The organism is Gottfriedia sp. NPDC057991, assembly GCF_042886615.1.
Taxonomy (GTDB): Bacteria; Bacillota; Bacilli; order Bacillales; family Bacillaceae_G; genus Gottfriedia.
Window position 1 is genome coordinate 57,672 of the sequence record NZ_JBHVQN010000006.1, and the last position, 230,686, is coordinate 288,357.

Annotated in this window: 235 protein-coding genes, 6 pseudogenes, 2 riboswitches and 2 other annotated features (2 of these 245 only partly in view); of the genes and pseudogenes, 177 read left to right on the forward strand and 64 right to left on the reverse strand. The window is 31.8% G+C overall.

All coding sequences use genetic code 11. From position 1 onward, the window contains the following. Positions 1 to 617, forward strand: the 3' portion of a protein-coding gene (locus tag ACFVR2_RS19080) for a MurR/RpiR family transcriptional regulator (protein WP_387365263.1). Its footprint begins 109 nt before the window's first position; 617 of the gene's 726 nt are visible here — the last part of the coding sequence; its start codon lies beyond the left edge, outside the window; the stop codon is at positions 615 to 617. A 102-nt stretch (positions 618 to 719) separates the two neighbouring features. Continuing rightward, positions 720 to 1,502 (forward strand): methyltransferase domain-containing protein, encoded by a 783-nt coding sequence (locus ACFVR2_RS19085; RefSeq protein ID WP_387365266.1) that lies wholly within the window; start codon positions 720 to 722, stop codon positions 1,500 to 1,502. A gap of 193 nt (positions 1,503 to 1,695) precedes the next feature. Here the strand turns inward: ACFVR2_RS19085 and ACFVR2_RS19090 are convergent, their stop codons facing one another. Next, positions 1,696 to 1,827, reverse strand: coding sequence for a hypothetical protein (locus ACFVR2_RS19090; RefSeq protein WP_387365269.1), 132 nt, complete (start codon positions 1,825 to 1,827; stop codon positions 1,696 to 1,698). 474 nt (positions 1,828 to 2,301) lie between these two features. On the opposite strand from ACFVR2_RS19090, the gene ACFVR2_RS19095 reads away from it, so the two are divergent. Next, positions 2,302 to 2,460: a hypothetical protein gene (locus ACFVR2_RS19095; protein ID WP_387365272.1), complete on the forward strand. Its 159-nt coding sequence runs from the start codon at positions 2,302 to 2,304 to the stop codon at positions 2,458 to 2,460. A 409-nt stretch (positions 2,461 to 2,869) separates the two neighbouring features. Here the strand turns inward: ACFVR2_RS19095 and ACFVR2_RS19100 are convergent, their stop codons facing one another. Together ACFVR2_RS19100 and ACFVR2_RS19105 are read right to left on the reverse strand one after the other, a co-directional pair. Further along, positions 2,870 to 3,301: a hypothetical protein gene (locus ACFVR2_RS19100; RefSeq protein WP_387365275.1), complete on the reverse strand. Its 432-nt coding sequence runs from the start codon at positions 3,299 to 3,301 to the stop codon at positions 2,870 to 2,872. A 508-nt stretch (positions 3,302 to 3,809) separates the two neighbouring features. After that, entirely contained in the window at positions 3,810 to 4,055 is a 246-nt protein-coding gene (locus ACFVR2_RS19105) for an Rcat domain-containing protein (protein ID WP_387365278.1), read from the reverse strand. A gap of 239 nt (positions 4,056 to 4,294) precedes the next feature. Between ACFVR2_RS19105 and ACFVR2_RS19110 the strand changes: the two genes are divergently transcribed. The 7 genes from ACFVR2_RS19110 (at position 4,295) to ACFVR2_RS19140 (ending at position 9,097) form a co-directional block, all read left to right on the forward strand. Next, the gene (locus ACFVR2_RS19110) at positions 4,295 to 4,720 is read left to right on the forward strand and encodes a DUF7878 domain-containing protein (RefSeq protein ID WP_387365280.1); all 426 of its coding nucleotides are present in this window, start codon (positions 4,295 to 4,297) and stop codon (positions 4,718 to 4,720) included. A 201-nt stretch (positions 4,721 to 4,921) separates the two neighbouring features. Beyond that, complete coding sequence (locus ACFVR2_RS19115) at positions 4,922 to 5,287, forward strand: hypothetical protein (protein ID WP_387365283.1); 366 nt, start codon at positions 4,922 to 4,924, stop codon at positions 5,285 to 5,287. A gap of 129 nt (positions 5,288 to 5,416) precedes the next feature. Continuing rightward, positions 5,417 to 5,797 (forward strand): VOC family protein, encoded by a 381-nt coding sequence (locus tag ACFVR2_RS19120; RefSeq protein WP_387365286.1) that lies wholly within the window; start codon positions 5,417 to 5,419, stop codon positions 5,795 to 5,797. A gap of 366 nt (positions 5,798 to 6,163) precedes the next feature. After that, complete coding sequence (locus ACFVR2_RS19125; protein WP_387365289.1) at positions 6,164 to 6,313, forward strand: hypothetical protein; 150 nt, start codon at positions 6,164 to 6,166, stop codon at positions 6,311 to 6,313. 131 nt (positions 6,314 to 6,444) lie between these two features. Next, positions 6,445 to 7,506: a DmpA family aminopeptidase gene (locus ACFVR2_RS19130; protein WP_387365292.1), complete on the forward strand. Its 1,062-nt coding sequence runs from the start codon at positions 6,445 to 6,447 to the stop codon at positions 7,504 to 7,506. A gap of 121 nt (positions 7,507 to 7,627) precedes the next feature. Further along, positions 7,628 to 7,885, forward strand: coding sequence for a hypothetical protein (locus ACFVR2_RS19135; RefSeq protein WP_387365295.1), 258 nt, complete (start codon positions 7,628 to 7,630; stop codon positions 7,883 to 7,885). 726 nt (positions 7,886 to 8,611) lie between these two features. Then, positions 8,612 to 9,097, forward strand: coding sequence for a cysteine hydrolase family protein (locus ACFVR2_RS19140; protein WP_387365298.1), 486 nt, complete (start codon positions 8,612 to 8,614; stop codon positions 9,095 to 9,097). 153 nt (positions 9,098 to 9,250) lie between these two features. Here the strand turns inward: ACFVR2_RS19140 and ACFVR2_RS19145 are convergent, their stop codons facing one another. After that, entirely contained in the window at positions 9,251 to 9,394 is a 144-nt protein-coding gene (locus ACFVR2_RS19145) for a hypothetical protein (RefSeq protein ID WP_335411290.1), read from the reverse strand. A gap of 289 nt (positions 9,395 to 9,683) precedes the next feature. Between ACFVR2_RS19145 and ACFVR2_RS19150 the strand changes: the two genes are divergently transcribed. From ACFVR2_RS19150 to ACFVR2_RS19160, 3 genes are all read left to right on the forward strand, one after another. After that, positions 9,684 to 10,640: a S8 family peptidase gene (locus tag ACFVR2_RS19150; protein ID WP_387365301.1), complete on the forward strand. Its 957-nt coding sequence runs from the start codon at positions 9,684 to 9,686 to the stop codon at positions 10,638 to 10,640. Positions 10,641 to 10,726: 86 nt separating this feature from the next. Then, positions 10,727 to 11,806 carry an NAD(P)H-dependent flavin oxidoreductase gene (locus ACFVR2_RS19155; RefSeq protein ID WP_387365304.1) on the forward strand — a complete coding sequence of 360 codons (1,080 nt, stop codon included), beginning with the start codon at positions 10,727 to 10,729 and terminating at the stop codon, positions 11,804 to 11,806. Between the two features lie 63 nt (positions 11,807 to 11,869). After that, on the forward strand, positions 11,870 to 12,310 hold the full coding sequence (locus tag ACFVR2_RS19160; protein ID WP_387365307.1) for an NUDIX domain-containing protein: 441 nt from the start codon (positions 11,870 to 11,872) through the stop codon (positions 12,308 to 12,310). A 72-nt stretch (positions 12,311 to 12,382) separates the two neighbouring features. On the opposite strand, the gene ACFVR2_RS19165 is transcribed toward ACFVR2_RS19160, so the two are convergent. Further along, positions 12,383 to 13,000, reverse strand: coding sequence for an RraA family protein (locus ACFVR2_RS19165; RefSeq protein WP_387365310.1), 618 nt, complete (start codon positions 12,998 to 13,000; stop codon positions 12,383 to 12,385). Between the two features lie 404 nt (positions 13,001 to 13,404). Here ACFVR2_RS19165 and ACFVR2_RS19170 point away from each other — a divergent pair, with 404 nt between their 5' ends. After that, a complete protein-coding gene (locus ACFVR2_RS19170; RefSeq protein ID WP_387365312.1) occupies positions 13,405 to 14,016 on the forward strand; it encodes a hypothetical protein in 612 nt (203 codons plus the stop codon). A gap of 105 nt (positions 14,017 to 14,121) precedes the next feature. Here ACFVR2_RS19170 and ACFVR2_RS19175 read toward each other — a convergent pair whose 3' ends face one another. After that, entirely contained in the window at positions 14,122 to 14,310 is a 189-nt protein-coding gene (locus ACFVR2_RS19175) for a hypothetical protein (protein WP_248266203.1), read from the reverse strand. Between the two features lie 313 nt (positions 14,311 to 14,623). Between ACFVR2_RS19175 and ACFVR2_RS19180 the strand changes: the two genes are divergently transcribed. The 5 genes from ACFVR2_RS19180 to ACFVR2_RS19200 all read left to right on the forward strand — a co-directional run bounded on the left by ACFVR2_RS19180 (position 14,624) and on the right by ACFVR2_RS19200 (position 19,739). Continuing rightward, entirely contained in the window at positions 14,624 to 15,802 is a 1,179-nt protein-coding gene (locus ACFVR2_RS19180; RefSeq protein ID WP_387365315.1) for a MalY/PatB family protein, read from the forward strand. A 17-nt stretch (positions 15,803 to 15,819) separates the two neighbouring features. After that, positions 15,820 to 16,269: a VOC family protein gene (locus ACFVR2_RS19185; RefSeq protein WP_387365318.1), complete on the forward strand. Its 450-nt coding sequence runs from the start codon at positions 15,820 to 15,822 to the stop codon at positions 16,267 to 16,269. Between the two features lie 45 nt (positions 16,270 to 16,314). Further along, positions 16,315 to 17,193, forward strand: coding sequence for an aminoglycoside phosphotransferase family protein (locus ACFVR2_RS19190; protein WP_387365321.1), 879 nt, complete (start codon positions 16,315 to 16,317; stop codon positions 17,191 to 17,193). 91 nt (positions 17,194 to 17,284) lie between these two features. Beyond that, entirely contained in the window at positions 17,285 to 18,262 is a 978-nt protein-coding gene (locus ACFVR2_RS19195; RefSeq protein WP_387365323.1) for a VanW family protein, read from the forward strand. A 202-nt stretch (positions 18,263 to 18,464) separates the two neighbouring features. Then, positions 18,465 to 19,739 (forward strand): ATP-binding protein, encoded by a 1,275-nt coding sequence (locus ACFVR2_RS19200; protein WP_387365325.1) that lies wholly within the window; start codon positions 18,465 to 18,467, stop codon positions 19,737 to 19,739. An 81-nt stretch (positions 19,740 to 19,820) separates the two neighbouring features. Here ACFVR2_RS19200 and ACFVR2_RS19205 read toward each other — a convergent pair whose 3' ends face one another. Further along, the gene (locus ACFVR2_RS19205; protein WP_387365328.1) at positions 19,821 to 20,579 is read right to left on the reverse strand and encodes an SDR family NAD(P)-dependent oxidoreductase; all 759 of its coding nucleotides are present in this window, start codon (positions 20,577 to 20,579) and stop codon (positions 19,821 to 19,823) included. A gap of 154 nt (positions 20,580 to 20,733) precedes the next feature. Here ACFVR2_RS19205 and ACFVR2_RS19210 point away from each other — a divergent pair, with 154 nt between their 5' ends. The 6 genes from ACFVR2_RS19210 to ACFVR2_RS19235 all read left to right on the forward strand — a co-directional run bounded on the left by ACFVR2_RS19210 (position 20,734) and on the right by ACFVR2_RS19235 (position 26,470). Continuing rightward, complete coding sequence (locus ACFVR2_RS19210; RefSeq protein WP_387365331.1) at positions 20,734 to 21,984, forward strand: AraC family transcriptional regulator; 1,251 nt, start codon at positions 20,734 to 20,736, stop codon at positions 21,982 to 21,984. A 1,251-nt stretch (positions 21,985 to 23,235) separates the two neighbouring features. Then, a complete protein-coding gene (locus ACFVR2_RS19215; RefSeq protein WP_387365334.1) occupies positions 23,236 to 24,162 on the forward strand; it encodes an alpha/beta hydrolase family protein in 927 nt (308 codons plus the stop codon). Between the two features lie 332 nt (positions 24,163 to 24,494). Beyond that, positions 24,495 to 24,641, forward strand: coding sequence for a hypothetical protein (locus ACFVR2_RS19220; protein ID WP_387365337.1), 147 nt, complete (start codon positions 24,495 to 24,497; stop codon positions 24,639 to 24,641). A gap of 25 nt (positions 24,642 to 24,666) precedes the next feature. Beyond that, entirely contained in the window at positions 24,667 to 25,107 is a 441-nt protein-coding gene (locus ACFVR2_RS19225) for a hypothetical protein (RefSeq protein WP_387365340.1), read from the forward strand. A gap of 141 nt (positions 25,108 to 25,248) precedes the next feature. After that, positions 25,249 to 25,476 carry a hypothetical protein gene (locus ACFVR2_RS19230; RefSeq protein WP_387365343.1) on the forward strand — a complete coding sequence of 76 codons (228 nt, stop codon included), beginning with the start codon at positions 25,249 to 25,251 and terminating at the stop codon, positions 25,474 to 25,476. Between the two features lie 430 nt (positions 25,477 to 25,906). Continuing rightward, positions 25,907 to 26,470, forward strand: a complete 564-nt coding sequence (locus ACFVR2_RS19235; protein WP_387365346.1) for a GNAT family N-acetyltransferase — start codon at positions 25,907 to 25,909, stop codon at positions 26,468 to 26,470. Positions 26,471 to 26,742: 272 nt separating this feature from the next. Here ACFVR2_RS19235 and ACFVR2_RS19240 read toward each other — a convergent pair whose 3' ends face one another. Continuing rightward, positions 26,743 to 27,234 carry a hypothetical protein gene (locus ACFVR2_RS19240; protein WP_387365349.1) on the reverse strand — a complete coding sequence of 164 codons (492 nt, stop codon included), beginning with the start codon at positions 27,232 to 27,234 and terminating at the stop codon, positions 26,743 to 26,745. Positions 27,235 to 27,545: 311 nt separating this feature from the next. On the opposite strand from ACFVR2_RS19240, the gene ACFVR2_RS19245 reads away from it, so the two are divergent. Both ACFVR2_RS19245 and ACFVR2_RS19250 read left to right on the forward strand, forming a co-directional pair. Then, the gene (locus ACFVR2_RS19245; protein WP_387365352.1) at positions 27,546 to 28,814 is read left to right on the forward strand and encodes an MFS transporter; all 1,269 of its coding nucleotides are present in this window, start codon (positions 27,546 to 27,548) and stop codon (positions 28,812 to 28,814) included. Beyond that, on the forward strand, positions 28,768 to 29,385 hold the full coding sequence (locus tag ACFVR2_RS19250; protein WP_387365355.1) for a TetR/AcrR family transcriptional regulator: 618 nt from the start codon (positions 28,768 to 28,770) through the stop codon (positions 29,383 to 29,385). Before ACFVR2_RS19245 ends, ACFVR2_RS19250 begins: the two co-directional genes overlap by 47 nt. A 42-nt stretch (positions 29,386 to 29,427) precedes the next feature. On the opposite strand, the gene ACFVR2_RS19255 is transcribed toward ACFVR2_RS19250, so the two are convergent. From ACFVR2_RS19255 to ACFVR2_RS19265, 3 genes are read right to left on the reverse strand one after another with little or no spacing between them, the layout of a single operon-like run. Continuing rightward, the gene (locus tag ACFVR2_RS19255; protein WP_387366178.1) at positions 29,428 to 29,508 is read right to left on the reverse strand and encodes a peptidoglycan-binding domain-containing protein; all 81 of its coding nucleotides are present in this window, start codon (positions 29,506 to 29,508) and stop codon (positions 29,428 to 29,430) included. Next, on the reverse strand, positions 29,505 to 30,029 hold the full coding sequence (locus ACFVR2_RS19260) for an N-acetylmuramoyl-L-alanine amidase (RefSeq protein ID WP_387365358.1): 525 nt from the start codon (positions 30,027 to 30,029) through the stop codon (positions 29,505 to 29,507). The genes ACFVR2_RS19255 and ACFVR2_RS19260 overlap by 4 nt, the downstream gene beginning before the upstream one ends. Beyond that, positions 29,974 to 30,189, reverse strand: coding sequence for a hypothetical protein (locus ACFVR2_RS19265; protein ID WP_387365361.1), 216 nt, complete (start codon positions 30,187 to 30,189; stop codon positions 29,974 to 29,976). The genes ACFVR2_RS19260 and ACFVR2_RS19265 overlap by 56 nt, the downstream gene beginning before the upstream one ends. Before the next feature lie 212 nt (positions 30,190 to 30,401). Between ACFVR2_RS19265 and ACFVR2_RS19270 the strand changes: the two genes are divergently transcribed. From ACFVR2_RS19270 to ACFVR2_RS19280, 3 genes are all read left to right on the forward strand, one after another. Beyond that, positions 30,402 to 30,797, forward strand: a complete 396-nt coding sequence (locus tag ACFVR2_RS19270; protein WP_387365364.1) for a VOC family protein — start codon at positions 30,402 to 30,404, stop codon at positions 30,795 to 30,797. Between the two features lie 39 nt (positions 30,798 to 30,836). Continuing rightward, complete coding sequence (locus ACFVR2_RS19275) at positions 30,837 to 31,055, forward strand: hypothetical protein (RefSeq protein ID WP_387365366.1); 219 nt, start codon at positions 30,837 to 30,839, stop codon at positions 31,053 to 31,055. A gap of 129 nt (positions 31,056 to 31,184) precedes the next feature. Continuing rightward, a complete protein-coding gene (locus ACFVR2_RS19280) occupies positions 31,185 to 31,697 on the forward strand; it encodes a hypothetical protein (protein WP_387365369.1) in 513 nt (170 codons plus the stop codon). A 167-nt stretch (positions 31,698 to 31,864) separates the two neighbouring features. On the opposite strand, the gene ACFVR2_RS19285 is transcribed toward ACFVR2_RS19280, so the two are convergent. Both ACFVR2_RS19285 and yjeM read right to left on the reverse strand, forming a co-directional pair. Further along, positions 31,865 to 32,005, reverse strand: a complete 141-nt coding sequence (locus tag ACFVR2_RS19285; protein ID WP_387365372.1) for a hypothetical protein — start codon at positions 32,003 to 32,005, stop codon at positions 31,865 to 31,867. Between the two features lie 83 nt (positions 32,006 to 32,088). Next, entirely contained in the window at positions 32,089 to 33,588 is a 1,500-nt protein-coding gene (yjeM, locus tag ACFVR2_RS19290; protein WP_387365375.1) for a glutamate/gamma-aminobutyrate family transporter YjeM, read from the reverse strand. 202 nt (positions 33,589 to 33,790) lie between these two features. Here yjeM and ACFVR2_RS19295 point away from each other — a divergent pair, with 202 nt between their 5' ends. Next, a complete protein-coding gene (locus ACFVR2_RS19295) occupies positions 33,791 to 34,489 on the forward strand; it encodes a DUF421 domain-containing protein (RefSeq protein WP_387365378.1) in 699 nt (232 codons plus the stop codon). 48 nt (positions 34,490 to 34,537) lie between these two features. Here ACFVR2_RS19295 and ACFVR2_RS19300 read toward each other — a convergent pair whose 3' ends face one another. The 5 genes from ACFVR2_RS19300 to ACFVR2_RS19320 form a co-directional block, all read right to left on the reverse strand. After that, entirely contained in the window at positions 34,538 to 35,050 is a 513-nt protein-coding gene (locus tag ACFVR2_RS19300) for a cupin domain-containing protein (RefSeq protein ID WP_387365381.1), read from the reverse strand. Between the two features lie 16 nt (positions 35,051 to 35,066). Then, the gene (locus ACFVR2_RS19305) at positions 35,067 to 35,693 is read right to left on the reverse strand and encodes a methylthioribulose 1-phosphate dehydratase (RefSeq protein WP_069032279.1); all 627 of its coding nucleotides are present in this window, start codon (positions 35,691 to 35,693) and stop codon (positions 35,067 to 35,069) included. Beyond that, entirely contained in the window at positions 35,690 to 36,343 is a 654-nt protein-coding gene (locus ACFVR2_RS19310) for a 2-hydroxy-3-keto-5-methylthiopentenyl-1-phosphate phosphatase (protein WP_387365385.1), read from the reverse strand. The genes ACFVR2_RS19305 and ACFVR2_RS19310 overlap by 4 nt, the downstream gene beginning before the upstream one ends. 6 nt (positions 36,344 to 36,349) lie before the next feature. Continuing rightward, positions 36,350 to 37,570, reverse strand: a complete 1,221-nt coding sequence (locus ACFVR2_RS19315; protein ID WP_387365388.1) for a 2,3-diketo-5-methylthiopentyl-1-phosphate enolase — start codon at positions 37,568 to 37,570, stop codon at positions 36,350 to 36,352. Positions 37,571 to 37,634: 64 nt separating this feature from the next. Next, a riboswitch (SAM riboswitch) is annotated at positions 37,635 to 37,738 on the reverse strand. Positions 37,739 to 37,795: 57 nt separating this feature from the next. Further along, positions 37,796 to 38,983 (reverse strand): pyridoxal phosphate-dependent aminotransferase, encoded by a 1,188-nt coding sequence (locus tag ACFVR2_RS19320; RefSeq protein ID WP_387365391.1) that lies wholly within the window; start codon positions 38,981 to 38,983, stop codon positions 37,796 to 37,798. Positions 38,984 to 39,126: 143 nt separating this feature from the next. Between ACFVR2_RS19320 and ACFVR2_RS19325 the strand changes: the two genes are divergently transcribed. From ACFVR2_RS19325 to ACFVR2_RS19370, 10 genes and pseudogenes are all read left to right on the forward strand, one after another. Then, positions 39,127 to 39,921 carry a carbon-nitrogen family hydrolase gene (locus tag ACFVR2_RS19325; RefSeq protein WP_387366181.1) on the forward strand — a complete coding sequence of 265 codons (795 nt, stop codon included), beginning with the start codon at positions 39,127 to 39,129 and terminating at the stop codon, positions 39,919 to 39,921. Positions 39,922 to 39,972: 51 nt separating this feature from the next. Then, positions 39,973 to 40,131, forward strand: a riboswitch (SAM riboswitch). Positions 40,132 to 40,202: 71 nt separating this feature from the next. Next, on the forward strand, positions 40,203 to 41,378 hold the full coding sequence (gene mtnK / locus ACFVR2_RS19330) for an S-methyl-5-thioribose kinase (protein WP_387365394.1): 1,176 nt from the start codon (positions 40,203 to 40,205) through the stop codon (positions 41,376 to 41,378). A 6-nt stretch (positions 41,379 to 41,384) separates the two neighbouring features. Next, entirely contained in the window at positions 41,385 to 42,437 is a 1,053-nt protein-coding gene (gene mtnA / locus ACFVR2_RS19335) for an S-methyl-5-thioribose-1-phosphate isomerase (RefSeq protein ID WP_387365397.1), read from the forward strand. Then, positions 42,434 to 43,536 (forward strand): annotated as a pseudogene (locus tag ACFVR2_RS19340) (sugar ABC transporter substrate-binding protein). The gene mtnA and the pseudogene ACFVR2_RS19340 overlap by 4 nt, the downstream one beginning before the upstream one ends. 2 nt (positions 43,537 to 43,538) lie before the next feature. Continuing rightward, a complete protein-coding gene (locus ACFVR2_RS19345; protein ID WP_387365400.1) occupies positions 43,539 to 44,909 on the forward strand; it encodes an ATP-binding cassette domain-containing protein in 1,371 nt (456 codons plus the stop codon). Then, positions 44,906 to 45,889, forward strand: coding sequence for an ABC transporter permease (locus tag ACFVR2_RS19350; RefSeq protein ID WP_387365403.1), 984 nt, complete (start codon positions 44,906 to 44,908; stop codon positions 45,887 to 45,889). The genes ACFVR2_RS19345 and ACFVR2_RS19350 overlap by 4 nt, the downstream gene beginning before the upstream one ends. Before the next feature lie 263 nt (positions 45,890 to 46,152). Then, positions 46,153 to 46,554, forward strand: a complete 402-nt coding sequence (locus ACFVR2_RS19355) for a MerR family transcriptional regulator (RefSeq protein WP_387365406.1) — start codon at positions 46,153 to 46,155, stop codon at positions 46,552 to 46,554. Between the two features lie 57 nt (positions 46,555 to 46,611). After that, positions 46,612 to 47,913 carry a glutamine synthetase family protein gene (locus ACFVR2_RS19360; RefSeq protein WP_387365409.1) on the forward strand — a complete coding sequence of 434 codons (1,302 nt, stop codon included), beginning with the start codon at positions 46,612 to 46,614 and terminating at the stop codon, positions 47,911 to 47,913. A gap of 115 nt (positions 47,914 to 48,028) precedes the next feature. Beyond that, complete coding sequence (gene glnA, locus ACFVR2_RS19365; protein WP_056470085.1) at positions 48,029 to 49,363, forward strand: type I glutamate--ammonia ligase; 1,335 nt, start codon at positions 48,029 to 48,031, stop codon at positions 49,361 to 49,363. A gap of 830 nt (positions 49,364 to 50,193) precedes the next feature. Next, positions 50,194 to 51,012 (forward strand): SDR family oxidoreductase, encoded by an 819-nt coding sequence (locus ACFVR2_RS19370; RefSeq protein ID WP_387365412.1) that lies wholly within the window; start codon positions 50,194 to 50,196, stop codon positions 51,010 to 51,012. A gap of 775 nt (positions 51,013 to 51,787) precedes the next feature. Here the strand turns inward: ACFVR2_RS19370 and cls are convergent. The 3 genes and pseudogenes from cls to ACFVR2_RS19385 form a co-directional block, all read right to left on the reverse strand. Further along, entirely contained in the window at positions 51,788 to 52,750 is a 963-nt protein-coding gene (gene cls, locus ACFVR2_RS19375; protein WP_387366184.1) for a cardiolipin synthase, read from the reverse strand. A gap of 9 nt (positions 52,751 to 52,759) precedes the next feature. Beyond that, entirely contained in the window at positions 52,760 to 53,038 is a 279-nt protein-coding gene (locus ACFVR2_RS19380) for a hypothetical protein (protein ID WP_387366205.1), read from the reverse strand. Between the two features lie 18 nt (positions 53,039 to 53,056). Next, positions 53,057 to 53,221 (reverse strand): annotated as a pseudogene (locus ACFVR2_RS19385) (hypothetical protein); the annotation flags it as partial. Between the two features lie 273 nt (positions 53,222 to 53,494). Here ACFVR2_RS19385 and ACFVR2_RS19390 point away from each other — a divergent pair. From ACFVR2_RS19390 to ACFVR2_RS19430, 9 genes and pseudogenes are all read left to right on the forward strand, one after another. After that, positions 53,495 to 54,034, forward strand: coding sequence for a VTT domain-containing protein (locus ACFVR2_RS19390; protein WP_387365415.1), 540 nt, complete (start codon positions 53,495 to 53,497; stop codon positions 54,032 to 54,034). A gap of 118 nt (positions 54,035 to 54,152) precedes the next feature. Beyond that, positions 54,153 to 54,710: a class I SAM-dependent methyltransferase gene (locus tag ACFVR2_RS19395; RefSeq protein ID WP_387365418.1), complete on the forward strand. Its 558-nt coding sequence runs from the start codon at positions 54,153 to 54,155 to the stop codon at positions 54,708 to 54,710. A gap of 33 nt (positions 54,711 to 54,743) precedes the next feature. Continuing rightward, on the forward strand, positions 54,744 to 55,430 hold the full coding sequence (locus tag ACFVR2_RS19400) for a response regulator transcription factor (protein ID WP_387365421.1): 687 nt from the start codon (positions 54,744 to 54,746) through the stop codon (positions 55,428 to 55,430). Further along, positions 55,427 to 56,515 (forward strand): HAMP domain-containing sensor histidine kinase, encoded by a 1,089-nt coding sequence (locus ACFVR2_RS19405; protein ID WP_387365424.1) that lies wholly within the window; start codon positions 55,427 to 55,429, stop codon positions 56,513 to 56,515. The genes ACFVR2_RS19400 and ACFVR2_RS19405 overlap by 4 nt, the downstream gene beginning before the upstream one ends. A gap of 686 nt (positions 56,516 to 57,201) precedes the next feature. Further along, positions 57,202 to 57,634 (forward strand): annotated as a pseudogene (locus tag ACFVR2_RS19410) (TspO/MBR family protein). 451 nt (positions 57,635 to 58,085) lie between these two features. Further along, positions 58,086 to 58,538 (forward strand): MarR family winged helix-turn-helix transcriptional regulator, encoded by a 453-nt coding sequence (locus tag ACFVR2_RS19415; protein WP_387365427.1) that lies wholly within the window; start codon positions 58,086 to 58,088, stop codon positions 58,536 to 58,538. A gap of 26 nt (positions 58,539 to 58,564) precedes the next feature. Further along, entirely contained in the window at positions 58,565 to 59,203 is a 639-nt protein-coding gene (locus ACFVR2_RS19420; protein WP_387365430.1) for a nitroreductase family protein, read from the forward strand. Positions 59,204 to 59,254: 51 nt separating this feature from the next. Further along, the gene (locus ACFVR2_RS19425; protein ID WP_387365433.1) at positions 59,255 to 59,548 is read left to right on the forward strand and encodes a putative quinol monooxygenase; all 294 of its coding nucleotides are present in this window, start codon (positions 59,255 to 59,257) and stop codon (positions 59,546 to 59,548) included. 274 nt (positions 59,549 to 59,822) lie between these two features. Next, positions 59,823 to 59,996 (forward strand): asparagine synthase, encoded by a 174-nt coding sequence (locus ACFVR2_RS19430; protein WP_387365436.1) that lies wholly within the window; start codon positions 59,823 to 59,825, stop codon positions 59,994 to 59,996. 310 nt (positions 59,997 to 60,306) lie between these two features. Here the strand turns inward: ACFVR2_RS19430 and ACFVR2_RS19435 are convergent, their stop codons facing one another. Continuing rightward, the gene (locus tag ACFVR2_RS19435; RefSeq protein ID WP_387365439.1) at positions 60,307 to 61,581 is read right to left on the reverse strand and encodes an MFS transporter; all 1,275 of its coding nucleotides are present in this window, start codon (positions 61,579 to 61,581) and stop codon (positions 60,307 to 60,309) included. A gap of 278 nt (positions 61,582 to 61,859) precedes the next feature. Here ACFVR2_RS19435 and ACFVR2_RS19440 point away from each other — a divergent pair, with 278 nt between their 5' ends. Further along, positions 61,860 to 63,026, forward strand: a complete 1,167-nt coding sequence (locus tag ACFVR2_RS19440) for a sulfite reductase subunit alpha (protein WP_387365441.1) — start codon at positions 61,860 to 61,862, stop codon at positions 63,024 to 63,026. Between the two features lie 168 nt (positions 63,027 to 63,194). Here the strand turns inward: ACFVR2_RS19440 and iadA are convergent, their stop codons facing one another. Both iadA and ACFVR2_RS19450 read right to left on the reverse strand, forming a co-directional pair. Next, on the reverse strand, positions 63,195 to 64,367 hold the full coding sequence (gene iadA / locus ACFVR2_RS19445) for a beta-aspartyl-peptidase (protein ID WP_387365444.1): 1,173 nt from the start codon (positions 64,365 to 64,367) through the stop codon (positions 63,195 to 63,197). 33 nt (positions 64,368 to 64,400) lie between these two features. Continuing rightward, positions 64,401 to 65,822: a YfcC family protein gene (locus tag ACFVR2_RS19450; protein ID WP_387365447.1), complete on the reverse strand. Its 1,422-nt coding sequence runs from the start codon at positions 65,820 to 65,822 to the stop codon at positions 64,401 to 64,403. A gap of 233 nt (positions 65,823 to 66,055) precedes the next feature. Here ACFVR2_RS19450 and ACFVR2_RS19455 point away from each other — a divergent pair, with 233 nt between their 5' ends. Continuing rightward, a complete protein-coding gene (locus ACFVR2_RS19455) occupies positions 66,056 to 68,122 on the forward strand; it encodes a sigma-54 interaction domain-containing protein (RefSeq protein ID WP_387365450.1) in 2,067 nt (688 codons plus the stop codon). 367 nt (positions 68,123 to 68,489) lie between these two features. On the opposite strand, the gene ACFVR2_RS19460 is transcribed toward ACFVR2_RS19455, so the two are convergent. Continuing rightward, entirely contained in the window at positions 68,490 to 69,182 is a 693-nt protein-coding gene (locus tag ACFVR2_RS19460) for a DUF899 domain-containing protein (protein ID WP_387365453.1), read from the reverse strand. Between the two features lie 464 nt (positions 69,183 to 69,646). On the opposite strand from ACFVR2_RS19460, the gene ACFVR2_RS19465 reads away from it, so the two are divergent. From ACFVR2_RS19465 to ACFVR2_RS19490, 6 genes are all read left to right on the forward strand, one after another. Further along, positions 69,647 to 70,312: a DUF2642 domain-containing protein gene (locus ACFVR2_RS19465; protein ID WP_387365456.1), complete on the forward strand. Its 666-nt coding sequence runs from the start codon at positions 69,647 to 69,649 to the stop codon at positions 70,310 to 70,312. 429 nt (positions 70,313 to 70,741) lie between these two features. Beyond that, on the forward strand, positions 70,742 to 72,097 hold the full coding sequence (locus ACFVR2_RS19470) for an arsenic transporter (protein WP_387365459.1): 1,356 nt from the start codon (positions 70,742 to 70,744) through the stop codon (positions 72,095 to 72,097). A 36-nt stretch (positions 72,098 to 72,133) separates the two neighbouring features. Continuing rightward, the gene (locus ACFVR2_RS19475; RefSeq protein WP_387365462.1) at positions 72,134 to 72,796 is read left to right on the forward strand and encodes a DUF2642 domain-containing protein; all 663 of its coding nucleotides are present in this window, start codon (positions 72,134 to 72,136) and stop codon (positions 72,794 to 72,796) included. A gap of 185 nt (positions 72,797 to 72,981) precedes the next feature. Next, a complete protein-coding gene (locus tag ACFVR2_RS19480; RefSeq protein ID WP_387366187.1) occupies positions 72,982 to 73,059 on the forward strand; it encodes a hypothetical protein in 78 nt (25 codons plus the stop codon). A 160-nt stretch (positions 73,060 to 73,219) separates the two neighbouring features. Beyond that, positions 73,220 to 73,408, forward strand: coding sequence for a zinc ribbon domain-containing protein (locus ACFVR2_RS19485; RefSeq protein ID WP_387365465.1), 189 nt, complete (start codon positions 73,220 to 73,222; stop codon positions 73,406 to 73,408). A 72-nt stretch (positions 73,409 to 73,480) separates the two neighbouring features. Further along, entirely contained in the window at positions 73,481 to 74,158 is a 678-nt protein-coding gene (locus tag ACFVR2_RS19490) for a hypothetical protein (protein ID WP_387365468.1), read from the forward strand. Positions 74,159 to 74,563: 405 nt separating this feature from the next. Here the strand turns inward: ACFVR2_RS19490 and ACFVR2_RS19495 are convergent, their stop codons facing one another. From ACFVR2_RS19495 to ACFVR2_RS19515, 5 genes are all read right to left on the reverse strand, one after another. Continuing rightward, on the reverse strand, positions 74,564 to 75,400 hold the full coding sequence (locus ACFVR2_RS19495; protein ID WP_387365471.1) for an N-acetylmuramoyl-L-alanine amidase: 837 nt from the start codon (positions 75,398 to 75,400) through the stop codon (positions 74,564 to 74,566). After that, the gene (locus ACFVR2_RS19500; RefSeq protein WP_387365474.1) at positions 75,397 to 76,440 is read right to left on the reverse strand and encodes a YARHG domain-containing protein; all 1,044 of its coding nucleotides are present in this window, start codon (positions 76,438 to 76,440) and stop codon (positions 75,397 to 75,399) included. The genes ACFVR2_RS19495 and ACFVR2_RS19500 overlap by 4 nt, the downstream gene beginning before the upstream one ends. Before the next feature lie 482 nt (positions 76,441 to 76,922). Next, positions 76,923 to 77,483, reverse strand: coding sequence for a VanZ family protein (locus ACFVR2_RS19505; protein WP_387365477.1), 561 nt, complete (start codon positions 77,481 to 77,483; stop codon positions 76,923 to 76,925). A gap of 1 nt (position 77,484) precedes the next feature. Next, complete coding sequence (locus tag ACFVR2_RS19510; protein WP_387365480.1) at positions 77,485 to 77,892, reverse strand: hypothetical protein; 408 nt, start codon at positions 77,890 to 77,892, stop codon at positions 77,485 to 77,487. 372 nt (positions 77,893 to 78,264) lie between these two features. Then, positions 78,265 to 78,729 carry an HAD domain-containing protein gene (locus ACFVR2_RS19515; RefSeq protein ID WP_387365483.1) on the reverse strand — a complete coding sequence of 155 codons (465 nt, stop codon included), beginning with the start codon at positions 78,727 to 78,729 and terminating at the stop codon, positions 78,265 to 78,267. Positions 78,730 to 78,974: 245 nt separating this feature from the next. Between ACFVR2_RS19515 and ACFVR2_RS19520 the strand changes: the two genes are divergently transcribed. From ACFVR2_RS19520 to ACFVR2_RS19585, 14 genes are all read left to right on the forward strand, one after another. Further along, entirely contained in the window at positions 78,975 to 80,231 is a 1,257-nt protein-coding gene (locus ACFVR2_RS19520) for an alkaline phosphatase (protein WP_387365486.1), read from the forward strand. Between the two features lie 351 nt (positions 80,232 to 80,582). Next, on the forward strand, positions 80,583 to 81,110 hold the full coding sequence (locus ACFVR2_RS19525; protein ID WP_387365488.1) for a hypothetical protein: 528 nt from the start codon (positions 80,583 to 80,585) through the stop codon (positions 81,108 to 81,110). A gap of 15 nt (positions 81,111 to 81,125) precedes the next feature. Further along, positions 81,126 to 82,508 (forward strand): tyrosine-type recombinase/integrase, encoded by a 1,383-nt coding sequence (locus tag ACFVR2_RS19530; protein WP_387365491.1) that lies wholly within the window; start codon positions 81,126 to 81,128, stop codon positions 82,506 to 82,508. A gap of 35 nt (positions 82,509 to 82,543) precedes the next feature. After that, the gene (locus ACFVR2_RS19535) at positions 82,544 to 84,724 is read left to right on the forward strand and encodes a site-specific integrase (RefSeq protein WP_387365494.1); all 2,181 of its coding nucleotides are present in this window, start codon (positions 82,544 to 82,546) and stop codon (positions 84,722 to 84,724) included. Beyond that, complete coding sequence (locus tag ACFVR2_RS19540) at positions 84,693 to 85,160, forward strand: hypothetical protein (RefSeq protein ID WP_387365497.1); 468 nt, start codon at positions 84,693 to 84,695, stop codon at positions 85,158 to 85,160. Before ACFVR2_RS19535 ends, ACFVR2_RS19540 begins: the two co-directional genes overlap by 32 nt. 161 nt (positions 85,161 to 85,321) lie before the next feature. Then, positions 85,322 to 85,582 (forward strand): hypothetical protein, encoded by a 261-nt coding sequence (locus tag ACFVR2_RS19545; RefSeq protein WP_387365500.1) that lies wholly within the window; start codon positions 85,322 to 85,324, stop codon positions 85,580 to 85,582. 222 nt (positions 85,583 to 85,804) lie between these two features. Then, positions 85,805 to 86,500 carry a DUF2711 family protein gene (locus ACFVR2_RS19550; RefSeq protein WP_387365503.1) on the forward strand — a complete coding sequence of 232 codons (696 nt, stop codon included), beginning with the start codon at positions 85,805 to 85,807 and terminating at the stop codon, positions 86,498 to 86,500. Between the two features lie 392 nt (positions 86,501 to 86,892). Beyond that, positions 86,893 to 87,321 carry an SMI1/KNR4 family protein gene (locus tag ACFVR2_RS19555; RefSeq protein WP_387365506.1) on the forward strand — a complete coding sequence of 143 codons (429 nt, stop codon included), beginning with the start codon at positions 86,893 to 86,895 and terminating at the stop codon, positions 87,319 to 87,321. Positions 87,322 to 87,361: 40 nt separating this feature from the next. Then, the gene (locus ACFVR2_RS19560; RefSeq protein WP_387365509.1) at positions 87,362 to 87,841 is read left to right on the forward strand and encodes a hypothetical protein; all 480 of its coding nucleotides are present in this window, start codon (positions 87,362 to 87,364) and stop codon (positions 87,839 to 87,841) included. 117 nt (positions 87,842 to 87,958) lie between these two features. Beyond that, complete coding sequence (locus tag ACFVR2_RS19565) at positions 87,959 to 88,834, forward strand: hypothetical protein (protein ID WP_387365512.1); 876 nt, start codon at positions 87,959 to 87,961, stop codon at positions 88,832 to 88,834. A gap of 509 nt (positions 88,835 to 89,343) precedes the next feature. Beyond that, positions 89,344 to 90,222, forward strand: a complete 879-nt coding sequence (locus ACFVR2_RS19570; protein WP_387365515.1) for an alkaline phosphatase family protein — start codon at positions 89,344 to 89,346, stop codon at positions 90,220 to 90,222. Between the two features lie 276 nt (positions 90,223 to 90,498). Continuing rightward, on the forward strand, positions 90,499 to 91,176 hold the full coding sequence (locus ACFVR2_RS19575) for a DUF975 family protein (RefSeq protein ID WP_387365518.1): 678 nt from the start codon (positions 90,499 to 90,501) through the stop codon (positions 91,174 to 91,176). 792 nt (positions 91,177 to 91,968) lie between these two features. Beyond that, the gene (locus ACFVR2_RS19580; RefSeq protein ID WP_387365521.1) at positions 91,969 to 93,144 is read left to right on the forward strand and encodes a M48 family metallopeptidase; all 1,176 of its coding nucleotides are present in this window, start codon (positions 91,969 to 91,971) and stop codon (positions 93,142 to 93,144) included. A gap of 250 nt (positions 93,145 to 93,394) precedes the next feature. Then, positions 93,395 to 94,114 carry a metallophosphoesterase family protein gene (locus ACFVR2_RS19585; RefSeq protein ID WP_387365524.1) on the forward strand — a complete coding sequence of 240 codons (720 nt, stop codon included), beginning with the start codon at positions 93,395 to 93,397 and terminating at the stop codon, positions 94,112 to 94,114. Between the two features lie 49 nt (positions 94,115 to 94,163). On the opposite strand, the gene ACFVR2_RS19590 is transcribed toward ACFVR2_RS19585, so the two are convergent. Next, entirely contained in the window at positions 94,164 to 95,060 is an 897-nt protein-coding gene (locus ACFVR2_RS19590; RefSeq protein WP_387365527.1) for a DMT family transporter, read from the reverse strand. Between the two features lie 272 nt (positions 95,061 to 95,332). Here ACFVR2_RS19590 and ACFVR2_RS19595 point away from each other — a divergent pair, with 272 nt between their 5' ends. The 6 genes from ACFVR2_RS19595 (at position 95,333) to ACFVR2_RS19620 (ending at position 98,846) form a co-directional block, all read left to right on the forward strand. Then, positions 95,333 to 95,860 (forward strand): dihydrofolate reductase family protein, encoded by a 528-nt coding sequence (locus ACFVR2_RS19595; protein ID WP_387365530.1) that lies wholly within the window; start codon positions 95,333 to 95,335, stop codon positions 95,858 to 95,860. Between the two features lie 174 nt (positions 95,861 to 96,034). Beyond that, positions 96,035 to 96,163, forward strand: coding sequence for a hypothetical protein (locus ACFVR2_RS19600; protein WP_387365533.1), 129 nt, complete (start codon positions 96,035 to 96,037; stop codon positions 96,161 to 96,163). Between the two features lie 60 nt (positions 96,164 to 96,223). After that, on the forward strand, positions 96,224 to 96,910 hold the full coding sequence (locus ACFVR2_RS19605) for a Dph6-related ATP pyrophosphatase (RefSeq protein ID WP_387365536.1): 687 nt from the start codon (positions 96,224 to 96,226) through the stop codon (positions 96,908 to 96,910). Positions 96,911 to 97,358: 448 nt separating this feature from the next. Continuing rightward, the gene (locus ACFVR2_RS19610) at positions 97,359 to 97,634 is read left to right on the forward strand and encodes a DUF4190 domain-containing protein (RefSeq protein ID WP_387365539.1); all 276 of its coding nucleotides are present in this window, start codon (positions 97,359 to 97,361) and stop codon (positions 97,632 to 97,634) included. Between the two features lie 133 nt (positions 97,635 to 97,767). Further along, a complete protein-coding gene (locus tag ACFVR2_RS19615) occupies positions 97,768 to 98,139 on the forward strand; it encodes an iron chaperone (RefSeq protein ID WP_387365541.1) in 372 nt (123 codons plus the stop codon). 158 nt (positions 98,140 to 98,297) lie between these two features. Continuing rightward, positions 98,298 to 98,846, forward strand: a complete 549-nt coding sequence (locus tag ACFVR2_RS19620) for an AAA family ATPase (RefSeq protein WP_387365544.1) — start codon at positions 98,298 to 98,300, stop codon at positions 98,844 to 98,846. An 18-nt stretch (positions 98,847 to 98,864) separates the two neighbouring features. Here the strand turns inward: ACFVR2_RS19620 and ACFVR2_RS19625 are convergent, their stop codons facing one another. After that, entirely contained in the window at positions 98,865 to 99,632 is a 768-nt protein-coding gene (locus ACFVR2_RS19625; protein WP_387365547.1) for a divergent polysaccharide deacetylase family protein, read from the reverse strand. A 603-nt stretch (positions 99,633 to 100,235) separates the two neighbouring features. Here ACFVR2_RS19625 and ACFVR2_RS19630 point away from each other — a divergent pair. The 3 genes from ACFVR2_RS19630 (at position 100,236) to ACFVR2_RS19640 (ending at position 101,646) form a co-directional block, all read left to right on the forward strand. Continuing rightward, a complete protein-coding gene (locus ACFVR2_RS19630; RefSeq protein ID WP_387365550.1) occupies positions 100,236 to 100,520 on the forward strand; it encodes a PspC domain-containing protein in 285 nt (94 codons plus the stop codon). Between the two features lie 174 nt (positions 100,521 to 100,694). Further along, on the forward strand, positions 100,695 to 101,213 hold the full coding sequence (locus ACFVR2_RS19635) for a nucleotidyltransferase domain-containing protein (protein ID WP_387365553.1): 519 nt from the start codon (positions 100,695 to 100,697) through the stop codon (positions 101,211 to 101,213). A gap of 49 nt (positions 101,214 to 101,262) precedes the next feature. Then, on the forward strand, positions 101,263 to 101,646 hold the full coding sequence (locus ACFVR2_RS19640) for a glyoxalase superfamily protein (protein WP_387365556.1): 384 nt from the start codon (positions 101,263 to 101,265) through the stop codon (positions 101,644 to 101,646). 119 nt (positions 101,647 to 101,765) lie between these two features. Here ACFVR2_RS19640 and ACFVR2_RS19645 read toward each other — a convergent pair whose 3' ends face one another. Further along, a complete protein-coding gene (locus tag ACFVR2_RS19645; protein WP_387365559.1) occupies positions 101,766 to 102,257 on the reverse strand; it encodes an FUSC family protein in 492 nt (163 codons plus the stop codon). 150 nt (positions 102,258 to 102,407) lie between these two features. Here ACFVR2_RS19645 and ACFVR2_RS19650 point away from each other — a divergent pair, with 150 nt between their 5' ends. Continuing rightward, positions 102,408 to 102,719 (forward strand): hypothetical protein, encoded by a 312-nt coding sequence (locus ACFVR2_RS19650; protein WP_387365562.1) that lies wholly within the window; start codon positions 102,408 to 102,410, stop codon positions 102,717 to 102,719. A gap of 120 nt (positions 102,720 to 102,839) precedes the next feature. On the opposite strand, the gene ACFVR2_RS19655 is transcribed toward ACFVR2_RS19650, so the two are convergent. Continuing rightward, positions 102,840 to 103,709, reverse strand: a complete 870-nt coding sequence (locus ACFVR2_RS19655) for a metallophosphoesterase (protein ID WP_387365565.1) — start codon at positions 103,707 to 103,709, stop codon at positions 102,840 to 102,842. A gap of 172 nt (positions 103,710 to 103,881) precedes the next feature. Here ACFVR2_RS19655 and ACFVR2_RS19660 point away from each other — a divergent pair, with 172 nt between their 5' ends. Both ACFVR2_RS19660 and ACFVR2_RS19665 read left to right on the forward strand, forming a co-directional pair. Continuing rightward, on the forward strand, positions 103,882 to 104,526 hold the full coding sequence (locus ACFVR2_RS19660; protein WP_387366190.1) for a response regulator transcription factor: 645 nt from the start codon (positions 103,882 to 103,884) through the stop codon (positions 104,524 to 104,526). After that, the gene (locus ACFVR2_RS19665; protein WP_387365568.1) at positions 104,523 to 105,914 is read left to right on the forward strand and encodes a sensor histidine kinase; all 1,392 of its coding nucleotides are present in this window, start codon (positions 104,523 to 104,525) and stop codon (positions 105,912 to 105,914) included. Before ACFVR2_RS19660 ends, ACFVR2_RS19665 begins: the two co-directional genes overlap by 4 nt. Before the next feature lie 335 nt (positions 105,915 to 106,249). On the opposite strand, the gene ACFVR2_RS19670 is transcribed toward ACFVR2_RS19665, so the two are convergent. Then, positions 106,250 to 107,386 carry a hypothetical protein gene (locus tag ACFVR2_RS19670; RefSeq protein ID WP_387365571.1) on the reverse strand — a complete coding sequence of 379 codons (1,137 nt, stop codon included), beginning with the start codon at positions 107,384 to 107,386 and terminating at the stop codon, positions 106,250 to 106,252. A gap of 203 nt (positions 107,387 to 107,589) precedes the next feature. On the opposite strand from ACFVR2_RS19670, the gene ACFVR2_RS19675 reads away from it, so the two are divergent. Continuing rightward, positions 107,590 to 107,784 carry a peptidoglycan-binding domain-containing protein gene (locus ACFVR2_RS19675; RefSeq protein WP_387365573.1) on the forward strand — a complete coding sequence of 65 codons (195 nt, stop codon included), beginning with the start codon at positions 107,590 to 107,592 and terminating at the stop codon, positions 107,782 to 107,784. A gap of 245 nt (positions 107,785 to 108,029) precedes the next feature. On the opposite strand, the gene ACFVR2_RS19680 is transcribed toward ACFVR2_RS19675, so the two are convergent. Next, on the reverse strand, positions 108,030 to 108,194 hold the full coding sequence (locus ACFVR2_RS19680) for a hypothetical protein (RefSeq protein ID WP_387365576.1): 165 nt from the start codon (positions 108,192 to 108,194) through the stop codon (positions 108,030 to 108,032). A 9-nt stretch (positions 108,195 to 108,203) separates the two neighbouring features. Next, positions 108,204 to 108,329, reverse strand: coding sequence for a hypothetical protein (locus tag ACFVR2_RS19685; protein WP_387365579.1), 126 nt, complete (start codon positions 108,327 to 108,329; stop codon positions 108,204 to 108,206). 554 nt (positions 108,330 to 108,883) lie between these two features. Between ACFVR2_RS19685 and ACFVR2_RS19690 the strand changes: the two genes are divergently transcribed. Continuing rightward, positions 108,884 to 111,181 (forward strand): glycoside hydrolase, encoded by a 2,298-nt coding sequence (locus ACFVR2_RS19690; RefSeq protein ID WP_387365582.1) that lies wholly within the window; start codon positions 108,884 to 108,886, stop codon positions 111,179 to 111,181. A gap of 114 nt (positions 111,182 to 111,295) precedes the next feature. Here ACFVR2_RS19690 and ACFVR2_RS19695 read toward each other — a convergent pair whose 3' ends face one another. Then, a complete protein-coding gene (locus ACFVR2_RS19695) occupies positions 111,296 to 111,631 on the reverse strand; it encodes a L,D-transpeptidase (RefSeq protein ID WP_387365585.1) in 336 nt (111 codons plus the stop codon). 197 nt (positions 111,632 to 111,828) lie between these two features. On the opposite strand from ACFVR2_RS19695, the gene ACFVR2_RS19700 reads away from it, so the two are divergent. The 3 genes from ACFVR2_RS19700 to ACFVR2_RS19710 all read left to right on the forward strand — a co-directional run bounded on the left by ACFVR2_RS19700 (position 111,829) and on the right by ACFVR2_RS19710 (position 113,713). After that, a complete protein-coding gene (locus ACFVR2_RS19700; protein ID WP_387365587.1) occupies positions 111,829 to 112,458 on the forward strand; it encodes a peptidoglycan-binding domain-containing protein in 630 nt (209 codons plus the stop codon). Between the two features lie 55 nt (positions 112,459 to 112,513). Then, complete coding sequence (locus tag ACFVR2_RS19705; protein WP_387365590.1) at positions 112,514 to 112,930, forward strand: GNAT family N-acetyltransferase; 417 nt, start codon at positions 112,514 to 112,516, stop codon at positions 112,928 to 112,930. Positions 112,931 to 113,272: 342 nt separating this feature from the next. Further along, positions 113,273 to 113,713, forward strand: a complete 441-nt coding sequence (locus ACFVR2_RS19710; RefSeq protein ID WP_387365593.1) for a hypothetical protein — start codon at positions 113,273 to 113,275, stop codon at positions 113,711 to 113,713. Between the two features lie 84 nt (positions 113,714 to 113,797). Here the strand turns inward: ACFVR2_RS19710 and ACFVR2_RS19715 are convergent, their stop codons facing one another. Both ACFVR2_RS19715 and lexA read right to left on the reverse strand, forming a co-directional pair. Continuing rightward, positions 113,798 to 114,424: a GyrI-like domain-containing protein gene (locus ACFVR2_RS19715; RefSeq protein ID WP_387365596.1), complete on the reverse strand. Its 627-nt coding sequence runs from the start codon at positions 114,422 to 114,424 to the stop codon at positions 113,798 to 113,800. A gap of 109 nt (positions 114,425 to 114,533) precedes the next feature. Further along, complete coding sequence (gene lexA / locus ACFVR2_RS19720) at positions 114,534 to 115,181, reverse strand: transcriptional repressor LexA (RefSeq protein ID WP_387365599.1); 648 nt, start codon at positions 115,179 to 115,181, stop codon at positions 114,534 to 114,536. 140 nt (positions 115,182 to 115,321) lie between these two features. Here lexA and ACFVR2_RS19725 point away from each other — a divergent pair, with 140 nt between their 5' ends. The 6 genes from ACFVR2_RS19725 to ACFVR2_RS19750 all read left to right on the forward strand — a co-directional run bounded on the left by ACFVR2_RS19725 (position 115,322) and on the right by ACFVR2_RS19750 (position 122,780). Then, positions 115,322 to 115,978 (forward strand): YneB family resolvase-like protein, encoded by a 657-nt coding sequence (locus ACFVR2_RS19725; protein WP_387365602.1) that lies wholly within the window; start codon positions 115,322 to 115,324, stop codon positions 115,976 to 115,978. 212 nt (positions 115,979 to 116,190) lie between these two features. Beyond that, complete coding sequence (locus ACFVR2_RS19730) at positions 116,191 to 116,430, forward strand: DUF896 domain-containing protein (RefSeq protein ID WP_387365605.1); 240 nt, start codon at positions 116,191 to 116,193, stop codon at positions 116,428 to 116,430. Between the two features lie 187 nt (positions 116,431 to 116,617). Further along, on the forward strand, positions 116,618 to 118,621 hold the full coding sequence (gene tkt / locus ACFVR2_RS19735; protein ID WP_387365607.1) for a transketolase: 2,004 nt from the start codon (positions 116,618 to 116,620) through the stop codon (positions 118,619 to 118,621). Positions 118,622 to 118,813: 192 nt separating this feature from the next. After that, positions 118,814 to 119,251 carry a sporulation inhibitor of replication protein SirA gene (gene sirA / locus ACFVR2_RS19740; protein WP_069032347.1) on the forward strand — a complete coding sequence of 146 codons (438 nt, stop codon included), beginning with the start codon at positions 118,814 to 118,816 and terminating at the stop codon, positions 119,249 to 119,251. 86 nt (positions 119,252 to 119,337) lie between these two features. Next, complete coding sequence (locus tag ACFVR2_RS19745; protein WP_056476721.1) at positions 119,338 to 119,550, forward strand: YneF family protein; 213 nt, start codon at positions 119,338 to 119,340, stop codon at positions 119,548 to 119,550. 935 nt (positions 119,551 to 120,485) lie between these two features. Continuing rightward, entirely contained in the window at positions 120,486 to 122,780 is a 2,295-nt protein-coding gene (locus tag ACFVR2_RS19750) for an FIMAH domain-containing protein (protein WP_387365610.1), read from the forward strand. A 477-nt stretch (positions 122,781 to 123,257) separates the two neighbouring features. Here the strand turns inward: ACFVR2_RS19750 and ACFVR2_RS19755 are convergent, their stop codons facing one another. Together ACFVR2_RS19755 and ACFVR2_RS19760 are read right to left on the reverse strand one after the other, a co-directional pair. Further along, on the reverse strand, positions 123,258 to 123,455 hold the full coding sequence (locus ACFVR2_RS19755) for a hypothetical protein (protein WP_387365613.1): 198 nt from the start codon (positions 123,453 to 123,455) through the stop codon (positions 123,258 to 123,260). 71 nt (positions 123,456 to 123,526) lie between these two features. Then, positions 123,527 to 124,177, reverse strand: a pseudogene (locus ACFVR2_RS19760) (type II toxin-antitoxin system SpoIISA family toxin). Between the two features lie 479 nt (positions 124,178 to 124,656). Between ACFVR2_RS19760 and ACFVR2_RS19765 the strand changes: the two are divergent. From ACFVR2_RS19765 to ACFVR2_RS19775, 3 genes are all read left to right on the forward strand, one after another. Then, positions 124,657 to 126,408 carry an ABC transporter transmembrane domain-containing protein gene (locus ACFVR2_RS19765; protein ID WP_387365616.1) on the forward strand — a complete coding sequence of 584 codons (1,752 nt, stop codon included), beginning with the start codon at positions 124,657 to 124,659 and terminating at the stop codon, positions 126,406 to 126,408. Between the two features lies 1 nt (position 126,409). After that, positions 126,410 to 128,194 (forward strand): ABC transporter ATP-binding protein, encoded by a 1,785-nt coding sequence (locus tag ACFVR2_RS19770; RefSeq protein WP_387365619.1) that lies wholly within the window; start codon positions 126,410 to 126,412, stop codon positions 128,192 to 128,194. Positions 128,195 to 128,785: 591 nt separating this feature from the next. Then, on the forward strand, positions 128,786 to 130,675 hold the full coding sequence (locus ACFVR2_RS19775; protein WP_387365622.1) for a S53 family peptidase: 1,890 nt from the start codon (positions 128,786 to 128,788) through the stop codon (positions 130,673 to 130,675). Between the two features lie 119 nt (positions 130,676 to 130,794). Here the strand turns inward: ACFVR2_RS19775 and ACFVR2_RS19780 are convergent, their stop codons facing one another. Then, the gene (locus ACFVR2_RS19780) at positions 130,795 to 131,100 is read right to left on the reverse strand and encodes an AzlD domain-containing protein (RefSeq protein ID WP_387365625.1); all 306 of its coding nucleotides are present in this window, start codon (positions 131,098 to 131,100) and stop codon (positions 130,795 to 130,797) included. Then, a complete protein-coding gene (locus ACFVR2_RS19785) occupies positions 131,097 to 131,837 on the reverse strand; it encodes an AzlC family ABC transporter permease (protein ID WP_387365628.1) in 741 nt (246 codons plus the stop codon). Before ACFVR2_RS19785 ends, ACFVR2_RS19780 begins: the two co-directional genes overlap by 4 nt. A gap of 608 nt (positions 131,838 to 132,445) precedes the next feature. On the opposite strand from ACFVR2_RS19785, the gene ACFVR2_RS19790 reads away from it, so the two are divergent. Further along, positions 132,446 to 133,153, forward strand: a complete 708-nt coding sequence (locus ACFVR2_RS19790) for a cytochrome c biogenesis CcdA family protein (protein WP_387365631.1) — start codon at positions 132,446 to 132,448, stop codon at positions 133,151 to 133,153. 223 nt (positions 133,154 to 133,376) lie between these two features. Next, positions 133,377 to 133,856, forward strand: a complete 480-nt coding sequence (locus ACFVR2_RS19795; RefSeq protein ID WP_056477344.1) for a CcdC family protein — start codon at positions 133,377 to 133,379, stop codon at positions 133,854 to 133,856. A gap of 29 nt (positions 133,857 to 133,885) precedes the next feature. On the opposite strand, the gene ACFVR2_RS19800 is transcribed toward ACFVR2_RS19795, so the two are convergent. Continuing rightward, the gene (locus tag ACFVR2_RS19800) at positions 133,886 to 134,317 is read right to left on the reverse strand and encodes a DUF2621 family protein (protein WP_387365634.1); all 432 of its coding nucleotides are present in this window, start codon (positions 134,315 to 134,317) and stop codon (positions 133,886 to 133,888) included. A 186-nt stretch (positions 134,318 to 134,503) separates the two neighbouring features. Here ACFVR2_RS19800 and ACFVR2_RS19805 point away from each other — a divergent pair, with 186 nt between their 5' ends. From ACFVR2_RS19805 to ACFVR2_RS19825, 5 genes and pseudogenes are all read left to right on the forward strand, one after another. Next, on the forward strand, positions 134,504 to 134,974 hold the full coding sequence (locus ACFVR2_RS19805) for a hypothetical protein (protein WP_387365637.1): 471 nt from the start codon (positions 134,504 to 134,506) through the stop codon (positions 134,972 to 134,974). A 264-nt stretch (positions 134,975 to 135,238) separates the two neighbouring features. Beyond that, positions 135,239 to 135,955, forward strand: coding sequence for a hypothetical protein (locus tag ACFVR2_RS19810; protein WP_387365640.1), 717 nt, complete (start codon positions 135,239 to 135,241; stop codon positions 135,953 to 135,955). Positions 135,956 to 136,483: 528 nt separating this feature from the next. Then, complete coding sequence (locus ACFVR2_RS19815; protein ID WP_387365643.1) at positions 136,484 to 137,236, forward strand: DUF3888 domain-containing protein; 753 nt, start codon at positions 136,484 to 136,486, stop codon at positions 137,234 to 137,236. Between the two features lie 298 nt (positions 137,237 to 137,534). Further along, positions 137,535 to 137,935: pseudogene (locus ACFVR2_RS19820) on the forward strand (NADPH-dependent FMN reductase); the annotation flags it as partial. A 390-nt stretch (positions 137,936 to 138,325) separates the two neighbouring features. Further along, positions 138,326 to 139,030, forward strand: a complete 705-nt coding sequence (locus ACFVR2_RS19825; RefSeq protein WP_387365646.1) for a DsbA family protein — start codon at positions 138,326 to 138,328, stop codon at positions 139,028 to 139,030. An 81-nt stretch (positions 139,031 to 139,111) separates the two neighbouring features. On the opposite strand, the gene ACFVR2_RS19830 is transcribed toward ACFVR2_RS19825, so the two are convergent. The 3 genes from ACFVR2_RS19830 to sspO form a co-directional block, all read right to left on the reverse strand. Beyond that, positions 139,112 to 139,270, reverse strand: coding sequence for a YfhD family protein (locus tag ACFVR2_RS19830; protein WP_387365649.1), 159 nt, complete (start codon positions 139,268 to 139,270; stop codon positions 139,112 to 139,114). Positions 139,271 to 139,304: 34 nt separating this feature from the next. Beyond that, positions 139,305 to 139,439 carry a small acid-soluble spore protein P gene (locus tag ACFVR2_RS19835; RefSeq protein WP_082459649.1) on the reverse strand — a complete coding sequence of 45 codons (135 nt, stop codon included), beginning with the start codon at positions 139,437 to 139,439 and terminating at the stop codon, positions 139,305 to 139,307. 670 nt (positions 139,440 to 140,109) lie between these two features. Further along, the gene (gene sspO / locus ACFVR2_RS19840) at positions 140,110 to 140,256 is read right to left on the reverse strand and encodes a small acid-soluble spore protein O (RefSeq protein WP_069032362.1); all 147 of its coding nucleotides are present in this window, start codon (positions 140,254 to 140,256) and stop codon (positions 140,110 to 140,112) included. A 431-nt stretch (positions 140,257 to 140,687) separates the two neighbouring features. On the opposite strand from sspO, the pseudogene ACFVR2_RS19845 reads away from it, so the two are divergent. The 8 genes and pseudogenes from ACFVR2_RS19845 to tlp form a co-directional block, all read left to right on the forward strand. Further along, positions 140,688 to 141,077, forward strand: a pseudogene (locus ACFVR2_RS19845) (M15 family metallopeptidase); the annotation flags it as partial. A 6-nt stretch (positions 141,078 to 141,083) separates the two neighbouring features. Next, positions 141,084 to 141,296 (forward strand): peptidoglycan-binding domain-containing protein, encoded by a 213-nt coding sequence (locus tag ACFVR2_RS19850; protein WP_387366194.1) that lies wholly within the window; start codon positions 141,084 to 141,086, stop codon positions 141,294 to 141,296. A 307-nt stretch (positions 141,297 to 141,603) separates the two neighbouring features. Then, a complete protein-coding gene (locus tag ACFVR2_RS19855) occupies positions 141,604 to 142,644 on the forward strand; it encodes an acyltransferase family protein (protein ID WP_387365653.1) in 1,041 nt (346 codons plus the stop codon). A gap of 951 nt (positions 142,645 to 143,595) precedes the next feature. Then, positions 143,596 to 146,322, forward strand: coding sequence for an aconitate hydratase AcnA (acnA, locus tag ACFVR2_RS19860; RefSeq protein ID WP_387365656.1), 2,727 nt, complete (start codon positions 143,596 to 143,598; stop codon positions 146,320 to 146,322). 409 nt (positions 146,323 to 146,731) lie between these two features. Further along, on the forward strand, positions 146,732 to 147,283 hold the full coding sequence (locus ACFVR2_RS19865) for a TlpA family protein disulfide reductase (RefSeq protein ID WP_387365659.1): 552 nt from the start codon (positions 146,732 to 146,734) through the stop codon (positions 147,281 to 147,283). Between the two features lie 75 nt (positions 147,284 to 147,358). Next, positions 147,359 to 147,496 carry an FbpB family small basic protein gene (locus ACFVR2_RS19870; RefSeq protein ID WP_387365662.1) on the forward strand — a complete coding sequence of 46 codons (138 nt, stop codon included), beginning with the start codon at positions 147,359 to 147,361 and terminating at the stop codon, positions 147,494 to 147,496. A 145-nt stretch (positions 147,497 to 147,641) separates the two neighbouring features. Continuing rightward, positions 147,642 to 147,782, forward strand: a complete 141-nt coding sequence (locus ACFVR2_RS19875; protein ID WP_069032371.1) for an acid-soluble spore protein N — start codon at positions 147,642 to 147,644, stop codon at positions 147,780 to 147,782. Positions 147,783 to 147,825: 43 nt separating this feature from the next. Next, positions 147,826 to 148,059, forward strand: coding sequence for a small acid-soluble spore protein Tlp (tlp, locus tag ACFVR2_RS19880; RefSeq protein WP_387365665.1), 234 nt, complete (start codon positions 147,826 to 147,828; stop codon positions 148,057 to 148,059). 53 nt (positions 148,060 to 148,112) lie between these two features. Here tlp and ACFVR2_RS19885 read toward each other — a convergent pair whose 3' ends face one another. The 3 genes from ACFVR2_RS19885 to ACFVR2_RS19895 all read right to left on the reverse strand — a co-directional run bounded on the left by ACFVR2_RS19885 (position 148,113) and on the right by ACFVR2_RS19895 (position 150,583). Next, entirely contained in the window at positions 148,113 to 149,399 is a 1,287-nt protein-coding gene (locus ACFVR2_RS19885; RefSeq protein ID WP_387365668.1) for a glycosyl hydrolase family 18 protein, read from the reverse strand. Positions 149,400 to 149,547: 148 nt separating this feature from the next. Next, positions 149,548 to 150,435, reverse strand: a complete 888-nt coding sequence (locus ACFVR2_RS19890; protein WP_387366197.1) for a prohibitin family protein — start codon at positions 150,433 to 150,435, stop codon at positions 149,548 to 149,550. Then, positions 150,422 to 150,583 (reverse strand): hypothetical protein, encoded by a 162-nt coding sequence (locus ACFVR2_RS19895; RefSeq protein ID WP_165347184.1) that lies wholly within the window; start codon positions 150,581 to 150,583, stop codon positions 150,422 to 150,424. The genes ACFVR2_RS19890 and ACFVR2_RS19895 overlap by 14 nt, the downstream gene beginning before the upstream one ends. Positions 150,584 to 150,723: 140 nt before the next feature. Between ACFVR2_RS19895 and ACFVR2_RS19900 the strand changes: the two genes are divergently transcribed. Next, positions 150,724 to 151,146, forward strand: coding sequence for an acyl-CoA thioesterase (locus tag ACFVR2_RS19900; protein WP_387365672.1), 423 nt, complete (start codon positions 150,724 to 150,726; stop codon positions 151,144 to 151,146). A gap of 92 nt (positions 151,147 to 151,238) precedes the next feature. Here ACFVR2_RS19900 and plsY read toward each other — a convergent pair whose 3' ends face one another. Continuing rightward, positions 151,239 to 151,841, reverse strand: a complete 603-nt coding sequence (gene plsY / locus ACFVR2_RS19905; protein ID WP_387365675.1) for a glycerol-3-phosphate 1-O-acyltransferase PlsY — start codon at positions 151,839 to 151,841, stop codon at positions 151,239 to 151,241. 177 nt (positions 151,842 to 152,018) lie between these two features. Here plsY and ACFVR2_RS19910 point away from each other — a divergent pair, with 177 nt between their 5' ends. The 11 genes from ACFVR2_RS19910 to ACFVR2_RS19960 all read left to right on the forward strand — a co-directional run bounded on the left by ACFVR2_RS19910 (position 152,019) and on the right by ACFVR2_RS19960 (position 166,630). Next, a complete protein-coding gene (locus ACFVR2_RS19910) occupies positions 152,019 to 152,693 on the forward strand; it encodes a response regulator transcription factor (RefSeq protein WP_387365678.1) in 675 nt (224 codons plus the stop codon). A 3-nt stretch (positions 152,694 to 152,696) separates the two neighbouring features. Further along, positions 152,697 to 154,487 carry a sensor histidine kinase gene (locus ACFVR2_RS19915; protein ID WP_387365681.1) on the forward strand — a complete coding sequence of 597 codons (1,791 nt, stop codon included), beginning with the start codon at positions 152,697 to 152,699 and terminating at the stop codon, positions 154,485 to 154,487. Positions 154,488 to 154,568: 81 nt separating this feature from the next. Beyond that, positions 154,569 to 155,762, forward strand: a complete 1,194-nt coding sequence (locus ACFVR2_RS19920) for a S1C family serine protease (RefSeq protein ID WP_387365684.1) — start codon at positions 154,569 to 154,571, stop codon at positions 155,760 to 155,762. A gap of 96 nt (positions 155,763 to 155,858) precedes the next feature. Then, positions 155,859 to 156,269 carry a CoA-binding protein gene (locus ACFVR2_RS19925; protein ID WP_129691909.1) on the forward strand — a complete coding sequence of 137 codons (411 nt, stop codon included), beginning with the start codon at positions 155,859 to 155,861 and terminating at the stop codon, positions 156,267 to 156,269. Between the two features lie 519 nt (positions 156,270 to 156,788). Beyond that, positions 156,789 to 158,762: a DNA topoisomerase IV subunit B gene (parE, locus tag ACFVR2_RS19930; RefSeq protein ID WP_387365688.1), complete on the forward strand. Its 1,974-nt coding sequence runs from the start codon at positions 156,789 to 156,791 to the stop codon at positions 158,760 to 158,762. After that, a complete protein-coding gene (gene parC, locus ACFVR2_RS19935; protein ID WP_387365691.1) occupies positions 158,762 to 161,194 on the forward strand; it encodes a DNA topoisomerase IV subunit A in 2,433 nt (810 codons plus the stop codon). Before parE ends, parC begins: the two co-directional genes overlap by 1 nt. Positions 161,195 to 161,513: 319 nt before the next feature. Continuing rightward, the gene (locus tag ACFVR2_RS19940; protein ID WP_387365694.1) at positions 161,514 to 162,695 is read left to right on the forward strand and encodes a branched-chain amino acid ABC transporter substrate-binding protein; all 1,182 of its coding nucleotides are present in this window, start codon (positions 161,514 to 161,516) and stop codon (positions 162,693 to 162,695) included. Between the two features lie 160 nt (positions 162,696 to 162,855). Next, positions 162,856 to 163,839, forward strand: coding sequence for a branched-chain amino acid ABC transporter permease (locus ACFVR2_RS19945; RefSeq protein ID WP_387365697.1), 984 nt, complete (start codon positions 162,856 to 162,858; stop codon positions 163,837 to 163,839). Positions 163,840 to 163,848: 9 nt separating this feature from the next. After that, positions 163,849 to 165,117, forward strand: coding sequence for a branched-chain amino acid ABC transporter permease (locus tag ACFVR2_RS19950; RefSeq protein WP_387365700.1), 1,269 nt, complete (start codon positions 163,849 to 163,851; stop codon positions 165,115 to 165,117). A 16-nt stretch (positions 165,118 to 165,133) separates the two neighbouring features. Then, entirely contained in the window at positions 165,134 to 165,904 is a 771-nt protein-coding gene (locus tag ACFVR2_RS19955) for an ABC transporter ATP-binding protein (RefSeq protein WP_387365703.1), read from the forward strand. Positions 165,905 to 165,922: 18 nt separating this feature from the next. Continuing rightward, entirely contained in the window at positions 165,923 to 166,630 is a 708-nt protein-coding gene (locus ACFVR2_RS19960; protein WP_387365706.1) for an ABC transporter ATP-binding protein, read from the forward strand. A gap of 253 nt (positions 166,631 to 166,883) precedes the next feature. On the opposite strand, the gene ACFVR2_RS19965 is transcribed toward ACFVR2_RS19960, so the two are convergent. The 3 genes from ACFVR2_RS19965 to ACFVR2_RS19975 all read right to left on the reverse strand — a co-directional run bounded on the left by ACFVR2_RS19965 (position 166,884) and on the right by ACFVR2_RS19975 (position 169,088). Beyond that, positions 166,884 to 167,318, reverse strand: coding sequence for a hypothetical protein (locus ACFVR2_RS19965; protein ID WP_387365709.1), 435 nt, complete (start codon positions 167,316 to 167,318; stop codon positions 166,884 to 166,886). Positions 167,319 to 167,337: 19 nt separating this feature from the next. Next, positions 167,338 to 168,345 (reverse strand): IS1595 family transposase, encoded by a 1,008-nt coding sequence (locus ACFVR2_RS19970; protein WP_387365712.1) that lies wholly within the window; start codon positions 168,343 to 168,345, stop codon positions 167,338 to 167,340. 314 nt (positions 168,346 to 168,659) lie between these two features. Further along, positions 168,660 to 169,088, reverse strand: a complete 429-nt coding sequence (locus ACFVR2_RS19975; protein ID WP_387365715.1) for a hypothetical protein — start codon at positions 169,086 to 169,088, stop codon at positions 168,660 to 168,662. A gap of 212 nt (positions 169,089 to 169,300) precedes the next feature. Continuing rightward, positions 169,301 to 169,480: a binding site (T-box leader), on the forward strand. Between the two features lie 81 nt (positions 169,481 to 169,561). Between ACFVR2_RS19975 and ACFVR2_RS19980 the strand changes: the two genes are divergently transcribed. From ACFVR2_RS19980 to ACFVR2_RS19995, 4 genes are all read left to right on the forward strand, one after another. Next, positions 169,562 to 170,947: a glycine--tRNA ligase gene (locus tag ACFVR2_RS19980; RefSeq protein ID WP_387365718.1), complete on the forward strand. Its 1,386-nt coding sequence runs from the start codon at positions 169,562 to 169,564 to the stop codon at positions 170,945 to 170,947. 127 nt (positions 170,948 to 171,074) lie between these two features. After that, positions 171,075 to 171,797 (forward strand): Bax inhibitor-1/YccA family protein, encoded by a 723-nt coding sequence (locus ACFVR2_RS19985; protein ID WP_387365721.1) that lies wholly within the window; start codon positions 171,075 to 171,077, stop codon positions 171,795 to 171,797. A gap of 115 nt (positions 171,798 to 171,912) precedes the next feature. Beyond that, on the forward strand, positions 171,913 to 172,107 hold the full coding sequence (locus ACFVR2_RS19990; RefSeq protein WP_387365724.1) for an NETI motif-containing protein: 195 nt from the start codon (positions 171,913 to 171,915) through the stop codon (positions 172,105 to 172,107). A 62-nt stretch (positions 172,108 to 172,169) separates the two neighbouring features. After that, the gene (locus ACFVR2_RS19995; protein ID WP_387365727.1) at positions 172,170 to 172,412 is read left to right on the forward strand and encodes a DNA alkylation repair protein; all 243 of its coding nucleotides are present in this window, start codon (positions 172,170 to 172,172) and stop codon (positions 172,410 to 172,412) included. A gap of 189 nt (positions 172,413 to 172,601) precedes the next feature. Here ACFVR2_RS19995 and corA read toward each other — a convergent pair whose 3' ends face one another. After that, positions 172,602 to 173,543 carry a magnesium/cobalt transporter CorA gene (gene corA / locus ACFVR2_RS20000; protein ID WP_387365730.1) on the reverse strand — a complete coding sequence of 314 codons (942 nt, stop codon included), beginning with the start codon at positions 173,541 to 173,543 and terminating at the stop codon, positions 172,602 to 172,604. A 159-nt stretch (positions 173,544 to 173,702) separates the two neighbouring features. Beyond that, positions 173,703 to 173,947, forward strand: a binding site (T-box leader). A 52-nt stretch (positions 173,948 to 173,999) separates the two neighbouring features. Between corA and ileS the strand changes: the two genes are divergently transcribed. From ileS to ACFVR2_RS20020, 4 genes are all read left to right on the forward strand, one after another. Further along, positions 174,000 to 177,095: an isoleucine--tRNA ligase gene (gene ileS / locus ACFVR2_RS20005; protein WP_387365732.1), complete on the forward strand. Its 3,096-nt coding sequence runs from the start codon at positions 174,000 to 174,002 to the stop codon at positions 177,093 to 177,095. Between the two features lie 686 nt (positions 177,096 to 177,781). After that, the gene (locus ACFVR2_RS20010) at positions 177,782 to 177,925 is read left to right on the forward strand and encodes a hypothetical protein (RefSeq protein WP_387365735.1); all 144 of its coding nucleotides are present in this window, start codon (positions 177,782 to 177,784) and stop codon (positions 177,923 to 177,925) included. A 146-nt stretch (positions 177,926 to 178,071) separates the two neighbouring features. Continuing rightward, the gene (locus ACFVR2_RS20015) at positions 178,072 to 178,386 is read left to right on the forward strand and encodes a hypothetical protein (protein ID WP_387365738.1); all 315 of its coding nucleotides are present in this window, start codon (positions 178,072 to 178,074) and stop codon (positions 178,384 to 178,386) included. Between the two features lie 88 nt (positions 178,387 to 178,474). Further along, the gene (locus ACFVR2_RS20020; protein ID WP_387365741.1) at positions 178,475 to 179,014 is read left to right on the forward strand and encodes a hypothetical protein; all 540 of its coding nucleotides are present in this window, start codon (positions 178,475 to 178,477) and stop codon (positions 179,012 to 179,014) included. 442 nt (positions 179,015 to 179,456) lie between these two features. On the opposite strand, the gene ACFVR2_RS20025 is transcribed toward ACFVR2_RS20020, so the two are convergent. Continuing rightward, the gene (locus ACFVR2_RS20025) at positions 179,457 to 180,059 is read right to left on the reverse strand and encodes a LysE/ArgO family amino acid transporter (protein ID WP_387365744.1); all 603 of its coding nucleotides are present in this window, start codon (positions 180,057 to 180,059) and stop codon (positions 179,457 to 179,459) included. 98 nt (positions 180,060 to 180,157) lie between these two features. On the opposite strand from ACFVR2_RS20025, the gene ACFVR2_RS20030 reads away from it, so the two are divergent. Next, positions 180,158 to 181,582 carry an aminotransferase-like domain-containing protein gene (locus tag ACFVR2_RS20030; protein ID WP_387365747.1) on the forward strand — a complete coding sequence of 475 codons (1,425 nt, stop codon included), beginning with the start codon at positions 180,158 to 180,160 and terminating at the stop codon, positions 181,580 to 181,582. Positions 181,583 to 181,710: 128 nt separating this feature from the next. Here the strand turns inward: ACFVR2_RS20030 and ACFVR2_RS20035 are convergent, their stop codons facing one another. Beyond that, positions 181,711 to 182,916, reverse strand: a complete 1,206-nt coding sequence (locus ACFVR2_RS20035; RefSeq protein WP_387365750.1) for a cytochrome P450 — start codon at positions 182,914 to 182,916, stop codon at positions 181,711 to 181,713. 261 nt (positions 182,917 to 183,177) lie between these two features. Between ACFVR2_RS20035 and ACFVR2_RS20040 the strand changes: the two genes are divergently transcribed. The 4 genes from ACFVR2_RS20040 (at position 183,178) to ACFVR2_RS20055 (ending at position 186,274) form a co-directional block, all read left to right on the forward strand. Continuing rightward, positions 183,178 to 183,720: a GNAT family N-acetyltransferase gene (locus ACFVR2_RS20040; RefSeq protein ID WP_387365753.1), complete on the forward strand. Its 543-nt coding sequence runs from the start codon at positions 183,178 to 183,180 to the stop codon at positions 183,718 to 183,720. A 121-nt stretch (positions 183,721 to 183,841) separates the two neighbouring features. Further along, positions 183,842 to 184,498 (forward strand): HAD family hydrolase, encoded by a 657-nt coding sequence (locus tag ACFVR2_RS20045; RefSeq protein WP_387365756.1) that lies wholly within the window; start codon positions 183,842 to 183,844, stop codon positions 184,496 to 184,498. A 309-nt stretch (positions 184,499 to 184,807) separates the two neighbouring features. After that, on the forward strand, positions 184,808 to 185,617 hold the full coding sequence (locus tag ACFVR2_RS20050) for a class I SAM-dependent methyltransferase (RefSeq protein WP_387365759.1): 810 nt from the start codon (positions 184,808 to 184,810) through the stop codon (positions 185,615 to 185,617). 402 nt (positions 185,618 to 186,019) lie between these two features. Next, the gene (locus ACFVR2_RS20055) at positions 186,020 to 186,274 is read left to right on the forward strand and encodes a SemiSWEET transporter (protein ID WP_387365762.1); all 255 of its coding nucleotides are present in this window, start codon (positions 186,020 to 186,022) and stop codon (positions 186,272 to 186,274) included. 271 nt (positions 186,275 to 186,545) lie between these two features. Here the strand turns inward: ACFVR2_RS20055 and ACFVR2_RS20060 are convergent, their stop codons facing one another. Further along, entirely contained in the window at positions 186,546 to 188,060 is a 1,515-nt protein-coding gene (locus tag ACFVR2_RS20060; protein WP_387365765.1) for an MDR family MFS transporter, read from the reverse strand. Positions 188,061 to 188,574: 514 nt separating this feature from the next. Here ACFVR2_RS20060 and ACFVR2_RS20065 point away from each other — a divergent pair. The 5 genes from ACFVR2_RS20065 (at position 188,575) to ACFVR2_RS20085 (ending at position 191,643) form a co-directional block, all read left to right on the forward strand. Then, positions 188,575 to 189,069 (forward strand): hypothetical protein, encoded by a 495-nt coding sequence (locus ACFVR2_RS20065; RefSeq protein WP_387365768.1) that lies wholly within the window; start codon positions 188,575 to 188,577, stop codon positions 189,067 to 189,069. 1,084 nt (positions 189,070 to 190,153) lie between these two features. Further along, on the forward strand, positions 190,154 to 190,294 hold the full coding sequence (locus ACFVR2_RS20070; protein WP_387365771.1) for a DUF3953 domain-containing protein: 141 nt from the start codon (positions 190,154 to 190,156) through the stop codon (positions 190,292 to 190,294). A 161-nt stretch (positions 190,295 to 190,455) separates the two neighbouring features. Then, positions 190,456 to 190,944, forward strand: a complete 489-nt coding sequence (locus tag ACFVR2_RS20075) for a DinB family protein (protein ID WP_387365774.1) — start codon at positions 190,456 to 190,458, stop codon at positions 190,942 to 190,944. A gap of 151 nt (positions 190,945 to 191,095) precedes the next feature. Beyond that, entirely contained in the window at positions 191,096 to 191,272 is a 177-nt protein-coding gene (locus ACFVR2_RS20080) for a hypothetical protein (protein WP_387365777.1), read from the forward strand. A gap of 170 nt (positions 191,273 to 191,442) precedes the next feature. Further along, the gene (locus ACFVR2_RS20085; protein ID WP_069032402.1) at positions 191,443 to 191,643 is read left to right on the forward strand and encodes a cold-shock protein; all 201 of its coding nucleotides are present in this window, start codon (positions 191,443 to 191,445) and stop codon (positions 191,641 to 191,643) included. A gap of 180 nt (positions 191,644 to 191,823) precedes the next feature. Here ACFVR2_RS20085 and ACFVR2_RS20090 read toward each other — a convergent pair whose 3' ends face one another. Further along, entirely contained in the window at positions 191,824 to 191,988 is a 165-nt protein-coding gene (locus tag ACFVR2_RS20090) for a DUF3934 domain-containing protein (protein ID WP_387365780.1), read from the reverse strand. Positions 191,989 to 193,196: 1,208 nt separating this feature from the next. Here ACFVR2_RS20090 and ACFVR2_RS20095 point away from each other — a divergent pair. The 4 genes from ACFVR2_RS20095 to ACFVR2_RS20110 all read left to right on the forward strand — a co-directional run bounded on the left by ACFVR2_RS20095 (position 193,197) and on the right by ACFVR2_RS20110 (position 196,434). Further along, the gene (locus ACFVR2_RS20095; RefSeq protein ID WP_387365783.1) at positions 193,197 to 193,448 is read left to right on the forward strand and encodes a pyridoxamine 5'-phosphate oxidase family protein; all 252 of its coding nucleotides are present in this window, start codon (positions 193,197 to 193,199) and stop codon (positions 193,446 to 193,448) included. Positions 193,449 to 193,553: 105 nt separating this feature from the next. Then, the gene (locus tag ACFVR2_RS20100) at positions 193,554 to 193,850 is read left to right on the forward strand and encodes a pyridoxine 5'-phosphate oxidase C-terminal domain-containing protein (RefSeq protein WP_387365786.1); all 297 of its coding nucleotides are present in this window, start codon (positions 193,554 to 193,556) and stop codon (positions 193,848 to 193,850) included. A 333-nt stretch (positions 193,851 to 194,183) separates the two neighbouring features. Further along, positions 194,184 to 194,762 carry a dihydrofolate reductase family protein gene (locus ACFVR2_RS20105; RefSeq protein WP_387365789.1) on the forward strand — a complete coding sequence of 193 codons (579 nt, stop codon included), beginning with the start codon at positions 194,184 to 194,186 and terminating at the stop codon, positions 194,760 to 194,762. Between the two features lie 961 nt (positions 194,763 to 195,723). Beyond that, positions 195,724 to 196,434, forward strand: coding sequence for a hypothetical protein (locus ACFVR2_RS20110; protein ID WP_387365791.1), 711 nt, complete (start codon positions 195,724 to 195,726; stop codon positions 196,432 to 196,434). A gap of 635 nt (positions 196,435 to 197,069) precedes the next feature. On the opposite strand, the gene ACFVR2_RS20115 is transcribed toward ACFVR2_RS20110, so the two are convergent. Beyond that, complete coding sequence (locus ACFVR2_RS20115) at positions 197,070 to 197,270, reverse strand: cold-shock protein (RefSeq protein WP_056474809.1); 201 nt, start codon at positions 197,268 to 197,270, stop codon at positions 197,070 to 197,072. Positions 197,271 to 197,688: 418 nt separating this feature from the next. Here ACFVR2_RS20115 and ACFVR2_RS20120 point away from each other — a divergent pair, with 418 nt between their 5' ends. Beyond that, entirely contained in the window at positions 197,689 to 198,156 is a 468-nt protein-coding gene (locus ACFVR2_RS20120) for a CarD family transcriptional regulator (RefSeq protein WP_335476415.1), read from the forward strand. Positions 198,157 to 198,602: 446 nt separating this feature from the next. Here ACFVR2_RS20120 and ACFVR2_RS20125 read toward each other — a convergent pair whose 3' ends face one another. Further along, positions 198,603 to 198,815 carry a hypothetical protein gene (locus ACFVR2_RS20125; RefSeq protein WP_056474812.1) on the reverse strand — a complete coding sequence of 71 codons (213 nt, stop codon included), beginning with the start codon at positions 198,813 to 198,815 and terminating at the stop codon, positions 198,603 to 198,605. Between the two features lie 164 nt (positions 198,816 to 198,979). Between ACFVR2_RS20125 and ACFVR2_RS20130 the strand changes: the two genes are divergently transcribed. From ACFVR2_RS20130 to ACFVR2_RS20155, 6 genes are all read left to right on the forward strand, one after another. Beyond that, positions 198,980 to 200,389 (forward strand): SpoVR family protein, encoded by a 1,410-nt coding sequence (locus tag ACFVR2_RS20130; protein ID WP_387365796.1) that lies wholly within the window; start codon positions 198,980 to 198,982, stop codon positions 200,387 to 200,389. A gap of 685 nt (positions 200,390 to 201,074) precedes the next feature. Next, the gene (locus ACFVR2_RS20135; protein WP_387365799.1) at positions 201,075 to 201,575 is read left to right on the forward strand and encodes a DinB family protein; all 501 of its coding nucleotides are present in this window, start codon (positions 201,075 to 201,077) and stop codon (positions 201,573 to 201,575) included. A 450-nt stretch (positions 201,576 to 202,025) separates the two neighbouring features. After that, positions 202,026 to 202,475 (forward strand): SRPBCC family protein, encoded by a 450-nt coding sequence (locus tag ACFVR2_RS20140; protein WP_387365802.1) that lies wholly within the window; start codon positions 202,026 to 202,028, stop codon positions 202,473 to 202,475. Positions 202,476 to 202,797: 322 nt separating this feature from the next. After that, on the forward strand, positions 202,798 to 203,469 hold the full coding sequence (locus ACFVR2_RS20145; protein WP_387365805.1) for a hypothetical protein: 672 nt from the start codon (positions 202,798 to 202,800) through the stop codon (positions 203,467 to 203,469). A 149-nt stretch (positions 203,470 to 203,618) separates the two neighbouring features. Then, positions 203,619 to 204,086, forward strand: coding sequence for a hypothetical protein (locus ACFVR2_RS20150; protein WP_387365807.1), 468 nt, complete (start codon positions 203,619 to 203,621; stop codon positions 204,084 to 204,086). A gap of 160 nt (positions 204,087 to 204,246) precedes the next feature. Further along, on the forward strand, positions 204,247 to 205,710 hold the full coding sequence (locus ACFVR2_RS20155) for a flavin monoamine oxidase family protein (RefSeq protein ID WP_387365810.1): 1,464 nt from the start codon (positions 204,247 to 204,249) through the stop codon (positions 205,708 to 205,710). Between the two features lie 240 nt (positions 205,711 to 205,950). Here the strand turns inward: ACFVR2_RS20155 and ACFVR2_RS20160 are convergent, their stop codons facing one another. Then, complete coding sequence (locus ACFVR2_RS20160; protein WP_387365813.1) at positions 205,951 to 206,874, reverse strand: DMT family transporter; 924 nt, start codon at positions 206,872 to 206,874, stop codon at positions 205,951 to 205,953. Positions 206,875 to 207,102: 228 nt separating this feature from the next. Here ACFVR2_RS20160 and ACFVR2_RS20165 point away from each other — a divergent pair, with 228 nt between their 5' ends. The 21 genes from ACFVR2_RS20165 to ACFVR2_RS20265 all read left to right on the forward strand — a co-directional run bounded on the left by ACFVR2_RS20165 (position 207,103) and on the right by ACFVR2_RS20265 (position 226,666). Further along, the gene (locus ACFVR2_RS20165) at positions 207,103 to 207,588 is read left to right on the forward strand and encodes an Lrp/AsnC family transcriptional regulator (RefSeq protein ID WP_387365816.1); all 486 of its coding nucleotides are present in this window, start codon (positions 207,103 to 207,105) and stop codon (positions 207,586 to 207,588) included. Between the two features lie 239 nt (positions 207,589 to 207,827). Next, positions 207,828 to 208,094 carry a helix-turn-helix domain-containing protein gene (locus ACFVR2_RS20170; RefSeq protein WP_387365819.1) on the forward strand — a complete coding sequence of 89 codons (267 nt, stop codon included), beginning with the start codon at positions 207,828 to 207,830 and terminating at the stop codon, positions 208,092 to 208,094. A gap of 338 nt (positions 208,095 to 208,432) precedes the next feature. Continuing rightward, on the forward strand, positions 208,433 to 209,698 hold the full coding sequence (locus tag ACFVR2_RS20175; RefSeq protein ID WP_387365822.1) for a S1C family serine protease: 1,266 nt from the start codon (positions 208,433 to 208,435) through the stop codon (positions 209,696 to 209,698). Between the two features lie 606 nt (positions 209,699 to 210,304). Beyond that, positions 210,305 to 211,078 carry an SDR family oxidoreductase gene (locus ACFVR2_RS20180; protein WP_387365825.1) on the forward strand — a complete coding sequence of 258 codons (774 nt, stop codon included), beginning with the start codon at positions 210,305 to 210,307 and terminating at the stop codon, positions 211,076 to 211,078. A 30-nt stretch (positions 211,079 to 211,108) separates the two neighbouring features. Beyond that, entirely contained in the window at positions 211,109 to 211,858 is a 750-nt protein-coding gene (locus tag ACFVR2_RS20185) for a 2-phosphosulfolactate phosphatase (protein ID WP_387365828.1), read from the forward strand. Between the two features lie 62 nt (positions 211,859 to 211,920). After that, positions 211,921 to 213,159, forward strand: coding sequence for an acyl-CoA dehydrogenase family protein (locus tag ACFVR2_RS20190; protein WP_387365830.1), 1,239 nt, complete (start codon positions 211,921 to 211,923; stop codon positions 213,157 to 213,159). Positions 213,160 to 213,193: 34 nt separating this feature from the next. Next, on the forward strand, positions 213,194 to 213,946 hold the full coding sequence (locus ACFVR2_RS20195) for an SDR family NAD(P)-dependent oxidoreductase (protein WP_387365833.1): 753 nt from the start codon (positions 213,194 to 213,196) through the stop codon (positions 213,944 to 213,946). Positions 213,947 to 214,006: 60 nt separating this feature from the next. After that, positions 214,007 to 215,629 carry a long-chain-fatty-acid--CoA ligase gene (locus tag ACFVR2_RS20200; RefSeq protein ID WP_387365836.1) on the forward strand — a complete coding sequence of 541 codons (1,623 nt, stop codon included), beginning with the start codon at positions 214,007 to 214,009 and terminating at the stop codon, positions 215,627 to 215,629. A gap of 203 nt (positions 215,630 to 215,832) precedes the next feature. Then, entirely contained in the window at positions 215,833 to 216,402 is a 570-nt protein-coding gene (locus ACFVR2_RS20205; protein ID WP_056476909.1) for a TetR/AcrR family transcriptional regulator, read from the forward strand. 78 nt (positions 216,403 to 216,480) lie between these two features. Continuing rightward, entirely contained in the window at positions 216,481 to 216,882 is a 402-nt protein-coding gene (locus ACFVR2_RS20210) for an acyl-CoA thioesterase (RefSeq protein ID WP_387365840.1), read from the forward strand. Positions 216,883 to 216,912: 30 nt separating this feature from the next. Continuing rightward, positions 216,913 to 217,980: a phosphotransferase family protein gene (locus ACFVR2_RS20215; RefSeq protein ID WP_387365843.1), complete on the forward strand. Its 1,068-nt coding sequence runs from the start codon at positions 216,913 to 216,915 to the stop codon at positions 217,978 to 217,980. A gap of 24 nt (positions 217,981 to 218,004) precedes the next feature. Next, positions 218,005 to 218,784: an enoyl-CoA hydratase/isomerase family protein gene (locus tag ACFVR2_RS20220; protein WP_387365846.1), complete on the forward strand. Its 780-nt coding sequence runs from the start codon at positions 218,005 to 218,007 to the stop codon at positions 218,782 to 218,784. A gap of 21 nt (positions 218,785 to 218,805) precedes the next feature. Next, positions 218,806 to 219,786 (forward strand): quinone oxidoreductase family protein, encoded by a 981-nt coding sequence (locus tag ACFVR2_RS20225; RefSeq protein ID WP_387365849.1) that lies wholly within the window; start codon positions 218,806 to 218,808, stop codon positions 219,784 to 219,786. 51 nt (positions 219,787 to 219,837) lie between these two features. Further along, positions 219,838 to 221,016 carry an acyl-CoA dehydrogenase family protein gene (locus tag ACFVR2_RS20230; protein WP_387365852.1) on the forward strand — a complete coding sequence of 393 codons (1,179 nt, stop codon included), beginning with the start codon at positions 219,838 to 219,840 and terminating at the stop codon, positions 221,014 to 221,016. An 18-nt stretch (positions 221,017 to 221,034) separates the two neighbouring features. Further along, positions 221,035 to 221,793: a 3-oxoacyl-ACP reductase FabG gene (gene fabG, locus ACFVR2_RS20235; protein ID WP_387365855.1), complete on the forward strand. Its 759-nt coding sequence runs from the start codon at positions 221,035 to 221,037 to the stop codon at positions 221,791 to 221,793. A 21-nt stretch (positions 221,794 to 221,814) separates the two neighbouring features. Then, positions 221,815 to 222,264 (forward strand): MaoC family dehydratase N-terminal domain-containing protein, encoded by a 450-nt coding sequence (locus ACFVR2_RS20240; protein ID WP_387365858.1) that lies wholly within the window; start codon positions 221,815 to 221,817, stop codon positions 222,262 to 222,264. Next, positions 222,261 to 222,665, forward strand: coding sequence for a MaoC/PaaZ C-terminal domain-containing protein (locus ACFVR2_RS20245; RefSeq protein WP_387365861.1), 405 nt, complete (start codon positions 222,261 to 222,263; stop codon positions 222,663 to 222,665). Before ACFVR2_RS20240 ends, ACFVR2_RS20245 begins: the two co-directional genes overlap by 4 nt. A 142-nt stretch (positions 222,666 to 222,807) precedes the next feature. Then, positions 222,808 to 223,713: a hypothetical protein gene (locus tag ACFVR2_RS20250; RefSeq protein WP_387365864.1), complete on the forward strand. Its 906-nt coding sequence runs from the start codon at positions 222,808 to 222,810 to the stop codon at positions 223,711 to 223,713. A gap of 395 nt (positions 223,714 to 224,108) precedes the next feature. Beyond that, positions 224,109 to 225,173, forward strand: a complete 1,065-nt coding sequence (locus tag ACFVR2_RS20255; RefSeq protein ID WP_387365867.1) for an undecaprenyldiphospho-muramoylpentapeptide beta-N-acetylglucosaminyltransferase — start codon at positions 224,109 to 224,111, stop codon at positions 225,171 to 225,173. A 99-nt stretch (positions 225,174 to 225,272) separates the two neighbouring features. Then, positions 225,273 to 226,097 (forward strand): GNAT family N-acetyltransferase, encoded by an 825-nt coding sequence (locus tag ACFVR2_RS20260; RefSeq protein WP_387365870.1) that lies wholly within the window; start codon positions 225,273 to 225,275, stop codon positions 226,095 to 226,097. A gap of 119 nt (positions 226,098 to 226,216) precedes the next feature. Further along, complete coding sequence (locus ACFVR2_RS20265; RefSeq protein WP_387365873.1) at positions 226,217 to 226,666, forward strand: dCTP deaminase domain-containing protein; 450 nt, start codon at positions 226,217 to 226,219, stop codon at positions 226,664 to 226,666. 51 nt (positions 226,667 to 226,717) lie between these two features. Here the strand turns inward: ACFVR2_RS20265 and ACFVR2_RS20270 are convergent, their stop codons facing one another. Beyond that, positions 226,718 to 228,112 carry a peptide MFS transporter gene (locus ACFVR2_RS20270; protein WP_387365876.1) on the reverse strand — a complete coding sequence of 465 codons (1,395 nt, stop codon included), beginning with the start codon at positions 228,110 to 228,112 and terminating at the stop codon, positions 226,718 to 226,720. A 685-nt stretch (positions 228,113 to 228,797) separates the two neighbouring features. Between ACFVR2_RS20270 and rsgA the strand changes: the two genes are divergently transcribed. Together rsgA and liaF are read left to right on the forward strand one after the other, a co-directional pair. Continuing rightward, positions 228,798 to 229,844 (forward strand): ribosome small subunit-dependent GTPase A, encoded by a 1,047-nt coding sequence (rsgA, locus tag ACFVR2_RS20275; RefSeq protein ID WP_387365879.1) that lies wholly within the window; start codon positions 228,798 to 228,800, stop codon positions 229,842 to 229,844. Positions 229,845 to 230,166: 322 nt separating this feature from the next. Further along, positions 230,167 to 230,686, forward strand: the 5' portion of a protein-coding gene (gene liaF / locus ACFVR2_RS20280; protein WP_335474909.1) for a cell wall-active antibiotics response protein LiaF. Its footprint extends 218 nt past the window's final position; 520 of the gene's 738 nt are visible here — the first part of the coding sequence; its start codon is at positions 230,167 to 230,169; its stop codon lies off the right edge, out of view.

The following is a 230,686-nucleotide window of genomic DNA, read 5'->3' on the forward strand; positions in this document are numbered from 1 at the left end:
CAGATGAGACCCATGTTTCAACTTCAACAATTTTACGTTTTTGTAGGAAACTAAATTGCGACGGTTTTTCTGAATTTAAAGTAAAGTTAAAAATGTATTTAGAAGAGGAGAAACGGACCTTCGTAAAAAGTGCACAACATACGCTAGTAGAATTTTTTGAGAGATCTTTAAAAGTGGATTTAGAAGATAAAGTGAAAGAGGCTGCTATTGAAATAAATAAAGCTGAAAATGTAATTTTTATTGGAATAGGCAGCTCAGGTATTCTTGCTGAATATGGTTCGAGGTACTTTTCAAGTTTAGGAAAATTTTCACTTTATATAAAAGACCCACATTTCCCGATTCACTCTAAATTAACAAAAAATAGTATAGCAATCGCATTGTCAGTCTCTGGAGAAACTATTTTCACAGTAAACCATCTGAATTTACTCAAACAAGAAGGTTGTAAAATTATAAGTATTACGAACAACAAATTATCAACAATAGCCAAAATTTCTGATCTAAATATTCCCTATTATGTAACAGAAGAGTATTTTGAAGAGGCAAATATAACTACTCAAGTTCCAGTGGTCTATATAATTGAATCGATCGCTCGCGAAATATATAGAATTAATCAATAAGTGTATGGTTAAAGATTATTTTTACTCATTATTAAAAGGGTTTTTCTTATTATGTAAGGAATGTTATTTATTCTGATAAAGAGTAAAGGAGTATTAATATTTATGAAATTAATCGATCCTACATTACATAAAGATTGGGTAAAACCACATTCAACAAAATGGTACGAACAAATAGGTAAATTATATGGGGAATACACATATCCTTGGAATTCAACAATTACAGAGCCAAATGGGGAGTTAATTTTTAATAATGAAGTAGTTGAAATGATTAATAACAAAACTGTATTAGATGTAGGGTGTGGTCATGGAGAATTCACTATTAAATGTAGTGAAAAAGCAAAAGAAATTGTAGGATTTGATCTTACAAATGATTTTATAAAAAGTGGAAATGAAACGAAAAAACAAAATGTATCTTTTATTGTTGGCAGCACAAAAAATGGATTACCTTTTGAATCGGAACAGTTTGATTGTGCATATAACCGAAAAGGACCCACATCAGCCTATCAAGAACTTAAAAGAGTAGTAAAAAAAGGAGGGAAAGTCCTTGGACTTCATCCTGGTGATGATTTAGGAATTGAATTACCTAAATTTTTTCCTAATCTATTTCAATCAATTAATAGTGAGAAACCAATTTTAAGAAAGATAAAGCAAAGACTTGATCAATGTAGCTTTGAAAGTGTAGAAATACAAGGTGTTAATAGTATTGAATTTTTACATACGCCACTTGATGTTTTAAAACTAAGATGCTTCGGCCAAAGACAATCCCTATTAATGGAGGTAATTGAAGATCATTTACCGGAAGTTATACGAATATTTGAACAAAATGCCCAAAAGGATGGTTTGCCTATAACTTATTCACGTTACATTGTTAAAACACAAGTATAAATTATTGAGAGGATAAAAATATCCTCTTTATTTATTGAGTATTAAATTATAAATCAAAAATTTCTATACTTCGTCACTGTAAAAAAACCATTTATTACTTAGACGTCTATCATAATCAAATTTTAATGTTGTTACATAAGATTATAATGGTATGAAAAATGGACAAGAATTTATTACTAAATCAGTTCTCTAGTTAGAAAAGGTGATAATTAACCGGAGTAACGGGACCTACAGGGCAAAGACCAACTCTAACATTTGCAGAAAATGCTGGATCGATTGCTGTATTCCCACCACTTAATACAGAAGTAACAATTGTAAGTATCACACAGGCTGTACTCGCAAATCAGCAGCAAAAAATTGACTATGCATCAGCCATCGAGTTAGTGGTTACTGCAAACTGGTCAGTTACTTTTCAATTCCGACTATATAGGGATGCAACTTTAATAGACACTAGAACTTATAATACTAACCAATCTTCAGCTGGGACACATAGGTTTCAATTTGCAAGTACTCAAGTGGATATAGCACCCGCTAATGCAACTTCAACCTATAGTCTAAGAGTGATATTTACCCTTGCCTCAAATGTTACCTCAGTATCGGCAATTAATAGAGATATGAATATAATCACATTTACACCTTAAGTTAGAATTAAAATAATAGATTAATATTTCCCCTAATAATGGACAATTTATAAAGTTAACCCTGTTTATTTTAAGGGGTTTCTTTAATCTTCAAGCAAAAAACATTTTATTTTTTTCACATACTTTAATAAAAACAGAAAAATAAGGATGTGAAAAATTTGAATCGCTTTAATAGCCGAAAAATTGATCAATTACAATTCGATATTGAATACAGAACCCAATTTACTTTTATAGTAAATGATGAAACTTTAAAGTGTGTTTTAAAAGAAATTGCTAACGATTCATATGATTTAGCTAACTTATATAAAAACGAGTAAGTTTAAGAAAAAATATCAAGGTGTAATAGGTGAGTTGAATTATAAAGTAGCAGCTCAAATAATTGAATATTAGCAGCTGTTAAAGTATTTCAAGAAAAAAATGGTTTAATTCTAGATAGAATTGTTGGAGAGAAGACTTTGGCTAATTGTTATAAACATAAGAAAAGAGTTTCATAAAGTATTAGAAACTCTTTTTTTGCTTTATATTCTTATGTTTAATTTTAAAATTTTGAACGTATATAATCAAAAAATTTAAATACAATAAAAAGTATAAAAATAATAAATACTAAACTAAGAATAAAAAACTTTAGATTTTTTTCCATATCAGCCGTAAAATAATTAAAACTAATCGATAATATTACTAAAATAACTATTTCAAAAAAACGACTTTTTAATAGTTTTTTTATCATCATTCAAAATCAATGTAACCATTATTGGGTTTAGTGTCATATTTATCGATAAGTTTTGCAATATTTGTACCAATGTCAGCGTAATTTAACGCAGTAATCACTACCAAACCCACAGTTGTAGCTAATTTTTTAGCACCCCATGCATTTAACTTAGAAGTTATTGTTTTAGTAAATAACTTTGCTGCAGATGGTTTACCTTTTTTGATTATGTAAGCTTGAACGGCTCCACCTCCAACAGCAAGTCCAATGGTTACCGCTCTTACTTGTATTATGGATGGTGCTGGTAAACTAGTTTGCGTGTTTATTTGATTAATTGTGTTCTGACTAGTTGGTTTAGTAATTTCTTCTGCATGTGACTTCATTGGAATAATTGAATCTAAAATTGCTACTGTTATTACAGAAATAGTAGCATGTTTAAATAATTTTTTCATGTACTACCTCCAATTTGTCATATTTTTGGATATATTATCTAATGAAAACAATACAATATTAATATAGGATAGATGATTCCTTATTTGAAATGACTTGTTTCAATTAAAAAAAAAGAATTTTGGTTATTACAAGTTATTATTAAAGTGTTGTTGCAGAGCATTTTTTTATATGATTCATTAAAACTCCAAGAAAAAAGGACCTTTCCAGTAAATTGCTAGGATGGTCCTTTTTTCATTTGTTTAGAATTGGAATATATCGTTTTAAAAAGCGTCTGTCCATTGAATATAAATAATATCACCCAAAACCTCCTCTAATTTGTGGTGGTATGTTGTCTTTTCTTGACAAAACTTAAAATTATTAAAACCTCTAGAAACCCTATTGTATAAGTGTTTTTAGAGGTTTTTTGTAAAAATTACATCAGTATAAATATTCACAATTACAAGGTTTACTATTATTTCAAATTAATAAAAAAATTTGTACACATAAAGCGAAAAAGTAATTAGTCATTTAATCATTTATAATAGTCATTCGATCTCTATGACCACAAACGGGACATGTAACTAGCCGCTCATTTACTTTACCGGTTTTAAATGATAAAGCAAAATTTAATTTAGATAATTTAAAGCAACTGCTGCAACGAGGACAAACAAAATGAGTAGTTCTTGTGCGAATTTCTGAATATTTATAGACAAACACGAATGCTAAAATTAATATAAGAATCGATTGAAAAAGACCTGTAATAAATTGATTCATATAGTTATCCAACTTTCTTTTTAATTGATAAGACGAAAAAAAGGGCTTTATAATATTATTTTTTATGTTTGCTATAATAGAATGATACCTTTGTAGTAATTGATTTGAAATTTACATTCCAAAATAAAAAGTTAAAAAAGAGAAATAAAAATGAGGAAAATACCAAAAATAGGAAACAATAGAAACTAAGTACTAAAATACATAAATAAAGATTGAACTACATACGATAGGAGTATTTTATGAAGATAAAATTCTTGTTTATATTAAATGATTTTATACCTACAGAACCCGCTTATGTTGCCAATACTGGAAAGTATATAGATGGCTCATTAAATATCTATTTAAATGAATCGTTATTTTTTCATGATCCGAATTTAAACCTTACTGAGTTTGCGAGTCAATTAAATGAATGGGTTCAAAAAGTACAAAATGGATCAAGAGATAACATGAATTATGAATCGATTAATCGAAATGAAGATCTTATGAATTTCCTATATAAAGGAGATGACAGGTGGGGAATTTATTCGGTGTGGCAAATGTTTGAACCCACGGAATACATTAATACAGAAACATTAGTTGAGTCTGTAAATAAGTTTCTTACTGCTTTAAATGATGGACTTATTGAAATTAATTATGATTATACGCTTGATAAATTTAATCAGTAATTTTTATTATAAAAAAAAGTTTTTTTACTAAAAGAGTTGCAAGAGTAACTCTTTTTTAGTGTATTTTAATCGGGCAATTTTACTAAAAAAATTACATTTCATATACTTATTAATCTTTTTAATTATTATCTAATTGTTTAAAAGGAATAATGGGTAAGACGTTGAATATTATTGGAAAATCGTAAAAAAATTGGAGGATTAATGCGAAAACTTCTAATCGTTTTAAGTGGTATATTCCTTTTATTTGGCTGTTCTACGAAATCAAGTACAGAGAGTAAAACTAGTAAAGTTGTTGGTATCATTGGTGTTACTTCAGTAGATACAATTATTTATTCGGCGGATGTGGATCATGATTTAATAAATAAAATCGAAAAAGGTTTTAAATTAAAAAACATTGAGGATAAACAAATGGAATCCACTGATTTAAAGCTAGCTTTTATTAAGAAAGACGGTAAAAAAGAGGAATTTGAAGTGAATTACAAGCAAAGTATGTATTGGCAAAATGGAAACGGATATAAACTTGATTCAAAGTTAACAAAACTATTACAGGAGCAGTTTAGGAATTAAATGAGTTCAAAAATTAATCTAGAAATTAATAGTATTCAAATTTTCATTACTAACACTTCTATTTTCTATCTGAGATGGTCAGAATAATTGTTATGAACTAATTACTAATTATTTTAAGGAGAGAATGAAATGATTAATATGCTTGGTCAAGTAATGGTATATGTAAACAATCAAGAGGAAGCAGTGAACTTTTGGACTGAGAAAGTAGGCTTTACTGTGATTTCTGATAATAATAATGGTCAAGGAATGAGATGGATTGAAGTTGCCCCTTCAAAAAATGCTGAAACAAGTATTGTACTTCATAATAAAGAATTAATTTCTAAAATGCAGCCATCTCTTAATCTAGGTACACCTTCTTTAATGTTTTTTACAAATAAACTTGATGAATTGTATAGTGATTTAACGAACAAAAAGGTTACTGTTGGTGAAATTGTTGAAATGCCAAATGGAAGAGTGTTTAACTTTGCTGATGATGAACAAAATTATTTTGCTGTAATGGAAAAAAAGTAAAAGAATTAAGTAATCAAATAAGTCGATGAAGTTTAAAAGCACAGGGTAAAATTTTACCTTGTGTTTTTTTATAAATTTTAAATAAAAATCACTTTTACCATGAAGATAAAAGTGAAGTGTACCTGTTTGCCAATGCCACCAAGAAAACAAGGTTTATATAAGGTATGTTAGGGAATAGGAATAGTTCTTTTTTCGCTTGTGGTAATAATTTCCAAGTCAATTAATTATTAAACCGGAAAATACTTTTTAGGTTGAAGATTGATCGTGGGTTGTAATTGAGATCATTTTTTATCAAGTAAGTATCAAATTTTCAAAGTAATCTGTTAAAATAATTCGTAAGATTGATCATAAAGGAGAAATCAACTTATGATGAAAGTATTTTCTAAAAAAATCGTACTTTTAGTCACTTCATTGATGATATTACTAATGATAAGTGGAGCGTTAATTTCATTAACTTATATCCCTTTAAAAGTTAATGAAAATCAAGAGAAAATAAAATTAACAGAAAGTCATTGATATTTCTTAAAAGAAGAGAATTTTTTTAAAATTAAAAAGCTCTGAATAAGGGCTTTTTGTACTGTGAAAATTAAAATCACTTAATTAAATGCTACTACACTTTTTGAATAGGAAGCTGGAGGGAAATTATAATGAGTCAAAAAAGAATAAGAGATTATGGAGTTAATATTGGTTACCTAGAAACAGGGGAACTAAATTCTATTGCAGATGTTGAAGGAGTTACAGTAGGTCATGTAACGATCAGCGATCAAGACATTCAAACTGGCGTTACAGCTATATTTCCTCATCAAGGAAATCTATTTAAAGATAAGTTAATCGCGTCATCTCATGTCATTAATGGGTTTGGTAAGTCGATGGGAACGATTCAGATTAATGAGTTAGGAACGATCGAAACGCCAATTATTTTAACAAATACACTAAGTATTGGGACAGCCGCAGACGCTTTAATAGAATATATGTTAGATCATAATCCTGAAATAGGTCGTACGACAGGAACTGTTAACCCAGTAATATGCGAATGCAATGACATGCTTTTAAATGATGTGCGAGCAAGATTTATTTCGAAAGACCATGTTTTTCAAGCATTAAGTAACGCTTCTTCAGATGTGAAAGAAGGAACTGTTGGAGCAGGAACGGGAATGCTTTGTTATTCATTAAAAGGTGGGATTGGTACAGCTTCGCGAGTTATGAAAATGGAACATGGTACTTATACAATGGGTGTTTTAGTCTTATCTAACTTTGGGATATTAAGCGATTTAAAAGTAAATGGAAGGCATGTTGGAGCAGAATTGCGTGATTTTATTTTAAAGGAACGAGATGAACAAGATAAGGGGTCAATCATTATGATTGTTGCAACGGACCTTCCCGTATCTGAAAGACAGCTAAATCGTATAATCAAAAGAACAGTTACGGGTTTATCAAGAACAGGCTCAATTATTACAACGGGAAGTGGTGAAGTCGTCATTGGCTTTTCAACTGCAACAAAAATACCTCATGAAAAAACATCACATTGCATTTCAGTTCCGACTATTCATGAAGAAGATATAGATCTCGCATTTAGAGCAATAGGAGAAGCAACAGAAGAAGCAGTTTTAAACTCTTTAGTAACAGCAACACATATTGTTGGTAGAGACGGGAATGAAAGACCAGCTTTTAAAGATTTAATAGAAAAATACAATATTAATTTAATATAGACAACGGAATTCAAAAATCTAAATAGAAAGAATAGACTTCTAGAAAGTTCTAATAACGTAACCACTTACATAATCTACTCTTAAACTTACAGTTGGACAAGCACTAAGTTGGGAGGACATTATGAAAAAAATTGTATTTTTTCTTTGTACTTTTGTTATTTGTTTAGGTGTTAGTTTTATGACTTTTAATCAAATTGGTTTAAAAAAGACTAATGTAAAAGAACGCATTCAGATTAAAACTCAAAATGAAGAAATTGCCGATAAAAATATAAATTTATTGAAACTACCTTTGCCAAATGCAGATCAAAGAAAATATAGTGTAAAAAAATTACCGATCAATGGCGGTCAAATAGAAATAAAAAAATTAAACATTAAATAACTTCGAAAATTCATAAAAAATGACAGACCTAATCGTATATTAAAGGGCTGTCTTTTTTTAGTTCCGGCTGAAAAAGAATACGATTATATAAAAGATCTAAAACTGTCTATAGGGAAAACAAAATTAAGTGGAACATTATTGATGTTATATTCATTTTTTTATATTTAACGATTTTAAATGTTAAAGTGTTTCAAAAATTTTAATTTACCATGGAACTAGAGTAATTGTTTTTTCCTAAATTAAAAATATTAAGATCAAATTTTAGATAGTTAGTTTTATATGATTAGTTTAGAATTTGATTTACAATCTGATGGATAAAACTGTTATGTTACACTAAGTAAAGGATATTTAGGGGTTTATCGTAAACTTTTTTTTGTGAATTAGTTGATTGGAATGGAGGGATGCTTGACTCCTATTGGATAAGCGGGAAGGCTGAGACCCCGCAGGCTCGCCGAGGAGGCTAAAGAATCTCGCCCGATGGAAAGCGAGCATCCTGTAATGGAAATCAACATCACTCTACTCCTTTTACGTAAGTTTGATAATTAATTGACAAGATTGTTTATTAACAGCGTAGGTATTGATAACTATATCTATGCTTTTTTCTATTTTCAAAATCTATAAGAACTGTTTTGAGTGCCTCTTTTATTTTTTAAAAAAAGTAGGACAATAAGAAAACAAATAGAATAATTATTTAAAAGAAATATAAAGTGTCATGGAGGGTAAATAATGAAAATTGCTTTTCTTATTATTGATATGCAAAAAATATTTTTAGAGGGTAAAAAAGAAACATTGAATGTCGAAGGTGCTTGTGAATATATAAATTATGTTGCTGACCGTATCCGATCTAAAAATCACTTAGTTATACATGTTCAAGATATTGAAGGAGCAGATGAAATAAACTCTGAATTACTTTCTTTCATCCCTGAAATTAAAGTAGAAGAAAAAGATATTTGTGTTTCAAAAGAACATTCAAATGCATTTTGGAATACTGAATTAGAGCAGATTTTGAAAAAAAATGACGTTGAGTTAGTTATAATAGCTGGGTTTGCAGCAGAACATTGTGTTCTATTTACTTATAATGGAGCTAGCGAAAGAGGATTTAAACCAGTCTTATTGCAAAATGGACTATTAAGCACAAAAAGTGATGTAATTACTCAAACGTATCGTGATCGAAACATTATATCATACAATGTTGTCCCATACCTTATTTAGTATAAATATAGATATATAGATTGAAAACATACACAGGCTCTTCTAGTCATGGTAATTTGAGCTCTTTTTGAAAAAGCAAAGAAACCACAAGTTAAAGATCTTGTGGTTCTCTTCTTATCTATTGGAAATTTAAAAAACGTTCTTCATATTCTTCTAATGGATACGGATTAGTTCATGAATATCAGAGTCAAATCGAACTCTTGTATGTTTGGATTCAATTCGTTCTATTTCTTCTATTTCTTCTCGTAACTCTCCAAACCACCAAAATTTGATTTCAGATAATAAATTAGTAAGCATTGTATTCCCCCTAGTTTGAATAATGCCTTTACACTATTAGATTATATATCCCTTTTTTTAAGCCAAGATGAATCTGATGTAAAAGTTAAAAAAGTTTTTATGTAGTGATAGGAGATTTATTAAATTTGCTCAATTAAATAAGTGAATCTACTAATTTCCAACAGTGTAAGAATTAATTTTAAATAAAGTTGAATTAGTTTAAAGGGAAATTATGGATGGATATAGAATATTAATCTATACCTCAAAGATTTATCCTTTATGAATAAATCCCAAAAAGGAGTTGGTAGGCATGTCTAAATTTAGATTAATTCCTTACAAGCTGGAAGAAGTTAAAGGTAGTACAAACGAAGTACCACCTGGTGTTAGTTTAATTGAAGCTAAATCTATTTGGGAAAAAGGGTGTCAAGGGGAAGACGTGGTCGTAGCAGTTATCGATACAGGCTGTCAGACAGACCACCCTGATTTACAAGAGCGAATTATTGGTGGATATAATTTTACTGAAGATTACGGTGGGGACCCTAACGTATTCTTAGATAATAACGGTCACGGTACACATGTTTGTGGGACGATTGCAGCTTCTGAAAATGGAGAAGGGGTAGTTGGAGTAGCTCCAAAAGCAAAACTTCTCGTTTTAAAAGTACTAACTGGTGCTGGTGAAGGAAGCATTGAATCAATTGTACAGGCTATTGATTATGCGACGAATTGGAAAGGCTCTAATGGAGAAACTGTTCGAGTGATTTCAATGTCTTTAGGTGGTCCAGGGGATGATTCTTCGTTACATGAAGCGATTCAAAGAGCGGTTGAACAAAATATAGCCGTTGTATGCGCAGCAGGTAACGAAGGTGATGGGGATGGCTCAACCAATGAATATAGCTATCCAGGTGCTTACGATGAAGTTATAGAAGTAGGTTCCGTAAGTCTTCAAAAACGATTATCCGAATTTAGTAATACAAATGATGAAATTGATTTAGTTGCTCCAGGAGAAAAGATTCTTTCGACGTATCCGACAAATCAATATGCTGTTCTTTCTGGTACATCAATGGCAACGCCACATGTATCAGGGGCAATTGCATTGTTAATTCAACTGTTTGAGTCTGAGAATAATGAGAAAATTACTGAACCAGATTTGTTCGAACTTCTAATAAGTCATACAGTACCAATCGGATACAGTACGTTTGAGGAAGGGCATGGACTATTAAATCTAGGCGTAAATGTACCCTCAAAATCTACGAATGTAATAAAATAATAGGTAAAGTCCCGGGTAGTGTTGATAGACTATTCGGGACTTTTTTGGTGAATAGAAAAAAGTTAAAATTAATAGAGGTGAAATGAATGTTGAAAAATCAAATAACCGAACTTTTAAATATAGAATATCCAATTATTCAAGCTCCGATGGCTGGGGGAATCACAACTTCAAATTTTGTAGCTGAAGTATCAAATTGTGGAGCTTTAGGTACAATTGGAGCAGGCTATATGACTCCATCACAAATACGTGAACAAATTAGAGAAATCAAAAAGTTAACTAATAATAGCTTCGGAATTAATTTATTTGTCCCAAATGATTTTATAGTTAACGAGAATGAAATGTCTAAATCTATGGATTTATTACAATCTTTCAATGAAGAATTAAATATAAAACAAAATGATCGCATACAAGTTCAAAATTTTAATCGTTTTAATGATACATTTCACGAACAAATAAAAGTGATTATTGAAGAAGGTGTTCCTATTTGTTCATTTACATTCGGTATACCTACAAAGGAAATGATAAACGAGTTAAAGCTGCATAATATTATTTTGATTGGAACAGCAACTACTGTAAATGAAGCGATTGAAATTGAGAAATCAGGAATGGATCTTGTTGTCGTTCAAGGTAGTGAAGCAGGTGGACATCGAGGTAATTTCTTAAACGAGAATGAGGAAAGTTTAATTGGATTAATGTCGCTAATTCCACAAGTAGTTGATCATGTTCGTATTCCTGTAATTGCAGCAGGAGGAATTATGGACGGAAGAGGTTTAATGGCGTCACTTTGTTTAGGGGCGAAAGCTGTTCAAATGGGTACGGCTTTTTTAACCAGCATTGAAAGTGGGGCTCATGAGATACATAAAGATGCTATTCTAAATTCTACCGAAGACCAGTTAGTTTTGACTCGTGCATTTTCAGGAAAATGGGCAAGAGGAATCGAAAATAAATTTATTACCGAAATGAAAAAATACGAAGCTGATTTACCACAGTTTCCCGTTCAAAATACGATTACCCAAACGATGAGAAAAGCATCCTCGGTACAAAGTAATAAAGAGTTTATGTCACTTTGGTCGGGACAAAGTCCTAGATTATCTAAAAAGGAAACGGTAGAAAACTTAATAAATGAAATAATGGATGAAGCTAAAAAAATTATTCGAGATTTTTAGTGAAAAATAAAGTTAAATTCTATGTAAATTGATACGTACTAAGATTTCAGATTAGGAGGCTATATGAATTATTGTGAAGGTATGAGAGAAAAGATTGGAAGTGCACCTTTAATTATTGTTCGTCCGAGCGTTGCCATCTTAAATTCTGAAGGTGAAATCTTACTTCAATATGGAGGAGGTAATTGGGGTATACCAGGTGGGATATTACAATTAAATGAATCTGTTGAAGAATGTATTAAGCGATCTGTTCTCGAAGATATTGGTCTTAAGTTAAATTCTTTATCATTAATTGGAGTATATTCTGGAGCAGAATTCATAAATAAAGTTGAGGGAAGCGGAGATGAATATCATACAGTAGCAATTGGTTATATTTGTACAGATTTCGAAAATGAAATTTGTCGAGATCAAAATCAATCAATTGAAGTGCAATTCTTTCATTTAAGTCAATTGCCTGATGATCTAGATCCGTTTATTAAAAGTCAGTTGAAAAAATTAAAATTTTAGACAAGTAAAAAAGGTTCTAATAGGTTTTTTTGAAGAACCTATATTTAGAACCTTTTTTGTATTTTTTATCTATTACTTTAGAAGCATACGATCAATATAAGACTTTATAGCTTCAATATTCCCAGATACTTGTTCTTCTCTTTGTTCATCTTTTTTTATTTTATCTAAAGATTTTTCCAAAATCGTTTTTGCTTCCGATTGAGGGATTACAACTACTCCATCTGCATCACCAACAATGAGATCACCTGGGTTAACTGATGTACCTCCACAGGAAATTGGAATATTAATATCGCCTACTCCAATCTTTCCACTTGCAGCTACAGTTGTTCCTTTACAAAATACAGGGAAATTTAATTTTTTAATACCGCTGATATCTCGGATTACCCCATCAACAACTATGGCACTAACACCCATTGTTTGTGCCATCCCAACAACAAAGTCTCCTGCAATTGCTCGGTATCGATCCCCTTTTGCATCGATTACGATAACATCGCCTGGATTTGCTTCACGAATTGCCTTCAATACAGCTAAATTATCGCCAACAGGGATTTTAACAGTCAGTGCTCTTCCAGCAAATCTATATTCTTCTTTTAAAGGCTTTATTGACGGATCCATATTATTTAGTCCATCCATTACATCTGAAATACAAGTTGTTGGTATGTTTTTAAATTGATTAATAATAGAAATCACTCCCTTATAAATCATTTATTTAATAAAATTATATAAATAATTTGTTCTCGTGAGAATTTCGAAAAAATTATTAAGCTTGATAAAAAATAATTATTGAATTAAGAAAGGGTGCAATAGATTAATATCGAATAAAATAAGTTGGTAATAAAAAATAAAATCGTTAATCAGTTAATAAATATAGAAATGTTTGATGTTGAATTCAAATACTTAAATAGTTCCTGTAAACAATGAATACGATTGATTATCAATACATTATTAATAATATTTTATATTAAACTATATATAGAACATTCTTGTTTCATTTAATTGAGGTTATTGAGAATGTAATGTAACATGTTTGACTTCATTATTTAATAGTTAGATTTACCCTTGTATAGTAACATTTAATTAAGGAGTTGAGGTGCTTGAGAAACAAAAATAAATACGTCTATTTAACACACAAGGTTAAAATAGAATCCACTGAAAAACTGGAAAAGCTATCCCAACTTACAGGGAAAACTAGTGCAGAATTAATCGAAAAAATGATAGAAGAAATGTATGACCTTCATATAAATTTAAAAGAAAATGAAGAAGATCTTAATGAAGTACTTGATGACGAAAATCTATTTGATGAAATTACAGATCAAGAAATAAGAGATGCCGAGCTAAGATGGCAAAACTCAAAACAAGGGATTAAAGATTTTAGTCAAAGAATGGAAGATTGGAAGAAAGAAGAAAAAAGGAAAAATGCCGAGAAAGCAAAAGAATATAAAAAGAAAATAGTTGATTGGGCTAGAGTCTGGGAAGAGTATTTAAGAAATTACTCTACTTCAATCAAGAAAAATAAAAAACACAATTTCAAGTATTTCAATCCGAATGATAGTGCTGAAGTTTGGAAGAAACAAATGAGGGAATATACTAAGCTTTGGCACCCTGATTATGCACCGGACCATGGAAATCCTCAAAAGTTTGGTGAAATGAAAGCTGAATATGATATTTTAAAAGGCAAAATTCCAACTGAAGAATATAGCTTGTAAATTTATCGGTAATACATAAAAAGGTTCAATGTAGTTTCGATTTGTAAAAATAGTAATAAGTAGTGGAACGAATATCGTTCCACTACTCATTTAACCTACTGTATTTTAATCTTCTTTTGCACTATCCTCAGCAATTACTCTTAGTTCTTGATAAAAAAGATCATGATTACATTCTGGATTTTCAGCTTGTTTATATTTGTCTACAATTTCAAGTAATTCACCAGTATCACCTTTTGCATTGATGATTTCTAATATTTGATTCATATCATCAGTATATTCATCTTCTTTTTTCATTACAGAGCCTCCATTCACAATTAGATGTTAATTATTATTTGCTAACTTTATGAAAAAAATAGATCAATTTTTTTGAATATATATAGTCATCTAATAAAAGATTGAAATAAACCCCACCATTAAAAAAAGTGTTGGTCCTGGCCAGACATTTCATACTTCACCTTTTAAATAAATATTAAAATTTGAATTTTCTAGCGGAATAGTATAATTTGGATAGTAATTATGATTACGAAAATACTATTGATAAACTATATACTGGATAAAAGTAGTAAAATCTTAATCAAAAATGATCGAAAAATGGTGGAGGATTAAAATGAACTTTAACTTTAATGAAGAACATAATAGAAAAAATACAAATAGTACAAAGTGGGATTCAGTTGATCGAGTATTTGGATGTACGGAAGTACTACCTTTATGGGTTGCCGATATGGATTTTGCTTGTGCACCAGGGATTGTAGAGGCTATAACGAAACGAGCTCAACATCCTATTTATGGTTATGGACACATACCAGAAGAATTTTTTGAATCAGCAATGAATTGGGCAAGTAAACGTTATAATACATCGTTAAAAAGAGAATGGTTAACTAATATACCAGGTGTTGTTCCAGCGTTAAATTTAGCCATTAATGCTTTCACAAAACCTGGTGATGAAATCATCATTCAGCCTCCAGTTTACTTTCCATTTTTCAGTACTATTAAAAATAATGGAAGAAACATAGTCGAAAATTCTTTAATTGAAGAAGATGGTTATTATTATATGGATTTAGAAGATCTAGAAAATAAAATTACGTCTAAAACTAAAATGATTATTTTATGTAGTCCTGCAAATCCTGTTGGAAGAGTCTGGACAAAAGAGGAATTAACAGGTTTGTTTGAAATATGTAAAAAGAATAAAATTGTTGTAATAGCAGATGAAATTCATTCTGACTTAGTCTATCAGAAAGGTAGTCACACACCTTTTTATTCATTAAGTGAAGATGCGGCAAATATGAGTATTACATTTATGTCGCCAAGCAAAACATTCAATATTGCAGGCTTATTTTCGTCACTTGCTGTTATTCCAAATCAAGAATTATTTACAGAATTTTCTCATGCAATTGCTCGTTCGAGTTTAGAAAACTTAAATATTTTTGGAATTGAGGCAGTTATAGCAGCTTATAACGAAGGTGAAAAATGGCTCGATGAATTATTGATGTATTTAAAAGGAAATGCGGAGTTTATACATAATTACTTAAAAACAAATATTCCAGGTGTAAAAATGAGAGTTACAGAAGCGACGTACTTAGGATGGCTTGATTTTAGAGGTTTAGGTCTAAGAGGTGACCAATTGAACTCATTTATGATTAATGATGCTAAATTAGGTTTAAATGAAGGTCGCGGTTTCGGAATAAATGGAGATGGTTTTATGAGATTGAATTACGCTTGCACACGTAAAACATTAGAAGAAGCCATGACACGATTAGAGAAAGCTGTAAAAGCTAAGATGAAATAGAGAGGGAGATGGCATTTATGACGTTAAAAATTACACCATGTATTGTAATGAGTGGTAACGCTAAAGAAGCAGTTCATTTTTATGAAAGAGAACTTGAAGCAGAGATTCTTAATATGCAAACGTACGGAGAACTGCCAATTCCTTGTTCAGAAGCATTAAAAAATAGTATTGCAAATGCAATTTTAAAAATCGGGGAAAGTGACCTTATGTTATTCGATGCCCCGATTCAATCGAATCCAGATATGTACAAAGATTCTCAACAAAATACACCTAATTATGAAAATAAAAAAGTAGAAGTCACGATTAATCTTTCGATCGATAGCGTAGAAAAAACAAAGCGAATTTTTAATTCATTACAACAAGATGGGCATGTCATTGCCCCGTTAGAAGCAGTACCATTTAGTCCCGCATTCGGAACAGTAACAGACAAGTTCGGCGTTACATTTATATTGATCACTCAAAAATAAATTACAAATAATTTATTAGTTTGATAGCAAAAGAGGGGAGATTAGATGGATAAAATAAATGTTGAATTAGTAAAACAATTAATTAAAGAACAATTTCCAATTTGGTCTCTCTTAGAAATAAAGCCTGTAGAATTAAGTGGCAACGATAACAGAACGTTCCATTTAGGGGATCATATGAGTGTAAGATTACCAAGCGCAGAATGCTACGTTCCCCAAGTTGAAAAAGAGCATAAGTGGTTACCTATTTTAGCGAATAAATTAAGTTTACCAGTTTCTAAACCGTTAGCAAAAGGAAGTCCAAGTAAATACTATCCTTGGCCATGGACGATCAATGAATGGATTGATGGAGAAACTTCGAGTAAAGAAAATATAAGTGATTTAAATCATTTTGCAAAAGATTTAGGGCAATTTTTAAATGAGTTTCAGTCAATTGATGCCCATGGAGGGCCGATTGCAGGAAAGCATAATTTCTTTAGAGGTGGAAACTTGGCTGTTTACGACCAAGAAACTAGTGATTCAATAAATCAAACAAAAGAGATTTTTAACAAAGATTTACTAACAGAAATTTGGGAAACAGCTCTCAGATCCAAATGGGAGGGAGAACAAGTATGGGTACATGGCGACATTGCGCCTGGAAACTTACTTGTTAAAAATGGCAAGCTATGTGCAGTCATTGATTTTGGAATACTAGGAGTAGGTGATCCATCATGTGATGCCGCAATGGCATGGACATTTTTCGATACTCATAGTAGAAAAGTTTTTAAAAACGTTTTAAACTTTGATGATAATACTTGGAATAGAGCAAGGGGCTGGGCTCTCTGGAAGGCTTTAATTACATTTAATGCGAATAAAGAGAGTACTACATCAATAAGAGAAGAATCATTTAATACGATTAATGTCATCATGAACGATTTCAAATCTTGATGAAAAATTTACGAGTTGCCTAATAGTAACTCGTTTTTTTTGTATTTTGTATTACATCTTGTTCATACTAATGTTGGGAGGTTTTCCGACTATGTTACAAAAATTACTAGCTAGTTTTTTATTAATGACGCAATCAGTTGAACTACCCGACAGCTTAACTGTTATTCAACAGGGTCATCCGATTGCCGTAGTTAATCGTGAAGATTTTACAATGTCACTTCCAGGTACACCAATGATAAACGATAAAAAGTTTACTCAATTTATGGGGAAACTTGATCAACAAATTTACCGTAATCCTATAAATGCGACAATCAATGAACAAGGTAGGATCGTACCAGGTCAGGTAGGATACAGGCTTTATAAAAAAGAGTTCAAGGATAAATTTATTACATATTTTTATAGTAAAGGACCATCTGAAATTGAAGTACCAGAGTTAGATATTTACCCTAAAGTTGATAGTGAATTATTAGCTCATATTAGAATTCAACAAATTGGACAATATGTAACCTACTTTAATTCGAATAATAAAAGTCGAGTACATAATATTTCACTTGCAGCAAAAGCAATTGATAATTACGTAGTTTTTCCAAATGAAGTTTTTTCTTTTAATAAGGTAGTAGGAGAGAGAAGTGGAGCAAAGGGATACAAACGTGCACCAGTCATTGTAAAGGGTGAATTGTCTGAAGGAGTTGGAGGAGGAATATGTCAAGTGTCTTCTACCCTGTTTAATGCAGTAGATCGTGCTGGTCTAAAAATTATTGAAAGATATTCCCATAGTAGACGAGTACATTATGTACCAGCAGGACGTGATGCTACAGTTAGTTGGTATGGTCCAGACTTCCGTTTTCAAAATAAATATAATCAGCCTATTCTAATTCGGGCAAAACAATATGGTGGAAGTATGATTGTTACGCTTCATTCTTCCGATGTTATCAATTATGAAATAAAAAATGTACCTATAGCTCCAACGCGTTTACCAGAAGAAATAAATACAGAAGAGGACAAAAATTTTTCAAATCCTTCTAGAAAAGGAAAAATAATTCCACCTCATAAGTCTGTAGGGGATTAAAAATTAATACATACAAAGTAAATCCACAAGTGAAAAATTATCCTTGTGGTTTTTTTTGTGTTTTTTAGGTCTTCACAATTTTTATGAAGCTCAATTAATCGAACTTAATAAAAATAATGAAAGTCTAATCCTTTCAATACTAGACTTATAGAAACTAAGGATTTAGAATTATAAGAAAGATTGGAAAACAAAGGAGAATTGCATGACAAAAATAAATGTTTTATTTGATTCGAAGGATATGGAACGAAATACTTTACCTTATTACTACGATTACGGAAAGATCATTTCAACTATTCAAAGTCAGCTATTTGATACATTTGGGGTAGATTTCCATATGTATTCAGATGAGGATACAACAAATGAAATCTGGGAAATTCTAGAAGAAGATCTTAAAGAGGAATCGAGTGAGGTTCAATTAATCAGCCATATTTATAATGAGCTTGAAACAAAAACTATTTCTTCGAATCACACTGATAAAAAGATGGAACTCATCATTAAGCCAAGGGTTGAAAATGGATTATTTTATTATCCGAATTACGGAGTAGCTTTATCTAAAGCGATGATCTTTGAAGCGGATAATCAATATAATAGAGACCTGATTTTTGCTAAAAATGATTCATGTCTTGCATCCTTTTTTCAATACGTCCTTAAAAGAAAACGAGATTATATTAAAAATTATGTAACAGTCTATACAGATACAGATGATGGTGTTGAAACGTCAATTGAAAATATAACAAAAATGGTAAGAAGAGAAGATGTATTTTTAGAAGAATCATTAAAAAGAGAAATTTATCGATCAATTGACCATTTCTTTAATGAAGGTCGAGATTTCTTTAAATCATATGATATCCCATATAAACGAGGATTTTTATTATATGGAAATCCTGGAAATGGAAAAACAACATTAGTAAAATCAATTGCAAGTAGTATTAACGCGCCGGTTGCATATTGGCAAATTACTGAATATACATCAAGTTACACAATTAAAGAAGTCTTTAATTCGGTGTTAAAATTAACACCAATGGTACTAGTAATCGAGGATATTGACAGTATGCCTGCTTCGGTTCGCTCGGTATTCTTAAACACAATCGATGGTGCAACTTCTAAAGAAGGTTTATTTTTAATTGGAACGACTAATTATCCTGAAAGAATCGATCCAGCTTTAATGAATCGCTCTGGAAGATTTGATCGTGCATATGAAATTAAACAACCATCAAAAGAAATGCGTTCTGACTATTTACAAAAGAAAAAATTAAATCGCATTTTAAATAATGAAGAATTACAGCAACTAATCGATTTAACGAATGACTTTTCTTATGCTCAATTAAATGAATTATATATTTCAATCATAATTGAATGGGACTGTGAACAAAAAGTAGATATCAATCGACTATGCGACGAAATGAGATTAATTTTACGTAAACAAAAAAAGCAAAATTGGGAAAAGAATCAAACTGTGGGATTTTCTTTTGAATAAGTGAGCAAAAAATAAATTAGGGGCAGTCATGACCGCCCCTAATTATTAAATGGAAAGAATCCTACTCGATGCTTTTATTGACTATAAAGTTAGCCCGCCATCTACAAGAACAATTGAACCGGTCATATAGCTTGCTTTGTCTGATGCTAAGTAAGCAACCATTTCAGCGAGTTCTTTTGGATCAGCATAACGACCCATTCTCATATTTGGAAGGTCTTCTGGAATGTAACCACCTGTTGCAAACTGAGCTTCAACACTTGTTGTTAGTGCTGTTTTCACACCTCCTGGACAAAGTGCATTAATGCGAATTCCTTTTTTCGCATATTCTAATGCAGCGCCCTTCGTTAAGCCTACAACCGCATGTTTGCTTGCAGAATATACTGCTACACTGTGTTCAGGACGAACCCCTGCAGTAGAAGCAGTATTAATAATAGACCCACTTCCTTGCTCCTCCATCACTTTTAACACATATTTCATTCCAAGGAAAACCCCTTTTACATTGATCGACATAATGCGGTCAAATTCGGATTCTTCTACTGAAATGAAAGGTGCGAACTTTTGGATAATACCTGCATTGTTGAAAAATATATCAATACGTCCAAATGTTTCGACTGCTTTATTTACATAATTTTGCACATCCTCAGTTTTCGAGACATCTGCCTGGACGAAGATGCCTTCGCCACCTTGTTCTTTCACAAGTTTTAACGTTTCTTCTCCTGTTTCCTGATTGAAATCGACTAATACAACTGTTGCACCGTTACTAGCAAGTTTCAAACTGCTTGCTCTACCGATTCCACTTCCTGCACCAGTTATGACAGCAATTTTATTTGATAATTCCATGTTTAATTCCTCCCTGCTTATTCTTCTTACAAGAATCATTTTATTGCTTGTTTAAAAATGTTTATTGTATTATCTTACGATTAATAGTATTTATTAAATATAGTTTTTAAAAATGGACAGAATTAAAAAATATTGAATGGAGTTTATAGAATAAATGGAAATAGCAATACAAGATTTACAATATATATGTGAGCTAATTTATAAAGTTCATAAAATACCTGTTTATTATGTCAATCAATTTGGTGAGATTGAATACGATTTTTCAAGTAGAGAATTACGGGGTCAACCATATTACAGTCCGTTCAAAGAGCAGATAAGTGTGTATACTTATGAAGATAATCCAAAGGATTTTCCTATATTCTTCTCTAATTCAAATTTGAACTTTTTCTTTGTTAATCTTAAAAAAACGAATCTATTTTTAGGTACCATTGTTTTAGGTCCTACTCTTGAGTCAGAAATATCAGGTGAAATGATTAACAAGATCATAGATGCTTTTAATGGAAATCTTAATAAAAGGAAACTCATTGAATACTATCATTCAATCCCCATTATTGATAGTCAACAATTCCTAACGATTAGTCTATTGGTTTATTATTTGATGTATCATAAAAAGCTTGATAAAACGATGGTCATCCAAAACAATGAATCATTGAACCTTGATATGATTGTATTAGAGAATCCGGAACTTGAGCTTTCAAAAGGGAGAAGGAATTTTATTTTTCATTCCAATCTTTCATATGAACGGGTTTTGCTTGATTATGTCAAAAACGGAAGGATCGATAAATTAAAGGATATTTTCGATTACTCTATAATCGGTGAGGCGGAGTTAGGGTTATTGTCGAAACGAAATCGCCTAAGAAGTGAAAAGAATTTAATGATAACTGGGATTGCCCTTGTTTGCAGAGCGGCCATTGAAGGTGGTTTAAATGATGAAACTGCCTTTACCTTAAGTGATTTCTATATTCAACAACTCGAGGAATTAGGAAGCTTAAAAGCAATATTAACATTAACGGAAGAAGCGATAATGGATTTTACCAAACGTGTGCACCAATTAAATGATGAAAGATTTTCTCCATCAATTACAGCTTGTCAACATTATATTTATGACCATCTTTATGACGATATCACACTTGATCAACTTGCACATATGTGTCGTTTAAGCCCAAATTATTTATCATCAGTTTTTAAAAAAGAAGTTGGTATACTAATAAGTGAATACATTCAACGGCAACGAATTGACGAAGCAAAAAAGCTATTACTATTAACAAATTATTCGATTTCAGACATCGGCACATCGCTAAATTTCAACGACCAAAGTTATTTTATAAAAATCTTTAAGAAATACACAGGTTTAACCCCCAAGCAGTTTAGAAATAATCATTTTTCCGATCATACATCGTCATAATTATCTATCAATGAAAATTTGAGCAACAGATCAAATAGGTATACCAGCATTCACAACATATACTTATTTAATTTCTAGTGATAATGATGGATCTTTTGCTCATTCATTCATTGAACCGGCATAGACAGCTACATTTTTAAAGCTATGTGGATATATTTTTCTTTTAACCTTCTGATTTCAATGTAAAGAAAACACGGGATGATATTGGTATCTACAACAATATTACCAATAAGTCCTGGAAGTATATCGTCGTTCTCTCTTTCACCAATTTTCCGCATTTTCATCCCCAATGTTACTAGAGTTTGTTACTTCCGCATAAGTCATTTAGGTGCTTTTGCTCTTATTTACTGAGCCCTTTTTATTCAAAACGAACTTTCTTATAAAATTCTCTTACATGGTATAGATTTTATATATAAAAATGAAGCGAATCGGTTTAAATTATATAACCATGTAGAACTAATACAATTCATTAGTTGAAGATTACATACTGAGCTAAAATTATTTGAGGAGGATAAAGTTGGTGAAAAACAATACATATATTGTTTCCTTAGGCATATCTCTTGTAGTCATTTTAATAGTAACAATATTGAATTTTTGTGACCAACGCTATATTTATGGTAAGGTCGGAGCGTTAATTTTTGTTTCTGTTCTTTGGGAGCTTATAACAAAATTCAAAAGGATTAATCGAATAACCTATTAAAAACATTAAGCAACTATCGCATGAATTTGTTATACAACATGTTCGGCTGTATAGTAGATTTTTTATATGTTTCACCCAAATAAAAATAAAGATAGAAGGGATTTAAACGGTTTAAATGGTATACAAACACTAAATAAAAGTAAATAGGGAGGGGAATTATGGCAAGATGCCAAAATTGCAATTATAAATGGGAGAAGAAAACATTGTGGAAGCTTTCTTACTCGAGGGAAGGTGTGAATTGTTCCAATTGTGATCAAAAACAATTTATCTCTTTTGATACACAGGTTTTTATAACTTTGTGTTCGCTATCTTTTATATTTGGTTTTTTTATTATTCTTCTATTTCCTTCGTATGTAAAGCTGAGTAGTAAAAACACAGGGAATTGGTGGTTCTAAAAAACTCTTCTAATTATAAATAGAGCTTTGTTAAACATTATTGCTGATTTTGATTAGGTTACGGGTATTTTACTTCCAATATATGTTAACCTATAATTGTGTAAAAAGTGAGAATAAGAGAGCAAATGGAATCTGAGTTTGTATCGGAGGTTAAAAATGATAGAACAAATTAAAGTTGTTGCAAACGCCGACTATCCGTTAGAAGGGATATTGACGTTACCAGATTCTCATACAGAAAAAGTCCCTGCAGTTGTATTTGTACACGGTTCCGGTGCCTTAGATAAAGATGAAACAATTGGTGCAAACAAGCTTTTTCGAGACCTTGCGGATGGACTTGCAAATCAAGGGATTGCATCGCTTCGGTATAACAAGCGAACCTTCGCTCATGGTAAGCAGATGGTTCAAGAACTCGGCGGTAAACTTTCCGTCAAAGAAGAGGTCATAGAGGACGCGATTGTGGCTGTCGAAATGCTAAAAAAAGATCCCCGTGTGGATGAAAATCGCATTTTCATAATTGGTCATAGTTTAGGCGGGACACTTGCTCCCAGAATCGATTGCGAAGGCGGAGATGTGGCAGGATTAATAATCTTAGCTGGCACTCCTCGAAAGCTTGAAGAAGTTATCCTAAACCAAAATGAAGATTCCATAAAGCAGCTTAATGCATCTCAACAAGAAATAGCCTTAAAGCAAGTAAAAGAACTGCAAGACAAGTTTGATGCCATATCCGAAATGACGGTTGAGATGGCGCAGCAGACCATTTTGTTCGGTTCTGTTTACGCTTGGTATTTTAAAGAAATGAATCAACATTCTACAAAGGATTATCTATCACAAAGTAAAAAAGCGATTTTCGTCGTACAGGGTGATAAAGATGTACAGGTTTCCGTTGAAAAAGATTTCGATCGATACCGTGAAATGTTAAAAGACCACCCCGATGTCACATTCAAGCTCTATCCCGGTTTGAACCACATGTTTATGAAAGCAGTATTTGGTACGTTGAAAGACATATGGGATGAATATAATATTCCACAATCCGTGGATAGGAATGTTTTAGAAGATATGGCAAAATGGATATTGTCGAAATAAGCCAAATTAGTTTGTGTGATTACACCTGCAGGCGATGTACACGGTACCATTTCTTATGATTGAACTAGCGGCTACATAGTTCCATTGACCACCTCATAACGGGTGGTTTTCTTTTGCTCGAAAATCGACATTCAATGATGACATAGCCATAAATAAAAAAATCGAATATACAGTCGATCTAGTTGTACAAGATGGATTGCTTCGGTAGCTCTTTTTTTCATTCTATAATATGGAAGTATAGTTACATAAGGATTATATTATGAAGTTTAAAAAAAGGAAAATAATGGGCTTATATAGAAACTCCTATATATGGATACATATGAGGAATTATTATGTCTGAATTCAAAAGCATTAATGTTGAAAATATAAATATTGTTGATAAAGATGGAACTGTAATAATGAGAACATTCCACCTGCTATTGTGGATGGAAAAGATTTTCTTCCAGGTCACAGGCAAAAAGATCCTATTGCTGGATTAATGTTTTATAACGGAGAAGGTGATGAGTGTGGAGGACTTATATATTTGGAAGTAAAAAAGATGATATAGGAAACTATGAATCATACGCATCATTAACCTTTGATCAGTATAAACAAGATCAAGTCGTACAAATGCATTATATTGATGAGAATGAGCAAAAAAATTATGGTATTTCAATTTACGATAGACCTAATACACCTTTACCAGATCTTGTAGAAAAAACACATAAAATACAAAACTCTGAATTAACTGATGAGGAAATTGATAGAGCGTTAGAAAATATTTGGGAAGGAAATACGCCTCGCGCCTTTATGGGGAAGAATTCTAAAGGAGAAATAATAGTTCAACTATCAGATAGCAAAGGAAAACCTCGAATCAGAATGGTAGTAGACCAAAATGATATTCCTCGTATGGAATTTTTAGACGGAGAAGGAGAAGTTACATATAAAGTTCCACCTGAAATGTAATTTTCATCTTTTATTATCTATTACCCCTTTTCTTATGCTGTCAGTCATTTTATTGAACAAAATGGTAGGTTAGTTGAACAAGGGATAAACTACTTTTCAAGGAATATATTAATAAGATAATAAACTCAATAGGGGATTAAAATGGATCTAAAATTAAATGCAGAAGTAAATAGATTAGGGCTAACAATAGGACTTTTAACAATCGAGGATGTAATAAACTGGGCAGATAATGTAATTGAACATCATGATTTCCCACCTTATGAAATAATTGAATTATCTTTATCATCAAAAGAGAGTTTAGAGAAGGTTATTTTAAAGCTAATGATGTTCCAGGGTGAGGTTGATAACGATTTGCCTCCAAAAAAATAATACTTGGGTTACTAAATGAATACTTAAATACTACACAAGATATGTTTAATGCCATAAAAATAATGGATAAGTTAATCAACTATCTACCTGATAGTTGTGAGTTGATAGAGTTAGAAATTCATTCTATATCAGATGGATTTTATTTAGCTGAGCAACAAATATATGGAGAGTTGAAAGATGTGCATAATACTCTAAGATTATTTCTGGATAACTTCATAGATTATACAAAATATCTTTCTTGAGTTATTGTACTAAAGCATGTGATAGTTGAACAACTAGGGGGCTGCTTCGGTAGCCAATTATTTTGTAGCAACTGGCAGTTTAGTTTTTAATATGGGAAAAGGGATCTCTAGGATTCTTTTGGGTGAAAGTTTTTTATTATATAAGTTTTATTAGGTCAAAATTTAAAGTTTTCGAGAGGGGAAATTATATGAATCCTATTTTATTAGATGTTCCGTTACAAATAGAAACAGACAGACTAATTCTTCGAGCACCACTTCAAGCTGGTGACGGGAATGTAGTATACGAAGCTATAAATGATTCATTTAATGAGTTAAAGCAATGGTTGCATTTATTTCAGTCAATTCCTACTATTGAAGAAACGGAAATTCTCCTTAGAAATGCCCATATAGATTTTTTGAAAAGAGAAAGTTTTCGCTATCTTATCTATCATAAGGATACTAATGATTTTATTGGAACTGCTAGCCTTCACAGAATTAATTGGGAGATTTCTAAATGTGAAATTGGATACTGGATTAACACACAATTTAGTGGCAATGGATATATGACAGAAACAGTAAGTGAGTTAACAAACCTTGGCTTTCAGCTATTCAAATTTAGAAGGATTGAAATACGCTGTGAATCTAATAACACTAAAAGTCGTTCGATCCCTGAAAAACTAGGTTTTGAGCTTGAAGGGATATTACGTAATGAAGATCTTACAGCTGACGGTAAAAAACTAACTGATACTTGCATCTATGCAAAGGTAAATTAGAATAAAATATTAAAATCCCTAGTACAACTAACGCATACATTAGTGAATAAAAAAAGACTAGCGCCTCTATTAAAAAGTACCCTATAGAATAGACAAATTAAAAAGTCTACTCTATAGGGTACTTTTGTTTATTATTAGAAAAACCGGAATCGTGGAAATTTGAGACGAGTAAATAAAAAGTTAGTTCAAAAGTTATCATTTACATTGAATTTAAGCGTATTTGTAGTCTATTTCTATAGCTCAAAAATCAAGTTTTAAATTTAACTAAGACTTTATTTAAAATAAAACTTTTTCTTTTCCCAATAATTTACTAGATTAGTATGCATTTCCCTTGGTTTTTCAATTTCAAACCATTCAATACTCCCGCTATATCTCCAAAAAATATTTTTTAAGGGAAGTTTATGTCTTAAACGAACTTGCTCTTCTTTCGAATAATGAACACGAATAAAGGTAGTTCTGGAAGATTTTGTTTTAATAAATTCAATTTTTTCAATTTCATCCCAAAATATTTTATTACCAACAAAGTCTACAACTACACCTTCCTCGTCCGAGTATATCCCGATCCCTTTTTTACGATAATTCCAAAATTTTATTGAATCCCCAAAAAGTAAAAAGATAAATAACAAGAAGCCAATGAATACAAATATTTTTGAAATTGAGAAATGTTTGGTACCTGTTATTACCATCAAAAGTATAAAAAGAAATAGTGCACCAAATATGGCAAAAAGGAATATTGTTAAAATCTTTGGTGTGTATACTTTCACTTTTCTATACACGTCTCCTTATCTACATCTATCCTTATTTTACTAAAGAATATTTTGAATATGTGTAGGAAAAAAAGTGATTTTTGCGTTTTTGTTACTAAAGAAATTTATTTAACAGTCCAATTTGGCATACGGAAAATGGGGTATAGAAAATTAGCAATCTAAAAAAATAATACTTTTAATTCCATTTTTGAATAAAGTTAAACGAGGAATTTAGCAAATCTTCAGAAAAAGTAATTGAAAAACGACATTAGTGTCGTTATAATTAAATGAAAACGACATGAATGTCGGTTTCAAGGGGGCTAAGCAAGATGGAGGGTTTAAGGAATAATAAAGGTTTCTTAACATTGATGGTTGCTCAAGCGATTTCAAATATTGGTGATTGGTTAAGTATTGTCGCGATCATTACGCTTGTAGGGTTAAAATGGAATGCTTCACCAATTGAAGTATCATTTATTATTTTATGTCTCGCTGTTCCGATGGCGTTATTAGGACCTGTTGCGGGAACGATAGCAGATCGTTTTAGTAGAAAGCAATTGATGGTTCTATCTGACATTGTACGTGCTGGTTTATTTGTTTTACTGGCATTAGCAAATACTTTGTGGATGGTCTATATTTGTTTGTTTATAATCGGATTGTTTTCAGCTGTCTTTAATCCTGCAAAAAATGGTAAGTTAAAAGAACTAGTTCCTAATGATGAAATAAAGAGCGCAATGTCAATTACAACTATGATTGACTCGGCTACAAAAATTTTTGGACCGATTTTGAGTGGAATACTCGTATCGGCAGCTGGAACAACACCAGTATTTTATATTAATTCAGTATCATTTATTATTTCTGCGATCTTAATTTTCATGCTTCCAAAAGTTGCCCAGCAGAATAAAGAAGAAAAAGTGAAAGATAAAGCTACATCTTCCTATAAAACTGAATTTATGGAAGGCGTTACATTTATTAAATCAAATACTCAGATTTTAGTAGGTATGCTATTTTTAGGTTTTAGTCTCTTAATCTTGCAGTTATCTGATTCGCAAATTATAGTTTTAATTAGGGAACTTAAACATGCGTCGCCAGGTTTATTTGGCTATTTAGTAACAGGATCTGGAGTAGGAATGTTTTTTTCAAGTTTAATTTTAGCGAAAAAAACAAATTATCGTGCTTATAATTTAATGTTAATTGGAGTTTTTGGAATCGGACTTGGTTTTGGTATGATGGCTTTATTCACACATTTTAATCTCGATTTATCAATTGTTTGGGCACCATTATTAGGATTGTTTGCAGGATTTGCAGCTGGCTTAGTATTTGTTCCATTCCAGGCATCTGTTCAAGTCGATACACCAGTTGAGTTAACTGGTAGAGTATTTGGTGTAATAGGAAGTGTTACCACAACAGCAACAATTATCGGACCTTTATTAGGTGGATGGCTATCAACAGTAATAGGTGTCATTCCTACCTTTATTATAACTGCATCACTTTTAGTCTTTGTCTCACTAATAGGATTCTTAACGAAAAATAGAGTAGAGCGGGGGAAGAAAGATGTCTCCGAAAGTCAGCAAGGAGCACCAACAGCAACGTCGAACTAAAATTTTAGAAGCAGCAAAACAAGTGTTTATTGATAATGGATATGAAAGAACGACTATGAAACATGTGATGGACGCATCAAATGTTAGTAGAGGTGGGTTATACCAATATTTTGCTAATAAAGAAGAAGTGTTTGAATCACTTTTATATGAGTCACTATTGAGAGTGTCTGAAGAAACAAGTGAATTATTGAATCAAAATGTTGATTCATATTGGGAATTACTTTTATTAAGAATGTTCGGTAAAAGCAGAGTGCCAAATGATCGAATGGATCCTTTGGCACCAATTACTTTAGAGTTTTTCATAACTGGTCGAAATGATGAAAGAAGAAAAAGGTATGGGAAAGAACGATACTTTTATGGTATTAAAATCTTTTCTGATGTTTTAAAAGGAGGTCAAAAAAACAAAGAATTTAGTAAAAAGTATGATAGTGAAGTTTTAGCAAGAATGATTGTTTCATTTATTGATGGACTTGCACTCGACTATGCAATACTCTCAGCGGATGAAATAATGATGGAAGAACAATCGATTTTGTTCGTTCAATTTTTAAAATTTGCTCTCGAAATAGAATGAAATTTCGGATTGATATTGAATGAACATCACGAATAATTAAGATTATTTATTTAACATGTTCCAAGTCTTTTCTCCAACAATTCCGTCAGGTGTTAGTCCAATATGCTGTTGAAATAGCTTTATGGCATTGCAGTCTGAGTTCCGAAATGACCGTCTGGCGTAATGCCTAAAAGCTGTTGAATGGTAATGACATAAATATTTGAAGCTCCCATTTTAATTACATGCCCGGGATATTTTAATGAGTGATTTAATAAATGCCCTACATTTATTTTGAAATGATTAAAAATATCATTATATTTTACGAACGGGTATGGACACGGTTTTCTAGTAACATCAAAATGACGGACGATATCTTTTTGAGTTAAATGAAACATTGAACATAAATCATTCACAACCATAACAGTTCGATTGATCGTCGTATTTGAAATACGATTATTCTTTTCTACACACATTTCAACTGAAATTGATAATAAATTGGCATTTGGCTTTAATGCTTCAACACCTCGAAAGGGTACACCATTCACATAAGTATATTTTTCATTTGCATGGAATGTAGCCTCATTTAAAGGAATAATACAAATTGCCTCTTTAGGATCCACAAAAATATGTGCTGAAGTATATGTTGGATCTAATTGCCTCCGCATTTTGCCCAGGCAAAACCTCACCAAAATATTTATAATGTCCGTTAGCAGTCGCACCAGGATTTGAAGTCCAATGAATGGCGATTTTTCTAACTGCATTTAATTTTTGACCTGATCTTGTATATTGATTAATTGGTAAGAATTTATTTTTCCAACTTGGCATGAAACAACCTCCTTATGAAATTTTTAAGGATTTTTAGTAAAAAAGCTGTTTAATTCCATTTGTCTAGTATTAGACTATGAAAACGAAATATTTATCATGTTGAAAATGGCCTGAATTCAAGTTTAAAAGAAGGTATACAATTAAATTGATTGAATTCATATAAGAGAAGCAAATGTTTACTAAAAATGGTGAAAGATTTTAGGAGGTACCAAATGAAAGAGGTAAAAAAAGCTAAAATCGAAAGTTCATTGACCGTTTTATTAGTATCTGATTTTGAAAAATCGAAAAAATATTACGAAGAATGTTTAGGTTGTGAAGTTAATGAATATTGGGCGATAAGGGATGATTTTGGATTAGGATTTAAGTTAATCCAGGCGAATAATAAGGAAGATGTTAAACCTAACAAAGGTACTTGGAATACTTATGCTTATGTGAATAATTTTGATGAATTAAATTTGATATTTGATGAATTAAAAACAAATGGAGCTATAATCGTTACCGAGCCTGAAATAAGCGAATTTGATTGGGGAGATTGGAAGGAGTTCTCGGTACGAGACTTGGACGGTTATGTAATTGGATTCGGAACAGGGCATAAAATTGAAAACTAAGAAAATGGCTATACTAATCGTGACCAAAGGAGTGATTAGATGAATTTTCGATCAAAGGATCAAATTTTAACAGAACAACCTTCAATTGAAAGAAAAATAGAATTTAGAGGTAATAAATACAAATTAGTTGATACAGTTCATGATGTTTCCCACGGTGGGTTTGAAGATCTTACATGTTATACATACCGAAATGAAACGGATAACGCAGAAATATTACTATATGTGCAAAAAGGAAAAATCGTAATTGTTGAACCTTAAGAATAGGTTTTAAGACTGCCTCTTATACTTCAGGCAGTTTTTATTTATTTTAAGACTAATATGAAGATATTTAGAGATATTAAGTAGAAAAATGAAACGATAGATTTGGAAAAATAGGGGGCATTTGGATTGAAAAAAATTATTTTTTTATTCTCAATTTTTTTGTTAACTGCTTGTTCGAATGGAAACGGTGCAGTTGAATCATTAAAAAAAGAATATCCTAAAACGATAAAGCAAGTAGTAGATCAATTGCCTAAAGATGTACAAAATGAACTAGTTGTACCAGAAAGGATACCGTTTAGAGCAAAGGATGTCACAATGGATGTACAAAAAAATCAAAAAAATGGAGCTATTAATGCTACCTCTTTTAATTACTCAAATGAAGAAGTAGAGGTCACAATGTTTGTCATCACTTATCATAATAAACAACCTTCTTTCCCAGATGAACAACAGCAATTAAAAACAACAAAATTAAAAGATGGAACAAAAGTTTTGATTGTTGCGGATGATGATAATACAAAAACAATTCGTTGGAAGAAAGATGGGCTTTATCATTCAATTTCACTTCTTTTTTCAGAGGAAACTGGTAAGCAATACGCTATTAGAGATTTAGTAAAAACTGCGAATTCGATGAGTAAATAATGAAAAGAGACCGCCAAAAAAATGACGGTCATTTTTTTTACACATTAAGAAAGTATAAATTAGCAAACAGAGAAGAAAAATCGACGTAGATGCCAATTTTAGGTATAAGTATAAGTGCAAATACGCATCTGCCTTCTCCTAATGGCTCGCCAATCGACGAGTTTTCTTTATGATTTTTTAACTTCATTAAGTCCTTCAGTATTTGATTTACTCGGAGCAAAATAGCCTTCTGAATTAACTGCAGCTGGTATAGGTTGCCCTTTATTTATGTTTTTCTTTTTTACATGTGGATTTTGATTGTGACCCATGAATATCACCTCCAAATTTAGTATGTGCTATATTTCTAACTTACTTTCGGAATTGTTATTAACAATAAGTGGGAAGTAATTTGCTAAACAATTTTCTTCTTTTCTTGGCTATGTTTTCTTGAACGATTAAGTATTAATAAAGCTAATATTGAAAAGAAAATTGGTCCTGCAATCATCCAAATTGTTGAGTTGAGATCACCTTCAATAGCCGGTTGAATGATCGTAAAAAAGTTTGCAAATCCAACGACTAAAATAACAAGAATGCTCGCAAATAAAGAAGATGAATTTGATTTTAAAATTTGGAATGGTTTTTCAATTTGATCATTCCTTTTAAACATTGGATACGCAATACCTAAAAATATATAAGGTAATGTCATTGAAACATTTGTCATTAAAGTTATTTTATTAAAAAAGGCAGATGCTCCTTGACCGCCAAAGGAAGTTAGGACAATAATGATTGAAACGATCGAAAATTGCACCCACATTGCATTGACTGGCATTCCTTTTTCATTCGTATCTGAAAATTTAGTCGGCCATAAATATTTTGGTGTTCCCTTAATGATTGTTTTTAATGGAGCATAAATTAATGTGAAAAATGCTCCGGTATATGCAAGAAACATTGATAAACCAGTAATTCTTGCAAACCAAATCCCAATTTGATCGGCAGTATGTGATGATAAAGTAAATGCTTTTCCAAGTTCTAATCCTAAATTGTACATAAGTACATATGTTATGTTCCCTAAGTTCGTTGTACTAGCACTTAAATCATTTGACCAGTTAATAAAGATACCTACTAAAAAAATGCCTAACGAATATCCTACTGAAATAATAATTGCTGAAATTGTTATCCCCTTCGGAAAGTTACGTTCAGCGTTTTCCGTTTGATCAACTAAACTGCCGATAGCTTCTAACCCACCATATGCAAAGATTGCAAATACAACAAATGATAAGATTGCGAGTGTAGATAGATAATTTGGATTTGGTGAGTGAGCAAATGCTGATGAAAAACTTTTAATTGGTTGAGCAAATTTGCCGCCATTTAATACAAAAATAATGATACTTGTAATTAACAACACTATATTTAAAGAGAAAACTGTGATACCACCAATTGTTGTGACTTTACTAATACTTTCAATTCCTTTCGAAGCGAAAAATGTCACAACTAACATCCAAAGTAATGCTAATAAGCCAATTGATTGAGTAGAAGAAAGTCCAAATAATGAAAGTGATTGCGTTTTGTCACTACCAAAAATGAACGTTGATAGTGGAATCCAAACCTTTGAGGAGACACTTACCATATAAATTACATAGGAAGAGAACCACATAAAGGTTCCAATAAAAGCGAACCTAGGCCCAACCGAATCAGCCATCCATGTATAAATTCCACCTTCTGAATGCTTATATGCAGCTCCGAACTCAGCCATCATAAAAGCAAAAGGAATAAAAAACGTAATAGCTGAGAGTAAATACCAGGGAATTGCACTATATCCCATTAAATAAAATGCAGTAGGAATATTTCCAAAACCATATACAGTTGTAAATACCATTAAAATTAAGCCAACAAGTGAAAGTTTTTTACTCAAGATCTCACCTCAGGTAATTAGTCGATTATAAATGAATAATAATAGTTTCTTCAATAATCGGTAAATTATGAGGACATAACAAATGGTCTGGTTTTACTAATTTTTTAGAAATAATAAAGAATAGTTTCGTTCTATTTTTCAAACGCTAAGTTGATTAATAAATACTTAAATTGGTTTTTTTGAAAGAGAAAGGATGAACTAAATGAGCTTTAATGAAGTAGTATTAAGAGTCATATGCTCATTTTTTGTTTTATTTATTTTAACTAGATTAATGGGGAAGAAGGAGATTAGTCAATTAGATGTTTTTCCATTTATAACAGCGATTACAATTGGGAATATAGCGGCATCAATTACGACTTCTAAAACATTAGATATTGAGGATGGAATCATTGGATTAGTTGGATGGGCAGTTTTGACGATCATCATGGGGTATTTAAGTTTAAAATCTAAAAATTTACGGCGGCTGATCCTTGGAGAGCCAATTATTTTAATTAGACAAGGAAAAATAATGGAAAATGCATTAAAAAAAGCTAGAATAGATACAGAGCAATTTCAAGGAATGCTACGTAATGAGAATATCTATTCGTTGAAAGATGTAGAGTACGCAATATTTGAAATTGATGGCAGTCTATCTATTATGAAAACAAAAGATGTTAAAACGAAAAAAAATAAAAAATGGAAAAAAACTTTATTATTTCCAACTTCAACAGCAGTGGTATCTGACGGGGAAGTAAATGAAGATGCATTATCAAATTTAAACTTGGATAAAAAATGGTTAATGGCGCAACTTGAAAGGGTAGGCATAAAATCAATTTCAGATGTGTTTTTTGTTGAAGTACAAACTGATGGGTCCTTATATATCGACTACCGAGATGATCATTTCAATGAAGGAGAAACTTAATTGACTCACATCCTACAGTGGATATGAGTCAATTAAGTTTTTATCAAATTATTCGTAAATCGGCACCCAGCCTTCAGTAGATACAAACAAGCGAACAGCAACTACTTTACGATCCTCTGCTAACGTGAAATAGTGGCGTACATTTGGAGGTACAGAAATTAAATCTCCAGGATTCAAATTAACATGGAAAAAGCCTTCATTTCCTTCGATAATAAACGCACCGTGACCGCTAACAATGAAGCGAACTTCGTCATCCGTATGATGATGCTCACGGTTGAAGTTTTTAAGTAATTCATCAAGATTTGGAGTTGCTTCTGAAAGAGTAATAATATCACTCGCTAAATAGCCACGTCTTGATGAAATACTGTCGATTTCAGCTTTAAATGTTTCAAGAATTGCTGCTTTTTCATCATCTGATAAAATAAATTTTTCTTGTAACGAACTATGTAATTGTTCGATATTCCAATTTTCATAAATTACACCTTGTTCTTCTAAATATGCTTTTACTTCAACATCACTTGTAATATGATAATCTTTTTTTTCTACCCAAATTGTTGCCATTCTTCATTCCTCCAAATTAATTCTTTATAAATGTATTTTTTTGTATACCTTGTAATGCGTATTGGAATAGAAACTCATAAGCTTCTAAATGCTTTTTAGCCTCAAATGCTGACTCGGCCCAAACTGTTATACCATGATTATGAATTAATACAGCACCATGATCATTCTTTATATGTGGAAGAAATTCATTTGCAAGAGTAGGGATATGCGCATGATTTTTTATGATTGGTATTGTAATTTCTGCATCTTCTTCCCATAGTCCTAATGCTTTAATAATTTCGATACCAGAAAAAGATAACTCATCTTGATATGGAAAATCCTTTGTTATAAAGTTATTTGCTAAAGTGTGTACATGAAGAACGCACTTTGCATTTGTGTGTTGATAAATTAGACGATGTAAAATGGCTTCAGCTGATGGTTTTTTTGATTCATCCCAAACAGATTGGTCAAATTCATTAACGAGTAAAAAATCGTCATAAGTATGTTTCGTTTTATCTTTACCACTAGTTGTAACTAAAAAGTTTAAAGGTTCTTCATTTACTTTAATTGATAAATTACCGCTAGTTCCTAAAAACCAATCTCGATCAGCAAGTACTTTTTTTACTTCGCGGATTTCATCATAATGCTTGAAAAAGTCCTTCATACTAACACCTCCTTCTCTAATGAAGCTCGGATATCATAGAAATTTTCAAAAGGAATGAAAGGTAATGATAGTTCTTCACATTTATCTTTTAAGAAATCTCGAGCAAAAATTAAATTGGCTTCTTTTGCAATTTGTAAGTCGGTAATTGAATCGCCAATGACAATGATAAAATCATTTGATTCACTAAATTTTCTTTTAACAGATGGTTTACACATTCCACAATCATTCGTACAGTTTTCATCACAAGAATGATCCCAATGAATTTTTACAGTTTGACCTGTAAAGTCTGTACGATTACATAAAATATCCGAAAGTGGAAGGTAATCCTCTAATATAGGACGAACGAAAAAATCTAGTCCGCCACTTACAACTTTTAACTCATATTGTTGAACGCTTACAAATTGAATAAAATCGCTAAAACCATCTCGAATGACAGTACGATCGATTACAAAATCGGTCATTTCTTGTTTTTTCGTTGAAGGAATTGTAGCAAACATTTTCTCTACGCCTTCTCGAATTGATAGATTGCCATTTAATACTTCACCTGTTAATTCACTTACTGACGGTGGAGCAAATTCTTTAATTAAATTAACGATATTGTCTCCCTCAGTAATTGTTCCATCAAAATCACAAAAAATCTTTATTGCCATTGTTGTTTACCCCCAAAGTTGTAATGCTTTTTGCAGTGATGTATTTGGAAGTGCGTAGTCTTTTAGTTCAACTCCAGACAATGTTGCTGAAATTGCTTCTCTAAATGCATTACCTCCACCAATTGGTCCATCCGGATGACCATGAACACCGCCGCCAGCGTTGATGACTTGCTCAATTCCAAAATCTTGAATTAATTGAGGCACAAGTGCAGGGTGAATTCCAGCAGAAGGTACTGGGAATGACTCTTTTAATCCATTTGATATTGTTAAATTTTCAGCAATTTTTAAAGCTGTCTCTTTTTGTAATGCAACTGAACCATATGGCGAAGGGAATAAACTAAAATCTGCACCCGCAATTCGTAAAAGTTTCCCTAGCAATAATCCTGTGTCAATTCCATAAATTGGTGATGCTGTAAACGCACCCGATACAGCAGGATGGGCCATAATTGGAACATTAATTGATGGATCCTCTGCCAAACCTTGAAGAACATCGATTCCATACGAGAACACATTTAATAAAAATACATCAGCACCAGCTTCAGCAGCACGTAATGCTTTTTCTTTTAACTCATATGTACGGCCAGTTAAATTCACCGCGTATAATGTTTTGTGTCCTGTTTTTTCATAAACTTGGTTCAAAATATTTTTACCATTAGTCACGCGATCCGTTATAGATGTATTCGTGTCAAAAAGTATCTCGTCGTCTTTAATTAAATCAACGCCGCCTAAAGCTTGCTTTTTTAATTCCTCTGAAATGTATTGAATATCTCTGCCGATAATTGATTTGAAAATGCTCATTAATAAAGGTCGATCATATACATCCAATTTCTCCCGAATGCCTTTAATACCAAACTTTGGACCCGGAAAAAGAGTTAAAATGTCATTAGTAAAATTTAAATCAATTAGTTTAATTTCACCATCAAGGGATAGCTTACCGAAAACGGTTGTTAAAATAGCTGGAAGATCAGCTGAAAAATTTAAGCTAGGATAATAGATTTCAATAATCCCTTTTGTCGGTTTATATCCTAAAAAGTTAACGATATTTTCTTCGCATTCTATTTCACGAACTGAAAGAACTTTACCTTTATGTTTTTGTAATTGAATTTGATCATTTTGAGGTAAAGACGTCCAAGAACCAACCGTTAAACCTAAAGCGATTGACTCTGCCTTTTTTTCTAAATGATGATTTTTATCATAAACTTGGTAAGTTGCTATTACTCCACTCATTTCAAAACCTCCAAAAAGTTTTAATCAAACAAAAAACCTCTCCACTAAGGAGAGGTTTACCTACACCTTATCTGTCAGCAAATGCTGCGAGAATTAGCACCGTACTAGTTAACTAGCCGGTTGCCGGGTTTCATCGGGCTCGGTCCCTCCACCTACTCTGAATAAAGTAATATTTAATTTTGAATTCTTAATCTAATCGAATTATTTCATGAACAATCACAATTGTCAAACATTAAATTTTGAAAATATTTCAATCTCTTTTAATCTAGCAACTGCTTCCTTCAGTCTGTCAGTATCGGATAGTAGGCCGACTCTTACATAACCTTCACCATATTCTCCAAATCCATTTCCTGGAGCGACTGCAATATGAGCTTTTTCAAGTAATAGATCAGCAAATTCCTGTGATGTAAAACCAGATGGAATTTTTAACCATGCAAAAAAGGATCCTGCTGGTGCAGTTACTTCCCATCCAATTTCGTGGCAACCACTAATAAATACATTTCTACGCTCTTCATAAAGTGCTAATAGTTGTTTTACACTTTCTTGAGATTCAGTTAGCGCAACAGCGGCAGCTTCTTGAACAGCAGGGAAGATGCTAACGTAAAGATGATCTTGTAATAGATTAATTGCTGAAATAACTTCTTTATTTCCAACTGCAAAACCGATTCTCCAACCAGCCATATTATAAGTTTTAGAAAGGGTATAAATTTCAATCCCGCATTCCTTTGCTCCTGGTGTTTGAAGATAACTTAAAGGTTTTTTTCCGTCAAAACCAAATGCTCCGTAAGCAAAATCATGACAAACTGTAATCTGATTATTTCTTGCAAGCTCAACTGTTTCTTTAAAAAATTCTTCTGTTGCTATAGCACCTGTGGGATTATTTGGATAATTGATAAATAATATTTTACTAGCATCCAAAACATCCTGAGGGATTAATTTATAATCTGGTAAAAATTGATTTTGTTCAAGTAATGGAAGCATGTATGGTACTGTTTTTGAAAGAGATATACCAGATAAATAGTCTGGATAGCCTGGGTCTGGAACTAAAATTGTATCTCCCGCGTCACATAAACAAAGTGGTAGCTCAACTAATCCAGCTTTTCCACCGAATAATATGGCTACTTCTTCCTCTGGGTCTAAATCAACATCATACTCTCGTTTATAAAATTCTACAACAGCATTTTTTAATGAGCTCATTCCTCTAAACGGAGAATAACGATGGGTTAAAGGGTTTTCAACTGACTTTTGTAAAGCTTTTATAATATGGTCGGGTGTAGGTTGGTCTGGATTTCCTTGACCAAGATTAATGACATCATGACCATTACCTATTGACTGATTTACTTTTTGGACTAGTGAAGCAAAAAATTGTTTTGGTAAATTGTTTAATAGTTTACTATGATTCAAGTTAATCACTCCAAAAATATAATAAAATTAATTTGATTAGATCGTTTCTTAACCGAATGATTTTCATGAACGACTGTTGCAATAACTTTCACCATCATATATGCTCGATTTAAAAATGTCTATAAAATTTAGAATAGGGTGAATAAATTGTGATTAAAATTGCGTGTATTCAATCTGACGTTATTTTAGGTGAATCAAAGTCTAATTTAGAGAAAATGAAAACTCAAATAAACGAAGCTGTTAAAGAAAATGTACGTGTAATTGTATTACCAGAGTTATGGACAACAGGCTATTGTCTGGAAGAAATTGGCTTGCACACAGGTGAACAAGAAGCGGTTATTTCTGAACTTCAGTCCATCGCAAAATCAAATAACGTAATATTGATTGCTGGGTCGTTCCCGATTGCAAGAAAAAATGGTGTTACGAATACGTTAATTGTTATTAGCAGCACTGGCGAATTAGTAAAAACTTATGATAAAGTTCATTTGTTCCAGTTAATGAACGAGCATCACTATCTTCAATCAGGGGAATCAGATGGACTGTTTGAAATCGATGGATTAACGGCTGCAGGTTTTGTTTGCTATGATTTGCGTTTCCCTGAATGGATTGGAGCTCATTCTCAAAAGGGTGCAAAAGTTTTATTTTTTGTCGCTGAATGGCCAATTCAAAGAATGAATCATTGGGAAATCTTATTAAAAGCAAGAGCAATCGAAAATCAGTGTTATGTTGTTGCTTGTAATCGAGTAGGAAAAGATTTAGCGAATACATTTGGTGGAGGATCAGTGATCATTGACCCTTGGGGAGAAATAGTTTCCAAAGGCAGCACGAATGAAGAAATCGTATTTGGCGAAATTGATCCGAAAAAAGTCGATGAAATACGCGGTACAATCCCTATTTTTGAAGACAGAAAAGAAGAAATTTACAAAAAGTTTCAAAAAAGTAATTGACAAATTAAAAATCTATAAACTAAAATACGATTATAAAATCAAATATGCGAACTCTTATTTCGAGTAGGCGGAGGGATTTGGCCCGACGATGCCCAGCAACCGACCATAATACCATTGTGAAATGGGGCGTATTGTTTACGCCTGAGCTTAAATGCTCAGTAAGGCACGGTGCTAATTCCAACAGAAAAGAAATTTTCTGGTAGATAAGAGACGAAAGCCAATTAGTATTGCCTCTTTTCGTCTCGGAAAAGAGGCTTTTTATTTTGCAAAATTCAAGGGGGATGAATTTAGTGACTGTCATTGAACGAAAAGAATATAGACCGTTAACAGAAGCAACTGCAATTACTTATATACAAAAACTTGGATATTTTAAAAATGAACTATGTGAATGTATCGAAATCGGGGATGGGAATTTAAATTTAGTATTTAAAGTTAATCCAGTAGGAAGCGAGAAGGGGTTAATTATAAAACAAGCTCTGCCATATGCAAAAGTTGTTGGTGAAAGCTGGCCACTTACATTAAAGCGAGCTACGATCGAGAGTAATGCGACAAAAATATACAATGAGTTAATCCCATTACATGCACCGAAAATTTTAGAGCATGATGAAGAACAAGCCGTAACTGTAATGGAGGATCTTTCTCACTTACAAATTTTACGAAAAGGTATCATTGAGAAAAAAAGCTATCCGTTTTTAGCTGAACATATCGGAGAATTCTTAGCAAAGTCATTATTTTTCACTTCAGACTTCGGAACATCACCAGCCAAGAAAAAAGAGTTAGAGTATTTTTTTAATAATCCCGACTTATGTGATATAACAGAAAATCTTGTTTATACAGATCCATTTTTTAACAGTGAAACAAATAGTTTTGAAGAAGAATTATCAGATGAAATTCAAGAACTATGGAATGATGCAGATCTACAAATTGAGGTTGCGAAACTAAAATTAGATTTCTTATCGAAAAAAGAAGCTTTATTACATGGTGATTTACATACGGGAAGCATTTTCGTATCTGAAACAGAAACAAAAATAATTGACCCGGAATTTGCTTTTGTAGGACCAATCGGTTTTGATTTAGGGCAAATTCAGGCAAATTTACTTTTTCAACTTTTCAGCCGTACTGAACGAAAAGACGAAATCATTGAACATATTTTAAACATTGAAAAAGTTTTTAATGAAACATTTATTCGACTATGGGAAGAGCATAGTGTTAGACCATTTAACCAAAAAGCTCTAATTAAAGAAAAACTAGAAGGATATTGGGTGGATGCAATTGGGGTTATTGGATGTGAATTAATCCGAAGAAGTATCGGTCTTGCTCACGTTGAAGATATAGATGCACTGGAACATAATCAAAAAATTGAAGCAAAGAAAAAAGTCTTAAAATTCGGAGTTTATTGTATAAAAAATAGATTTACTATTAGAAATATTGGAAATTTAATTAATGGATTGGAGTAATAATCGATGACTACATTACAGCAAATACCTGAATCATTACAATGGAACGGTGAAAGTTTAAAAATTTTAGACCAAACAAAATTACCAACTGAAATACACTATTTTGATGCAACGACATTATTAGATGTACGTGAAGCAATCGTAAAATTACAAGTAAGAGGAGCACCAGCTATTGGTTTAGCAGCTGCATATGGACTTTATTTAGGTGTTCGAGAACTTGAAACTGAACAAATTGATGAATTTCATCAACAAGCACGATTATTAGCAGATAAACTAATTAGTGCTAGACCAACTGCAGTAAATTTAGCATGGGCTGTTGAGAAACTAATTGGATCTAGTAAAGAAGCAGTGACTGTATCCGAAGCTAAATTAATTATAATGGAAGAAGCGATTAAATTACATTTAGCAGATGAGGCAACTTGCAAGGAAATCGGTGAAAATGCTTTAACATTATTACATGACGGTGCTGCAGTATTAACACATTGCAACGCAGGGAGTATTGCGACAAGTCGATATGGAACAGCTTTAGCGCCACTTCACTTAGCAAAAGAAAAAGGCTGGGAAATTTCAGCTTATGCAACAGAAACAAGACCAGTATTTCAAGGTGCAAGACTGACATCATGGGAATTAAACCAAAGTGGAATCCCAGTTACATTGTTAACGGATAATATGGTCGGCTACTTATTACAAAATAAAAAAGTTGATGCAGTAATAGTTGGAGCTGATCGCATTACTGCTAATGGGGACACTGCAAATAAAATTGGAACATTACAATTAGCGATTTTAGCTAACTTTTACCAAATCCCATTTTATGTAGCCGCTCCATTATCAACAATCGATTTATCAATCGAATCAGGCAGCGAAATTGTAATTGAACAACGCGATCGCACTGAAGTAACACATATCGGAAATGTTCAAATTGCCCCTGAAGGAATCGATGTACTAAACCCAGCGTTTGACGTGACACCGAATGAATTAATAACAGCGATTATTACAGAAAAAGGAATTGTTTCTAGCGATTATAAAGAAACGTTTAAAAGTTGGGAGCAAGAGTCATGAAAAAAATTATTGCAACACTATCAATCGCATCAGTATTATTAACAGCTTGTGCAAATGAACAAAATGCAGTTTCAACAAAAAATCTGAAAATGCTAGTACTGAAGTAAGGAAAGTATCCGCAAGTAGCAATGCTGAAATTCCTGAAGCAATAAAAAAGAAAACAAAAATTGCTTTAATTATGGAGTTTTCAATTGGAACTTTTTCTTCACAATATATCGATGGCGTGAAAAAACAAGTTGGGAAATTTGGCGGAGAAGTACAAGTATATAATGCTGATAATGATTTAGCAAAGATGGCCTCCAATTTAGATACAGCCGTCAATTCAAAGGTTGATGGAATTTTAATCGATCATGGACGAAAAGAAACATTAGAAAAAGGTGTGAAAAAAGCATTAGCTGCAGGCATTCCAGTTGTTTCTTTTGATAGTGATCTAAATATTCCTGGTGTTACAGTAATTGACCAAGATGACTATAGTTTAGCATGGAAAAGTTTAAAGAGTTTAGCAGAAGGATTAAACGGAAAAGGGAATATCGCAACAATTTGGGTAGGCGGTTTTACACCGATGGAACGCAGAAAAGTTATTCTTGATGCATTTTATAAACGTTACCCGAATATAAAAGAGGTTGCTAGATTCGGAAAAGCAAGTAGTAATACGATGCTTGATACACAAGCACAGGTAGAAGCATTATTAAAGAAATATCCTAAAGGTCAGCTTGATGCTATTTTTGCAACTTGGGATGAGTTTGCAAAGGGTGCTACAAAAGCAATTCAACAAGCTGGACGTAATGAAGTAAAAGTTTACGGAATTGATTTAAGTGATGAAGATCTTCAATTAATTCAAGAGAAAAATTCACCTTGGGTTACTTCAGCTGCAAGTGATCCGGGAGAGATTGGCGAAGTTCAATCTAGATTCCTATATCAAAAAATAGCTGGAGAAGAAACGCCAGATATTTATTCTTTAGAACCTAAATTAATAGAGAAAGATGAGCTTCCAAATACTTCAATTAAAGTTAGTGATCTAAGAAAATATAGTAAAAACTGGATACCTTCACAAGCTGCAACTTCACCATGGATGGAGAAATTAGATAAGGGGAACTAAAGATGACTATTCAACTAGAATCTGTATTTTTTAGTTATGGAGAATCAGAGGTACTGAAAGATATTAATTTTACAGTCAAATCTGGAAAAATAGACGGTTTGGCTGGTTTAAATGGTGCAGGTAAAAGTACGTTAATGAAGATTCTAGCTAATAGAATTCAGCCAACAAATGGTAAGTGTAAAGTAAGTGAAAAATCAACAATCGCATATGTCCCACAAGAAGTTGATGAGGGACTTGTGCAAGGATTAACAGTAATTGAAAATTTAACGATTGCATTGAATCGAGAAAATAAGAATTTCTTCTTCTCAAAAAAGAAAAGTGTTGAATTTGTTCAAAATCGACTTTCAAAATGGAATTTGAATCTACCATATTACAAACAAGTAAGTGATTGTTCAATTTATGAAAAACAATTTATTTTAATTGCAAAAGCACTACTAAATGATGCATCCTACTTCCTATTTGATGAGCCTACTTCTTCCCTAGGAAATACTGAAAAAGAGCAATTTTTCTCATTCTTACATGATTTGAAAAGAATGGGGAAAGGTATTGTCGTCATTTTACACTCAATTGGTGAACTTGTTAAATTTACAGATGAATTAACGGTATTAAGAAGTGGAGAAATCGTGTATCAAGGTAGCTCATCGACATTAACTGTGGAAGAAATAATCGGACAAATGTCTTTCGGTAAATTTTCATTTAAAAAAACCATAAAAGAGGCTAATGAACCAGCTTTTCAGTTTCGTAATATCCGATTAAGTGAAACGAAACCTTCTATTAATATAGAAATAAATAAAAATGAAGTAATTGCCATTTATGGTGCAAATGGAAATAAGAAAACGAGTTTAGCAAAAACAATATGGGGCAATCGAAGCCAATATGAATTAATAATAGGAAGAAACTCATTTTTGATCAAGTCTCCTCAGCATGCATATAAACAAGGAATTGCATTTGTACCAGAGGATCGAAGAAAAGAAGGTTTATTTCTAAATCACTCGATTAGAGAGAATATCTCGTTCAACAAAAGAGGTTGGATAAATAAAAATCTCGAAATTAAGAGTTCTCAATCCTTAATCAATACTTTAAGTATTTATCCAAAGGACACTGAAAAAGAAATTTTACACCTTAGTGGAGGAAATCAGCAAAAAGTAAGTATAGCAAAATGGATCTCACCGAATTTGAAGTGTCTTATTTTAGATGAACCACTAAAAGGTGTTGATATTTATGCTAAACTACATATTTTCCAATACATAGATGAATTTTGTTCTAACGGTGGTTGTGTTATTTATTTCACGAATGATATTGAAGAAGCTAATGTGATAGGTGACAAAATTTATACAATTATTCAAGGTGAGTTATTGGAGGGGATACAATGACGCAATGGGCACAAACACAAGGTAGAAGATTATTTTTGGATTTTGGAGCGGTACTGCTACTTCTAGTCGTTATTGCATTTTTTTCAATGACATCGAATTCCTTCTTATCTTATAGTAATATTTCTGATATTTTAAGATCGATTTCAATCGTAACATTACTGGCGATTGGAGTTACGTTTAGTTTAATCATTGATGGTTTAGACTTATCAGTTGGATCAACCGCGAGTTTAAGTACGGTTACAGCAGCTTATTGTTTAATTGTTTTTAGACAAGAGCTATTAATTACACTATTAATTCCAATTGTTTTTGGTTTAATAGTTGGATTATTAAACGGTCTGTTTATAACGAAAGGGAAATTACCGGACTTATTAGTTACTCTTGCTATGATGTTTGTTGTAAATGGTTTACATTTAACCTTAACAAAGGGTTCCTCGATCTATGAAGGAATGACAATTAATAATGAAGCAACTACAGGTCATTTTATTCCTTCGTTTTTATATCTTGGGCAAGGGTCATTTTTTAATATCCCAGTTGCAGTCATAATAATGATAATTTGTATTTTAATTACACACTTATTTTTAGAAAAGACTACTTGGGGAAGAGTATTCTTCTTTATTGGAGGAAATAAAACTGCTGCATACTTATCAGCAATACCCGTAAACAAGTATCGTGTTTATGCTTATATTATTAGTGGGCTTTTTGCATCACTTGGTGGGATTTTACTTGCTAGTCGAGTTGGTACAGGGCAAGTTTCAGCAGGTACACCATTATTAATGGATAGTATTACAGCGGCATATATAGGAATCGCTATGTTTGGAAAAGGGAAACCAAATATAATCGGAACATTTTTAGGTGCGTGCTTAATGGGGATCCTTTTAAACGGATTCACGATGTTGAACGTACCATACTATGCGCAAGATATTATTAAAGGTATTTTATTATTAATTGCAATTTTGTTAGCAAAAAAAATTAAGAATTAGCATTCATACTGACCCAATTCGGATTAGCGATGATTGATAAATTGTCAATTCGAAGGACTAGTCAAATAGCCTAATATTTGAATACAAACTGTAATAATCTCCAAACTAATGGAGATTATTTTTTTTTAATAAAATAGTAGAATTTTAACTAATATTGCATAGAATAAAAAACAAATATTTTCATGTTAGATTTTCTAACATCGTATTGACAGATTATCTAACATGAAATAAAATACTTATAGATGAACGAAAGGAGCATTGCTATGAATGATCAAGTAAGACGCTCAACGCCACTTTTCCCAATCGGAATAGTCATTTCGTTAACTGAATTATCCGCAAGACAAATTCGATATTATGAAGAGCATGATTTAATTCGTCCAGCTCGTTCTGAAGGTAATCGTAGATTATTTTCTTTCAATGATGTCGATCGATTATTAGAGATAAAAACTTTTATAGAACAAGGCTTAAATTTAGCAGGAATTAAAGAAGTACTCAATTTAAAATCGTCAGAAAAATCCAAAGAAACAGTGGTTCAACAAGTCATTGTTGAAAAATCAATATCAGATGAACAGCTTCGAAAAATGCTTCGTCAAGAGTTATATCAAAATGGTAAATTAGGTAGAACTTCTTTACGACAAGGAGATATGTCTCGATTCTTTCATTAAGTTATTGATTAAGTCCGGATTATTCTAGCTTTTATATTTATATGGGGGGAAATATAAATGAAAAAGGAAACGATTTTAAATAGTGTTGAAGAACACAGTCTTGAGTTTGTACAGTTATTTTTTACAGATGTAGAAGGGGTATTCAAACATTTAGAACTACCAATCACACAAATTGAAAAAATACTTAATAATGAAACTATGTTTGATGGCTCTAGTATTAACGGATTCACAAAAATTGAAGCAAGTGATATGATGCTTTTCCCAGATTTGAATACTTGGAAAGTCGACACTAACGAAAAAGTTGGACTCTTCATTTGCGATGTTTATTATCCGAATGGTACACCTTTTGAAGGTGACCCAAGAAATGTGCTTAAACGAGCAATTGACAAAGCGACTGACAAGGGATTTACTTCTTTTAATGTAGGACCTGAACCTGAATTCTTCCTATTTACTAAGGAAGGAAATCAGTTAGTTCCAAATGATAATGGTGGATATTTTGATGTAGCCCCCCTAGATAAAACAGTTACAATACGACGTGATATTACCAAAGCCCTTCAGGCGTTAGGTTTAGAAGTTGAAGCTTTACATCACGAAGTTGCAATCGGTCAACATGAGATTGATTGGAAATACGCACCAGGATTACAAACAGCTGATAATATTCAATTATTTAAAAATACAGTTAAAACAATTGCTGAAAAAAATGGTTTAGTTGCTACATTCATGCCAAAACCAATTTTTGGAGAAAATGGCTCAGGTATGCATTGTCATATGAGTCTAGGAAATGATAATGGTAATGCCTTTTATGATCAGCATGATTCAATTGGATTATCTGAAACAGCGCGACAATTTATTGCAGGTGTATTAACACATGCTCGTGCAAATGCTTCAGTTACAAATCCAACAGTTAATTCTTATAAACGTTTAGTTCCAGGCTATGAAGCACCAGTTTATGTAGCTTGGTCACAAAGTAATCGTACATGTACAATTCGTATACCAGCTGCAAGAGGTGCAGGTACTAGAATCGAAGTACGAAATCCAGACCCATCTGCAAATCCTTATTTAGCTTTAGCTGTTTTATTATCAGCAGGCTTGGATGGTATTGAAAGAAAATTAACACCTCCAGTCGAACGTAGTGAAAACCTGTACTTGATGGATGATGTAACTAGAAAAGCAGAAGGCATTGAAACATTGCCTGGAAGCTTACTTGAAGCAGTTACAGAACTTGAAAACAGTGAATTCCTGCAGCAAGTTTTAGGGAAACACGTATTTTATTCATTCCTTCAAAACAAAAAAGAAGAATGGGATGCATATCGATTACGTGTATCAGAATGGGAAAAAGAAACATATTTAAACTGCTAATCACTAAACTTAAAATAAAAAAAATAGAAAAGTGGAAGTAGTATATCTCTACTTTTCTATTTTAAAGTGTGTTAGACTAATTTTGTTTGTTGCATACGAAAGGGGAACTTTTATAATGGCTAAGTTTACAAAAGAAGATATTTTCCGTATTTCAAAAGAACAAAACGTAAAGTACATACGTCTACAATTTACGGATTTACTAGGGATTATCAAAAACGTTGAAATTCCAGTAAGTCAGCTTGAAAAAGCTTTAGACAATAAAATGATGTTTGACGGTTCTTCAATCGAAGGATTCGTTCGTATCGAAGAATCAGATATGTATTTATTCCCTGATTTAGACACTTGGGTAGTATTCCCTTGGACTGCTGAAAAAGGAAAAGTAGCTCGTTTAATCTGTGATATTTACAATGCAGATGGCACTCCATTTGAAGGAGATCCTCGTAATAACTTAAAACGTATGTTAAAAGAAATGGAAGCTTTAGGCTTCACAGATTTCAACTTAGGGCCTGAGCCAGAATTCTTCTTATTTAAATTAGATGAAAAAGGTGAACCAACTCTTGAGTTAAATGATAAAGGCGGATACTTCGACTTAGCACCAACTGATTTAGGTGAAAACTGCCGTCGTGATATCGTTCTTGAACTTGAAGAAATGGGCTTTGAAATCGAAGCATCTCACCACGAAGTAGCTCCAGGACAACATGAAATTGATTTCAAATATGCTGGTGCAATCAAAGCTTGTGATGACATTCAAACATTTAAATTAGTTGTAAAAACAATCGCTCGTAAACACGGTTTACACGCTACATTTATGCCAAAACCATTATTTGGTGTAAACGGTTCAGGTATGCACTGTAACTTATCATTATTTACAAATGGTAAAAACGCATTCTACGATGAGACTGGTGAATTAGGTTTAAGTGAAACTGCACGTCACTTCATTGCAGGGATCTTAAAACATGCTCCAAACTTTACAGCTGTTACAAACCCAACTGTAAACTCATACAAACGTTTAGTACCAGGCTATGAAGCTCCATGTTACGTTGCTTGGTCTGCAAGAAACCGTAGTCCACTAATTCGTATTCCTGCATCTCGTGGCTTAAGCACACGTGTTGAAGTACGTTCAGTTGACCCAGCTGCAAACCCATACTTAGCATTATCAGTATTATTAGCAGCAGGTTTAGACGGAATCAAAAATAAATTAGAAGCTCCAGCTCCAGTAGACCGTAACATCTACGTTATGTCTAAAGAAGAGCGCGAAGAAGTTGGAATCATCGATTTACCAGCAACTTTAGCAGCTGCACTTGATCTATTAAAAACTGACGAAGTAATCGTTGGTGCTCTAGGATCACACTTATTCGAACACTTTGTAGAAGCAAAAGAAATCGAATGGGATATCTTCCGTACTCAAGTTCACCCTTGGGAAAGAGATCAATACATGTCAGTATATTAATCAAATCAACCCTTGACGCTATTGGCGTTGAGGGTTTTTTATTTATGGGCAGTTTGTTTGTTTCAAATTAATAATTTTTATTGCCCATAAATTGCCCATAAAATATTTTTTACTATTTAAGGACATCTTCCATATTTTACTTGAATTTACTCTTTGAAGTTAGTATCAAGTTTTTTACATCATCCTTAAAATTTTTACCAGTATCAAAATTTTATTTTTCTGGGTATCTAGATTATTAAAAGCATAGTTTAAGTTATTGTTATGAACAGTGGAAGTATATGAAATTCATTGAAAATAAAAAAAGCACCTCAATTTTAGAGAAATTGCGGTGCTTTTATTGTTGGATTTGTTTTTTATTGACTAAATTGAATTATAATGTTCACAATTATTTCGTAAATAATTAACTTTTAAGTATATATACATATGATAAAATATTAGAAAATATTAAGAGATTTTTTAATATGTAGGATTTGGAAGATAGAACAAAATGAAAATAATTATAAGGTGAACACAATAAGACTTGGGACGTGGAATGAATTAAAGAAGTGAGCCTACTCGATATCTAATGCGAATGATCTTTTAAACTAAATTAAATTATGATATTTGGACTAGTATAATTAAAGTGCTGAGATAAAACCAAATTTTAGATGTGATTGTGGACATAATAATCATTGAACTGTATGACTGGTAAAAATGTTATTGCAAGCTCTGGAGTAGTAGTAACAAAAGATGTTCAAGTAAGTATGAGTGGTCGTAATATTCAAAGGACTATTAAAGCAATTTACATATGATACTACGATAAAAGAAAGTAATAGAAAGAAGTGAACAATTTGATTTTAGTCACAGGTGGAAAAGGTACTGTTGGTAAAGAAGTTGTAAGAGAACTGCAAAAGGTAAATGCTAATTTTAAAATATCCACAAGTAAAAAAAATACTAGTGATGTTTATTTAAACTTTGAAGATTTCGAATCGATTAGACCTGCTTTTCAAGGAATTACAAAGCTTTTTTTATTACGTCCTCCACATCTTGCGGATAAGAAATATTTTGAACCAGTTATTGAAATTGCAAAAGAAGTAGGAATTGAACAAATTGTATTTTTGTCTTTATTAGGTGCTGATAAAAATAAGGTAGTTCCACATTCCAAGATTGAGGAATTAATTATCAATTCAGGGATACCATATACATTTTTACGACCAAGTTTTTTCATGCAGAATTTATTAACTCAACATGGTAAAGAACTGATAAAGGAAAATATTATTTTTGTACCAGCGGGTAAAGGGAAAACGAGTTTTATCGATACAAGAGATATCGGAGTAGTGGCCGCAAAAGCACTAACCGAAAATGGACATAGGTTCAAATCTTATTCATTAACTGGAAATGAAGCTATTAGCTATTTTGAGGTAGCTGAGATCTTATCAAAACACCTACAAAAAGACATAACATATACAAATCCAAGTATTTTAACATTTTGGAGAAAAATGAGAAAAAAAGGGGTAGCTCGCGACTTTATTATAGTTATGATAGGTATATACACAACCGCAAAATTAGGATTTGCAAAAAAAATAACAACAGATTTAGAGGATTTATTAGGGAGAGAACCAATTAAGTTTGAACAATTTGTCATTGACTATTCAAACTCGCTTAGGTGATTGAGGGGTATTCAAACTAGTACATTTTTTTAATTTGTTAGAAGTTAAAAATAAAGTCGAAATATTAAATCTACCAGTTTTATTTATACTTAATCTAGTAATTTCTCTATATTGCTTGTATAGTGGTAACTCTCAAATTTACCTTTTCCTGTTATTGTGTAAAAAATGTCTTGAGACTTAAGATGAATCAATACAAAAAGAAAAATATCCTTCCACAATAAAAAGCTCTGTTCGAGGACAGAATTTTTATTGTATTATGACAATGCCAATTATGTAGTTCAAAATTTAACTTATAATTTGAAACTACTTAACTGAAGAACTCTCTTTATGCATGATATGTATTTATTCCAACGACGAGATCAGTAGTAAAAAGTTACTGATAAAGCGTGGGGGAATGTAGGAGACCAAGTTGTAGTAGTTGGGTAAATGGGGGATTCCCATAGAGATATTTAATTTAATAAAGAAAATAATAAAATGACCTTTAAAATCATGTTGTTTTTATGGTTTTTTTGAATCCTAATTTTATCATTTTTTGTACTTACTTAGGTATATATAGTCTTGATTAATTGAATAATATGATCATAAAACAATTCAATCTATTTAAAGAGTAAAATAGAAGTTTGCTTGTGCAGAATAATTGTTAGCATAGGGAGAATTTGATGAACACTATACCTAGAATTAAGTATTCAAATTGGAGATATGTTAGATTGTGTCTGCAATTAATTGTAAGTTTTATACCAATTATAATCTTAGTTAGTTCTTTAGAAACTTTACTTTATGAATATAGAATGGTCGGCATTATTCTATCATCTATCATTGTGATATTTTCAGTAACCGCATTTTTTAACAAAAGTGAAGAATTTCTAAAGTTAACTCGAATTCTAGTTGATTCATATAAAAACGAAGTTAACTCATAATTTAAATGCAAACTTCTTTCATCTAAGTTAGCAGTACCAACTGAAGTAATTTCATTATCAATTAAAATAACCTTTGGGTGAAGGAAATTGTTTTTATATGTGTAAATTTTCACGCCACTTTCTAATAGAGGAGCGAAATATGACTTAGACGCTGAATCACTCAAAATACTATCACTTTTTCCCGGATAAATGATCCGTACGTCTAATCCAGACATTGCTTTAAGTTTTAAAATCGTGAAAATTTCTTGGTCTGTAACGAAATATGGAGTGGCAATCCAGATACTGTTTTCAGCGATTGTAAGCAGAGTATGAAAAGCATTCCTCATGGCTGTTTCCTTCGTATCAGGTCTACTTCCGAAAATTTGAATAGCGCCTTTTACCTTATTACTTTCATCTTGAAGAAATTGATCATAACTTTTTTCATGATTATAATTTAATCTGTTAATTTGAATTTTTTCACTTGAATGATCAGATGTAGAATAATGCCAGTCTTGCAAAAATATGTTTTGAAGCTCTTCAACGGCACTTCCTTCTATGAATAAATGAGTATCTCTCCAAAATCCAATTTTTGATCTACCTAAATATTCATCACCTACATTTAGACCTCCTGTGAAACCTTTAATCCCATCTACCACAACAATTTTCCTATGGTTTCGATAATTTATTGTACCGATTGACCAAGTAGAAATAGGATCAAATATTGATACTTTAACACCAGCAGACCTTAAATTTTTTAACAATTTCTTCTTTAAACTTTTACTTCCTAAGCCATCGACTAATAAGCGAACTACAACACCTTCATTAACTTTCATTCTTAAAATGTCAAGTAATTAGCTACCAATTGTATCTGCTCGAAAGATGTAGTATTGAATATAAATGTAGTTTTTTGCATCTAGGAGAGCTTCTTTGAGTTTTGAAAACATTTCGTCACCATTAATTAATAATGTAGCACTTGAATTTCTGTTAATTGAAACCCCTGTAAACTTTTCTATAATGGTACTTAATTTTTGCGATTTTATTGAGAGAGTATTCCATTTAATATCATTCTTTTCACTCAAAATTTGAGGTGTTTTAAACTTTGAATGAAGGATTAAATTTTTTCGCCTCATCTTTAATCGTCCAAATAGAACGTATAATATAACGCCGAAAGTAGGTGCTATGGGGAGTAATAATAACCAGGAAATAGTACTTTGAGGATTCCGATTTTCTAAAAATAATTTACATGAAATTCCAATTACACTTATGATGATCATCCAATGCATTGTTTGATAGAATCCTTGTGACTGACTCATTAAAAGTTCCCAAAAAATCAGTAAGAATAAAGCAAATAAGGTCTTTGGATATTTGTGCTAATAATAAAACACCTACAATCTTCTTATTACTAAATGTACCAATTTTAATTTTTCCAATCTTAAATTTGATATACATAATCAAAACACACAAAAAAATTTTTAAAGTTCTTTATGATTTCTTAAGAATTACTAATAAAAACGTAGTGGAAAATTTAATAAGTATAGTCGAAAATATGAATGCTTAATTATTAAACTATGAAATGAGGAAAGAAAGTGAAATATCGTGTAATCACTTTATTGACTAGTTGGAGTATTCTTTTAGTTGGTATGTATGAATTTGGGATAATACCATTTTCTAAGAATGAATTAATTCAATTTATAACACATAGACAGGACTATGCTCTTTTATTATACTTTGTTATTTTTTCATTAAGATTTGTATTAATGATACCAAGTTCATTATTTTTACTGACTGGGATTTTTCTTTTTAATCCGTGGATTGTCTTATTATTTTCACTGGGATCTATGTTCATAACTGAAAGTATCATTTTCATCATTGGTAAAAAAATAAATAAGTCACTATGGTATAAAAACTTCCTAAACAAACATCCCAAAATAGGACAAAGAATAAAGAAAAACCAATATTGGATGCTCTTCGTTTTAGGTGCAGTTCCAACATGCCCAACTGATACTGCCTGTTTAATTTCATCTGCATCGGGAATGGGGTATAGACCATACATTATGATCGTTTTGCTAAGTAACACTTTTTATGCTTTATGGTATGTATTATTGGGAACATATGTCCACTTATAATCATTAATTTTGAACTTATACCTCTTTAAAATTCTTAAGAAATTTAGTGACTTTTTCTTCAGATATTTATTTTATTATGATTTCAGCATAATAAGTTAAATATTTGGAGGTTAAAATTATGAAAAAGTTATTATTTCTATTTCAATATTTATTAAGACCTAGAACTGTTGGCGCATTAATGCCAAGTTCATCGTTTTTGGCTGAAAAAATGATAGATGATATTAATTTTAAGACAGCTAATACAATTATTGAATACGGTCCAGGTACAGGAGTTTTTACTGAAAAATTACTTGAGCTTAAAATGCCAACTACAAAAATTATTTTAGTAGAAAAAAATTATGAGTTTTATAACCATTTAATTAGAAAGTTTGGAGATAATCATAATGTAACGATTATTAATGATAGTGCGGAAAGTATTTTGAAGTATTTAGAAGAGTTTGGAATAGACAATGTCGACTATGTCATTTCTGGTCTGCCATTTACTAGTTTACCCTTAAATGTATCAAAAACTATTTTATTAAACACCAAAAAGATACTTGCAGATCAAGGAAGATTTGTTACATTCCAATATACTCAAAGAAAAATGAAATTTATTAATAGCTACTTTAAAAATATAAATATTAAAAGGGAATATAGAAATTTGCCACCAGCATATGTATTAAGTTGCAATAATTAGCTTAGAGAGCTGTTTAGAAAGGAGTAGCGAAACTTGATAAGTAAAATATTAGTTGTAGATGATGATGAAAAAATAAAAAAATTAATTTCAATTTATCTCGAAAATGAAGGGTTTTCGACTACTTTAGCAGACGATGCAGAGGAAGCTCTTGAACTTTTAAAAGTTGAAGATTTTGATTTGATTATATTAGATATTATGCTGCCAAAAATTGATGGAATAGAAGCATGCATAATGATTCGAGAGGAAAAGACACTACCGATTATTATGCTTTCTGCAAAATCTGAAGATCTAGACAAAATACAAGGATTAAGCTCAGGTGCAGATGATTATCTTACTAAACCATTTAATCCACTTGAGTTGATCGCTAGAGTAAAATCTCAGCTAAGAAGATATAAAAAATATAACAATATACAAAAGTTTGATGAAGTAGTATTAGATTTTGGTGACTTGCAATTAAATACAGAGACAAGGCAAGTTTGGATACGAAAGAACGAAAAGAGACTAACACCAAAAGAGTTTGAGATTTTAGAATTACTAGTACGCAATAAAGGAATCGTACTAAGTGTTAGTAAGATTTATGAAGCAATTTGGAAAGAAGACTTTTTAAAATCAGATAATACCGTAATGGTGCATATAACAAATATTAGAGAAAAAATTGAAGAAGATCCTAAACATCCCATTTATATTAAAACGGTTTGGGGAATTGGATATAAAGTATGAAGAATTTAATTCATAATTGGCAACGAATTAGTGTTAAGTTACTAGTAGCAATCACAATTAGTTTCGGTGTTTCTTTAATAGTTACAATTATGATCTCACAAATTTTTATAGGGCCTTATTTTCTTACTCATCAAAATAATGTAAATACATTACAATATAATCTCATTATTATTCCAACTTTTGTGATTATCATATTAAGTTTCATTATTAGTTTTCTGTTACTAATTAGAAAAAAGATACTTTATTTAAAAAAAATTTCAAGTACTGTTCAAATAATTTCTCAAGGTAAACTTGGAGTTGTGATTGAGTTAAAAGGGCGAGACGAATTGACTCAGTTGAGTATGAATATTAATACAATGTCCAAGGAGTTAGAGCGGAAATTTAAAAATGAACGTCATATTGAAAAAGTTAAAAATGAATTGATAACTAGTGTTTCGCATGATCTAAGAACGCCGCTAACTTCTATATTAGGATATAGTAATTTGTTGAAGAATAGAGAATACAAGAATGAAAATGAATTAAACGAATACTTGAATACGATCTATACAAAATCGAATGAGCTAAAGAATTTAATTAATGAACTTTTTGAATTTACGAGGTTATCTAGTCCAGATATTATTCTATCAAGACAAGAGGTTGATTTAAGTCAGTTAGTTGAACAAATAATTGGTGAGAATATACCTATTTTTGAAAAAGAAGGATTAAAAATTACAAAGGAGTCGATAGAAGAGGATATTGAAATTAATATTGATGTCGAAAAAATGGTTAGAGTTTTTGATAACCTATTTATGAATGCAATGAAATATAGTGTTAAACCTTCAACTATAAAAGTAAGTCTAACTCAAAAATCCAATGAAATATTACTTTCGATCTCGAATCACGGAATTAATGTAAAACGAGAGAATCTTGAACGGTTTTTTGAAAAATTTTATCGTGAAGATTCATCAAGAAAAAGTGAAGGTAGTGCTGGATTAGGACTTGCTATATCTAAACGAATAGTTGAACTACATAAAGGAAGTATCTGGGTGGAACTAAAAGATGATTGGATAACTTTTTTTGTGAAGCTAAATAAAAAAGTATTATAACTTTTGAGAAGGTGGTCCCAAGTTCTATCCAGAAGGCCAAAAAATTAATTCATTTCTTTTTGTTACTCTAAAGTTAGTAACTTACATTAAATACAACATTACTAACAGTATATTTACTATTTCTATAGTATCCTTTTGTGTTTGAGTCTTTTATAAACTTTAATGTAAATTTGGGACTTAATTCATAACTATCACCATACAAATAAGAAACATTTGAATATACCAGTCTTGTAATTGTCGTAGTTGTTTTATACGCTGAAAATATATCCGAAGAATCTCGAATCGTTGTATAGTATGGTGTTGTAATTAATGTTTTAGATGATGTAATTGATTTCGAGCTCGAATTATAAGTATCACCGGTTGTTAAAAAATTTCTTAAAATATAATTTAGTTGATAACGATAAAACAAAAGAAGTACATAGTTATAGTTTTTAATGATGATAAGGGATTTGAACTGAAATTTAGAAAAACAGCTGAAACGAATAGGTACTGGACGTATAAGAATGGTCAAAAAGATGAATATAGTCTTGTAAAAGTTTCGTTAGATGTTAAACCTATAATGTAGTAATACAATAAGACATTATGGTCGCATTTTTAAGTTGAAAATAAAGTAGTTAAATCCTTAAAAGATTATTTAATAAAAAGTACTCTTTTTTGTTAGATGCGAAAAAAATTTAAACATTTTTATAAGTAAAGTATACAATTATTGGGGGGCGAAAGTGAGCTCAATTCTTATATTTATTTTCACGTTGATATTATTTGCATTGTCTGGATTATTATTTCCAATAGATCACTCCCCCAAGTAAATTATTTGGAATCGTGTGGGGAGTACTCTATATATTAATTGGACTGTCACTCGCTATTGTAGATTACAATGTTGGCCTAATAAATACATCTTTCACTTTTTTGCTTATCTGGTTAATAAATTATATAAGTAACCAGGCATTTAGTTATTTTCAATTTAAAATAAATAGATATGATTTAGCAGCCGTTGATTGTTTAATTGTAGCATTTACTTTACCCTATTCCATAGTAGATTCAGTACTATTGATTCCTTATACTATATGGATTATTTTTGCTACATTTTTAGCATTTTCTATTTACAGTCTAAATCATTAAAAATTTTTGTCTCATATAAAATGATTAAATCTTATATTCTTCTACTAATAAATCTTAAATAACCAATTAATTCTAAAGAATTATGAAGAAGGAAACAATTAACTAAGTGTGATGAATTTATTAGTTTTCTTCTAAGCAAGGTAGGGGAGGAAAACCTTCACCATGTTTTATCATACAAATTTACCCTCAGTAGCATCCCCATAATATAATTATATGCTTAGTTGGACTCTTCTTGAAACCTCTGCCTACGGGATGGATGTAAAGAGTGTAATCCCAATGAAATTGAATCATCTGAAATTTATAACAACATTAAATTTTGATTTTGTACTTGATTCATGTAGGACTAAGGTGTATATTAATTGACATATCAATGGTTGACCCGTCAATTATTGATAGGTCAATAATTAGTAACTGTTAATAAAATTTCATCAAATTTTTTTGGAGGTAGCGCGTGCCTAATACAAAAGAAACAAAAGTACTATCACTATTAAAAGAATTAAAAGTTCAAATTGAAACAACATTTGAAAAATGTATGGGTATTAGTCAATCACGATTAGAAATTTTGAATCAATTGTTTGAGTACGGTGAAATTAGTCAATCTCAGCTTCAAAAAACTTTAAAGATTGATAGTGCTGCAATTACTAGACATTTAAAACAACTTGAGTTAAATGGAAAGATCACTAGAAGAAAGTGTGAGACTGATAACAGAATAACCTTAGTTAGATTAACACAAATTGGACAAGATCAAATGTCTAGCTTATGGAAGGAAAAAGTAGAGTTTGTAGAGAACATGCTTATTGGCTTTTCAGAAGAAGAAATTGACTTAACCCTTGAATATTTAAACCGTATACAAATAAATATGAACCAAATTAATTCAGGTCGCGATAATCTAAATAATACTTAAAAGTTAGTAAAGAGGAGAATACAACAATGACTACGACAACATTAACTAATAATTTTAACGAAATTATAAAAGGAAGACGCTCAATCCGCAAATATGATCCAAATGTAAAAATCTCAGTGGAGGAAATGCATGAAATAATAGAAACAGCTACTTTAGCTCCTTCTTCAGTAAACATGCAACCGTGGAGATTCTTAGTAATTGAAAGTGATGAAGCAAAAGCTACATTAGCTCCATTAGCTCGATTCAATCAATCACAAGTTGAAACTTCTTCTGCGATGATTGCACTATTTGGGGACTTAAATAATTTTGACTATGCTGAAGAAATATATGGTCGTGCAGTTGAATTAGGTTATATGCCAAAAGATGTTAAAGAAAAGCAACTGGAAACACTTAGTGGTTTCTTTGCAAACAGTACTGCAGAGCAAATGAATGATACTGTTTTAATTGATGGTGGATTGGTAGCAATGCAATTTATGCTAACTGCTCGTGCTTATGGTTATGACACTTGTCCAATCGGTGGCTTCGAAAAAGAAAAAATTGCAGAAGCATTCGGTATGGATAAAGACCGATATGTTCCTGTTATGTTGATATCAATAGGTAAAGCTGTTGATGCAGGATATCAATCTGTGCGTTTACCAGTTGAACGTGTTGCAGAGTGGAAATAATAAATAAAAAATAATAAATAAAAAAAACACAATGAAAAGAAGGTAAATATTATGATTATTATTCATGCGAAAATGACAATTGATTCAGCAAAAGAAACGCTATTTTTAGAAGAAATGACTTCACTATTAGAATTATCAAGAGCAGAAGAAGGTAATATTTCATACGATTTGACAAAACAAACGGATAGCGAAAATGAATATATCATGATTGAAACTTGGCAAGATTTAAATGCTGTAGCTGCACATAATACAAGTGCTCATTTTACATCGTTTGCTGAAAAAGCCAAAGATTACCTTACAGCGCCTATTCAAATAAATCTTTATGAAGCAAATAAAATAAAGTAATTTATTAAAAATGGAATAGTCTTAAGAGCCAGTAATGAATTAGGATCTTAATGTAAATTAAACCTATCTTAATCCTTGTGGTGAGATAGGTTTTTTCTTCTCAAAATTAAAAAATTTTAAGATTCTTCATTAGTGACTTCAATTTCATGAGATTACCTAGTTGGACTTAGATTCATGTTGCTTTTTGAATTCTTACATACATAGAATTATTATTGCCGATACTAAAATTATGGTGTAAATTACATCATAAACTTCGATGTGGGGGTAAACTTATATGAATATTCGTGAAGGTTTAATTCCAACAGTTTTAGGTTCTGCTGTAACAGCTACTGGTTATGCATTAAAACAAAAACGAGGAAAGAATAAAATGATCGCAAATACAGTTTTTGGTTTTGGTTTAGCCCATATTGTATTAGGTGCCATTGACTTAGTTGAACATCGAAGTTAGATTGAAAGAAGAGAGTGTTAATTAGTAAACACTCTCTTTTTTAAATTTTCCTTTAATTTAACAGCTTGTTCAACTAGACCAATGTTTTAGTTGAATAAGGAAGGAAACTTCGCTAACGTGGCTTTTTTTCTTGAATTATGAGCAGTTTTATTGAATTTGCAAATGTAGGGAAGTTTGACTATTTTCCAGGGAAACTTCAAAGAGTTTCCTTTATATATTATTTAATTATCAACATAAAAATTTAACACAGCCAAAAAAATAAAGAGAGTGCCGCTAAAAGTTATACTTTCGGACACCCTCCAATCTATTTTTAGTAAGTTGTAGTTTTCGCTACTTCTGTATTTTCAGGTTCAGATACACGAGTTAAAAAGAAAATACCAATAACAAAAAGAATAATTAGACTAAATACCCCCATATTAGAATGACCTGTCATTTGAGCTGTTAAGCCGACTATTAATGGTCCCATGATCGATGCGAATTTACCAAATATATTATAGAAGCCAAAAAACTCATTTGATTTTTCTTTAGGGACAAGTTTTGCGTAATATGAACGGCTTAATGCTTGGATTCCACCTTGTGATGTTGCAACAAGCATAGCCAAAATCCAAAAGTCTAAAGTAGAATTTAAAAAGTAAGCATATATACAAACAATCATATAAACAATGATTCCAACATAAAGCATAATTTTACCTGAAAACTTATCTGCAAGTTTTCCGTAAATAATTGCAAATGGAGCAGCAACAACCTGTGTGACAAACAAAATAATTAATAGATTTGTTGAACTGATTCCAAGGTCAGTTCCGTAAGCGGTTGACATCGTAATGATCGTTCCAACGCCATCGATATAGAAGAAGTATGCAAGTAAAAATAAAAATAAAGCACGATATTGTCGGATATTTTTAAAGGTTTTTCCTAGCCTTTTAAAACTATTTAATACAGGATTTTGTTCACGTTCAATGAAATAATTTTGACGAACATTTCGTAACAAAGGAATTGCAAAAATGCCCCACCAGAAAGCAGTGATGAGAAAGGCAATTTGACTTGCAAGAGTTGTTGAAATTGAAAGGATCTCCTTTTGAGCTAATACGATCAAAGCAATACTAATGATAAATGGAATTGTACTACCTATATATCCTAAACCAAAGCCTCGAGCGGATACTTTGTTCATTCGTTCTTCTGAAGTTACATCTACTAAAAAAGCGTCATAAAATACATTCGCGCCAGCAAAGCCAATAGCTGTAACCGTATAACAAGTCAATAGTAAAAGCCAGTTATCATTAGGAATAATAGTAAGTAGTGCAGTAAAAGAAACTCCTAGAATTAAAAAGAAAGAAAAGAACTTCTTTTTATATCCTTTGTAGTCGGCAATTGTTCCAAGAATTGGACCTAACATAGCTAATATGAATGTCGAAATCGCAATTGTATAACCTAAATAAGCAGTAGAATCAGAAGCACTTATTCCAGCTTTTGAAGCAGAGGCTTTATAAAAAAGTGGGAAAACGGCAGTGCTAATAATAATAGAATAAGCTGAATTGGCCCAATCATAGAAAATCCAACTATTTTCTTGCTTCGTAAAACTCTTCATGAGTTTTTTCCTCCCAATGATTAGTAACTGCTTTTTTTCATAATAGGCTTATAGATTAGATACTACTATTATTTTATTTATCCTCTAAATTTAACAGAATATTCTCTAAAAATTTCCTGTATAAGCAGTGGAAAAGAGTAGAAGCCTCAGAATCTGTAAATCTGGACTTTTGATTATAAAAAAAGCAAAACAACGTAAAAAAGACCTAGATTCTAATACATAAATTCACACTTCTATGTTATCTTAGTTATATACACAATTCTTGGAGGTTACGAGTTATGAAATCTACTTTAAACGATACTACAAATGAGCAACTCCCATATTCAAGGACCAATCCATTTCAAGCGAAGGTTCTCAAAAATATTAATTTAAATGGAACAGACTCAAACAAGGAAACAAGGCATATTGAATTATCATTGAAAGGGTCAGGATTTACTTATGTCCCAGGTGCTGCACTTGGCGTGGTTCCTTCAAATGATCCAGAGTTAGTTGCTGCTCTTATAAATGAAATGAAATGGGATGAAGAAGCAGTAGTAACTGTTGGTAAGCAGGGTGAAACACTATCTTTAAAAGAAGCGCTTACATCCTACTTTGAAATTACACTAATAACGAAGAAGATATTACAACAGGCAGCTACATTCACAGAAAATGAAGAGCTGAAAAACCTTGTGATGGTTGAAAATGCAACTCAACTAAAGGAATATTGCTATGGGCGAGATTTGCTTGATATGTTACGTGATTTTGGTCCATGGAGTGCTTCTGCTCAAGAGATCGTTTCATTATTAAGAAAAATGACTCCTCGTCTATATTCAATCGCAAGCAGTATTGCTGCAAATCCAGATGAAGTTCATCTAACAATCGGTGCAGTACGCTACACTGCACACGGACGAGAACGAAAAGGTGTTTGTTCTGTTTTATGTTCAGAACGTATTAAAGAAGGAGATACTCTTCCGGTCTATGTTCAAGTAAATAAACACTTCTATTTGCCAGAGTCTGGGGACGTAGATATTATTATGGTTGGACCTGGTACGGGTATTGCACCATTCCGTTCGTTTATCCAGGAACGAGCAGTCAATAAAGTCGCTGGCCGTTCATGGCTATTTTTTGGAGATCAGCATGAAGCGTCAGATTTCCTTTATAAAAGCGAGTTAGAAAAATATCAACAAGATGGAGTATTAACAAAAATTGATACTGCATTCTCTCGTGATACAGATCAAAAAGTTTATGTACAGCATAAAATGCTTGAAAATAGCAAAGAAATGTTTGAATGGATCGAAAAAGGAGCTTATTTCTACGTTTGTGGAGATAAGGAATATATGGCTAAAGACGTCAACGAAGCGCTTATTACGATTCTTGAAAATGAAGGTGCGATGGATCGCGAGGCAGCTGAAGCACATCTTAAAGATATGCAGAAGCAAGGGCGTTATCAACGTGATGTGTATTAATATAAAAAGTTATTAAGAATACAGGTATTTTGTAAAAAAAGTAACCCTTCGTTCCGTTTGGTACGAAGGGTTACTTTTTTTGTTGTCATTAAGGCCAATTTTTTTGCTCTACCGCCTACATTGAATGCGACTTTTCTTTTCGTGAGATACTTTATTCTAATTAAATTGTTATTCAAACGTGCCTTTTAGAATTGGAGTACCATTTTCAACCATCTTTCTCCCAAGTGCAAATACTGTTTCAATTTTTAAAGTTTCTTGATTTAACAAAACAATATCAGCGTCGTTATCAGGTTTTATGTTACCTTTGCGTGATAGTTTTAGCACTTGTGCAGGATTTGAAGTAATTACTTGTAATGCGATTTCTAATGGAAGCCCTTCATTAATTACTGCATCTCTTACTTCTTGATATAAAGATGAAATTTTGCCAATTTGAAGTCCTAAATAGTCACCGTATGTATCAAAAAAGGGAAGACTTGCCTGTGCATCAGATGAAAAAGTTATGTTCTCAATCTGAACCCCTTCTTCCAGCATTAATCGTAGTGCTTTGCTACACTTTACTTCGCCTTCTTCTAAAAACTGAGGAATTGTACTTGTAGTAAAATCTACAAATCCACCTTTAAGTGCAAAATCAATACCGGCTTTAAACAACTCTTCATTCCGATTAATATGAGTCGGATGTAACTGACGTATTGGAATATTTGTTTGATCGACTAGTTGATGAAGAAGGGAAAGTTTATCTTTGCCATCACCGACATGAATTTCTAATATGCCAGCCTTTCCAGATAAAATTCCTCCATTCCGTGCAGCAGATGCAATCTTTGAAAGCTCTTCAATCGTTGGTTCCGAGGAACGGTGGTCTGCTATAGCGATTTCACCAACACCAATAATCTTATCAATCAGAATAATATCTCTTTGGATCGATTCTGTTAGTGTCTTTACAGGGATTTGATAAGAACCAGTATGAATATAACAAGTAATGCCTTCTTCTTCTAAACCACGTGCTTTTGCAAGTAAATTCTCTGTAGTTCTTGTTGTACCGTCTGTACCAAGTACGCCAACTACTGTAGTAACTCCAGCAGTTGTAACATTCGTAAGCATTAGTTCAGGAGTACGTGTTTTAAATCCACCTTCTCCACCGCCTCCAATGATATGTACATGTGAATCGATAAAACCTGGTACAACTATTGAGTTGGTTGCATCTATAACATCGCATGAGACAAAGTCGGGCGGAATCGTGATATGTTCAGCTATTAGTTCAATTTTCCCTCCTGCTAAAAGTATATCTTTTCTGCCAATGGAGTGTGGTGTGTATACTTGACCGTTTTTTATTAAGGTTAACAACTTTTTTCTCCTCCTAATTCCTTTGTTAATTGTTTAAAAAGGACCATAATTTATTAAATGTGCGATTACAACAGCAATTAAACCGATTAAATATTGAATGAAAACTAATGGGAAAATCCATCTAGCCCATTTTGTCCAAGGTATTCCTGCAATTGCTAATCCTGCCATTAAAGTCCCAGCCGTTGGGAAAATAATGTTACCAATTCCATCAGCAAATGAAAATGATAGGACAGCAGTTTGTCGAGTAATTCCTAGTAGGTCGGCAAGGGGTGCCATTATAGGCATTGTTAACATGGCATGACCGCTACCTGATGCTAAAATAAAGTGTATAATTGCTTGGAAATTATACATTCCAATTACACTTAAAGAAGCAGGGATATGTATAATGCCTTCTGATATTCCATGAAGCATTGGATCAACAATATGTCCTTGATTCAAAACGACTAAAATTGCACGGGAAACACCAATAATAAGGGCACCACTTATTAAACTAGCAGATCCTTGAGTAAATGATTTAACAACTTCATCGATTGATAATTTTCCAATTATCCCAATAACAATCGTTAAGATAATAAACAAAGAAGCAATTTCACTAATATACCATTGATATTTAATAACACCATAAGCTAAAACAATATAGTTTATAAGAAAAGCAAAGAATATCCATTTATGTCTAGAGGATAACTTAGCTTTAGAAGATAATAGATCATTAGATTGCTCTGCTGAATATTTACCATAAAAACCCATATCTGGGTTTTTCTTTACTTTCATAGCATATCGATAAATAAAAATAACTGATATTAAATAAACAATTACAAACAACACAAGTCGAAATCCCATCCCAGAAAAGGTAGGTAGTTCTGCAATTCCCTGAGCGATCCCAACTGTGAATGGATTCATGATTGCTGTTGTAAAACCTGCTGATGCTCCAACTAATACGATTGCAGTTCCTGTCATTGTGTCGAAACCTAAAGCAAGGGCTAATGGAATCAGAAGAGGGATATAAGCTAAAGATTCTTCAGCCATTCCCATTAAAGAGCCTGCAATTGCAAAGAAAAGCATCATAATTGGAATTAATAACTTTTCTCTAGAAGCTAGTTTTCTAGCTAAAGTAGAGATTAATACTTCAATAGTGCCAGTTGCACTTAATACACCGAAAAAACCTCCGATTATCAGAACAAAGAAAATAATATTTGCTGCATCTACCATGCCTGAATGAATGGCTTTTATCATTTCAAAGAATCCAACTGGTGTTGCTGCGATTGATTTAAATGAATTCGGATCAACTGTTGAATGTCCTTTGATGTCTATATGTGCGTATTCACCTGTTGGTAAAACATAAGTAAGAATAGTTGCAATAAGCAAAATTACTAATAGAAGTGCAAAGATATTAATTTTACGTTCTTTGATCACATTACTCTGTTGTGCTATTTTATTAGCCTGAACTTGTGACATAATTTCATCTCCTTTGAAATTAAAGTGCAGAAAATTATTAAAACGCTTTCAGATATTCCCTCCTATCATATTGGAATCATACTAACTATTAAAATTACTACAATCTACTATAAGCAAATAGCGTGCCAAGTTTTAAAAACGAATTTTAAAGAAAATTTAATGTGTTTTCCGGATTTATTGGTTCTTTTTGGGTGGTATAATAGAACCAAAAAGAACTGGTTGGAGGGGATTATATGAAGAAAAACTCACTTACTTTGATTACAGGGAGTAAAAAAACAAGACAAGCTCTGTCTAATCAACTAATTCTATTACTAGAAGATTATATAAATATTAATTCCTATTCAATTGCTGAATGTGAGTGTATAGAGTTTAAAGACGATATTATTCTTTTTTCTTCTGAAGAAGCAAAAAGTGAAACTGAAAAAATAGCGACCGTGACTGGTAAACATGTCATGGTAGGAAAGAGAACACTTAATCATGAGAATGTTGAAAAACTATTAAAGATTGAGGAGGGGACAAATGTATTAGTTGTTAATGATGATTTTAATTCTACCGTTGAATTAATACAGTCTCTGTATCAATTAGGAATTGACCATGTAGAATATTTCCCATTTAAAAATGATCAATTGTATTATCCAAATATAAGCATTGCAGTATCTCCTGGTGAAACTCATTTAAGTCCTTCCTATATTAAAGAAGTAATTGATATTGGAGTTCGTCTTTTTGATATCTCCGCTATACTTCAAATTGTTGAAATCTGTAACCTTAATAAAAACATTTCATCATTAATTTCGGAAAAATATATTAGAAATATTATTGAATTACAAAGAGAACTTTTACATGCAGAGAAAAATGAGAAAAAAGTAAATAAGCATTTACAAAATGTTGTAGATACGGTTGATGATGGTATTTTAGCGTTAGATCGTAATGGAAACATTACTGTATTTAATGAAAAACTTTCTTTGCTTTTTCAAGTACCTATTGAGAATGTGTTAGGGAAACACTTAAACAATGTTATTGAACTGCAAAATGTTAAGGAGTTTATATTAAGTGGATTTGAAGAATTTAAATTTTTTTCCATCAATAACATTGATTTAGTCATCTATCGATTCTATATAAAAGATGATGAAAGAGTAGTAGCTACTTTTAAAAGTGTAAATAGAGCTTCTGAAATAGAAAAAACTGCTCAAAGAGAGCTTAGAAATCAAGGTTTTTTTGCTAGATACAATTTTAAAGATATTATTGGTGAGCATCAATCCATTACAGAGTGTAAGAATATTGCCAAAAAACTTGCGATCACAGAGCACCCGATATTAATCCAAGGTGAGACGGGTACAGGTAAAGAACTCTTTGCTCATTCTATACATCAACAATCTAATCGGAAAAATGGCCCTTTTTTAGCAGTTAATTGTAGTGCTTTTACGGAGAGTTTATTAGAGAGTGAGCTATTTGGTTATGACGAAGGTACCTTTACAGGAGCTAAAAAAGGTGGGAAAAAGGGGCTGTTTGAAATTGCAAATGGAGGGACAATATTTTTAGATGAAATTGGTGATATTAGTTTAAACGTACAGTCACATTTATTGCGTGTACTTCAGGAACAAGAGATTCGCAGAATTGGTGGAAGGAAAATTATTTCAATTAATGTACGGATAATTGCTGCAACTAATAAAGATCTTCATCTGAAAATTGCTGACAGTTCATTTCGGTCAGATTTGTTTTACAGATTAAATGTTTTAAATCTATTTATTCCACCGTTACGATCTCGGAAATTGGATATACCTTTGTTAGTAAATCATTTTGTTACAAAAAGTGGTAAAAAAGTGATGATTGATAAAGACGTTTTAGAAAAATTATATCACCATGAATGGAACGGAAATATTAGGGAACTAAAAGGAGTACTTGATTACATGCTCACTGTCTATGAAGGTGGGATTATTACTCTAAAAGATTTTCCTAATCATATTCAAACAAAAACAAATCGATTAAAGACTATCGAAAAAACTGACTATGAATTACCAGGTAGTGTCATTGAGGTACAAGAATCCATCACAATACTAGAATCAATAAAAAATTTAAATGACATAGGTAAGATCGCAAGTAGAGAGGCCATTTCAACTAGAAGTGGGGATATTGGTAGATACTTAACCACACAACAAATTAGACTTCGTTTAAATACAATGGAAAAAAAAGGATTTATTATGAAAGGTAAAGGAAGAGCAGGCACAAAAATTACTTCTTTAGGTACTGATTATTTATATTTCTTAAAGGATAAATCAAAATTTTTATTAAGTGAACATTGATAGCATTATTTTTTCAAATTACTATGAATTTACTAATATATATGTATCGACTGATTTGGAGGCTATAGAGTATGGTTTAAGTAGTAACAATTTGCATGATTTTAATAGTTTATTATTGTTGAATACCACGAGTACCTTTTTGGTGCTCTTTTTTAATGGAGTAAATGGCAGGTTAGTCATATTGTAAAGAATGTAGTTTAGTAATAATAGCGGGGAACCGTATCATAAGAAAATGATATTTTAAATCTGGGGTGGACAAGTAACTTACTATCATATTTCCAGATATGTGGTTAAAATTAGATAATCCAAAGTTGTATAACAGAAAGGACTGCAGTTCATTTATGCAGTCCTTTTAATATGAAAAAAATTATACTTTTGGAACATATTGATCACTATGCCGCAGTCCACGATCGTCCTGCCTACCGTTTGGGACCAAATCGAGAAACTGGTATGTGTTATTCATCATGTCAATGCCACGAGCGTAAGTGGAGTATGTGTGAAATAGATTCCCTTCATCATCTTTATAAAAAACACTCACGCCTTCTCTGTCGGAACTCATTGGATTTTGCATAGTATAGTTATAATATGCTAGTTTATTCTCTACTTCGTCTTCTATAAAAGATGCTTGGAAATCATAATTAAAGTCCGTGTGCCCTGATGAATACCATGGAAATGTCCAACCCATGCGTTTTTTAAATTCCTCCAACTTTCCTAATGGTCCACGGGAAATACAGACAAAGCTGACATCTCGGTGATTTAAGTGCGGAATCATTCCGCTGTAGTGGTCAGCCCAAAAAGAACAATGTTTGCAGCCTTGATCCCAATTTGGACTAAACATGAAATGGTATACAATCAACTGACTTTTTCCATTAAATAAGTCTGCTAATGATAACGTACCGTTCGGACCGTCAAATAGATAAGATTTGCTAACGGCTTCCCACGGCAAATCTCGTCTCTGCCTTGTAAGTTCATCCCTTAACTTGGTGAAATCTTTTTCTTTCTGTAAAAGTTCTTTCCTCGCTTCAAGCCATTCTTTTCTTGGTAGAATTTTGTGATCCATAACAACACCTCGTCATATCGTTTTACTCATATATTCTAGTACAATATCGGATCTTGTATTCATTTTAGTCGGGATTAGAGTTAATCAAAAAAATCTAACTAGTTCCCTAGAAGAGTTATAAAAATTTGTTCCTTATTATTATTAGTCACAATAAGACTTAACTCAAACCTCCCAACAGTAACATCGGGTGTTAGTGTAACAATGTATAAGTTACATATTCCTCACCTTTATGCTTTTCGGATGTATGACTAAAGATTGAAGGCATTATTCTTTCTTATTACTATCTAAATAATTTTTTCACATATCCAATGAACTAAAGACATCTTTTAGATGCATATCTTAAGTAGTAAAAGAATAAAAGTAAAACTGTAGAAATAAATAAATGTACGATTTATAGGTAGCACATTATTTACTTTTTAAATGAGTAGAACGTTTTTACTTAAAATTAAAAAGGGGGGGGAAGAGTGAGTTATATAGATTCATTACTAGATCGACAAGTATTTGTACTTCTATCTGGAGATATAGCTTTTGAAGGTATTTTAACTGATGCAGGACAAGACATACTTGTATTATATAATGGTCAAAAATATTATTATATACCTTGGATTCATGTTCATCGAGTACATTTATGTCAGTATATTAAAGATAAGATAGATACTCCTAACGAGCCTTCAATTGCAAATGATATTGAATCAATTTCTTACAGAAAAGTATTAACCAATGCGAGAGGGATCTTTTCGGAAATATATGTTACGGGGAATTTGACGTTTCATGGCTATATTACAAGTGTTTTAAGTGACTATATCGTTTTTTATTCACCCGTATTTAAAGTGATGTATATTTCATTATCTCATCTAAAGTGGCTCTCTCCTTACCATCAAAATGTAACACCTTATTCAATTGATAATGCAAACTTTCCAATTAATCCATCGAATATCTCCCCTGTGCGCTCATTTGAATCTCAATTAAAAAAAGAAGAAGGAAAACTAGTTATTTTTGATGGTGGGAATGATCCAATGAAAATTGGTTTGCTGAATACGATTGAAAATAGTGTAATTGAAATATCCGTCGCAAGTGGGGAAGTAGTTTATTTAAGACTTAACCATATTAAGTCAGTTCATTTGCCTTAAATAAGTTTGTGTTTTTTGGTTTAATATTAAACCGAATGTTAAACAATTTCGGTGTGCTTTTGTAAAGTTCTTCATTAATTGGGAAGCTCTATTTTAAGAGCTTTCCTTTTTTTATCAGTTTCTCATAATATAAAATATTTTAATATAACTAATCAGAATAAAAGATAATTTCTAGTCTATATGATTAGAAAAATATAAATAGGAATAGCTCATCCATAAAATGTGAGTTTCATAGTACTCTTTCTAAAGGCTCTATTGGACAATTGTTACTATAGTTATTTATCTTTAGGGGACATTTGCATTATTTAGGTAAAACAACCATCTTCCATAAAATAATGAAATCATCTAAAGCATCATTGTTATATTTGAATAATAATATAACAGATGGACAAGTTTCATTGGAAAATATTTTATAAGAAGGTGAGTTTTATGAATTTCGAAATTCTAATGAGTGCTTCTGTATTTCTATTAACGATGGCAGTCATATTTTGGAGACCAAAAGGAATAAATGAAGCGTGGCCTGCTGCAATTGGGGCAGTAATTATTTTAGTGACTGGGATCGTAACGAAAAGTAATTTAATCGATATTGTACACAAAATTGGTGAAGCTTCTATTACAATTATCGCAACGATTGTAATGGCGATTATTTTAGAAAGTTTTGGGTTTTTCCATTGGTCTGCTGCTAGACTTGCAAGCTTAGCAAAAGGGTCAGGACGCAGATTATACTGGTATATCCAGCTTTTATGCTTTTTAATGACATTACTCTTTAATAATGATGGCAGTATCTTAATTACAACTCCGATTTTAATTCTCCTATTAAAAAATCTGCGTTTAAAACCACATCAACAAATTCCATATCTTCTTAGCGGAGCATTAATTGCCACAGCTTCAAGTGCACCAATCGGTGTAAGTAATATCGTAAACTTAATCGCATTAAAAATTGTTCATATGACGCTTTATATGCACACAGCTATGATGTTTGTCCCTGCAAGTACAGGGTTACTATTTATGTCATGGCTAATGTACATGGTATTAAGAAATAAATTACCAAAACAATTGCCGGTGTCTACCGATGATATTGAAGAGTCATTTTTTATGAAAAATTTTCATCCTTTAAAAGGGAAAATGTCAGTAGAAACAAAACAAAAAAGAACAAAATTTATGTTAAAGGTATTGGGATTTGTTTTCATAATGCGCTGCTTATTATTCGTCGCTTCATTTCTTGGAATACCGATTCAATATGTAGCAGTTTTAGGTTCACTCGTCTTATTAACATGGAGATGGTATCACTTACGGACAAGCCCTGTTGATATTTTAAAAAAGACACCTTGGCATATATTAGTCTTTGCTTTTTCGATGTATGTGATTATTTATGGTCTCCATAATGCTGGTTTAACTGCAGCTTTAGTAAAATTCTGTGAACCAATCGTAAATCAAGGTTTATTTCAAGCAAGCTTTATTATGGGAGGATTAGTTTCAATCCTATCAAATCTGTTTAATAATCATCCAGCTTTAATGGTTGGAACCATTACACTAACGGAAATGGGGCTTGATCCAATTACATTAAAGACGATTTATCTAGCTAATATTATCGGCAGTGACATTGGATCGTTATTACTTCCAGTAGGTACTTTAGCATCCTTAATTTGGATGCACATCTTAAAACAAAATAAAATTAAGGTGAAATGGAAGGATTATCTAAATGTATCATTAATTGTCATTCCATTAACAACAATCGTAACGCTGTTTCTACTATATTATTGGGTGCAATTAGTTTTTGCCTAATATACAATTTCAATCTACTAGAAAGAGGAGATGCAAGTGAGTGATGTACAATCATTAGTTGGAGAAAAAATTTATGTACAATTATCAGGTGGTAATTATTTTGAAGGAATTCTAACAGATTATGGTAGAGATGTCCTTGTATTGTACAATGGACAAAAATACTATTATATTCCATGGCTTCACGTTCACAGGGTAAGTCTTAGTGACAACTTTAAAGACAAAATAGATAAACCTACTGGACCTTCAATAGCAGAAGATATTGGAATGATCTCTTATCGTAAAATATTATCTAATGCAAAAGGAATCTTTGCAGAGATTTATGTCACAGGTAATATCACATTTCATGGAAATATTATAAACGTTTTAAGTGACTATATCGTGTTTTATTCACCAGTATTTAAAATGTTGTATATCCCTTTATCACATTTAAAATGGCTAACACCATACAATTATAATGCCAATCCCTATAACTCAAAAATCAATCTATTACCTGCAAATGCAAATATGTCATTTTCACGCTTGTTTGATACACAATTAAAAAAAGAAGAAGGAAAATTTGTCGTATTTGATGGGGCAATTGACCCAATGAAAATTGGAATACTCAAGAGTGTAGAGGAGGGTGTCATTGAATTAATTGTAGCAAGTGGAGAGGTCACTTTATTGAGGCTTAATCATATTAAATCGTATCATTTACCATAGCTAACAATGTGTTCTTAGAAAGATTTTTTGAGATCGGGTTCACCCTTGGGAGCGTGAGCAATTCATTTCGGTATATTTATTAAATCGACCCTTGACGTTGTATGCGTTGAGGTTTTTTCTATTATTTGGCATGATTGTTTCGGGAAGATATGGTCTATTTTAAATTAAATCTTTAAACGAAAAGTATGAATGATGGCCGAGCAAGCTATTGGCACATAAAAATTATGCGAGAATTAAATGTTGATTCAAATGAAGCTATTTAACACACAAAGCTAAATCGAAGTAGTTGTTATCTGAAATATTTATTAACGGTTTATTTGTAATTTTAATCATTATTTTCAGAATTTTTCCTCACTACCAAAATATAAATTAAAAGTATCTTAAATCCGCCTAATAAATTAATAGGGTAAAGGAGGAATAGTTATGTTTTGTAAAATATGTGGCAATTCATTAGTAGAAAATGACCGTTTTTGTGGAAATTGCGGAATGAAAGTTATTTCTTTGAAAAATGAAGAGGTAATTTCAACAAATCAAGATCAGATTAATGAAGATATTTCCTTAGGGGAATCGGTTTCAAAAGTAGTTACACCTAGGACTGAACTATCGAACTAAAATTCTTCTACAATCGTACATAACGGGCTATTAACACAAACAGTAACTGAACCAGGTGCAAAAAGCCAAGTTATGAATCATGTGAATTCAGAGCAACTTAATCAATTTAAATCATCAATGTTAGACTTTTGGTGTTTTTTTAAATTAGCTATTAAAAACCCTTATGGTGTTGCACAAGGAGTTACTGAAAAATATTTTTTAAAAGGGATTATTATTTTAATTTTATATTCGCTATTAATTCCAGCAACTTTCTATAATGTATTAAAGATTGGTATTAAATCAATAGAGAGTGTTCTAGGAGATTATACTAACTTCAGTAGCCAATTAAGCTTTAGTGCCTTGGTTATAAGCCCATTTGTTATGATATTAATTGTTCATTTTGTAACAGTCATTACATCTTACATTTTTTTAAAAGGTAAAAAAACAAATCTTCAATTAAAAGAAGTTATTGCGAGATATGGAACTTTATATTCTGTTAGTTTAGCTTTAGTTTGCTTTGCATTTATTTTAAGTTATGTCTCGTTAACACTTTGTTTAATATTCGTCTTAGTATCGGTATTTATGAGTATTAGTGTTGTACCATTAGTGATAAGTTCGTTTCAAAATACTAAAACAAAAGGAATCGATAGTTTATATATCATTTCAATCGTTTATATTGTAATGGCAATCACACAAATGATTTTATTACGAAGCATGATCATTAATACGATTTATAGAATTAGTGATTTACTATTAGGAAATCTATTTTAATAGAGATGGAATAAAGTTTAATAGTAGATTATTTTTAGCCAAAACTTAAGATTTATAATATTATCCCTTTTAAGTAAAAAGTGAAAACGCAACATATGTAATTTGTGGATGTTACTCTTTTACTTGGAGGGAACCTTTTTCTGAATATAAAAGGACAAGCATTGCAATCTTTGTTCAGAGAGGAATATTAATAAAAGATAATTCATGCTTTTAAAAATGGAGCATTAAGGTGTAACATTCTTTCTTAAGATTATGAATTCATATTTATCTCTGTAAAAATCTAACTATATAAATATCAGAAATAGACCTATCAATAAAAAAAGAAACGTGCAAGGCATCCAAGGATTCCAATACACGTTTCAAAATACAAAAAATAAGAAGTGCGGGAAATTAGCAGTAAATATGTTATTTACCTACATCGGAATTATATCGATCGATCCCATCTGCTATCTTCATCAACAAACTTGTTAAATATTGTGGATCCGATAGTTTTCGATCTTCTTCGGGATTTGTCATAAATCCAAGTTCAATTAAAGTAACAGGAACCTTTGACCAATTAAATCCTGAGAGATCGTCACGATAGGAAATCCCTTTTACTATTGTAGATTGATCATTGGTTACTTCCTCAACAATATTCTGCGAAATTAGTAAACTATCCTTATAAAGTGAAGGGATATATGGATTTTCTTTAGACGGAGTTAATACAGAAAATCCTTTTGTAGAATGATCATTTGACCCGTCGGCATGGATTCTTATAAATAAATCAGCATTGCTTTTGTTCGCTATTTCTGCTCTTTCTTTATTGCTTAAATTTACATTATTTGTTGTACGAGTGAATACGACATTGTAACCTCTTTTTTTAAGGATTTCACCTAATCTAAGTGATGCCTCTAAACTTAAAATATACTCGGGCTTCTTTGTCACTACTCCAGTTGTACCACCAGCCACCTTTATCTTCATTTCACTAGAGCCCGGTCCTAATGGTTCAAGCGCTGTATTTGCTTTGCTTTGGTGACCAGGATCAATACAAATTAAAAGTGGTTTTTTGGAGTTCTTCTTTTCATATGTTTGAATGACTTTATTAGAATTTTCTTTAACGCTTGCTATAGTTGGCTGCTGACTTAGTGATGTTTTGTTCGGTTTAATATCGGAATGATCTTTTGGATAAAATAAAAAACTTAAAATACAGATTGTAAAGAGCATAAAAAAAATAATGATCTTTTTATTTACTACCAACTTCAATTAAGGAACTCCTCCCTAGCTTTGATTAGGTTTACATTATAAGTTTCAATCTCACTTAAAGTACCATTATAATTCACATTTGGACTATACCATGGTTTAGCTAAAAAATAGTTGCGCATTTTAACCGTTTTAAAAATGTATCCATGACGTGCATAAATTTCGTTTCTAGCTTTGCGCAACTCATCTTTTGTCAAATAATCTATATCATCTTGAGTTAGTTTTCTTATATTACTCATTGGCAATATAAACTCATTTGCAGTAGACACTTCACCATATACCATTGTATGGATTACGATGGCTAAATCATTTTTCGAATTTCCTTCCAATACAGGTATAGAAACACCGCAAGAGCCTGAATAATACATTAAATCATCGTTAGATAACGTATGTGGATACTGTGCAACACATTGATCCCCTACATAAATATACCATGATGTATTTTTAGACATTGCTACTTCATCTGCAATATTTGCTACTTTAATAGCCCAGTCTCTTATTGGAGAAAGATCTCCACTATCATATAAATTAAATATTAATTGAAGATTTTGAGGAGAAATATTATTAGCTGTTAAATTAATGACACCATTACTTTGTGTTATGTCCCAACTACCAACAGATAGACTTCTACTCCCATCGTAAATTTTTAATTGTTCTAATCGATTTATATAAGAAGGAATCGTTTGGGGATTAGTTGGATTTGTTTCAGAAACTTTATCTTTCTCGTCTACTTTATCTCCCTCTTTCACTTTATCTTTTTTATCTACCTGATTTGATACATGTTGTGAGTGATGATTTTTATTTGTAAGTTTTGGATAAATTAAATAAATTGCGACAGCCAATATAATTAATACGGCAATTGAAATCAATATACCTTTCATTCTATTATATTTATTTTTATAATTACTTTCCTGCAAACTCCGATTTTCCGAACGAGTTTCGATCTGATTAGTCACTTCTGGATTACTAGTTTTTTCTCCGCAATTTGTACAAAATATTGCCCCTTGTTCTAAGTTTCCACCACATTTAGTACAATAAGCCAAATTGTCTCACTCCCTTTTTAATAGCTAAAATTATTCTAATGTTGACTTTAAGAAAAAATACATTTTATTTTTTGTAGGAAAGAATGCGAAAGGTGGCTGAGTTGCAATGTAGGAAAGCCTGTTGCAAAGAAGTGGCCTGTAGAATTAATAAAATATAAAAAAAGACGATTGATCCACAAGAAAAGGATTTTGATTAAAAAAACGACTAAGAGGATTCTCTTTAGTCGCTTTATAATTATTTGCTTAATTTCAAATAACCGTTTTTAAAAATAAATGAAATTTACACAATAATAAATATATGATTGATTCCTATTTCAAAGCACAAAAATTTAATTTACTTCCTATATTGCATACTAAAAATTTATAAAAATATCCTAAAAAAGGTGAATTCCCCCAAATATAAAATTCAACTAATTAAATATAATTATTAGAGTGATTTTCTATCTATAAAAAATAAGTGGGGCAGGGGGGAGAAATCAATTTTAAACAAAGGTTTTTTCTTTTAAATACCAACACGAATATACTCTCGAAATAATCCAACCTAATAATATACCACTAACGTTTAAGATTACATCATCGATATCCATCACTTTATTAGGGTATCCTGTTATAAAATTGATACCAAGCTGAATTATTTCAATTGACAGCGACAGAAAAAGCCCAAATAAAAAAAATTTATGAAACCGCAGAATTTTTCTTTTTAGTACTACATAGAGAACTGGTATTGGAAGCAACAAAAGAATATTACCAATTACTTGTATCCATAGATCATGTTCAATCGACTTAAGAATTGTATTAAAAGGTGAAAATTGATAATAGAGCTTACTAGTTATTTCAGGATTTTTTTTATAAAAATACGTAATTGGAAAGAAAACAACTTTTACTAAAGATAAGTAGTAAAAAAACCATAATGTAAAATGAACGAATTTTTGTTTTGTAATTGATTTACTAATCCATTTTATCTTAATGAAATATGCTATTAATCCTAGCAAAAATACAAATAAAAATTCAATAGGATCTAATGATATTGAATAGCCGAACATGTTAGTATTTCCAAGATATAGATGTTTTTCCTTCCATTTGAAGGCCTGTGTAGTTACGGTAATAAATATAATATTTACCCTTTGTCTTATTTGTAAATATTTTGTTTCCACCAGTAACTGATGGTACATTTGTTACATCTATTATCGGATCTAAGCCAAAAGCATCCATTTTAAATTGTAGTTCTATATTAGCTTGTTTTGTTTTCTTAGTATCTACCCAAATACCCTTGGTAGGATTAACTGCAACGGTAAAGCTAGGATTACTACCTACATCCAGTCTTTTGCTTTCGACTCCACCAGTCATGCTATATGTAGTAGAGTATTTACCATTTGCTGCAAAAGCTGTTCCACATATTAGTAACATTGAAGATACTGTAGAAATAGCTAAAGCTTTTTTTATTCTAATCATTTGTATATCCTCCTTAAATTTAGTAATGGGAAATTCCCTCTACTATTAAATCGGAGGAATGTAAAAGTAAATAAAGTATTCTATGTGAACAATACTTGAACTCAACATCTAGTGGAAATTCTTACAAAAAAAGGTAATGGATACCATTATCACGAAATAATATAAAACACTACATGAAAGGCTGGTCTAAAATGCTTAATATCGTTTTTCCTGGTTTAGTCTTAATTATTTTATTTGCAGTATTTGTACTATTTAATAGAATCATTAAGAAATCTAAAAGATCATAGTTTGAGAGGGAAAAGAATCTACAAATTGATTCTTTTTTTATTTGGTTCTGTTAAAGAATGTTTTTTTACTTTAAAGTAAAAAACGTTAACTCAGTTTTTTAATTACTTCTTCAACGATTTTATTCGTTATTCCGTTAAAGGGAAGACATCGAATAAAGTGATCATTTAAGTTCCCCATATGCCATTGGTCATCTAAGATTACAAACTTTTCAACGTCTTTTGTACTTAACCATTTTGATATTTCCAATTTTCTTATTTCAGGTTTCATTTTCAGATCAATTATAGGTGTAATATCAATTATTAGAGCGGGGTTTATATCACAATCTTGAAAATTTCTAATAAGTTCTCTACAAAGGTAACCATTTTTACTTTGATGGATTCGCCAAGTCGAGGTGATTACAATTCCAGCTTGCGTCTTTCCGGTAATCTTTTTCAAATTTTCCATTGCCTTTTGATCAAACTTAATATAATTAATTTGCTTTAAATTATTTATTCTAATTTGACGATCAGTATCTAAAACTCCGTCAATATCTAAAAAAATAATCTTCATACCGTTCACCTTCCTAACTCAAAATATATAAATATTTGATAATTAATTCCTATCAAGAGTTAGTTTTATTTAACTAAATAAATAAATAGGTCATTTAATATAAGAATTAATTTAGATGAACCAATTTGACGGAAATCACAAAATTTTCATACAAATTTATACCATATTTACAGTATCTATACAGTTCCTAAATACTCTTCCTTTATATTGAAAGTAAGAAAATATTCAGGTAGGGAGTGTTATTCATGGGGAAAAAGAAAACGATTATCAGTGCTGCTTTAACAATTGCAACTGCAACAACATTTGGATTTAATCATTTTGTGGATGCTAAAGAATCCGATAATGGGCACAAACAAGGAAAGGCAAAAAATGTGATTGTTTTTGTTGGAGATGGTATGGGGGCTGCACACCGTGAAGCGATCCGACTTGCTACTGTTGGACAAACTGGTAAACTAGCAATGGATGATATGCCTTATGCTGGATTGGTACATACTAGCTCAACAACTGCTATAACAGATTCGGCAGCTGCGGCTACTGCTATGGCGTCAGGGGTAAAAACGTATAATGGAGCAATTGGTGTTGATGCAAATAAGAAGTCAGTAAAAACAGTCATGGAAATGGCGAAAGAAGCTGGGAAATCGACTGGCTTAGTTACAACTAGCCAGATTACGGATGCAACTCCAGCAGCATTCGGCGCGCATGTGACAGATCGTTCAAAACAAAGTGATATTGCTAAGCAGTATCTTGAAAACAGCAAAGTCGATGTACTATTAGGTGGAGGAGAGGACTTCTGGTATCCTGCAGGAAATGCTGGAAGCTACGAAGACCATCCAGCAAAGGACTCTTCTGAACAAAGTAAAGGAACACAAGGAAATCTTGTTGAAGAAGCGAAAAAGCTTGGCTACAATTACGTAACGAATGCAAATGAGCTTCAAAAAGCGAAAAACGGTAAGTTGTTAGGTCTTTTTGCAAATGAAGAAATGTTCGAACAAAGAGAAGAGGGAAAAGGCGATCTATATGATCCAGTAGTTTCTCTTCCTGACATGACAAAAAAAGCAATCGATACGCTATCGGATAATAAAAAAGGTTTCTTCTTAATGGTTGAAGAAGAAGGCACGGACGAAATGTCTCATGAGAACAATGCTGAAAAAATGATCAAGGCTGGTCAAGAATTAGATAAATCAGTTTCTGTAGCTAAGGAATACACAAAGAAACACCCTGACACTCTTGTTCTAGTAGTAGCAGACCATGAATGTGGCGGCTTATCAATTGAAGATGTGGACTCAAAAGATGAGTCAGGCGATGGGATTTCTAAAGAAGACGGTCCATTTAACGTGGCAAACAGTAGCAATCAATTCATGATTGACTGGACAACAAGTGGCCACGGTGGTGTATCTGTTCCTTTAACGGCAATGGGTGCAGGAGCAGAACTATTATCGGGAACATATGAAAACACTTATATCTATGAGGCTATTAAACAAGCAATGGGCTTGGAAAAATAATTTTTATGAAAAAACATTCCATTAATATGTAATATTGAATTTACAATAATTAAAGAATTACGAGTATTTACCTAAGACGACGTATGTTGTTTAACAATGTAGTTTTAAGGCGTATCAACACTTTGGTTGATACGCCTATTTTTTATAGATTTTTCTTTATTTTATCACTACATTTTTCATAATTATTGAGACTTTATCGCTACATTCAAACTTTTTATTACTACTTTTATCACCGTATAGTAACTCATTAATAGTTACTTATTAATTATTGACCTTTCATTATTACACAATCTAAAATAGAACGTATATTCTATTCACCATCATCTACTTTCGTTATCAAGGAGGTTTCAATTGGAGAAGTATTTTTCAGTTAAAGAAGTAACAGCCCTTCTGGGCTACAAGAATGATGAAACTATTAAAAGAAAGATAAAGGATGGGATGTTTCCAGGTGCAATTCAAAAAAGTCGTAAAGAGGGATGGAAGATTCCAGCAAGTGATTTGGCAATGTTATCTAGTCCTTCCCTAACAAAAATTCAGGATAAAAATAAAGGTCCATCTCTCGATTACAAGCAAACATATATAGTCAAATTAGCATATCAAGTGGCAACGCTTACATCCCCTACCGAAGATGTGCAAAAGTTGCTCAGTTCTTTATCTTTGGAGCGCGCACTTGAAATTTGTCTCATTATTAGGCAACAAAATAGATACATTGATGACCCTTATAAGTTTATCAAAGCAGCTAAAACAAAGAATTGGATGCCTGACCCAATTACGTTAGAAAAGAAAAAGAGATTAGTAGATACCGTACAACGAGAAGTTAAATTAGATGAAAAACAACAAGAGAAACTACCTTTGTACAATTGGTTGGAAAAGAAATAAAGGTGGATAGATTAAATGGAAAGTTTATATCATCATAAGAAATGCCCCGAAGGGGTAAAAGCAAAAAAATTTAAATTAATTGTAATGGACAGGTATCATAAGCCATTTCTGCCACTCACAGTTTTTTATAAAGAATCATTAGGAAGAATAACTGAAAGTAGCGCAGAATCTTATTTGAAAACACTCTATACCTTTTTCACCTGGATACATACTAACAGTAATTATCAAGGAAGAACTGTAAAGTGGGATGATGAACCATACATAGTACGGGATGCTATAGAGGATTTTTTGATGAATGAAGCCCATTGTAAGATTACTACAAGTGATAGCAAAACATATTACAATGTACAGTTAACAAATAAAAGTCCCAATACTATCAACCGAATGTTAAGCGCTTTAAAGTCATTTTACAAAACTATGATTCATGTAAAGCTATACCAATATCCTAACCCGTTAATTGATGCTCACGCCATTTTAGAAGAACATTTGACACCAAAGACTGGAGTTAGGGAAGGAAAACCAAGAATGCCTAAAGAAGCAGGTACAGAAGAACCTTTACATAAAAGAGCTAGAAGACTGACAGACTCATTTTTTAAGGTAATTAATGGTGAATGGAAACCCCAGATTATTGATGACCCTCTCCTCCCTTTTATGATTTATAAGGCTGGAAAGGACAGTAAATGGAAACTTAGAGATGAAATTATTACTACAATGTTATTCCAGACTGGAGCAAGAGCAACAGAAGTTATAGAGCTTACATTTGGTGACTATCGTGCTAGAAGTGACAAAGGAGAGTTTGCCACCTTTAATAAGGGAAGTCATGGTAAAAGAACAAAATTTTTAAAGGTGGATAATGACACGCTAAAGTTATTAGACCGTTATATACATCACGAGAGAAAGAAAGTCGATAAAAGCAAATTAAAAATGAATGATATCCCTGATAAAACTCCTATTTTTCTTAATCAATATGGAAATGCCTACACATATGATGCATTTCACAAAAACTGGTCAAGTATCATGAAAAAATCAGAAATAAAAATCAACATTCATAAAACCCGTCATTGGTTTGTGACCCGTAGTATTCGGATGATTCGCGAAGAATACAAGGATAAAACTGAACAGGATAAGGCAATTGAAAGATTACGAATCTATATGAATTGGAGTCCAAATGCAGACACAATGAAAATCTATGAGCACCACGTTGATGAAAAAGATTATGTGGCAGAGCAGCATGATAGATTGCTAGAAAATATGAAAAAGGAACAGGAGGAATATAATAAACAACTAAAACCTCGTAAGAGGGCTAAACAACCTTCGGTTGAACCTATTAACAAAATCATTCAATTACCTGAAAAACAACATGAATTGATGGATATTATAAATAACTTGAATAGTTAACCAATAAATGAACCGAGGAATGATGGAAAGTGATTATGATTGATGAATTGGGACATAAAGAATGGTATCAAGAATTAAAGGGCGATGTTGATGAGGTTATCCTCACTTATCAGGATAAAAGAGGCTACTTGTGGGATAGGGTTAATCCTGTACATATTCGTTATTTCAAAAACAATAGTTGTGATTTTATTTTTACAAACCACTTAGCACTTGGGTTAATGCTAATGTCCAATACAACATTAGACTCAAAGTCTATTTACTTAAGTTTGACAACTATAAATGTTAATCTTAAGAAACTCTGCTATGAACTCAAATTAGCAAGTGTTAATGATTTTGAAGTAGATGTGCACTTTTCTGAATATTTGCGAGGGGAAATTTTACCCTCGCAGTCAGATTACACAAAGTCGTATTTTTTTGTTAAATATAAGGATTTAGCAAAAAAAGTATATAAGTGGTTTGAAACCAAGTTAGATAAGGAAAAAAAAGAAATATTTTCTCCCTACTTATTCCGAATGACACATCTAGATGTTAGGGATTTTAAAATTATGAAATCAGCTAGAGAATCAGGGGAAAATAAACGGAAGGCTGAAACAGACGCAATTTCTAATGACTTTTTAAAAATCCGTGCCGAAGGTGGATTCCGATTGAATCAGGTTAGGCATTTGAGGCAGAAATACCTTGAGGTTATAGAATTCGTTAAGGCTAATAATTCACATCTCCCTTTTAACTTTTCATACATTGAAAACGAAGTACGTGGAGATTTATCTAAACAACTCCTTAGTTTTCGTTTATGGGATAAACCCTCTTTCGTACTTTTTCATAGTGATAAATTCTCTGCATCTACAATTAAAAATGCGAAGGCACGAAGAAGTACTTTTTCAGAGGAAAGAAACGAATACTTTGTCGAGTTTTTAAAAGCAGAAATATTAGATGATGAAACAGGTGAACCAATAGAAGAATCAGAAGGTTTTTGGTTTGCTCCAATATTGGAACATCAACTTATTGGAGTTTGGTATGAAGCTCTTTCAATCGAAGAACAAATTAGTGAGAAACGAAAAGTTTTAGAGAAGTATGGATACACAAAACAAAATTCAGAAAAAAATAGTTGTCCATTCAAATCTAATCACAAAGGTCTTATTGCACAAGGACGGTTCATTACTAAATCACAAAAGTATGCCAATGGTATTTTAATGAATGTTGAGATTTTATACATTACGACTCTCTTTGGTGCGACTATGCTAGATGTATTTACAACTTCTGGCGCAAGAATAGGTGAAGTGGCTCAAATCCATCTGGGAAATGGTTGCTTAAGTCAAGGAAGTATTATCGACAAGGAAACAAAAGTAGTAAAAACATCGTATATGTTTAGAGCTATTCCGAAAGGAAGAGATGAATCCGAGGTTTTTTATATCGTTAAAGACACTTTTGATTTAATAAAGGAAATTACACTTTACCTTTTGAATGTACACTATAAAGATTCGATTCCAAGCGTGAAATTTAGGTATCAAAACAAGACGGGAAAATCGAGAAAAGACCAACTCTATCTTTTTCAGTTACATGGTAAACATTTTGATGATTGTGCTTTTTCAAGTATTTTAAATTTTATCTGTTTTGGATTGATTTATGAGACTCAAGACTTTAAATTGGTTAAATTGAAACCGCATTTACTGAGACATGGTTTTGCGACACATGCAGTACAGGCAGAGAAACTTTCAAAAGATGTCGTAGCAGTTATACTTCATCAACGGGATTTAGACGTTACGGGATATTACTCTCAACCTACACAAAGCCAAGTAGCAAATGACGTTGCTGAATTTCACACATCCATGAATACTCAAGTTGATATGATGAAAGAAGTTCTAAGGCTTCCAGAAGAACTACAAGACCTTTTCGAACGCCAAAAGGAGATAAGTGGACCTTTTAGCAAAACTGTTGGGGGCACTTGTGTTACAAACAAGATTTGCCCTACGAAGCTTGCATGTGTAGGTTGCAGTACAAAAATACCAGAACCAGAACAAAAACATGAATTACTTGATTATCTAGAATGGGCAGAAAAGTCGAAGGAATTTTATGAGAAAAAAGGTTTTAATTTTGATGTGATGAAGATGAAAAAAACAATTCATGATGTAAAAGTTGAATTGAAAGAAATAGCTTTAATCGAGGAATATAGGAGAGATAAGGAGCATGAGCCAAGAATTATCATTAGAACCCCATAAAAGTGGTTTAGAGCGTGAATACGAGAAACGTAAAATAAATACATTAGAACTTGGTAAAAAAGCAATAGATTCCATAATTGCCGAAGGTAAAGAAGTTACCCTGCACAATATATCTAAAAAGACAAAAGAACTTGATGAACATGGGATTCATTTCAATACTATTAGAAACCATGAAGAACTTTATGCGTACTATAAAGAAATGAGTATGAGTTATAAGAAAAAGCAAAAAGAACTCGAAAAACATATTCCCTTTCGAGAAAAAGAAAATCTTACTTTTCACGAGTTAAATCCTGATAGAAATTTAAGGTATGTATACAGGCAATATATGCGTCTAACAAAAGCTGAATTAGCAACCCGTTTAATTGAAGCTGAGCAGTATATCGCAAAAGAAAACCAAGAGTATTTGAAACACTTATTTGAAACGTATGATGGATAAATAATGAGTTATAATAGGCTCTGTTAAAACAGATTGTTGTTTTTCTTATGCAACTAAATGGCAGTTTAGTTGAATAAGAAATATACAAATGGGTAAATTTTATTTGAACAAAAAAGAATCATTTTTTCAAATTATTATATTAACTTAAAGGACGAGAACTGGTGAAAGAACTGTTTATGAAAGAAGATTTTTGGTGGATACTACTTATTTTTTTCTTTTGTTATTTGGGAATTCATTATGGCTTATTTATTCTAAAAAGGGATATATTTTTAAATGATAAAAAATACGAAGGATTAAGAGTGATGTTTTCTCCACTCCCTCCGTTATTATCTCTTTGGATATTAAGAGTAATATTAATTGTAGGGAGTCTATTTATTTTAACTGCTGTACTTTATAAAATAATACTTGATTATTCCAGTTAATGTAACAACGCAATGCAATAGTTGAACAACCTTTAAGCTGCTTCGGTAGCTTTTTTTTATTCAACAAAATGGCAGATTAGTTGAATAAGGATGAAGAAAAAATAGGATATTTCACCTTTGAAAATTGAGGTGAATTTTTGTTAAAATGAATGGGAAGTTTAGTGGGAATTTAATTAAAAAATGCCCTTTTGTAGTGAGAAATTATTGTAAAGGAGTTTGTAGATGTTAAATTACATATGGTTAAATGACAAATCTCCAATACTAAATCAACTTCCAAACGGATTTAAATCAGCAGCAATATTACTGCATCCTTTTACCCAAATGCCTTCGGATTGGATTGAAGAAAATAGTAAAAACGCTGAAAAAGATGAAAAAGTATATCCAAGTGATGAAGAGGTATTAAAACTTGGTAAACAAGTTAGTTGGATGAGTATAATGCAAGAATGTGATTTAACCAATTTTAGTGAACTAGCGATTGCATTACAAACATCAATTAGTGCATTAAAGGAACAATATTCAAGAGAAGATTTAGCCGAGAAATTAAATTCAAATTTAAGACAAGACCGTTTTTATCCGGATGAGGATGATGTTTCACTATTTTTAATTAAAGACATAAAAAAAGTTTTAGAATCTAAAGGAGCTAAATATTTTAGCTATTCTAATCCGATATTGGACGAAAGTGGTACTTTAGAGATTGAAAAACTTATGTCTTTAGATAACGGTAAATTATCTTTAAAAGAGGTAATAATATCAGATGAAAATATGGATTTTGCATTTATGAGTGTGTTTGATTCTTTTATTACGGTATTTATGGCTCGTGATGGAAAAATTGATGATATTGTTAAAAAGATGGGCTGGGAAGTTATAGTATGTGACGACAAAACATATATCGATTGGTACTGGTCAAATATCTATTAGAGTTGTGTTGGCAACTCTTTTTTTATTAGATGTTATGCAACTAACTGATGCGATACTTCCATAATGAAGTAGCTTTTATTCTTTACGTCTTTATGATTTGTACATTATAGGGAAAGGCATATTTATAATTATGAAAAAAATAAAATCAATTCTTGTTTGGATAAAAAATTTTATAAAGGCATTTATTGATTCAATTCCATGGAATTTCTAAATAGTTCTTTTAAAGAAAAGTGTTTATAAACCTTATTGAACTAACGCAATGCTTTAGTTGAACAACATTATCGGCTGTATAGTCGATTTTTTTGTGAAACTAAATGGCAGTTTAGTTGTATAAGAAATGTTATAATAATTCAGATATATCTATTTATTTGAAGTTAGAAAGGATTACTAACATGTGGAAAAATTTAATTATTAAAGTCTCAGAAGAACCGTTGTTTAATGAACCAGCGACTCAGGTACAGTTAGAAGAAATCAATGAAAAGTTTAATCTGGAAATTACAAATGAATTAGCAAATCTTTTAAAAGAAACAAATGGATTTGATAGTGGAGGCGTTAGATTTTGGTCTTCGAATGAAATAATCGAAGAAAATGTTGAGCGAAGAACACTGGAAGTGTATAAAGATTGTTACATGTCTTTCGATAGTTTATTATTTTTCGCGGACGCTGGAAATGGTGATTTTTTTGGATTTTCAATCATTAACGGTCACATACAAAAAGATGATATCTATGTATGGAATCATGAAGACGATAGTCGAACATGGATTGCACCATCATTAGAAGAGTTTTTTATTTGGTGGAGTGAAGGTTCAATTAGTATTTAATTTTTTGTTAATAGAAAGACCTGGGAAAGGAATAGTTGCATTGAAGAAAATTATTGTTAGTGTATTACTTTTAATTATACTAGTAGTTGCATACTTTGTTTTAATAAAACAAAAACCGCCAATTGAAACGGGTAGAATCGTTCCGAGTGATAATGGAAAGGGAATAGCTATTGAAATTGGTAATATAGGTTTAAGTGATATTCATCTAAAGAAAATATTGATAAATAATGAAGAAGTTCCTAAAGGAACAAAGGTTCGAGTTGGAAGTGGATTTCAAGAGTATGATAGCTCCGAGGTATTTAATTTTGAGAAACAAAATACAAAAGTTCAATCATTGGTATTAAAACCAAATACATCACCAAAAAATTTGATTAAGAAGCAAAATCAAGGTACTGCTTCAACAAAAGATAAAGTATACGAGCTAAGCATATTACATAGTAAAAAAATAAATAGAATTACTATTAAATATCGTTATCTAGGTATTCCTTTTGAGCGAGTAATTAGATTAGCAATGTATTAGTTGAACAACCTAAAGCTGCTTCGGTAGCTTTTTTCTTATTAAAGTAAATGGCAGATTAGTTGAATTAGAAAATGTTATAATTTTTTTATTAAAAATTTAAGAAATGTAGGAATAAAAATGATGAATATAAATAAAATTAGGCGACTAATATTTGTGGGTACACTGACAATAACGCTTAGTGGCTGTGTTTCAACAGAAGATGTTCAAAAACCAATAAATAATTATTTAAAAACAAATTATGGCTTGTCTGACAAATTTACAGTGATAGATACAGATGATAATTGGTTTGAAGGAATAGACCATCAAACACACATTGAAATTAAAGAACCTTATCGTTCGTTTGCGTATTTACAACTAGAACGTGATTCATTAAAAATTTTAGAAGATGAAAGTGATGACATCTTTTTAGAACTATTCAAAGGTGCGTATATAGAGCAACATCCTGAAGTTATAAAGGAAATGAAACATCTGGTTAAACACTATGGCTTTACAAAAGTTCCTAATAAAGTAGTAATAGGTTCAGGTTCAACAACATTTCCATATCCATACGAAAACATTGAACTAAATCTAGTTTATTGGGACGAAATGGTCGATGAGTTTAAAAAGACAAAAACAATAAACACAAATGAATTAATACCAACCTTACAACCAACGGACCCAAGAAACACTAATTCAAGATATATGGGAGTAGTGAATTTTTTGTTTGAATATGATTTAAATAAAAATGGGAATAAAGTTTCTAAAGTGCCTAAAGCAAAAGACATAGCAAAAGAATTTCAAAAGAGTGGAGTATTAACAGAAGGGATATATAACATCGAAATTTTAGTTGTAGATTATGGTGAAGAGTTTTCATCGAAAGATGAATTAGATACATATGCATTGTTTAAAGTAGACAAAAATAAAGACTATACAATAATTGCTACACCAAAATATGATGACTTAGATAAAGCAGATTATTACGGTGATTATTTGAAAAAAACACAAGGTAATTAGTATACTTATTGAACTAACGCATGCGTTAGTTCAACAACTTTTAAGCTACTTCGGTAGCTTTTTTCAATCAAGTAAAAGGCAGTTTAGTTCTGAGAGTCCGTTTGAGTAAAAAATCAAAAGGAACTTCGTTCAAACGCGAAGTTCCTAATAAAATGTTGTCGTGATAAAAAAATAAAACATGTCGTGATAAAAGGAGTGGTTTCGCCCACTTCTTTTTTACTTTCTAATAATTGTTAAACATCATGTATTTCCCTTGAGTTTAAGCCTTAATCCGTAACTTTCATTTCTTTCTATAAAATTATCTAATGGGATGTTTTTTTATTGTGCGCCCGGCAAGTTTAACAACAAAAAGGAGATTATCATTATTTGCTAAATGAAAGAGATAAATCCAAGAAGGGTAATTACATATACAAATAGAATTAATGTTTTAAGGGAAATACGGAAGAAATTATTATGCTAAAGATACTTTAATTACATTGATACGATAAAATAATTAAGAAGGTAGTGCTATGTTGAGAAAATTGGTTATAGTACTTTTTTTAATCTGTTTTGTTTTAATTGCTTGTATACAGATTAATATAAAAAAACAGAGTACATTTAAATTATTTAATTTCAATTCGCTAACAGAATCAGAAATTCCAAAAATTGATCACATTGTAATAGTAATTGAGGAGAATCATGCGAAACAGCAAATTATGGGGAATCATTCTGCACCTTATATTAATTCGCTAATGACCAAAGGAGCCAATTTAATTAACTATCATGCAATAGAACATCCTAGCCAACCGAATTATTTGGACTTGTTCTCTGGATCAAACCAAGGTGTCACTGACGATGCTTTACCGAAAACAAAATTCTCAACAGATAATTTAGCAAGTGAGCTTAATGAAAAAAAACTAACATTTGTCGGTTATTCTGAAGATTTGCCTTCAATTGGTTTTAATGGAGAATACAACAAAGAGTATGCACGCAAACACAATCCCTGGACTAATTTTACAAATATCTCAAAAAAAGCAAATCAACCAATAGAAAAATTCCCAACAAATTTTAGTAAACTGCCAACTGTTTCGTTTATAATCCCTAATCTCCAAAATGACATGCACGATGGAACAATTAAACAAGGAGACCAGTGGTTAAAAAAACAAATCGGTGCTTATGTCAAATGGGCAAAAACGAATAATAGTTTGTTAATTGTAACGTGGGATGAAGATGACTTTTCACATAATAACAAAATTCCTACCGTTTTTGTCGGTCCCATGGTAAAAAAAGGACAATTTAACGAAAATTTAAACCATTTAAATCTTTTACATACAATAGAGGATATTTACGGATTAAAACATGCAGGGACAAATAAATCTGTTAAAACTATTAAAAATATATGGAAATAATTAGTGGCTTATTAAAAGATTAGGTAGACAACAAAGATGAGTCTAGCAATGAGATTTCTAAAGAAGGCTTTCTATTTGGAAAACAGTAGCAATCAATTTAGGATAGACTAGACAACAAGTGGTGATTTTAAGAAACATTCCATTTTTTATGGAATGTTTTTTTGTGCTAAAAATTGAGTGGATAAATTAATTGTAAAAAAGTTGACAAAATTTTTAAAAAGGGATTTGTAAAAAAATGTAGAATTTTATATTCATAATCAGAGAGGAGGTGTTTTCATGTACTTAGAAGAAATACGCTCAAGAGCAAGGGATACATTGAGAGGGAATTGGAAAAAATTTATTGGATATACGATCATAGTGCATCTATTAACTACATTAGTTGAGAATAGACTTTCTGTATACTTCCCAAATCCCATTAAAAATGAATTGACGAAATACATATCCTATGTAATTAGTTGGGATGACTACCTATCGTTTATTTATAGTCTATTTATTTCGGCAATAATTACGATTGGGAGTACACGGTTATTTACATTTGCGACAAAGGAAGATGGTCAACCTTATTCCTTACAAACAATATTTTATTATTTTACTAACTTGAACGTATATTTAAATGCATTTTTACTAAATTTCTTAACTTATTTATATTCTACGCTTTGGACATTGCTTTTGATTGTTCCTGGCATTATAAAATCATATTCATATAGAATGGCCCCATACATATTTATTGAAGAACCAAATTTGTCTCCTAATGATGCCATTACAAAGAGTAGAAGAATGATGGATGGATATAAGTGGAAATTATTTTGTTTAGACATTTCTTTTCTTGGTTGGATTATTTTATGCATTTTAACGGTAGGGATTGGGTTTTTATGGTTGTTTCCTTATATGAATGCAAGTGAGGCACATTTTTATCATGAATTAAGAAATAAAGAACTTAACTCTAATATTTGACCATCAGGTTAATAGTTTTAAAATGAAAAACGGCTGTTCTATTTTGAAACGATAGAGGATAGCCGTTTTTTAACAATCTGTTGAAGTACTGATTTTAATAAGAGAATAATCCTGAAGTAGATTCAATATAAGGGCATAAAAGGAAAGTGTAAATTTTATTGCGAATATCTATCATATGAGGTGCTGGGATCATGTCGTTAGTAAAGAGATATGGGAAATGGCTATTCAAATTCGACAATAGGAGATACGATCTAGCTGAATTCATACTGGAGCTAATTTTTTTACCTTTGCTTTTTATTGGAACCAAATTTCTTCTTAAGAATTATTCTTTTATTATTGCTTTATTTTTTGTGTTTTTAGCTATAAATCTTTATTCACTTTCAGCTGGCTTTTTAAGAAAAACTTTAAATGGCTTTAGTATCAACATACCAAAATGGATCAGTATAATTCCGACTATTTTAATCATTGCCTATATAATTTTTATAGATAAATAGAAATGCTCTAAAACAAAGTTGAAGTGGGACCAAATAACTTAGTAGGAGGAATAATCATTAAAAAAAGCGCTGAAATATAGCCTTATAAAATTAGTATTAAATACATATTAGTAACTGTAATAGTACTTCATCTTGTAATTTTTTTATTTCATTCTTTGCAACCTGAAGACTTTATTATTTCTATTGTATTATTTTGGGCAATCATTCAGCATAACAGAGTAGTAGATAAGCTAAATAAATCTAAAATTTAAAGTTAATAGAAAGCATATATGAACTTTTCAAAAAAGGAAGTGATCTATTGATAGAAAATGGTATGGAATGTGAACCAAATGTATCGAAAAAGAAAATCTTTATATCTCTTTTATTTATTCCAGGTTTTTATCTGATGGTTTTATTTACAACCGGATTAATCGTATTTGTTGGTAGCGGATTAATCTTTATCATTCATTTTTTTGTAGGTAAATTTTTAGGTGAATTAGGATTTTTATATTTTGGTTTAATTTTACTCGATGCTTTACCTTTTTTTGGAATGATATTTGGAGTAGTGAGTTGTTTTATTGCAATTATTTCTATGTTTTTTAAAAATAAACAATTTGAGCCGGCTATATTAATTAATCCTCATGATCATCCAAAACTTCGTGATTTGATTTCTGAACTTTCAGAAAAAATGAACTCACAAATGCCAGACTCGATCATTTTGCATGTAAAATCAAATTTTTTTGTGTCTGAAGGTAAAATTAATGTCTTTAATGGCATTGCAAAAGGTAGAATAATATCGATCAGTTATCCGTTACTTCACGTATTATCGGTTAATGAATTACGTGCCATTCTTGCCCATGAACTTTCTCATTTTACAGGTAGAGACTTAGTTTTCAATAGGTTCGTTTCACCTGTCTATATAGGGGCAAATAAGTATTTAGAATATATTTCATCCTTATTTAATCACAATGGTCGTCGTCGTCCAATATTTATATCGATTCCAATGATTTTACCAAAATTGCTTATGAAGCATTATCTTAGAATTTTTCACAAATTTAATATGAAAATTTCTAGAGAAATGGAGTACAGAGCCGATTATATTGCATCAAAAATGTGTGGAAATGAAAATTATAAAGAGGCTTTGTCTAAGTTAATAAGTCATGGTAATGTCTTTAATAAATTAATTGATGAACAAATGACTGAGAAAATTGTTCATGGTTTTCAATTTGAAAATTACTTTAGCTATTACCGTGACCATATTGAAAGTTATAAGAAGCAAATTGAGGAATCATTAGATAAAGCTTTAAGTGATAATGAAACAGAATACGCTACACATCCAACATTGAAAAATAGAATAGTAAATTTACCGAATGTTGATACAAAAAATGATGACAATGAAAAAGCTTTAGAGTTAATAAATTCGTTTGATTATTTAGAAGTAAATATGACAAAACACTATAATTATTATTTAAATAACAATGCTATTCATTTCTGATGATTCAAAGGTTTATATTTAAACTGGTAAAAAATAAAACTAGGAGCTAAAAAATAGCTCCTTTTTTCTTTTATAGTAAAATGATAAGGAAGGATTAATATTCTTTTAAATTGAATAGTTTAATGATTAACAAAAATGAGAAGTTCCCTTTAACAATTTCAATACAATTAAATGTTTGCTAGTATATAAGGTATAGATAATTTGGGTCTTTTAGGTAAAATGCAAATGTTAGAGAACAGGAGGAAGCATCATGACAAAAATAGCAATTATTTCAGATATTCACGGAAATAAAACTGCATTAGAAGCAGTTTTAAAAGACATTCGTTCTAGACAAATTGAGAGGATTTTTTGCTTGGGTGATTTAATTGGTAAGGGGCCTCAAGGCTCAGGGTGTATAGAGCTCGTTCAAAAAAATTGCGAAAAAGTGGTCCGTGGCAATTGGGATGTATTTATTCAGTCACCTGCAGAAAATGATTTTATTCAATGGTTTAGAGATCGATTAACAGAAAAAGACTATCAATTTCTATCTTCATTACCATTTCATATTGACCTTGAATTAAATGGACAATTAATCAGATTTTTTCACGCTTCACCAAGGAGTGAATTTGAGAGAATTTTACCATTTCATCCAATTGAAAAACGGTTAAGTATGTTTGAAAATAGTGAGATAACAAATTCAAACAAAAACGAAAAAACTCCTGATATCATCTTTTATGGAGATATACATACTACCTTTTTGGAAACTTTCAAAAACGGAATTCTATGCAATGTAGGAAGTGTTGGAAATTCCCTTGATCTAACTTCAGCTTCATATGCGATTCTTGATGGTTCTTATTCAACTAATTCGATCCAATTTGTAAGGGTAGAATATGATAAAGAAGCTGAACTAATGATTGCCGAAGATTTAAAATTGCCGGATCTAGATAAATATCATGATGAAATAATGTTCGCTAAGTATAGAAATTCATAATTTAAAATTAAAAACAGTGGGAAACCGTATCTTCCCACTGTTTATTTTATTATTTAGCTGTTTTTTTCAAAAATGGTTTAGACAGTCTCAATGAATGATTTTCACTTACAAATGTGGAACTTAATAGCAATACCCCACCAATCATTTGAACAATTGTCATTTTCTCTTGTAAGAAAACAGTTGAAATTAGTAAAGAGGTGATTGGATCAACATAACTTAATGCTGCAATGCTTTGCCCGTTTAATTTCTGCATACCTGAAAAGAATAATAAGAATCCAATACCCGTGTGGACCATTCCTAAGATTAATATAAATGGCATTGAAGAAACTGACATTTCCAAAATTCCGAATCTTTCAGTTATGAATACATATGGCATGAGAAGTAATGAAGCTGTTCCAAGCTGGATAAGTGTAATTTCTAAGCCAACCATGTTTTTAATAAACTTATTGAGTAGCATTAGAGAAGCATAAAACACAGCGGCTAATAATCCATAACCAATCCCAATAAAATCTTCTATTCTAGCTGTGCTTAACCCACCACTAGCAACAACTAATAACATACCGAATATGGCTATTACAATGCAAATTAACTTCTTAGTTGATAATTTCTCTTTCAGTACAAATGGAGATAGAATTAGGACAAAGACTGGTGCAAAATAATAACTTAGTGTCGCATTAGAAACGGTCGTATATTTAAAAGCTTGAAAAAGGAATATCCAATTTCCACCCAATGCAATGCTAGAAAGTAACAAAATAAAAGCATTCATTTTTACTGATGCCCATGATATTTTTTTCTTACCGATAAACATATATGTTATTAAAAATAAACAACCAATTAAACCACGTAATAAAGCTATTTCACTCGAAGCTAAATCAATGTATCTTATAAATACGCCAATCGTACCAAAGATCACCATCGATAGTAGGAATTGAATTTTAGATTTCATCGTCTACTCCTTCGAATCTACGAAACAGCTTATATTTCGCAGATTCTTAATCTGTTTTTAATATAAGCTCATATAGTGCTGTTTGAACAGCAGGAGTAAACAGTGGTGGCGGTGATGTTGAAAATGGTTTCCAAATGTATAAGTTAATAGTAGATAAAGGCATTTCGATTCCCCCTATTTCTAATAGCATATTATTGATACATTTAATTATACTAGATTTATGAATGTGTAATGAACAAAACAAACTTTACAAATAAAGATAGGAGATTTACATGGAAAAACAACGTAAAATTATATTATACATTGGCACTTCAATTGATGGTTATATAGCAAATAATGATGGTACCTTAGAATGGCTGGAAACAACAGAAGTAGAAGGAGACTCTGGCTATAACACACTTTTAGAAAGAATTGACACTGTAGTGATGGGAAAAGGAACCTATGACGTCGTTCGCGGATTTGATATGGAGTATCCGTATAGTACATATAAAAACTATGTGTTTTCAACATCTGCAACCGGATCAGATGAATATGCTACTTTTATAGATGAAGATATTAAAACTTTTGTTCAAGATTTAAAACAACAACCTGGTATAGATATATGGTTAATTGGTGGAGGAAATCTAGCTCGAGAATTTTTTAAAGAAAATTTGATTGATGAATTTCAACTAGCGATCGCTCCAATTGTTTTGGGAAAAGGTATCTCTCTATATACTGGTGATGATATTACCCAAAAATACACTTTAACGAAAGTAGAAAAATTAGGTCAACTTGCTATGCTTCATTATGTTAAGAAATAGTTTTATAAATTTTCCTAATTAGTAGAGGAGATTATTATTTTTTAAAAACTTACAAATAAAATATACATTTTTCTTTAAAAGTGGTCTGCGGTAGCAGATCTTTTTATTTGCTTAATTGTGAAATTAAGAGAAGTAAATAGACTAGATATTAATTAAACTTTGGAAGAAATAAGAATGAGGGCACCATATCAAGTATTAGTGTTACCATATCATTTTGAAGAACAAAAAATTAAAGATGAAAATGGAGAACTTCCAACTATTAAAAATGTAATTAGTATTGCAAGAACATTAGAAAAATTTTAAGATTAATTTATTCTTAAAAATATAGTGGAAAAGTCATTAGGCTAAAGGAGTAAGTTGTGAATGGTAGAAACAATAAACTGGAAAAATAATGCTATTGGTCGTAAATTTATAACTTCTTTTAGCGGAGGTAAAGATAGTGTACTAGCTTTATATAAAGCTATGAAAATAGGGGAAGCGGTTGGATTAATCGTTATGCTAGAGGAAGAAGGGAATCGTTCTAGATCCCATGGAATGCCTCCTGAACTAGTACGCGCTCAAGCAGAATCGATAGGATTACCTGTTTATACAGGGGTGGCAAGTTGGCAGGAATATGAAAAAGTATTTACACAGCTATTAGAAAATGCAAAAAATCAAGGAGCAGAAGTATTAGTAACGGGAGACATAGATATGCCTGCTCAAGATTGTTGGCATGAAAAGGTTACTAAAAATGTTGGATTAAAGCTTGGTATGCCATTATGGGAAATGAATCACCGTGAAGCTGTCGATGAATTTATAAATAGAGGTTTTCAAACGATTGTTGTATCGGTCAACCTATCGTTAGGAATGCGAGAAGAAGATTTAGGACGAAAGTTAACTCATGAATATGTGAAGGAGCTTGAAACTCGAGGCATTGATCCATGCGGAGAAAGTGGTGAGTTCCATACTACTGTGATAGATGGACCGATTTTTATTTATCCGATTTTAGTTAAAAAGTGTGAGATTATAAGGGTCGGAGAATATGCTTATTTGCCTTTAGAACTTGCATAATTAAAATAGAGCTAGTACTTTGTTTAGAGGGTTATATCTTTTAAACGATTTAAGTAAATGACTTTCAAAAGTAGCCCCAATTAAACCGAAATCTAATAAGTAAAAGATACTTATGAAAATTATCTGAGAGAAAAAGGAAAAAATAGTTAAGAATGGATAATATTTCTATCCTTTTTGGTTTTAAGTATCCTTCATATTATAGATTAATTTTTAGATAGTTTACCAAGTATACATGTCTTCATAGACAAGGATTAATTTAATTTACAACCATATATTGAAAAGAATTTAAATAGGGAAAAGATAAAATTCCCCCAAATTACAAAAATAAATTGTTAGTGTAATATTAAAATAAAAATATAAATAATAGACTTGGAATTATACACTATCTTAGAATTAAAATTTTATTATTTATATTAAAGCTTATTTTAAATTTATGGGGGATATTGAATTGGGAACAACAAATAGTAAATCTATTTCTTCATTAACTTTAGGCGTATTATCGATCATCATTCCTTATATTGGTTTCATTCTTGGTATAATTGGTCTATTTATTTCTAAAAAAAGTATCGACGAAATTAATCAATCGAATGAAAAGGGGAAAGGTCTAGCAATTTCTGGAAGAGTATGCAGTATTGTTGGAATAGGTATACAGGTAATTTTGATTATAATTTTAGTTTTAGGAATTATTACTTTTTTTTCAACGAGTAACAATATGACTTTTTAATGAAAATGAGAATTAGCTTTTAATAATGAGAAATCTTTGAGGCACTTTTGACTATTTGGACTTTAATTTATATAGTTAAATTAAAGTCTTAAGTTAGAGAATCTATATAATTTTTGTTTGAGGAGGGACCGACATGGAAGTTTTTGCAGAATATTTAGCAGGTATTGATCATCCAGACCACCGTGAACGAACTGCTGAAATTTTGGATTGGATTTCGAATAAATTTCCTAGCCTAGAGCCGCAAATTAAATGGAATACGCCTATGTTTTCCAATCATGGCACATTCATCATTGGCATTTCGACTGCGAAGCAACATATGAGTGTATCACCGGAAGAAAAAGGAATTGAGCACTTTGCCGATGAAATTGCAAAGGCTGGCTATAGTGCTACAAAAGGTTTGTTTCGTATTCCTTGGAAAGTCCCAGTCAATTATGAATTGCTTGAGAAAATGATTGAGTTCAATATTCAAGAAAAAGCGGAATATACTACTTTTTGGCGTAAATAATGTAGTTAATTTAAATAGCAGAACGATTAAATAAAAATAGGAGCTAACTAAATCAGCTTCTATTTTTTTTATTCATAAAGATTTAAATAGTAAAAGGTCATTTTAAATACTAAATCGAATAATATAGAATCAATGTTTTAAGATAAGTGGTGATTTAAGTGAAAAATAAACCAAAGAAAATACATATCATTGGTTCAGTTGGAAGTGGTAAGACGACTTTAGCAAGGCAAATGTCCAAAAAGCTAAATATACCGTATTATGAGTTAGATAATGTTGTATGGAAAAGGCAAAAGGGTCATAAAGATATCAGACGTTCCGAACAAGAAAGAGAATGCTATTTAGATACACTCATTCGTTCGGATACATGGATTATTGAAGGTGTTCATAATGAAGAATGGGTAGGTAATAGTTTTCTAAATGCAGAGTTGATTATTTTTTTAGATACTAGCTATTCTGTTAGAACCTACCGAATCATTAAAAGGTATTTCTTACAAAAACTTAGATTAGAGAAATCAAATTATAAACCGACACTTAAAATATTCTTCAAAATGTTTAAATGGAATAAGTATTTTGAAGAAGTAGGGAAACCAAAATTCTTTAAAAAGTTTAAAGATTACAATGATAAAATATTGGTCGTAAATGATATTTATGAGGTTGAAGATTACTTTAACGATTATAGATCAAAAAATATAGGAATCGCAAAATAGCGGTTCCTAATTTTTTTCTTAATGTAATGGGATTGGAAGGTTTTCTACTAATTCTGATAAAAAGACAAAATTAGCTTCTTCTTTAATTTTAGGTATGTATTCCTTTATTACATTTGAGGTAATTTCGCCTGGTTCTCCTACATGTCCAATCGCAATCATAGTTGGTTCTACTCTTACTTTTTCTAAAAGTAATCGAGTTTGCTTTTCTATATGCTTATAAGTGTATAAATCATCGAAAAATAACTTGTTTTCAATGACCGGCACGCCTATCTCATCTGCAATTTTAGTAACTACGCTCCGATAATTCGTTTTACTATCGAAAAAAAATAGGCCCCTTTCTTTACAAGCAGTTAAGACAATGCGCATTACTCTCTCATCGGAAGTTGCTTTTGAACCCATATGGTTATTTACTCCTATTGCGTATGGGACGTCATCAATAGCGGCTAGGACTCTTCTTCGAATTTCGTCATCACTTAAGTTTGTCTTAATCGCATTAGGTCCTAACCAACTTGCTTTCCCTTTCCTTGGTTCCATTGGTAAATGAACAATTACTTCATAACCTTTAGAATGAGCAACAGTTGCATCCTTTTTTGTAGAAGGTAAAAAAGGCATAACGGCAACCGTTAATGGGATCGGAAGTGAAAGCATTTGGTCCGTTCCTTTCATGTTATTACCAAAATCATCGATCACTATTGCAAGCTTATGATTAGGTTCAGCAAATACTGAAGAGCAGGTAGTAGTTAGAGCTACTAATATAGAGAAAATAGAAGTAATCCAAAGCTTCATAAATAAATCTCCTTTTCCATTAATTACTATGCACTACTATTTTCTGTGATTATGAAGAAATTAACCGTAAAATATTGAAAATGTATAAATACAAAAGTAAATGAGATTTTGTGCTCAATTAAAAAATTAATAATTCATTTAAAATTAGTGGTAGAAAGTAGTAGTAAGAGTAGCCTGTTGCTGCTCGCTTTTTTATTTCAATTGAAGATTTACTCTATAAAAAAGAACTTTAATTTCGTTGAAAAATGTAATTAATTTTCATCTTAGGAGGCTATATGAAAGATTTCCATTGCTGTGCAACGTGTCAGCATTTTAAAGCAGTGAAACAAGTGAAAGGTATGAAATATTATTGTAGTAGGTTGGGATTTGAAACAATGACGAACTACAAATTTAATTGTTGGAGTCCAAATGAGAATGTGAAGAAGTTGATAAATAAGTGGAACATGGACCGATAGACTTAGCTTGATAAAGAATTAACTTATTGAAGGGGAATCTAATTGATGACTATTTGAAAACACATAAAATCATTGAATAACATGCTCTATTGTAAATGTTTTAAATCGAATTAGATTTCAAAAAAGAATTTTAAAAGAGGAAGAAAGAATGAATAGAAATAGGTTATATAAATCGAATACAGACTATGTATTTTTAGGTGTATGCGGAGGGATTGCAGAAGCGCTATCGATCCCATCAATTCTTGTAAGATTAGTATTCGTATTTTTGCCAGTGTCTCTTTTAGTCTATCTAGTCTTAGGAGCGTTGATGGGAAATGATGATTTTTATTATGTTGAAGATGTTAGAAAGAAGAGTAGGTTTAAAACGGTGTTACTTGCTTTTGTATTTGCTGTAATCGTAATCGTAATTTTATCAAACTTGGGATTTTTATGAACAAACTCAAACAAATAGAATGACAAACAAACTAATCAAGGGCTACTTCGTTTGAAGAAGCCCATTTCAATTAAGAATTTGTCTATACAATTTAAAAATACAGATTAGTTGAAGAAGATGTAAAAACCTTAGAGGTAGAAACAAATAAATAGATGTAAAAAGGGTGTGGTGAAATTGGACAATAACAATTTAGTAGAAAAACAATTGAAAATCCTCAATGAAATAAACACAATTTGTTTAAATTTAAAATTTCATATCTGGCTACGGGGAGGCTGGGCAATTGATTTTCTGCTTGGTAAAGTGACTCGCGAGCACTCGGATATTGATTTAGTTTCTTTAATTCAATACAGAGAAGAGTTAGAACGAGCAATGGTTAATGCTGGTTTTAAGAAAATTCCTGTCAGTATGCTTCAAACAGATTTCATAAAAGGCGAGATCGATGTTAGTTTTGTATTTGTTAGAATTTCAGAAGAAGGTAAAATCATAGCGAATGGTTTTCCTGACTGGGAATGGAGAAATGATGCTTTGCCAATTCAAAAATATAATTTAAAAGGTATATCAATTAATGTCCTAAACCCATACCAGCTACTTGAAGAAAAAAAGGTTTATGAAAAAGGTACGGGACGCAAGCTTCGTCCAAAGGACATTGAGAGTATGAAAATAATTCAAGGAATTATTGGTGCAATAAGCTGAATGAACTTTTTAATAGGTAGTAGTTTTAAATGAAAAGGAGAGAAGAGAAATGAGTAGATCGAAAATTTCTATGAAAAGTCCAACACCTATTCTACGTATTTTTGATGAAGATAAGGCAAAAGAATTTTACATAACATTTTTAGAATTTGAGATTGATTGGGAGCATCGATTTGAAGATGATTTCCCATTATATATGCAAATTTCTTATAATAATTGTGTAATTCATCTTTCTGAGCACCATGGGGATTGTAGCCCAGGTGCAGCTATTAGAATTGAAGTAGAAAATTTAGAGTTACTTCATTCAAAACTACTTTCAAAGAAATATAAATTTGCTCGCCCTGGAATTGAAGAAACTCCTTGGAAAACACGAGAGGTTCGGGTTGGAGATCCGTTTGGCAATAGAATTGTTTTCTATGAGAACATGAGAGATTGAAATTTTATTGTGCAGTATATTAAAAGAATAACCTAAAAAATAAAGAGGATTGAATTAGGTAGCACTCTAAATTAATCCTCTTAAAAATTGAATATGAACAAATCAGGCTAGCATTTGTACTATTTCAATTCTTTTTTTCTTGAGATGAGTGAAGACCAAATGATCTGTATTAATCCAGCAGTCAAGACACCTACAAGCGTATCCCTCATTCGATCCATCGCATAATCCTTTGATTGGTGTTCAAATGCAAAGACAAATAGAATCGTGAGAGCGACCTGGTGAAGTACTTTTTTGTCTAATTTTAAATATTTAGCAATATATGTACCAATCAGAATTAAAAGTCCTAAGTTCCATCCAGTGACTTTCAGATAACTCGCAATAATGACAGTAATTCCAATTCCAATCATTGTTCCAATTACTCGCTTGATTGATAAACTAATTGTTTTATCCATAGTCGATTGAACAGTAAGTATAAGAGAAACTGGACCTAAGTATGGATGTGAGGAACCAAAAAATTTTGAGAATTCCCATGCTAATGCAGAACCAATTGATAATTTCCAAATAAGACTAGTTATATTTTCAGAAGGGTTCTGTGATTGTGTTTCTTCCATAAGCACCTCTTATAGAAATTTCTATTTTTTATATTATCCTCTCAAATTAAATCTAATATGTATGAGTTGTTGATTAGAATAATTAAGAAATTGAATACTTATAATAGTGTTTAGCTAATAGACAACTAATAATAGAAATGGGTTGAATCAATGATTACCGTCTTATTTGAATATAAGTTTGAAAAGAAGTTTTTAGAGGATTTTAAGGCAAGATTAAAAAAGTCAGCACATTCAAAATTTCATTCAAAGCCCTCAAATGTTGGGATGAATTTTATGCAAAGAGAAGATGAACAATATTATTACATCAATTTATTTATTAAATATAGAAGTATAGAAGAATATGAAGAACGAACTAGGTTTGAAAGAAGCCAGGTTGAATGGAATGAAACTTGGTTTCGTAATGACATTACCCATGAACTATTATCAGTAACAATCTGGAAGGATTTTAGTCCAATGTCCTAATACCTCAAATGCAATGTGATTTGTATACGAGGATAAAATTATGTGAACTTGGTTGAGTACTTTTGATAAAGAAAAATGCTTATATACCCGCAAGGAATATATATTTCCTTGCGGGTTTTATCATTTACTTTTTAAAGTAAAAACTGAAATTTCTGGAACACTAAAAAATCGAAAAGGTAGCCTCGTAGTTCCGATCCCCCGATTAACGTATAAGTTCAAAGGTTTTTTATGATCATTTATTTTATATAAACCTTCAGTATAAATAGTTGCTAATGGCGGAGTATAAATTGCTTTGTGAAATGGTAGTTTAACTTGTCCGCCATGACTATGGCCAGAGAGTTGTAAGTCAATCGGATACTCTTTAAGGCGTGCTGCCACATCGGGTTCATGTACTAGTAAGAGATTAAAAGCGTTTTTTTGTATATTTTTAAATGCTTCAGCGGGATTCGGTCTTCCTAAAAGATAGTCATCCAAACCAATAATATTTAGTTTACTGTGATCTTTTAAGACGATTTCTTTCTGTTCATTTTCTAAAACTGTAAAACCAGATTTTATGAAAACAGATGATGAGATTTTCTTCCCTGCACCACCAACGTCATGATTTCCGTAAATAGCATATTTACCATATTTTGCTTTTAATTGTTTAAGTACAGCAGGGATTTGATCTAATTTATTGTATAAAGCGCTATTATCAATTAAATCACCAGTAAACACAATTAAATCCGGGTTTTGTTTATTAATTTGATCGACAACTTTATTTAATTGCTTTAATGTATAATGAGCACCAATATGGCTATCACTAAATTGAACAATTTTCAATCCTTCCATTTGCTTTGAAACGGAATTTGATGTAATCGTTATTTGGTTTACATCCAACATTTTTGGTTCGATACTTTTTGAATAACTATATAAAATAATAGGGAAAATTAATATTATCAACGTAAAAACTATTAATCTTCTAACGATCCTTCTAAATATGGTATATTTCATGTCTATAACCTGCCTTTTATGAATGAATTGATACAATTAAGATTGCAAATAAAATAAATAGAGCACTGACTAAAATTTCAATGATCCTCATGTTATCACTCCTCGAAAACAGTTTAGGCTACCTTTGTTACATGAACGTGACAAAATAACATAATTGAACGGAGGAATAAAAATCAATATTCTAATTGCTGATGATGAAAAAGATATGTTAAAGATCTTACAGTCATATTTCAAAAAGGAAGGATATACCGTTTTCTTAGCAGAAGACGGAGAACAAGCGATCGAAATCTTTTATAGCGAAAAAATAGATTTAGCTATTTTAGATTGGATGATGCCTTATAATAGTGGGATTAATGTGTGTAAAGAAATAAAGAAAAGTGGTGAAACAAAAGTATTAATGCTTACAGCTAAAAGCGATGATGAGGATGAATTACAAGCTCTAATACTAGGGGCTGACGATTATGTAAGAAAGCCATTCCATCCGGGTGTCCTGATTACTAGAGCTAAAAAATTACTAAAAGAGGAACATCTTATTGTAATTGATAATATTAAAGTAGATTTTAAAGGTAAAATAGCATTTAGAAACGAGGAAAATTTAAATTTAACGAAAAAAGAAATTGATTTATTAAGTTGTTTTGTTCGTAATCGAGGAAACATCTTGTCACGTGAGGATTTGTTAGTTAATGTATGGGGTATTGATTATGATGGAGATGATCGAACGGTTGATACCCATATAAGAAGATTAAGAGAAAAGATAGGAGAAGATCTTATTCAAACACATCGAGGTTTAGGATACAGTCTTAGAAAAGAAAAATGAATCGATTAGGAAGAAAAATCTCGATAACAATTACAGTATGTATTCTTTTTGTTTTTATTTTTTATCTAATTATCAATTCGTATTTATTACCTAAATATTACTTATTTCAGATGAAAAATAGAGTACATGACCTTTCAACAACGATAGACAAGATGCCAATGGCTGAGTTTAAACAGTCAATTAATCAATTGGAACAAAAAAATAATGTAACAATCGCTTATGAATCAATTCAGTCTAATTTAGACCAGTTTAATGGAATATTAAGAGATAATTTATATCAAAAAAGAGTAACCTTAAATAAATTTTGGGTTACAGAAGAAACATTAAACCAAGTTAAAAGTGGTAAAAGAATTAGTAAAATCTACGATCAAGGTAAGTTGAAATCTAGTTTTTTAGTCGATTTTATTCAAAAGGATAATGTATTTATTGTAGTTGGTGTCTCAATTGTTTATTTAAGTGATGCTGTTCAAATCGTAAATAAGTTTACCATTTATATTATGATTTTCTTGATTTTAATGCTGATTTTAATGGTTTGGATTTGGTCAAAAAGAATTACAGACCCATTAAAAGAGTTAAAAGATATTTCTATAGAAATCGCTCAATTAGAATTTAAAAAGGCAAAAATTTCAACAAATGATGAAATCGAAGAACTTGCTAAAAGTATAAACGAAATGAGTGACAAATTGAGGATTGCCCATGATGATTTAAATCAACGAAATGCTAATTTAAAAACGTTCATATCAGATATTTCTCATGAACTTAAAACACCACTGGCATTAATCAAAGCTTATTCGGCAGGCATTAAAGACGGAATAGATGATGGAACCTATGTTGATACAATCATTAAACAAACCGATCAAATAAATCGTTTAATCGATAAATTATTAGAGTTATCAAGAATTGAACGTGAAATATTACATATAGAACAATTTGACTTAATCCAGCTTTTTGATTCTAGTTTGGAAAACTTTGAAATCGAATTGAATCAAAATAATATCGTTTTAAAAAAAGAATATATTAAAACAAATAAACTAAATATCGAAGTAGATCGTGACCAAATTGAGAAAGTATTTAATAATTTAATTAGTAATGCAATTAAATATACAAAATATCCGGAAATTAACATTAAGTTTTACGAGGAAAATGAAGAAATTGTCTTCATAATTAAAAATGAAACAAATCTTAAAAATTCCACGCAAATTAAGCAAATATGGGAACCTTTTTATGTTATGGAGGCTTCCCGAAATAAACATTTAACAGGAACAGGCTTAGGTTTAGCGATTGTAAAATCAATTTTGAACCGTCATCAGTTAAAACATGATGTGAAATTAATAGATGGAACCATTCAATTTTCAATTCATTTTCCAAAACCCAAACGCTTACAGTAGATAATATCTAAGGTGAAAAAACTTTAGCAACAGTTAAAGAATTTCAGAAGAAGAAGAATTTAGTTGGTGACGAGAAGACTTGGAGTAAGTTTTTAAAGTAAAGAAAAACCCTCTTAAGAAATTAAGAGGGCTTACAACTTTAAGAAAATATTAGCTCTTTTTATCATTCGTAATTAAAATTACTGTAGTTATTACTATTAGCCCACCTACATTTACTAAATCTGCAAGAAAATTATTATGGTCAATTATCAAATTAGTAATGGTCATAGTTATTAACATTAGTAACACAATAAAATAGGAGAATTTATTAATTAACTTAATAATATTCTTCATAGTTACTCCACACATACTGATACTATAGCAGTTACACCAAAAAATTGAAGTAATGCACTTTTTAATTCAGGAGCTGTTGTAGCTGAGGCACCTTTTACTGCTCTCTCCCAAGCGTACGTTTTTGTATATCCTAGTTTTCTATAATTTTTGTAGTAATTAATTGCTGTTTTAACAAATTTACTAGTTCCTCCTAAAGCTTTAATCGCGCTTTTTACCTTTAGTATTTTGCTGGGAGCCCATGCGAGACCTATAAGTGCTACAGTTACAGCTGATATGCAACCAAGTACTCCGTACGGCTGTATACTAAATTCACTGTCTTCATCAATAAATATGGGATTATTAACAATCTCAGGGTTATTTAAATCTTCTAGTATATTTGTGTTATCAATATTTAGTTTAAACCAATTAATAATTTCATCTGTACCTTGTGATACCACTTCATCAGGAATTTGTTCAATTGCTTTTGCTGCGTATTCATAATTTTTAAGATTATCTAGTTCTTCGTAAGTTAGAATTTTAGTTAGATCTTCTACAGGAATTGCAGTTGTAGATGCATATGAAATTGGACTTGAACCATCTTCAAAAACAGCAGTTACTCTAACATAGTATTCTATTGATTGAGCATAATTTAATCCGCCACTATTAACTTCAAACGTTTTTTCATATAAGTATGTTGGATCAATAGAAAATTCCCCGCCACTACCGTCACGTTTAAAATTTACCTGGCCGGCATCAATTTGTTCAGCAGTAGGAAACATTCCTTTACCTTTTGTTGTCCATGATGTTTTATCTGCTGGAACATCCCAGTAACTATGTATCGATCCATTAAATAAGATTACCTGGTATTTTGTTACACCCTCAACGGGCTTCCATGAAACATTTAAATACCCTGTTCCAGTACCGTTTTCATTAGAAAATGCTTCTACAGTTGGCATTGGCATTTGAGGGTACTTATCATTTACTGCTTTACCTTGGACAAACGGAGGTGCGGGTAAACTAGTTTGAGTGTTTACTTGATTAATAGTGTTTTCTAGATTTACCATAGAAAATTCCTCTGCATGAGTATTCATTGGAATGATAGATCCTAAAAATGCTGTTGTTATTAGAGAAACAGTAGCTTGTTTAAATAATTTTTTCATGTAATACCTCCAACTTGTAATTTAATTGTATATATTGTCCAATTTAAACGTTACTATAATAATAGCGGAGGCATGATTCCTTATTTGAGACTCATTGTTTCAATTTTAAACAGTATGTTTTAATAAATGTTATTATTAGTGTGTAGTTGCAGTGCTTTTTAATATGATTCATTAAAACTCCAAGTAAAAAGGACCTTTCCAGAATGATGCTTGGATGGTCCTTTTATCATTTGTTTAGAATAGGAATATTCAATTCATTTTCCAAAACCCAAACCCTTACAGTAGATAATGTCTATGGTGAAAAAACTTTAGCAACAGCTAAAGAATTTCAGAATAAGAATAATTTAGTTGTTGATGGCGTTGATGGCGAGAAGACTTGGATTAAAATATTTAAATAAGTACAAAGGGACTGATAAAAACAGTCCCTTTTATTCTTGAAATTATCTATTTAGATATTTTTTTATGTGTTTTAAAAAAAAGTAAATAGCAATTACTAAACAACTCAGTACACAAAGGAGTGAAAGTGTAAGTATTAAAAAAGGATGCAAATAACTGACCTCCTAATAATTTATTTTAAAGTAGCAGCCCAAATATAGCAGCTACACTAACAGAATTGTTCTTTGGTAGGGAAAATACCTTTTCCTTATGTAGTCCATGTGGTTTGGTTTGCAGGGATGTCCCAGTAGCTATGTATAGATCCGTTAAATAAAATTACTTGATATTTTTTAATAGCATCAACAGGCTGCCAATAAACATCTAAATAGCCAGTTCCTGTACCGTCTAATGCTTTTACAGTTGGCATTGGCATTTGAGGATACTATTCATTTACTGCTCTACCTTGAATAATAGGTGGTGCAGGTAAACTAGTTTGAGTGTTTACTTGATTAATAGTGTTTTCTAGATTTGGTTTTGGAATTACTTCTGCATGAGACTTAGTATCCAATGAAAACATTACTATATTAATAGATGAAGTGTAAGTCCTTATTTGAGATAGCATAATTCATTTAAGATTCATACTTGGGTTCTTTAACTTGATATATTTAAAAAGTAATTAAGTTAATTAACATATGAAACCTCCTAACTTTTATATGTTAAACAAAAAAGAACCATTCCAGAGGCAGCGGAATGGTTTATTATATTTGTGTGATATATTCTTCGACTAATTAACAGCTGTCAAAGTAATATAAAAAAAAATGAGTTAGTAGGGGGCGGTGAAAAGACTTGGAATAAGATGTTTCCTAGTTTGCGTCTGTCCATTTATTTAAAAAAATCCCCCGAAAATCTCACCCAATCGGTAGGGGGTTAGTTGTCTTATGTTGGCGAAACTTAAATTTATTAAAACCTCTAGTAACCTTGCTATATAAGCGTTTATAGAGGTTTTTTAAAAAAATACATCAGTATAAATATTACAGTAGTAAGGGTTATTTTTACATTCTTCTTCGTTGTAACATTCATGTCACATAGTGCCTTTATCCTTTGAACTAAGGAGGAATGTAAATGAAAAAAATAATTAGTTTAATCTGTACAAGTATTTTATTAATAAGTACTTTATCTAGATGCCAGCAAGTAAATAAAAAGTCTACTACTAGTTTAACTATTAAACCAGGTAATTTTACTTTTGATGTTAAGCCTGAAACTTTTGAACTCTTTGTTGAGAAGGATGGAGTCAAGGAAAGTGCGTCACTTCCTATGGAAAAGGAGAAGGTTACAAATCTAGTAAAAACAAAACAGTCTGTTTCGTGGAGGTATCCCAATAAAAAAATGGATATCGATATTCAAAAGAAAAAAAATTACTTAGACGTAACACTTAAGTCATCTGGTTCAACTAAATTTGTGTGGCCAACAGTAAGCTCACCAAGTTATATCTTACCTTTTGGAGAAGGAAAAATGATTCCTAGTAACGATGTAAATTGGAAGAAGTTTTTATCAAATGAAGAACTCTCTTTTGCTGAAAGCTTTTCAATGAGATTTTTCACACTAAATAAAAGAAAGTATTCGATTACTTATATAGCTAAAAATATGTTCAATAATACAGTGAAATTTAATTCGAATTCATCAATTAAATTTGCATTTGAACATGAATTTCCAAACATTAATCCAGATAAAACATACGGCTTCCGAATTTATGTAACAAATAAGGATATTGTTCAAATTGCGAAGGTGTATAAAGATTTTGTCGTTGAGAAGGGAGAATTTAAAACATTAGCCGATAAAAGTAGAGAGAACCGAAATATAGAAAAGCTATATGGTGCCCCGCATATTTATTTATGGAATAATGAAGCGATTTCTAGTGAAAACATAAATTGGCATTTATTTCAAAAGGAATTAGATAGTGAATTCTTCCAATGGACTTTGACGCTAATGAAAGAGCATTATCCAGAAGAAGTTGATGAGTATAGGAATGTACTTAATAATGCAAAAGAACAAACCTATCTTGATAATTACCAAAAAAACAGTCTATTAAAAGCCTTAAATAGTGTTGTTAAATTAAAGCAATTTTATAATAAATCAATTTTCACCAAGTTAGATGATGAATCAAATAAATTAATTAATAAGGGGATCAGTAAGCTAAGTGAGCAAGAATTGTATACATTAAATAAGCATCTTTTAAAAGTTTCTCTAGGGGCTTCAATAGACCCGATAAGTAAGTGGGCAAAAAATGATTCGATTGATTTAGTAAATGATTTATATAAGTCTGGTATTAAAAAAGCTTGGATTGGTCTTCCTAACTGGGCAAATGGATTAATGAATCCAGTAATGGTTAAACAAGCAAACAAACTAGGCTATTTAATCGGACCTTATGATTCATACCATTCAATTCAAAAGAATGCATCAATAGATTGGAATACAGCGTCATTTGAAGATAAAGGACTTTATGAAAGTGCAACAATTACTAATAAAAATAATGAAAAAATAAAAGGATTTTTAGGTAGGGGAAGGAAACTTAATCCAACTTTATCTTTACCAAGTGTTAAACAACGTGTAGGTGCTATATTACAAAGTGGAATTGATTTTAATACATGGTTCATCGATTGTGATGCAACAGGAGAAATTTATGATGACTATACAAAAGCTCACCCGATTACACAGAAACAAGATTTAGCAGCTCGATTAAATCGAATGAATTATATTGCAACGAAGAAAAACATGATAGTAGGCTCTGAAGGTGGTAATGACTTCGCAAGTAAAACGATCGCATTTGCTCATGGTATTGAAACACCTGTGATTCAATGGAGTGATGCTGATATGCGAACAAATAAACAAAGTAAGTACTATGTGGGCGGATATTGGTCTCCTAGGAACGATATTCCAGAAAGATATAGTAAGCAAGTACCGATTAAAGAGCTTTATAGTGAAGTATATTTGAGTCCAACGTATACAGTACCAATGTATAAATTAGTATATAATAATTCAGTAATCACTACTCATCATTGGGAATTTGGTAGCTTAAAAATACAAGATGAAATAACAAATCGGATGCTCTATGAAATACTATATAATGTTCCTCCTTTGTATCATCTTGATTCAAAAGAGTGGGAGAAAAATAAAAAGATGATAACATCATATTTAAAAATATGGTCACCATTTCATGAAAAAGCAGTACAAAAAGAAATGACAAATTATAAAATCCTTACAAAGGATCGAACTGTTCAATCAACTGAATTCGGTAAAGATCTCAAAGTTATTGTTAACTTTTCGGATAAAAATTTCAATTACCGAAATGAGATGATCCTAGCAAAGACAGCTATTATATATGAAGGGAATCAAAGGATTGTATTTAGTCCTAACAATTAAAGAATAAGGCAGTTCTCCAGACTAGGTTTTATAAACAAAACTAAAAAACACCTAAAACTACAAGTTTTACAGCTCTTGTATTTTTAGGTGTTTTTTTAAACAACCCTTTGTTGTTTATTGATGAATAACGACACCGGTACCAATTGGAACCATCGAAGATAACTCAAGAACATCCTTATTGTACATTCGAATACAACCATGTGAAACAAAGTGGCCAATTGTTGCAGGATTATCAGTTCCATGAATTCCGTAATGTGGAGCTGATAGTCCCATCCATAGTACCCCAAAAGGTCCACCAGGATTTGGATCTTTATTAATAATTGTATAAGTTCCTGTAGGAGTAGGAGTAAGCATTTTTCCTACACCGATTGGGTAAGTTTTAAGCAGAGTATTGCCGTCGAAAAGTTTTAGCTGACGGTTTGATGTAGAAATATAGATCCAATTAGTCATTTTATCAGCTCCGGTTTTTAACTATCCTATGAAGAAACTTTAATAGTTGTTAAATACAAGAGGAGTAATAAAATATATGTATTTTTAAATAGAAAAATAGACAGTTTCCATACCTTTTCTACTATTTCCTTAGAACCAAGATTGGAGCAAACGAATACGCTATAGGACAAGCATTTTAAGGAGAGGATTAGTCTATAATGTCTAATACAATTAAATATTTTCAATTTGCCCAAGAAGTTTCAAAAAAAATTGGCTGGTTAACTGAAGTGATTTATACTCAATGGCAAGTAGAAACAGCACATTTTACGTCTAAAAATTTTAAGAAAAATAACAATATCGCAGGTCAAACGTGGTATCCAGGTTTACCTCTTAGTAGTAGAGGAACAGCTAGACCTAAAAATGAAGGTGGATATTATATAAAATATAATGATCCAGTTCAAGGCTATGTTGATTTTATTTTAAGTCATCCACGGTACAGTAAAGTTAAAACTTACAAAACTGCTAATGAGCAATTTAATGCGATTGCTGCAGCAGGTTGGGCAGTAGCTCCTAATTATGCAGATGTGCTTATCTCTGTAAATAATGCAAATATTAAAAATGGATTATATAAAAGGATTATTCAAATTGAGTTAGATCCTTATAAGGGAATCTTAAAAAAAGGTTCGAGGGGAGTGCAAGTAAAGAAAATTCAAGAAAAAATAGGCGTTAAAGTGGATGGGATTTTCGGAATCCTAACTGAAAAAGCAGTTAAAGAATTTCAAAGAGTGAACCTGTATGATTTTAAATACAGGTTTATTAGTATTAACATAATACATAAAAGGGTTTAAAAGTATTTTATAGAAAAGGTTAACTATAACTATCTTTAAGAAAAGGAGAACGTAAGTGGAAATTAGAAATGCGGATCTAAATGATTGTGAATCGGTCGTAATTCTGGATTCACAAATTATTGAAAGTCGAATGAGGGAAAATCAAATTAAACTATCAATTAAAGAAAATCGATGCATAGTTTGTGAATTGAATGGAAGTATAGTAGGTTTTATGATTTTTCATAAATTTTTCTTTGGCCATTTATTTATTGATTTAATAATTGTTTCACCAAACATGAGGAGGCTTGGTATAGCAAAAAATCTCATGAAATATGTTGAAGTTTTTTCAGAAAAGAAATTATTTTCATCTACAAATAGATCAAATATCCAAATGCAAAAAGTATTTCAATCTTTAGGATATATTGAAAGTGGATTTATCGATAATTTGGATGAAGGGGATCCTGAAATTATTTATGTTAAATTAATAGATTAAACGATATTTTCGGCATTTAATTTTTTGAAGAAGAATAAAAATAATTTTATTACCCCAAATATCAATAGCCACTTCCAAATACCCATCTTCAATACCAATTTAATCTCATCCGATTCTCAAACTTACTACCTTTTCATAGATTAATTTAAAAAGTGTAATCTTATTTACAATAAATACGAAAAAGTGTGTAAAAAGTCCTGATGGAATGATTAGTTTGTTACTTTAGGCTAATCAGTTTAAAAAAATTCTAAATACATTCTTCCTGTTATTCTATTTTTCAATACATGATGAATAGTAATAATATATAAATGCTCCAATTATATCATTACAAGGAGTGGAAATATGGATTTTAAAAGGGAATTCATCTTAAAAACAAAAGCAATATATAAAGATACTGTTACAGAAAATATGGCATACAGTAAGATGTGTGAAAAATTTGAATCTTATTTTGTAGATTTAAAGGAGTCTTTAAAAAAGGAAATCGAAGTTTCGAATGGTGAATTTGATATTATGATCGATAAAGATAGTGTGATTGAGGTCTTATTAAATGAAAGAGAGTTATTGATTACGATTGATGACTCTGGGGTAGTAGTTAGTATTAAATATTTTGATGAAGTGCAAAATGAACAGGTTGAAAATAAGATTGATATAATTGAATATGATGGTGGGGCGTATAAGAGTCAAGTATTTCAATCACCTATTACTAGAAATATAATTGATAATTATTTAGCAATTGCGTTTAGAGATGATTTAGAGAAGAGTTTTGAAAGTTATAGTGAATGATAAACTGATTAATTTAAACGTGATATGTTACAGGTATCTAATAGTAAGTCTAGAGCTTGGAAAATCCAAGCTCTTTTATTTTGTCTATCGTTCTTCCACTTGAAACCTTAAAACAGTTTTCAATTTATCAGGTTGAGTTTTTCTTGCATCAGAAATATAGATTTCTTTATGTGTTTTTTGAACTCTTTGTAGATGATTCTCTTTGCAGAACTCTTCCATTAATTTAAAAGTTCGTGGCTCGTCATCATAACTTCCGATATGCATCGTTTGAACACATAAGCCTTCTGTAATCGATTCAAATTTTACGTTTGCTAACAGTGGATTTTTCTTTTTTTGTTTAAGTTGATCTAAAATGATGTAGGTTAAATCTTCTGTAACAAAGTCAGGTTGTCTAATCATTAATTTATATAAAAGATGTTCTTTATTTAAATAGTCTAGTTTTCGACCTTCTTCATCTAAATCCCAAACCCCTTCAAGAGGGAAGACTGTGTAATCAATGTATCCTTCTGGAACAATGCCTTTTTTAGGCAACATTTTAATTGCATAAGCTAAAGAATAAAGCGCTTCGACATTTTCTTTAAATACTTCATTATTTGGATTGCCTTTGCCTTCAATCGTTATATATTTAAAGTTTGGTATTTTAATTTTACTAGGCTTACTTTTTGGTAAATAAATTTCTTTTAAACTTTTTCTCCACTCGAGTTTACTCACTAAAAAAACTCCCTTAAATTTATAAGTTAGTGTGGTTGATTTTGTTTTGACTATATGCTTGTTAAAAACAAAAAGCAATCACATAAATATGTCATTGCTCTCAAAAGGTTTAATGATATGTACGATAAACTCCTATTACTTTTCCTAAAATTGATACTTGTTTTAATAAAATTGGAAACAGGGCATCATTTTCAGGTTGAAGTCTAAAATGGTCGCTTTCTTTATAAAAGCGCTTTACTGTAGCTTCACTATCTTCAGTCATGGCAACAACAATTTCTCCATTTTCAGCAGTGAATTGTTTTTTAACGATTACAAGATCGCCATTCAAAATACCGGCATTGATCATACTTTCTCCTTCTACTCGTAACATAAAAACTTGTTCGTTAGATGGAGCGACAGATGTCGGTAAAGGAAAATATTCTTCTACGTTTTCGACTGCAGTAATTGGAATACCTGCAGTTACTTTACCGATTACAGGAATGTTAATAATATCGTTATGGATTTCAGAGTATGATGCTTGTACTTCATTCACAACCGTAGCTGTATCGCCAAGAATCTCGATTGCACGCGGTTTAGTAGGGTCTCTTCGAATATAGCCTTTTTGTTCTAGTCTCTCTAAATGACCATGTACTGTAGAGCTTGAAGCTAAACCAACAGCCTCAGCAATCTCTCGAACTGAAGGTGGATAACCTTTAATTTTTACTTCGTCTTTAATATAAGCTAAAATTTCTGCTTGCCTTTTCGATAGTTTGTTCATTCGAATTTCCCCCTTGCCTATAAAGTAGATAATACGTTCCTCTTTATTTTTTTCATTATATCATGATAGGATATGATATACAAACGTTAGTTCTATTTTTTATTAAAGTAGTTTTCGTGTTCGTATGGAGGGAACAGTTAATGAATGCAATAATTTACGCGAGAGTAAGTACAGCAAAGGATTCACAAGAAACATCATTAAATAGACAAATGAGTGAACTAACCGAATTAGGTGAGCGGATGGGAATGTGTATTCTAGAAACAATAGGCGAACAGGCCAGTGGATATGAAGTAGAAAGAGAAGGACTTTTCCAGTTGTTTCAAATTATAAAAGAGCACCAAGTTGATGCATTGTTAATACAAGATGAAACACGATTAGGTAGAGGGCATGCAAGAATCGCTTTATTGCATTTTTTAAAAAGGGAAGGGATAAAATTATTTACCTCTTCTCAAAATGGACAATTCCAATTAAGTGAAAGCGATGAAATGGTTTTAGAAATTTTAAGTATTGTAGAGGAATATCAACGGAAAATTCATAATATGAAAATAAAAAGAGGTATGAGAAAGGCGGTTGAAAACGGGTATAAGCCTCAAAAAAACTTAGAAGGTAGTGTAAATGCTGGTGGTAGAGATAAGATGGAATTACCGATTTCTGAAATTGTAAGATTACGTCAAAACGACCTAACATTTGAAGAAATTGCAGCTACCTTAAAAGGATTTGGTTATAACGTTTCTAAGGCAACCGTCAATAGAAGATATAATGAATATATGAAAGAAATCTCCAATATTGAAAGCTAATGCAATTTATTGTAAGATGAGATACATTGAATAGAATATCAGACTCTAACAAAAGATCGCTTTCTTCGTTGTATAGCCTGCTAAAGGCGGTGCACTTTACTCCGCACCTCATCAGACTTTTCGCAAAGAAAGACATCTATTTAATCATCTGATTATCAAAGTGATGGAACTAACAATGAATAGATAAGATACAAATAAAGGAGAGGTTACTAATGGTTACTAAAAAAACTTTAGATAGAATAAATGAATTATCAAAAAAGGCAAAAGAAGTAGGGTTAAGTCCTGAAGAGAAGGTTGAACAAGATCAATTAAGAAAAGAATATTTAGCAGATTTTCGTTCTCGTATGGTAGATGAATTAACTTCAATTAAAATTGTTGATGAAAAAGGGAACGATATTACACCTGCAAAGTTAAAATATGAAAAAGCAATGCGTAAAAAAAACTTACATTAAAAACGTTTTAACAATATAAAATTTTATATTTTGTAAATAATAACAGATAAAAGCAGAAGAATATTCTGCTTTTTTCTATTTCTTGGAAATAATTTGTTAAAAATGTCAAAACTAAGTGTTAGTTATTGTAATAAATCATGGTAAATTATATGATAATATTTGTGAATAAGCTAAAGGAGCGAAATTTATGTCTAATAATATTGAACAATTAGCAATTAATACGATTCGTACATTATCAATTGATGCAATCGAGAAATCAAATTCTGGTCACCCAGGAATGCCAATGGGCGCTGCACCGATGGCATATGCATTGTTTGCAAAATTTATGAATCATAACCCAAAAAATTCAAAATGGTTTAACAGAGACCGATTTGTGTTATCAGCAGGCCATGGTTCAATGTTACTATATAGCATGCTACATTTATCAGGCTACGAAGTATCAATTGAAGATATTAAAAACTTCCGTCAATGGGGAAGCAACACTCCAGGACATCCTGAATTTGGACATACACACGGTGTTGAAGCAACAACAGGTCCTCTAGGACAAGGTATTGCGATGGCTGTTGGGATGGCTTTAGCAGAGCGTCATTTAGCAGGTACATATAATAAAGAAGATTTAAATGTAGTTGACCACTTTACATACTCAATTTGTGGTGATGGTGATTTAATGGAAGGTGTTTCAGCAGAGGCAGCTTCATTAGCGGGACATTTACAATTAGGACGCTTAGTAGTTCTTTATGATTCAAATGATATTTCATTAGATGGAGAACTAAATCGTTCGTTCTCTGAAAGCGTAGAAGACCGCTTTAAAGCTTATGGATGGCAAGTAATTCGAGTAGAAGATGGTAATAACTTAGATGAAATTACTGCAGCGATCCAAAAAGCTCAAGAGGAATTATCAAAACCAACTTTAATTGAAGTGAAAACAACAATCGGTTACGGTTCTCCGAATAAATCTGGTAAATCAAAATCTCACGGTGAGCCATTAGGAAAAGAAGAAACGATTTTAACGAAACAAGCGTATGCTTGGGGTTATGAAAATGCATTCTATGTACCAGAAGAAGTGTATGCACATTTTAATAAAGTAATTGTTGAAGCTGGTGAAAAGAAAGAAGCTGAGTGGAATGCTACTTTTGCAAAATACGAAGAAAAATATCCTGAATTAGCAGCTCAATTAAAGAATGCGATTGAAGGTAAGATTACGGTAAATTTAGAAACAGCATTACCTAAATATGAAGTAGGTAAAAAAATTGCGTCTCGTTCATCTTCAGGTGAAGCAATTAACGCTATTGCAAACGTATTACCTAGTTTCTTTGGTGGGTCTGCTGACTTAGCTGGATCTAATAAAACGTATATGAATGGTAAAGGTGACTTTACGAGAGAAAGCTACGATGGGCGTAATATTTGGTTCGGTGTACGTGAATTTGCAATGGGTGCAGCATTAAATGGTATGGCTCTACATGGTGGAGTTCATGCGTTTGGCGCAACATTCTTTGTTTTCTCAGATTACTTAAAACCAGCAATTCGCTTAGCTGCTTTAATGAATTTACCAGTTACTTATGTATTTACACATGATAGTATCGCAGTTGGTGAAGACGGACCTACGCATGAACCAGTTGAGCAATTAGCAGCATTCAGATCAATGCCTAATCTTAATGTAATTCGTCCAGCAGATGGAAATGAAAGTTCAGCAGCATGGAAAGTGGCAGTAGAAGCTAAAGATGCACCTACAATGTTAGTATTGTCTCGTCAAGATTTACCAACTTTAGAGGGTACTACTACTGATATTTATAACAAAGTTTCAAAAGGCGCTTACGTTCTTTCTCCTGCGAAACAAGATAAAATTGATGTTGTATTAATTGCAGCAGGTAGTGAAGTACAATTAGCAGTTGGAGCACAAGAAAAATTAGCGGCAGAAGGAATTTCTGCATCAGTTGTTTCGATGCCGTCAATGGACTTATTTGAAAAGCAATCTGCTGAATATAAACAATCAGTATTACCAAAGGAAGTTACGAAACGAGTAGCAGTAGAAATGGGTTCTTCATTCGGCTGGCATAAATATGTAGGATTAGATGGAGAAGTAATTTCAATCGATACATTTGGTGCATCTGCTCCAGGTAACTTATTAATGGAGAAATTCGGATTTACTGTTGATCATGTCGTTTCAGCAGCAAAAAAAGTATTACAATAAAAGGTAAAGATGGGAAAAGTAGGGAAAGAATTTTAAATTCTTTTCCTATTTCCTAAACCTTTTTTCAATATAATGCTTTATTAAAGAGTTTTCGACAAAACTAGTTGATTTTCACTCCTTAAAAATGACAAATAATTTGAATGGAATTTTATATAATTTTCCTTACAGATAGTTGTTGGGAGTGGACAAGATATGAGGGAATATAAAATTTTTTTAATTCGAGAACCACTGTCTATAGAATTTTATGGAAAAGAGCATAAAATATATCAACTAGTATATGAGTATTATTATTCATCTATTGAACTAAGGAAAATAATCGAAAAACAATTAGAATATATAACAGAACCAATACCTTTATTCGAGCTACATACATTTATTCGCAAATTTGATTCTCAACAGATCTACTTTTATGAGGAAACTGGAGAGTATCTTCTCGAACTTGATGATGGTGCAAAAGCTCAGCTAAAACTTTATCCTCACGAACTTATTTTATATGCAGAAGGATCATTAGAGGCAGAAACAATATTCTTTGAGCTATTAAGAAAATTTCGTTCAACATTCATTGCAATTGATGTGAAGGATCAGCGATTTGGCTGGCTAAGACCTATCGCCTATCAAAAGTATATTTAAAACGATTAAATTGCAGTTTGCTCTTGTATAAACTGGTTAGTTTTAGTAAAATTGTTTCTAGATGATTTTAAGGAGGAAGCAATAAAATGTGGGTATACTTTCTAGTCGGCATCTTAGCATTAATTGCAGGTGTAGCGATTGGATTTTTCATAGCTCGTCAATATACAATGAACTACTTAAAGAAAAATCCACCAATTAATGAACAAATGTTAAAAGTAATGATGGCTCAAATGGGACAAAAACCTTCACAAAAGAAAATTAACCAAATGATGAAGGCTATGAACAACCAAACAAAATAATAAATCCTTTTAAAATATAAGGCTTTATGGCTTGTTTTGAAATAAATATTGAACATATTCTTTCTGGAAGAGGCTCTTTTAAGTGAATCCTACATCAAGAATTTGTAATTATTTAAATCATGAATCATTATACAATCTGAAACCACTTATTCTGTTGGAATTAACCAATGGGCGAGTGGTTTTTATGTTTTTAGAGAGAAAAATTTTTATGATTACCAAAAAAAGTTAGAGGGAAAAGTTAAAATAAAAAAACACCGACTTTCGCGAAAAGTTGGTGTTTTTTTATTTTTTTTCTTGAATTTTGCATTTAGAAGAATACTGCTTATCCTACAGTTTTTTATACAACATTCCAATACAGTACTTTGTTAAGAAATACTTATTCATTATTTAAGTGTAAATTCCTTAATCATTAATACTTAGTTAAGTTATTTTAGAACAAATATTTTTATACAAAACATATCAAAATCCATAAACAATTGACAAATACTTCAAAATAAAATCGTTTAATACGTCGATTTCTAACTAATTAACAAGTTATACGAAGGAGAAAGTCGATAAAAAAGTTTATAGTAGTTTCAATATTTGTCAAATTACTCATTATTAAAAGATTAGAATTGTTAACAAATTATTAAATATTTTATAGTGTTTTATCATATTTATGCATTCTCGTAAACTATCAATGATTTCGATTCATTAGTAAATTGTTAGGTTAATCTAAAAGATCGATTTCATGAAAGGGGAGGAATTTTGGCAGGTTGTTTGCCGATTTATGACTATGTGTTTTATAACTTTAAAGGGGGGATGCAAGTATGCTTTTAGCTTGATCAGGAGGTGACGATATAAAAAAAAGAAATGATGACATTACATAATTGAAAGGGCAAATTCGAAAAAGAAAGCTACATAAATAATAGTTTACAAGTGAGAGGAGAATCATTTTGAAGCGTAGAAATAAGATAGCTGCATTATCGACCACTTTAATGATTACGATGTATTCAACAGCCGCATTTGCTGCAGAACCAGGTCTAGATAAAATGCCCGGACCATTGGATCCGCAGTCTTGGGTGAATCCAGAGGATATGACCTGGAATGATTATAAACCAGTCCCTGGTGTAAATTGGAGTACCGATAAGAGTATTCAACCGGAAACAAACCTTAAAGGGGCTCTAATTTTGGTCGATTTTCCGGGTCAGGATTTTATCTTGACCTTGCCTAAGGGGAAAGATCTTATCGGTAATCCACAAGTAAATGCCGTTCCTCGCGAAAAACTCGGGGAGTTTTGGACAAATTACTTGAATGTTCCAAGTGAGCTAAATCATTATCAGACAATCGATGGTTTTTGGAAAGAGAACTCATATGGAAAATGGGGTGTAACCCTTGATTCTTATGGACCTTACCGTTTGGATAAATACGAATTTCAGTATGGGCTTGACAGTTTTAATCCTGGCTCCCTGCCAAGTAATTATAAAACTGGGAATCTCTTCCAAGATGGCATAAATGCTGCAACAGCCGACATAGTCGCATCAGGAAAAAACTATGACTTCGCGTTCATTGTACATGCTGGCTATGATGAATCAACCGTTTGGCAAGAACTGGGAGAAATGAAGTTTATGAATCAGAACTCGGTGCCTGCTGAATTTGGGCCACCGAAGAATTTAACTGGATTTGAGATCATGTCAAACTGGGCAAAAACTCGTTATGTACCTTGGACTTCGTGGTTTGCAGCAAAATCTATTTGGTCTGCTGCATCGAGTGCAACATTAAATGGCAAATCGATTCGTGTTTCGATTCAAGGTGAAAGTGATGGTATGTCAACATTTGCTCACGAATTTGGTCACCTTAAGGGTCTGGGCGATAACTATAATAATGCAGCTTTAGATCCTCGAACCTATGCGGGGTATTGGGAAACGATGAGTCGTGGGTCATTTAATGGACCAGGTGGAACGCATACCCGCTGGATGATTCCGGCAACCCTTGGTTCATCGTTACCGGCACCACATACGCTTCGAAATAAGATGAAACAGGGATTTTTATCCAATGATGAAGTACAGCAGCTCAACCGTGATGAATTAAAAGAGACTGGTCCGGTGTTTGCGGATATTATCGCACGTGAAGTACCAATTGGCAGTAAATTCGGCCGAAGCGGACTCCATGGGATCAACATCAGTATGACTGATTTAACTCCAAGCAATTATCTAAGCGGTGACTGGCGTAACGATATGATCGGCAACGTAAACAATGCTAAGTACAATAACTACACCCTTGAAGTGGTAGACCGAGTTGGTGCGGATTCCTTTGCAGCCGATTCAGGTGTATTGATTTCCAAAACGAAAAATGCGGAGACTGCCCCGTTTATTTGGCCAGTTGATTCACATCCTGAAGATATCGCATTGAAGGACTTTACAAAGCCTGACGGTACAACAGTTTCGGTTACAAAAGGTGACCCAAGGCAAACCCTGGATTCATTATTCCATGCAGGAAATGGGGCTAGTTTGGTCGGCGGAAAATTCGATGGTTCTATTCGCAAAGACGATGTTGTCAGTGAGTACATCGATCCATACAATAAACTTCAATTCTACATTTTAGGGAAGTACAAAGGCAATGACGGTGTACTACATTACCAGGTTGCCGTTCGTAATACGGAGGGCTCAGGTGCCTATAAGCGCGGGGTAAATGTAAGCGCTGGCACTATACAACCGGCTGTAGCGGGCAAAGTGGCAGTTTATCATTTTAATGTTACTAATACCGGCGAAGCAAAGGATCTTATTCGTGTTAACGCTTCTGCAAGTGATGATTGGACAGTTCAACTTGATAACAATGTTGTAGCAGTTGAACCGGGTAAAACCGTTGATGTACCTGTGTACGTGAAAATTCCTAAGGGTATGACAGTTCCGGCCAATATTAACTTTACGGCAACTTCAGAAACAGACTCAAATCAAAGCGCTAACGATAGCAATCTTTTGCTAAGCAATCTTAATGCAACAGGTTTAAATTCTATTATCGATAGCTTCAATAATGCGGGAGCCTTCAAAGCAGGATCTGCGCAAGCATTAAAGGCACATTTGAATTCAGTAGAACAATTTGAAAAGAAAGGTTCTGCGGATAAGGTTGTCAAACATATTAATGATTTTAAAGGTTTTCTAGATAATCAAAATGCTTCGAAAAAGGTTTCCGCAAAAGCGTTTAACAGTTTAAAAGCGTATGCGGATGCAATGATTGAGGTTTGGAAATAGGATCGATTCACTGTTCAAGGTAGAGTAACTTTGCCAGAGAAATGGAAGAAAACTAAAGTGTGAATCCTTCATAAAAAAATGAGAAAACATTTAGTCCATACAATAATAAGTAAAAATGAAACCACTTTCTATTGGATAATGAAACAATGGGAAGTGGTTTTTTTTGTGATAAATTAACATAATTAAAAGGCTCCGATTAATTATCGGAGCCTTTAATGTATACGAACTATTTAGAACCTTAGAGTGAACAAACTTTAATTGTTTTTTTAAAATTTATCAATTTCATCCTTTATTTTTCTATTCAAGTTCAGTTATAAACTACTTTTTTTAGAACGTTTTGGTAAAGTACCTGTGGGCTTGTTCGTTAAAAAGGGGCTTTTCTGTTTTTTATCACTCATTTCATCATCTCCCATACATAGCTTTGTTCAAATATATTATTTGTATGGCTAATCTATGAAAGTTTAAAACATTTTATATTTATTCGTTGATGCGACTAGCTTTTAAGCGATTTAAGGCTTCGTCACTTCTTTTAAATATTTCTCTAGTGAATAAAGATGGAGATGTTCGTGGGGTAGTTCGAGTGGCCTTTTCATGTAAGAAGGGAGACTTAACTCTACCGTGACCATTTACATTCGCCACTAAATTTGTATTTGTTGATCCTGTTTTATTTGGCATTTTCCCACTCCTCTTCAAACTAATAGCATAATTCTATCAAACTTATATTTTATAATCTATATTATTCTCTGTTACTCTGAATCACTTTGATGAGGCTTTTTTAACCTACTATGTATCAGAGACAAATTAATTACGTGATCAACGTCGATATCTAATATAGGTTCTTTTTGCGAGTCTATAGAAATTACTACTGGAAAAATTTTTTCAAGATATGGAATGAGAGCAATCTGTTCGTTAATTTGAATTACCGTTTTTTCATTAAGTAAAGTGAGTTGTTCTTCAGTAATGTTAATTCCCAGAACAGCACCTATTTCTTGTTTAAAGTTAATGTCTTTGTCTTTCTTAAAAACAGTAATACTATGTCTGTAAATTTCACCATAAGTAAACAAAAAGTCTTACAAACTTTTCCGATAACTTTCAATCTCATTCCATTCTTGTGTCTCAAATGAGGAAATTTTCATCATATCAAGTATATCTGTGAATTGTAGACTTCTATTTTGAGTTTGAACGATAATTTTTTTCATTACATCATTGACGCTTTCTACTTCATTGATTTGTTCCATTGCAGTGCCACCTATTTTCTTAATGGTAGGTGTAAGGAATAAAGCTAAATCTACAAAGATGAACATTCCTGCTAACAATGTGAAGTGTTGCCACTCATTTACATTGAAGCCGCTTTGTTTAAGCAATAACACAGTTCCTACAATGAAAAAAAATACCATGTTATCCTTAGGTTTTGTTTTTGATTTTTAAAAAACTTTTTAAATGCCCAACTTGTGTATAATATGATGGCTAAAAACACGGTTAGTATAAACCATTTATTTTGTTGGGAAAAATTAATTATATAATCTCCAAACACAACATTTAAAAGGAATAGTAGCAATATTAGATGATTGGGATCAAAATTCTTTTTCTCGTAGTTAATAGATTTTTAGATTTATCTCGAGTATCTTCCATAATTCACCTCTATATATAAATTTTACCACAGAAAGGAATGATTATTATGTCTACTTATTTCTATTTTTTGTCATTCCAGTTAATCTTTATAGACTTGCATAACTTTGGTTTTACCGAAAATTAACAACCATTTTAAATGAGCAAATTATTAAAAAACATTTAAACTTTATGTTATAATGAACACTATGTTTTGAGTTTTCGAAATATTTTAAAATTAGTTAATCAGCATTGCGGGGGTGAAGGAATGTCAGTTTTTAAAGATTTGTTTTGGTTTTTCAAACAAGAAAAAAGAAGCTATGTATGGGGAATATCTCTTTTAGTAATCGTTGCAATTTTAGAGCTACTACCTCCGAAGGTTATTGGTTATGTAATTGATGAAATGGTAAAAAACTCACTTAATAGTAAAAACTTACTTTTTTGGGTAGTGTTAATCTTTATTAATGGGTTACTTCTTTATGCATTTCGATATTGGTGGAGGAGATTAATATTTGGTTCTTCTTTAAAATTAGCCAGACAGCTTAGGGATGATTTATATAATCATTTTTCAAAAATGTCTCCATCGTTTTATCAAAAAAATAGAATTGGAGATTTAATGGCTCACGCAACAAACGATGTTCAAGCAGTACGCGAGACAGCTGGGGCTGGGATCTTGACTTTTGTTGATTCCATTATTTTAGGTGGATCGGTACTAATTATGATGGCGGTTTCAATAAGTTGGAAGTTAACGCTTATTAGTCTTTTGCCATTACCTGTTATGGCCATTTTGACTCAATATTATGGTAAATTATTACATCAACGTTTTCATTTAGCGCAAGAATCATTTTCAGAATTAAATAATAAAGTTCAAGAAAGTATGAGTGGTTTAAAGGTTATCAGAAGTTTAGGGCAAATAAAAGAAGATGTAACCGCTTTTAAAAATCAAGCAGATTTAGTAGTGAAATACAATATGAGAGTTGCTAGAATTGATGCACTTTTTGATCCAACAATCATGTTAGTCGTTTCGATTTGCTATATTATTGCGGTAGTTTATGGTTCTAGATTAGTTATTGCAGATGATATTACTGTTGGTCAATTAATTACATTTGTGACTTATTTAGGAATATTAATATGGCCGATGCTTGCAATTGGTTGGTTATTCAATATTGTCGAAAGAGGCCGCGCTTCTTATGATCGAATACGTTCTTTATTGAATGTTGAACCTGAAATTCAAAATAAAAAAAATGCATTAGAAAAACTTCCGATGGGTGAAATTACTTATTCAATTGATTCATTTAAGTTTAATAAAGAATCAAATTTTGAATTAAAGGACATTTATTTTAATGTTCAAGAAGGTCAAACAATTGGAATAGTTGGTAAAACTGGTCAAGGAAAAACAACGCTTTTAAAACTTTTATTGAGAGAATATGAAGTAGTTAACGGGAGTATTTCAGTTGGCGACTTAGATATTAAAGATACAACTTTATTGTCTCTTAGATCACATATTGGTTATGTACCTCAAGAACATTTCTTATTTTCTTCATCAGTTAAGGAAAATATTGCGTTTAGTCAAATTGATTCTTCAATCGAAACAGTGCATAAAGCTGCCGAGATTGCTAATATTCATGCGGATATTTTAGAATTCCCGTTAGGCTACGACACGATTGTAGGAGAAAGAGGAGTCTCATTATCTGGTGGCCAGAAACAAAGAATTTCAATCGCTAGATCTTTAATTAAAAACCCTAATATTTTGATATTAGACGATTGTTTATCTGCGGTGGATGCAAAAACAGAGGAAAAAATATTACATTCTTTAAAGGATGAAAGAAGTGGGAAAACAACATTTATTACTTCTCATCGTATGAGTGCTGTCATGCATAGTGATTTAATCATCGTTTTAGACGAAGGAAGAATTATTCAACGAGGTAAACATGACGAATTAGTTCAAATTGATGGTTGGTACAAAGAAATGTTTGAAAGACAACAACTAGAAGAACTAGTAGAGCAAGGAGGGAGATAAAATGAATCAGGAGATTGAAATCGATGCTACAAGGCAGAAAAAAGATTTGATACGTCTTCTTTCATTTCTAAAAAAATATAAAGTTTTACTGACTTTTGCATTTATTTTCTTATTCCTTGCAACAGCATGTGAAATGTATGGTCCAATTTTAGTTAAAAGATTTCTAGATGATCATTTAATGAAAAGGTATTTTCCAAAAGATACAATCATAACGTTATTTTCTATATATGTTGCAATAACAATCGGAAAAATCATTTTATCATATTTACAGCTTTTAATGTTTCAACAAATTGCTTTTAAAGTTGTTCAAGATATAAGAATGAAAGTTTATGAACATGTACATTCATTAGCATTTTCGTTTTTTGATAAAACGCCAATTGGAAGTATTGTATCAAGAATTACAAATGATACAGAAGCTATAAAAGATTTTTATGTTAGTGTGCTGGCAACGTTTATCCAGCAAATTGTCTTTTTAGTGGGAATCATTATTGCGATGTACTCATTAGACGCTAAATTAGCAACGATTTGTGTAGGGTTAGTTGTAATTGTTTATTTTATCATATTAACCTATCGTAAAAAGAGTTTTCCATTTTTTATGGAAACTAGAGGGCAGTTAAGTAATCTAAATGCTAAATTAAACGAACACTTACAAGGTATGTCAATCATACAAGCATTTAACCAACAAAAAAGATTACAAAATGAATTTGAGGGAGTTAATAAATCTCACTATAATGCAGGTGTAAAAACAATACGATTAGACTCTCTGTTTTTAAGACCAGCAACTGATTTAATTTATACAATTGGTATAATGTTTGTTCTTAGCTTCTTTGGAATTACTTCTTTTAGTAATCCAGTTGAGATTGGTACAGTCTATGCATTTGTAAGTTATTTAGAAAGATTTTTTGAACCGATCACGCAAATGATGATGAAATTATCTCTATTACAGCAAGCTGTTGTATCTTCATCCAGAGTATTTGACTTAATGGATGAAGAACAAAAAGCTCCTACTAAAGTAGGAACTGACTTACCAAAAGTAAAAGAAGGAAGTATTGATTTTAAGAATGTTTCATTTGCATATGACGGGGTGCATAATGTAATTCATGATATATCATTCTCAGTTAAACCTGGTCAATCAGTGGCCTTTGTTGGTCATACAGGAAGTGGTAAGTCAACAATCATGAATCTATTATTACGTTTTTACGATGTGAAAGACGGAGAAATTCAGATCGATGAACAAAAACTATCAACATTTGAAGAAAGTGAATTACGTACTAATATCGGATTAGTTTTACAAGATCCTTATTTATTTGTTGGAGATATAAAAGGGAATATCTCTATGTATAATAACAAAATAACTGAGAGAGAAATTAAAGAAGCATCCGAATTAGTTAGAGCGAATGAATTTATTGAAAAATTACCAAATGGTTATGATGAGGCAGTTGTTGAAAGAGGTTCAACATTATCAAGTGGTCAGCGTCAATTAATCACGTTTGCTAGAACGATCGCAGCTAAACCTACTATCCTTATTTTAGATGAGGCAACTGCAAATATTGATAGTGAAACAGAAGAAGCAATTCAAGAAGCTTTAACAGAGATGAGAAAAGGTAGAACTACGGTAATCATCGCTCATCGTTTATCAACAATTCAAGATGTTGATTGCATATATGTATTGCATAAAGGCAAAATCGTAGAAGAAGGCAACCATCAACAGCTTCTTGCAAAACAAGGATTGTACTATAATATGTATCTATTACAAAATAAAGGTTCTTTATTATTGGCCGAGTAATGAAAAAGTAGCTAGATTTTCTAGCTACTTTTTTTTATTTAGAACTATATTCAGGAGGATATTAATAAAAATTAACCCATAATTAATAAAACCATAAAGTGCTGATTAATAGATCCAATGCGATTGTCATTAGTTTGATGTTTAAAATTATTCTAGTAATCTCTGATTAACATAATTTTTTTAATATGCATTGGCGTTTTAGTGTACAAGTGGGAAATTTTTCTGAAATGTACTAAATATTTTTAAAATAATTATATTATAATAATTAAAATCTAATTAGAATACATAATTAATATTAAAAACTTAATAAACTTTTTCTAATTTGATTCAATTATAGTAAATTTAAAAAAGGGAAATATTACTAAAAATATTACTAAATTTGTTGTAATTGTTCGGAAATTGTTGGTTTTTAGCTATTTGTATCGAATAATATTCCTTTTGTTAGATTATTTCGAGAATTATAATCGATAACAGAGAATAGATTTAGTATTTTTGAATTTAAACAAAAAATTAAAGGATATTAAATTATTATTCTACTATACTAGTCTTTCGATATTGAAGTTAGACGTACCCAACAAGGAGGAATATGCTTTGAAAAACTGGAAAAAACCATTAATGACAGTAGCAGCGGCAAGTTCTTTATTATTAGTTAATGCACCAACCTTTAAAGTAGCTGCACAAGTAAATAAAGAAGTAGCCCAAGGTACAGGGTCTGCTGTACTTGACGGAACAAATTATTTTGGAGACATGGATCCTAATACTACTTTATCAATCGATTTTGTTTTGAAACTTCAAAACAAAGATGATTTAGAAAAATATATAAAGGAAACAGTTACACCATACTCTCCTCATTATCGTAAATATTTAAGTGTTGATGAATTCAAAGCTAAATATGCACCAAATCCAGCTTATATCCATTCCGTTATGTCTTACCTGCAATCATATGGTATTAAAGCTGATGTTCATGCAAATAATTTAACAATTACAGCAACAGGAACAGTAGCTCAATTAAACAAAGCTTTAAATGTAGAATTAGAAAATGCTAGTTATAAAGGAAAAAGAATTCACTCTACTAAAAAGAATCCAACTTTACCAAAAGTAATTTCAGATAATATTTTATGTATTTTAGGTTTAAATAATTATTCAAATTTAGAATCAAGAGCTGTTAAACAACCAACAATTATTGATAAGAAGGATGTACCAACTGGTCCACTGAGTTTAACACCGCAAGATTTACAAAGTCATTACAATGTTAATCCACTTTATAAAAAGGGTGCAGATGGTGCTGGCCAAACAATCGGTATTGTAACTTTAGCAGAATTTAATACAGACGATGCATATAAATTCTGGGATAATATGGGGATTCAAACAAAACCTAATCGTATTAAAGTAAATGAAGTAGATGGCGGTTCTGGCTGGGATGGTTATGAAGAAACTACTTTAGATGTACAGCAAGCAGGTGCAATTGCTCCTAATGCAAATATTAATGTGTATGTAGGTCCGAACTCGGATACTGGATTTGTGGATGCGTTTTCGAATGCAATTAATGATAATGTAGCAAAACAAATTTCAGTAAGTTGGGGATCAAGTGAACTAAGTATTGATTCATACGTACAGCAACAAATGGAAGCACCAGAGTATGAAGATACATTTAATCAGCTATTTATGCAGGCAGCAGCACAAGGTATATCGATGTTTGCGGCAGCTGGAGATGCAGGTGCTTATGATGAAACTAGAGGTGCAGAAAAAGCATTTAAACTGACAGCTGATTTCCCAGCAGCAAGTCCGTATATTACTGTAGCAGGTGGAACGACATTACCTTTCCAATTCCACTCTAACTCAACAGGTGTCGATGTCAAAGTAGGTGAAGAACGTGCTTGGGGATGGGATTATCTACACGATTATTACAAAGCTAGAAAACTACCAGATGCTAACTTAGTTAATGGTGGTGGTGGAGGTTTCAGTACTCATTTTGAAACTCCAGATTATCAAAAGGGAGTTAGTGGAGTTAACAGTTTTACTGCAGTAGATGAGTTTACTATTTCACCAGATTTATCAAATGTAACATACAAACAACCAACTGTTATTTCAGGAAAAGGTACAGGCCGTAACCTTCCAGATTTATCAATGGCTGCAGATCCATATACTGGATATTATGTGTATTTAAGTGAACCAGGTAAACCAGGTACAAATTCTGGATATGCTGTATTTGGTGGAACTAGTTTCGTATCACCTCAACTGAATGGGTTATCGGCGCTAATTAATAGTGCAGATCACACTCAAGTTGGTTTCTGGAATCCGCAAATTTACCGCTTTGCACAACAAAGCTCATCACCTTTCACGCCATTAAACAAATCAGGTGCTGAAAACGATAATCTATTCTATTCTGGTACACCAGGTACGCTTTATAACCAAGCTACAGGACTTGGAATACCTGATGTAGCAAAATTAGCTGATAAATTCAGTACGTCAGATAAATAAATTTAAAAAGAAAAAGTCGCATCTATTTGCGACTTTTTTGTTGTTATTATGTGAAGAGTAAAAACTTAAGTAATTAAAAGTTTGATCGTTGAAAATAGATTATAACTATAGATAATTAACTAAATAAAATAAAGTTTCATCACTAAAACCGTTCCTATTGCTCCAAAAACAACGAAAATGATATGTAATCTAAGTAATGATAAGATAATTGCAACTAATCCACCAATTAGTCCGACACTCAGATTTCCCTTTTGAACACTTAATATTCCTGGGAAAATTAATGCACCCAATGCAGCATATGGAACGCCTTTTAACCAAGAGGATACCCAGTTTGGAAATTGAATCCGATCAACAATAAATACTGGAATAATTCGGGGAATCATTGTCACTAAGCACATACCTAAAACAAGTAAAAAGACAATCATTCTTTGTGATCTCCTTTCATTAATACAATTGCAAGTAAACTAGCAAGAATGGAAGACAAAATTAATGACCAGCCTTGACTTAAAAAAGATGAAAGGATGAAATTTAGTAGCATACTCACTAATACGATTAAACAGGCTCTCCAATTTGTACGAATGGCTGGGGTTAATAACCCGATAAACATAGCGTATAAAGATATTCCCATGCTTTCGCTAATAATCTTTGGAATAAGTTTAGAAAAAACAACACCTAAAATAGTTCCGCTTATCCATGTACAATAAGCAATTGTATGTAATGTAATTAAATAAGTGGATGAATAACTTGCTGAACTGCTTTTTTTACCTAATGTAGTAACAGCAAAATTTTCATCTGTTAGTGTGATAGATAAGTAGACTCTATGCCAAAATGGTAGGGTTTTAAACTGATGATTAAATGATAGACTCATAACAAAGTTCCTAAAATTTAAAATAAATGTAGCGATATAGATCTGGAAAAAAGTAACTCCTGCCAAATACATGGATAATCCCATAAACTGGCTAGCTCCAGCATAAACAAGCGCACTAAACGAAAGAGTATTTAGTACATCAATGTCAGCTTGCTTTGCAATTAATCCAAATGTAAAAGCAACAGGTAAATAGCCAATAATTAAAGGAACTGACGCTAAAAATCCGTCTTTCATTTCCTTACTACGATTCGCTTTTGTGTGTGTAGTTTTTGATTGTTGCAAAACAGTAGACATGTTAAGTTATAAACTCCCTTCAATTAAAATATCTTTTAGTAAAATAAGAACAATAAAGTGTTCAATAGATGAGATGGCAGCTATTTAAAATCTTTTCCTTCACCTTATGTTTGAAAAAGGATTGGCCACCAAAGATTGTCATATGATTATACTATAAAATTAAGAAAATTTTTATAATACTAAAAATATAATTTTTTTTATATTTAAGATCGTTTATGAATTTTTCATTTAAAGTATATTTGAAGTTAAAAAGAGGGGTTTTTTGGAAATGCCATTAAAATTTTTTGACTTATTCATGAAATTTATAAATTATAGGTAATATTTTCCAATAATAAATGATAAGGATTAATAATAAAAACATACTTGGCCATATTTTTTTTAACATTTTTCCACCTTAGTAATAATTTAGTTTATTAACAAGTGTGCCGAAATTTTAGTGAAAATATTCCATTTTAATCACTATTCTACAATTTTTGGTAATTAACGAATTGTTAGAGGTTCTTAAAATATGTGTACAATGCGGTCTATTAACTACTTTTAATACTAAATAAAAAGCAATTCTGTTATAATGTTAACTAGAATGTAAAGATGAGAAGGGATGTAAGTTAATGGGGGATTTAAATATTGGTATTGCATTTGGAGCGGGATTTCTCTCCTTTATTTCTCCATGTTGTCTACCGATTTATCCAGCGTTTTTATCGTATATTACAGGGGTATCTTTAAGTGATTTACAAAATGAAAAAAGAATACATAAAAGTAAAACTTTACTACATACTTTGTTCTTTTTACTAGGTTTTACAATTATTTTTATTGTTTTAGGTTTTAGTACTTCCATAATTGGTTCTTTTTTTATGCGTTATCAAGATTTTATTCGTCAAGTTGGTGCGATTTTAATTGTATTTTTAGGATTAGTCGTGACGGGTATTTTTCAACCGAAGTTTTTAATGAATGATCGAAGGCTTCAATTTTCAAAACGTCCTTCAGGATATCTTGGTTCTACTTTAATTGGATTAGCATTTGCGGCAGGTTGGACACCTTGTACTGGACCAATCTTAACTTCAGTATTTGCACTTGCTGTAAGTAACCCAGGTTCAAGTTTATTTTATATGTTAGCATATACACTTGGATTTTCTATTCCATTTTTTGTTTTATCGTTTTATTTAGGCTCACTAGGTTGGATTAAAAAGTATTCACATAAAATCGTCGTTTTTGGTGGGTATATCATGATCATAATGGGAATCATGTTATATTTTGATTGGTTAACTAAAATTACAATTTATTTTACTAGATTTTTCGGTGGATTTACCGGATTTTAAACTTTATTTTCCAATGTAAAAAAATCGCAGGATTTGAAGTTATTGGATTTGCATCGATGTGGTAGAAGCAGTATTATATAATCAGTTTATAAGATTAGAGAACAAGGGTTGCCAAGATTGATGGCTTTGTATTCACAAAAACTGTATTAATAAGTTTTTTGCATATAAGTATTGTTATTCTTTAAGATTGAGAAAAAAGGTAGTGAAAAAAATGAGTAAAGATATGAGTATAATTTTTAGCACAGTTTTAGCAACTTGTATGGCTTTAGGTGTAATTGTCGTTAGATTAAAAGCTGCTAAAAAGCCAACAAACTTAAAAAAAATAATTTTACCTCCATTTTTTATGAGTAGTGGAGCTCTAATGTACTTAGTACCAGAGTTTAGATTAACTGGTTCTGAAGTATTAGAAGCTGTTTGTATGGGCGTATTTTTTTCGTTATTTTTAATTAAAACGTCTAAATTTGAAATTGTAGATAATGAAATTTATTTAAAAAGATCAAAAGCATTTGTCTTTATCTTACTTGGTTTATTAGTAGTTCGAATCGTGATGAAGTTATATTTAAGTTCATCAATCGATGTAGGCCAATTAAGTGGTATGTTCTTCTTATTAGCATTTTCAATGATTGTTCCTTGGCGCTTAGCAATGTACAAATCATATCAAAAAATGAGAAGACAGCTTCCGTCAAATACAATTATTACATGAAAAAACGTGTACCTTCTCGGTACACGTTTTTATTTTGCAAGTAAATGCTTATAATCAGTAAAATCGATTTCCTTTTCCTTTAATGTTTTAACTAAAAATGCATGATCACGTTTAGGGGTTGCTTTAATATAACCTTCAATAATTAAGCCTTGAGTAATTTGCGGAGCGTTAGCTATTAGAGCTAACTCACCAATTTTTCCTGCTATTTTATCTCGAGCTATATCTCTAAATAAAGATGGAACAGGTTTTACTAATTCTTCAAGTAATACTTTCTGTTCAGTTGACCATAAATGTCTTGTTTGTTGTAAATACTCTTCCTGCCAATCTAAAATCGATTTCCCATCCTCTTTAGGTAATCTTTTCAAAAACTTTCTGAACATAAAGTATCCGCCGATTGACATCATTCCTAACAAGAAAATTGTCCACAAGACAATCATAATTTGAGAAAAGAACGAAAACATATGTATCCTCCTTGTATTAGGTAAACATACCACTATTATAGTAAGAAAATATGACAAGTATCAAGCAAGTACATATGTTTTTTGTCAAAAAATGACCATTTATTTTTAAGTACTAGTTTCATTTTAAGTATTTGAATCATATAGTAGAAAAAATAAAGAAAAAAGTCGTAGAGGAGGCGAAAGAATGTGAAACAAACTAAATTCTCTTCTCACTTTACTTTTCTAAGTGTTTTATTTTATATGGCCGCAAGCTCAATATTCCTAGTCATTCTGTACAAGTTAATATCAATGCTAGTAGGAAATGGAAATGAAATTAAAACTTATTTGCAAATCGCTGTAGTCGTAATTGTTTTAAGTATTACAGCTTTCCGCCTAATTAGAAGTGATATTGTCTTAATCCAGGATGAAATTATTATTCATAAAGGCATTCTAACAGTTAAACTTAAAGTCGATGATATTACAGAAATAAAGCAACTAGTCGAAGTTTATGGAAAAAATAAAGAAATAATAACTTTATTAATTCATATTAACGAGTCAGTACAACCAATTATGTTAACCCTCGAAAATCCAAAAGCTTTTATAAGAGAACTTTTAAATTTAAATTCTGATATTATATTTGATGAAGAATTGATTATTTTAGTAAATAAAAATAACTAATATATGAAAGCCAAGTTTATTTAAATGTAGACTTGGCTTTTTGCTTTTTATAATATTGGATTCGATATAGAGTAAAATAGGTTGTTGATTTTCTTATGCAACGAACTGGCAGATTAGTTGCATAAGGATTACCTTTAAATGAGGTTATTTACTATTGAAATACGCTTCAAATTTCTGTTGAAATTTACAATTAAATACGTGATAAGGTAGAAATGAAGAATATGATTAATTAAAAAATGATGTGATGGAACTGGAGTTGTAAATTTGAAAAAGTTAAAGGCAATAATTTTGTGGATTCTTTTAATTATTTTTATAGTCATATTAACTATTGGAATAATGTTTTTAATAAGTGTTATTCAAGAAAAGTTATTAGTGCCGAAAGATTATATAATGTGGATTTTTAAATATCCTGTATCAAGGTTAGTTTTTGTTTATGAGTTGTATATAATTTTAGGGTTACCATATATTTTTAGTAAGAATTTAAGGAAATCCATAGGAATAGCGGATAGGAGTAAAAAAATTAGTTTTTTGAAAAGGAATAAAAAAGTAGTTCTCATTACTTTCGTGACTTTAAATATATTACTGCTTTATACTATCATTACTGCTGTTACTGTAATCACAAATAATAAAATAATAAACTACTCATTTCTTTATCCTAATGGTAAGGAATATAGTTACAATGATATTTCAAAAATTAAAACAGGAGTTTACGGGAAGAAACGAAATATCCTATTTAGACATACGAAAGGTGAATTTTTTTACATTTTAGAATTAAAAAATGGAACTAAAATAGATTTAACTGAAGTTGGTGGAGTGAAAAATGAAATTGACGAGCGTTTTATTATTGAGAAAATCGATATTAAATTAGTGCGTATGGGCATTCCTAAAGAATCAAGCATGCAAAACTTTAAATACTGCACTGAAGATTTAGATAAAATATATACAGATAAAATAAGAAACATATTAAAAAATACAAGATAAAAGATTTGAAGAACACTATGATATTTATTACATAAGAAGAAGGTATACTAATTTAATAAAACTTCTTATGCAACTGATATGAACGAAACTGTCAAACCACCAAACCAAAAAGGTTTTAATTTAGGGATTTTTCATTTTTTAGACAGACTTAAATTAAGACTACCAACCTAGAATTTAAAAATTAGATTTTCTAAGTCTGTGAATGAGAACTCTATAATAGTAGATTTTTTTGTTTTTAAAGAAAAGATAATGTCTTAAAAGCTTGGCACGAAGGTAAATAAATTAACGGTGATTTACAGTCTGATATGCTTGGGTTGGTTACCACATTTCATTTTATCCGTTACGGAGCTGCCTCGATCTAACGGCGCATGTTCAGTTATTAAACCTAACAAGTGCTTTAGTTGTACATCAAAATCGACATTAGTCGATTTTTTTTTTTGTGGTAACTGAGAGAATAAATTGTATGGATCTAAGTATCGTTTTTTTTGCATGGGTAAATATAATCCTAAATACATTAGGCAGGTCTATATGAAGACAAAATTTTTTATATTAATCTCAATTAGCACGTTTATTTTTCTTTTACAACCTTATGTAATTAAAGCAAATCAAAATGAAATAAATAATAAATTACTTCATGATACATTGCTGACTACTCTCGATCCTTATATTTCAAAAGGTGTAGAAGATTATTATGGATATCATAAAGCGTATGGTTTGTATGATGCGAAAATATTAAATATTAATAGGGATAGTGAAGGAAGCTTTAGCTTTACAGCAAAAGTCCAAGTGCATACTTTTGAACATGCACACAATCCTCCTTACGGAAAGGAGACAATGATCTTTGATATAAGCCCAATGGGAATTAAGAAGATTAGTTATGTTCATGAAGGCGATCAAGAGGAAAGGGAATTTAAACAGTTTTATAGTGAAACTATTTCAGATATAAAGCAATCGTTTAATTTAAATTTAGAACTATATTCAGAATATAATTATTCGCAGCTCCAATATAAAGCAGAAAAAGAAAAGGAATACAAATCCCTTGCCAATTTTACTGGGGAGATTGTTAATAACATTTTGAATCCAGAGATCCATCCACCTTATAAAAATGTAATTTCTCCTGTTACTTTTATAAATGGGAATAAAGCATATATTCTTTTTAAGAAATCAGATGGAACAAATACAATTTATGAAGTGATTAAGCAAAATAAGGGATGGGAAGTTGTAAAAAAGATGAATAAGAATGGTAAGAAAATGAAAAATGAATTGCTTTGGTATTTGTAAAATAATGTGTTGCTTATGTAACTATCTTGTGCGTTTAGTTGAACAACACAAGTTGCAAATATGTGGCTTTTTTATTTATGGAATATAAAAGGGTATTTACTTATTATAGAGAAATCTTTATTTTATGGTAAAATTGTCCAAAAAAGAATTTAAAAACGAAGATTATACATAATAGACTGAAGGGTTTCAAATTTGGTTTGAGCTATATTTAAGCTAAGCAATAATGCGAATACCTATTATTTGTAGATAGGTTAGAAAAGAGAGGTCTTTTAGAAAGAAAACCAACCCAAATGATAGAATGGCTTTTTTAGGAACAACTGATGGGACTGAACCAGGAATTGCAGCTTGGAACGAAAAACTTAACAGCTTGGATGGATTCGTATTTATCGTTCAGGAATATAATCATAGTATTACAGGAGCCTTAAAAAATGCACTTGATTTGGCTCGTGAAGCCTGGAATAACAAAGCAGTTGGTATCGTTAGTTATGGTTCAACTTTGCCCGTGCAGCTGAACATTTACGAGGAATAATGGGTGAGCTAATGATTGCAGATGTTCGTGTTCACCCTACATTGTCCTTATTTACCGATTTTGAAAACTATACTACTTTCAAGCCAGCTGACTTACATCTTAATAATGTAAATGCAATGCTTGACCAAGTTGTTGCTTGGAGTGGTGCATTAAAAACTTTGAGACAATAGTCATTATTAAGTGTACTATGTTACGAATATCAGACGCTAAAAAAAGTGTCTGATATTCTTTTTTTATCTAGTGAATAGATTCATTTTCGAGAATGCTTGATTCATGGTTGATTAACGCAGTGCATTAGTTGAGCAACAAGATTGGCTGTATGGTCAATCTTTTTTTATAAAGTTAAATGAAAGTTTTATTTAACAAGTGGTAAATTTAATGTTTTAAAATAATAGCTTTCTTTGTGAAGTAAAATGCTTTTTATTTTTTTCAAAATTAATGAATTTGGATTACTTTTAATTAAGAATAATTTTCAATCACAATGGTTATGAATAGTTAGGTTACTTTAGTTTATGTTACAATAATGTACAGTACATAATTGTAGGGGGAATATAGCACTAATGAGTAAAAAGAAAAAATCTAATGGTAATCAAACGTTTGCTATTTCTGTATTTGTTGGAATAGTTGTTTTAGTTGGAGCATTATTTTTAGTTTCTAAATTGCAAGATAAAAAGACTGAAGAAGTTTATCCAGCAATTGCAGGAGTAAATCAAGTGAAAGTTGATGGGTTTGACACAAAAGATCAACCAACCTTTAGTAATAAAAATGCAAAAGTTGAAGTAGTTGAATTTGGTGATTATAAATGTCCAATTTGTGCTCAATGGAATAAAGTAGTTTTTCCTCTACTTAAAGCCGATTATATTGATAATGGTTTAATCAATTTTTCATTTATTAACTATCCGTTTATTTCGAAAGATTCAAATTTAGCTGCACTTGCATCAGAAGTAGTTTATAAAACTCATAAAGATTCATTTTGGAAGTTTCAAGAGCAAATCTATTTAAAACAAGAAGATGAAACAACTACTTGGGCTACACCTGATAAACTAGCAAGTATTGCAAAATCTGTTATTCCGAATTTAGATGAAAAACAATTTAAAAAAGATTTATACAAAAAAGATGCAATGAAACAAGTGGCTAACGATGTTGCAATTGCTAACCATTATGGCGTTAACGGAACTCCTACAATATTTGTAAATGGTAAAGCAGTGGACAACCCAAGCTTAGAATCAATTAAAGCAGCTATTGACGCTGAAATAAAGAAATAATATTAAGAAAGGTATGCGGAACTATCGCATACCTTTCATTGTTAGACCATGTATAAAAAACTTGATTTTTTGTATAGCAAATTACATTTTTTTCTTTACACGTGCATCCGCTTGAGCTGAACGTTCTTGTGCCTCTATATCATTATGATCTGCTAATTCCGCTGAATACTCTACATCGAGTCCATCAGGCTTTACATTCTTATTAAAATTAGAATTGAAAGTACTTTTCTTCTTGTTCAAATTAAAACCCTCCATTATAACTAACTAATTTAAATTACATGTCGTGGGAACTATGTTTTTTCTGTCTTGTATGATTTTGGTTCTTTACTTTATGAGAACCACTTAATGGTTTTGGTTGTCCACTTTCATGATCAATTGGGCTATTTCTTTTTGACGATTTGTTTGTCATTCTTGTCACCTTCCTTTAAGAATAGCTTTAGTTGTAAGCGAAAAAATATGCCAAAAAGAAATATTTACTAATTTATAATTGAAAGCGTTTTAATCATTTTTTTCTAATAATTTTCGATAACCATTTTCCATATATATAAATAAATTAATGAAAGGGAGGTATTTCTTATGATCTAATTCATCTAATATTAATTGTAAAAATTGAATGTTGAGAAAATTATTTTTCATAATAAAAAACGACAAACAACAATTAAATCTAAGAAATTAATAGAGTAAAAGTTAATTTTTTTTAGTTTGTCTGACTCTTTTGATGTATGAAACAAGTAATTTGACCAATACTAGTAATAGTCAAAATGAAAGAGGAGACTGATACTGATTATGCAAGTACTAACAGTTTGTCTTATATATTCGGGTGTGATCTTACTCTATCTCTTGTTCAAGAAAGTTCAATATAATAAGAGACAAAAAAATGTGATTAATTTTTTCCTATACTATAATCGTAGAAAAAGTAATGTTAATAGAGATACGAAAAGAACAGGAGATATTATTTATTTAATGCCTCAATCGACGTTGAACAAAGGTATTTTACGAAAGCGAAAAGATGATTTTGAGTAATGATCAAAAAATATTTAAACATAGCAAGCAATTCATACAAATTGCTTGCTATTTTTTTATTGTCTTTTTTTCGTCTTTTTATTGTTTAACTTATAATCTGCTGAAAGTGGCTCTTGTGCAGTTTCTTCATTAAAACCAGCAGCTTTCCCTTGCTCGATTGAAGCTGACATTCCGCTACCAGAATTATTTTTACGTCTAGACATGATTATTCCTCCTTATATAAGGCCATTTTCATAAACACATTTTTGGAATTGGTTTGAAAATTGCCTTTTATAATCGATATTCTTTCCTATATTTTTTTTAGTACCCTAAAAATTCAATTGGTAAATAATGTGAGACGAAGTGATAAATTGTTCAATGTCAGCACCTTATAATAGGTGTTTTTTTAATGTTTGTAGTCGATGGAATTGACGAGATTGAACAGGGAAATAAAATTTAACAGGATTAAAGACTTGTCCGGCAGAAAAAAACGATATCTTTTGGACTATTTATTCAAACCATATTTCAATTTTATGAATAGATTGACTTATGTGTACGGTTTGATTGTTTATTAAAAGCAAGCGAAGTTATTTTACGGGATAAGTCTTCCTAAGTAGGTTGGCTTTTTAAATTTATTTAAAAGGAGAAATCATAAATGACGAATCCAACTTATCACGAAAGAAATTTATCAAATATAAATAAGCTAGCACCAAATACAAAGCAAGCAGCTTTAAAATGGTACAATTATTGTATAAAAAATAATATCAATGTTTTAATTTACGAAACGACACGAACCAAAGAACGTCAAGAAGTACTTGTTGATAATGGCAAGTCCCAAACTAGAAAGTCATATCATCTAGTAGGTCAAGCATTAGACTTTGTTCCAATTGTAAATGGTAAAGAAGAGTGGAACTCATACGAGTCTGAACCATTTAAATCGGCTATTCATTATGCTAAATCTATTGGCTTCACATGGGGTGGGGACTGGAGTAGCTTTGTAGATGAGCCACATTTACAATTTGAATACAAAGGATATGGTACTGATAAAGTATTGGAAACTAAACCTCCTGCATATCCAGGAACGATATTAAAATCAGGTTCAAAAGGAAATAGTGTTAAATTAGTTCAAAAAGAATTAGGAATTACTGCAGACGGTATATTCGGTTTAATTACGGATCGGGCAGTAAGAAATTTTCAAAAGAAACATGGCCTCACCGTAGATGGAATTGTAGGTCCAAAAACTTGGGCAAAATTATTTGACTAACAAAAGGTAAAGTCTCATTACTAAATTTAGTTTAGTTTAAAAATAACATACCATTCAAAATTTCAAAGTGTAAAAATAAAACTTATTTCAACCCCTGTATCAGTATTGATACAGGGGTTGTTTTAATAATGATTAATTAAATCACATTGGCATTACCTCACATTTAGCTAATCCATTACGTAAAAGGATATTCTTTAACATATGGAGCTTAATAAATATAAGATTGTAAAAATTCACAACCTCCAATATGATGATTAATGGACAAAAAACTTAATATTGGTGCTTGAACCATTTCAGGGGGATATGGATGAAACGATTTATAGAAATAGACATCGCAAGGGGGGTAACGATATTTTTGGTTGTAATGGGGCATACAGCTATTCCAATCTGGTTAAATAACATATTAAGAGACTTTAGAATGCCCTTGTTTTTCTTTGTATCAGGTTATCTCTTTAGTAGTCAGAAGTACTTGGATAATACGCGACTATTATGGATTAACAAATTTTATTCATTACTTGTTCCTTACTTTACAGCTGGGATCTTATCTTATTTTTACTGGTTAATTTTAAAAGCAGTAGACCCATTAAAAAATGAATTTTTATGGTATAAGCCTCTTATTGGTATTTTTTATGGGAATGGAGTTAATGGATGGTTAGGTTTAAATGCACCTATATGGTTTTTAGTTTGTTTATTTTGTGTTCAATTACTTTATTGTTACTCACAAAAAATCATTGGTGGATTTAGCGTTTACACTCAAATAGGTTTTTACATAATTTTAGGATTTGTTGGCTATGCTATAAGTCTTTTTGTATTTTTACCTTGGGGATTAGATATCGCTTTAGTCGCTCTTTTTTTCATGCACTTGGGGAATAAGTTTAAGTATTATCAATTATTAAATAAGATAAAACCTATTGGTATTGTATCAATTTTATCACTAATAGTATTCGGAATTGCTACATATCTCAACAATGCAGATATGAACTATCGAATTTATGATAATTTTCTTGTATTTTATATAGCAGGCATTTCCGGAAGCGTAGCAACATTATCGTTTGCAAAATTGTTGTCTAAAATGAAATTACCAACAAAGTTTTTTACCTTTTTAGGTAGAGAATCATTAATAATTTTAATTTTTCATGGTGGATTTGTAATTGCAACATTGAAATTTATAGATCTTCTTTTTGTTAAAGGAATTATACATTGGACCATATATCTTGCATTTGGCTTAATAATCCCTACCTCACTATCGGTTTTCATTAAAAAGATTCCAATTTTAAACATATTACTAAACGGGAAGGGAAAGCCAGTCACTTCAGAAATTACAATCTGTCAATTAAAGGCATCTTAAAATAAAAATAATGTGCAATAATATTTTTAATAAAAAACCCCTGTGTTCTTTTCGGATACAGGGGTTTTTAGATTGTAAATGGTCTAACGGATTTTTAATGTTAATATGTTTGAGCAGTTTTATAATATCAACAATCTCTAGTAATTTTTTTTACTTACGAAGTTAAAAATAATATTTAAGAGCTAATTTTTAGAAAAACAAGTTCAAAGATTATTAAAATCAGTTGTTGTTCGACCTTAACTGACCCACAAACTGATTAACAAGCTGTAATGATACTCCAAGTAAAGGATATTAAATAAGGTTTTTAGGGTAACCTTTTTTATGATGAATAGTTGATTGAAACGAAGGGGTGCTCGACTCCTATGCGATATGCGGGAAGGCTGAGACCCCGCAGGCTAGTCGAGGCCGCTGAAAAACTCTATGATTTTTGAAAAAGTTCAATTCCCTAAAATTCCCATCCCCACTTTTGTCTCAAAAATGGGTTAAAACGTAATGTGTCATCCCCACTTTATCTATAAAAATCGAGGTTTTTATGGGAATTGATTTTTCTTAAAAGTAAAATTTGATCAAAATTTACTTTTTCAGCGGCCTCAGCTAGTCAAGGAGGCTCAGGTCTCGCCCCATGGAAGGCGAGCACCCCTAGTGGAAATCAACATCACTCTACTCCTTTTACGAAAATTTGGTAATAATCTCACACCTTCAACAAACACATTACGTTCACAAATTTTTAAAAACTTAAATTAATTATATTGATATAAACTTTGATATAATTGGGTAAAAGATTATTATAGTAACTTTGATTTATAAGGTCATAAGTAATACTTATTACAAATGATAAGTTACTTGTTATTTACTTATGATATACATTGTAATAATATATTATTGTAAGGTATTGAAAAGTTTGGATATAAAATATATTCAGACATTTTTTGCTTAATAGGGGGAAGAAACATGGGGAAAAATGACGTTTTCCAATCTCGTTCGACATTTACTGCGAACGATAAAACTTATCATTATTATCGCTTAAAAGCAATTGAGGAAGCTGGAGTAGCTAAAATCGGTAAATTACCTTATTCGATTAAAGTGTTACTAGAATCAGTTCTTCGTCAAGTAGATGGAAGAGTAATTACAAAAAATCATGTTGAAAATTTAGCAAAATGGGGAACAAGCGAGCTACAAGATGTAGATGTTCCGTTTAAACCTTCTCGTGTTATTTTACAAGACTTCACAGGTGTTCCAGCTGTAGTTGACTTAGCTTCATTACGTAAAGCAATGGCTGATATGGGTGGAGACCCTGAAGTAATTAATCCAGAAATTCCAGTAGATCTAGTAATTGACCACTCAGTAATGGTTGATAAAGCTGGTTCAGTGGATGCATTAGATTTCAATATGGATTTAGAATTTTCTCGTAACGAAGAGCGTTACCAATTCTTAAGCTGGGCTCAAAAAGCATTTAATAACTATCGTGCAGTTCCACCAGCAACTGGTATCGTACACCAAGTTAACTTAGAATACTTAGCAAATGTAGTACATTCAATTGCAAATGAAGATGGTGAAGTTGTTGCATTCCCTGATACATTAGTGGGTACTGACTCACATACTACTATGATTAATGGTATTGGTGTATTAGGTTGGGGTGTAGGTGGTATTGAGGCTGAAGCAGGTATGCTTGGTCAACCATCATATTTCCCAGTTCCAGAAGTTATCGGTGTTAAATTAATCGGTGCTTTACCAAGTGGAACAACTGCAACTGATGTTGCGTTAAAAGTTACTGAAGTTTTACGTAAAAAAGGTGTAGTAAATAAATTTGTTGAGTTCTTTGGACCAGGTTTACAAAGCATGCCTTTGGCAGACCGTGCTACAATTGCAAACATGGCTCCTGAATATGGTGCAACATGTGGATTCTTCCCAGTTGATGCTGAGGCACTTAACTACTTACGTTTAACAGGTCGTTCGGAAGAGCAAATTCATTTAGTTGAAGCTTATTGCAAAGCTAATGATTTATTCTATACAGCTGACTTAGAAGATCCTACATTTACTGATTTAGTAGAAATCAATCTTTCAGAAATTGAATCAAATCTGTCTGGTCCAAAACGTCCACAAGATTTAATCCCATTATCTGAAATGAAAAAAGCATTCCAAGCAGCAGTTTCTGCTCCAATGGGTAATGCAGGATTCGGTTTAACTGATGAAACATTAGATAAAGAGGTAAACGTTAAATTTGAAAACGGTACTGAAACAACTTTTAAAACTGGTGCAGTAGCAATCGCAGCAATCACAAGTTGTACAAATACTTCAAACCCATACGTTATGTTAGGTGCTGGTTTAGTAGCTAAAAAAGCTGTTGAAAAAGGTTTAACAGTACCTGCTTATGTAAAAACTTCATTAGCACCTGGATCTAAAGTTGTTAGTGGATATTTACAAGAAGCTGGATTAATTCCTTTCTTAAATCAATTAGGATTTAACATCGTTGGTTATGGATGTACTACATGTATCGGTAACTCAGGTCCATTAGCACCTGAAATGGAAGAAGCTATTGCTGACAATGATATGTTAGTAACTTCTGTACTTTCTGGTAACCGTAACTTCGAAGGACGTATTCATCCTCAAGTTAAAGGTAACTACTTAGCATCACCACCATTAGTAGTTGCTTATGCGTTAGCAGGTAATGTAAATATCGACTTCTCAGTCGAGCCAATTGGTCAAGATAAAGATGGAAACGATGTATTCTTAAAAGATATTTGGCCAACATCTGCAGAAGTTCAAGAAGTAGTTGCATCTACAGTTACTCCTGAATTATTCAAAAAAGAATACGAAAGAGTATTTGAAGATAACAAACGTTGGAACGAAATTCAAACAACTGATGATTCATTATACAAATGGGATAGCGAATCAACTTATATTGCAAATCCTCCATTCTTTGAAGGATTATCAAAAGAGCCAGGCGTAGTTAAACCATTAGCTGGTTTAAAAATCGTTGGTAAATTCGGTGATTCAGTAACAACTGACCACATTTCACCAGCTGGTTCAATCGGTAAAACAACTCCTGCAGGACTTTACCTACAAAGTAAAGGTGTTAAACCTGTAGACTTCAACTCATACGGTTCTCGTCGTGGTAACCACGATGTAATGATGCGTGGTACATTTGCTAATATCCGTATCCGTAACCAAATCGCTCCAGGTACAGAAGGTGGATACACTACTTACTGGCCAACTGGCGAAGTAATGTCAATTTATGATGCAGCAATGCGTTATAAAGAAGATGGTACTGGATTAATGATTTTAGCTGGAAATGACTACGGTATGGGAAGTTCTCGTGACTGGGCTGCTAAAGGAACAAATCTTTTAGGTATTAAAACAGTTCTAGCTGAAAGCTTCGAGCGTATTCACAGAAGTAACTTAGTATTAATGGGTGTTTTACCACTTCAATTTAAAGATGGTGAAAATGCTGAAATATTTGGATTAACAGGTACAGAAGTATTTGCTGTTAATGTTGATGAGAATGTTAAACCACGTGATCTTGTAAAAGTAACTGCAACAAAAGAAGACGGTACAACTGTTGAATTTGAAGTAGTTGCTCGTTTCGACAGCGAAGTTGAAATTGACTACTACCGTCATGGTGGTATCTTACAAATGGTATTACGTGATAAATTAAATAATTCTAAAGTAACTCATTAATTTGTATAGAAAACACGGTCTTTATTAGACCGTGTTTTTTTTATTTCGGGTAAGTGGAATCACAATTAAAAAGATGGCATCACAAATAAAAACCAGAAATCGCAATTAAAATGAAGGAATCGCAAATAAAAAACCAAAAATCACAATTAAAATCCGAATATCAGAAATTAAACAGACAGAAACGATCAACTTTAAACCAAAATGTGCTAAATGGATAAAAAAATTACGAATTAATAGGGCATTCATGTAAAAAATATAATCAAAGTGGTTCTATATTAAGATAATTTGAATGGAAAATAGTATATAAAAGGTAATCCCAAGAGATATTGACTAAGAACCTATGTGAGCTTGTTCCACTTTTGTATTTATTATGGTTAAATAGAGATAGTTCATTAAAAGGGTGATTTGTATGAAAAAAATAATTCCTGTGCTGATACTTTTAGTTGCGTTAGGATATTCAATTTTTCAATTATATGAGAAAAAAGAAGAAGAGAACAAAGTCAGTAAAAATAATGATGCCTATATTGCTTCAATTCAAAAATTAGGTGTTCAAGTTGGACAGCAGGCACCTGATATACAATTGCTGACTTTAGATGAAAAGAAGGTTAATTTATCTTCTTTCAAAGGTAAGAAAGTAATCTTAAATTTTTGGGCTACTTGGTGCCCACCTTGTCAAGATGAGATACCAGCTTTAGAGAAATTCCATCAACAGCATAAGGATATTGAAATGATCGGTGTTGCGGATTATATTGGCGAGAAAAAGGATTTAAATTTTATCAAGAACTTTGTTAATAAAAATGGTATGAATTATAGAATTTTAATTGATGAAAACGGTGATAATTTTCGTAAATATGGTGTGATTTCAATACCAACTACATACTTTATTAACCCGAATGGAGAAGTAGTTTTTAAGCAAATTGGGCCATTAACTGAAAAACAATTAAATGCATTTTTAAAATAAGAAAAAATTTACTAAAATGTAAGAAAACTCTTTTTTTTGGCAATACTAAGAACATAAAAAGAAGAGGTGATTGTTTTGAGAAAGAAAAGACATAAATCGTTTCAAGAATTAATTCTTGAAAATAAAAATTTACTATTAAATGATGAAGAAGCATTGAATAAAATATATGATCGATTAGAAGAACGTTTAGTAAGAAAAGCTAAAGCGGAGTAATTTAGTTTCGAAAATCGAATTTTGTTTATACGAAAAAGAGAAGGCATTATTTCCTTCTTTTTTTGTTGTCAAAATTGGTCATTTTTTAATTTCCTTTTACATATTTACAGCAACAAAACTCATACTATCGCTAGGGGGCGATAAAATGGGAAATCCAAAAAAACATCCTAAAGATTTTGTACCAAATCATGTAGGTACTCAAAACAAAGCAGCTGGTGGGAATAAGGGTAAACAAATGCAGTATAAAGATCCTACTGGCAAACAACCAATTGTAGATAACGGGTAAATTCCAAAACACAAAAACAAATTTTGAATTGGAGTGATTTATGATGGAATATACAAATACACCGAAGCCAGATGATCGTAGTGATAATGCAAAAAAAATTCAAGATAATATAAACAATACGAGGGAAAATATTAACGAAGCAGAAGCTTCAATGAAATTCGGAAATGAACAAGATCGTCAAAATGCAATAGCTAAAAATCAACGTCGCGAAGAATCTATCGCAGCATTAGAGAGTGAACTAAGAGACGAACAAGCATTTAATAATACGAATGACTGAATAAAAAAAAAGCTAGGTATTTAGAGTTTGCCTCATAAATACCTAGCTTTTTTTTATGCTCTTTTAACCACATTAAAATTAGCTTCAAGAAGCTCCCAATTTTGAATAAATGGTAATCCTAATTTCCAATACGAAATACCTCGTATATTCTCTTCTTTTATTAAGTTAAACTTGGCTTGAATTGATCTTGCATCTTCGAACCAAACTTCATGTTTTTGACCGTTTGATTCTGTATATCGGAAATGAGGTGCTCTAGCTTTGTTATCAAAAAGGATTTCGTTTGTCATTTGAATTGCTAAATTTGTAGCAGCTTCAGCACTTAATGCTTTAGCCATAGTCCCTTGTTTAAATGGAACTTTCCAGTCAAATCCATATAAATTTTGGCCTATTACAATTTTAGGTACAGGAATTACGGTCTTCGCATAGTTGATTACTTTACGAACTTGATCAATCGGTGATACGGCCATAGGAGGACCGCCTTGCCAACCCCAATCATATGTCATGATTACAACGAAGTCCACAACTTTTCCTATGTTAGCATAATCATGAGCTTCGTAAAATCTACCTTTTTGGGTTGAACTTGTTTTTGGTATTAAAGTAGCACTCAATATGAATCCTTGAGGTAGCCTTGATTTTACTTTATTTAAAAAATTAATATAAGCTACACGATCAGTTGAAGCAACATCTTCAAAGTCTATATTTACTTCTCTAAATCCGTATTTATTAGCAGTACTTATAATTGTATTTATCAGTTTATCTTGAACTGCTGGACTTTGTAATATATCGGTTGCTAGTGATGTTGAAAACTGTCCATTTTCAAGATTAGAGACAACCATCATATAAATACAGCGATTATCCTTTGCGATTTGAGGAATGTTTCCAAGTGGTGGTTCGGTTAGTGTACCATCTCTTTTTGCATCAAAGCTAAAATGTGCTAAATAGGTTAAAAACTTACTTTCTGTTCGAGCCGATTCTTCAAGTGCTGGTTTAATTGGATTTGAAGTAGGTTGTAAATAACCAATGGATTCAATATTTCTTTTTTTTCGTGGTGGAAGATGTAGCTTTTGACCGACATTTAATGAAGCATATGAACTAATTCCACTTAAAGTTGCAATTTGACTTGATGTTACACCATAAGTTAAAGCTAAATCATATAAGTTATCACCGGGTTGAACAAAATATTCGTTTCCTGTAGTTGGTACAACAAGCGATTGACCTTTTATTATTTTATAAGGAGCTACAAGAGCATTTGAATTAATGAGTGCTTGGCGTTCAACTCCATAAAAATCTGCAATACTCATCACTGTTTCTCCACTTTTTACAACATGAATTTGCATCAAGTTTATCTCCTTCCATTAAACGTAGATATTCGTCTCTATTAAATATATGCCAAAGAGTTTGGATTAGAAGGGAATAGGTGGAAAAGCAAATCGAAATTGATTTTGAAAATAAAAAACCTAGCCAAAGCTAGGTTTTTAGGAAAAATATTTATTTTTTTGATTCTTTATCACTATTTGGATCAAGTGGGAATTGAATGATATTTGAATTACTGCCTGAGACAGTAGGGAGTTTTCCATCCCATTTTTCTGCTTTTTTATATTCAATTAATTCATTGGTTAACGTTTGTTGGATTACTTGGTTCGCTTTTGCTTGACCTTGTGCTCGGATTAGTTGTGAATCGGCATCAGCCTTTGCTTCTACTTTTTTCTTTTCTGCTTCTATTTTAGCCGTTTCAAGTTCAATTTTTTTACGATCATTTTCTTGAGCAGCTTGAACACGTGCATCAATTGCATCCTGCGTTTTTGCGTCTGGTTTTGGCGTTCCTAGTGTTAAATTTTCAACAAAGAAACCAAGTACTTTTACATCTTCTTTATAGAGTGTTTCAATATCAGCTGAGGCATTACTTGATTTCTCACCGTATAATTGTAAAACTGTGTATTTTGATACGGCAATTCGAGCTGCATCTTGTAATCGTTTCTTTAAATATGTATCCTCAATTTCTTCGATTGACACAGGTCCAAACTCGTTAAACATTGATACTACTTTAGAAGGATCAATTTTATATGTATATGATAAATCCATTTCAATCCTTTTACCGTCTGAAGTAGCTAATGCAACATCTTTATATTCTACAGTTCGAAGTCGGACTGGATATTCAGTAACTTTATCGAATAAACCAACCAAATTCCAACCTTGTGATAATGTATTTTTCTGTATACCACCATTTGGTGAATAGACAACCCCCACATAACCAGGTGTAATTTTTTCAATAAATAAAGTTGGAATTGTTACAATTAAGATCAGTGCAATACCCGCGATGATTCCTCCAATTAGTTTACGGCTGAAAAATGAATTCCTTTTTTCATTTGGACGAATTTCCATTATTTTTGTCCCCCTTATCCTTTAAAATATTTTTTACTTTAGCTGATTTCTCACCAATTTTTTCAAATGTTGGAGAAAGAAGAAGCCATACTCCGAATAAAAAAAGAAGGATGATTAAGATTGAGCCCACTAGAACCTTCATGAAGATCGACCTCCAAATTTCTATTGTTAGAAAATCATTAGTTTATTATAAGAAAATTATAACATTTAGGATAAGTTAAAAAATAGAACAATTATTAATTTTTTGGTAAAGTATTCTGTAGAAGAATAAGAGGTGAATATATGTTAATTTCAGAAAAATTAGTTGAAGTAAGATATGCAGAAACAGATGCTATGGGTGTTGTGTACCATGCAAATTATTTAGTGTGGTTTGAAATTGGACGTACTCAATTAATAAGAGATTTAGGCTTTAATTATGCAGAAATGGAATCACAAGGTGTCATTTCTCCAGTAATCGATTTGAATGTTTCATACAAGAAAAGTCTACGATATGGACAGTCTGCAAAAGTTAAAACAAAAATAAAATCACTTACACCACTTAAAGTGATCTATGAATATGAAATTCTTAATGAAGAAGGCGATATTTGCTGTACAGGAAATTCAACACATGTCCTTGTTCATAAAGAAACATTTAGACCGATTAAATTTAAGAAAATGTTCCCTGAATGGTATGAAGCATATGAGAAGGCGATGGGGCAGGATTAAGCGATAGAAAAATCAAGAAGAGCATGAATGAAAAAAGATTAGAGATGGAAGAACATTAATCTTCAATCTCTAATCTTTAGCTAATCTTGCTTTTAAAATTTTACTTTTGGCTCTGTTTTGTCTTTAATTCTTTTTATATTAGGACGATGTTTATAAACGACAAAGATTGTAAGTACGATCAAAATATAAGTTATTATGTACCCATTGTCTTTAATAAGTCCCGTGTATTCCATTATAAAAGCTAAAATTGTACCAATAAAAGCTGTTAACATTGACGAAAGTGAAACGTATTTAGTTGTTTTTAAACTAATTGCGAAGATAATAATTAAGCAGACAAAAAGTAGTGGCGATGCAAATAATAAGATCCCTGCAGACGTTGCTACCGCTTTACCACCTCTAAAACCGGCAAATATTGGATACATATGACCAACAACAGCAACTAGGCCGATAATTAATGGGTGAATTCCATGATAATGGAATAATACAGGTAAAGAAGCTGCTAGTGTTCCTTTTAAAATATCTCCAAGCGTTACAATAATACCTGCTTTTTTACCTAATGTGCGGAATGTATTTGTCGCACCAAGATTTCCACTACCGTGTTGACGAATATCTACTCCGTAAAATATTTTTCCAACTACTAAACCGAATGGTACAGATCCGATTAAATAGGCTAGTACAATAATGACCAAACTCATTTTCTAGCTCCTTTTCAAACAATAATAAATTAGTGCAGTATCATATGATTTTAACACAATTTTAAGCGAATATATAGATAGTTGCTTTAGAATATTAATTCAAATGAGGAAATTAAGGGCATTTTATTTTAGGTAAAATTACTTATATATATCAATTTTAATGGAAGGAAAAAAAATATGAACCCGACAGTTTTAATCATTGAAGATGAAAAAAGATTAAGAGAAATCGTAAAAGAATATTTTGAAAACGATCAATTTACAGTGATCGAAGCAGAAGATGGAGAACAAGGCATAAAGAAATTTAATGAAAATCAAGTAGATTTAATTATTTTAGATTTAATGTTACCGAAATTAGATGGATGGGAAGTTTGTAAGTTAATTAGGGAGCAATCAAGTATTCCAATCATCATGATCACTGCTCGCTCAGAAGAAGAAGATCAATTACTTGGTTTTGATCTTGGTACAGATGAATATGTGACAAAGCCATTTAGTCCTAAAATTCTAGTAGCAAAAGCAAAGAGTGTACTTAGAAGAACAACTGATCTGAAAGAGGACGATAAAGAATCTAAAACGATTTGTGGAATTACGATCAATACGTCATCAAGGACAGCTTCAATTAAGAATGAATTATTACAACTTACGAATAAAGAGTTCGAATTATTATGTTATTTAATTGATAATAAAGGCATCGTATTAACAAGAGATCAATTATTGAATAATATTTGGGGCTTTGATTATTTTGGTGACGGAAGAACAGTTGATACACATATAAAAAAACTTAGACATAAATTGGGAGACAAAGCAAAGCATATAGCAACAGTTATTAGAGTTGGCTATAAGTTTGAGGAGTAGAAGATGAAAAATAGTATAGTCCGTAAACTGTTTTTATCAATAACGTTATTATTAGTTATTTTTTTATTAATTGTATTTGTTGGTCAATCAATCTTTATGCAATCTTTTTATACGAATAAGAAAGTAAATATTGTGACAGAGGAATTAACAAAATTTGCTAAAGGGTATAAAGCGGGTAAATTTAACAACAATCAGTTTCAACAAGAATTATCAAAACTATATTCGAAATACAATACAACTTTAGCAGTTTTAGATAAAAGAGGGGTACTAAAAGCTGAGAATAATTTTGATTTAACCGTTCTTACAAATGAAGGAAAAAAGGTATATGTACCTTTAAATAATCTATTATATTCGGATCAAATAGAAAGTATTTTAGGACTTAATATTAAAGAAAATTCAAGAATTACAATCCGAGGTTATGTCCAAGATGATTATTTTATTCCTCTCTATATAAAAACAAATATAGGGGTGTGGCAAGAGGAAAATCAACCGTCTAACACAATTCAATTGTCAACTAAAAATAGTCTTCAGGAATTGGTGAATATTGAAATTAAAGGGAAAGTTGTTAATTTACATTTACCAATTGCAAATCAATATACGTATTCAGCTCAAATGAACTCATTAATGGGTGCAATAACGGATTGGACAAAGAGTAATGAAGATTTTTCTAAATATACTGAAGAGGATTTTCCATTAATTTATCGCTACTTAGACCGAGTAAATGGATTAGAAAATAAAGTTTTTATTTACCCAATTAATACTAGTAAAGGTTCAAAAGAAGTTATTTTTGCCATTACATCACTACAACCAGTAAATGAAGCAATGTACGTTTTAAAAGATTTTTATATTTACGCATTTATTATTGCTTTATTATTGATTGTGATCGTATCTTTTTACTATTCGAAATTGATTACGAAGCCATTATTGAAAATGAACTCTGTAACAGATCAATTAGCAAAATTAAATTTTAACGAGAAAATCGATATTCAATCAGATGATGAAATTGGACAATTATCAAAATCAATTAATTCATTATCCGGGAATTTAGCTAGTACGATTGAAAATTTACAGCAGGCAAATTTTAAATTAATGAAGGATATTGAAAAAGAAAAGCAGTTAGAACAAATAAGAAAAGAGTTTATTAGTGGAGTTTCCCATGAGCTGAAAACGCCACTTAGTATTGTGCAAAGTTATGCAGAAGGGTTAAAAGATGGATTAAATATTGAAAAAAATGGTTATTATGCTGATGTAATCCTTGAAGAAGTTGATCGGATGAACGGGTTAGTTGTCGATATGCTTGAACTTTCCAAACTTCAATCGGGTACATACACACTTAAAAGTGAACCTTTCTTAATTGTGGATTGCATAGAAAATGTGATTATTCGCATGTTTGAAAATAGTAGTAATCATTGTCACTTCAATTTTAATCTAGATGAAGATACGCTCGTAATAGGTGAAAAAAGAAAAATAGAACAAGTGATCATTAATATCCTTTCAAATGCAATCCATTATGGTAACCCAGGTAGTGTCATAAAAATGAATTTATTAGATAAAGGGGAATATGTAAATATCTCTATTTTTAATGAAGGTAATCCAATCCCTGCTGATAAAATTGATAAAATTTGGGATCGCTTCTATCGAATTGATGAATCAAGAAATAGACAAAATGGTGGCACAGGTTTAGGTTTAGCAATCGTAAAAACAATCCTTGACTTACATCATTCAACTATAAAAGTTCATAATAAGAAAGATGGAGTTGAATTTATTTTTAATTTGAAAAAATATTTGAATTAAATCAAAAAGTTCACAGCAAATACACATGAGTGGGTTAAATTAATATCAATCAAAGATACCTACATATTGGAGGAATGAATTATGGGATATTATGATGAAACGGATTTATACGATGAAAATAATCATAAAAGACAAAAGAGAAGTAGACGTGGAGGGTATCCGCTTGTTACAGGCTTTATTGGAGCGATAATTGGAGCTGTAACGATCTCAATCGTATCCCCGGATATTTTTAACTTAACAAATAAACCTGCAAACTTATCAAATGATACGAATACTGTACCCACACAAGTTATTAATGTAACACGCGAAGATTTAACAACTACGATTCAAAATGCTCGTAAATTTGTAGTAGGAGTTAATAATTATCAATCATCAAATCCGTTTTCAATGGAAACGGAAGAAGCTGGATCTGGTTCAGGTGTTGTTTATAAAAAAGTAGGAAATAAAGCTCTAGTAGCTACAAATAACCACGTTGTTGCTGGTGCAAAACAATTAAAAGTAAAAATGGCAGATGGTCAATTAATTGATGCTAAACTTGTTGGAACAGATGAATTATTAGATTTAGCTGTTGTAGCAATTGATGCAAAATATGTTACGAATATCGCTAAATTAGGTGATTCAGAAAAAATTAACGTAGGTGAAACTGCTATTGCAATTGGAAATCCACTTGGATTTTTAGAAAGTACTGTAACAGAAGGTATTGTAAGTAGTAAAGCTCGTGAAATACCACAAGATATCGATGGAGATGGAGTTGCAGATTACCAAACTCAAGTAATTCAAACAGATGCAGCGATTAATCCTGGTAATAGTGGTGGTGCTTTAATCAATGCAAAAGGTGAAGTAATCGGGATTAATTCAAGTAAAATTGCCGAACAAGCTGTTGAAGGAATTGGATTTGCAATCCCAATGAATATTGCAAAACCAGCTTTAGATCAAATCGAAAAATTTGGTGAAGTGACTCGACCTGTAATGGGCGTAGGCTTAAAATCACTTGATGAAATACCGCAATTTAATATCGAAGAAACATTAAAATTACCTGGTTCAGTGACTAAAGGTGCAGTTGTTACACATGTTGATCCAAATACTCCTGCTGCGAAAGTTGGAATTAAACAATTAGACGTTATTGTTGCACTTGATGACAAACCAGTAAGTGACGTAATTACTGTTAGAGAATATCTATATTCACACAAAAAAGTTGGAGACAAATTAAAGATTACTTATTACCGTGATGGTAAATTAACGAACTCAACATTAACATTAGCTTCTAGTCAATGATTGACAGGCAATTGAATTAAGAAATATGATAAAAGAATAATAAATAAGCGAAAAGTTATCTTTTCGCTTATTTTATACAGAAAGGGTGAATAGCGAATGAGTAAATACCCATCAAGAGAAGAAATTGGCAAGATTTTAAAATCAAGTAAAGTAATTGCAGTTGTTGGATTATCAGGGGACCCGTCTAAAACGTCTTATATGGTAAGTAAGGCAATGCAAGATGCTGGATATAAAATTATTCCAGTAAATCCAACAGTTGATACTGTATTAGGCGAAAAAGCAGTATCGAGTTTAACAGAAATTAATGAAAAAGTTGATATTGTAAATGTATTTAGAAGACCTGAACACTTATTACCTGTAGCACAAGAGTTTCTTAAAATTGATTGCGATGTTTTCTTTGCACAGCTTGGAATTGAAAACGAAGAAGCATATCAATTGTTAAAAGAAAATGGTAAAACTGTCATTATGGATCGTTGTATTAAAGTTGAGCATGCAATGACTAGATAGGCCGTTAAAAAAGCTCACTGTTTCAGACTGGCCGCCAAACGCTCGTTTTCGCCTGGCTACTGTGCTCATTACCGCTTAAGGTAACTCGGCTCTTAACTTAGCCTTCGCGCCTCGAAAGTAGTCTGAAAATCAAATTTTGAAATTTGTTTTAAAATCTGCTCACTGTTAATCAGTGAGTTTTTTTAACGGAAGATCGAGTAGGCATTAAGAAAATTTGGGAATGACGAGAAATTGAGAAGACAAACTTCATAATAAATAAGCCATTAAATGCCAGTTTACACAATCTGTAAATTTGAATTTTGTTAAGCTAATTTATCAATTTTCAACTTTAAACCTGTATTTTCTTGATTCTAAAATCCAGCTTTTTATGAACTTGTCCTATTTTTTTTTTCATGTTCGACTTGTAAGTTAGGAAAAAAACCATTAACATGAACGATTAGAAGAAACATTTTATTTATAATATGATATAATGGAACAGATGTTCTTATGTAAGTGTTTAGTTAGAAAGGAGAAATGGTGTTGGCAAAGAATGAAACAACATATAACGAAGATGCGATACAGGTACTAGAAGGTTTAGAAGCTGTACGTAAACGACCTGGAATGTATATTGGCAGCACAGATAGTAGAGGTCTGCACCATTTAGTTTATGAAATCGTAGATAACTCTGTAGATGAAGCATTAGCTGGTCACGGGACTCAAATAGATGTGATTATTCATAAAGATAATAGCTTAAGCGTAAAAGACCATGGTCGTGGGATGCCTACTGGAATGCACAAAATGGGAAAACCAACTCCAGAAATTATTTTAACGGTATTACACGCAGGTGGTAAATTTGGACAAGGCGGCTACAAAACAAGTGGTGGTCTACATGGTGTTGGTGCATCAGTAGTTAATGCATTATCAGAATGGTTAACAGTTGAAATTCACCGTGAAGGAGCAATTTACAAGCAACGTTTTGAAGAGGGAGGTAAAGCTGTAACTTCATTAGAAATCATTGGTAAGACAAAACGAACTGGTACGACGATCCATTTTAAACCAGATCCGACTATTTTTAGCATGACAAATTTCAACTTTGATACTATATGTGAAAGACTTAGAGAGTCAGCTTTTTTATTAAAAGGTTTAAAAATTACAATTAAAGATGAACGACACGATACGTTCGAAGAGTTTTATTATGAAAACGGTATCGAAGCATTCGTATCGTATTTAAACGAAGAAAAAGAAGCATTACATCCTGTTGTTTTCTTTGATGGATTACAAAATAAAATAGAGGTTGAATTTTCGTTCCAATTTAACGATGGATATTCGGAAACGATGCTTTCTTTCGTAAACAATGTTCGTACAAAAGATGGTGGTACGCACGAAGTTGGTGCAAAAACTGCTTTAACAAGAGCATTCAATGAATATGCAAGAAAAGTGAGTCTTTTAAAAGAAAAAGATAAAAATCTAGATGGAGCGGATATTCGTGAGGGGTTAGCTGCAATTGTATCTGTACGAATTCCTGAAGAGCTGCTTCAATTTGAAGGACAAACAAAAGGTAAATTAGGTACTAGTGAAGCAAGATCAGCTGTTGATTCAGTTGTTTCGGATCAATTAGCTTATTTCCTGGAAGAAAATCCAGACATTGCAACTTCATTAGTAAAGAAGTCTATAAAAGCTTATCAAGCAAGGGAAGCTGCAAGAAAAGCACGAGAAGAAGCTAGAAGTGGTAAAAAGAGAAAGCGTTCAGAAACTTCTTTAAGCGGTAAGCTCACACCTGCACAGTCACGAAATCCACAGAAAAATGAATTATACCTAGTAGAAGGTGATTCAGCCGGTGGTAGTGCTAAACAAGGTCGTGATCGACGTTTCCAAGCAATCTTGCCTTTACGTGGTAAGGTAATCAATACCGAGAAAGCAAAACTAGCGGACATAATGAAAAATGAAGAGATTAATACGATTATTCATGCGATTGGTGCAGGAGTAGGTAGTGATTTTGATATTGAAGATGTTAACTATGACAAGATTGTTATTATGACCGATGCTGATACAGATGGAGCGCATATTCAAGTACTTTTATTAACATTCTTTTACCGTTATATGAAGCCATTAGTAGAGGCTGGTAAAGTTTATATTGCCTTACCTCCTTTATACAAAGTAAGTAAAGGTTCTGGAAAAAAAGAAGTAATTGAATACGCTTGGTCAGAGGTAGACCTTCAAGATGCAATCAAAAAAGTTGGTAAAGGGTATATGATTCAGCGTTATAAAGGACTGGGTGAGATGAATGCTGACCAACTTTGGGACACAACGATGGATCCAGAAACGAGAACGCTTATTCGTGTGAAAATTGATGATGCCGCTAGAGCGGATCGTCGTGTAACTACTTTAATGGGCGATAAAGTTGAACCTAGACGTAAGTGGATTGAATCAAATGTAGTATTTGATTTAGATGAAGAGGATAAAATTTTAAACAATGAGCAAGTTGAAGTAGAATCAGAAGGGAGCAAAATCTGATGCAATCATCGGAAAAATTATATAATATCCCTTTAGAAGATATAATAGGTGACCGTTTTGGTCGATATAGTAAGTATATTATTCAAGAACGAGCATTACCTGATGCACGTGACGGATTAAAGCCGGTTCAACGTCGTATTTTATATTCAATGCACGTTGAAGGAAACTTGCAAGACAAGCCGTACCGTAAATCTGCTAAAACAGTCGGAAACGTAATTGGTAATTACCATCCTCATGGTGATACTTCTGTTTATGATGCGATGGTACGTTTAAGTCAAGATTGGAAATTAAGAAATGTATTAGTCCAAATGCATGGAAATAACGGTAGTATTGATGGAGACCCGCCAGCAGCTATGCGTTATACCGAAGCTAGGTTATCAGCAATAGCAAGTGAACTATTGAGAGATATTGATAAAGAAACAGTTGATTTTGTGCCCAACTTTGACGATACAAGTATAGAACCAGTTGTTTTACCATCAATGTTTCCAAATTTATTGGTAAACGGTAGCACGGGAATCTCTGCTGGATATGCAACTGAAATACCTTCGCACCACCTTGGAGAAGTAATCGATGCGACGATTATGCGCATTGAAAATAAAAACTGTACAGTAGATGAATTAATGACTGTAATTCACGGTCCTGATTTTGCTACTGGAGGGATCATTCAAGGGGTAGATGGAATAAAAAAAGCTTATGAAACAGGAAAAGGAAAAATCATTATTCGAAGTCGTGTTCATACCGAGGATTTACGAGGTGGAAAACAGGCATTAATCATTACTGAAATTCCTTCAGAAGTGAATAAAGCGAATTTAGTAAAGAAGATGGATGAAGTTCGTCTTGATCGAAAAGTTGATGGAATTACGGAAGTACGTGATGAAACAGATCGTACTGGACTACGTATTGTCATTGAACTGAAAAAAGATGCGAATAACGAAGCAATTTTAAATTATTTATATAAAAATACTGAGCTTCAAATACCTTATAACTTCAATATGGTTGCAATTTATAATCGTACACCAAAACAGATGTCATTACCTGCAATTCTTGATGCTTATATTGAACATCAAAAAGAAGTCATTACAAATCGTTCAAACTTTGATTTAAGAAAAGCAAAAGCTCGCCAACATGTTGTAGAAGGTTTAATGAAGGCTTTATCGATTTTAGATGAAGTAATTACAACAATCCGTTCTGCAAATGATAAACGCGATGCAAAAGATAAGTTAATCGCTCAATTTGAGTTTACTGAACAACAAGCTGAAGCGATTGTTATGTTACAGTTATATCGTTTAACAAATACTGATATTACTGCATTACAAGAAGAAGCAGATGAATTAGATAAAAAGATCAAACAGCTTGAAGCAATTTTAAACAGTGAAACAAAATTATTGTCAGTTATAAAAACAGACTTAAAGAAAATTAAGTTAAAATATGCAGACGACAGACGTTCGACAATTCAAAAAGAGATTGAAGAAATTAAAATTGCTAGAGAAGATATAATAGCTCAAGAAGACGTGATAGTTACGGTTACAAGTGAAGGTTACGTTAAACGAACAAGTCCAAGATCTTATTCAGCTTCAAATGGTAAAGATTACGGTATGAAAGAAGGCGACCGTTTAATTTACCAAATAGAAAGTACAACGACAGATACACTAATTTTATTTACGTCAAAAGGTAATTATTTATATTTACCAATTCATGAAATGCAGGATATTAGATGGAAAGATATGGGGCAACATGTTGCTAATATTATTCCTATTGAGCGTGACGAAGCAATTCTTTCTGCTACAGTCGTGAATAATTTTGAAGAAAATAAAGATTATATTTTATTTGTTACTAAAAATGGTGTTGTAAAACGTACAAGTATACAGCAATTAAAAGTACAACGATATTCTAAACCACTTGTCGGTATGTCAATTAAGTCAGATGATTCCTTAATATTTGCTGGTGTCATTTCAGAAACTGATCAAGTGTTGTTGGCTACAAATTCAGGATACACATTGTTATTTAATGTTGAAGAGATTAGCATTCAAGGTTTAAGAGCTGGTGGAGTTAAAGGTATTAACTTAAAGGATAATGATTTTGTTGTTTCTGCAGACACCATCAGTAATGAAGTGAAAGAAATATTCTGTGCAACACATCGAGGGGCAATTAAAAAAATGAAACTCGATACGATCCCTCAAAGTTCTAGAGGTACTCGAGGTGTTAAAGTACTTCGAGATTTAAAAAATAATCCTCATATGTTAATTGGGGTATACGCAATAAATGAAAAAGATATGTTTGCTTTATTAAGTAAATCCGGGCAATTTGAGACAGTTGACCCAACTGATTTAAGAAATAGTGATCAATATAGTAATGGTTCATTTGTTATGGATACAGATGATTCTGGTGAAATAAAGACAATTATTCGATATAAAAAAGAAGAAAATAATTAAAAAAAGACCTATTCCAAACTTTTTGGAATAGGTTTTTTTGTCGAATTTGTTGAAAAACGTAAAATGATACTAGGAAAATGTTTTTTGAGGAATTAACCAAAGGAAACACATTATAATCTTTTAATTTTATATTTCGGAAATAAGGAAAAAAGGTTTTTAATGTTTTTTTAATGGTAATAATTGCCTATAATAACAGAGAATCGACAGAATTGTCGAAATATTTTGAACCAAAAGAACTTGTCTAACGAAAAAATATAGCTTACTATTTTCTTAAGAATTTTAAATTTTCAAAAAAATAGGTTATCAAGGGGGCGTACATATGGTTTTTAAGAAGGGATTTGCAATTTTAGCATCAGTATCGTTAACTGCGGGTATTTTAGCAGGCTGTGGTAATAGTAGTTCAAAGGATGGAAACCAGGTCATTAAAATTGCTACAAATACACCGTTATCTGGTAATAATGCAATTTTAGGTGAATCCATTAAACTTGGAGCTCAGCTTGCATTAGAGGATCAAAAAGCAGCTTTCAAAAAATTAGGCTTTGATTTAAAAATTGTACCTTATGATGACCAAGGGGATCCGAAAAAAGGTGTAGCAAATGCTGAGCAGTTAGCTGCAGACAATAAAATCCTTGGTGTTGTAGGACACTTAAACTCTGGTGTAGCAATTCCTTCTTCAGTAAAGTATGAGAAAGACCATATCGTAATGGTATCTCCTTCAAATACTGCAAATGAAGTAACTGATCGTGGATTAGGAGTCGTTAACCGAATTTGTGCTCGTGATGACTTCCAAGGTCCTGCAGGTGCAAATTTTGCTGTTAATACTTTAAAAGCTAAAAAGATTTTTATCATTCAAGATAAAACACCTTACGGAACTGGTTTAGCAAATGAATTCAAAGGTGCTGCTGAGAAATTAGGCGCTAAAATTTTAGGTGAAGAGGGGATCTCAATCGGTGATAAAGACTTTAGCGGTGTATTAAATAATGCGATTGCGAAAAAGCCTGATTTAGTATTCTTTGGAGGACTTTATGCTGAAGGAGGAATTTTATTAAAACAAGCTCGTGAAAAAGGATTAAACATCCCATTCATGGGTGGAGATGGAATGGACTCTTCAGGATTAGTTGATATTGCTGGAGATGCAGTTAAAAACTTCTACTATACTTCAGTAGCTGGTGACACATTAAAAACAGATAAAGGTAAAGCATTTGCTGACGCATATAAATCTAAATTTAATAAAAATATCGAATCTTTCTCTTCTTACGGTTATGATTCTGCTGGCGTATTATTAGAAGGATTAAAAAATGCGATCAATGATAACAAAGGAAAAACGCCAACACGTGAACAGGTTGAAAAAGCAGTACGCGCAATCCAAGATTATGATGGTGTAGTTACGAAGGTTGGATTCGACGATAAAGGGGACAACAAATACGCGAAAGTATTTATCTATACGTTTAAAGAAGCTAAATATCCTGGTACTCAAGAAGGCGAAGTTAATAAACCTTAATTAGTAGCATAGCCTACTAAATATCAGATAAGCAAAGTAGTGAAAAAAGAAAAGAGTATCACGTTTTACGGGATACTCTTTTCTTCTAAATAAGGTGAGAAAATTGTAAAATTTTGGAAGTTGATGAAATAAACTACATTATTTATAGGAGGTCTCATACATGAATGAAGTAATCCAAACATTACCTCAAGTGCTAATAGACGGTCTTGTTTTAGGAGCAGTTTATGCAATTGTAGCACTCGGTTACACGATGGTTTATGGGATATTGGAACTAATTAACTTTGCACATGGTGAAATATTCATGGCGGGTGCATTTATTGGTACTGCGGTATTAATTACATTTACTGGATTAGGTTTATTAAGTAGTTTACCTGCAATTATCGTGTTAGCAATCGTTTTAATAATTGCTTCTGTAGCAACTGGATTCCTAGGAATGGGGATCGAACGAGTAGCTTATCGACCATTACGAAAGGCACCAAAGTTAATTACATTAATTACAGCAATTGGTATTTCATTTTTACTTCAAGATATCGTACGTTTTATTGCTGAATTAAAAGAAGGAAATTACATTATTACTGGCCCATCACTATTTTCAGGACAACACCAAATTAAAACTAGCTCAATTCTTTCTTCATTTGGAAATGCACAAATTAAATCAGCATCAATCATTATTTTAGTTGTTGCAGTTGTAATGATGATTTCATTAGATTACTTCATCAATAAAACAAAATGGGGCACAGCAATGCGTGCAGTAGCTCAAGATCGTGAAACTGCATCATTAATGTCTGTAAACGTTAATAAAGTCATCTCTTTAACATTCTTTTTAGGTTCTGGATTAGGTGGTGCAACTGGTGTGCTATTTGCATTACAGTACAACACAATTGATCCGTATATCGGTTTTATTTTAGGCCTAAAAGCATTTACAGCAGCAGTATTAGGAGGAATCGGAAATATCCGTGGTGCGATGCTTGGCGGTTTATTAATCGGTGTAATCGAAGTGTTTGCGGCAACAAATTTATCAAATTTAACACATGGCATTTTCCCATCAGAATATAAAGATGTTGTTGCATTTGGAATTTTAATTTTAGTTCTAATATTCAAGCCAGAAGGTTTATTAGGTAAACCTGTAGCTGAGAAAGTGTAGGTGAATTAGGTGAAGAGCTTATTAGAAGGGTTGAAACAATCAAACAAACTTCAAGGAATTTTCTTAGGAGCTTATATCGTTGTTACATCATTAGGATTATTCCTATTGCAAGAATCCGTAACGGCATTTCTATTAATCTTGTTCTCACTTTACTTATTATATAAAACTAATTTTCCAGTCAAATTAAAATGGAGCATTGGAATACTAGTTTTAACGGTGATCATGCCGTATGTTGCATCACAAGGTACAGCATTTGAATCATATATGGGTGTAGCGACATTAGTTGGAATCTATGTTGCAATGGCACTTGGATTAAATGTAGTAGTTGGTTTAGCGGGTCTACTAGATTTAGGATTCGTTGCATTCTTTGCAATCGGTTCATATACTTATGCAATTTTTTCTACTAAACAAGTAACGAATTTCTTACATTTTGATTTCCTTCCTTTTTCAGGAAACTCGTTCTGGGTATTTATAATAATCGGTGGAATAATCGCTGCAATTGCAGGTGTATTATTAGGTATTCCAGTACTTCGTGTAAAAGGTGATTATTTAGCAATTGTAACACTTGGATTTGGAGAAATAATTCGAATTGTATTTAATAACTTAGATAAACCGGTAAATATTACTGGTGGAGCACAAGGTATTCCATCTATTCCACCTCCGATTATTTTTGGAATAGAGATTGATAATTCTGGTCAATTCTATTATGTCGTGTTAGTTGTTTTAGCAATCGTCATTTTAGCTGTTACTAGATTACAAGATTCTAAGCTTGGACGTTCATGGAAGGCTGTACGTGAGAATGAAATCGCTGCACAAGCATCAGGTATTCACTTAGTACGTACGAAATTAATTGCATTTGCAATCGGTGCATCTTTCTCAGGAATGATGGGAGTAGTATTCTCTGCAAAGCAAATGTTCATTGATCCAACAAGCTTTACGTTACTTGAATCGATTACGATCTTGGTAATGGTTATTTTAGGCGGAATGGGTAGCGTTCCAGGTGTTATCCTTGGAGCAGCACTTGTAACAATCTTAAATCTACAAGTATTAACAGAAGTAACAAACTATTTAAACCAATTAACATTAGATGGAGTCATTAATTTACCACCGGCTCTATCGCCTTCTAAAATGCAGCGTATGATTTTTGGGCTTATTTTAGTACTTGCAGCAATTTTCAGGCCAAAAGGATTATTGCCTGCCAAAAATAAGGTAGTTCCAAAAGAAGACGTCGTAGATCAAACTGTAGTCGAAGAAAAAACACGCACAGTTTCATTATAAGAAAGGAGGTTATCAAATGTTAAAAACAACGAATTTAACGAAAAGCTTTGGTGGTTTAACAGCTGTTAATAATGTAAATATTGACATTAAAGAAGGATCAATTACAGCGGTAATTGGACCAAATGGAGCTGGGAAAACAACGTTTTTTAATATGATTACAGGTGTGTATACTCCTAGTAGTGGTGAAATTTTGCTAGGCAATGAGAGTTTAGTAGGGCTAAAGCCACATACAGTTAATAAAAAAGGGATCTCTCGTACATTCCAAAATATTCGTTTATTTAATAGTATGACTACTTTAGAAAATGTCATGGTAGGAATGCATCAGCATTTAAAGTATGGTGTTTTTTCAACAATATTCCATTTACCTAAATATAAAAAAGCAGAAAAATCGGCGATGAAAGAAGCATATAAATGGTTAGAATACGTTGGCTTAGCTGATATTTATAATGAGGAAGCATCAAGTCTATCATACGGTGCACAAAGACGACTTGAAATCGCTCGTGCATTAGCATCTCAGCCAAGAATCTTACTTTTAGATGAGCCAGCTGCAGGGATGAATCCGAAAGAAACGAAAGAATTGACTGATTTAATCTATCAAATGAGAGATGATCTTAACTTAACGATCGTCTTAATCGAGCATGATATGAAGCTTGTAATGGAAATATCTGAGTATCTATTTGTACTTGATCATGGCGAAAAAATTGCAGAAGGAAAACCACTCGAAATTCGAAATAATCAAAAAGTAATTGAAGCATATTTAGGAAAAAGTGCAGTGACTACTGCATAGTGAAAGGAGTACGAAAAGATGACGCTATTACAATTAAAAGATATTAACTCTTTTTACGGTGGTATTCAAGCATTGAAGGATATTAACATTGAAGTAAATGAAGGTGAAATTGTAACACTAATTGGAAGTAACGGTGCGGGAAAATCTACTACTCTAAAAACGATTTGTGGACAAGTTAAACCAAAATCTGGAACGCTGATTTATAAAGGTGAAGAAATTATAAAGCTACAAGCTCATGAAATTGCCTTAAAGGGAATCGCACATGTGCCAGAAGGAAGAAGAATCTTTTCTAAATTAAGTGTAAAAGAAAATTTAGAGATGGGTGCTTTCTCAGTTAAGGATAAAAAACTAATTGCCGCACGTATGGAAATGGTATTTGATTATTTTCCAAGACTAAAAGAGCGCCTAAGTCAAAAAGGTGGAACGATGAGTGGTGGAGAACAACAAATGCTAGCGATTGGCAGAGGACTGATGATGGGACCATCATTGCTAATGCTAGATGAACCGTCTATGGGTCTTGCTCCAATTATTGTTGAACAAATATTTGAAATCATTGAGCAACTAAACAAACAAGGAATGACAATCTTATTAGTCGAACAAAACGCATACCAAGCATTACAAATCGCTCACCGTGGCTATGTAATTCAAACTGGTGAGATTCAAATGGTTGGTGAAGGTAAGACATTAATGAATAATGAAGAAGTGAAAAAAGCATATTTAGCATAATGAATATGCAAATCAAAAATAGATAAAGTAAAAGAGGGGATGGATCATAAATCAGTTCAACTGACATATGAACATCCTTTTTTGATGTAAATGAATGTAAAAATTCATAGACAGAAGGGATCTCGGAGGCACTGATCATTTTAAGTCTATGTTTCAGACTTTTTTAAAGATAAATGGCAGATTTGAATTAATATTTTATTGTTTAAAAGAAAGGCTGTTTTCGTAAACTTTGTTGTTTTTAGAGAGGGTATTGTTAATACCCTCTCTTTTCATAAGCATATGATGCTCTTTTTCTTACACATTCCATTTCATCCATTAAAAATTTTTCAAGAAGAGTTTGTATCACAAGATTATTTCCGTCTATTTCTCCAAGTCCGTAAGCCACCTGCCATCTTGCATCGAAGTCTGGAAAAGAAATTGTGTGTTGAGCAATGGAAATCAGTTGTTTTGGATTTTCTATCAAGCTATCGATTATAATTTCACACTCATTATCTCTCGCTAATATATATTGAAATTCGTTTAATAACTCTGAATTCCAATTATTAACTGGGGTTTCAATCAATAGTTTATCGACAAGTTTATAAATCCTATCCCAATGCAGATAATCAGTTTCCCATTCTCCATATGATTTATCTGATGTCTTAGCCCAAACCCTAAAATTCTCTATTTCAAGTAGCAATTCAACCATGTATAGTTTCTCCTCCTTATCAGGCACTTCTAAGCATTTGAACTGTTGTGTTATTTGATTTTTGGCAAGCTGAAATAAGCATTTGCTCCACTTGTTTTTCAAAGGATAAATGCTTATCTATTTCCAACCATCGGAACCAGTAAAGATAGTTATCAAGATATTTAGTTGCAACGCCTTGAAATCTATCCATCCATGTTTTTAATCGACTGTGAAAGTTATTTACGTTTTGAACATGATAAATTCCCTTTTTAACTCGCTGTTTTTGTCGTTCGTTTATCGTTTCATGATGATAACCTTTAATCTTAGCGAATTTTTTATAATTCGTAGCAGTATCTGTACATAAAACGGAAGTAGGATGAATATATCTTCCTATCACAGCATCAATTTCTTCAGCTCTTACACGACCAGTACCTGCTTTTAAAGCGATAATATTATGATTTCTATCTTGTGCCACAACAACGGCAATTTTTAGGTCAGAAATACCTCTTTTTTTGTCCTTTGTTGAACGTTTCTTAGCCTTACGATGTGTAACTTTTCTACCTTTCATAGACTCACGAAAGAAAGTTTCATCGCTTTCTACAATACCAAATAACTGTTCAAAATCTAACGAACGTAATGCATTCAGTATTTTATGTCTCCAATAAAATGCAGTAGAAATGTGTATTTTAAGACGTTTAGCGATTTTAGGAAGTGTATATCCTTCAACCATCATTTCCATATACTTAACCCATTTCTCAGGATAACGAGAACCTGAAAATGGTGTGTTGGTCATATCATTGAAAGTCTTATTGCAATCTTTGCAAAGATAACGTTGTCGTGACTTATATTTACCATTTCTCTTAATGGCTGTACTACCGCAATGAACGCATGCCATTCCACTACTAAATCGACTTTCACGAATTTGTTTAAGTAGTTTGGTAATTTTATCTGGTTCATCTGGAAATAAGTCATTTTTCAACGCTTTAAATAACGCTAATTGTTCTTGTTTTGTAAGTTCATTTACATTTTCATACACATCTAACCACATGCCGAACGCCTCCTAAAACATGATTATATCAAGCCTTATTAATCATGGTCAAGAAAGCAACAATCTATACGAAAACAGCCAAAAGAAATATGCTAGTGTTACACTCCAAAGTATCCACAATGATCTAATATTTCAGTTGAAATACCTTTACTGGTATAGGTTATTTTTCACTTTATTTGCAGATTTGATGAATTTAATTGCAGTTCAGTCGGTCGGTATTAACACGATACTTCATTTAATTGATTTACTACGATTTTCTCAAAGGTAATAAAAAGAGGGAACCCCATAGGGATTCCCTCATTAATATGAAATGTTTATTTATTAGAAATAAATTCCGAAACTTTTAATTGATCTTCACTTGACGAATTGTTAATTGAAGATTGAAGTGATTCCTCTAGTAAACTACGATTCTTGTAAAAATCTTCATGTTTACTATTATAATAGTACTTCACTGCTTCTAAATCTGAGAAAAACTCTTTTCCAAGCTTTAGAAGAAATGTTACTGGAAGTCCTTCGATCACTACTGTATTTACATTTTCAGAAATTTCATTTACCGTACTGTTTGAAGTTGAAATCATTGCCTCGTTTAATTCTCTAACAAGTAATTGTTCGAACCCTTTTATTTTAGTGTTTCTTTTGTTCACGATTCGCTTTTTGTTTGTCTTTAATAAACGAATGGAATGATGTTTATCAAGCAATACTGCTGAACGTTTCTTTTTCTTTAAAAAAATGCTGCTACTCAAAACTAGCACTCCCTTCTGATAGTATAGGTATATAAATAAAACAACTTTTCTATCATACCAAGTAATGCTCATACTGTAAAGGTTTTATCTTTACATGTTAGGTTTCCAAAAAATATTCAAAAAATTCACCGTATTTTTTTCTCATAAATGTTCATAATAATATTTGACTTAATCATTGACACTTTGTTAAAATAACAACATATTATTTATTACATATAACGTTGACGGAAAGAAGTACCTAAAGATTATTTTGTATAGCGAATTGAGGATGGTGTGAGCTCAATCAAAACCTTTAGCGAAAGGCATTCCTGAGTTAATTCTTAAAGTGGACAATTTTTTTAATTGTCAACTAGGGTGGAACCGCGGGTGCATATACAGCTCTCGTCCCTAGGCAGAAAATGCCTAAGGATGAGAGCTTTTTTATTTTCATTCTTGCATTTTCAAAAAACAATTGAAAATTGGAGGCAAATGAAATGTCAGAGAAATCGATGGATGTCGTAGTAAGTCATGCTAAACACAGAGGATTTGTATTCCCAGGTTCTGAAATTTACGGTGGTTTAGCAAATACGTGGGATTATGGTCCACTTGGTGTTGAATTAAAAAATAATGTGAAAAAAGCTTGGTGGAAAAAGTTTGTTCAGCAAAGTCCATATAATGTTGGATTAGATGCTGCAATCTTAATGAATCCACGTACATGGGAAGCATCAGGTCATATTGGTAACTTCAATGATCCAATGATCGATTGCAAAAATTGTAAAGCTCGTCATCGCGCAGATAAATTAATTGAAAATGCACTTGAAGAAAAAGGAATGGAAATTATCGTTGATGGTCTTCCATTTTCAGAAATGGCTAAATTAATTGAGGAACATAAAATTGCTTGTCCTGATTGTGGTAGCCATGATTTTACAGATATTCGTCAATTTAACCTAATGTTTAAAACATTCCAAGGTGTTACAGAGTCAAGTACGAATGAAATTTTCTTACGTCCTGAAACAGCACAAGGTATTTTCGTAAACTTTAAAAATGTTCAACGTACAATGAGAAAGAAAGTTCCATTTGGTATCGCTCAAATCGGTAAAAGCTTCCGTAACGAAATTACTCCAGGAAATTTCACGTTCCGTACTCGTGAATTTGAACAAATGGAGCTTGAATTCTTCTGTAAACCAGGTGAAGAGTTAGAGTGGTATTCTTATTGGAAAGAAACTGCTAATAAATGGCTTTTAGCTTTAGGTATGAATGAAGAATATCTTCGTTTACGTGAACATAGTGCAGATGAATTATCACACTATAGTAACGCGACAACTGATTTTGAATATAAATTCCCATTTGGTTGGGGTGAATTATGGGGCATTGCGTCTCGTACAGATTATGATTTAAAACAACATATGGAATATTCAACAGAAGATTTCACATATCATGATCCAATTACAAATGAAAAATACGTACCATATTGTATCGAGCCATCATTAGGTGCGGATCGTGTTACATTAGCATTTTTAATTGATGCTTATGAAGAAGAGGCATTAGAAGATGGTACTTCTCGTACAGTAATGCGTCTACATCCTGCATTAGCACCATATAAGGCAGCAATTTTACCATTATCTAAAAAATTATCAGAAAATGCACAAGAAGTATTTGCTTCTTTAGCAGAAGATTTCAATGTTGATTTTGATGAAACTGGTTCAATTGGTAAACGTTATAGACGTCAAGATGAAATCGGTACTCCTTTCTGTATCACATACGACTTCGATTCAATTGAAGATGGAAAAGTAACAGTTCGTGACCGTGACACAATGGAGCAAACTCGTGTTGCAATCAGTGAATTACAATCATTTTTAGCAAATAAAATTAAATTTTAATTTAGTTTTTTGAAATAAGGTGTCCTTTTGGACATCTTTTTTCATATATTTTACTAAAGCTTGTTTAAAGTTTAAGAAATTTACTAAAAATGGTAAAATAAAGGTATAAAATAAAGGAGGAGTTTAAATGAGGAGTTCAAATCCTATCTTAAATTCTGAACAATTAACGAAATCAAGGCATTCTGCTAAAGCGATGACAATCGGTGGTACAATTGGTAAAACAATAATCGCTTTAATCTTACTAATCGCAACAGCAGGATACTCATATTATCTAACGGCTACTGGAACACTTAATTCTAAAGTGTTTATTGGATGTTTAATTGTTGCATTCATTATTGGGTTAGTAACATCTTTTTCTCCTAGAATTGCGCCGATTACTACACCTATTTATGCAGCAGTTGAAGGGATTCTAATTGGAAATATTTCAGCTGTTTACGAAGCGTCATATGGTATGATTGTCCTACAAGCAGTGTTATTAACAATTGCAATTATTGCAGGAACATTAATTTGTTATGCTACTGGACTTGTAAAAGTAACACACCGTTTTAGATCAATTGTATTCGGCTTAACAATCGGTGTATTTTTATTTTATTTACTAACGATGGTTCTTCAACTTTTCCATGTTCCAATTCCATATCTCCATCAATCTGGTCCAATAGGAATATTTGTTAGTTTAGCGATTCTAGTAATCGCCTCATTAAATCTATTCTTGGATTTTGATTTAATTACGACGAGTGTTAGACAAGGTGCACCAAAAGAATTCGAGTGGTATTGTGCTTTTGGTTTATTAGTAACAGTCATTTGGGTTTATATTGAAGCACTTCGATTCCTTTCGAGACTTCGCGATTAAATAATTTTAGTCAATCAGACCTTACTCTCAAATGAAAGTAAGGTTTTTTACTATATTTTGATTTGAATTCAATCATGATTAGATAGAATTACAAAAGTAGAAAGTAGGGAAATAGATGAGTAAGAAAAAATTTGAAGTCTTTGAAAATGAAACGATTAATGATTGTTTAGAAAGAATGGAAAGAGAAGGCTATTCACCAGTTAAAAGAATGGAAGTTCCAATATTTTCAGAGCAAATGGTTAATGGAAAAGTAGAAATTGAACCGACTGGAAGAAAAATTGTTTTTGAAGGAAAATTAAATACGAATTAATATGAATAAAAATAATAATTTAATGGAATAGTAACCTTATATGAATAAAATGAGGTGAAAATATGCATAAATTAGCATGTCCACGCTGTAAAACAAACAAAAGTAGATTTTATTTAATCGAACAAAACCCAAAAGCAGTTAAATTAAATGCTCAAAGCGGAGATGTTGAAATAGAAGAATATGTTTCAAGTGGGCTAGATCCATTTTTTGTTCCATATAAAGGTCCAGAATATTTAGTTCAATGCGGAGCTTGCGGTTTAATTGAGCAAAGTGTAATGTTTGAAAAAACAGCGGACTCAATGTGATTTTAAAATAACAAAACTAAGTTTGAATATATAATTAGGTACCAACAAAAATAGGATGACCTTGTACAGAGGTCATTTTATTTTTGTTGGATAGCTTTTTTAAAAGTGCCGATTGTAAATGGACAATTTAGAAGTAGATTGTTTTTTTCTTTTTACAACTTCTCTTTTTGTCTTACATAATGACTAATTTTAGAACCAGTTTTTTTTCTTGAACCACATCACTAATCCAATCACGATGATTAGCATGATCACCCAACAGTAATAATAACCATACTTTAATTGAAGTTCAGGGATGTGAACAAAATTCATTCCATATACACCTACGATAAATGTTAATGGCATGAACACGATTGAGACTGATGTTAACATTTTCATCGTTTTATTCATTTTGTGTGAGTTCGTTGAAATATAACTTTCTCTGATGTCATTTGCCATTTCCCTGTTATCAGCAATGTCATCTAATAATTTTACTAAGTGTTCGTAGACGATTCGCAATTTCTTTGTCGTTTCTTTGTCAATTTCAACATGTGTTGAATTTAATATACGATAAATTAAATCTTTTGTTGGTTTAACTGTTTTTCTTACTTTTGATAACTTGCTTAGTTGTGTTTTAATTCCATCGATCATGCTTAGATCGGAATTTGATCCTAGCTCATCAATCTCTTCGATGTCATCTTCAATTTTTTGGACAATCGGAAAGAATTTGTCGACAATTTCATCACAAATATGATACAGGATACGTTCTGGTTTGATTCCTTTTGTACTCTTTAATCCTTTTAGTTTGTTCCACACGATTTGGATCGCATTTGATTCATCCCAACAAAATGAAACAATGTACTTGTGGGATAAAAAGAGATCGATTTCAGCTTGTTCCATTTTCTCCTGCAATGATTGTAGAATGATAAAACGATAGCCATCGTAATAATCCATTTTCGGTCTTTCTTTATAGCTTACACAATGCTTAATTGCTATTTCATCAAAGTGGAATTGTGTACGTAATAAATCAATTTCTTCTTTTTTAGGTTTTTCAAAACTGACCCAAACCCAATCAATTTGTTCGGAATTTAATTCTTCAATTGATACATCAAATGCATGGGTTCCGTCTTTGTATATAGCCATCGTTTTGATCATTTTAAGCTCACCACTTTTATCGTTAATTTTCTCCAAAATCAGTTTATCATAATATACTCCATTCAAAATAATTAAATTTGAATTAAGAAAAAAATGTTTAAGAAAACTTTGACTTTTTAGTAGTCGATGGATATAATAAATAACAATTAAAGCACACAAATGAATTCAATGACGAGAAAAGTAATTTTCGTTACTGTTCCACAGAGAGCCGGGGGAAGCTGAAATCCGGTGAACAGTACTTAAATGAAGATCCTCTCCGAGAAGTCAAACTGAAAACATAAGTAGGTTTGAACGGGTGTCTACCGTTAAAAGGAACGCGTATGTTTGTACGTGGCTAAGTGCTATTGAAGAACGGACTTTTTCAATAGAATTAGGGTGGTATCGCGGTTAAACCCGTCCCTTATCATAGGGGCGGGTTTTTTGTGTGCTTTAAAAAAATAAGAGAGGCGATATCATATGGAAAAAGAAAGTACGAAAGCAACAGTTCAGCATCGTGAAAAAAAGATTAGTGAACTTTGGACTAAAAATAATACCTTTATTAAGTCAATTGAACAAAGAGAAGATAAACAAACTTTTGTTTTTTATGAAGGTCCCCCAACTGCAAATGGCTTGCCACATGTTGGTCACGCATTAGGTCGTACAATAAAAGATGTTGTAGCTAGATATAAAACAATGGCTGGTTTCCAAGTTGTTCGTAAAGCTGGATGGGATACTCATGGTTTACCAGTTGAACTCGGTGTTGAAAAAATGTTAGGTATTTCAGGTAAAGCAGAAATTGAACTTTATGGTGTAAAAGCTTTTCTTGAGAAATGTAAAGAAAGTGTTTTTACTTACGAGAAACAATGGCGAGATTTTACTGAGCAGTTAGGTTATTGGGTTGATATGGATGATCCATATGTAACATTGGATAATTCCTATATCGAAAGTGTATGGAATATCCTTGGGACAATTCATGAAAAAGGTTTACTAGGAAAAGGTCATCGTGTTTCACCTTATTGCCCTAGCTGCCAAACATCACTAAGCTCACATGAAGTAGCGCAAGGATATAAAGATGTTAAGGATTTATCTGCAACCGTTAAATTTAAATTGCAAGATGAAGAAAATGTCTATTTCCTTGGATGGACGACAACTCCGTGGACACTTCCAGCAAATGTAGCGTTAGCTGTAAATCCAACAATGGAATATGTTCGTGCAAAAAAAGGTGAGGAAGTATATATTCTTGCGAAGGCTTTATTAGAAAAAGTATTAAAAGATGATTATGTCATTTTATCTGAATTTCTCGGGTCTGATCTAATCGGTAAAAGCTATTTAGCACCATTTAATTTCGTAAATGTTGAAGTCGGACATAAAGTAGTGAAAGCAGATTTTGTGACAGAAAGTAGTGGTACTGGAATTGTTCATATCGCACCTGCTTATGGTGAAGATGACTATAAGGTTGTTCAAGAAAATGGGTTATCTTTTGTAAATGTAGTGAATGAAAAAGGTCAATATACTGATGAAGTACCTAATTTTCAAGGTCGTTTTGTTAAAGAGTGTGATGTAGATATAGTAAGGTACTTAGCTGAAAATGAATTATTATTTAGTAAAGAAAAATATGAGCATAGCTATCCCCATTGTTGGCGTTGTGATTCACCACTACTCTATTATGCGAATGAAAGTTGGTTTATCAAAACGACAGCATTAAAGGATGAGTTTATTAAAAATAATGAAGAAGTAACATGGCATCCAGATCATATAAAACGCGGTCGATTCGGTAATTTTTTAGAACAAATGGTAGATTGGAATATTAGCCGAAAAAGGTATTGGGGCACCCCATTAAATGTTTGGGAATGTGATTCATGTAATCATCAATTAGCACCAAAAAGTATAAATGAATTAGGTAACTATTCAATTGAAGAAATTGACGACTCAATTGAACTGCATAAACCATTTGTTGATGAAATCACTTTTAAATGTCCAAATTGTAATGGGAATATGAAAAGAACATCTGAAGTAATTGATGTCTGGTTCGATAGCGGTTCGATGCCATTTGCCCAATATCATTATCCTTTTGAAAATAAAGAGAAATTTGCAAAACAATTCCCTGCAGATGTTGTCATTGAAGGGATTGATCAAACGAGAGGCTGGTTCTATAGTTTACTTGCAGTATCTACTTTATTTACTGGGAAAGTACCTTATAAACGAGTATTATCACTAGGCCATGTATTAGATGAAAATGGTCAAAAAATGTCTAAGAGTAAAGGTAATGCACTTGATCCAGTAGAATTAATCCATAAATATGGTGCAGATTCATTAAGATGGGCTTTATTAGTAGATAGTGCGCCTTGGAACCCGAAACGTTTTTCAGAAAGAGTTGTTCAAGAGGCGAAATCGAAACTCATTGATACATTCGATAATGTTTATAGTTTTTACAGTTTATATGCAAATCTAGATGGATTTAATTCAAACAAACAATATGAGTATCAATCAGGTACTTTGGATAAATGGATCATTTCACGTTTGCATAGCACAATCAAAAATGTAACGAAAAATTTAGAGGATTATCAATTTACAAATGCTGCAAGAGACATCGCTAAATTAGTAGATGAGGTTAGTAATTGGTATGTAAGAAGATCAAGAGAACGATTTTGGTCGAATGGAATGAATAAAGAGAAGGCAGCGGCTTACTATACACTGTTTGAAGTATTAACAAAAGTAAGTAAATTATTAGCTCCGTTTACACCTTTTTTAGCGGAAGATGTATATTTTAATTTAACAAAACAAAGCGTCCATTTATCTGACTTTCCAGTTTGCGATGAAACACTAATCGATTCTCAACTTGAAAAGGAAATGGATGCAGTTCTAAAAGTTGTGGAACTTGGAAGAAGCATTCGAAATGCAAATTCATTAAAGATTAAACAGCCACTAGCTAGTTTAACTTTAGTTAGCAACAATGAGGACATCGATTGGGATTTATATAAAGAAATTGTTTTAGATGAGTTAAACGTAAAAAAATTCCAACAAGTAAACAATGAAAATGAGTTTTCAATCTTAAAAATGAAATTGGATTTTAAAAAATCAGGAGCAAAATTTGGAAAGCTTTCAAATTTAGTTAATAAATCACTTCAAACATTAACAAATGAAGAAGCAAAAAGAGTGATTGAGAGCGGGTACGTTAATGTATTAATTGAAACAGAAGAAACTGTTAAAGTCGATGCACAAGATATTCTAGTTGAAAAAAGCGCAAAAGAAGGATATGCATCTGCGACGAATGGTGATTATTCAGTGACACTCGACACATTACTAACAGAAAATCTTATCCAAGAAGGTACTGTAAGAGAACTAATTAGGTCTATTCAAGAATACCGAAAAGAATTGAATCTACCAATTAATATGCGCGTAGACATTGGGATAACAGCTAATTTAGAGTTTATTGACATCATTGAAAAGTTTAAAGGAATGCTTGAGGAAAACTTATTAATGAGAAAACTAGTTGTTAAGGATCATGTTAACGGAAAAGAAATTAAAGTTGGTGATTATCAATCTGAAATTGAATTAGTTGCTTCTAATTAATTGAATAGTTAAAGTAAAATGACAGACTAAAAACAATATTTTAGTCTGTCATTTTTTTAGGTAATAATTCAAAAATAATTTTTGGCTATAGATTATAAGAGTTTTATGGAATTTCAATAGAAGGATATGTAGAAACAAAAAGAAACTTATCATCAAAGGCTGTAATTTGACTTTAAATTTAGAATGATACTTAATTCATATTTTAAAAGGGGGAATTAATAACTGAAAGAAAATCACCAAATCATTTGTATATTTTTCGGCAATAAGCAATGAAAAATGAAGTTAAAAAAGACTAAGATATTATAGTGTGGTAGATGTATTATTGTTAGTTGATTCATTTGTTGCATCAGGATTTTCATTCGAATTCATGATACGTATGACAATTATTAATAAAACGTACAAGTTTCTTATAATTCTATCGTTGGTTATAGTCTTAGTAGGACTGCAAATGCGAAAGTTTCAGCTAGATTACCACTAAGTTATAAATTTGAAATTTCTTTGAGAAGAACAATATTATAATTTTCATTTAAATCCATAGTATTGCCCCCTTACTTTTTCAATTTTATTAGTAAATTTTAATCATTTATTAATTAAATAACAATAATTACCATTTTTATTCTGGATTTGACATAATTTTCCTGATACACTGATGATGTAGTAACAACAAAAGAATAGGAGTGAAAAATATGAATCTTAAGAAAGCAAGTTTAAAAGTCGCTTCACTTGCATTAAGCATCTCAGTTTTAACAGTCCCTTTTGTATCAAATGCTTCAGCTGCAACTGACTCAAACATCATAGCGATTGGACAAGGTTACTTAACAATTCTCTAGATGTAGATTATGAAGAGGTAACGATTACACCTTCATATATTCCTCGTGATGGACAGGAATATCAACCTACATCAACAAAAACATTTAACAGAGTAAAATTTGATGATGAATTTGAAAATCGCGGTTCAACTCCTGATGATGTCTTTATGTCAATCACTCGAAGTAAGTTTACAGAAGGTACTGTAGGACTTACCCTTGAAGCTGAAAAAAACTTTGCCTTGGTTCAAGGTAGAATTTCTTTAGCAGCGGAAGTTAAGTGGGGTAAATCAGGTTCAGATACACAGCAATATAATTGGAGTATCCCACCTAAGTCAAAAATCCATGTTGTGTACGGCGCAAGAGCTGTCAATACATATGGTGTTATTAAAACCTATTCAAATGGGAAGGTTACAAAAACTGTGAACGTAACCCCTAAATATAGTATTGGTAGACATTACAAAAAAACTGAAACAAAATTATAAATGGTAAAGAATTAAATTAATATATTAATAACAATTGGTAAAGAACGGAGCTAAAGCTCCGTTCTTTATAACATACAGGAGAAAAATGATGATGAAAACAAAACTATTCGTTGCATGCTCTTTATGCTTAAGCCTACTAACTGTTTGTGGTTGTGAAAGTAATGTGATAAATAGTAAAACGAAATCCGAAGTTGCTAGTTCCAAAACAAATTCGGTTACATATAAATCCATCTATGACTATATTAAAGATGTAAATAATAAAAATTTAAAAACAAATGAGTACAAATTAGTAAAGAACGGAAATGTACTGCATTTTGAACTGAATGTTTCAATTAACGAAAAACTGAGAGAAAAAATGCTCCATACGAAAACACCATTTTATTTTACGTTTGCTCCAATTATCGAAACTGATACACTTAACAATGTATTTGACCACGTAGCAGAACCAATTGAAATAAAAGTGACGAAAGATAATTCGAATTATGTTTTCAAACAAGATATCGAAACCAAAAAAACTTTATCAAAGGTAGATGAAACGGAAAGTAAACGAATTGAGAATTATGAATTGATGATATTAAACGAAGAACAAGAAGTCATTGCTCATTTCTTTGATTTACAAGTACAGTGACTTATGAGTAGTGTTATTCCTAGTTAACTAATATTGGAGACTTTAATTTTCTTACTGTAATGAATTAGTTAAACGAAGCAGAAATTGTCTTGATAAATTTGTGTGTTTCGAACTTTCAATACAACTAACACATTTGGCTTATAGTGATTTAACAACGAAGGACCTTATAAGGTCTTTTTTTGTGTTTTTGCGGTAATTCCCCTAATTATTAAAATGTAAATGAAAAACAAATTAAAGTTGGTGATTAACAATAATTGAATAGTTAAAGTGAAATGACAGACGAATAACAATATTTTAGTCTGTCATTTTTCTTCATAATAACTATTATTTTTGCTAAACCTAGTGAAAAAAGATAAATTTAAAAACGGTTATTCAATTACCCAATGCTTATGTTGAACTATTTATATGGGATGATCATTATTCGATTATTCTCTAAAGTATATTAAGTTAATCCAATTATCAGATAAATGGAGGTTCCCCAAATAAATATAGCGGAACATTTGTTGAATATGTTCATTAAACCTCCTGTGCTGTCTATCTTCTTCATGAATGAGCCCGCGACCGTTAATCCAAAAAACCAAATCCAAGATACTGTAATACATGAGATCGTAAAGAAAATTTGTTCCTTTCCGACATATTTTAATGCACTTGTTCCAATAACACCTACTGTATCTAAGATTGCATGAGGGTTTAATAAGGATACTGATAAAGCAAAAACGATTTGCTGACGGCTAGGTAATGCTCTGTTCGATTCACTTGTTGCTGGTTTAGAACGCCAAATAACATAGCCCATGTAAACTAAAAATAAAATACCAGCAATCATCAGGCTAATTCTAAGCCATTCAAATTGTAGAACGATCGTGGAAAGTCCAAAAACAGCTAAAAGAATTAAAAAAGTATCACATAGCGCAGCAGTAAAAGTCGCTGGAAGCGCTCGAATTAGTTTTGACTGAGTTGCACCTTGTGAAAATACAAATACATTCTGCACCCCTAAAGGTAAAATAAGTCCGAATGCTAAGACTAGACCATGAATAATAGCTTCCATCTAATCAACTCCCTTTCAATTACTATCGTACTATGATAAAACTAAAAGAAAACAACCAATTGGATGGTTTTGTATCCATCCAATTTAGGGGGAGTTAGATGAAATGGAAACCAAATCGTGATTCTCATTTGACTGTTCAAGAGCAAATTGTGGATTGGATAAAATCTCGTATTGAACAGGGTGATTGGTCTGTTGGCACAAAGATTCCAACACAGCGCCAACTTGCAACTCAATTTAATGTGAACCGCAGTACCGTTCAACTTGCACTAGATGAATTAAGGGCAGATGGTTTGATCGAATCAAAAGTGGGTTCGGGGGTATTTGTGGCTAATAATTCCTGGAACGTACTTTTGAGCAAAAATCAACCAAATTGGCAGAGACATATTGAAACAAGTATTCATAAACCAAACTACCATACGATTCAACTCATAAATGAATATGAGCAAATGGATCATATCATCCGTCTTGGAACAGGTGAATTATCACCTGATTTACTACCAACTAAACAAATAGAAGATTCGTTAAAAAAGATTTCACTTGATTCCAAAGCAATTGGCTATTCATCTCCACAAGGAAGTGCAAAGCTCCGAGGGATTTTATGTAATTATTTAAAAAAACGCGGTATTAAAACAGCACCAGAGAATATTTTAATTGTTTCGGGTGCGCTTCAAGCACTTCAATTAATTGCAGTTGGGTTATTAGAAGAGGGATCTATTTTGTTTCAAGAACAAGTTTCGTATTTAAATTCAGTACATCCCTTTCAATCTAATGGTATGCGAATGATTTCAGTTTCAATGGAACATCTTTTAGCAGATAATTTACGGGCACTTAAAGGGAAGAGGCAATCTTTATTCTACTGTGTTCCAACACTAAACAATCCAACAGGCTATAACTGGTCGTTGAAAGAAAAGCAAAATCTATTTAATACGTGCAAAGAACTACAAATTCCGATTATTGAAGATGATGTGTATCACGAATTGCTATTTGAATCATCTTCACCCGCTATAAAATCGCTTGATACATCAGGGCAAGTTCTTTATTTAGGGAGTGTATCGAAAACACTAAGTCCGGGATTAAGGATTGGCTGGGTTGTTGCACCTTCACCTGTAATTGAACGATTAGCAGATATTAAAATGCAAACAGATTATGGTTCAAGTGCCTTTTCGCAAGAAATCGTATCATACTGGATTTCAAATGGTCTATATGAAAAGCATCTTGTTAACCTTCGTGAACAATTGCAAAAAAGAGCTAAATACGTAGAAGAAATTTTAGAAAAGGAATTTAAAAAAATAGCGTCATGGAAAAAGCCTGAAGGTGGTTTCTACATATGGCTTAGGTTTCATAATCCAATTGTAAATAAGGCATTATTTCTGAAATTACTTAAACAAAATATATTGATAAATCCAGGTTATATTTACGAACCAAGAGATTTACACCATATTCGTCTTTCGTATGCCTACGCGTCTTTGGAAGATTTAAAAAAGGGAATAAATATTTTACTACAAGTAAGCCACCAACTGTGATTTTATTTCATTTATTTGAGAGTGTTGATAATAAGAAACCGATTTTGAACAGTGTAAAAGAGCACCGAGAACTCGATGCTCTTTTATGGTTATTTATTGTGTTATTTTCGTTACTGCAACTTAGTCTTTTACTGAATACTTCCTTGAATTTTTAAGCTTTCAAACCCACGAAATGCAACATTTTTACGGCGAGTCGGCTCCTCAATTAGAACGGGATTAACTATATGTCTAATCAGTTTTTCAATTGCAATTTGTCCTTCTAATCTAGCAAGAGGGGCACCTAAACAGAAATGCGGGCCGGATGAAAAGGATAAATGTTTAATATTTTTTCGAGTGATATCAAATGTTTCAGGATTATTTGTGACTTTTGGATCGTAATTAGCTCCACCTAATGAAACCATAAAGTAATCTCCTTTTTTAATCGAATTTCCAGCGAATTTAAAATCTTCTCTAGCCCACCTAGATGTAAAAATAACGGGTGATTCATATCTTAATATTTCTTCAATTGCTGAAGGAATTAACGTTAAATTATTTTTTAATAGCTCAAATTGCTCAGGATGTTTTAATAATAAATAATATCCATTCGTAATTAAATTAACTGTAGTTTCATGACCGGCAATTAATAATAGAAGACAACTTGCGATCATTTCATCCTCACTTAATTTATCACCAGATTCCTCTGATATGATTAAATTACTAATTAAATCCTCTTTAGGTTCTATTCTTCTTTCAGATATAAGATTTCTGAAATAATTAGAAGCATCAAGAATGTCCTTTGACACTAATTCTAAATCCTCTATAGTCGTATTAAAATCAATAAATTTAATAAATGCATCAGACCAATTGCGAAATAAGTCTCGATCTTCTTTTGGTACACCTAATAGGTCAGTTATGACAAATACGGGTAATAAATATGAGAAATCACGTATTAGCTCGTGGGTAAATTTCCCCTTCATATTTGCGATTAAATAATCAGCAATTTCATTTACCGAAGTTCGTAAATTTTCAACCATTCTTGGAGAAAAGGCTTTGTTCACGAGATTTCTCAATCTTGTATGATCAGGAGCATCTCGAAATAACATCATTCTTTGATTTATTGCAATTGCAGGCATAACACTTTCAGGTAATTGTTCAGGTGGAGTGACTTTGGATGCTTCTTTTATAAAACGAGGGTCTTTTAGCATGATCTCTGCTTCTCTATAGCCTGTTACTAGCCATCCAGTTCTCTGAAATAGCTCCGTGTAAAGCACAGGACTTATTTTTCTCGCGCTACTAAAATACGAATATGGGTCTTTGTAAAAATGCTGTGGGTTCACTTTTAATTGATTATTCATGTAACTGTTCTCCCTTACGAATGAAATGAGTCTATTTATTTCTATTTCAGTGAAAATGGATTATTCCCAAATTTTGGATAGCACAAAAAAAGAATACTGTTATACAGAATGACTTTCATGAGGAATTAGGTATAAAAGAACAAGAAATAAAACGTATAAAAATTAAGAAAATTAAATCATGATTTATGGTAAAATAAGGTATTTCAAGTAAACAAACTGAGTTTAATTAGATTAATCAACGAATAAGAAAGGGGTAATATAATGGATTTTCCAATTTTAGAAACAGAGAGATTATCTTTAGTGCAAATTACACAAAAAAATGTAGATGAGATTTTTTTCATCTTTTCAAATGAAGAGGTAATTAAATACTATGGTATGGAACCTTTTACTGAAAAAGATCAAGCGGTTAAAATGATAGATTCTTTTCAAAGTAGATTTGAAAATCAACAAGGAATACGATTTGGAATAGTTGAAAAAGAATCAAAAAAATTAATCGGAACAATTGGCTTAAATAATTTAGTTTTACACGCTAAAAGAACTGAAATTGGATATGATTTATTACCTGAATATTGGAGAAAAGGATTTATGTCAGAAGCAATTACTGCAGTTACATCATATTGCTTTGATAAACTAGGACTATATCGAATTGGAGCTAATATTTTCCCGGATAATACAGCCTCATCTACCTTAGTAGAGAAGATAGGCTTTCAAAAAGAAGGATTACTGAGAGGTTATTTAGTTCAAGGGAATCAGTCTCATGATTTAAACGTATTTTCTCTCATTAAACCTGATTGGCAAAAATAAAGCGAACTATTAAGCCCTTTTTTAGATATTATATTCATAAATTTTATTGCTCTAGAAAAATGTTAAACTGAAATAAACATAATATAGTAAATTGGTCCAATTAAGGAAAAGGAGTTATGGAATGATTAAAGCTGTAATATTTGATTTTGATGGTCTAATTGTCGATACTGAGTCTGTTTGGTTCGAAGCATATAAAGAAGTACTACATCGGTATGAAGTGGAGTTAACTCTTCAAAAGTTTTCAGAGGTTGTGGGAACAAGTGATGAAATTTTATTCGATTATATTAATTCAAATTTAAAAGAACCAATTGAAAAAGAACTAATCGAGCAAATGGCTAAAGAGCTAGTTGATGAGAAACTACTCGAGCCGGCACTAAGAGAAAGCGTAGAAGACTATTTAATCTCGGCAAAAAATGAAGGATTACAAATAGCTTTAGCTTCTAGCTCATCAAGTGAATGGGTAGAAAGCTTCTTAAAAAAATTAAATATTTATGAATACTTTTCAGTAATTAAAACAAAAGATGATGTAAAGAAAGTTAAACCAGATCCGGAGCTATATTTAAAAGCAATTGAGGAAATTGGAGTTCAAGTATCAGAGGCTATTGCATTTGAAGATTCGTTGAATGGATTAATTGCTGCAACGAAAGCAGGATTACACTGTGTAATTGTTCCTAATCAAGTTACCTCACATTTAGAGTTTGAGAATCATAGTTTAAGATTATCATCTATGGCAGAAAAATCTTTAGAAGATGTAATTAAGCATATAACTGGAAAATAAAGTAGAAACCATTCCCAAAAAGGTCAATGGATTCGGTTATTATGATGAAAACAATAAACAGAATATACTTTGGAGATACAATTCACAACTGAATTTGTATCTCTTTTTTTATTCTGATATCAATGTCAATTAGAAATTACTTCACTTTTGAATTCTTATTTATAGTATTTTAGGGCAATTTAAAAATGTTTTACAAGGAACGACTGCTTCGTGATCTTTTTTATTGCAAAAATAGCAGATTAGTTGAAGAAGGATAGTTTGTGATTTATGTAGAATTGGTATTAAAAAAATAAAAATAGGTGAAATTTAATGAGTAAAATAATAAGTTACTATAATCAATTTGATGAGTGGGGAAGGCTTGAACGCGAACCAATTGAGTTCCAAGTGAATTGGCACTTTATAAAGAAATATTTGCCTGAAACAGGATATATACTTGATAATGGAGCTGGACCTGGAAAATACTCAATTGAGCTTGCTAAAGATGGATATAGAGTAACATTAACTGATTTAACACCTAAATTAGTTAAGATTGCTAAAAACAAAGCTCAAGACTTTCAATTAGAAGGGCAATTCGATGGCTTTTATACTGCTGATGCGAAAGAGCTTAATATGCTCAGTGATGAACAGTTTGATGCATCATTAATGCTTGGTCCGATGTATCATTTACAGGAAGAAAATGACCGTATTATGGCTGTTCAAGAGTTAAATAGAGTAACTAAAAAGAACGGAATTGTATTTGTTGCTTTTATGCCAAGGATCAGGCATATATTTACATCGCTCTTATCTCCAAATAATTGGAAGCCAAACGATAATATGGACACAATTCATCAGTTTTCACAATCTGGTTGTTTCAATCATTCAGATGAGGGGCGTTTTACAGGCGCATATTATTTTAATATTGAGGACATCAATCCTTTTATGGAAACTCAAGGATTTGAAACTTTGGATTTAATTGGTTCAAATGTAGGAGCTATTATAAACAATGATAGTTGGAATTACTGGAAAGACAAAGGTGAAGCAGAGGTAGAAAAAATTATTAATTTAATTATAGAAAAAGCAACAGACCCTTATATTCTTGGAAATTCCTCTCACCTGCTTTATATTGGTAAGAAAAACTAATATTAATACTAATACTTATCCAACTAACACAATGCATTTATTGAACAAGTCCCATGTAGCTAATGCTATTTTTTTTGCGTTATTGCCATCTAAGAGGGCAGTGCTGTCGGCTACAACTGGTCATTTGCACCTGTAGTAGGTGCTGGGATACAAAGATGTAAGAAAATATAAGGGAAATAAGGATTTTAATATATTCATTTGTTAGTAAAAGATCACAAAGGGCTGTATAAACAGCCCTATTTATTTTGTTATTTTAGAATTTTAGTAAAAAAGGAATTTGGAATTTAATAAAAAATTGGGAATATTAAATAGGATAAGATTTAAATTCATCATATATTCGGGGCTTCACAAGAATGGCTCATTTTTTGAAGAAACAGTCTAACATAAGGAAGGAAATTATGAATGATTAAAACCATCGGATTGATTGCTGCTGTATTAACGACAGCTTCCTTTTTACCACAGGCAATTAAAACAATAAAAACAAAAGACACATCAGGCATTTCACTAATAATGTATATTTTATTTAGTGCAGGTGTTTTTCTTTGGTTAATTTACGGAATATTTATTCATGATTTTGCAATCATTTCGGCTAATTCAGTAACGTTTGTGTTTGCAGCAATTATTTTATTTTATAAGTTAAAAAGTCTACGTTCATAAAAAGGTAAATATAGGAAGTAAAGGGTGCAAGTTCCGAACTTAGAAAACATGATTAGCGGCTAAAAGTTGTTCGAGGTGACAAATCTCAAGTCCAATGGAGGATCAATGATGATTTGTCCGTCCACTATTAGGATAAGTACTATATTACAAAATTAGCAACAACAAAAGGCATTGCATGAGCAATGCCTCAGAATGTTCTTTAAAATGTTAACTCAATCGTTTTGCTTTCTCCGTCAACTGAAGCAGTATTACAAAATGGAATGTTTTTTAATTAAATAGAATTTACTTCTTTTACTTCACTTGCTTCATCTTTCTTTATTAAAATTTCCTTCTTCAGTCCCCAACAAATTAAAAATGTTAAAATGGCAAGCACGAAAGATACCCAATATAAATCCTGGAATGCATGAGTGAAGACTGTTTTTACTTTTTCTAGTAAATTAGGTTCAAGATTAGATGGAATCATACCATTTTCTACATTTTTTAATTGTAGTAATTGATCCACAGGAAGACTTCCAGCAAGTGATTTGATCCCTGATGTAATTTTAGAGGCTAATAGTGAACCAAATAAACTAAAGCCAATTGTCATACCAATGGATTGAAATAACATAACGGCAGATTGAGCAATCCCTACATTTTCCTTTTCAACTGATTCTTGAACAATTAATGCATTGTTAAATAGTGCGCCGAATCCAAGTCCAAGAATAATGAAATAAATAACGAATGTAATAATTGAAGTGTGAGCCGTAATACTTGTAAGTAAATAGAAACCAATCATAGGTATAATAAATGAAACACCATAAATATTTCGATAGGAGAATTTATTCATTACTCGACCAGCAACTACACTTGCACCGATTGCACCAACCATAATAGGTAAATTTAAATAGCCAGATTCAGTAGGTGTTAAACCGAGTACATTTTGCGAGAAGAATGGGAAAGAAGAAAGTGACCCCATTATCGCAAGAACAAATACAAATACAAGAGCTGAAATGACAACAAAGTTTCTATTTTTAAATAAATGCAATGGGATAATTGGTTCTTTTGCTTTTGACTCAACAAAAATAAATAGTCCAAGTAAGATGGTTCCTAAAATTAGTAAACCAATCATTTGAGGTTCACTCCATGCATATCCTTCTGTTTGATGAAGTACCGGAGTGAGCAGATAACTGATTAACGTGGTAACTAGTAAGATCCCACCAAACCAGTCGATATTTATTTTTTTGTCTACTTTCGTTTCGTTTAATCCTAAAGCTAATAAAATTGCAGCTAAAACTCCAACTGGAATATTTACTAAAAAGATCCAGTGCCATGAAATATGCTGTACAAAATATCCTCCAATAAGCGGTCCAAGTAGTTGAGGGATAAACATGACAGCGCCGAAAATACCTTGTAGCTTAGCACGCTGTTCAACTGGGAAGCTATCTCCGAAAATGACCATCGCGAGTGGCATTAATCCGCCGGCCCCAATCCCTTGGATCCCACGTCCAATTAAAAGGACTTCCATTGATTGGGCTGTTCCGCTAATAATAGATCCAGCCATGAATAATCCCATACTAAATAAATATATTTTTTTTCGACCATATAAATCCGCAAGTTTGCCGAGTATTGCCATAAAGGAGGTCATCGAAAGCATGTAAACTCCACCAACCCAGCCGTAAAGCGCTAAACCTCCTAAATCTCTAATAATTGTTGGCATAGCTGTTGAAACGACCGTCTCATCAAGCTCTGAGAAGATGACTCCAATCATTAGTCCTATTAATATAAGAGTCTTGTTATTTTCTTTCATCCTTTACCTCCCTATGACCTTTCAAAATTATTCAATTGATTCAATTGAATACCAAAAAAATGTTTGAAGCTTATAGTATGAAAGTTTGTAGCATGCATATTGATTATTTATTATTCCTTTTTGATACTTTATACCTAAATTTAAAGCTGAAATCCAAAATTCAAGTAAAAAAGTCAATTTTACCATTTATCTACTACTTAATTTATTCTTTACTCCGATTAAAAATCCTTTAGGTAGTAACTCTTATCTTTTGGTTGTTTGAAATATAGTAATGATTGTTCTTGAACGGTTGTGGTGAAATGGTATAACACTATTGCCACGAGCGGTTATAGAGAAATAAATAGTATTTGAAATTGGTAGAAAAAGAAAAACTAGAAAACTTTTTTACAAAAGCGAACTCTAGAATAAAAAGGAAAATGCAAATTTCCCCCAAATTACAAAAATTGATTGGTTAGATATAATTATCTTATTTACTGTATTTAGAAGTTATTTATAACTAACTGGGGATGAATTGATGAATCAAAAAAACATTGCAATGATGGAGAGTAAAAAAGAAATTTTGGAAGAGATAAAAAAACTATATCGAATTAAGCCTATAAGTGCGATCATTGTCACATTTTTTACCTCTTTGATTTTGATGTTGTTAATGGGTACGGTTATGGCCTTTGGAAAAAATCTAAAATCAGATTATTTTGCGGCATTTAGCAATTTATTCTTAATATGGAACTTGGGATTTGGTCTATTTCAAGGAATTTGGCGAATTTCTAACTCTCGAAAGATAAACAAATTGCTTTTCCCTAAAATTGAGCAGTTTGTAAATAAAAGTGATGATAAAAGTTATGATGAAACTGAAATGGAAGTTTATGAAATGGTTAAATCGGCATATGGAGTTTACACAGAAAAATATAATAAACTTAATAAAATTTACTGGTTTAGTATAAAATTGAGTTTTGGTGTGCCTCTCATCGCACTAGTAATTTGGTTTCTAATAAATATAAATCCAGGGTGATCATTAGATGAAGAAACATATTTTTACAGCCACTATGTTTGCTTTAGCAATAGTAGGTTTGATCAGGTATATATGAAAATTGATAATTCATTTGCGATTAATTTTGCAATTGGTTATGTGATTTTTTGTATAGTATTTCTCTTATACGTCTTTACTTTATCATTAATAGAAGTAAAAAATATGAAATGGATTGATATAAGAAAAAGGTTTTATAAAGTTATTATTAGTATTGTACTAAGTAGTTGTGTTTTAGTAATTTTATCCTATTTAAAAAATCCCTCAGAAATATATTTTGATAGGATATTATTATCGTCTATACCTTTTTCACTTGTTTTTACTTTTTCCGATTTACCTTTACTGAAGAAAAAATAAAATAACTTCTTATGTAACTAACGCATTGATTTAGTTGAACAGTAATTGGGCTAAAAATCGATTTTTTTGGTGAAATGGCATTTAAGGATAAAAGTATAATTTGTTTTTTTATGAAAAAAGCGGGAATTCCCCCAAAATACTAATTATGACTATGTTGTATAATTTTAATAGAATTAATAATTTTTGTTAGTTTAATAGAATGATCAATCTTTGGAGTTTTTTTAAAAATTAATTGACAATCTTGTTGAAAAAGATACCAAATTCGAATTACCGAGTTAGTTAGACAAGGAGATAAGAGTTAGCTAAATGAAAACATATATTATGGAAAGATTTAAACACATATGGATTTGGCTTATATGCGGTGCTGTATAGGGGTATTTAGTTCACTATTTGAGAACTAGACAAATGACTCTTACTACAGATAACTTATTTTTCTTAAAGATGACATTAATTGGTTTTGTAGCTGCTGAAGTAATAAATTTAATTCGTTGGTTATTTAATCGAATAAAGCAAAATAACCAGTGAGGTTTATTGAAAATTGAGAATTAATGTACTTAAACTGCAGTTTGCTTTGGTTGGGATACATCACAATGGAAATCGTACGGAGGAAATAATTCGAATGCTAAAAATTTTAAGAATGATATTTATATTGATCGTCTTAATATTATCTATCTTTGGCCTAATAACTCATAAGACAGGAGTACTCCCTTATATGCACTTTTTCTTAGCAGCATTGTTCTTATTAGCATGTATACCTGAATTTAAACAAAAACAAAAAAAATTGGGTTATATTTATTTCACAGTATCCTTGCTTGGTTTCATTGTATCTATGCAAGAATTCTTATATAACTAAAATGCATATGTTGAAATTATAAACTGCTTAATTGCAGTTTTTTTTATTGCAGTAAATACCAGGTTCGTTAAATCATTAAAGGATTTTTTAATCGTAAATGAAATTATAAAAATGATCAACGGGGTTTTCTAGTATAAGGATTAAATTGGAGGGAATAGAAAATGGATGTTAAAACGCTTTTGTTACAGCAATGGGCAAGCTGTTTGGATGCACAAGACTGGTTTCGACCACTTGAAGAAGTGTTAAAGGATGTCACTTTTGAACAGGCAATTTGGAAACCAGCTGATGCGACAATAAATTCCATTTGGGAATTAGTTTGTCATCTACTATTCTATGAAAAGAAACTTCTGTTGCGATTTCTTGGTGAAACAGCGAATGAACCACAGGCAGAAAATAATAAAGATACATTTCGATTACCAACTGAGACGGTTGAAAATTGGAAGAAAACAAAAGAAGAATATTTTTATACTCATCGTGAACTTGAAAACATACTAGCAAAATCAGAGCATGAAGATTTGTATAGACAGATCCCAGGAGAAAGATCATTAGTACTTGAACTGAAGAGTCTAGCAATGCATGATGCATATCATATTGGGCAAATCGTATTAATGATTAAAATGCAAGGAGTTTGGAAAGGGAAACGAAGCTAATAAAAATAGGAGACGATAACGATGATCGACTCCTATTTTACTTCTCTCAGGATCGTTGAACTAAGCATTAAACAGATTAGTTCATCACGGGATTTAATGTAAATATGTTGAAAGTTTTAATTTAGAATGAGTTTGAAAAGGAGAGTGCCAAATGGATAATTTTAGTTTAATCATTACGTTATTCGAATTGATCATTCTAATTATAGTAGGGTATATAGTGATTATGATTGTTAAAAAAGTAAGGTTATTTGCTACAAATAATTTGTTTATTTCAAATAAAAAAATTGAAGAATTAGAGCAAAGAATAAGTCGTTTAGAGAAAAAATAGTGATATCTTTTATACAATAAAGCAATGCGTTAGTTACATAATTACGGACTTAAAATTAGGCAAATTAATTAGTTAATTCACTATTTTTGATGGGAATTTGATTAATCTAAATTTTATTGTTAAAATTGTTATATTACAATGTGTGTAAGCCACACTAGGAGGTAACAAAAATGGAACATGGTAAAGTAAAATGGTTTAATGCAGAAAAAGGATTTGGATTTATTGAGCGTGAAAATGGTGATGATGTATTCGTACATTTCTCAGCAATTCAAACTGATGGATTTAAATCATTAGATGAAGGTCAAGCTGTTACGTTTGAAGTAGAACAAGGTCAACGCGGACCACAAGCAACTAATGTTAAAAAGGCTTAGTTGACTAAAAAGAGTCGGATTCTATAAAGTAGAATCTGACTCTTTTTATGTCTTGGAAATTTAAAAACCCCTATTCGAAAAAGAATAAGGGTAAAAAACTAACGTGATTCTGGGTAAAGAAAATGATTTATAATGTTATAACCCATATAAAATGAAGATAAATTTAATCATTGAATATAATTAGCCATTTGAATTATTATTAGTTGTTTTGGAATTGCCCTTTTTAGTACCTTTACTAACATATGGCTTCGCGTTCTTTGCTTTTTTTGCACTAGCTTGCCACCTATTCCAACCCTTCTTATCTGTACCTCTACCTGTACCGCCCTTAGCTTTAGCTTTACTCATATAAACACCTCGTACCTATTATACACTAAGTACCATGCAGTTTTTTAGTAATATCTAATTAACTTATGAGTTAAACAAGAATTGAGGAATAAATATATTGGAAAAAGAAGAGATTCAAATCTAACTTTATTGTTATTGAACTAAAGTAACGTCTGTTCCTTAAAATGATCTGCATTTCCGATCTATGATAAAGTGGGAATAATGTCTCTATAAATCTTATAATTTTTTTTTTGTTAGTTTTTAGTAGCATGCTTTAGTTGAATAATAATCGGCTAAAAAGTTGATATTTTTTTATTGAGCTTAGCGGCAGCTTAGTGGAATAAGAAATTCCAAAAATATAAACATATATATTACAAAATATGGTAAGGTTAGATGGGCTAATAAAAGTGAATCAACGGGAGGAAATACCGTGAAACGGTTTTTTAGGAATGGTGCAGTTTAGTGCAAGAAGGAAATACTGAAAACACAGAGAATTATATAAAAAAATATATATTTTATAAGGGATGAAAAATCTCATTTGTACTATGTACATTTTATCAGGACTAATACTATATAGTATCTCCGAGTATTGTACTTTAAAATTAATAGAAAGATATATGATATTATTCATATAAAATAGTAAATAAGGAATGGATTATCGTGCACTATAAATTGGCTTTACGTATTATTAAATATTCAATATTTTGGACTATCCTTTTTTTAATAACTGCAATGTATTTACCAGATTCATTAAATATAAGTGAACAAGTTTCTAGATGGATATTAGAATTAGTATCCATAATAGTATTTATTCTTAATTATGAAAAGTGGAAGCAATTGTTAATTTCGCTACCTATTGGGATGGTATTAGTAATTCTATTGATCGTATTATTCGATTCATAAGTTGCCTCAATCTTTATTTGTTATTGATACTGATACAGCTCTAATCGAATTAAATTACAAAGTTATACTAAGTATGCAACTAGTTATTGCATTAGTTGAACAACACGATCGGCTATTTAGTCGATTTTTTTATTTAGCTAAATGGCGGGTTTTCGTTACATATCACAAGTATCTATAAGAAGGTGGAAACTTGAATTAACGCATTGTGTTAGTTAAATAGAATTAGGAGCTGTTAACCGGCTCCCTTTTTAAAATTTAGCGGGTTAGTTAAAAAAATGGAGCATGTCTTAATTATAAATGCTTGATTAATTATTTGGAGGATTTATATGGACAACATTAGGAAAGTTATAAGAAAAAGTAAAACACTTAATGGCCCCTTTCCTGCGTTTAATTTTAACAATGCGTCAGAGTATCCAAATGAACTTTTTTTAGAATGGTTCCAAGATGCAATTGATTATGGTATACACGAACCACATGCAATGACTCTTTCATCAGTTGACCATAATGGAATTCCTAATGCTAGGGTTCTAATTATTAAAGATGTAGATCAATATGGGTGGTATTTTGCCTCAAGTTAACAAAGTGAAAAAGGTAAACAGATAGATGTTAATCCCAATGTTACTATGACTTTTTATTGGTCATTAATTGGTAGACAACGCAGAATACGTGGAAGTGCAATAAAAATGGAAAATGAATTAAGTGCTCAAGATTATTTAAGCAGAGGAACTGTAGCACGTGCAATAGCTTTGATTGGCAAACAAAGTTCAATCTTAAAAGAACAAGCTGATTTCGATGAGGCACTAAACAAACAAATTAAAATTTTACAAGATAATCCAAATTCAGTGTTTCCCTCGTGGACTTTGTATCGATTAGTTGCAAAAGAAGTCGAGTTCTGGCAGGCTGATGAAGATCGTAGGCATATACGATTAAGATATAACTTTGAGGGAGATAGATGGTTAAAAAAACTATTATGGCCATAGTTTAATTTTAGTCCGTCGTTGTTCAACTTAACCAGCTAATAGTTATATTTTGGAGCTGAGTTAGGCTCTTAATAGAGGAATATGATCAATAATCGACAATTTTGTCGGTTTTTTTAATGTACTAACTGTCAGTATTAATCAATTTAGAAATGGGAAAATTATCAAAGATTTGACGTTAAAAACCAGATTAAAAAGGGATTTTATTTCAAGGGAAGAATATAAGAAGAGGGGAGGAAGATGAAGAAAAATATCTTCTAAACCATAAAAACAGTTAGTAATTTCTCGTTTATAAAAAAATAAGAAAAAACATAACTTAGTAAATAGGAGGATTTTATGAGAAATGTCATTTTATTTTTACATTCTTCTTTAGATGGTTTTGTAGAAGGACCAAACGGTGCAATGGATATCGGGTGGGTATCTTACAATGAAGAATTAGAAAAGCATGCTAGAGAAATTTTAAGTACTGTAGACACAGTGTTATGGGGAAGAGGGACATACCAAATGATGGAAAATTATTGGACCTCTGTACCTTCTAACCCTGAAGCATCAGAATATGAAATTGAACATGCTAAATGGATAGAAGAGACATCAAAGGTTGTTTTTTCTACGACTCTTGAAAAAGCTGAATGGAATAATACAAGATTAATAAAAGAAAATATTGAGGAAGAAATAAAAAACATAAAAAAACAGCCAGGTAAAGATATTATTATTTTAGGTAGTCCAAGATTTGCACATTATCTTATGGAACTTGATTTAATTGATGTAATTAAAATTACTATTTCACCTGTTATCATAGGAAGTGGTCTACCTTTATTTAAGGGCTCAGAAAATAAACGCAACCTCTCACTTGTTGAAAACAAAACATTTAATTCCGGTGTAATTGGCCTTACGTATAATATTGTAAAATCGTAACTAAAAATTTAGCCGTCCAAATAAAAATAGGTGGTTTCTAATACATAGTTTATGGTAAGGGAATTCAAGTAACGACTACTTCGGTAGTCGTTTTTATTGTACTAAATGGCAGTTTAGTTGAATAAGAATATTTATAAAATTACCAAAATTTTACATTTTATTATCTATAACATGTTATGATAGATGAAAAAGAGGTAAATTATGTATTCACGATTTTGGTGGTTTTTAATGTGTTTTACAGCCTTTTGGGTTTTGTTTGGTTGCTTTGTTTTCTTTAAGAATTTAGTGATTAAAAATAACTTTGATATAGAACCCTTGTGTTTAATTTTGGGTATGTTAATTCTTTTCTTTCGAACAAAAAGGGAGTATAAAAAGGCAAAAATGTAATATTGAACTAACTGGCTTTAGTTGAATAAGAGTTTCTTAAAGATTGAATTTAGACAGTCTTTTTTTAGTCCAAATATAAGTAAATTTTTATTAATAAAACCAATAAAAAAAACCCTATTTGAGAGTGTCAAGTCAATAGGGCTAAAAGGAAAGGAATATGATAGATTTTAAAGATTTTTAAAGGGGCTTAAAAATTTTTAAAAGTTAAAAAAGGGGAAAAGAAATCAAATTCTTTTCTATTTGATAATATCATTATTTTTAAATTTAGTTTGTGAAAAATGTTACAAAGTGGTGAAAATTTTAGATTTATTTTCTCTTTAATTGTCTAAAACCTCATATAAAATAACCGAGTTTGTCTACAAAGGCCTGAGTTGTAATTTCAGAAGTTGGTAAATTTATTCTTTTTGTTGACTCTGTTAAAGTATATTGTTGATTTTCTTATTCAACAAAATGGCAGTTTAGTTGTATTAGGAAAAAGATAATATATAGGAGAAATGATGGAAAAAAGAAAAATATTCATTTATAAATATATTATGATAAATAATTGATGATTTGATTGAAACGAGGGAGCGAAATGGCAAGAAAGATGAAGGTATTTGAAATTATGATACCTTGGGACGGAGGAAATGAAATTAAATTTCACCCTTCCTTTGAGGAAAAAATGGCGCGTCAGCTATCAGAAAGTGGCACGATGTTACTTGGAGAAGCTGTAACCAATTGCATTTGTGCTCTTATTATTCGAAGTGATTCCTTACACTTTGACGTAGATGGCAATGGATATATTAAAGGTGAAGTGGTCGACTGGATGAATTTCGGACAAGATGTCACTGTCCGATGGGGTTCTTCTGATAAAAAGAATATCGATCCCGAAACAGATGTAACAGAATTGGAAATAAACTTCAGCTGGTGTGAAGACCTCCCAGTTGAGTACTTAAAAAAAGCGACGAAGAAAAAGGCAGTTGTAGTCGATTCTACCACCTATTCATTCCTTGTTGAGTATAAAGGGTTCATCGAATCCGATATTTGTCTGGAAATCAGCTTGGAGAATTCCGAAATTGTTAATGATGTTGTAAATGATAAACTTCAAAATGCGGTGAAAGTTTGGAATAAGAATGCTGAAAAAAATCATGGTAGATATATCAACTATATGAGTGATGTAAGAAAAATGAGGAAAAGATATATCAGTTATTTTGATTTAGGAAGCAGTGGATCAGAAGCCATTCATTTTCTAATTCAATCTATTGAAGAATTGGGAATCTTAAAAATCACTGTCAAGCAGTCATAATTAAGAAGGAAATAGAGGTCAATGGTGTAAGAGAATACAAGCATTTAATTAAACTAAACGCATGCAATAGTTGAACAACAGGATCGGCTTTATAGTCGATTTTTTTATTAAGCTAAATTGCAGATTAGTTGAATAAGTCAGATGTGGATGAGGATTATTTCAAGGAGGAAATATGCTCCTTTTTGCTGAATTTATTTTAAAAAGAGAATTACGGAAGTGAACTATAATGCTGGAAGATTTAGATAAGGCAAATACAAAACTAAATGATACGACAGATGTGGAAATTAACCTTGTTGGTTTTAAAAAATACTTAGACAAAATAACAGTTAATATTAACCTAACATTTTGGCGTGAAGAGGAAGTCAAGAGGAGTGGCAGTTGCATAAGGAACATTTTATTACTACATCATATTTAAGCAAGCTTAATCCATTTTAAACAAACTAACTTCTTTAAAAGATATTTAGTGGATATTTGTATATTCATTTTATTTGGGCTATAATACATTAAACCATTTTCTTTACCAAGATCCACGTTAAATTTTACCCTTATTCTATTTATGAATAAGGGTTTTTTATATTATAAGTTATAAAAAAAAGTCAGATTCTACTTGATAGAATCCGACTTCTTTGAGTTAACTATGCTTTTTTAACATTAGTCGCTTGTGGTCCGCGTTGCCCTTGTCCTACTTCAAATGTTACTGCTTGACCTTCATCTAATGATTTGAATCCGTCAGTTTGAATTGCTGAGAAGTGAACGAATACATCATCACCATTTTCACGCTCAATAAATCCAAACCCTTTTTCTGCATTAAACCATTTTACTTTACCATGTTCCATTTTTGTTTCCTCCTAGTGCGATTTACACACATTAATATTTCAATCTTAACATTTATAATAAAGAAAATCAAATTCACCCAATTAAATATAAATGACATAACATATTTTATATGACCAATACTAAACTTTCTTTTACTTAATACGCTTTCTTTTAAATAATTAATTGAATCCGTCTTCTTTAGTATTGCCATGTTTACAATATTGCCGAATAATATTTTCATGGCAGTTGAACAACATGAGCCAACTGATTGATTCTTTTTTTGGTCCTTAGTCATTAATTTTAAAAATGAAAGCACTTACTAAAAATTCCATTTATTTATTGACATGACTTATTTATAAGTGATAAAATATTTGTTTTGACAAAAAAATAATAAATGTTATGCTTATATAGGTTAGTAATTAAATGGGGGTGTAGATTATGTTTGAAGTTGGTGATAATATTTTTTATCCAATGCAAGGAGCAGGTGTAATCGAATCTATAGAAGAAAAAGAAGTTCAAGGTGAAATACTGCAGTATTTTATTATAAGATTACTAATTAAAAAGATGGAAGTAATGATTCCAATTTCGAAAATGGATAATTCAAGAATTCGAATGGTCGTTGATTCATATACTCTTGACAATATATTAAAAAATTTCCATAATGGAGAATCTGATCGTTCTCTTTCATACAAACAAAGATTTAAGCTAAATACTGAGAAAATGAAAACAGGTAATATTGAAGAAGGCGCAGAAGTAGTACGTGATTTAATGCGTATAGATAAAGAAAAATCTCTTAATTCAAGTGAAAAACAGATGTTAGGTAACGCAAGTAAAATATTTATAAGCGAACTTGGATTAGTTAAAGGGATTACAGAAATTCAAGCCAAAGAACTATTATTCGGGTAAAAAATTATCATTTAAACTTACATTAATGAAGATTACAGAATTTTAAATTTTCAAATCGTATATGAAACTAAACTCCTTATATTAAGAAAATAGTAAAACCTCGTTTGATCTATACTATTGTTACACCTTTTAAATTCCATTAATAATATAATGTTTGTAATTAAATATAATTAATCAAATGATGAAATAATACACCAAATGTATTGTATTGAGTCCTTCAGTAATTAGCAGAAATTTCATTATACAGTAAGGCACCCATGAAAATACATTTTTAATTGAAGAGCTGCTTTTAATGTAGGCCATTATATTTATCGAATAACTAAAGACTACTAACATCGACATTTTAAAAAGGACTTTACTTTTATAAAAAGAAAGAGGTCTTTTTTTTTTGAATCATTTGTATCTATTTAATATTTAATTTGTTCAACGACGAAAAAGCATCCAATTTAATTGGATGCATATTTAAGTATTCCGCTTAAAAAGAGTGAATCCTCTAACTGTGTGCACTCTTTTAGTTTGATTAGTCCATCTAGTTCTAGTTCCTTAGCCAGTTTTTCAATCATTTTTGTATCATTTTCCAATGAATTTTTAATGTTGATTAAAAAGAAATTTCCTCTTGTTGCAAGTCGAAGGTTCTTTAATAGATTCTCTTTACTCATTTTCCCATCCCCCTCTCAATTAGATTAATTCGACACAAAAGAGGTTTTGTCCTGTAAATTCAATTAAATTACAAATTTTTTGTAGGATTATTAATTTAATCTCCATAGTATATAACGTCAAAAAATCTCATACATTGTCAATACACATAGTAGGGGGAATAATAATGAACTCAAATAATTTTCGTGAATTAGAGTATGCAATAGACGAAATTACTGAAATTGCCAAAGGATTTGGACTTGATTATTTTCCAATGAGGTATGAAATATGCCCATCTGATATTATTTACACGTTTGGTGCATACGGAATGCCAACTAGATATTCTCATTGGAGCTTTGGAAAAAAATTTTATAAGATGAAGTTACAATATGATCTAGGATTAAGTAAGATTTATGAATTAGTGATTAATTCTAATCCATGTTATGCATTTTTACTTGATACCAATAGCCTCATACAAAATAAATTGATCGTTGCCCATGTACTCGCCCATAGTGATTTCTTTAAAAATAATGTGCGATTTAGTAATACAAAACGAGATATGGTCGAAAGCATGACTGCAACTGCTGAAAGAATTAATCAATATGAACAAAAATATGGAAAAAAGCTAGTAGAAGAATTTTTGAATGCGGTTATAGCTATTCAAGAACATATTGACCCTTCAATTGTAAGAAATAAATTATCGTGGCAATTAGAAGATGATATGATCCCCCCCCTTCCTCGAGTAGGACCATATGATGATTTATGGAATTTAGATAATAAAAAAGAAAACATTGCTCCTTTAAAACCTCGAAAAAAGAAATTCCCACCACAACCTGAAAAGGATCTTTTACTATTTATTCAACACTTTAGTCGCGAATTAGAAGAGTGGCAACGAGACATTTTAACAATGTTAAGAGAGGAAATGGTTTATTTTTGGCCACAGCTCGAAACAAAAATTATGAATGAGGGATGGGCTAGTCTTTGGCATCAACGTATTATGAGAGAGTTAGATTTAACATCAGGTGAATCAATTGAATTTGCAAAACTGAATGCAAGTGTACTACAGCCCTCGAAGACAAGTATAAACCCTTACTATTTTGGACTAAAAATGTTTGAGGATATTGAAGAAAGATATAACAATCCATCTGAAGAAATGAAACAATATGGGGTGAAAGCTGGTTCTGGAACTGAAAAAATTTTTGAAGTACGTGAGCTTGAATCGGATACTAGTTTTATTAGAAACTATTTATCAAAAGAATTTGTTATGAACAATGACTTGTATTTGTTTAATAAACAGGGAAAAGAATATAAGATTAATGATAAAAGTTGGGTGAATGTACGTGATCAATTGGTAAATATGCGCACGAATGGTGGATACCCCTATATTACTGTAAATGATGGAGACTATCAAAAAAATGGTGAATTGTATTTAAATCATTCATTTGAAGAAATTGAATTAGATCTAAAATATCTTGAAAAAGTTTTACCATATATATACCAATTATGGGGAAGAACGACTCATATTGAGACAAGAATGGATGGGAAAGTTGTATTATTTAGTTATGATGGTAATAATGTAAATCGTAAAAATTTGTAAATGCCTGTTTAGGCGTTTTTTTATTTTAGCTGTTTTCGTAAACGTTGTTGGTTAAAAAAAAGATATGTTGATTACCGTTATCCATGCCACGGCCAAACAAGTACTCTCCACATTTTGAAGTAAATCTATTTAATATCAGAAGTGAAATACGGGACTTTTAACTTACCTGTCGTGATTTTAAACAGCCGTTTTCTTGCCCTTTTGAACTCCCATGAAAATTAAATTCAGCATAAAATCAAAAAAGACAATAGAAAAATAGACCCAGAAAAACACTTTTTAAAAAAAGGCTGAGCTCTTTGAGTAATCGTATTCGGTTGGTAAATCGGAAAATATGTACCTTCCATTCGTAGTAGATAAAAGAGTGGCTAGCGCGACAACCAAAAAAGGATTAATCTCCCATGAGTGCTACCCATATAGGGCACGACAGTCGGTGGTACACCGTGGTCGTCGGAGTCAGACTAAATGATGGGCTCTAAGGCACCATAGTGCAAAGACCTTCTTCGCCAGCCATTAAACATTGTAGACACGGCGAAATATTTTCATTCGCTGTGGTGCAGCGCTTGCGCTGCATGAGTGGCTTAATGACAGGTTAGTTGAAGATCTCATAAGATAAGTAATAATATTTAATGGAATAATTTATTCAGATAAAGAATATTAAAAAACGTGATGATAAGGAGGCGACTGTATGGCAAATCATGTAGAAAATCTATATAACTATCATGTATGGGCAAATCAACGGATTATTGATCATCTTAAGACACTTTCACCTGAGAAATATCAAAAGGAAATGAAAAGTGTCTTTTCTTCTGTTTCAAAGGTTTTATCTCATCTCTATTTGGTGGAATATGGATGGCTTAATACTCTCGAGGGTCATAGTATGAATGAAGCAATGGAATCTTCATTTCAAATTCAAGAAAAGATTGAGAAACTGCCCATTGAAGACTTAGAAACGGAATTTCACACTTTAACATCTCGGTTTAAATCCTTTTTGAACAGACAAGAAGATATTGAAAAGAGAATAATGTTGGATAATCCATGGGCAGGATTAAGAGAAACAAGTATATCTGAAATGGTCTTACACGTTGTGAATCATGGAACCTATCATAGAGGGAATATTTCAGCTATGTTACATCAGTTGGGTGATTCTTCAGTTATGACTGATTATGCTTTTTATTGGTATTCTTGAAATGTTATTCATTATAAATAGGCAAGAGAAGAGTAATCCATTTTTTCTTCTAAAAGGTGACTTTAGTTGAGGATCGAGAGATGTTTACACAGATCTTTCTTTGAGCTAACGAATAACTTTAATCAAACAATTGTTGATCCAAATTAATCTCACTCTTCTACGATATTTAACATTTCCAGCAAGAATAAGTTAATTGCCTCCACAATACTGGCTAATTTGAGCTTCTTGTTTATTCAAGGAAAGGGCGCAATTCTTTAATAAGAATTACTTTCCTTAATGAACTAACGGGTGCGATAGTTGTACAACACGAGTTGCTTCGGCAGCTCTTTCTTGTTTAACTAAATGGCAGTTTGGTTGAACAAGGATTTATAGAGGAATATATAAAGATATCAAGTATTAATAAGTATATACGGTGTATTTTCACTGAATATTGGTATTGGAGGATTATATATGAAGCATATAACTACGCCTGACCTTTCAACTAGACCCTTTGGTTTAATAGTGGAACGATTAATGGAATCACCCCCTAATTTACTTTATAAAGCGTGGACGGGGCAGTTTGAACGTTGGTGTGCAACACCTGGAACTGTGATAATGACGGATAAACTCAACACAGTGTTCTTTTTCGAGACTCATTTTGAGGGAAAACGTCATCCACATTATGGAAGATTTCTAAGACTCGTACCTGATCGTCTTGTAGAGTTGACATGGGTTACTGGAGATGGAGGAACAAAGGGTGCTGAAACTGTTGTAACAGTAGAAATTGAACCCTATGGTAACGGTACTCAATTGCGACTTACACATAAGGGGTTTCCAGATGAAGAATCAAAAAATGGACACGAAAATGCTTGGGGCTTTGCACTTGAGCACCTGGATAGGAAGATGTTAGAGGATAATTAATAATTCCCTTCGAATATTTCTTTTTATGTTAACGCGGATGTTAGTTGATGATCATAAGTTGCTATTAAGCATACTCAAGTCCAGTTGATAGTAGGGGGAATACATATATACCTCAGCCCCAATTCTAAGAAAAATGGGATTTGAAGAGTTTTGTCATATTGACTTATATGTTGGCAACCTGGAAGTTATAAATGAATCGTGACTCAATACTATTATTGAACTAATTACATTAAAATTGCCTTATTTAAAAGCGCATTTCTAAACCTTATCTTATTGAACTAACGCACTGCAATAGTTATATAACAATTGGGAGGAATAATTCATGCAGTGGTCTCAATGGTTACAAGGAGGTCCTTTTCTTGAGGTTAGTTTCTTATTAGAACTTAAAGAAAAGAAAAAAGAGACTATTCAAGAAGTTATCTCTAATTTATTAAAGGTAAGAAATAGAATTGAGATATATGATAAAAACGTTGATGAAATTGTTGATTTTTTTGATAGAGGCTATCCTTTTGACGAAGAAGACCCTCAATCAAATTACATGCATTCTCTAAGATTAAGGTTATATGTCTATTTATCAAGGAAACGAAAAGCAACACTACAAATTGAAATGGTTTCTTCAAATGCAATAATGGTTAACTTTTGGTTTTATGGTTCTAATTTAGATGACATGGAGTGGGATCAGATTGGAATAAAAAATGAAGAGATAATAGACTTCACAAATTTTCTTAAAGAGTTATATTTTATTTATGAATATAAAATCGGTGGAATAGCAATTGAAGAAAATGTTATCTCATTATTTGGATTGGATGGAGTATATCCTAATGAGTGTTATCGTTATGAGAACATTTCTCATAATCGATTTCTTCAAGAATCATATAGTTTTATAGATATAATTTGGAATGAAAAATACAAAAAATTAAGCCAGGTTCCATACAACCACAAAAGGCTAGATAATGATGGAATTCTAATTAATATTAGTATTTTTGATGAATAATCTTATTGAACTAACACAGTGCGTTAGTTCAATGGGCGACTTTAAGTGATGGTTTTTATTATCTGCTTTAATAAAAGTTGTAGAATAGTAGGTGAAAATAGTTATAACTAGGTATTAATTTAATTTAAGACAAGGTGGAGAATATTAATTTGACTTTATATAAATTTATTGCATCAGATAACCCACTGGTAGAGGTAGATAATAGTGGTTTTATTCAAATTAAGGTAAGAGAACTAAAGAAAATGGAGCCAAAACTTGATTTAAAAATATGGGGAAATATAGACGATGAGTTAACTATACTTTATGCGAAGGGCGATTCGGAAATGGGTGGATTAGAGATTTCATCATGTGATAATCCACCAAATGATTTGGAACATTATATTAATAAAAAGTATATTTACTGGCTTGAAGGAGATTTTGGCTCTAAATTTTTAAAACAACTTACTGAGTATGTTAATTTAAACGTTAAAACAGAAGATAAGGTTGAACTTTGGTCAATTTTGTTTGGAGAAGGCAAAAAGACAAAACAGGTAAAATCTCTTTCATTAAATGAGATTTCTGAAGGTAGCTTTAAAATTTTACGCAATCATAAATGCTGTTGTTTAGTAATCGAATAATTTTAGTACTTCTTCAACTAACGCAGTGCTTTACTTGAAAAAGCTTATACTTCTAATTTGTATCACCAACGAAATAAATCTGAGTTAAAATTCTACTTCAACTTACAATGGAATAATATTTTATTGATAATTATTTTTATTGCAAGAAGAGGTGATAGCTTTGATTCAAAAATTACTGCTTTCAATGGATCAAATGATTTCCATCATTCAAAATGGATTACAAAAAACGAACTCTCCAAAGCATGTAACCATTATAGGTGCAGGAATTTCTGGCTTAGTCGCTGCTTCACTTTTAAAAGAAGCAGGACATCAGGTTACCATTATTGAAGCAAATAACAGAATAGGGGGGAGAATTTACACAAAAAGGGAACCTTTTATTAATAATCAATATATAGACCTTGGTGCAATGCGTATACCTTCTTTTCATTATTTAGTTATTGAATATATAAAAAAATTCAATTTACAAGTAAATGAATTTGTAAATAGAACCCCTAATGATCTGATTTACATCAATAATGTATTAACAAATGAAAAAAATTATGGATCAAATCCAGACCAATTAAATTATAATGTCTTCCCTAGTGAAAAAGGAAAAACGGCATCAGAATTACTATTATTAGCAGTTAGTCCAGTCATTGAATTTATAAACCAAAATCCTGAAAAAAATTGGGAAAAAGTTATTCATATGTATGATCAATATTCAATGTATCAATTTTTAAGATATAACCCTGTTGGTGTATCCTTATCAGCTGAAGCAATCAATATGATAGAAACAATGGTTGGATTGGAAGGATTTTCTGAACTTGCATTTACTGCAATATTAAGAGAAGTTTTAGTACTCCTAACTAAGAATCTAAAACTTTATGAAATTACAGGGGGAACGGATCATCTTATTAATGGATTTTTACCACAACTTAAAGACGATATTATTACAAATCAAAGAGTGAAAAAAATTATACAACAAGAATCGAACGCAACGATCTATACAGAAAATCAAATACTTAATACTGAACATCAACTAACAAGCGATTTTGTAATTTCTACAATTCCTTATACTTTATTGAATTTCATCGATTTACTACCCTATGAGTCTGTTTCATATGAAAAGAGAAATGTTATTAGAAAGATCCATTATGCAAATTCAACTAAAATAGGTCTTCAATTTAAAACGAGATTTTGGGAAAAATATGGGTTAAATGGTGGTAAATTAACGACAGATCTGCCAATCAAGTTTGCATATTTTCCTAGTCATGGTCAAGGGGCGACGGACGATACAGGGATTATGTTAGCTAGCTATACATGGGAAGATGATTCTAGTATCTGGGATAATATGACACAAGCAGAAAGGATAAAAATTGCCTTGAATAACCTTTCATATATATTTGGAGATCAAGTGTTTTCAGAATTTTTAATAGGATACTCACATAATTGGTCAGAATTTCCTTATGCTGGAGGAGCTTTTGTCATGTATAAACCTGACCAAGTAAAAGAGTTTGGTCAATTTATTGGTACACCAGAAGGAAGAATTCATTTCGCAGGATCACATTCGTCAACTACACCAGGTTGGATTCAAGGTGCAATTGAAGCAGGAGTTAGAACAGCGTATGAAGTTAATAACAGATAAGTTTTATTTAAATAGCAAAAGATGACTTTCCACAAAAAGGTCTTGTTCTACGAAAATAGATAATTCCAGAAAGTGAAATGATAATTAAAGAGTGAAAGTCTAGATCTATTTAAGAAAACAAGAATAATATAAAATGCCTCTATCTAAGATTACCAAGTAATCGTTGATACAGGCTATTTTAATAATTATTATTCAACTAACGAATATACTGCAGAAGAATAATCTTCTCATCATGAGACTTTATGCTGGAGATTTCATTGATTTCTTTATAATCCGTTTGTTTTTAGACATTCCATTTGTTTTAAAGTAAGTGAACAAGAAACTACCTAGTATTACGATAATGCTTCCAAGTCCTTGAACCCATGTCATTTTTTCATTTAATAAGAAAAACGCTAAAATGGCTGTGAAAATTGGATTGAAATTTAGGAAAATACCAGCTGAAGTTGCCCCGATTTTTTGGACCCCAGTATTCCAAAAAAGCATACATAAGACAGTCGAAATAATACCAGTATATAAAATTGAGAAAATAAATGAGCCATTCATTTTTATAAGCGTAAAATCTGAGAGATTAAAAGGGATAATTACAACGAGTCCAAATATCCCTGAGTATAGTGTAGACAACATAGGTGATATAAGCTTTGTTGCCCATCTACTACAAACCGAATAGATTCCCCATATGCAGACGGCAATGACCATCCATAAATCACCTAAATTAAACTTCATTGAGAATAGTAGATTAATATCTCCCTTTGAAAGTACAAGAATAACCCCTAAGAACGAAATAAGCATCGAAAATATTTGTAAAAAGTTCATTCTTTCTTTTAAAAATAAAGATGAAAATAAAGCAATGGAAATTGTATTTAGGGTCGAAATTAAACCGACATTAGTTGCAGATGTCTTTTCTAATGCCATAAATTGAAAAAGATTAAAAAGAACAACACCTGTAACTCCCATCAAGATTAATGGAAGAATAGCTTTACGTGGAGGTAAAATCTTCTTTTCTTTCCACCATACGATTGGTAATAATACGATAATTGCAATTCCCCATCTTAGCGTCGTCAAGGTCATTGGAGAAGCGTGACCAACAAGGGATTTTCCAACGACAAAATTTCCTCCCCATAACAAACTTGTTAATAATAACAACAGTATATATAAGATTGGCATATCTAAACCCCCAATTCACTGTTTTAATGTTTAAAAAAGACTTTACACAGTGATTTCTTACTATTTTTTTACTAGTTTAACATAATTGTTTATTTTACCGTGGATTATTTTGTATAATGGTATAAATAAGAAATAATCTTAATCAAAAGTGTTGTTTTGGAAAATTTAATTCGTTTTATGTGTTGAATCCAAACCATTTTCCGAATAATTGAAAGGGAGTAGATAAAAGTGGAACATCATGGGAATAAAGTGTTAGATGAAGTGGATCTTAAAATTTTAGATAAGTTGCAAAAGGAGAGCCAAATTAGCAATACGGAACTAGCGCGTCATGTGAATTTGTCACCACCAGCTACACATGCGAGAGTTAAACGATTAGAAAATGAAGGATATATCGATCGGCAAGTTGCGATCTTAAATCAAGAAAAGTTAGGATTTGATTTACTTTGTTTTATTTTTATCAATACAAATATCCATCAAGCCGATCAATTAGAAGTGTTAGAGAAAGAGTTAAAATCCATGCCTGAAGTTTTAGAGTGCCACTTATTAACAGGAGAGTATGACTATTTATTAAAAGTTGCCAACAGAGAACGAAAAGAATTGGAGAATTTTATTCGGAAGTTAAATCAACTCGGAATTACAAGAATTCAAACAAGTTTAGCTTTAAGAGAAATCAAATATTCTACTGTTTTGCCGTTATGTGAAAAAGAAGAATAAGATATTTTATTAATAAAGTTTTACAACATAAACCTTAGCCCTTTAATTTAAATCTGAAATCAACTTTCAATTGTAAAAGCATGGGTTTTATTCTCAATCTCTGGTTGTGTGATTACTGGAAAAAAGTTTAGTTTATTAAAAAAGGGGAATGGGTGCCTATGTTGAATTAAATGAAACAAGGTGATCATATGAAAAATTATATTATAGCAATATCAATATTTCTTTTAGGGGTATGTATCGTGATTGGAAGTTGGATGATTTCTAATGGAATGGGAACAAAAGTATCAACGAGTCCTACTGTACAGCATCAATTATTAACACAGTCAGAGTTAGTTGATTATTTAGGATTAAGTAAGGAAGAAATTCAAAAATTAACAGAGTTAAATGATGGTGAAGATGGTTATACGAGTGAACTTCCTCATTTAAAAATCGGATCTGAGTTTTACTATCCTAAATCAGCAATTGATAAATGGTTAATAAATGTAGATTTAACAGTAATCCCTTAATTTAGTAAAAATAATATTTTAATTACCTTATTTTTACAGAGATAGAAGTTATTGTAGATTGGCGAAGAAATTTTCAATAAATAATCTTTTTCTTATTGAATGACCATACAATAGTAGAAGAGTATAAGCTGCATAAATGCGGCTTTTTCTATTGCAGTAAAGATAAAGAATAAATAATAACAAAGTTAGTTTATTTGTGGTATGAATTCAATGGCTAAAGAAATGATTGATTTTATAGTGCAAATATCAGTATGGGTGTTATGTCATTTTTTTGCTTTTGTGTATGTACTCTCGATTGGGAGATGATCGTAAGCAAAACAAATGAAAGGATGTTTGGAATGAAAAAAAAGGCATTCGTGACCATTCCGTTTTGTATCCTGTTGGCAATCCTAATCGCTACAACGTTTGTACTCACTTCGACTAAACCATCAGCCCCTTACTTACTCAAACCTCAACAATTAGCTGAAACCACAAAGCCCGCGGTTGTTCGAATTGTTGATTATGCGATTGTGAAATGGACGATTACTTTAGATGATGAACGCGTGACGAGTGTGTTGAAGAAATGGGATTATAAAACCGAATTAGACGGTTTTGGATCTGGCGCTATCATTAATTCGGACGGCTATATTGTGACAAACGCTCATGTTCTCGTTTATTCTCATCAATTGTCCGATCATGATATTGTTTCTGAGGCATTTTCAATTCTTGTGGATGATGTTGCAACCGAAAATAATTGGACACACAAATTCACAGATGCGTACTTGAAACAGTATACTAGTTACGAAATCTTCGAAAAAGGCGTCGACGTTTACTTACCGACTGTAGATGATGCTATTAGCGCAGATGTCAAAAGCTATCAACAACCTACCGATCATGGCAAAGATGTGGCCCTCTTAAAAATCAACGGCTCTAACTATCCTACGATTCCACTTGGAAACAGTGATTCCATTCAAGATCAAGACAATATTTGGGTGATCGGCTACCCAGCTGCGGCAGATTCTGAATTGCTATCGATGCATAGTTATGTGATCCCCACGATGAATAAAGGGCAAATCGCAGCTATCTCAAAAACTACATTAGCTGGTAGCCCAGTTCTTCAAATCAATGCAGCATCTACCCATGGAAATAGTGGCGGACCCATCATCAACAACAAAGGACAATTAATTGGTTTACTCACCTTCCGAGGAGATACAGTGAATGACCAAGAAGTGCAAGGATTTCATTTTGCGGTACCTGTGAACACGTTGAAAAAAGTTGTCAAGAAAGAGGACGTACATGTTATTGAAAGCAAAACTGATAAATTGTTTAAAGAAGGGTTAACTTTCTACTGGGCGGGCTATTACAAAAATGCACTGACAAAATTCGAAGCAGTCCAGCAAATCTATCCGAACCACCCAGAAGTAAAACGCTACATTCATCAATCGAAACAAAAAATGGGCTCAAGCAAAACACTTTGGACTGATCACAAAACCAGTTTTTACATTCAAGATATTGTCGCATGTATACTGATCCTCATTCTTCTTCTTTATACTTTCACGTTTAACAGCAAAAGAAAATCAAGTACCACATCGAATCCACCATCAACCGATTATGAATCCGACTAAACTAGAATCTCACACAGATCTTGAAGAGCCTCCACCTAATCAGCAGTGTAGACATCATAAATAATGAAAAATGTATTTGAATATATTTATAGAGCAAATGACTGAGGGATGATTGCATAAAACTATATTTATCTTGGTGAATAACGAAACGGCTCCATTTTGCTGAACGTAGGTTGCAATTGGAAATAATGAGACGGATAAATCCTACCCAAACCAATTGTAGAGCTACAAACAAAAGGAGCCGTATAAATGAAGTGTGGTCAAAATTTTACTGGTTTAAACGTTTTAAAAGATATTTTTACTGATAGAACTTATTTAAATGGGAAATTTGAAAAGTAAATTTAAAAAAACATGTCATTTTAAAAGGTATATCCTAACCCAAACTAAAATAGTTTGCAAATAATCTAGTAAATGTGAATATGGATAAAAAGTAATATAAAAAAATTAAACATCATTTAATATTGAATATTCAGAATTTATCTAGTATTATCTAATTAACAAACATACCGACTGGTTAGTATCTAAAAATTTGTTTCAGAATAAAGCGAAAGTATTGAGCAAAATAGGGGCTTTAGAAAATGAATACTAATTTTAGGAGGATTTGAAATGCACGTAAAAGAGTTATTTGATTTAACTGGGAAAGTAGCAATTGTAACTGGTGGTGGACGAGGACTTGGTGAACAAATTGCGAAAGGATTCGCTGAAGCTGGTGCAAACGTTGTACTTTGTTCTCGAAATGTAGAAGCATGCCAGGAAATTAGTGAAGAATTGAAAAGTTTAGGTGTAGAATCTTTCGCATTAAAGTGTGATGTAACAAACAAAGAAGATGTGCAAAGAGTAGTTGACGAAACGAAAGAGAAATTTGGCCGAATTGATATATTAGTAAACAATAGTGGTGCTTCTTGGGGAGCACCTGCTGAAGAAATGCCATTAGAGGCATGGAATAAAGTAATGAATGTTAATGTCACCGGTACGTTTTTAATGTCCCAAGCAGTTGGGAAAATCATGTTAGAACAAAAATCCGGAAAAATTATTAATATTGCTTCTATTGCTGGCTTAGTTGGAACGAATCCAAAAGTAATGAATGCGGTCGGTTATAGTGCAAGTAAAGGTGCAGTGATCAGTTTTACAAAAGATTTAGCTGCGAAATGGGGTCCTAGTGGCATTTATGTAAATGCATTGGCACCTGGATTTTTCCCAACAAAAATGTCTAAAGATGTTATTTCCCAAGGAACAGATGAAATAGTAGAATCTATACCACTTAAGAAATTTGGAAATGAAGACGAGTTAAAAGGTGCGGCTTTATTCTTAGCAGCGCCAGCTTCGAATTATGTGACTGGATCTGTTCTTGTTGTTGATGGTGGAACATCTATTGTGTAATGTTTGAAACATGAAAAAGGAGTTTTGTAAATGGGCAAACTTCATCTTTTGATGAAAAAAGAAGACATTGATGATAAAAAAATAAACGATGAAAAGATCGTAGTCGTTTTTGATGTATTACTTGCTACTTCAACAATTACAGCGGCATTAGCCTTTGGCGCTAAAGAGGTCATACCTGTTAAGAATGGACAAGAGGCAGTTCATTTCACAAATAAAAATTTGAACAAAGAATATTTATTAATAGGTGAATATGAAGGGAATACAATAGAAGGTTTTCTATCTCCTAATCCATTAACTTTAAAGAAAGTTGTTGCTGAACAGTCAATCGTTTTATCAACAACGAATGGAACAGTGGCATTAAAAAATTCTCAAAATGCAAAGAGAGTATACGCTGCATCGATTTTGAATGCAAATGCAGTTGCAAATCACTTAAGACAATCCTATAAAAATGAATCAGTTATTTTAGTATGTTCGGGGTCGTCAGGACAATTTAATATGGAAGATTTTTATGGAGCAGGTTATTTTATTGACTGCTTAGTAAATGGATCATGTCATTTAGATTTATCCGATGCAGCTAAATCTGCTCATTATTTTTACTTAGGGTTGAAAGAAAAATGTCATGTGATTTTAGCGGAATCGAATGTTGGTAAAATGTTAATTCGCTATGGATTTGAGGAGGAATTAAAATTTGTTTGTAGTAAAAGTATTTTTAATGTTGTACCGGTATTTGAAGATGGTTTAAGCGTAGTAAATGTTAATTTTTCAAAGGAAACTATTTAATTATTGTTCTATTAAACACTGTATCTTGTTAGGCAAAAACGATATGTGAAAGGGATGATTGAATGGATTTTTTATATTCGCAAAAAAGTAAAGAGCTTCAATTAAAATTAACAAAATTTATGGAAACTTATGTTTATCCTAATGAGCGAATATATGAGCAACAGTTAAATGCACAGGAAACTCGGTGGAGTGATGTACCGCAGGTTATGGAAGAATTAAAACAAAAAGCAAAACAAGCAGGATTATGGAATCTATTTTTACCTGAAAGTGATCTAGGAGCAGGGTTAACAAATTTAGAATACGCTCCATTATGCGAAATTATGGGACGATCTATGATTGGACCAGAAGTGTTTAATTGTAGTGCACCAGATACTGGGAATATGGAAGTTTTAGAAAGGTATGGTACGAAAGAGCAAAAGGAAAAATGGTTGGTACCACTTTTAAATGGTGAAATGCGCTCATGCTTTTCAATGACCGAGCCTGAGGTTGCTTCTTCTGATGCAACAAATATTGAAGCAAGTATTAAAAAAGATGGTGATTATTATATCATCAATGGTCGAAAATGGTGGTCATCAGGAGCGGGGGATCCTAGATGCAAAATTGCAATATTTATGGGCAAAACAAACCCAGATGCCCCCAAGTATGAACAGCAATCTATGATTCTAGTCCCATTAAATACAGCTGGTGTAAAAATCGAAAGGGTATTACCAGTATTCGGTTATGATCATGCACCGCATGGACATGCAGAAATTACGTTTACAAATGTAAAAGTTCCTGCAAGCAATATTTTATGGGGAGAAGGGAAAGGATTTGCGATTGCACAAGGTAGACTTGGTCCGGGTCGGATCCACCATTGTATGAGATTGATTGGTGCTGCCGAACGGGCACTCGAAGAAATGTGTAAGCGTGTTCAAAAACGAGCAGCATTTGGTAAGCCGATTGCAAATCAAGGCGTTATTCAAGAATGGATTGCTAATTCAAGAATCGAAATTGAGCAAGCTAGATTACTAACCTTAAAGGCTGCATATATGATGGATACTGTTGGTAATAAAGAGGCGAAAGCAGAAATTGCAATGATAAAAGTCGTCGCGCCTTCAATGGCTCTACGAGTAATTGACCGTGCTATTCAAGCCTTTGGAGCAGCAGGTGTATCTGATGATTATACGTTAGCTGCACAATGGGCAAATGCTAGAACGTTAAGATTAGCTGATGGTCCAGATGAAGTACATCGGGCGCAGTTAGCAAGATTAGAATTAAAAAAACATGCTGCAGAAAATAACTTCTCAACAATAAAAAGTTAATTCAAATTAAATGACAGATTGAGAGAGGGTTGAAATGAGACTAAAAGATAAAGTCGCAGTTATTACAGGCGGAGGTAGTGGGATCGGGCGTGCTACTGCTATCCGCTTCGCAAAAGAGGGAGCAAAAATAGTTATAGCAGACATTAATGAAGCTACTGGTGAAGAAACGCTAGGTGTTATAAAAGAACAATATCCAGAAGCTATTTTCGTTAAAACGAATGTCGCCAAAAGTAAGAGCATTCAAAATATGATGAAGCGAGCTGTGGAACATTTTGGTAGGATTGATATTTTGTTTAACAATGCTGGAATAGGGAACTCAGAAGTAAGAAGTGTAGACTTAGCAGAAGAGGAATGGGATCAGGTAATCGATAGTAATCTAAAAAGTGTATTTTTAGGCATAAAATATGCAATTCCTGAACTGAAAAAATCTGGCAATGGTGTGATTATAAATACAGCTAGTTTACTAGGATTAAAAGGAAGGAAGTATGTAAGTGCTTACAATGCTTCTAAAGGTGGAGTAGTATTATTAACACAAAATGCAGCATTGGAGTACGGAAAATATAATATTCGAGTAAATGCAATTGCTCCTGGAATAATTGATACAAATATTATTAAGGAATGGAAAAATGATGAAAGAAAGTGGCCGATTTTATCCCGTGCAAATGCACTTGGTAGAATAGGGACCCCTGATGAAGTCGCATCGGCTGCACTATTTTTAGCATCCGATGAAGCATCGTTCGTGACTGGAGCAACGTTATCAGTTGATGGTGGAGGATTAATATTCTAATCGATTAGATTTGAAAAGTTGTTTAAAACAATATTCATAATCAGAAATGGAGAGTTATGTATGTCAACAAATAAAGCTTGGTTAGCTCACTATCCTGAATATATTGCAAAAGAACTATCAATTCCGACAAAATCAATTCCAGAAATGTTTAACGAAACTGTCGAAAACTATCCTAATCATTCTTGTCTATCATTTTATGGTAAAAAACATACTTATAAAGAAGTACAGTCGGCAGTAAATAGATTTGCTTCTGCTTTACAAAAAAATGGCATTCAAAAAGGTGATCGTGTAGCAATCATGCTTCCAAATTGTCCACAATATGTTATTTCATATTATGGGATTCTAACTGTAGGTGGAATCGTAACCCAAATAAATCCAATGTCGGTCGAAAGAGAGCTAAAGGAATTATTAAATGACTCAGGAACTGAAACGATTGTTGTATTAAATAGTTTGTACCCTACCGTCAAACCGTTAATTGAAGAAACGAATTTACGAAAAATTATAGTAGTAAACTTAACTGGTACAGAAGAGAATTATGACGAAGGCGTTTCATTTGGAAAATTTTTACAAAGCGGAAATCAAGAACTGAAACCAGTTATGATTGATTCTCATGAAGATGTTGCAATTCTCCAATATACGGGTGGAACAACTGGACGTTCAAAAGGAGTCATGCTAACCCATCGAAATCTATACGCAAATATAATGCAGCAAGGCGAATTTTTTAAAGGCGCAATCGATCCGGGTCGCGAGCGGGTTTTATCCATCATACCATTTTTCCACGTTTATGGAATGACAGTCTGTATTAATTTAAGTGTTTTTATGGCAAATGAAATGATTATCCTTCCACGTTTTGAAATTGAAGAAGTTTTAAATACGATAAAAAATGAACAACCTACACTATTTCCAGGCGTTCCAACTATGTATGTTGCATTAATTAATCATCCTGAGTCTGAAAAATATGGGATCGATGCAATAAAGCTTTGCAATAGTGGAAGTGCACCGATGCCAGTAGAACTAATGAAGCAATTTGAAAAAAAGACAGGTGCTACTATTTTAGAAGGCTATGGATTATCTGAAGCATCTCCAACGACTCATAGTAATCCTGCATTTGCACAAAGAAAGCCTGGCACTGTGGGAATCCCTTATCCATCAACTGATTCAAAAATCGTTGACATAGCTAGCGGAATAGACGAAGTTCCAGTTGGAGAAATTGGTGAATTAATTATTAAAGGTCCTCAAGTGATGAAAGGCTATTGGAATTTGCCTGAAGAAACGGCAAATACAATTAGAGATGGATGGTTATATACTGGTGATATTGCGAGCGTCGATGAAGATGGATACGTCTCAATTTTAGATCGTAAAAAGGATATGATTATAGCAAGTGGCTTTAATGTGTATCCCCGTGAAATCGAAGAAGTAATTTATGAGCATCCTTACGTAAAAGAGGCTGTTGTAATAGGTGTACCCGACTCTTATAGAGGTGAAACAGTTAAAGCAGTAATTGTACTTAAAGAAGATAAACATCTTACCAATGAAGAAATGAAGGAATACTGCAAAAATCATTTAGCGACATATAAAGTTCCAAGAGTGATCGAATTCAGAAATGAACTACCAAAAACGAATGTTGGCAAAATATTAAGAAGAGCTATTAGAGAAGAAGAAAGCTCGATAAAGCAGGTATAAGGAAAGAATGTATTATGGTATTTCTTTTGATCTTGCATTTCATTAATACTATGCATACGAAAAATAGTAAGTATCTTTAACAAGGAACATCTATATATTTAGTAAGATGTGATGTCCTTTTATTTAATTAATTAGATTATGATAAAACCTTCCTTGTACTATGATATAATTCTATTGAATTTTTAAGATTGCGAGGACATCTAATGAAACAAAAAATAAAGGAACATTCTATACAGCTATTTGATAAAAAAGGATTTACGAGTACATCCATTCAAGATATCGTCGAATCGATCGGTGTTACAAAAGGAACTTTTTACTATTATTATACAAGCAAAGAACAACTTCTTATGGAAATTCACCTTCAATTTATTGATGAAGTATTAAATGAGCAGGAAGAAGTTATTAATGATGCAAAGAAAAGCTTTTCAGATAAACTATTTGAAGTCATTTATTTAAGCTTAATGGACATTAAAAAGCAAGGTCCAAGCGCAAAAGTGTTTTATCGTGAAATGAGACATTTAAATCCTGAAAGCTTAACAGAAATTAAAGCCAAAAGGGATTTATACAGATTTAATATTGAGAAACTTCTGAATGAAGGAATTAAAAATGGTGATTTAAGATCAGATTTAGACGTACCAATCGTTTCATTCGGTATTTTAGGTGTTATGAACTGGAGTTATGAATGGTATAACGCAGAAGGACAAAAAAATGCATTTGAAATCGCGAAGTCATTCCAAGAAATGATCTTAAAAGGGATTAAAGTAGGGGAGTAGTCCTTTTCTCCTTCTCCTTTACATACCGACTAGTTAGTATTGGTAAATACAAAATAATTGATGAAGGTAGGTTGTTTTATGGAAAAATTCACCGTTACCCCTAGATTTTGTGAAACCGATGCATTAGGTCATATTAACAATACTAGTTACTTTATTTATTTAGAAGAAGCGCGAATTAAATTCTTCCAATCACTTGGCTATTCAATGAATCTAGATGATTGGAAGTTTATTCTAGCATCTACAAAATGTGATTTTGTGAATCAAGGTCACTTTAATCAAAAATTGTCAGTATCGACCTATATTTCAAAAATAGGAAATAGAAGCTTTCATCTCGAACATGAAATTTGTTGTGAAGAGACAAATCAAATGATTGCTACAGGTAATGCAATCATCGTATTTTTTAACTTTAAAGAGCAACGTAGTGAAGTACTTCCTGAGTTATTTAGAGAGCAGTTAGATAGACATTTAGTTGTGAAATAAACTGAATTTTCTTAATGTAGGAGGGGTAAAATGGCTGAAAAGGTAGAATTAGAAACAATTCAAGTTCGCAAAGGTGAAGGGCTAGATCCTCATGTTTTACATAAATTTTTAGAAAAAAATATGGATGATCTTCCAGATGGAGAATTAACGATTCGTCAGTTCTCAGCGGGTCATTCAAACTTAACTTATTTACTAAAAATTGGAGAATGGGAAGTTGTGTTAAGACGGCCACCACTTGGCCCAGTTGCTCCAAAAGCACATGATATGAAAAGAGAATTTCGTATTTTATCAGAAATACATCCCCACTTTTCGGCTGCACCTAAGCCGATTTTATATTCAGAAAACGAAGAAATCATAGGTAGTCCATTTTTCATAATGGAAAGAAAAAATGGTGAAGTATTTGACTCATCATTTCCTCCACATTTAAACGTAACGATTGAAGACCGTAAAAGGTTATCTACTGTAATGGTAAATAAGCTAGTTGAATTACACTCCATAGACTATACAAAAACAAAACTCCTAGAAATAACGAAACCTGAGAATTTTATGGAAAGACAAGTTAACGGCTGGATTGGTCGTTATAACAGGGCAAAGACTAGTGAAATTGCCGAGGTTGACCGACTAATGAGTTGGTTAATCAATAATGTACCAAAAAATCATCACTCATCAATTATTCATTATGATTTTAAATTGAATAATTCAATGTTTAGTCACAATTTGAAGGAATTGATTGGACTGTTTGATTGGGAAATGGCAACAATTGGTGATCCGTTAGTCGATTTAGGTGTAGCTTTATGCTATTGGATTCAAAATGATGATCCAGATTTATTAAAATTTGGATTAGGTAAACCACCTGTTACGATTCAAGAAGGATTTATGACAAGAGACCAATTTATTGAGGCATATGCAAAGAAAAGTAGCAGAGATTTATCAAACATACATTACTACATGGCTTTTGCCTATTTTAAATTAGCAGTAATTGTTCAACAAATCTTCTATCGATTTAAAGCCGGACAAACAAGTGACCAACGTTTTGCAAAGTTTGACCAATTCGCAGAAAATCTGATTAGGATTGCCAATGATCTAGCAGTTAAATAAATTCATATAAAGGGAGTGTAATAAATGAGTAATGAGCATTTATTAGTAGAAGTTAAAGAGCGGATTTTAACTTTAACGTTAAATAGGCCCGAAAGTCTAAATTCTTTTAGTTATGAAATGTTGAATGGTATGACTGTAGCGCTTAATCAAGCAAATTTAAATCCGGAAATTAAAGCCATTGTACTAACAGGTTCAGGGCGTTCCTTTTCAGCAGGTGGAGATGTAAAAACGATGGGAAACGTCACACCAAGTGCAGTATATGAGCATATCGGAATTCTGAATACTGTTATTAAAACGATTCGTGAAATCGAAAAGCCTGTAATTGCTTCAGTTCATGGTTTTGCAGCTGGTGCTGGTTTTAACTTAGCTTTAGCATGTGATTTAATCATCGCAGCAGACGATAGTAAATTTGCTTTAAGCTTTTCTCAAGTGGGATTAATTTCAGATGGAGGCGGTTCTTATTTCCTACCAAGATTAATCGGTCCGTATTTAGCGAAACAGTTTTTCTTTACTGCAGAGCCAGTTCCTGCTGAAAGATTGTATCAGCTAGGTATGATTAACAAACTCGTACCACCTGAAAATTTAGCTGAAGAAACAGTAAAATTTGCAAATAGTATAGCAAGAGGACCTGGAAAAGCAAATGGTATGATGAAAAAATTAATTAATCAATCTTTTACATCAACATTAGATGAAATGCTAGAACTTGAAAGAATTACTCAGCCATTAATGGTAGCAACTGAAGACCATCAAGAAGGTGTTGCTGCATTTAAAGAAAAAAGAAAAGCGATTTTTACTGGAAAATAAAAAGCTGAAAGGAAGTTTACGATGAAATCAATTCAATTTAAACAATTTGGCGGCCCTGAGGTATTAGAAAAAGTTGAACTTGCAAGACCAGTACCAAAGGGAAAAGAAGTATTAATCGAAGTGCATGCAGCAGGTGTCAATTATGCTGATACAGCGCGAAGAGAAAATCAATATGTAGTCAAGACTACTTTGCCATATGTACCTGGTGCTGAAGTTGCTGGGGTCGTAGTGGAAATTGGAAATGAGGTTAGTTCAGTTAAAATTGGTGATCGAGTTGTTTCAATGTTGGAATGTGGTGGATACTCAGATTTTGCCTTGACTGATGAGCGTTCGGTAATCCCTTTACCGAACGAAATGGATTTTAAAATAGCCGCTGCATTACCCGTCCAAGGTTTAAGTGCTTACCATATCTTAAAAACAATGGGTATGTTAGAACCAGGAGAAACCGTTTTAGTTCATGCGGCAGCTGGTGGTCTAGGTACATTAGCTGTGCAATTAGCGAAGCTTTTTGGAGCTGGCAAAGTAATCGCAACAGCAAGTACAGCCGAAAAATTACAGCTAGCAAAAGAGATGGGCGCTGATGTATTAATCAATTATACCGAAGAAGGCTGGGATCAAAAAGTACTTGAAGCTACAAACGGAAAAGGTGTAGATGTTGCCTTAGAGATGGCTGGTGGCGATGTTTTTTGTAAAACATTAGATTGCTTAGCTTATTTCGGAAGATTAGTTATTTATGGTGTAGCAAGTGGCCATCAAAGTAAGTTTTACCCATCCTCTTTAATGGCAAAAAATCAATCAGTCATCGGATTTTTCTTACCACCACTTTTGAGAAGAAAAGCATTAATTAAACAAAGCTTAGAAGAGTTATTTACATATTTAGCTGAAGGGAAATTAAAAATCACGATTGGAGAAGTATTTCCTTTAAGTGAAGCAGCCAATGTCCATACGATATTGCAATCAAGAAAAACAGTTGGAAAAGTGATTTTAGAGCCGAGAAAATAATGAATTTTTGATATGAAAAACTTTGATCAAATCGAAACGGGGGAAATTTAAATGCATTTACGCCTGACTGACGAACAAAAAATGATTCAAAAAACAATTCGAAAATTTGTTGAAAAAGAATTAATCCCTTTAGAAAATGAAGTGCTTAGAAATGAGCGTGAAGGTAGACCAAGCTTAGATCCGGCAGTTGAAAAGGAACTTCAATTAAAAGCGAAAAAAGCTGGTTTCTGGGGAATTAATACACCTACTGAATATGGTGGTGCTGATTTAGGTCAAATGATGTTAGCAATTATTTATATGGAAATTTCAAAAACATTCGTTCCTTTTAAATTTGGTGGTTATGCGGATAATATATTATTTTATTGTAACGAGGAACAAAAAAAGAAATACCTTATTCCTACAATAAATGGCGAAAAAAAATCATGCTTTGCGATGACGGAGCCTAATGCGGGATCTGATACTCAAAACATTAAAATGACCGCTATTAAGGATGGGAATGAATGGGTATTAAACGGTGAGAAAACATTTATTACAGGTGGAAACGAAGCGGATTTTGTAATGGTCATTGCAATTACGGATAAAGAAAGACATCAAAAAACTGGTGGAAGAGAAGGTGTAACTTGTTTTATAGTCGACCGAGACATGGGTTGGAAATCTGAATTTATTCATACAATGGGTGAATGGGGACCAGCTGGTTTAGTATTTGAAAATGTCCGTGTGCCTGAAGAAAATATTTTAGGTGAATTAAATGGTGGATATAATTTAGGACTTGAATGGATCGGATTTGCAAGATGGATTGTAGGGGCTACAGCTGTTGGTGCGGCTGAACGTTTATTACAAATGGCCATTGACTATTCAAAAGAAAGAGAAACTTTCGGAAAACCAATTGCCGAACGTCAAGCTATCCAATGGCAAATAGCGGATTCTGCTGTTGAAATAGAAGCTGCAAAATGGCTTGTATTAAATGCAGCTTATACACTCGATCAAGGAGAAGACAATAGACATTTAGCTTCAATGGCAAAACTTTATGGTTCGAATATGGGAAATCGAGTTGTTGACCGCGTACTTCAAATTCATGGTGGAATCGGATATACAAAAGAACTTCCAATTGAAAGATGGTACCGTGAAGCAAGATTATGGAGAATTTACGACGGTACGGATGAAATTCAACGCTTAATTATTTCACGTAATTTACTAAAAGGACATGTTAAATTAGGACAATACGTTTAAAAGATGGGAGAGAAGAAAATGGCAGGTAGATTTGAAGGCAGAGTAGCCTTTATTACAGGTGGTAGTCGAGGAATTGGTAAGGGGATCGTAGAATTATTTGCAAAAGAAGGAGCAAAATTAGCTATTATTGATGTAAATTCTGAAGCAATATCACAAACTGCTTCAGAATTTAAGCAGTATGAAATATATACTAAAATTGCAAACGTTACAAATTCCAATGAAGTTGAAACTGCTATGAAAGAGGTATATGATACATTTGGTTCAATAGATATTGTTGTCAATAATGCAGGTGTTATTCGCGATAATTTATTATTTAAAATGACAGACTCAGATTGGGATACTGTGATGGATGTTCACTTGAAAGGTTCATTTAATGTTGTCCGTGCTGCACAAGCCTATATGGTTAAACAAAAATATGGAAGAATCATTAATATTTCTTCAACATCTGCACTCGGTAACCGTGGACAATCAAACTATGCAACTGCAAAAGCTGGTTTACAAGGTCTAACGAAAACACTTGCAATTGAACTTGGTAAATATGGAATCACATCTAACGCTGTGGCACCAGGGTTTATCGAAACTGAAATGACGAAAGAAACGGCAAATCGAATCGGTATTACTTTTGAACAACTTGTTGAGGCAAGTTTAAGCCAAATTCCAGCCGGAAGAACAGGTAAACCAGAGGATATTGCAAATGCAGTTGCTTTCTTTGCTGATGAAAAGTCTTCTTATGTAAATGGGCAAGTTTTATATGTTGCAGGTGGACCGAAAGCTTAAAAAAAATTGAGGTGAATTCAAATGTTTAAATCGTTTATCGGTAAACGCTCTAAATCAGTAAAAAATACAGTAGAACGTGGTGCTGTGAAAAAATTTGCTGAAGCAATTGGCGATTTACATCCAATTTATGTTGACGAAGAATACGGAAAACAAACTAGATATGGACAAAATATTGCTCCGGCGACTTTTCCAAGAGTATTTGACTATGGGAAAATAGAGAATTTTAACCTACCTAATGTTGGTCTAATTCATGGTGAACAAACATTTGAATATAAAAGGCCACTTTTAGTAGGTGAAACCATTAATTGTTATACAGAGATTAAAGATTATTATGAAAAACGTGGTGGGCATGGGTTTATGGGTTTTCTAGTACTGTCAGATAACGGAGAAGATCAAGCAGGCAATATTATATTTACTACTAAATCAGTTGTTATCATAACTGAAGAGGTTAGGAAGGTGCTAACGGTATGACGGTAGTATTAGAATTACAAATTGGCGATTCGTTTAAACCAGTCGTACTTGAACCAGTATCTCGAATTGATTTAATAAAATACGCAGGAGCTTCTGGTGATTTTAATCCTATTCATACAATTGATGAAGAAGCAAAAAAAGCTGGTTTACCTGGAATTATTGCACATGGCATGTGGACAATGGGGAATTTAGCGAAGCTTTTTTCAGATTATTTAGAAGTTGGCTTTATTGAAAATTACTCTATAAGATTTAAGAACATGGTATTTTTAAATGATGTAATCACATTAAATTCAACACTTGAAAAAGTTGATGAAAACAACCTACATTTTAAAGTAAACGCAAAGAATCAAAATGATGTATCAGTTATTACTGGTAAAATTTTATTTACATTATATGAATGATACTGAATCTAATTGGGACTTCTAATAGGAGTCCCTTTTGTATTTTACAATTTCGACTTCGATTAATGTTAATTTTACATTAAATAGGATTTGGATACAGTGGATTTACACATAATATTAAAAAACGAAATAGGTGAGAAAAATGGATCTTTCATTTGATAAATTATTAGAGCAATTTGATTTGAAAAAAAATGAACATCAAAAAAATTTGCATAAGGTTAACAAAAGAATAGATGAAATAGAGTCTCATATGGAAGAAATTAAAAAGCAATTACATAATTTTGACCATCAAATTGTTAATATAGAAAAAGATTTAAAAAGTACTCTATCAATGATTAACAGTGAAAATGAATCAAGTTCACACCACGATATAGATCATAACAGAGAACATTACCAGCAAAATGAGCATCAAAATCATCACAATCATCATGAGCAGGACGAACATCACAAGCATCACAAAGGTCATGAACACCATCCTGATCATCCTAATTGGGCTGAAAATCTAATACAGAATGTGGAGGAATTTTCAGCAAGTATATTCGAACCTAATCATGAAGGTCATAAAGAGTATCAAGAACATGAACAACATGAACAACATCATGGTCATGAACAGCATGAACAGCATCAACAACATCAAGAACAACAAGAGTATCAAGACCATCAAGAACATGAACATTTCGAGGAAAAGCAACATAACTCAAGAGTAGCTAATAGGAGAAAGTATAATAATCAAAATATAGAAAATAGTAACCAGTATTCTGCAAGTGCGATGGACGAAAGTCAAACGAGCGGTATAACAACTGGATTAACGAGTATTAATCAAAAAAATTATTCGGAATTATCGTCTTCTTTTACAAATCATAATGAAGAACAACACCAGAATAATAATCATGGTCACAATCAAGATAATGACTCTAGTCAAAAGATGACATCCGAACAATTATTAGAAACGGATTTTTCTGATTTATCAATTGATGATTGGGAGGACTCTACTACGAACTTATCGATGTCAGAATGGTTTGAAGTGGATCCTAATGATAAAAGATAAAATCATTGTTGATCTAATTAATTGATTTGGTCTATCCTTTCGACACATCAGCTAGATCAGTGTGAAATTTCAGTAACATGGCGTTAGTTGAGAAACTTTTTTTTGCAACAGAGTAAATGCATTACTTCCAAAAAGTGAAGTAATGCATTTTTACTTTTTAGAGGAAAAACACTTTAATTTGGTGAATTTATCAAGATAATACTTTACCTAACTATGCATTTTTTAGCTATGAACGTTCATAAAGATATAAAATTGAGATGAAATAGAAAGTTAAAATAGGGGGCGATCATTAATTTCAGCTACAAAGCTTAGGCTAAATTGAAAGTAGTATTAGCTTTGTGTAAAATTTGTGATTAAGTTAAATAGTATGATAAAGAAAATTGATAGGAGTTAATATGTTTAAGAAAACAATTGTATTTACCGGTGGTGGCTCTGCGGGGCATGTGACACCAAATATCGCCATTATAACTGAGTTAAATAAAAATGATTGGGATATTCATTATATTGGATCTAAAAAAGGTATTGAAAAAGAACTAATAAATAAAATTGATTTACCTTATTACGGCATCTCAAGCGGAAAATTAAGACGATATATAGATTTTGAAAATATTATTGATATGTTTCGGGTAATAAAAGGCTGTCTTGATGCAAGAAAAGTATTAAGAAAAATTAAGCCGAGTTTAGTTTTTTCAAAGGGTGGCTTTGTTTCTGTACCTGTAATTATTGCTGCTAGCACATTGAAAATTCCAATTTTTATACATGAAAGTGATATGACACCAGGACTTGCGAATAAAATTTCCCAGCGATTTGCTACAAAAATTTTCACGTCATTTGAAGAAGCAAAAAATTATTTTCCTAAAAATAAAACAACAGTAATTGGTTCTCCAATTAGAAAAGAACTATTAAATGGCTCAAGACAAAAGGGCTTAGAATACCTTCATTTTAAAAGCTATATACCAATATTAACAATTATGGGTGGTAGTTTAGGAGCAAAGAAAATCAATGAAACTGTTAGAGAATCATTACCGGATCTAACGAAAAAGTATCAGATTGTCCACTTATGCGGTAAAGGAAATGTTGATGAAAGTTTAAAAAATATTGAAGGATATAAGCAATTTGAATATGTTCATGACGAGCTAGCAGACGTATTGGCCGCATCTCAAATGATTATCACAAGAGGTGGGTCAAATGCAATATTTGAATTTTTAGCGTTACATAAACCGATGTTAATTATCCCACTTACGAAAAATCAAAGTAGAGGTGACCAAATATTAAATGCAAATTCTTTTAAAGAAAAAGGCTTTGCATTAATGATGGAAGAAGAGGATTTAACGAACAAATCACTACAAGAATCAATTGAAGATCTTCAAGCTAAAAAAGACTTGTTCATAACAAATATGAAATCATCGAATCAAAGTAATGCACTAGATGTCCTTCTTGAGGAAATAAATAGAAATTGATTCTTATTAAAGCATTCTTCTAAATAAAGGAAGAGATGCTTTTTTGTTGAATAACTCTAATGGGACTAAAAGAAATAGTGTAAGAAGAAGGTGGAAAAATTGATTACAGAAAATCAATTAAACGAAATCAGCATATTACAGGAAACATGCGAGAAATTTGATGAAATAACTTTAAAGTTAAACTGGGAAATGTTAAGAAATCGAAGAAATGATGTACAAGAAGATTTCTTTTACTATGAAGAAAATCAACTAGTTGGATTTTTAGCAACTTACTATTTTGGAGAAAAAGTTGAAATCTGCGGTATGGTTCATCCGAATTTTCGCCGAAAAGGTATTTTTTCTAGTTTGTTAAATGAAGCATTAAATGCAATATCTCCAGTCACTACGATTTTATTAAATGCTCCTGAAGCTTCAACATCAGCGAAAGAATTTATTAGAAATCAAAAAAAATGTTCCTATTCTTTTTCTGAATATCAAATGGCTTGGAAAAACCAAGAAGTAAAAGAATTTACACCACTCGTTAAATTCACAAAAGCAAAGCAATTCGATTTCTCGTTTATTTCAAATTTAGATGTTGTATGTTTTGGATTTGAAAAAAGTGATGCCGAGAAGTACAATCAACGCATCTTAAATGAACCAGATCGTGATTTATTTATTATAGAAGTAAATGATGAAAAAATTGGCAAAATGAGTTTGCTTCGTGAAAATAATGAGAGTTGGATTTATGGATTTGCAATACTTCCAGAATACCAAGGTAAGGGATATGGAAAAAATGCATTACTCCAAACCATTCAAAAAGAAAATGAGATTGGGAACGAAATTCATTTAGAAGTTGCTCTAGAAAATAGTAACGCGAAGAAATTATATACCGATTGTGGATTTAGACAATATAACACTCAAGATTATTATAAAATTAGCCAATAATTAGTAAGAGGCTGTCTGTTTTTTAGACGGCCTCTTTTTTAACTTATTATTATAATTTTATCATTATGAAAATATCTATGTTACACTAGAAAAGGATTAAATGGTAAAGGGTGAAAGTTTTGGAAAAAATAAGAGGATTTGAAGTAGCAAAAGGATTTGAAAACTGTGGAGTGAACCTTCCAAAAAGAGCAACTACTCATGCAGCTGGTTATGATATCGAAAGTATTGAAGAGACGATTATAAATCCAAACGAGATCAAACTTGTTGGTACAGGATTAAAAGCGTATATGCAAAAAGACGAATTTTTAGCATTATTTGTGCGCTCGTCTACACCTTTAAAGAAAGGCTTAATGAAAGGAAATGGGGTAGGGGTTATAGATTCAGACTACTACAGCAATCCTTCAAATGATGGCCATATCATGATGCAATTAATAAATGTATCAAAGGAGCCTGTTATTATTCAAAAAGGTGAGAGAATTGGACAAGCTGTTTTTCAAAAGTTCTTATTAGCTGATGATGATTTTGCAGGGGAAGAACGAGTAAGTGGATTTGGAAGTACTGGCAAATAATATAGATTTAAAAAAAGAACTCGATACGCTCGAGTTCTTTTAATTTTGTAATTAGTCTAACATTCTTGCAAGTTTTGGTGATAAAGCAAGTAAGATTAAGCCTGCTACGATTGCTGCTCCACCTACTACTAAGAATACTTGTAACATTCCAAGAGTTGTTGTAAATGCAGCTAATTGACCACCAACTAAGTTTGCAATGAAACTTGATGATAACCAAACACCCATTAATAATGAAGCAAGTTTAGCAGGTGCATAACGAGATACTGCTGATAAACCAACAGGTGAAAGTACTAATTCAGCAATTGTATGGAAGAAATATGTCATAATCATGAACAACATGTTTGCTTTTACAGTAATATGATTTGGATCAGAACCTGTTTTCATAACCGCCATAATTGTGAATGCGAAACCAATACCTAATAGGATAAGACCCATTGCCATTTTCGCAGGAACGCTTATGTTTTTACCATTTCTTGCCATTTTAATCCAGATCATAGAAAGAACTGGAGCGAAAAGCATAATGAATAATGGGTTAACAGATTGGAACCATGCAGATGGTACATTGAAGCTTCCGACTTTAAGATCTAAGAAACGTTCAGTATAAAGCGTTAATGATGAACCAGCTTGTTCAAATCCAGCCCAGAAAAATACTACGAATGCAGCTAAGATAAAGATAACTGTAGTACGTTGTTTTTCCTTTTTAGTAAGAGGAACATCCTTAACTGATTTGCTGTTACCCTCTTGTACAACTTTAGCGTTAGGTTTAGTACCTAAATCACCTAAATATTTTTGAGCTAATACGTTGAAAATAATTTGACCAATAATCATACCGATCGCAGATGCTAAGAAACCATAACGGTAACCAAATAAATCATCGCCAGCAGCATTTTTAGACATAAATAAAGTTTGTGCTAAATAACCAGTAACAAGTGGAGCAAAGAATGCACCTAAGTTGATACCCATGTAGAAGATTGTGAATGCACCATCACGACGTGGGTCATCTCCTTCATAAAGTTCACCAACAATTGTTGAAATGTTTGGCTTGAAGAAACCATTACCGATAATCATTAAAATTAAACCAAGGTATAAACCAGTTGAAGAATGAATACCGAATAATGCGATATTACCAGCTGCCATAATAATACCACCAATAGTGATCGCAGCACGCTTTGCAAGGAAATTATCTGTAATCCAACCACCAATGATTGGAGTGAAATATACTAGTCCAGTAAATAATCCATAAAGTTGTAGTGCCCAAGCATCTTTAAATCCAAGTCCACCTTGAACTACTGAAGTTGTTAAGTAAAGAACTAAAAGTGCACGCATTCCATAATAACTAAAGCGCTCCCAAGCCTCAGTTGCAAAAAGTAAGTAAAGGCCAGGTGGGTGTTTCGTTTTTTGATTTTGCTCGTTTGATGAAACGTTTTGTTTTGCTGCTACGCTCATTCAAATTCCTCCCTCATAAGTGCTATTCTGTGTAATTTTCTGTATGAATATTTATTGTCGCCAATTCATATACTATTCTGTCAATTTACTGTAAAAAATAATTTCCGAATTCAACAAATTTCGACAATTTGAGTTAAAAAAAATTTCTAACTATTTTCATCAGAACAATTCTACTAAATTTTTTTTTGATCCGCAAAAAATAACTTGGGACCAATTTACTATTTTAGTATAACACACAATAGCTTATTTCTGTAAAGTTTTTTATATTGTCAGACAAATCTTGCAATACTGATTTTTCTAATTAAACTAGTATTTTAAGACTTTGTCGATTGACCTGTATTAGTACAGCCTGAACAAAAAGACCTATATCTAAATAATAATAAATTTTTTAAATATTTCAAGGGTTTTTATTATTTTTTACTTTAATATTATAAAAGTTTAATTAAACGAAAGAATGTGAATTGTCAAAATTTGTCGAAATGATAATAGAATGTTTCGTCCTTTTTTAATATTCAATTAATTCGTATGGACGATTTTCTAAAATTTGGATATACTAAAAGTACTATATATGAAACGGAGTGATGAATATGGGAAAGTTAATTAATTTAGTTCAGAAGAAGGTAAATATTAGAGGACAAAAAATGGAGTAAATCTTCATTATTGTCCTTATACATTGGAGGACAAAATGAATTTAAAACAATTAGGTTGGAACGAAGCGTTCGGAGAAAAGGATCAAAATAAAGTAGTTGCAAGAGTTATATCTGAACAAAGACAAATTTATAAATTGCACGATGGAGAAAATGAACTAACTGGTGAAGTTTCTGGGAAATTTCAATTCCAAGCAAAAGTAAAAAGTGATTATCCATCTGTTGGAGATTGGGTTGTAATTGAACCGTTAAAAGGTGAAAACAAAGCAATTATTCAAAAGGTATTGCCAAGAATAAGTCAATTCTCAAGGCAATCTGCAGGAGAAAAAATTGAAGAACAAATAGTAGCAGCTAATATAGATTACGTGTTTTTAGTAATGGCATTAAATAACGATTTTAATATAAGAAGATTAGAACGTTATTTACTTGTTGCTTATGATAGTGGAGCTAGTCCAATTATTATTTTAACAAAAAAGGATTTATGCACTGACCTACCAACCAAAATTGAAGCAGTTGAAGAGATTGCATTTGGTGTACCGATTTATTCTGTAAATAGTACAAATGGAGAAGGTATTGAAGAACTGAAACAGCTCATTTCAGAAGGGAAGACTGTTTCCTTACTTGGTTCTTCAGGTGTTGGTAAATCTACATTATTAAACGCGTTAATCGGTGAATTAATTCAAACAACACAGGACGTCCGTGAAGGTGACGATCGTGGTAAACACACAACTACACACCGCGAATTATTTTTCCTACCAACTGGCGGAATGGTCATCGATACACCTGGTATGCGAGAATTACAGCTTTGGGGTGGAGAAGAGCATATAAGCTCGACATTCACAGATGTCGAAGTATTAGCTAAATCATGTAAATTCTCAGACTGTACACATGAAAACGAACCAGGATGTGCAGTCAATCGAGCAATCGAAAACGGCGAACTAGATCAACAAAGACTTACAAGCTATCGTAAATTAATGAGAGAACTAGCGTATGCAGAACGTAAACAAGACGCTTCATTAGCTAGACTAGAAAGAGATAAGTGGAAAAAAATTAGTAAAATGATGAATACTAAGTCTTATAAATAAGAGAGAAGAGTATTTATACTCTTCTTTTTCTTTTGAAATTTTGTAAGTGGTTCATGAGGAAGTAAGCCGACAAAAAAACGATAAATACTGACTCATAATGAGCTCATGAGTCAGTAAAAAGCAAAAAAACTAAATTAACTTACCCAATAGAAATCTAAGGGGAGTTACATTAAAAAAAACTCAGTCCTAAGACCGAGATAAGACAATACTTAAGTTTGTATCAAAACAAACGAAAAATAGATAAACTACATAGTAGAATAGTTAATAACAAAAGCTTTCGATTGCTATTAACAAGCTAGTTTAGTGAATAGAGGAGAGCTATATGAAGCGATTTAGACGATTGTCTAGCAATGAATTAACCGGATTATTATTCATAATTGCAGGCATAGGATTATTATTTGATCTATTTTTAAATCCTTTTGCAATAATCGCAGCGGGAGTAGGTATTTATTTATTTCAGTATGGGGCAAAAAAACGAAAAGTTTACCCATCTACATCTGCGAATATCGCGTTTTTCGGAGGAATCATTTTATTCATAAGTAACGTATTCCAATTGAAATCGATCTTAGGGGTATTATCTTTTATCGTGATCTATGTTGGATATTTAATATTTGTTAATTCGAAATTTAATGAAAGAGTCATTGTGCCAAACATAGTTGAAACAACGAATACAGGTGTGTTTGAAACAAAATCGCTTATCTCAAATCGATTTTTTACAAATATCCATTTAAAGAATGATTCATTTGAATTAGATGATGTAGATTATTATTTTGGAATTGGAGATGTCATAATCGATCTTTCCGAGTCATTTATTCCTGAAGGAGAGACGGTGTTGGTATTAA

What these genes read in the sequence shown, in the direction of transcription:
- ACFVR2_RS19515 (WP_387365483.1), bottom strand. Translation starts at nt 78,729, where the DNA reads ATGAAGATTATTTTTTTAGATATTGACGGAGTTTTAGATACTGATCGT.
- ACFVR2_RS19135 (WP_387365295.1), top strand. Translation starts at nt 7,628, where the DNA reads ATGAAAAAAATTGTATTTTTTCTTTGTACTTTTGTTATTTGTTTAGGT.
- ACFVR2_RS20090 (WP_387365780.1), bottom strand. Translation starts at nt 191,988, where the DNA reads ATGAGTAAAGCTAAAGCTAAGGGCGGTACAGGTAGAGGTACAGATAAG.
- ACFVR2_RS19815 (WP_387365643.1), top strand. Translation starts at nt 136,484, where the DNA reads ATGAAGACAAAATTTTTTATATTAATCTCAATTAGCACGTTTATTTTT.
- ACFVR2_RS19540 (WP_387365497.1), top strand. Translation starts at nt 84,693, where the DNA reads ATGAGCCAAGAATTATCATTAGAACCCCATAAAAGTGGTTTAGAGCGT.
- ACFVR2_RS19790 (WP_387365631.1), top strand. Translation starts at nt 132,446, where the DNA reads ATGGGGGATTTAAATATTGGTATTGCATTTGGAGCGGGATTTCTCTCC.
- ACFVR2_RS19175 (WP_248266203.1), bottom strand. Translation starts at nt 14,310, where the DNA reads ATGAAAAAAGAAGATGAATATACTGATGATATGAATCAAATATTAGAA.
- ACFVR2_RS19460 (WP_387365453.1), bottom strand. Translation starts at nt 69,182, where the DNA reads ATGGATCACAAAATTCTACCAAGAAAAGAATGGCTTGAAGCGAGGAAA.
- ACFVR2_RS20220 (WP_387365846.1), top strand. Translation starts at nt 218,005, where the DNA reads ATGAGTAATGAGCATTTATTAGTAGAAGTTAAAGAGCGGATTTTAACT.
- ACFVR2_RS19265 (WP_387365361.1), bottom strand. Translation starts at nt 30,189, where the DNA reads ATGCCAAGTTGGAAAAATAAATTCTTACCAATTAATCAATATACAAGA.
- ACFVR2_RS20195 (WP_387365833.1), top strand. Translation starts at nt 213,194, where the DNA reads ATGAGACTAAAAGATAAAGTCGCAGTTATTACAGGCGGAGGTAGTGGG.
- ACFVR2_RS19510 (WP_387365480.1), bottom strand. Translation starts at nt 77,892, where the DNA reads ATGATTAGAATAAAAAAAGCTTTAGCTATTTCTACAGTATCTTCAATG.
- ACFVR2_RS19990 (WP_387365724.1), top strand. Translation starts at nt 171,913, where the DNA reads ATGAGTAAGAAAAAATTTGAAGTCTTTGAAAATGAAACGATTAATGAT.
- ACFVR2_RS19550 (WP_387365503.1), top strand. Translation starts at nt 85,805, where the DNA reads ATGTTAAATTACATATGGTTAAATGACAAATCTCCAATACTAAATCAA.
- ACFVR2_RS20020 (WP_387365741.1), top strand. Translation starts at nt 178,475, where the DNA reads ATGATGAAAACAAAACTATTCGTTGCATGCTCTTTATGCTTAAGCCTA.
- ACFVR2_RS19780 (WP_387365625.1), bottom strand. Translation starts at nt 131,100, where the DNA reads ATGATTGTCTTTTTACTTGTTTTAGGTATGTGCTTAGTGACAATGATT.
- ACFVR2_RS19270 (WP_387365364.1), top strand. Translation starts at nt 30,402, where the DNA reads ATGAAAGAGGTAAAAAAAGCTAAAATCGAAAGTTCATTGACCGTTTTA.
- mtnA (WP_387365397.1), top strand. Translation starts at nt 41,385, where the DNA reads ATGACTACATTACAGCAAATACCTGAATCATTACAATGGAACGGTGAA.
- glnA (WP_056470085.1), top strand. Translation starts at nt 48,029, where the DNA reads ATGGCTAAGTTTACAAAAGAAGATATTTTCCGTATTTCAAAAGAACAA.
- ACFVR2_RS20205 (WP_056476909.1), top strand. Translation starts at nt 215,833, where the DNA reads ATGAAACAAAAAATAAAGGAACATTCTATACAGCTATTTGATAAAAAA.
- ACFVR2_RS19835 (WP_082459649.1), bottom strand. Translation starts at nt 139,439, where the DNA reads ATGACAAACAAATCGTCAAAAAGAAATAGCCCAATTGATCATGAAAGT.
- ACFVR2_RS19960 (WP_387365706.1), top strand. Translation starts at nt 165,923, where the DNA reads ATGACGCTATTACAATTAAAAGATATTAACTCTTTTTACGGTGGTATT.
- ACFVR2_RS19875 (WP_069032371.1), top strand. Translation starts at nt 147,642, where the DNA reads ATGGGAAATCCAAAAAAACATCCTAAAGATTTTGTACCAAATCATGTA.
- ACFVR2_RS19130 (WP_387365292.1), top strand. Translation starts at nt 6,445, where the DNA reads ATGAGTCAAAAAAGAATAAGAGATTATGGAGTTAATATTGGTTACCTA.
- corA (WP_387365730.1), bottom strand. Translation starts at nt 173,543, where the DNA reads ATGATCAAAACGATGGCTATATACAAAGACGGAACCCATGCATTTGAT.
- ACFVR2_RS19955 (WP_387365703.1), top strand. Translation starts at nt 165,134, where the DNA reads ATGTTAAAAACAACGAATTTAACGAAAAGCTTTGGTGGTTTAACAGCT.
- ACFVR2_RS19665 (WP_387365568.1), top strand. Translation starts at nt 104,523, where the DNA reads ATGAATCGATTAGGAAGAAAAATCTCGATAACAATTACAGTATGTATT.
- ACFVR2_RS19940 (WP_387365694.1), top strand. Translation starts at nt 161,514, where the DNA reads ATGGTTTTTAAGAAGGGATTTGCAATTTTAGCATCAGTATCGTTAACT.
- ACFVR2_RS19590 (WP_387365527.1), bottom strand. Translation starts at nt 95,060, where the DNA reads ATGAAATCTAAAATTCAATTCCTACTATCGATGGTGATCTTTGGTACG.
- ACFVR2_RS19745 (WP_056476721.1), top strand. Translation starts at nt 119,338, where the DNA reads ATGTGGGTATACTTTCTAGTCGGCATCTTAGCATTAATTGCAGGTGTA.
- parC (WP_387365691.1), top strand. Translation starts at nt 158,762, where the DNA reads ATGCAATCATCGGAAAAATTATATAATATCCCTTTAGAAGATATAATA.
- ACFVR2_RS19690 (WP_387365582.1), top strand. Translation starts at nt 108,884, where the DNA reads ATGAAAAAAATAATTAGTTTAATCTGTACAAGTATTTTATTAATAAGT.
- sspO (WP_069032362.1), bottom strand. Translation starts at nt 140,256, where the DNA reads ATGTCTAGACGTAAAAATAATTCTGGTAGCGGAATGTCAGCTTCAATC.
- ACFVR2_RS20255 (WP_387365867.1), top strand. Translation starts at nt 224,109, where the DNA reads ATGTTTAAGAAAACAATTGTATTTACCGGTGGTGGCTCTGCGGGGCAT.
- ACFVR2_RS20145 (WP_387365805.1), top strand. Translation starts at nt 202,798, where the DNA reads ATGCAGTGGTCTCAATGGTTACAAGGAGGTCCTTTTCTTGAGGTTAGT.
- ACFVR2_RS19650 (WP_387365562.1), top strand. Translation starts at nt 102,408, where the DNA reads ATGATTACCGTCTTATTTGAATATAAGTTTGAAAAGAAGTTTTTAGAG.
- ACFVR2_RS19440 (WP_387365441.1), top strand. Translation starts at nt 61,860, where the DNA reads ATGAAATCTACTTTAAACGATACTACAAATGAGCAACTCCCATATTCA.
- ACFVR2_RS19275 (WP_387365366.1), top strand. Translation starts at nt 30,837, where the DNA reads ATGAATTTTCGATCAAAGGATCAAATTTTAACAGAACAACCTTCAATT.
- ACFVR2_RS19640 (WP_387365556.1), top strand. Translation starts at nt 101,263, where the DNA reads ATGAGTAGATCGAAAATTTCTATGAAAAGTCCAACACCTATTCTACGT.
- ACFVR2_RS19615 (WP_387365541.1), top strand. Translation starts at nt 97,768, where the DNA reads ATGGAAGTTTTTGCAGAATATTTAGCAGGTATTGATCATCCAGACCAC.
- ACFVR2_RS20180 (WP_387365825.1), top strand. Translation starts at nt 210,305, where the DNA reads ATGCACGTAAAAGAGTTATTTGATTTAACTGGGAAAGTAGCAATTGTA.
- ACFVR2_RS19230 (WP_387365343.1), top strand. Translation starts at nt 25,249, where the DNA reads ATGGATCTAAAATTAAATGCAGAAGTAAATAGATTAGGGCTAACAATA.
- ACFVR2_RS20215 (WP_387365843.1), top strand. Translation starts at nt 216,913, where the DNA reads ATGGCTGAAAAGGTAGAATTAGAAACAATTCAAGTTCGCAAAGGTGAA.
- ACFVR2_RS19115 (WP_387365283.1), top strand. Translation starts at nt 4,922, where the DNA reads ATGCGAAAACTTCTAATCGTTTTAAGTGGTATATTCCTTTTATTTGGC.
- ACFVR2_RS19785 (WP_387365628.1), bottom strand. Translation starts at nt 131,837, where the DNA reads ATGTCTACTGTTTTGCAACAATCAAAAACTACACACACAAAAGCGAAT.
- ACFVR2_RS19985 (WP_387365721.1), top strand. Translation starts at nt 171,075, where the DNA reads ATGAGGAGTTCAAATCCTATCTTAAATTCTGAACAATTAACGAAATCA.
- ACFVR2_RS19470 (WP_387365459.1), top strand. Translation starts at nt 70,742, where the DNA reads ATGAATTTCGAAATTCTAATGAGTGCTTCTGTATTTCTATTAACGATG.
- ACFVR2_RS20270 (WP_387365876.1), bottom strand. Translation starts at nt 228,112, where the DNA reads ATGAGCGTAGCAGCAAAACAAAACGTTTCATCAAACGAGCAAAATCAA.
- ACFVR2_RS20105 (WP_387365789.1), top strand. Translation starts at nt 194,184, where the DNA reads ATGAGAAATGTCATTTTATTTTTACATTCTTCTTTAGATGGTTTTGTA.
- ACFVR2_RS19695 (WP_387365585.1), bottom strand. Translation starts at nt 111,631, where the DNA reads ATGACTAATTGGATCTATATTTCTACATCAAACCGTCAGCTAAAACTT.
- ACFVR2_RS20210 (WP_387365840.1), top strand. Translation starts at nt 216,481, where the DNA reads ATGGAAAAATTCACCGTTACCCCTAGATTTTGTGAAACCGATGCATTA.
- ACFVR2_RS19535 (WP_387365494.1), top strand. Translation starts at nt 82,544, where the DNA reads ATGATTGATGAATTGGGACATAAAGAATGGTATCAAGAATTAAAGGGC.
- ACFVR2_RS19945 (WP_387365697.1), top strand. Translation starts at nt 162,856, where the DNA reads ATGAATGAAGTAATCCAAACATTACCTCAAGTGCTAATAGACGGTCTT.
- ACFVR2_RS19120 (WP_387365286.1), top strand. Translation starts at nt 5,417, where the DNA reads ATGATTAATATGCTTGGTCAAGTAATGGTATATGTAAACAATCAAGAG.
- ACFVR2_RS19480 (WP_387366187.1), top strand. Translation starts at nt 72,982, where the DNA reads ATGAATGATGGCCGAGCAAGCTATTGGCACATAAAAATTATGCGAGAA.
- ACFVR2_RS19575 (WP_387365518.1), top strand. Translation starts at nt 90,499, where the DNA reads ATGTACTTAGAAGAAATACGCTCAAGAGCAAGGGATACATTGAGAGGG.
- ACFVR2_RS20245 (WP_387365861.1), top strand. Translation starts at nt 222,261, where the DNA reads ATGACGGTAGTATTAGAATTACAAATTGGCGATTCGTTTAAACCAGTC.
- tlp (WP_387365665.1), top strand. Translation starts at nt 147,826, where the DNA reads ATGGAATATACAAATACACCGAAGCCAGATGATCGTAGTGATAATGCA.
- ACFVR2_RS20055 (WP_387365762.1), top strand. Translation starts at nt 186,020, where the DNA reads ATGATTAAAACCATCGGATTGATTGCTGCTGTATTAACGACAGCTTCC.
- ACFVR2_RS19155 (WP_387365304.1), top strand. Translation starts at nt 10,727, where the DNA reads ATGTTGAAAAATCAAATAACCGAACTTTTAAATATAGAATATCCAATT.
- ACFVR2_RS19345 (WP_387365400.1), top strand. Translation starts at nt 43,539, where the DNA reads ATGACTATTCAACTAGAATCTGTATTTTTTAGTTATGGAGAATCAGAG.
- ACFVR2_RS19630 (WP_387365550.1), top strand. Translation starts at nt 100,236, where the DNA reads ATGAATAGAAATAGGTTATATAAATCGAATACAGACTATGTATTTTTA.
- lexA (WP_387365599.1), bottom strand. Translation starts at nt 115,181, where the DNA reads ATGAACAAACTATCGAAAAGGCAAGCAGAAATTTTAGCTTATATTAAA.
- ACFVR2_RS19980 (WP_387365718.1), top strand. Translation starts at nt 169,562, where the DNA reads ATGTCAGAGAAATCGATGGATGTCGTAGTAAGTCATGCTAAACACAGA.
- ACFVR2_RS19765 (WP_387365616.1), top strand. Translation starts at nt 124,657, where the DNA reads ATGTCAGTTTTTAAAGATTTGTTTTGGTTTTTCAAACAAGAAAAAAGA.
- ACFVR2_RS19150 (WP_387365301.1), top strand. Translation starts at nt 9,684, where the DNA reads ATGTCTAAATTTAGATTAATTCCTTACAAGCTGGAAGAAGTTAAAGGT.
- ACFVR2_RS19585 (WP_387365524.1), top strand. Translation starts at nt 93,395, where the DNA reads ATGACAAAAATAGCAATTATTTCAGATATTCACGGAAATAAAACTGCA.
- ACFVR2_RS20035 (WP_387365750.1), bottom strand. Translation starts at nt 182,916, where the DNA reads ATGAATAATCAATTAAAAGTGAACCCACAGCATTTTTACAAAGACCCA.
- ACFVR2_RS19180 (WP_387365315.1), top strand. Translation starts at nt 14,624, where the DNA reads ATGAACTTTAACTTTAATGAAGAACATAATAGAAAAAATACAAATAGT.
- ACFVR2_RS19895 (WP_165347184.1), bottom strand. Translation starts at nt 150,583, where the DNA reads ATGAAGGTTCTAGTGGGCTCAATCTTAATCATCCTTCTTTTTTTATTC.
- ACFVR2_RS19360 (WP_387365409.1), top strand. Translation starts at nt 46,612, where the DNA reads ATGAAAAAGGAAACGATTTTAAATAGTGTTGAAGAACACAGTCTTGAG.
- ACFVR2_RS19725 (WP_387365602.1), top strand. Translation starts at nt 115,322, where the DNA reads ATGAATGCAATAATTTACGCGAGAGTAAGTACAGCAAAGGATTCACAA.
- ACFVR2_RS19315 (WP_387365388.1), bottom strand. Translation starts at nt 37,570, where the DNA reads ATGAGTGGAGTAATAGCAACTTACCAAGTTTATGATAAAAATCATCAT.
- ACFVR2_RS19925 (WP_129691909.1), top strand. Translation starts at nt 155,859, where the DNA reads ATGAGTAAATACCCATCAAGAGAAGAAATTGGCAAGATTTTAAAATCA.
- ACFVR2_RS19910 (WP_387365678.1), top strand. Translation starts at nt 152,019, where the DNA reads ATGAACCCGACAGTTTTAATCATTGAAGATGAAAAAAGATTAAGAGAA.
- ACFVR2_RS20240 (WP_387365858.1), top strand. Translation starts at nt 221,815, where the DNA reads ATGTTTAAATCGTTTATCGGTAAACGCTCTAAATCAGTAAAAAATACA.
- ACFVR2_RS19215 (WP_387365334.1), top strand. Translation starts at nt 23,236, where the DNA reads ATGATAGAACAAATTAAAGTTGTTGCAAACGCCGACTATCCGTTAGAA.
- ACFVR2_RS20065 (WP_387365768.1), top strand. Translation starts at nt 188,575, where the DNA reads ATGAATCAAAAAAACATTGCAATGATGGAGAGTAAAAAAGAAATTTTG.
- ACFVR2_RS20125 (WP_056474812.1), bottom strand. Translation starts at nt 198,815, where the DNA reads ATGAGTAAAGAGAATCTATTAAAGAACCTTCGACTTGCAACAAGAGGA.
- ACFVR2_RS19700 (WP_387365587.1), top strand. Translation starts at nt 111,829, where the DNA reads ATGTCTAATACAATTAAATATTTTCAATTTGCCCAAGAAGTTTCAAAA.
- ACFVR2_RS19655 (WP_387365565.1), bottom strand. Translation starts at nt 103,709, where the DNA reads ATGAAATATACCATATTTAGAAGGATCGTTAGAAGATTAATAGTTTTT.
- ACFVR2_RS20140 (WP_387365802.1), top strand. Translation starts at nt 202,026, where the DNA reads ATGAAGCATATAACTACGCCTGACCTTTCAACTAGACCCTTTGGTTTA.
- ACFVR2_RS19210 (WP_387365331.1), top strand. Translation starts at nt 20,734, where the DNA reads ATGGAAATAGCAATACAAGATTTACAATATATATGTGAGCTAATTTAT.
- ACFVR2_RS19350 (WP_387365403.1), top strand. Translation starts at nt 44,906, where the DNA reads ATGACGCAATGGGCACAAACACAAGGTAGAAGATTATTTTTGGATTTT.
- ACFVR2_RS19995 (WP_387365727.1), top strand. Translation starts at nt 172,170, where the DNA reads ATGCATAAATTAGCATGTCCACGCTGTAAAACAAACAAAAGTAGATTT.
- ACFVR2_RS20085 (WP_069032402.1), top strand. Translation starts at nt 191,443, where the DNA reads ATGGAACATGGTAAAGTAAAATGGTTTAATGCAGAAAAAGGATTTGGA.
- ACFVR2_RS20070 (WP_387365771.1), top strand. Translation starts at nt 190,154, where the DNA reads ATGCACTTTTTCTTAGCAGCATTGTTCTTATTAGCATGTATACCTGAA.
- ACFVR2_RS20080 (WP_387365777.1), top strand. Translation starts at nt 191,096, where the DNA reads ATGGATAATTTTAGTTTAATCATTACGTTATTCGAATTGATCATTCTA.
- ACFVR2_RS19530 (WP_387365491.1), top strand. Translation starts at nt 81,126, where the DNA reads ATGGAAAGTTTATATCATCATAAGAAATGCCCCGAAGGGGTAAAAGCA.
- ACFVR2_RS20225 (WP_387365849.1), top strand. Translation starts at nt 218,806, where the DNA reads ATGAAATCAATTCAATTTAAACAATTTGGCGGCCCTGAGGTATTAGAA.
- ACFVR2_RS19245 (WP_387365352.1), top strand. Translation starts at nt 27,546, where the DNA reads ATGGAGGGTTTAAGGAATAATAAAGGTTTCTTAACATTGATGGTTGCT.
- ACFVR2_RS19200 (WP_387365325.1), top strand. Translation starts at nt 18,465, where the DNA reads ATGACAAAAATAAATGTTTTATTTGATTCGAAGGATATGGAACGAAAT.
- ACFVR2_RS19490 (WP_387365468.1), top strand. Translation starts at nt 73,481, where the DNA reads ATGAATCATGTGAATTCAGAGCAACTTAATCAATTTAAATCATCAATG.
- ACFVR2_RS20135 (WP_387365799.1), top strand. Translation starts at nt 201,075, where the DNA reads ATGGCAAATCATGTAGAAAATCTATATAACTATCATGTATGGGCAAAT.
- ACFVR2_RS19730 (WP_387365605.1), top strand. Translation starts at nt 116,191, where the DNA reads ATGGTTACTAAAAAAACTTTAGATAGAATAAATGAATTATCAAAAAAG.
- ACFVR2_RS19355 (WP_387365406.1), top strand. Translation starts at nt 46,153, where the DNA reads ATGAATGATCAAGTAAGACGCTCAACGCCACTTTTCCCAATCGGAATA.
- ACFVR2_RS20250 (WP_387365864.1), top strand. Translation starts at nt 222,808, where the DNA reads ATGGATCTTTCATTTGATAAATTATTAGAGCAATTTGATTTGAAAAAA.
- ACFVR2_RS20160 (WP_387365813.1), bottom strand. Translation starts at nt 206,874, where the DNA reads ATGCCAATCTTATATATACTGTTGTTATTATTAACAAGTTTGTTATGG.
- acnA (WP_387365656.1), top strand. Translation starts at nt 143,596, where the DNA reads ATGGGGAAAAATGACGTTTTCCAATCTCGTTCGACATTTACTGCGAAC.
- ACFVR2_RS19235 (WP_387365346.1), top strand. Translation starts at nt 25,907, where the DNA reads ATGAATCCTATTTTATTAGATGTTCCGTTACAAATAGAAACAGACAGA.
- ACFVR2_RS19305 (WP_069032279.1), bottom strand. Translation starts at nt 35,693, where the DNA reads ATGAAGGACTTTTTCAAGCATTATGATGAAATCCGCGAAGTAAAAAAA.
- ACFVR2_RS19570 (WP_387365515.1), top strand. Translation starts at nt 89,344, where the DNA reads ATGTTGAGAAAATTGGTTATAGTACTTTTTTTAATCTGTTTTGTTTTA.
- ACFVR2_RS19915 (WP_387365681.1), top strand. Translation starts at nt 152,697, where the DNA reads ATGAAAAATAGTATAGTCCGTAAACTGTTTTTATCAATAACGTTATTA.
- ACFVR2_RS19455 (WP_387365450.1), top strand. Translation starts at nt 66,056, where the DNA reads ATGAAGAAAAACTCACTTACTTTGATTACAGGGAGTAAAAAAACAAGA.
- ACFVR2_RS20230 (WP_387365852.1), top strand. Translation starts at nt 219,838, where the DNA reads ATGCATTTACGCCTGACTGACGAACAAAAAATGATTCAAAAAACAATT.
- ACFVR2_RS19485 (WP_387365465.1), top strand. Translation starts at nt 73,220, where the DNA reads ATGTTTTGTAAAATATGTGGCAATTCATTAGTAGAAAATGACCGTTTT.
- tkt (WP_387365607.1), top strand. Translation starts at nt 116,618, where the DNA reads ATGTCTAATAATATTGAACAATTAGCAATTAATACGATTCGTACATTA.
- ACFVR2_RS19205 (WP_387365328.1), bottom strand. Translation starts at nt 20,579, where the DNA reads ATGGAATTATCAAATAAAATTGCTGTCATAACTGGTGCAGGAAGTGGA.
- ACFVR2_RS20185 (WP_387365828.1), top strand. Translation starts at nt 211,109, where the DNA reads ATGGGCAAACTTCATCTTTTGATGAAAAAAGAAGACATTGATGATAAA.
- ACFVR2_RS19435 (WP_387365439.1), bottom strand. Translation starts at nt 61,581, where the DNA reads ATGAAGAGTTTTACGAAGCAAGAAAATAGTTGGATTTTCTATGATTGG.
- ACFVR2_RS20045 (WP_387365756.1), top strand. Translation starts at nt 183,842, where the DNA reads ATGATTAAAGCTGTAATATTTGATTTTGATGGTCTAATTGTCGATACT.
- ACFVR2_RS20120 (WP_335476415.1), top strand. Translation starts at nt 197,689, where the DNA reads ATGTTTGAAGTTGGTGATAATATTTTTTATCCAATGCAAGGAGCAGGT.
- ACFVR2_RS20190 (WP_387365830.1), top strand. Translation starts at nt 211,921, where the DNA reads ATGGATTTTTTATATTCGCAAAAAAGTAAAGAGCTTCAATTAAAATTA.
- ACFVR2_RS19260 (WP_387365358.1), bottom strand. Translation starts at nt 30,029, where the DNA reads ATGCGGAGGCAATTAGATCCAACATATACTTCAGCACATATTTTTGTG.
- ACFVR2_RS19395 (WP_387365418.1), top strand. Translation starts at nt 54,153, where the DNA reads ATGAAAAAGTTATTATTTCTATTTCAATATTTATTAAGACCTAGAACT.
- ACFVR2_RS19900 (WP_387365672.1), top strand. Translation starts at nt 150,724, where the DNA reads ATGTTAATTTCAGAAAAATTAGTTGAAGTAAGATATGCAGAAACAGAT.
- fabG (WP_387365855.1), top strand. Translation starts at nt 221,035, where the DNA reads ATGGCAGGTAGATTTGAAGGCAGAGTAGCCTTTATTACAGGTGGTAGT.
- ACFVR2_RS19160 (WP_387365307.1), top strand. Translation starts at nt 11,870, where the DNA reads ATGAATTATTGTGAAGGTATGAGAGAAAAGATTGGAAGTGCACCTTTA.
- ACFVR2_RS19520 (WP_387365486.1), top strand. Translation starts at nt 78,975, where the DNA reads ATGGGGAAAAAGAAAACGATTATCAGTGCTGCTTTAACAATTGCAACT.
- ACFVR2_RS19555 (WP_387365506.1), top strand. Translation starts at nt 86,893, where the DNA reads ATGTGGAAAAATTTAATTATTAAAGTCTCAGAAGAACCGTTGTTTAAT.
- ACFVR2_RS20010 (WP_387365735.1), top strand. Translation starts at nt 177,782, where the DNA reads ATGAATCTTAAGAAAGCAAGTTTAAAAGTCGCTTCACTTGCATTAAGC.
- ACFVR2_RS19825 (WP_387365646.1), top strand. Translation starts at nt 138,326, where the DNA reads ATGAGTAAAAAGAAAAAATCTAATGGTAATCAAACGTTTGCTATTTCT.
- ACFVR2_RS20030 (WP_387365747.1), top strand. Translation starts at nt 180,158, where the DNA reads ATGAAATGGAAACCAAATCGTGATTCTCATTTGACTGTTCAAGAGCAA.
- ACFVR2_RS19645 (WP_387365559.1), bottom strand. Translation starts at nt 102,257, where the DNA reads ATGGAAGAAACACAATCACAGAACCCTTCTGAAAATATAACTAGTCTT.
- ACFVR2_RS19185 (WP_387365318.1), top strand. Translation starts at nt 15,820, where the DNA reads ATGACGTTAAAAATTACACCATGTATTGTAATGAGTGGTAACGCTAAA.
- ACFVR2_RS19565 (WP_387365512.1), top strand. Translation starts at nt 87,959, where the DNA reads ATGATGAATATAAATAAAATTAGGCGACTAATATTTGTGGGTACACTG.
- ACFVR2_RS20130 (WP_387365796.1), top strand. Translation starts at nt 198,980, where the DNA reads ATGAACTCAAATAATTTTCGTGAATTAGAGTATGCAATAGACGAAATT.
- ACFVR2_RS19420 (WP_387365430.1), top strand. Translation starts at nt 58,565, where the DNA reads ATGACTACGACAACATTAACTAATAATTTTAACGAAATTATAAAAGGA.
- ACFVR2_RS19430 (WP_387365436.1), top strand. Translation starts at nt 59,823, where the DNA reads ATGAATATTCGTGAAGGTTTAATTCCAACAGTTTTAGGTTCTGCTGTA.
- ACFVR2_RS19310 (WP_387365385.1), bottom strand. Translation starts at nt 36,343, where the DNA reads ATGGCAATAAAGATTTTTTGTGATTTTGATGGAACAATTACTGAGGGA.
- ACFVR2_RS19220 (WP_387365337.1), top strand. Translation starts at nt 24,495, where the DNA reads ATGTCTGAATTCAAAAGCATTAATGTTGAAAATATAAATATTGTTGAT.
- ACFVR2_RS19450 (WP_387365447.1), bottom strand. Translation starts at nt 65,822, where the DNA reads ATGTCACAAGTTCAGGCTAATAAAATAGCACAACAGAGTAATGTGATC.
- ACFVR2_RS19125 (WP_387365289.1), top strand. Translation starts at nt 6,164, where the DNA reads ATGATGAAAGTATTTTCTAAAAAAATCGTACTTTTAGTCACTTCATTG.
- ACFVR2_RS19670 (WP_387365571.1), bottom strand. Translation starts at nt 107,386, where the DNA reads ATGAAAAAATTATTTAAACAAGCTACTGTTTCTCTAATAACAACAGCA.
- ACFVR2_RS19145 (WP_335411290.1), bottom strand. Translation starts at nt 9,394, where the DNA reads ATGCTTACTAATTTATTATCTGAAATCAAATTTTGGTGGTTTGGAGAG.
- ACFVR2_RS20110 (WP_387365791.1), top strand. Translation starts at nt 195,724, where the DNA reads ATGGCAAGAAAGATGAAGGTATTTGAAATTATGATACCTTGGGACGGA.
- mtnK (WP_387365394.1), top strand. Translation starts at nt 40,203, where the DNA reads ATGAATTTAGTGACTGTCATTGAACGAAAAGAATATAGACCGTTAACA.
- ACFVR2_RS19600 (WP_387365533.1), top strand. Translation starts at nt 96,035, where the DNA reads ATGAGGGCACCATATCAAGTATTAGTGTTACCATATCATTTTGAAGAA.
- ACFVR2_RS20075 (WP_387365774.1), top strand. Translation starts at nt 190,456, where the DNA reads ATGGATGTTAAAACGCTTTTGTTACAGCAATGGGCAAGCTGTTTGGAT.
- ACFVR2_RS20115 (WP_056474809.1), bottom strand. Translation starts at nt 197,270, where the DNA reads ATGGAACATGGTAAAGTAAAATGGTTTAATGCAGAAAAAGGGTTTGGA.
- ACFVR2_RS19285 (WP_387365372.1), bottom strand. Translation starts at nt 32,005, where the DNA reads ATGGGTCACAATCAAAATCCACATGTAAAAAAGAAAAACATAAATAAA.
- ACFVR2_RS20095 (WP_387365783.1), top strand. Translation starts at nt 193,197, where the DNA reads ATGGACAACATTAGGAAAGTTATAAGAAAAAGTAAAACACTTAATGGC.
- ACFVR2_RS19110 (WP_387365280.1), top strand. Translation starts at nt 4,295, where the DNA reads ATGAAGATAAAATTCTTGTTTATATTAAATGATTTTATACCTACAGAA.
- ACFVR2_RS19920 (WP_387365684.1), top strand. Translation starts at nt 154,569, where the DNA reads ATGGGATATTATGATGAAACGGATTTATACGATGAAAATAATCATAAA.
- ACFVR2_RS20025 (WP_387365744.1), bottom strand. Translation starts at nt 180,059, where the DNA reads ATGGAAGCTATTATTCATGGTCTAGTCTTAGCATTCGGACTTATTTTA.
- ACFVR2_RS19755 (WP_387365613.1), bottom strand. Translation starts at nt 123,455, where the DNA reads ATGCCAAATAAAACAGGATCAACAAATACAAATTTAGTGGCGAATGTA.
- plsY (WP_387365675.1), bottom strand. Translation starts at nt 151,841, where the DNA reads ATGAGTTTGGTCATTATTGTACTAGCCTATTTAATCGGATCTGTACCA.
- ACFVR2_RS19605 (WP_387365536.1), top strand. Translation starts at nt 96,224, where the DNA reads ATGGTAGAAACAATAAACTGGAAAAATAATGCTATTGGTCGTAAATTT.
- ACFVR2_RS19425 (WP_387365433.1), top strand. Translation starts at nt 59,255, where the DNA reads ATGATTATTATTCATGCGAAAATGACAATTGATTCAGCAAAAGAAACG.
- ACFVR2_RS19795 (WP_056477344.1), top strand. Translation starts at nt 133,377, where the DNA reads ATGAGTATAATTTTTAGCACAGTTTTAGCAACTTGTATGGCTTTAGGT.
- ACFVR2_RS19595 (WP_387365530.1), top strand. Translation starts at nt 95,333, where the DNA reads ATGGAAAAACAACGTAAAATTATATTATACATTGGCACTTCAATTGAT.
- ACFVR2_RS19295 (WP_387365378.1), top strand. Translation starts at nt 33,791, where the DNA reads ATGAGCTTTAATGAAGTAGTATTAAGAGTCATATGCTCATTTTTTGTT.
- ACFVR2_RS19380 (WP_387366205.1), bottom strand. Translation starts at nt 53,038, where the DNA reads ATGAGGCGAAAAAATTTAATCCTTCATTCAAAGTTTAAAACACCTCAA.
- rsgA (WP_387365879.1), top strand. Translation starts at nt 228,798, where the DNA reads ATGAATTTAAAACAATTAGGTTGGAACGAAGCGTTCGGAGAAAAGGAT.
- ACFVR2_RS19800 (WP_387365634.1), bottom strand. Translation starts at nt 134,317, where the DNA reads ATGTTTTCGTTCTTTTCTCAAATTATGATTGTCTTGTGGACAATTTTC.
- sirA (WP_069032347.1), top strand. Translation starts at nt 118,814, where the DNA reads ATGAGGGAATATAAAATTTTTTTAATTCGAGAACCACTGTCTATAGAA.
- ACFVR2_RS20040 (WP_387365753.1), top strand. Translation starts at nt 183,178, where the DNA reads ATGGATTTTCCAATTTTAGAAACAGAGAGATTATCTTTAGTGCAAATT.
- ACFVR2_RS19675 (WP_387365573.1), top strand. Translation starts at nt 107,590, where the DNA reads ATGATGCTTGGATGGTCCTTTTATCATTTGTTTAGAATAGGAATATTC.
- ileS (WP_387365732.1), top strand. Translation starts at nt 174,000, where the DNA reads ATGGAAAAAGAAAGTACGAAAGCAACAGTTCAGCATCGTGAAAAAAAG.
- ACFVR2_RS19865 (WP_387365659.1), top strand. Translation starts at nt 146,732, where the DNA reads ATGAAAAAAATAATTCCTGTGCTGATACTTTTAGTTGCGTTAGGATAT.
- ACFVR2_RS19970 (WP_387365712.1), bottom strand. Translation starts at nt 168,345, where the DNA reads ATGTGGTTAGATGTGTATGAAAATGTAAATGAACTTACAAAACAAGAA.
- ACFVR2_RS19625 (WP_387365547.1), bottom strand. Translation starts at nt 99,632, where the DNA reads ATGAAGCTTTGGATTACTTCTATTTTCTCTATATTAGTAGCTCTAACT.
- ACFVR2_RS19100 (WP_387365275.1), bottom strand. Translation starts at nt 3,301, where the DNA reads ATGAAAAAATTATTTAAACATGCTACTATTTCTGTAATAACAGTAGCA.
- ACFVR2_RS19250 (WP_387365355.1), top strand. Translation starts at nt 28,768, where the DNA reads ATGTCTCCGAAAGTCAGCAAGGAGCACCAACAGCAACGTCGAACTAAA.
- ACFVR2_RS19195 (WP_387365323.1), top strand. Translation starts at nt 17,285, where the DNA reads ATGTTACAAAAATTACTAGCTAGTTTTTTATTAATGACGCAATCAGTT.
- ACFVR2_RS19505 (WP_387365477.1), bottom strand. Translation starts at nt 77,483, where the DNA reads ATGTTCGGCTATTCAATATCATTAGATCCTATTGAATTTTTATTTGTA.
- ACFVR2_RS20200 (WP_387365836.1), top strand. Translation starts at nt 214,007, where the DNA reads ATGTCAACAAATAAAGCTTGGTTAGCTCACTATCCTGAATATATTGCA.
- ACFVR2_RS19855 (WP_387365653.1), top strand. Translation starts at nt 141,604, where the DNA reads ATGAAACGATTTATAGAAATAGACATCGCAAGGGGGGTAACGATATTT.
- ACFVR2_RS19140 (WP_387365298.1), top strand. Translation starts at nt 8,612, where the DNA reads ATGAAAATTGCTTTTCTTATTATTGATATGCAAAAAATATTTTTAGAG.
- ACFVR2_RS20060 (WP_387365765.1), bottom strand. Translation starts at nt 188,060, where the DNA reads ATGAAAGAAAATAACAAGACTCTTATATTAATAGGACTAATGATTGGA.
- ACFVR2_RS19710 (WP_387365593.1), top strand. Translation starts at nt 113,273, where the DNA reads ATGGATTTTAAAAGGGAATTCATCTTAAAAACAAAAGCAATATATAAA.
- ACFVR2_RS19405 (WP_387365424.1), top strand. Translation starts at nt 55,427, where the DNA reads ATGAAGAATTTAATTCATAATTGGCAACGAATTAGTGTTAAGTTACTA.
- ACFVR2_RS20100 (WP_387365786.1), top strand. Translation starts at nt 193,554, where the DNA reads ATGGAAAATGAATTAAGTGCTCAAGATTATTTAAGCAGAGGAACTGTA.
- ACFVR2_RS19085 (WP_387365266.1), top strand. Translation starts at nt 720, where the DNA reads ATGAAATTAATCGATCCTACATTACATAAAGATTGGGTAAAACCACAT.
- ACFVR2_RS19190 (WP_387365321.1), top strand. Translation starts at nt 16,315, where the DNA reads ATGGATAAAATAAATGTTGAATTAGTAAAACAATTAATTAAAGAACAA.
- ACFVR2_RS19770 (WP_387365619.1), top strand. Translation starts at nt 126,410, where the DNA reads ATGAATCAGGAGATTGAAATCGATGCTACAAGGCAGAAAAAAGATTTG.
- ACFVR2_RS20175 (WP_387365822.1), top strand. Translation starts at nt 208,433, where the DNA reads ATGAAAAAAAAGGCATTCGTGACCATTCCGTTTTGTATCCTGTTGGCA.
- ACFVR2_RS20015 (WP_387365738.1), top strand. Translation starts at nt 178,072, where the DNA reads ATGTCAATCACTCGAAGTAAGTTTACAGAAGGTACTGTAGGACTTACC.
- ACFVR2_RS20050 (WP_387365759.1), top strand. Translation starts at nt 184,808, where the DNA reads ATGAGTAAAATAATAAGTTACTATAATCAATTTGATGAGTGGGGAAGG.
- ACFVR2_RS19105 (WP_387365278.1), bottom strand. Translation starts at nt 4,055, where the DNA reads ATGAATCAATTTATTACAGGTCTTTTTCAATCGATTCTTATATTAATT.
- ACFVR2_RS19680 (WP_387365576.1), bottom strand. Translation starts at nt 108,194, where the DNA reads ATGCCAATGCCAACTGTAAAAGCATTAGACGGTACAGGAACTGGCTAT.
- ACFVR2_RS19300 (WP_387365381.1), bottom strand. Translation starts at nt 35,050, where the DNA reads ATGGCAACAATTTGGGTAGAAAAAAAAGATTATCATATTACAAGTGAT.
- ACFVR2_RS19965 (WP_387365709.1), bottom strand. Translation starts at nt 167,318, where the DNA reads ATGGTTGAATTGCTACTTGAAATAGAGAATTTTAGGGTTTGGGCTAAG.